At 71.2% G+C, this 172338-nt stretch carries 148 protein-coding genes, 13 tRNA genes, 1 other RNA gene and 6 pseudogenes; 80 read left to right on the top strand and 88 right to left on the bottom strand.

Features of this window, described 5'->3' with window-relative positions:
• Positions 1-264: 264 nt before the first annotated feature.
• Positions 265-1770, top strand: coding sequence for a glycosyltransferase family 87 protein (locus ACZ4TO_RS23630; RefSeq protein ID WP_468025142.1), 1506 nt, complete (start codon positions 265-267; stop codon positions 1768-1770).
• A gap of 89 nt (positions 1771-1859) precedes the next feature.
• Here the strand turns inward: ACZ4TO_RS23630 and ACZ4TO_RS23625 are convergent, their stop codons facing one another.
• From ACZ4TO_RS23625 to ACZ4TO_RS23615, 3 genes are all read right to left on the bottom strand, one after another.
• Positions 1860-2891 (bottom strand): alanine racemase, encoded by a 1032-nt coding sequence (locus ACZ4TO_RS23625; protein WP_355760338.1) that lies wholly within the window; start codon positions 2889-2891, stop codon positions 1860-1862.
• A 158-nt stretch (positions 2892-3049) separates the two neighbouring features.
• Complete coding sequence (locus ACZ4TO_RS23620) at positions 3050-4171, bottom strand: lipid II:glycine glycyltransferase FemX (RefSeq protein ID WP_382783253.1); 1122 nt, start codon at positions 4169-4171, stop codon at positions 3050-3052.
• Positions 4172-4334: 163 nt separating this feature from the next.
• On the bottom strand, positions 4335-4646 hold the full coding sequence (locus tag ACZ4TO_RS23615) for a hypothetical protein (protein ID WP_382783250.1): 312 nt from the start codon (positions 4644-4646) through the stop codon (positions 4335-4337).
• Positions 4647-4933: 287 nt separating this feature from the next.
• Between ACZ4TO_RS23615 and rpsF the strand changes: the two genes are divergently transcribed.
• The 4 genes from rpsF (at position 4934) to rplI (ending at position 6648) form a co-directional block, all read left to right on the top strand.
• A complete protein-coding gene (gene rpsF / locus ACZ4TO_RS23610; RefSeq protein ID WP_037615007.1) occupies positions 4934-5224 on the top strand; it encodes a 30S ribosomal protein S6 in 291 nt (96 codons plus the stop codon).
• 74 nt (positions 5225-5298) lie between these two features.
• On the top strand, positions 5299-5889 hold the full coding sequence (locus tag ACZ4TO_RS23605; RefSeq protein ID WP_468025141.1) for a single-stranded DNA-binding protein: 591 nt from the start codon (positions 5299-5301) through the stop codon (positions 5887-5889).
• A 57-nt stretch (positions 5890-5946) separates the two neighbouring features.
• On the top strand, positions 5947-6183 hold the full coding sequence (gene rpsR / locus ACZ4TO_RS23600) for a 30S ribosomal protein S18 (protein WP_003949403.1): 237 nt from the start codon (positions 5947-5949) through the stop codon (positions 6181-6183).
• An 18-nt stretch (positions 6184-6201) separates the two neighbouring features.
• Positions 6202-6648, top strand: a complete 447-nt coding sequence (gene rplI, locus ACZ4TO_RS23595; protein ID WP_328450525.1) for a 50S ribosomal protein L9 — start codon at positions 6202-6204, stop codon at positions 6646-6648.
• Between the two features lie 211 nt (positions 6649-6859).
• Here rplI and ACZ4TO_RS23590 read toward each other — a convergent pair whose 3' ends face one another.
• The gene (locus tag ACZ4TO_RS23590) at positions 6860-8197 is read right to left on the bottom strand and encodes an MATE family efflux transporter (RefSeq protein WP_382783241.1); all 1338 of its coding nucleotides are present in this window, start codon (positions 8195-8197) and stop codon (positions 6860-6862) included.
• Positions 8198-8656: 459 nt separating this feature from the next.
• Here ACZ4TO_RS23590 and dnaB point away from each other — a divergent pair, with 459 nt between their 5' ends.
• On the top strand, positions 8657-10126 hold the full coding sequence (gene dnaB, locus ACZ4TO_RS23585; RefSeq protein ID WP_355760321.1) for a replicative DNA helicase: 1470 nt from the start codon (positions 8657-8659) through the stop codon (positions 10124-10126).
• A 133-nt stretch (positions 10127-10259) separates the two neighbouring features.
• Here dnaB and ACZ4TO_RS23580 read toward each other — a convergent pair whose 3' ends face one another.
• A complete protein-coding gene (locus ACZ4TO_RS23580) occupies positions 10260-10823 on the bottom strand; it encodes a dihydrofolate reductase family protein (protein ID WP_385042863.1) in 564 nt (187 codons plus the stop codon).
• Positions 10824-11070: 247 nt separating this feature from the next.
• Between ACZ4TO_RS23580 and ACZ4TO_RS23575 the strand changes: the two genes are divergently transcribed.
• Complete coding sequence (locus tag ACZ4TO_RS23575; protein ID WP_468025140.1) at positions 11071-12456, top strand: serine hydrolase domain-containing protein; 1386 nt, start codon at positions 11071-11073, stop codon at positions 12454-12456.
• 70 nt (positions 12457-12526) lie between these two features.
• Here the strand turns inward: ACZ4TO_RS23575 and ACZ4TO_RS23570 are convergent, their stop codons facing one another.
• Both ACZ4TO_RS23570 and ACZ4TO_RS23565 read right to left on the bottom strand, forming a co-directional pair.
• Positions 12527-12979: a GNAT family N-acetyltransferase gene (locus tag ACZ4TO_RS23570; RefSeq protein ID WP_382783232.1), complete on the bottom strand. Its 453-nt coding sequence runs from the start codon at positions 12977-12979 to the stop codon at positions 12527-12529.
• Positions 12980-12988: 9 nt separating this feature from the next.
• Positions 12989-13477, bottom strand: coding sequence for a MarR family winged helix-turn-helix transcriptional regulator (locus ACZ4TO_RS23565; RefSeq protein ID WP_382783229.1), 489 nt, complete (start codon positions 13475-13477; stop codon positions 12989-12991).
• A 140-nt stretch (positions 13478-13617) separates the two neighbouring features.
• Between ACZ4TO_RS23565 and ACZ4TO_RS23560 the strand changes: the two genes are divergently transcribed.
• Both ACZ4TO_RS23560 and ACZ4TO_RS23555 read left to right on the top strand, forming a co-directional pair.
• A complete protein-coding gene (locus ACZ4TO_RS23560; RefSeq protein WP_468025139.1) occupies positions 13618-14826 on the top strand; it encodes an MFS transporter in 1209 nt (402 codons plus the stop codon).
• A gap of 101 nt (positions 14827-14927) precedes the next feature.
• A complete protein-coding gene (locus ACZ4TO_RS23555) occupies positions 14928-15350 on the top strand; it encodes a GlcG/HbpS family heme-binding protein (protein ID WP_382783224.1) in 423 nt (140 codons plus the stop codon).
• Between the two features lie 145 nt (positions 15351-15495).
• On the opposite strand, the gene ACZ4TO_RS23550 is transcribed toward ACZ4TO_RS23555, so the two are convergent.
• On the bottom strand, positions 15496-16362 hold the full coding sequence (locus ACZ4TO_RS23550) for a GNAT family N-acetyltransferase (RefSeq protein WP_468025138.1): 867 nt from the start codon (positions 16360-16362) through the stop codon (positions 15496-15498).
• 157 nt (positions 16363-16519) lie between these two features.
• On the opposite strand from ACZ4TO_RS23550, the gene ACZ4TO_RS23545 reads away from it, so the two are divergent.
• A complete protein-coding gene (locus tag ACZ4TO_RS23545; RefSeq protein ID WP_468025137.1) occupies positions 16520-17152 on the top strand; it encodes an HAD family hydrolase in 633 nt (210 codons plus the stop codon).
• Between the two features lie 37 nt (positions 17153-17189).
• Here ACZ4TO_RS23545 and ACZ4TO_RS23540 read toward each other — a convergent pair whose 3' ends face one another.
• The 5 genes from ACZ4TO_RS23540 to ACZ4TO_RS23520 form a co-directional block, all read right to left on the bottom strand.
• Positions 17190-17672 (bottom strand): NUDIX domain-containing protein, encoded by a 483-nt coding sequence (locus tag ACZ4TO_RS23540; protein ID WP_382783217.1) that lies wholly within the window; start codon positions 17670-17672, stop codon positions 17190-17192.
• Between the two features lie 167 nt (positions 17673-17839).
• Positions 17840-18745 (bottom strand): LysR family transcriptional regulator, encoded by a 906-nt coding sequence (locus ACZ4TO_RS23535; RefSeq protein ID WP_468025136.1) that lies wholly within the window; start codon positions 18743-18745, stop codon positions 17840-17842.
• Positions 18746-18960: 215 nt separating this feature from the next.
• On the bottom strand, positions 18961-20160 hold the full coding sequence (locus ACZ4TO_RS23530; protein ID WP_468025135.1) for a cystathionine gamma-lyase: 1200 nt from the start codon (positions 20158-20160) through the stop codon (positions 18961-18963).
• Positions 20157-20648: a low molecular weight protein-tyrosine-phosphatase gene (locus ACZ4TO_RS23525; protein WP_468025134.1), complete on the bottom strand. Its 492-nt coding sequence runs from the start codon at positions 20646-20648 to the stop codon at positions 20157-20159. Before ACZ4TO_RS23525 ends, ACZ4TO_RS23530 begins: the two co-directional genes overlap by 4 nt.
• Positions 20649-20666: 18 nt before the next feature.
• Positions 20667-21044: a phage holin family protein gene (locus ACZ4TO_RS23520; protein ID WP_382783206.1), complete on the bottom strand. Its 378-nt coding sequence runs from the start codon at positions 21042-21044 to the stop codon at positions 20667-20669.
• An 81-nt stretch (positions 21045-21125) separates the two neighbouring features.
• Between ACZ4TO_RS23520 and ACZ4TO_RS23515 the strand changes: the two genes are divergently transcribed.
• From ACZ4TO_RS23515 to ACZ4TO_RS23500, 4 genes are all read left to right on the top strand, one after another.
• Positions 21126-21443 carry a cupin domain-containing protein gene (locus ACZ4TO_RS23515; protein WP_382783204.1) on the top strand — a complete coding sequence of 106 codons (318 nt, stop codon included), beginning with the start codon at positions 21126-21128 and terminating at the stop codon, positions 21441-21443.
• Positions 21444-21608: 165 nt separating this feature from the next.
• Positions 21609-21821 carry a DUF5326 family protein gene (locus ACZ4TO_RS23510; protein ID WP_382783201.1) on the top strand — a complete coding sequence of 71 codons (213 nt, stop codon included), beginning with the start codon at positions 21609-21611 and terminating at the stop codon, positions 21819-21821.
• A gap of 457 nt (positions 21822-22278) precedes the next feature.
• Positions 22279-23016: an IclR family transcriptional regulator gene (locus ACZ4TO_RS23505; RefSeq protein ID WP_468025308.1), complete on the top strand. Its 738-nt coding sequence runs from the start codon at positions 22279-22281 to the stop codon at positions 23014-23016.
• A gap of 101 nt (positions 23017-23117) precedes the next feature.
• Positions 23118-23555 (top strand): SsgA family sporulation/cell division regulator, encoded by a 438-nt coding sequence (locus tag ACZ4TO_RS23500; protein WP_361682900.1) that lies wholly within the window; start codon positions 23118-23120, stop codon positions 23553-23555.
• Positions 23556-23638: 83 nt separating this feature from the next.
• Here the strand turns inward: ACZ4TO_RS23500 and ACZ4TO_RS23495 are convergent, their stop codons facing one another.
• Entirely contained in the window at positions 23639-25150 is a 1512-nt protein-coding gene (locus ACZ4TO_RS23495) for a YibE/F family protein (protein ID WP_468025133.1), read from the bottom strand.
• Positions 25151-25370: 220 nt separating this feature from the next.
• Here ACZ4TO_RS23495 and thiC point away from each other — a divergent pair, with 220 nt between their 5' ends.
• Complete coding sequence (gene thiC / locus ACZ4TO_RS23490) at positions 25371-27191, top strand: phosphomethylpyrimidine synthase ThiC (protein WP_468025132.1); 1821 nt, start codon at positions 25371-25373, stop codon at positions 27189-27191.
• A 57-nt stretch (positions 27192-27248) separates the two neighbouring features.
• Here the strand turns inward: thiC and ACZ4TO_RS23485 are convergent, their stop codons facing one another.
• Complete coding sequence (locus ACZ4TO_RS23485) at positions 27249-27644, bottom strand: VOC family protein (protein ID WP_468025131.1); 396 nt, start codon at positions 27642-27644, stop codon at positions 27249-27251.
• Positions 27641-28003 carry a DUF1801 domain-containing protein gene (locus ACZ4TO_RS23480; RefSeq protein WP_382783185.1) on the bottom strand — a complete coding sequence of 121 codons (363 nt, stop codon included), beginning with the start codon at positions 28001-28003 and terminating at the stop codon, positions 27641-27643. Before ACZ4TO_RS23480 ends, ACZ4TO_RS23485 begins: the two co-directional genes overlap by 4 nt.
• Positions 28004-28211: 208 nt before the next feature.
• Between ACZ4TO_RS23480 and ACZ4TO_RS23475 the strand changes: the two genes are divergently transcribed.
• Together ACZ4TO_RS23475 and ACZ4TO_RS23470 are read left to right on the top strand one after the other, a co-directional pair.
• Complete coding sequence (locus tag ACZ4TO_RS23475; RefSeq protein WP_468025130.1) at positions 28212-29174, top strand: LysR family transcriptional regulator; 963 nt, start codon at positions 28212-28214, stop codon at positions 29172-29174.
• Complete coding sequence (locus ACZ4TO_RS23470) at positions 29171-30721, top strand: VWA domain-containing protein (protein WP_468025129.1); 1551 nt, start codon at positions 29171-29173, stop codon at positions 30719-30721. Before ACZ4TO_RS23475 ends, ACZ4TO_RS23470 begins: the two co-directional genes overlap by 4 nt.
• A 205-nt stretch (positions 30722-30926) precedes the next feature.
• Here the strand turns inward: ACZ4TO_RS23470 and ACZ4TO_RS23465 are convergent, their stop codons facing one another.
• From ACZ4TO_RS23465 to ACZ4TO_RS23455, 3 genes are all read right to left on the bottom strand, one after another.
• Complete coding sequence (locus tag ACZ4TO_RS23465) at positions 30927-31793, bottom strand: hypothetical protein (protein ID WP_468025128.1); 867 nt, start codon at positions 31791-31793, stop codon at positions 30927-30929.
• Between the two features lie 180 nt (positions 31794-31973).
• The gene (locus ACZ4TO_RS23460; RefSeq protein WP_382783171.1) at positions 31974-33110 is read right to left on the bottom strand and encodes a metallophosphoesterase; all 1137 of its coding nucleotides are present in this window, start codon (positions 33108-33110) and stop codon (positions 31974-31976) included.
• Between the two features lie 202 nt (positions 33111-33312).
• Complete coding sequence (locus ACZ4TO_RS23455) at positions 33313-34425, bottom strand: LacI family DNA-binding transcriptional regulator (RefSeq protein WP_382783169.1); 1113 nt, start codon at positions 34423-34425, stop codon at positions 33313-33315.
• Between the two features lie 476 nt (positions 34426-34901).
• Here ACZ4TO_RS23455 and hisC point away from each other — a divergent pair, with 476 nt between their 5' ends.
• The 6 genes from hisC (at position 34902) to ACZ4TO_RS23425 (ending at position 45290) form a co-directional block, all read left to right on the top strand.
• Complete coding sequence (gene hisC, locus ACZ4TO_RS23450) at positions 34902-35981, top strand: histidinol-phosphate transaminase (RefSeq protein WP_385042896.1); 1080 nt, start codon at positions 34902-34904, stop codon at positions 35979-35981.
• A gap of 294 nt (positions 35982-36275) precedes the next feature.
• Positions 36276-37784 carry a cytochrome ubiquinol oxidase subunit I gene (locus ACZ4TO_RS23445; RefSeq protein ID WP_468025127.1) on the top strand — a complete coding sequence of 503 codons (1509 nt, stop codon included), beginning with the start codon at positions 36276-36278 and terminating at the stop codon, positions 37782-37784.
• Between the two features lie 20 nt (positions 37785-37804).
• Complete coding sequence (cydB, locus tag ACZ4TO_RS23440) at positions 37805-38812, top strand: cytochrome d ubiquinol oxidase subunit II (protein ID WP_468025126.1); 1008 nt, start codon at positions 37805-37807, stop codon at positions 38810-38812.
• A gap of 61 nt (positions 38813-38873) precedes the next feature.
• Positions 38874-42392, top strand: coding sequence for a thiol reductant ABC exporter subunit CydD (gene cydD / locus ACZ4TO_RS23435; RefSeq protein ID WP_468025125.1), 3519 nt, complete (start codon positions 38874-38876; stop codon positions 42390-42392).
• 9 nt (positions 42393-42401) lie between these two features.
• Entirely contained in the window at positions 42402-44114 is a 1713-nt protein-coding gene (locus tag ACZ4TO_RS23430; protein WP_468025124.1) for a sensor histidine kinase, read from the top strand.
• A 126-nt stretch (positions 44115-44240) separates the two neighbouring features.
• Positions 44241-45290 carry a M23 family metallopeptidase gene (locus ACZ4TO_RS23425; RefSeq protein WP_468025123.1) on the top strand — a complete coding sequence of 350 codons (1050 nt, stop codon included), beginning with the start codon at positions 44241-44243 and terminating at the stop codon, positions 45288-45290.
• 62 nt (positions 45291-45352) lie between these two features.
• On the opposite strand, the gene ACZ4TO_RS23420 is transcribed toward ACZ4TO_RS23425, so the two are convergent.
• From ACZ4TO_RS23420 to ACZ4TO_RS23395, 6 genes are all read right to left on the bottom strand, one after another.
• Positions 45353-46240 (bottom strand): Cof-type HAD-IIB family hydrolase, encoded by an 888-nt coding sequence (locus tag ACZ4TO_RS23420; protein ID WP_382783150.1) that lies wholly within the window; start codon positions 46238-46240, stop codon positions 45353-45355.
• A gap of 214 nt (positions 46241-46454) precedes the next feature.
• Entirely contained in the window at positions 46455-47357 is a 903-nt protein-coding gene (locus ACZ4TO_RS23415; RefSeq protein ID WP_468025122.1) for an LLM class flavin-dependent oxidoreductase, read from the bottom strand.
• Positions 47358-47486: 129 nt separating this feature from the next.
• A complete protein-coding gene (locus ACZ4TO_RS23410; RefSeq protein WP_468025121.1) occupies positions 47487-48035 on the bottom strand; it encodes an RNA 2'-phosphotransferase in 549 nt (182 codons plus the stop codon).
• A gap of 176 nt (positions 48036-48211) precedes the next feature.
• Positions 48212-49156 carry a MerR family transcriptional regulator gene (locus ACZ4TO_RS23405; protein WP_468025120.1) on the bottom strand — a complete coding sequence of 315 codons (945 nt, stop codon included), beginning with the start codon at positions 49154-49156 and terminating at the stop codon, positions 48212-48214.
• Between the two features lie 100 nt (positions 49157-49256).
• Positions 49257-51026 (bottom strand): SDR family oxidoreductase, encoded by a 1770-nt coding sequence (locus ACZ4TO_RS23400; RefSeq protein ID WP_468025119.1) that lies wholly within the window; start codon positions 51024-51026, stop codon positions 49257-49259.
• Positions 51023-51865: a M24 family metallopeptidase gene (locus ACZ4TO_RS23395; protein WP_468025118.1), complete on the bottom strand. Its 843-nt coding sequence runs from the start codon at positions 51863-51865 to the stop codon at positions 51023-51025. Before ACZ4TO_RS23395 ends, ACZ4TO_RS23400 begins: the two co-directional genes overlap by 4 nt.
• A 255-nt stretch (positions 51866-52120) precedes the next feature.
• Here ACZ4TO_RS23395 and ACZ4TO_RS23390 point away from each other — a divergent pair, with 255 nt between their 5' ends.
• The 6 genes from ACZ4TO_RS23390 (at position 52121) to ACZ4TO_RS23365 (ending at position 56325) form a co-directional block, all read left to right on the top strand.
• Positions 52121-53083 (top strand): ABC transporter ATP-binding protein, encoded by a 963-nt coding sequence (locus ACZ4TO_RS23390; RefSeq protein WP_382784239.1) that lies wholly within the window; start codon positions 52121-52123, stop codon positions 53081-53083.
• Positions 53073-53978 carry an ABC transporter permease gene (locus tag ACZ4TO_RS23385; protein WP_382783135.1) on the top strand — a complete coding sequence of 302 codons (906 nt, stop codon included), beginning with the start codon at positions 53073-53075 and terminating at the stop codon, positions 53976-53978. Before ACZ4TO_RS23390 ends, ACZ4TO_RS23385 begins: the two co-directional genes overlap by 11 nt.
• Positions 53975-54886, top strand: a complete 912-nt coding sequence (locus ACZ4TO_RS23380) for an ABC transporter ATP-binding protein (RefSeq protein ID WP_382783133.1) — start codon at positions 53975-53977, stop codon at positions 54884-54886. The genes ACZ4TO_RS23385 and ACZ4TO_RS23380 overlap by 4 nt, the downstream gene beginning before the upstream one ends.
• 10 nt (positions 54887-54896) lie before the next feature.
• Positions 54897-55616 carry an ABC transporter permease gene (locus tag ACZ4TO_RS23375; RefSeq protein WP_382783130.1) on the top strand — a complete coding sequence of 240 codons (720 nt, stop codon included), beginning with the start codon at positions 54897-54899 and terminating at the stop codon, positions 55614-55616.
• 128 nt (positions 55617-55744) lie between these two features.
• Positions 55745-55975 (top strand): SGM_3592 family protein, encoded by a 231-nt coding sequence (locus ACZ4TO_RS23370; protein ID WP_385042913.1) that lies wholly within the window; start codon positions 55745-55747, stop codon positions 55973-55975.
• A 263-nt stretch (positions 55976-56238) separates the two neighbouring features.
• Positions 56239-56325, top strand: a tRNA-Ser gene (locus tag ACZ4TO_RS23365).
• Between the two features lie 112 nt (positions 56326-56437).
• Here the strand turns inward: ACZ4TO_RS23365 and ACZ4TO_RS23360 are convergent.
• From ACZ4TO_RS23360 to ACZ4TO_RS23320, 9 genes are all read right to left on the bottom strand, one after another.
• A complete protein-coding gene (locus ACZ4TO_RS23360; protein ID WP_382783126.1) occupies positions 56438-57292 on the bottom strand; it encodes an HAD family hydrolase in 855 nt (284 codons plus the stop codon).
• Positions 57289-58566, bottom strand: a complete 1278-nt coding sequence (gene serS, locus ACZ4TO_RS23355) for a serine--tRNA ligase (protein WP_382783123.1) — start codon at positions 58564-58566, stop codon at positions 57289-57291. The genes ACZ4TO_RS23360 and serS overlap by 4 nt, the downstream gene beginning before the upstream one ends.
• A gap of 571 nt (positions 58567-59137) precedes the next feature.
• Positions 59138-60073: a prephenate dehydratase gene (pheA, locus tag ACZ4TO_RS23350; RefSeq protein WP_467846471.1), complete on the bottom strand. Its 936-nt coding sequence runs from the start codon at positions 60071-60073 to the stop codon at positions 59138-59140.
• 120 nt (positions 60074-60193) lie between these two features.
• Positions 60194-61513 (bottom strand): iron uptake transporter deferrochelatase/peroxidase subunit, encoded by a 1320-nt coding sequence (gene efeB / locus ACZ4TO_RS23345; RefSeq protein ID WP_468025117.1) that lies wholly within the window; start codon positions 61511-61513, stop codon positions 60194-60196.
• Between the two features lie 8 nt (positions 61514-61521).
• Positions 61522-63528 carry a copper resistance CopC/CopD family protein gene (locus ACZ4TO_RS23340; RefSeq protein ID WP_468025116.1) on the bottom strand — a complete coding sequence of 669 codons (2007 nt, stop codon included), beginning with the start codon at positions 63526-63528 and terminating at the stop codon, positions 61522-61524.
• Between the two features lie 13 nt (positions 63529-63541).
• Complete coding sequence (locus tag ACZ4TO_RS23335) at positions 63542-64024, bottom strand: copper chaperone PCu(A)C (RefSeq protein ID WP_468025115.1); 483 nt, start codon at positions 64022-64024, stop codon at positions 63542-63544.
• Complete coding sequence (locus tag ACZ4TO_RS23330) at positions 64021-64674, bottom strand: SCO family protein (RefSeq protein ID WP_382783109.1); 654 nt, start codon at positions 64672-64674, stop codon at positions 64021-64023. The genes ACZ4TO_RS23335 and ACZ4TO_RS23330 overlap by 4 nt, the downstream gene beginning before the upstream one ends.
• A gap of 158 nt (positions 64675-64832) precedes the next feature.
• On the bottom strand, positions 64833-65567 hold the full coding sequence (locus tag ACZ4TO_RS23325; protein ID WP_468025114.1) for a YcnI family copper-binding membrane protein: 735 nt from the start codon (positions 65565-65567) through the stop codon (positions 64833-64835).
• Positions 65568-65794: 227 nt separating this feature from the next.
• The gene (locus tag ACZ4TO_RS23320; protein ID WP_385042923.1) at positions 65795-66643 is read right to left on the bottom strand and encodes a hypothetical protein; all 849 of its coding nucleotides are present in this window, start codon (positions 66641-66643) and stop codon (positions 65795-65797) included.
• Positions 66644-66894: 251 nt separating this feature from the next.
• Here ACZ4TO_RS23320 and ACZ4TO_RS23315 point away from each other — a divergent pair, with 251 nt between their 5' ends.
• Positions 66895-67350 (top strand): ATP-binding protein, encoded by a 456-nt coding sequence (locus tag ACZ4TO_RS23315; protein WP_382783102.1) that lies wholly within the window; start codon positions 66895-66897, stop codon positions 67348-67350.
• A gap of 204 nt (positions 67351-67554) precedes the next feature.
• Here the strand turns inward: ACZ4TO_RS23315 and ACZ4TO_RS23310 are convergent, their stop codons facing one another.
• Both ACZ4TO_RS23310 and ACZ4TO_RS23305 read right to left on the bottom strand, forming a co-directional pair.
• Entirely contained in the window at positions 67555-69042 is a 1488-nt protein-coding gene (locus tag ACZ4TO_RS23310) for an aminopeptidase P family protein (RefSeq protein WP_468025113.1), read from the bottom strand.
• Positions 69043-69140: 98 nt separating this feature from the next.
• Positions 69141-70652 (bottom strand): PP2C family protein-serine/threonine phosphatase, encoded by a 1512-nt coding sequence (locus tag ACZ4TO_RS23305; RefSeq protein WP_385042926.1) that lies wholly within the window; start codon positions 70650-70652, stop codon positions 69141-69143.
• A gap of 482 nt (positions 70653-71134) precedes the next feature.
• Between ACZ4TO_RS23305 and ACZ4TO_RS23300 the strand changes: the two genes are divergently transcribed.
• Together ACZ4TO_RS23300 and ACZ4TO_RS23295 are read left to right on the top strand one after the other, a co-directional pair.
• Positions 71135-71800, top strand: coding sequence for a bifunctional DNA primase/polymerase (locus tag ACZ4TO_RS23300; protein WP_382783094.1), 666 nt, complete (start codon positions 71135-71137; stop codon positions 71798-71800).
• Positions 71801-71855: 55 nt separating this feature from the next.
• Positions 71856-72449 (top strand): hypothetical protein, encoded by a 594-nt coding sequence (locus ACZ4TO_RS23295; RefSeq protein ID WP_468025112.1) that lies wholly within the window; start codon positions 71856-71858, stop codon positions 72447-72449.
• Between the two features lie 232 nt (positions 72450-72681).
• Here the strand turns inward: ACZ4TO_RS23295 and ACZ4TO_RS23290 are convergent, their stop codons facing one another.
• From ACZ4TO_RS23290 to ACZ4TO_RS23280, 3 genes are all read right to left on the bottom strand, one after another.
• Complete coding sequence (locus ACZ4TO_RS23290) at positions 72682-73650, bottom strand: DUF5926 family protein (protein ID WP_385042929.1); 969 nt, start codon at positions 73648-73650, stop codon at positions 72682-72684.
• A 193-nt stretch (positions 73651-73843) separates the two neighbouring features.
• Entirely contained in the window at positions 73844-74404 is a 561-nt protein-coding gene (locus ACZ4TO_RS23285; protein WP_382783086.1) for an ATP-binding protein, read from the bottom strand.
• A 196-nt stretch (positions 74405-74600) separates the two neighbouring features.
• Positions 74601-75410 (bottom strand): glycerophosphodiester phosphodiesterase, encoded by an 810-nt coding sequence (locus ACZ4TO_RS23280; protein ID WP_468025111.1) that lies wholly within the window; start codon positions 75408-75410, stop codon positions 74601-74603.
• A gap of 257 nt (positions 75411-75667) precedes the next feature.
• Here ACZ4TO_RS23280 and ACZ4TO_RS23275 point away from each other — a divergent pair, with 257 nt between their 5' ends.
• Complete coding sequence (locus ACZ4TO_RS23275; protein ID WP_385042932.1) at positions 75668-77161, top strand: S1C family serine protease; 1494 nt, start codon at positions 75668-75670, stop codon at positions 77159-77161.
• A gap of 121 nt (positions 77162-77282) precedes the next feature.
• Here the strand turns inward: ACZ4TO_RS23275 and ACZ4TO_RS23270 are convergent, their stop codons facing one another.
• Entirely contained in the window at positions 77283-78113 is an 831-nt protein-coding gene (locus ACZ4TO_RS23270; protein ID WP_468025110.1) for a DUF2637 domain-containing protein, read from the bottom strand.
• 496 nt (positions 78114-78609) lie between these two features.
• On the opposite strand from ACZ4TO_RS23270, the gene ACZ4TO_RS23265 reads away from it, so the two are divergent.
• Positions 78610-78694: transfer RNA gene (locus ACZ4TO_RS23265), tRNA-Ser, on the top strand.
• Positions 78695-78794: 100 nt separating this feature from the next.
• Here the strand turns inward: ACZ4TO_RS23265 and ACZ4TO_RS23260 are convergent.
• On the bottom strand, positions 78795-79700 hold the full coding sequence (locus ACZ4TO_RS23260) for a bifunctional DNA primase/polymerase (protein ID WP_468025109.1): 906 nt from the start codon (positions 79698-79700) through the stop codon (positions 78795-78797).
• 371 nt (positions 79701-80071) lie between these two features.
• Here ACZ4TO_RS23260 and ACZ4TO_RS23255 point away from each other — a divergent pair, with 371 nt between their 5' ends.
• From ACZ4TO_RS23255 to ACZ4TO_RS23220, 8 genes are all read left to right on the top strand, one after another.
• Entirely contained in the window at positions 80072-80377 is a 306-nt protein-coding gene (locus tag ACZ4TO_RS23255) for a hypothetical protein (protein ID WP_468025108.1), read from the top strand.
• Between the two features lie 444 nt (positions 80378-80821).
• Positions 80822-82006, top strand: coding sequence for an acyl-CoA dehydrogenase family protein (locus ACZ4TO_RS23250; protein WP_385042936.1), 1185 nt, complete (start codon positions 80822-80824; stop codon positions 82004-82006).
• A 131-nt stretch (positions 82007-82137) separates the two neighbouring features.
• Positions 82138-83148, top strand: a complete 1011-nt coding sequence (locus ACZ4TO_RS23245) for a bifunctional MaoC family dehydratase N-terminal/OB-fold nucleic acid binding domain-containing protein (protein WP_468025107.1) — start codon at positions 82138-82140, stop codon at positions 83146-83148.
• Position 83149: 1 nt separating this feature from the next.
• Positions 83150-84244: an acyl-CoA dehydrogenase family protein gene (locus ACZ4TO_RS23240; RefSeq protein WP_468025106.1), complete on the top strand. Its 1095-nt coding sequence runs from the start codon at positions 83150-83152 to the stop codon at positions 84242-84244.
• On the top strand, positions 84241-84636 hold the full coding sequence (locus tag ACZ4TO_RS23235; protein WP_468025105.1) for a MaoC family dehydratase: 396 nt from the start codon (positions 84241-84243) through the stop codon (positions 84634-84636). The genes ACZ4TO_RS23240 and ACZ4TO_RS23235 overlap by 4 nt, the downstream gene beginning before the upstream one ends.
• A complete protein-coding gene (locus ACZ4TO_RS23230) occupies positions 84633-85799 on the top strand; it encodes a lipid-transfer protein (RefSeq protein WP_382783010.1) in 1167 nt (388 codons plus the stop codon). Before ACZ4TO_RS23235 ends, ACZ4TO_RS23230 begins: the two co-directional genes overlap by 4 nt.
• A 484-nt stretch (positions 85800-86283) precedes the next feature.
• Entirely contained in the window at positions 86284-86892 is a 609-nt protein-coding gene (locus ACZ4TO_RS23225) for a SigE family RNA polymerase sigma factor (RefSeq protein WP_382783007.1), read from the top strand.
• Positions 86893-86992: 100 nt separating this feature from the next.
• A complete protein-coding gene (locus ACZ4TO_RS23220; RefSeq protein ID WP_468025104.1) occupies positions 86993-88648 on the top strand; it encodes a long-chain fatty acid--CoA ligase in 1656 nt (551 codons plus the stop codon).
• A 207-nt stretch (positions 88649-88855) separates the two neighbouring features.
• On the opposite strand, the gene ACZ4TO_RS23215 is transcribed toward ACZ4TO_RS23220, so the two are convergent.
• The gene (locus tag ACZ4TO_RS23215; protein WP_468025103.1) at positions 88856-93181 is read right to left on the bottom strand and encodes a hybrid sensor histidine kinase/response regulator; all 4326 of its coding nucleotides are present in this window, start codon (positions 93179-93181) and stop codon (positions 88856-88858) included.
• Positions 93182-93449: 268 nt separating this feature from the next.
• Positions 93450-94040: an SSI family serine proteinase inhibitor gene (locus ACZ4TO_RS23210; protein ID WP_468025102.1), complete on the bottom strand. Its 591-nt coding sequence runs from the start codon at positions 94038-94040 to the stop codon at positions 93450-93452.
• Between the two features lie 157 nt (positions 94041-94197).
• Between ACZ4TO_RS23210 and ACZ4TO_RS23205 the strand changes: the two genes are divergently transcribed.
• Together ACZ4TO_RS23205 and ACZ4TO_RS23200 are read left to right on the top strand one after the other, a co-directional pair.
• Positions 94198-94288 (top strand) — tRNA-Ser (locus ACZ4TO_RS23205).
• 239 nt (positions 94289-94527) lie between these two features.
• Positions 94528-94600 (top strand) — tRNA-Arg (locus ACZ4TO_RS23200).
• A gap of 116 nt (positions 94601-94716) precedes the next feature.
• Here the strand turns inward: ACZ4TO_RS23200 and ACZ4TO_RS23195 are convergent.
• The 4 genes and pseudogenes from ACZ4TO_RS23195 to ACZ4TO_RS23180 all read right to left on the bottom strand — a co-directional run.
• The gene (locus ACZ4TO_RS23195) at positions 94717-94962 is read right to left on the bottom strand and encodes a tyrosine-type recombinase/integrase (protein ID WP_468025101.1); all 246 of its coding nucleotides are present in this window, start codon (positions 94960-94962) and stop codon (positions 94717-94719) included.
• 95 nt (positions 94963-95057) lie between these two features.
• A pseudogene (locus ACZ4TO_RS23190) lies at positions 95058-95258 on the bottom strand (DUF3631 domain-containing protein); the annotation flags it as partial.
• Positions 95240-95470: pseudogene (locus ACZ4TO_RS23185) on the bottom strand (bifunctional DNA primase/polymerase); the annotation flags it as partial. The pseudogenes ACZ4TO_RS23185 and ACZ4TO_RS23190, both read right to left, overlap by 19 nt.
• Before the next feature lie 416 nt (positions 95471-95886).
• A pseudogene (locus ACZ4TO_RS23180) lies at positions 95887-96090 on the bottom strand (hypothetical protein); the annotation flags it as partial.
• A 144-nt stretch (positions 96091-96234) separates the two neighbouring features.
• On the opposite strand from ACZ4TO_RS23180, the gene ACZ4TO_RS23175 reads away from it, so the two are divergent.
• Positions 96235-96543, top strand: coding sequence for a hypothetical protein (locus tag ACZ4TO_RS23175; RefSeq protein WP_468025100.1), 309 nt, complete (start codon positions 96235-96237; stop codon positions 96541-96543).
• 447 nt (positions 96544-96990) lie between these two features.
• Here the strand turns inward: ACZ4TO_RS23175 and ACZ4TO_RS23170 are convergent, their stop codons facing one another.
• The 5 genes and pseudogenes from ACZ4TO_RS23170 to ACZ4TO_RS23150 all read right to left on the bottom strand — a co-directional run.
• Positions 96991-97632, bottom strand: coding sequence for a TRADD-N-associated membrane domain-containing protein (locus ACZ4TO_RS23170; RefSeq protein WP_468025307.1), 642 nt, complete (start codon positions 97630-97632; stop codon positions 96991-96993).
• Between the two features lie 6 nt (positions 97633-97638).
• A pseudogene (locus ACZ4TO_RS23165) lies at positions 97639-97830 on the bottom strand (helix-turn-helix domain-containing protein); the annotation flags it as partial.
• 472 nt (positions 97831-98302) lie between these two features.
• Positions 98303-99370: an FUSC family protein gene (locus ACZ4TO_RS23160; protein ID WP_468025099.1), complete on the bottom strand. Its 1068-nt coding sequence runs from the start codon at positions 99368-99370 to the stop codon at positions 98303-98305.
• A gap of 339 nt (positions 99371-99709) precedes the next feature.
• Complete coding sequence (locus tag ACZ4TO_RS23155) at positions 99710-100576, bottom strand: hypothetical protein (protein ID WP_468025321.1); 867 nt, start codon at positions 100574-100576, stop codon at positions 99710-99712.
• Positions 100577-101221: 645 nt separating this feature from the next.
• Positions 101222-101380 (bottom strand): annotated as a pseudogene (locus ACZ4TO_RS23150) (helix-turn-helix domain-containing protein); the annotation flags it as partial.
• Between the two features lie 316 nt (positions 101381-101696).
• On the opposite strand from ACZ4TO_RS23150, the gene ACZ4TO_RS23145 reads away from it, so the two are divergent.
• The 9 genes from ACZ4TO_RS23145 to ACZ4TO_RS23105 all read left to right on the top strand — a co-directional run bounded on the left by ACZ4TO_RS23145 (position 101697) and on the right by ACZ4TO_RS23105 (position 111653).
• A complete protein-coding gene (locus ACZ4TO_RS23145; RefSeq protein WP_382782992.1) occupies positions 101697-102203 on the top strand; it encodes a hypothetical protein in 507 nt (168 codons plus the stop codon).
• A gap of 84 nt (positions 102204-102287) precedes the next feature.
• Complete coding sequence (locus ACZ4TO_RS23140) at positions 102288-103202, top strand: DUF2797 domain-containing protein (protein WP_468025098.1); 915 nt, start codon at positions 102288-102290, stop codon at positions 103200-103202.
• Between the two features lie 148 nt (positions 103203-103350).
• Positions 103351-103701: an antibiotic biosynthesis monooxygenase family protein gene (locus ACZ4TO_RS23135; protein WP_468025097.1), complete on the top strand. Its 351-nt coding sequence runs from the start codon at positions 103351-103353 to the stop codon at positions 103699-103701.
• A gap of 43 nt (positions 103702-103744) precedes the next feature.
• Entirely contained in the window at positions 103745-104638 is an 894-nt protein-coding gene (locus ACZ4TO_RS23130) for an amidohydrolase family protein (RefSeq protein ID WP_468025306.1), read from the top strand.
• Between the two features lie 125 nt (positions 104639-104763).
• Complete coding sequence (locus tag ACZ4TO_RS23125; protein ID WP_382782984.1) at positions 104764-105504, top strand: response regulator transcription factor; 741 nt, start codon at positions 104764-104766, stop codon at positions 105502-105504.
• A complete protein-coding gene (locus ACZ4TO_RS23120) occupies positions 105501-107105 on the top strand; it encodes a sensor histidine kinase (protein ID WP_382782981.1) in 1605 nt (534 codons plus the stop codon). Before ACZ4TO_RS23125 ends, ACZ4TO_RS23120 begins: the two co-directional genes overlap by 4 nt.
• Before the next feature lie 13 nt (positions 107106-107118).
• The gene (locus ACZ4TO_RS23115) at positions 107119-108603 is read left to right on the top strand and encodes a bifunctional glycosyltransferase family 2/GtrA family protein (protein ID WP_468025096.1); all 1485 of its coding nucleotides are present in this window, start codon (positions 107119-107121) and stop codon (positions 108601-108603) included.
• Entirely contained in the window at positions 108600-110879 is a 2280-nt protein-coding gene (locus tag ACZ4TO_RS23110) for an ArnT family glycosyltransferase (protein ID WP_468025095.1), read from the top strand. The genes ACZ4TO_RS23115 and ACZ4TO_RS23110 overlap by 4 nt, the downstream gene beginning before the upstream one ends.
• Before the next feature lie 216 nt (positions 110880-111095).
• Positions 111096-111653, top strand: a complete 558-nt coding sequence (locus tag ACZ4TO_RS23105; RefSeq protein ID WP_468025094.1) for a TetR/AcrR family transcriptional regulator — start codon at positions 111096-111098, stop codon at positions 111651-111653.
• Between the two features lie 280 nt (positions 111654-111933).
• Here ACZ4TO_RS23105 and ACZ4TO_RS23100 read toward each other — a convergent pair whose 3' ends face one another.
• A complete protein-coding gene (locus ACZ4TO_RS23100) occupies positions 111934-112404 on the bottom strand; it encodes a PPOX class F420-dependent oxidoreductase (protein WP_382782969.1) in 471 nt (156 codons plus the stop codon).
• A 154-nt stretch (positions 112405-112558) separates the two neighbouring features.
• Here ACZ4TO_RS23100 and ACZ4TO_RS23095 point away from each other — a divergent pair, with 154 nt between their 5' ends.
• Positions 112559-113287 (top strand): ANTAR domain-containing protein, encoded by a 729-nt coding sequence (locus ACZ4TO_RS23095; protein WP_382784227.1) that lies wholly within the window; start codon positions 112559-112561, stop codon positions 113285-113287.
• Between the two features lie 7 nt (positions 113288-113294).
• Here ACZ4TO_RS23095 and ACZ4TO_RS23090 read toward each other — a convergent pair whose 3' ends face one another.
• The 3 genes from ACZ4TO_RS23090 to ACZ4TO_RS23080 form a co-directional block, all read right to left on the bottom strand.
• Complete coding sequence (locus ACZ4TO_RS23090) at positions 113295-114116, bottom strand: YceI family protein (RefSeq protein WP_468025093.1); 822 nt, start codon at positions 114114-114116, stop codon at positions 113295-113297.
• 94 nt (positions 114117-114210) lie between these two features.
• Positions 114211-116676, bottom strand: a complete 2466-nt coding sequence (locus ACZ4TO_RS23085) for an MFS transporter (protein ID WP_468025305.1) — start codon at positions 116674-116676, stop codon at positions 114211-114213.
• Between the two features lie 82 nt (positions 116677-116758).
• A complete protein-coding gene (locus ACZ4TO_RS23080; protein ID WP_382782960.1) occupies positions 116759-117265 on the bottom strand; it encodes a MarR family winged helix-turn-helix transcriptional regulator in 507 nt (168 codons plus the stop codon).
• A gap of 295 nt (positions 117266-117560) precedes the next feature.
• On the opposite strand from ACZ4TO_RS23080, the gene ACZ4TO_RS23075 reads away from it, so the two are divergent.
• Positions 117561-117758: a hypothetical protein gene (locus tag ACZ4TO_RS23075; protein WP_037615166.1), complete on the top strand. Its 198-nt coding sequence runs from the start codon at positions 117561-117563 to the stop codon at positions 117756-117758.
• Between the two features lie 78 nt (positions 117759-117836).
• Here ACZ4TO_RS23075 and ACZ4TO_RS23070 read toward each other — a convergent pair whose 3' ends face one another.
• The 9 genes from ACZ4TO_RS23070 to ACZ4TO_RS23030 form a co-directional block, all read right to left on the bottom strand.
• The gene (locus ACZ4TO_RS23070) at positions 117837-118667 is read right to left on the bottom strand and encodes a hypothetical protein (RefSeq protein ID WP_468025092.1); all 831 of its coding nucleotides are present in this window, start codon (positions 118665-118667) and stop codon (positions 117837-117839) included.
• A gap of 104 nt (positions 118668-118771) precedes the next feature.
• Positions 118772-119668 (bottom strand): RNA polymerase sigma factor SigF, encoded by an 897-nt coding sequence (locus tag ACZ4TO_RS23065; RefSeq protein ID WP_382782954.1) that lies wholly within the window; start codon positions 119666-119668, stop codon positions 118772-118774.
• Between the two features lie 244 nt (positions 119669-119912).
• Entirely contained in the window at positions 119913-120869 is a 957-nt protein-coding gene (locus tag ACZ4TO_RS23060) for an RNA polymerase sigma factor SigF (protein ID WP_382784224.1), read from the bottom strand.
• 210 nt (positions 120870-121079) lie between these two features.
• Positions 121080-121373, bottom strand: a complete 294-nt coding sequence (locus ACZ4TO_RS23055; RefSeq protein WP_382782952.1) for a Dabb family protein — start codon at positions 121371-121373, stop codon at positions 121080-121082.
• A gap of 124 nt (positions 121374-121497) precedes the next feature.
• The gene (locus tag ACZ4TO_RS23050; RefSeq protein WP_382782948.1) at positions 121498-121677 is read right to left on the bottom strand and encodes a hypothetical protein; all 180 of its coding nucleotides are present in this window, start codon (positions 121675-121677) and stop codon (positions 121498-121500) included.
• 436 nt (positions 121678-122113) lie between these two features.
• Positions 122114-122198 (bottom strand) — tRNA-Ser (locus tag ACZ4TO_RS23045).
• A 56-nt stretch (positions 122199-122254) separates the two neighbouring features.
• Positions 122255-122749, bottom strand: a complete 495-nt coding sequence (gene tadA / locus ACZ4TO_RS23040) for a tRNA adenosine(34) deaminase TadA (RefSeq protein WP_468025091.1) — start codon at positions 122747-122749, stop codon at positions 122255-122257.
• 175 nt (positions 122750-122924) lie between these two features.
• The gene (locus ACZ4TO_RS23035; protein ID WP_382784222.1) at positions 122925-123464 is read right to left on the bottom strand and encodes a tRNA adenosine deaminase-associated protein; all 540 of its coding nucleotides are present in this window, start codon (positions 123462-123464) and stop codon (positions 122925-122927) included.
• Positions 123465-123952: 488 nt separating this feature from the next.
• A complete protein-coding gene (locus tag ACZ4TO_RS23030) occupies positions 123953-124135 on the bottom strand; it encodes a hypothetical protein (RefSeq protein WP_361682768.1) in 183 nt (60 codons plus the stop codon).
• Between the two features lie 138 nt (positions 124136-124273).
• On the opposite strand from ACZ4TO_RS23030, the gene upp reads away from it, so the two are divergent.
• On the top strand, positions 124274-124909 hold the full coding sequence (upp, locus tag ACZ4TO_RS23025) for a uracil phosphoribosyltransferase (protein ID WP_382782941.1): 636 nt from the start codon (positions 124274-124276) through the stop codon (positions 124907-124909).
• A 148-nt stretch (positions 124910-125057) separates the two neighbouring features.
• On the opposite strand, the gene ACZ4TO_RS23020 is transcribed toward upp, so the two are convergent.
• Both ACZ4TO_RS23020 and ACZ4TO_RS23015 read right to left on the bottom strand, forming a co-directional pair.
• Positions 125058-125720: a LytR C-terminal domain-containing protein gene (locus ACZ4TO_RS23020; protein WP_468025090.1), complete on the bottom strand. Its 663-nt coding sequence runs from the start codon at positions 125718-125720 to the stop codon at positions 125058-125060.
• Positions 125721-125810: 90 nt separating this feature from the next.
• Positions 125811-126107, bottom strand: a complete 297-nt coding sequence (locus ACZ4TO_RS23015; RefSeq protein ID WP_003999914.1) for a type II toxin-antitoxin system VapB family antitoxin — start codon at positions 126105-126107, stop codon at positions 125811-125813.
• 105 nt (positions 126108-126212) lie between these two features.
• On the opposite strand from ACZ4TO_RS23015, the gene ACZ4TO_RS23010 reads away from it, so the two are divergent.
• Entirely contained in the window at positions 126213-127886 is a 1674-nt protein-coding gene (locus tag ACZ4TO_RS23010) for a helicase HerA-like domain-containing protein (RefSeq protein WP_468025089.1), read from the top strand.
• A gap of 83 nt (positions 127887-127969) precedes the next feature.
• On the opposite strand, the gene ACZ4TO_RS23005 is transcribed toward ACZ4TO_RS23010, so the two are convergent.
• Entirely contained in the window at positions 127970-128554 is a 585-nt protein-coding gene (locus tag ACZ4TO_RS23005; protein WP_382782934.1) for an HhH-GPD-type base excision DNA repair protein, read from the bottom strand.
• Between the two features lie 141 nt (positions 128555-128695).
• Here ACZ4TO_RS23005 and ACZ4TO_RS23000 point away from each other — a divergent pair, with 141 nt between their 5' ends.
• The 3 genes from ACZ4TO_RS23000 (at position 128696) to ACZ4TO_RS22990 (ending at position 133409) form a co-directional block, all read left to right on the top strand.
• Positions 128696-130756: a penicillin acylase family protein gene (locus ACZ4TO_RS23000; protein WP_468025088.1), complete on the top strand. Its 2061-nt coding sequence runs from the start codon at positions 128696-128698 to the stop codon at positions 130754-130756.
• The gene (locus ACZ4TO_RS22995) at positions 130746-131378 is read left to right on the top strand and encodes a GNAT family N-acetyltransferase (protein ID WP_468025087.1); all 633 of its coding nucleotides are present in this window, start codon (positions 130746-130748) and stop codon (positions 131376-131378) included. Before ACZ4TO_RS23000 ends, ACZ4TO_RS22995 begins: the two co-directional genes overlap by 11 nt.
• A gap of 63 nt (positions 131379-131441) precedes the next feature.
• Complete coding sequence (locus ACZ4TO_RS22990) at positions 131442-133409, top strand: copper resistance CopC/CopD family protein (RefSeq protein WP_468025086.1); 1968 nt, start codon at positions 131442-131444, stop codon at positions 133407-133409.
• Positions 133410-133535: 126 nt separating this feature from the next.
• Here ACZ4TO_RS22990 and ACZ4TO_RS22985 read toward each other — a convergent pair.
• Positions 133536-133623: transfer RNA gene (locus ACZ4TO_RS22985), tRNA-Ser, on the bottom strand.
• 72 nt (positions 133624-133695) lie between these two features.
• Between ACZ4TO_RS22985 and ffs the strand changes: the two genes are divergently transcribed.
• The 6 genes from ffs to ACZ4TO_RS22955 all read left to right on the top strand — a co-directional run bounded on the left by ffs (position 133696) and on the right by ACZ4TO_RS22955 (position 142691).
• Positions 133696-133794: signal recognition particle sRNA small type (gene ffs, locus ACZ4TO_RS22980), an RNA gene on the top strand.
• Between the two features lie 130 nt (positions 133795-133924).
• Entirely contained in the window at positions 133925-136288 is a 2364-nt protein-coding gene (locus ACZ4TO_RS22975; protein ID WP_468025085.1) for a DNA polymerase III subunit gamma and tau, read from the top strand.
• A 140-nt stretch (positions 136289-136428) separates the two neighbouring features.
• Positions 136429-137682 carry a phosphoribosylamine--glycine ligase gene (gene purD / locus ACZ4TO_RS22970; RefSeq protein ID WP_385042988.1) on the top strand — a complete coding sequence of 418 codons (1254 nt, stop codon included), beginning with the start codon at positions 136429-136431 and terminating at the stop codon, positions 137680-137682.
• A 366-nt stretch (positions 137683-138048) separates the two neighbouring features.
• Entirely contained in the window at positions 138049-139890 is a 1842-nt protein-coding gene (locus tag ACZ4TO_RS22965; protein ID WP_468025304.1) for a hypothetical protein, read from the top strand.
• Between the two features lie 212 nt (positions 139891-140102).
• The gene (locus tag ACZ4TO_RS22960) at positions 140103-141635 is read left to right on the top strand and encodes a N,N-dimethylformamidase beta subunit family domain-containing protein (protein ID WP_382782910.1); all 1533 of its coding nucleotides are present in this window, start codon (positions 140103-140105) and stop codon (positions 141633-141635) included.
• A gap of 156 nt (positions 141636-141791) precedes the next feature.
• Positions 141792-142691: a phosphoribosylaminoimidazolesuccinocarboxamide synthase gene (locus ACZ4TO_RS22955; RefSeq protein ID WP_382782908.1), complete on the top strand. Its 900-nt coding sequence runs from the start codon at positions 141792-141794 to the stop codon at positions 142689-142691.
• 107 nt (positions 142692-142798) lie between these two features.
• On the opposite strand, the gene ACZ4TO_RS22950 is transcribed toward ACZ4TO_RS22955, so the two are convergent.
• The 8 genes and pseudogenes from ACZ4TO_RS22950 to ACZ4TO_RS22915 form a co-directional block, all read right to left on the bottom strand.
• Positions 142799-142871 (bottom strand) — tRNA-Gly (locus ACZ4TO_RS22950).
• A 22-nt stretch (positions 142872-142893) separates the two neighbouring features.
• Positions 142894-143538, bottom strand: coding sequence for a response regulator transcription factor (locus ACZ4TO_RS22945; protein ID WP_382782906.1), 645 nt, complete (start codon positions 143536-143538; stop codon positions 142894-142896).
• Between the two features lie 413 nt (positions 143539-143951).
• Positions 143952-145160, bottom strand: a pseudogene (locus ACZ4TO_RS22940) (sensor histidine kinase); the annotation flags it as partial.
• Between the two features lie 20 nt (positions 145161-145180).
• On the bottom strand, positions 145181-145996 hold the full coding sequence (locus ACZ4TO_RS22935; RefSeq protein ID WP_385042991.1) for an ABC transporter permease: 816 nt from the start codon (positions 145994-145996) through the stop codon (positions 145181-145183).
• Entirely contained in the window at positions 145993-147045 is a 1053-nt protein-coding gene (locus ACZ4TO_RS22930) for an ABC transporter ATP-binding protein (RefSeq protein ID WP_382782899.1), read from the bottom strand. Before ACZ4TO_RS22930 ends, ACZ4TO_RS22935 begins: the two co-directional genes overlap by 4 nt.
• A gap of 168 nt (positions 147046-147213) precedes the next feature.
• Positions 147214-147286, bottom strand: a tRNA-Gly gene (locus ACZ4TO_RS22925).
• 79 nt (positions 147287-147365) lie between these two features.
• Positions 147366-147437: transfer RNA gene (locus ACZ4TO_RS22920), tRNA-Gly, on the bottom strand.
• A gap of 160 nt (positions 147438-147597) precedes the next feature.
• Complete coding sequence (locus tag ACZ4TO_RS22915) at positions 147598-147915, bottom strand: histone-like nucleoid-structuring protein Lsr2 (protein ID WP_382782897.1); 318 nt, start codon at positions 147913-147915, stop codon at positions 147598-147600.
• 361 nt (positions 147916-148276) lie between these two features.
• Here ACZ4TO_RS22915 and purS point away from each other — a divergent pair, with 361 nt between their 5' ends.
• The 8 genes from purS (at position 148277) to purM (ending at position 156161) form a co-directional block, all read left to right on the top strand.
• Positions 148277-148540: a phosphoribosylformylglycinamidine synthase subunit PurS gene (gene purS / locus ACZ4TO_RS22910; protein ID WP_005482678.1), complete on the top strand. Its 264-nt coding sequence runs from the start codon at positions 148277-148279 to the stop codon at positions 148538-148540.
• Positions 148537-149217, top strand: a complete 681-nt coding sequence (purQ, locus tag ACZ4TO_RS22905; RefSeq protein WP_382782894.1) for a phosphoribosylformylglycinamidine synthase subunit PurQ — start codon at positions 148537-148539, stop codon at positions 149215-149217. Before purS ends, purQ begins: the two co-directional genes overlap by 4 nt.
• The gene (gene purL, locus ACZ4TO_RS22900) at positions 149214-151472 is read left to right on the top strand and encodes a phosphoribosylformylglycinamidine synthase subunit PurL (protein ID WP_468025084.1); all 2259 of its coding nucleotides are present in this window, start codon (positions 149214-149216) and stop codon (positions 151470-151472) included. The genes purQ and purL overlap by 4 nt, the downstream gene beginning before the upstream one ends.
• 183 nt (positions 151473-151655) lie before the next feature.
• Entirely contained in the window at positions 151656-151802 is a 147-nt protein-coding gene (locus ACZ4TO_RS22895) for a hypothetical protein (protein ID WP_385042997.1), read from the top strand.
• Positions 151799-152593 (top strand): maleylpyruvate isomerase family mycothiol-dependent enzyme, encoded by a 795-nt coding sequence (locus ACZ4TO_RS22890; RefSeq protein WP_468025083.1) that lies wholly within the window; start codon positions 151799-151801, stop codon positions 152591-152593. The genes ACZ4TO_RS22895 and ACZ4TO_RS22890 overlap by 4 nt, the downstream gene beginning before the upstream one ends.
• Positions 152594-152638: 45 nt before the next feature.
• Positions 152639-153430, top strand: a complete 792-nt coding sequence (locus tag ACZ4TO_RS22885) for an META domain-containing protein (RefSeq protein ID WP_468025082.1) — start codon at positions 152639-152641, stop codon at positions 153428-153430.
• 61 nt (positions 153431-153491) lie between these two features.
• Positions 153492-155018, top strand: a complete 1527-nt coding sequence (gene purF / locus ACZ4TO_RS22880) for an amidophosphoribosyltransferase (protein WP_382782884.1) — start codon at positions 153492-153494, stop codon at positions 155016-155018.
• A 42-nt stretch (positions 155019-155060) separates the two neighbouring features.
• On the top strand, positions 155061-156161 hold the full coding sequence (gene purM / locus ACZ4TO_RS22875) for a phosphoribosylformylglycinamidine cyclo-ligase (protein WP_382782881.1): 1101 nt from the start codon (positions 155061-155063) through the stop codon (positions 156159-156161).
• Positions 156162-156361: 200 nt separating this feature from the next.
• Here purM and ACZ4TO_RS22870 read toward each other — a convergent pair whose 3' ends face one another.
• Positions 156362-156616: a DUF3073 domain-containing protein gene (locus ACZ4TO_RS22870; RefSeq protein ID WP_037615441.1), complete on the bottom strand. Its 255-nt coding sequence runs from the start codon at positions 156614-156616 to the stop codon at positions 156362-156364.
• Positions 156617-156917: 301 nt separating this feature from the next.
• Positions 156918-158012, bottom strand: coding sequence for a Leu/Phe/Val dehydrogenase (locus tag ACZ4TO_RS22865; RefSeq protein WP_382782878.1), 1095 nt, complete (start codon positions 158010-158012; stop codon positions 156918-156920).
• 223 nt (positions 158013-158235) lie between these two features.
• On the opposite strand from ACZ4TO_RS22865, the gene ACZ4TO_RS22860 reads away from it, so the two are divergent.
• Together ACZ4TO_RS22860 and bldC are read left to right on the top strand one after the other, a co-directional pair.
• Positions 158236-159084 carry a DUF8083 family protein gene (locus ACZ4TO_RS22860; protein WP_382782875.1) on the top strand — a complete coding sequence of 283 codons (849 nt, stop codon included), beginning with the start codon at positions 158236-158238 and terminating at the stop codon, positions 159082-159084.
• 544 nt (positions 159085-159628) lie between these two features.
• Complete coding sequence (gene bldC / locus ACZ4TO_RS22855; RefSeq protein ID WP_003949541.1) at positions 159629-159835, top strand: developmental transcriptional regulator BldC; 207 nt, start codon at positions 159629-159631, stop codon at positions 159833-159835.
• 479 nt (positions 159836-160314) lie between these two features.
• On the opposite strand, the gene ACZ4TO_RS22850 is transcribed toward bldC, so the two are convergent.
• The 9 genes from ACZ4TO_RS22850 to ACZ4TO_RS22810 all read right to left on the bottom strand — a co-directional run bounded on the left by ACZ4TO_RS22850 (position 160315) and on the right by ACZ4TO_RS22810 (position 167979).
• A complete protein-coding gene (locus ACZ4TO_RS22850; RefSeq protein WP_382782872.1) occupies positions 160315-160506 on the bottom strand; it encodes a DUF6274 family protein in 192 nt (63 codons plus the stop codon).
• A gap of 293 nt (positions 160507-160799) precedes the next feature.
• A tRNA-Asp gene (locus ACZ4TO_RS22845) sits at positions 160800-160874 on the bottom strand.
• A 95-nt stretch (positions 160875-160969) separates the two neighbouring features.
• Positions 160970-164974 carry an ATP-dependent RNA helicase HrpA gene (hrpA, locus tag ACZ4TO_RS22840; RefSeq protein ID WP_468025081.1) on the bottom strand — a complete coding sequence of 1335 codons (4005 nt, stop codon included), beginning with the start codon at positions 164972-164974 and terminating at the stop codon, positions 160970-160972.
• 68 nt (positions 164975-165042) lie between these two features.
• Positions 165043-165426, bottom strand: a complete 384-nt coding sequence (locus tag ACZ4TO_RS22835) for a hypothetical protein (protein ID WP_385043006.1) — start codon at positions 165424-165426, stop codon at positions 165043-165045.
• A gap of 149 nt (positions 165427-165575) precedes the next feature.
• Positions 165576-165652, bottom strand: a tRNA-Phe gene (locus ACZ4TO_RS22830).
• A 24-nt stretch (positions 165653-165676) separates the two neighbouring features.
• Positions 165677-165751 (bottom strand) — tRNA-Asp (locus ACZ4TO_RS22825).
• A gap of 50 nt (positions 165752-165801) precedes the next feature.
• Positions 165802-165874 (bottom strand) — tRNA-Glu (locus tag ACZ4TO_RS22820).
• Positions 165875-165954: 80 nt separating this feature from the next.
• Entirely contained in the window at positions 165955-167550 is a 1596-nt protein-coding gene (locus ACZ4TO_RS22815) for a metallophosphoesterase family protein (protein WP_382782864.1), read from the bottom strand.
• Between the two features lie 78 nt (positions 167551-167628).
• Positions 167629-167979 carry a metallopeptidase family protein gene (locus tag ACZ4TO_RS22810; protein ID WP_382782861.1) on the bottom strand — a complete coding sequence of 117 codons (351 nt, stop codon included), beginning with the start codon at positions 167977-167979 and terminating at the stop codon, positions 167629-167631.
• A 163-nt stretch (positions 167980-168142) separates the two neighbouring features.
• On the opposite strand from ACZ4TO_RS22810, the gene ACZ4TO_RS22805 reads away from it, so the two are divergent.
• The 3 genes from ACZ4TO_RS22805 to ACZ4TO_RS22795 form a co-directional block, all read left to right on the top strand.
• Positions 168143-169393, top strand: coding sequence for a serine hydrolase domain-containing protein (locus ACZ4TO_RS22805; RefSeq protein ID WP_468025080.1), 1251 nt, complete (start codon positions 168143-168145; stop codon positions 169391-169393).
• 196 nt (positions 169394-169589) lie between these two features.
• Entirely contained in the window at positions 169590-170111 is a 522-nt protein-coding gene (locus ACZ4TO_RS22800; RefSeq protein ID WP_468025079.1) for a hypothetical protein, read from the top strand.
• A gap of 424 nt (positions 170112-170535) precedes the next feature.
• On the top strand, positions 170536-172338 hold a 1803-nt coding region (locus ACZ4TO_RS22795; RefSeq protein WP_451075314.1), incomplete at its 3' end, for a DEAD/DEAH box helicase.

The raw sequence follows: 172338 nt of genomic DNA, 5'->3' as shown, positions 1-172338 counted from the left end.
ATGGACGGGTACAGGGTACGCGGCGGGCACGCCGGGAAGCCGGCCCCCCCCCCCCCCCCCCCCATCCCCCCTCCCCCCCCCCCCCCCCCCCCCCCCCCCCCCCCCCCCCCCCCCCCCGAAGCCGTTTCCGGGGGCCCAGGCCTCAGGCCCCGGGTCCCGTTACCGGGCCCGGAGCGCCCGCCCCGGTCACCGGACGACCACGAGGGACGTGAACCTGGGTCGTCCCTGCTTCCCTTCTCAGACACGTACGGCAGGATGTGCGGCATGCCAGGTGCAGAGACGACGCGAGTGAGCGTTCACGAGCCGGAGCCGGTGCGGCCGACCAGGGATGACGAGGTCGCCGCCGCCGGCAGTGAGCTGATCGGCGGCCCCATCGGGCGGCGGGCCCTGCTCGGGACGTCCTGGTGGACGCCCGTACGGGTGGTCGCGCTGGTGATGATCGGCATGTTCGCCCTCGGCATGGTGCAGAAGATGCCGTGCTACGACGGCGGCTGGTTCTTCGGCGCCAGCTCGCAGTACACGCACGCGTGCTACTCGGACATCCCCCACCTCTACCAGGGGCGCGGATTCGCCGACGGCCTCGTGCCGTACTTCGACAAGCTCCCCGGCGACATGGACTACCTCGAATACCCGGTGCTGACCGGCGTGTTCATGGAGGTCGCGGCCTGGCTCACGCCGGGCGGCGGGAGCATCCAGCACCAGGAACAGATCTACTGGATGGTCAACGCGGGGATGCTGATGGTGTGCGCGGCCGTCATCGCCGTGTGCACCGCGCGTACCCACCGCCGTCGCCCCTGGGACGGCCTCATGGTCGCCCTGGCGCCCGCGTTCGCGCTCACGGCCACGATCAACTGGGATCTCCTCGCCGTGGCCCTGCTGGCCGCCGCGATGCTCATGTGGTCCCGCGGACGCGTCCTGGCGTTCGGTGTCCTGATCGGGCTCGCCACGGCCGCCAAGTTCTACCCGTTCCTGCTCCTCGGGCCGCTCTTCCTGCTGTGCTGGCGCGCCGGCAGATGGCGTGAGTTCGGTACGGCGCTGCTCGGCGCCGTGGGCGCCTGGCTGGCGGTGAACCTGCCCGTCATGTGGCTCGCGCCCGAGGGATGGGCGAAGTTCTACAGCTTCAGCCACGACCGCGGCGTCGACTTCGGTTCGGTGTTCCTGTTCATCTCGCAGTGGATGAAGATCGCGATCACGCCCGACACGGCCAACGCCTGGGCGCTGGTCATGATGGTGATCATCTGTGCGGGGCTGAGCGCCCTCACGCTGGCCGCTCCCCGCCGCCCCCGCTTCGCGCAGCTCGCGTTCCTGATCGTCGCGGCCTTCATCCTCACGAACAAGGTCTACTCGCCGCAGTACGTGCTCTGGCTGGTCCCGCTCGCGGTGCTGGCCCGGCCGCGCTGGCGTGACTTCCTGATCTGGCAGGCGTGCGAGGTCGGGTACTTCCTCGGCATCTGGATGTACCTCGCGTACACGACCAGCGGCGACGCCCACAAGGGGCTGCCCACCGACGGCTACCAGGTCGCCATCGCCGTCCATCTGCTGGGGACGCTCTACCTGTGCGCGGTGGTCGTACGGGACATCTTCATGCCGGAGCACGACGTGGTGCGCCGTGCCGGCGACGACGACCCCTCAGGCGGGATCCTCGACGGCGCGGAGGACGTCTTCGTCCTCGGCCCGGCCGCGCATCCCCCGCGGCACGCGGCACACTTCGACGCGGTCCCGCAGGGTGACTGGCCCGAGGACCCGGCATCCGGAGGCCGTTCGCTCTGAGCGAACGAGCCAGGCAGGAAGCACGCGAAAGGCCGTACACGGTGTCCGTGTACGGCCTTTCGTCGGTCCGGAGCGCGCCGGATCCGGGGTCAGCGTTCGACGACGCGGTCGAACTGCGTGGTGGTGTGCCGCAGATGGGCCACCAGTTCGTCGCCGACCTTCGGCTCCGTGGCGTCGTGCGGCACGAAGAGGATCGAGACCTGCATGTGCGGGGGCTCGGCGAACCAGCGCTGCTTGCCCGCCCAGACGAACGGAGAAAGGTTCCGGTTGACCGTCGCGAGGCCGGCCCGTGCGACGCCCTTGGCGCGCGGCATGACGCCGTGCAGGGCCTTGGGGGCCTCCAGGCCCACGCCGTGCGACGTACCGCCCGCCACGACCACGAGCCAGCCGTCCGAGGCGGCCTTCTGCTGCCGGTAGCCGAAGCGGTCGCCCTTGGAGACGCGCGTGACGTCCAGGACGGCTCCGCGGTACTCCGTGGCCTCGTGGTCGCCCAGCCACAGCCGCGTCCCGATGCGGGCGCGGAAGTGGGTCTGCGGGAACTGCCGCTGGAGCCGTGCGAGTTCCTCGGCCTTGAGGTGGCTGACGAACATCGTGTGCAGGGGCAGCCGGGCCGCGCGGAGGCGGTCCATCCAGCCGATGACCTCCTCGACGGCGTCCGAGCCGTCGGTGCGGTCCAGCGGCAGGTGGATCGCGAAGCCCTCCAGCCGGACGTTCTCGATGGCGGAGTGCAGGTGCGGCAGGTCGTCCTCGCTCACCCCGTGCCGCTTCATCGAGGACATCACCTCGATGACGACGCGGGCGCCCACGAGGCCGTACACGCCGTCGATGGACGACACGGAGCGGATGACGCGGTCGGGCAGCGGTACGGGCTCCTCGCCGCGCCTGAACGGCGTCAGGACCAGCAGATCGCCGCCGAACCAGTCCTTGATCCGGGCGGCCTCGTACGTGGTGCCGACGGCGAGGATGTCCGAGCCCAGGCGGGTGGCCTCGTCCGCGAGCCGTTCGTGGCCGAAGCCGTAGCCGTTGCCCTTGCAGACGGGGACGAGCCCCGGGAACTGCTCGGACACCTGCTTGTGGTGTGCCCGCCAGCGCGCGGTGTCGACGTAGAGCGTGAGCGCCATGGCCGGTCCCGGAACCTTTCTCGTGGCTGCGGTGTATCAGAGGTATGAAAAGGAATTGTCGCTGATTCGCCGGGCGGATGGGGCGGTCCCGGGCCGGTTGGGCGGCCCGGGATGCGATTCGGGGCGGATCGGCGGTCCGGGAAGCGGTTCCGGACGGCTCAGCGGCGCGACATGTACATGTCGAGAGCCTTGTGGAGCAGCTTGTTGAGCGGGAAGTCCCACTCGCCCAGGTACTCGGCCGCCTCGCCGCCCGTGCCCACCTTGAACTGGATCAGACCGAAGAGGTGGTCCGTCTCGTCCAGCGAGTCGGAGATGCCGCGCAGGTCGTAGACCGTGGCGCCCAGCGCGTACGCGTCGCGCAGCATGCGCCACTGCATCGCGTTCGAGGGGCGGACCTCACGGCCGATGTTGTCCGAGGCGCCGTAGGAGTACCAGACGTGGCCGCCCACGACGAGCATCGTCGCGGCGGACAGGTTCACACCGTCGTGACGCGCGAAGTACAGCCGCATGCGGTTCGGGTCCTCGGTGTTGAGGGCCGTCCACATGCGCTGGAAGTACGAGAGCGGGCGCGGCCGGAAGTGGTCGCGGATAGCGGTGATCTCGTAGAGCCGCTGCCACTCCTCCAGGTCCTGGTAGCCGCCCTGGACCACCTCGACGCCGGCCTTCTCGGCCTTCTTGATGTTGCGGCGCCAGAGCTGGTTGAAGTTCCTGTGGACCTCTTCGAGGGAACGATTGGCCAGCGGCACCTGGAAGACGTAGCGGGGCTGGACGTCGCCGAAGCCGGCGCCGCCGTCCTCACCCTGCTGCCAGCCCATGCGGCGCAGCTTGTCGGCGACCTCGAAGGCGCGCGGCTCGATGAAGTCGGCCTCGATGTCGCGCAGGCGCTTCACGTCCGGGTTCTGGATGCCGCCCTTGATGGACGTGGCCTCCCAGCGCCGGATGATCACGGGCGGGCCCATCTTCACGGAGAAGGCGCCCTGGTGCTTGAGGTGCGCGAGCATCGGCTGGAGCCAGTCGTCCAGGTTCGGGGCGAACCAGTTGATGACCGGACCCTCGGGCAGGTAGGCGAGGTAGCGCTTGATCTTGGGAAGCTGGCGGTAGAGCACCAGGCCCGCGCCGACCATCTGGCCGGTCTTGTCGTCGAACCATCCGAGGCTCTCCGAGCGCCACTCGGCCTTCACGTCCGCCCATGCGGGGACCTGCATGTGGCTGGCCGCGGGCAGGCTCTGGATGTATGCCAGATGCTGCTCTCGGCTGATGGTCCTCAGGGTCAGGCTCATTCGGGGCGCTCCTCGGGCTGGTGTGTCCCCATGGGTACAAGGGCTCCGGCTCTCGCGCCGAAGCCTACTGCGCCCTGCGAGCGCCCCGAATGGCCGTATGGAACCTGGGCCCCGGGGGTGCCGTGCGAAGCCTCCCGAGGTCAGGGGAAAACGGACGTTCGACTCAGATCACACCGCCGAAGAGGCCGCCGTGGGCCAGGCCGAGGTAGAAACCGACGCCCGAGAGGCCGAGTCCGACGATCAGCCCGAAGCGTTCCCGGGTCGTCTCGGAGATGAACTGGCCGTAGGCGCCGGTGAGGATCCCGACCAGGCCGGCCCACGAGCTGAGCAGATGGAGGCTGTGGAACATCGACGTGACGAACGCCAGGACTCCGCACACCAGGGTCACCACGAGCAGGGTGTCCTGGAGCGGATGCGGCTTGCCGTCCGTGGCGAAGAGTGAGCCGGTCGTGGTGGGACGCATTGCCTGTGCCATAGGGCACCTCCTGCGGAAGGCGGCGCATCGTAGCGCCGTACACACCCGATGTGTACAGATTGACCGCCAACCCGGCCGGATTTCAACCGGAAGCGGGTGTGCAGGTAGTCTGTACCCTCTGCACCGGTGTCTGCCCAGGCTCAAGGCCAGGTCACGACAGGGATCACCGCTCGGTTCACCGATCGGCGGCCCGATTGTCAGTGGCGGCCGATACCGTTGCGTACGCATCACAACCCTCCTGCCACGGAACGACCGTGGCCGCTGAGTCCAAAGGAGGTGGGTTCCACATGCGTCACTACGAAGTGATGGTCATCCTCGACCCCGATCTGGAGGAGCGCGCTGTCGCCCCCCTGATCGAGAACTTCCTCTCCGTCGTCCGTGAGGGCGCCGGAAAGGTCGAAAAGGTCGACACCTGGGGCCGTCGTCGTCTCTCGTACGAGATCAAGAAGAAGCCCGAGGGCATCTACTCGGTCATCGACCTGCAGGCCGAGCCTGCGGTCGTCAAGGAGCTCGACCGCCAGATGAACCTGAACGAGTCGGTCCTCCGGACCAAGGTCCTCCGTCCCGAGACCCACTGAGCTCTCCAGCTCAGCTGATCTCGGGCATCGAGTAGCACCAGCAGCCAGCAGCAAACCCGCCGAGAGGTTCCCCCATGGCAGGCGAGACCGTCATCACGGTCGTCGGCAATCTTGTCGACGACCCCGAGCTGCGCTTCACCCCTTCCGGTGCGGCGGTCGCGAAGTTCCGTGTCGCGTCCACTCCCCGCACCTTCGACCGTCAGACCAACGAGTGGAAGGACGGCGAGAGCCTGTTCCTGACCTGCTCGGTCTGGCGTCAGGCGGCGGAGAACGTCGCCGAGTCGCTTCAGCGAGGCATGCGCGTCATCGTGCAGGGCCGGTTGAAGCAGCGGTCCTACGAGGACCGTGAGGGCGTCAAGCGCACGGTCTACGAACTGGACGTAGAGGAAGTCGGCGCCAGCCTGAAGAGCGCCACGGCCAAGGTCACCAAGACCACGGGCCGCGGCGGTCAGGGCGGTTACGGCGGCGGTGGCGGCGGCCAGCAGGGCGGTGGCTGGGGCGGAAGCTCCGGCGGCGCTCCGCAGGGCGGCGGCGCTCCGGCCGAAGACCCCTGGGCGACCGGCACTCCCGCCGGTGGCAACCAGGGCGGCGGCGGTGGCGGTGGCGGCTGGGGCGGAAGCTCCGGCGGCTCCGGCGGCGGCTACTCGGACGAGCCCCCCTTCTAGGCCTCAGGGCCGAGGGTGGGCCGTACTCCCACTTCTTGATCACACAGGAGATACACCATGGCGAAGCCGCCTGTGCGCAAGCCGAAGAAGAAGGTCTGCGCGTTCTGCAAGGACAAGGTCACGTACGTGGACTACAAGGACACGAACATGCTGCGGAAGTTCATTTCCGACCGCGGCAAGATCCGTGCCCGCCGCGTGACCGGCAACTGCACGCAGCACCAGCGTGACGTCGCCACGGCTGTGAAGAACAGCCGTGAGATGGCGCTGCTGCCCTACACGTCCACCGCGCGATAAAGGAAGGGTGACCGACACATGAAGATCATCCTTACCCACGAGGTCTCCGGCCTCGGTGCCGCCGGCGAAGTCGTCGACGTCAAGGACGGCTACGCTCGCAACTACCTGATCCCGCGGAACTTCGCGATCCGCTGGACCAAGGGTGGCGAGAAGGACGTCGAGCAGATCCGTCGTGCTCGCAAGATCCACGAGATCGCGACCATCGAGCAGGCCAACGAGATCAAGGCCCGCCTCGAGGGTGTCAAGGTCCGTCTGGCCGTCCGCTCCGGCGACGCCGGTCGTCTCTTCGGCTCCGTCACCCCGGCCGACGTCGCTTCGGCGATCAAGGCTTCCGGTGGCCCCGAGGTCGACAAGCGCCGCATCGAGCTGGGCTCGCCCATCAAGACCCTGGGCGCCCACGAGACGTCCGTGCGTCTGCACCCCGAGGTTGCCGCGAAGGTCAGCATCGAGGTTGTCGCTGCCTGAGTGCAGCACTCGGCATAGCTGAGAGGAAGGGCCGCACCTCCGGGTGCGGCCCTTCCGCTTGTCCTGGACCGCCGTTTCACGTGAAACCGGCGCCTTGTTTCCCGTGAAACGTCGGGCGCTCGCCGCCGTGTTTCCCGTGAAACGGTCCGTGTACGTCAGCGGGGTGCGCGGTCCTGAAAGGTTCGGCCTACGTCAGCGGGGGCGCGGTACGTCAGCGGGTCGCGCCCGTGACGATCCAGCGGCCCGAGCGGGAGCGCAGCCACAGGGTCAGCATCCGCACCGCCATCATCAGCGTCATCGCGCCCCAGAGCGCGGTCAGTCCGCCGCCGAGGACGGGCACGAGCAGGGCGGCGGGGGCGAACGCCGCCAGGGTGAGCAGCATGGCCCAGGCCAGGTACGGTCCGTCCCCCGCGCCCATCAGCACGCCGTCCAGCACGAAGACGATCCCGCAGATCGGCTGGGAGACGGCCACCATCACCAGGGCCGGCAGCGCGGCGTTCTGCACACCCGGGTCGCCGCTGAACAGCGGGAGGAAGAGGGGGCGGGCGGCGATGACCAGCAGACCGAGTACGAGTCCGGTGACGAGCCCCCACTGCACCATGCGCCGGCAAGCCTCACGGGCGCCAAGGGCGTCGTCCGCGCCGAGGTAGCGCCCGATGATGGCCTGCCCCGCGATGGCGATGGCGTCGAGTGCGAAGGCGAGCAGACTCCACAGCGACAGGATGATCTGGTGGGCCGCCATGTCGGCGTCCCCGAGCCGGGCGGCGACCGCCGTGGCGATCAGGAGGATCGCCCTGAGCGACAGCGTTCGGACGAGCAGGGGGGTGCCGGCCTGGGCGCAGGCTCGGATGCCGGCCGCGTCCGGCCGCAGGGAGGCGCCGTGCTTCCGTGCTCCGCGGAGGACGACGTGGAGATAGACGGCGGCCATGCCGCACTGGGCGATGACCGTCCCCCAGGCGGAACCGGCGATGCCCAGGCCGACGCCGTAGACGAGGACGGTGTTGAGGGCGGCGTTGGCCACGAACCCGCCGACGGCGACGTACAGCGGGGTCTTCGTGTCCTGGAGTCCCCGCAGGATTCCGGTGGCGGCCAGCACGACCAGCATGGCCGGGATGCCGAGCACCGAGATCCGCAGATAGGTCGTCGCGTACGGGGCGGCGGAGCCGGAGGCGCCGAACAACTCCATGAGGGACGGTGCCGTCGGCAGGGCGACGGCGATCACGGCCACGCCGATGAGCAGGGCGAGCCAGATGCCGTCCATGCCCTGGCGGATCGCGGCCCGCAGATCACCGGCACCGACGCGGCGGGCGACCGCGGCGGTCGTGGCATAGGCGAGGAAGACGAAGACTCCGACGGCCGTCATGAGCAGAGCCGAGGCGACGCCGAGACCGGCCAGTTGCGCGGTGCCGAGATGGCCGACGATGGCACTGTCGGCCAGCACGAAGAGAGGCTCTGCCACGAGTGCGCCGAACGCCGGAACGGCCAGTGCGACGATCTCACGGTCGTGCCGGTGCCGGGCCGTCTTCGGCGCCGCTGAAGCCTGTGTCATGGGCATCAATCTAATCTTCCACAGGTAAGAGATGCAAAAGCCGAAAGACCCTTACTTGGTGGCGCGCGGGGTGTGGTGTGGCGCACTGTTCGAAGGGATCTTGATCCTGCTGGGGAAGTTTTTCTTCTGCACAGCCGGTGGACGGGAAAAGGCCAGGTCAACGGGCGTTCCTTCAAAGTGCTGAGGGCTTGTTCACAGGGCTGTCCACCGGGTCGTGCACAGGTTTCGCGGAGTTCTCCACAGCATCGGGGCCGTCGTCCACATGGCCTGTGGATAACCAGATTGGCTGACGGTGCCCGCGGGCCTAACGTGGTGCGGCGCCCGTTCTCATCTCCGTCCTCGGAAAGCGTGCAAAACCGACGCGCGAGATCCGGAGTCGGGCCGCTCACTTGTCAGTGCCGTGCCGTAGAAATTGAAGGCACTGCTAGGTCCGCTCTGCGGACGGGAGGAGGTGGCTCGGTGACTATTTCCGAGCCCTTGGACGACCCCTGGGCGGACAGCGGACCCAGTGATCGTCTGCCCTCGTCCCGTCGCCGCGGCAACGGCGGACGAGGCCGCGACGAACAGCACGACCGGGACAACGGGTCCTGGGAGAGCGGCGGTTCCTCCTTCGAGCGGGTGCCGCCGCAGGACCTCGACGCCGAGCAGTCCGTTCTCGGTGGCATGCTCCTGTCGAAGGACGCCATCGCCGACGTCGTCGAGGTGCTCAAGGGCCACGACTTCTACCGTCCGGCGCACGAGACCATCTACGGCGCGATCCTCGACCTGTACGCGAAGGGCGAGCCGGCCGACCCCATCACGGTCGCGGCCGAGCTCACCAAGCGCGGCGAGATCACCAAAGTCGGCGGAGCGCCGTATCTGCACACGCTGGTGCAGACGGTCCCGACCGCCGCGAACGCCGAGTACTACGCGGAGATCGTGCACGAGCGCGCGGTCCTGCGCCGCCTGGTCGAGGCCGGCACACGCATCACACAGATGGGGTACGCGGCCGACGGCGACGTCGACGAGATCGTCAACAGCGCCCAGGCCGAGATCTACGCGGTCACCGAGCAGCGCACCACCGAGGACTATCTGCCGCTCGGCGACATCATGGAGGGCGCGCTCGACGAGATCGAGGCGATCGGATCGCGTTCGGGGGAGATGACCGGCGTACCGACCGGCTTCACCGACCTCGACTCGCTCACCAACGGTCTGCACCCCGGTCAGATGATCATCATCGCGGCCCGTCCCGCCATGGGTAAGTCGACGCTGGCCCTGGACTTCGCCCGCGCCTGCTCGATCAAGCACAACATGCCCAGCGTGATCTTCTCGCTCGAAATGGGCCGCAACGAGATCGCGATGCGTCTGCTGTCCGCCGAGGCGCGCGTGGCACTGCACCACATGCGGTCCGGCACCATGACGGACGAGGACTGGACCCGGCTCGCCCGGCGGATGCCGGACGTCTCGGCCGCCCCTCTCTACATCGACGACTCCCCGAACCTGTCGATGATGGAGATTCGCGCCAAGTGCCGCCGCCTCAAGCAGCGTGCCGATCTCAAGCTCGTGGTCATCGACTACCTCCAGCTCATGCAGTCCGGCGGCAAGCGTTCCGAGAGCCGCCAGCAGGAGGTCTCCGACATGTCGCGAAACCTGAAGCTGCTGGCCAAGGAGCTGGAACTGCCGGTGATCGCGCTGTCCCAGCTCAACCGTGGTCCCGAGCAGCGCACGGACAAGAAGCCCATGGTCTCCGACCTGCGTGAGTCCGGCTCGATCGAGCAGGACGCGGACATGGTCATCCTGCTCCACCGCGAGGACGCCTACGAGAAGGAGTCCCCGCGCGCCGGCGAGGCGGACATCATCGTCGGCAAGCACCGTAACGGCCCGACGGCGACGATCACGGTGGCCTTCCAGGGCCACTACTCGCGCTTCGTGGACATGGCCCAGACCTGATCCACGCCGCCCGCAGGGGCGCGGATCTCGTTTCGGGCTCTCAGGGCTGACCACATGTCAGCAGCGCTGTGCGGCATCCCTATGTCAGCAGCACTGCACGGCATCCCTGAGACCGGCGCGCGGGTGCTGCTGCTCAGCGCCTCGTCTCGTACCTGGTCAGGATCACACCGCCGGGAAACGTCCGCGTCTCCACCAGGTTCAGGTTCACCCAGTTGTCCAGCGCGGAGAAGAACGGTGTGCCGCCGCCCGCCAGGACCGGCGCGGTGGCCAGCACGTACTCGTCGATCAGCCCGGCCCGCAGGGCCGCTCCGGCGAGCGTCGCACCGGCGATGTCCATCGGACCGCCGTCCTCGGTCTTCAGCCGGGTGATCTCGGCGACCGCGTCGCCGGTGACCAGGCGGCTGTTCCAGTCGACCTTGTCGATCGTCGAGGAGAACACCACCTTCGCCATGTCCCGCCAGCGGCGCGCGAACTCGATCTCCGCCGGGGTGGCGTCGGGCTGCTGGTCGGCGGTCGGCCAGTGGGAACTCATCGTCTGCCACAGCTTGCGCCCGTACAGCGACAGGTCCGTCGCCCGCAACTGGTCGGACCAGAACTGGAACAGCTCGTCGCTCGGCACGCTCCAGCCGATGTCGTCGCCGGGCGCGGCGATGTAGCCGTCCAGGGTCACGTTCATGCCGTAGATCAGTTTCCGCATGGCCCAGCCTTCCGTCCGTGGGTGTCCGACGTACAGACCAGCGCGGCGCGGGAAACTCACCGGTGCGTGATCCGGGCTCGCCGGCAGTCCTCGTGCTCGAGGCTCAGCGTGCTGGACTCGGCCGACACGGGCAAGCCGCCCGATCTCGGCCTCGCCCTCGCGAGTGGCGAAACCCCGCCACCGCGCACGGGGGCGGCTTCGGATCAATCCGCTCGACGTCCGGGGCCCGGGCGAGTGGACTGGTGTCATGACGACATCCCACGACGATCTCCTTCCCGGTACGCGCCGGGCCCTGCTGCACCGCATCGCCGTCGCCCAGCGCGAGGGGCGGACGCCGTCCCTCGTCGCCTCGGTGGTGCGGGGTGGGAAGGCGGTGTGGACCGGAGCACGCACGTCGGTGGCCGGTCACGGCCCGGACGAGAACGTGCAGTACCGCATCGGCTCCATCACCAAGACGTTCACCGCCGTTCTGGTGCTCCGGCTGCGCGACGAGGGTCTCCTGGACCTCGGTGACCCCCTGGAGAAGCATCTGCCGGGCACCGGCTCGGGAGAGGTCACCATCTCCCAACTGCTCGCCCACACCGGAGGACTGGCCGCCGAGTCGCCGTCTCCGTGGTGGGAGCGGACTCCGGGCTCACTGCGTCCCGAACTGGCCGACGTGCTGGGCGAACAGCCCTTCCGTCATCCGGTCGGGCGCCGGCACCACTACTCGAATCCCGGTTACACGCTGCTCGGGGCACTGGTCGAGGAGGTGCGCGGCGCACCTTGGGTAGAGGTGCTACGCCGCGAGATTCTCGAACCGCTCGGCCTGCACCGTACGAGCGCTCACCCGCAGGCGCCGCACGCGGGGGGATGGGCGGTCCACCCCTGGGCGGACGCGATGATGCCCGAACCCGCGGAGGACCTGGGGCGGATGGCGCCGGCCGGACAGTTGTGGTCCACCACCGGGGACTTGGCACGCTTCGCCGTCTTTCTCGCGCAGGGTGACGACCGGGTGCTGAGCGCGGAGTCCGTCAGGGAGATGCACGTGCCCGCCGCTCCGCCCGAGACGGCGGAACTGGCGGCGGGGACCTCGTACGGGCTTGGCCTGCAGATCGTGCACCGTGACGGCCGTACCCTCGTCGGGCATTCCGGATCCCTGCCGGGATTCCTCGCCGGTCTGGTGATCGGCGTCGAGGACGACGTGGCGGCGGTGGTGCTTTCCAACTGCACCTCGGGGCCGCCCGTGTTCACCGTCGCCGCCGACCTGGTGCGGATCGTCGCCGAGGCGGAGCCGCGGATCCCCGAGCCCTGGAAGCCGCTGAGCGAAGTGGACGAGAGCGCCTTGGAGTTGGCGGGCCCGTGGTACTGGGGGACTCAGGCCTTCGGACTGCGGCTGCCGGCCGATGGAGGGCTGGTGCTGGGCCCGCTCTCGGGTGTCGGCCGCGGAGCCCGCTTCCGGGCGAACGGCGACGGGACGTGGACGGGGCTCGACGGCTACTACGCGGGCGAGCTTCTGCGGCCCGTACGACGGCCTGACGGCACGGTGAGCCACCTGGACCTCGGGTCCTTCGTGTTCACGCGGCAGCCGTACGACGAGGGCGCTCCGGTGCCCGGTGGAGTGGACCCCGAAGGCTGGAGCGGAGTCCGGTAGGCGCCGGCAGACGCGGGGAGGCCTGTTTCACGTGAAACAGGCTGCCCCGCCTGCGTTCGGACGCCGGCTCTCAGAGCGGGAGCTTGAAACCGACGTGTGAGGCCTCGAAGCCGAGCCGCTCGTAGAAGCGGTGGGCGCCGGTGCGGGAGGCGTCGGAGGTGAGCTGGACCAATTGGCAGTCCTGGCGCCGGGATTCCTCGACCGCCCATTCGATGAGTTCCGTCCCGAGACCGTTGCCGCGCTCGTCGGCCTGGATGCGTACGGCCTCGATGATGGAGCGCGTGGCTCCTCTGCGGGACAGTCCGGGGATCACGGTGAGCTGCAGGGTGCCGACAACGCGGCCGCCGCGGACGGCGACGACCAGGTGTTGGTTGGGGTCGCGGCTCAGGCGGTCCAGGGCGGCCAGGTAGGGGCCCATGTCGTCGGGCGATTCACGTCGGGCACCCAGCGGGTCGTCGGCCAGCATCGCGACGATGGCGGGCACGTCGTCGGCGACCGCGGCTCGTATCTCAAGATCTGCCATGAACGCACCCTATGAGGGCACGCCCACGGAAGGCACGAGAGGGGCGGGTGCGCTCGCCGACTCCACGACCCGGACCAGGGGAGCCAGGTCGGGGTTCCGGGCCGCGTCGTCGAGTGCCTCGCGCAGGGCGGCGTCATTGGTGGGCCGCGCCTCGGCGAGAAGCTCCAGCCCCGCGTCGCTGACGTTCGTGTAGATGCCGCGCCGGTCGGTCGGGCAGAGATAGCGGGCGAGCAGCCCACGGTCCTCGAGGCGGGTGACCAGACGTGTGGTGGCGCTCTGGCTGAGCACGACCGCGTCCGCGACCTGCTTCATCTGGAGATGACCGCCGTCGCCGTCGTGCTGACGGCTGAGGACGTCGAGCAGGGAGTACTCGCGCGCGCTGAGCCCGTGCTTGGCCTGCAGGGCCCGCTCGATGTGGGCCTCGATCCTCCCGTGCAGCAGGGAGAGTGCGCACCATCCCTGGGCGAGGGCGGTGAGCGCGGGGTCCGTGGCTGTCATGGCGTTTCCTCCGTCCCGGAGCGGCTGAAACCCAGGATAGAGCACAGGCGCAATAGCCCGCGGTTGCATATAGCCCGCGTCTGCAACTATTGTGAACGCAGGCAAAGAGCCCATGCAATCTTCTGGAAGGCGTACTCACCATGCCTCTCGCGCTTCTGGCCCTCGCGATCGGGGCCTTCGGAATCGGGACGACCGAGTTCGTGATCATGGGCGTTCTGCCCGAGGTCGCCGGAGACTTCGGGGTCTCCATCCCCACGGCCGGACTGCTGGTCACCGGCTATGCCCTGGGGGTCGTCATCGGTGCGCCGATCATGACCGCGCTCGGCACGAAGGTGTCCCGCAAGCGGATGCTCATGGTGCTGATGGGGCTGTTCGTCCTCGGCAATCTGATCTCCGCGGCGGCTCCGGCCTTCTGGCTGATGTTCGCGGGCCGGGTGGTCGCCTCCCTCGCACACGGTGCCTTCTTCGGCATCGGGTCCGTGGCCGCCGCCGAACTGGTCGCGCCCGAGAAGAAGGCCGGCGCCATCGCGATGATGTTCAGCGGGCTCACGATCGCCAATGTCGTCGGCGTCCCCCTGGGAACGCTGATCGGGCAGTCCGCCGGCTGGCGCGTCACCTTCGCCGGAGTCGCAGCGCTCGGTGTCGTCGGACTCCTGGGCATCGCCCGGCTGGTCCCCGAGATGCCGAAGCCCGAGGGTGTGCGTCTGCGCCACGAGCTGGCGGCCTTCAAGAACGTCCAGGTCCTGCTCGCGATGGCGATGACCGTGCTCGGTTTCGGCGGAGTCTTCGCGGCCGTCACCTACATCGCGCCGATGATGACCCACGTCGCCGGCTTCGCCGACGGATCGGTCACCTGGCTGCTGGTCCTCTTCGGCCTCGGCATGGTCGCCGGGAACCTGATCGGCGGCAGGTTCGCCGACCGCGCGCTGATGCCGATGCTGTACACGTCGCTGGGCGGCCTCGCCGTCGTGCTCGCCCTCTTCACCCTCACCGCGCACAACAAGATCCTGGCGGCCGTCACGATCACCCTCATCGGAGCCCTGGGCTTCGCGACCGTGCCGCCCCTGCAGAAGCGCGTTCTCGACCAGGCGCACGGCGCCCCCACCCTGGCCTCGGCCGTGAACATCGGCGCCTTCAACCTCGGCAACGCCCTCTCGGCCTGGCTCGGTGGTGTCGTCATCGCCGCGGGCCTCGGTTACACCGCCCCCAACTGGGTCGGCGCGGTTCTCGCCGCCGGCGCCCTCGTCCTGGCCGTCGTCTCGGCCGCTCTGGAGCGCCGTACGTCCCGGCCCGGCGTCGTGATCGCCGGAGGCGTTCCCGCCGAACCGCGGACCGCCGTCCACCACTGACCGGAAACGGGCCCGCCGCGGGACCAGGGCCGTTCCCGCGGCGCATCGATCCGGCACGTCCCCGACCGAAACAGAACACCCCCACAAGGAGAACAACCCTGATGAGCACCACCACCGCCGTCACCCCCCTGACCATCGAGGACGCGGAGGTCCTCGTGACCGCCGCCCGACGCGCCGCCGAAGCCGCGGGTGTCCGGGTCAGTGTCACCGTCCTCGACGCGGGCGGCCATCTGCTCGCCTTCCGGCGCGACGACCGGGCTGTGCTGATCTCCGGAGAGACCAGCACGCGCAAGGCCTACACGGCGCTCCAGCTCGACTCGGCCACCGCCGACCTCGTCGACGCGGTGCAGCCCGGTGGCCTCTTCCACACCCTGCCCACCGCGCTCGACCGGCCCCTGCTCTTCATCGCGGGCGGCGTACCGGTCCACCGCGACGGCCGGCTGATCGGCGCGATCGGCGTCGGTGGCGGTATGCCCGAGCAGGACCACGGCTTCGCCGTCGCCGCGCTCGACTCGCTCGTCTGACGCACATCGGACCAAGGCGTCCGTCCGACGGACGACGGACGACGGATGACAGACGACGGCCGACGGATCGGTTGTGCCGGTTTCCCCGTGCCAGGGGGACCGGCACAGCCGTGTGTCCGGAGGGCCGTCGTCGGCCGTCGGATCCCTAGCCGGCGGCCACGGTCAGCGGCGCGAAGCGGCGGGTCCAGTCGCCGGGCAGTCCCGGGATCCGGTGCATCATCACCGCGTTGAAGCCGACGGAGGCCAGCCCGCGTTCCTTCAGCCAGCTCAGCAGGTCCTCGTGGCGTGTGTCGATATCAGTGCGCAGCGGACGGTCGGTGTGCGCGGCGAGCGAGGAGACGAGGGCCTTGGCCGTCTCCGTGTCCCGGGCGATCAGAGGGCCTACGACCTGCGTGGCCATGTTGGGCCAGGCGGCCGCGTAGCCGATGATCCGGCCGTTCTCCTCCGCCACGCGCAGTTGGTCCGCGAAGGCGGGCAGCCGCGTGATCATGTGGGTGCGATCGGTGCCGAAAACCTCTTCGTCGAGACGTAGGACGGAGGCGAGATCCTCCGCCGTGGCCGGGCGGGTGAAGACATCGGAAGGGGAGTCGTCGGAGGTGAAGACACCACGGACCATCTCCGCCCGGCCGGTGACCTTGAAACCCAGCTCCTCGTAGAGCGGGCGCCCGTTCTCGGTGGCGTGCAGGGTCAGCGGGGTCGTGCCCGTCTCCTCGATCACGTGTCGCATCAGACGGCGTCCGACACCTTGGCGTGCGTGCCGTCCGGCGACGAGGACCATGCCGATCGCGGCCAGTTCCGGACGCTCACGTGGTCCGTATTCCGTCACCACACATGCGGTGACGAGACCGCCGGCGGGGTCGTCGATGCCGTATCCGGTTCCCGCGGCGAGCAGCAGACCCCACTTGTGTTCCTCACGGGGCCAGCCCCGGTCCTCGGACAAGTCGGCACAGGCGACGAGGTCGCGGGGTGTCAGACGGCGAATGGGCAGAGCGGTGAGGGAAGGAATCGACACGTAGATCAGGCTGTCCGAGATCGGCCCCTGCCGTCCACCGCTTTCCCTGCACTCCCACCGGCTTTTGGCCATACGGCGCCGACGGCGGTGAGCGGCGGCGGGTTTCACGTGAAACCCCGGTCCCTGAAGTCCGGTCGGCCCATTAGCCTCCACGGACATGGCGAGACTTCACCTCTTCGACCTCGACGGAACGCTGCTCCACGGAAGCACCGCGCCCTTGGAGATCTCCCGGCAACTCGGTCTGGAAGCCGAGACCATCGCGCTCGAGAAGGCCATCTCCGAGGGGCGCATAGGCCCGCCGGAGTATGCGGCCCACGTGCATGCTCTGTGGACGGATCTCACCGAGGCGCATGTGACGGCGGCCTTCGACGGTGCCCCCTGGATGTCGGGGATCGAAGACGTCTGGAGGGAGATCCGGCGAAACGGCGACTACTGCGCCGTCGTCTCGCTGTCGCCCTCCTTCTTCGTGGAGCGCCTGCTGATGTGGGGAGCCCATGCGGCTCACGGCTCGCGTTTTCCCGCGGTGCCGTTCGCCGAGCCGTTGGACCCGGCGGGTGTGCTCAACGCCGCGGCAAAGGTACGGATCGCGGATCTGCTGTGTGCGGAGTTCGGGGTGAGCCGGGCCGACTGCGTCGCCTATGGCGACTCGGGCTCGGACAAGGAGCTCTTCGGCGTGGTGCCGGTGTCCGTCGCGGTCAACGCGGACCGGCATCTGAGCGGCATCGCCACGCATTCCTACGTGGGGCGGGACCTGGGCGCCGCCTATCGGCTGGTACACCGCGCCGGGTGACCGGGGGCGGCCGGAACGGCGTCGGATTCTCTCCGGTTCAGCCCAGGTCGGGCGCGTGCATGGCGCGTACGCCTTCGATGTTCCCGTCGAGATAGTGCCTCAGAGACAGGGGCACAAGGTGGACGGAGGCGATGCCTACCCGGGTGAACGGGACACGGACGATCTCGTATTCGCCGCAGGGCTCGTCCACCTCGGGACCGTGCCGCAGGGACGGATCCATGGACTCGAGCCGGCAGACGAAGAAGTGCTGGACCTTCACACCGGTCGCGCCGCCGTCGTCGCCGATGTGCTCGACCGTGTCGACGAAGCAGGGAACCACATCGACGATCTTGGCGCCGAGTTCTTCGTGCACCTCGCGGTGCAGGGCCTCGACGACAGTCGTGTCCTCCGGCTCGACCCCGCCGCCCGGTGTGAGCCAGTAGGGATCGATGCCGGGCTTGGTGCGCTTGATCAAGATCAGGTCGTCGCCGTCGAGCAGGACGGCACGTGCGGTGCGCTTGACCACGGGTCGGACGGTCATGGGAGAAATGTGGCCCGGTTGGTTCCACGTGAAACATCGTGGGGCCGCGATTCCGCGTGAAAGCCCCGAAGAATCTCTGGAGTCCCGGAGTCCCGGAGTCCCGGAGTCCCGGAGTCCCGGAGCTCGGGTGTCGGGGGCAGGGGCGCGACCTCCCGCCCAGACCCGCGTCAGCTCCAGTCGACGGCCGCCCGCAGCAGCCATTGGTGCGCTCGCGCGATGTGCGGCATGGCCAGCGTTCCGGTCCGCACGACCAGGAAGTACGTACGCAGCGGGGGCACCGCGGGGTCGAGGAGCGCCACGACGTCTCCGCGCTCGATGGCCTCGGAGCACAGGTACTTGGGCAGGACGGCCAGGCCCGCGCCCGCGGAGGCGCAGGCGAGGACCGCCCGGAGGTCCGGGACGATCACCGTGCCGGAGGCCGCGGGGCGGCAATCGAAGACCGAGGCCCAGTAGCGGGCGACGAGCGGCAGCGTCTCGTGGACCTCGACGATCGGGAAGTCCTCCAGAGCGTGGGCGCCCTTGCGGCGGAGCTTGCCCAGGCCGATCTCGGCGGCCCAGCGCGGAGCGGCGACCAGGACGTGCTCCTCGTCGCAGAGCGGAGTCGCGGTGAGAAGCGCACCCCGTGGCTGGGCCGTCGTCATGGCCAGATCATGATGTCCGGCGGCGAGCCCCTCCATCGTCTCCTCCGCGTTGCCGAAGGAGGCGCGCAGCGCGAAGCCCTGGCCGTCGTCGCCGGTCAGTTCCATGAGAGCGGGCAAGGCCCGTTCCGCGGTGAACTCGGGTGGTCCGGCGAGATGCAGCGTGCGAAGGGACGAGTCCTCGTCGAGACCGGTCTCGGTGATCTCCACGAGGGCGTCGAGATGGGGCGCCGCCTTGTGGGCGAGTTCGTCGCCGATGGTCGTGGGGGTCACCCCCCGCGCCTGGCGCAGGAAGAGCGGCCGCCCCAACTGGCGCTCCAGCGTGCGTATCTGTGAGGTGACGGCCGGCTGGGACAGGCCGAGCAGCGCGGCGGCACGAGTGAAGGAACCGGCCCGGTGCACGGTCACGAACGTGCGCAGCAAGGCCAAGTCCATGGTGCCTCTCCCCTTTCAGCACCCCGCGCGGGCCCCAACTATAAATAAGTCGATAGGTCTCTGTCGCTACTGTGATTGGACACTGACACAGAGTCAACTAGCCTTGTTCGCGCGGTTCTTCGCGCGCGGAACCGGGACGGTCCGAGCCACGAGGGGGGAGGCTCGGACCGTCCGTTGTGCGTAGTGGCGGTACTGATCCCGTGGTGACGGGCGCCCTACTCCGCGGAGGCGTCGAGGGCCCTCAGGATGTCCGTCACCAGGTCCTCGGGATCCTCGGCTCCGGCGGAGAAGCGGATGAAGCCTTCCGGGACGGCGTCGCCGCCCCACCGCCCGCGCCGCTCGGCCGTGGACCGCACCCCGCCGAAGCTGGTGGCGTCGTCCACCAGGCGCAGCGAGCCGAGGAAGCGCTCCGCGTGCTCGCGCGAGGGCAGCGTGAAGGACACCACGCATCCGAAGCGGCGCATCTGCTGCGAGGCGATCTTGTACGAGGGGTCGTCGGGCAGTCCCGGGTACCGCAGCCCCGTGACCTCGGGACGCTCCCGCAGGACTTCGGCGATCGTCTTCGCGGTGGCGGTCTGCCGGTCGGCCCTGAGCTGGAGCGTCGCGAGCGACCGGTGGGCGAGCCAGGCCTCCATGGGCCCGGGGATGGCTCCGACGACCTTGCGCCAGCGCCGTACGGGAGCCATCAGCTCGGCGTTCCCGCCGGTGACGTACCCGAGGAGGATGTCGCCGTGCCCGGTGAGCATCTTGGTCCCGCTGGCGACGGAGAAGTCGGCGCCCAGTTCCAGCGGGCGCTGTCCGAGCGGGGTGGCCAGAGTGTTGTCCACGGCGACGAGCGTGCCCTGCGCGTGCGCGGCGGCCACGAGGCGGCGCAGATCGCAGACGTCGAGTCCCGGGTTGGACGGTGTCTCGATCCACAGCAGCTTCGCGCCGTCCAGCACCTCGAGCTGGGCGTCGCCGGCGGTGGGGGCGGTGCGCACCTCGACGCCGAACGCGGTCAGCTGCTCGCGCACCAGCGGCAGCACCTGATAGCCGTCGTCGGGCAGGACGACGACGTCACCCGAGCGCAGATGGGAGAAGAGCACCGCGGAGATGGCGGCCATGCCGGAGGGGAAGGAGAGCGTCTCGGCGGACTCCCGCCCGGGAGCCTCCAGCTCGCCGATGGCCCGCTCCAGAAGTGTCCAGGTCGGGTTCTCGTCGCGGCCGTAGGTGTAGGGGCCGGTGGGCTCACCGGGCAGATGGAAGTGCGCGGCGAAGACCGGGCCGGGAAGCGTCGGCTCGTACTTGACGGGTTCGGGCAGCCCGGCACGCACCGCCCGTGTGCCGTCGCCCGGGACCGCCGACCGCGTCTGCGCGCGCTCTCCCGCGGGGCCGGTGCCCTCGTCGTCCGCCGTGCCGAAATCCCCTGACGTCATGCCGCTCGTCCCTCCGCTTGCTCTCGTACCGCGGCGAGCAGCCCAGGGCTCGCCGCCTCCACCATCTCAAGACATTCCTCGAAGCCGTCCATCTGTCCGTAGTACGGATCGGGGACGTCCAGGTCGTCGCCGGCGGCGGGGTCGTACGAGCGCAGCAGCCGGACCTTGGCGGCGTCCTCGGCGCTGTTCGCGAGGCGGCGCAGGGCCCTGAGGTGGCCGGTGTCGAGGGCGATGACGAGGTCGAGACGGGAGAACCACGAGGCCTGGAACCGCCGGGCCGCGTGGTCGCTCTCGTAGCCGCTCGCCTCCAGCACGGCGACGGTGCGCTCGTCGGCTCCGTCGCCCTCGTGCCAGCCGTCCGTGCCCGCGCTGTCGACCTCGACGAGTTCGTCGAGTCCGGCTCGCGCCACGTGGGCACGGAAGACGGATTCGGCCATCGGCGAGCGGCAGATGTTGCCGGTGCAGACGAAGCAGACGCGGTAGGTCATCGGACTCTCTCAGTCGTGTCAGTCGCCGTCGGGCAGCACGACATTGAGCGCCCAGGAGACGACGGAGATGATCAGGCCGCCGAGGACGGCGGTCCAGAAGCCCTCCACGTGGAAACTCAGATCGAGTTTGTCGGCGAGCCACGAGGTGAGCAGCAGCATCAAGGCGTTCACCACGAGGGTGATCAGGCCGAGGGTGAGGATGAACAGCGGGAAGGTCAGGACCTTCACGACCGGCTTGACCAGGAAGTTCACCAGTCCGAAGACCAGTGCGACGAGGATGAGCGTGCCTATCTTCTTGCCCGTGCTGTCACCCGTCAGGGTGATCTTGTCGAGCAGCCAGACGGCGACGGCCAGGGCCCCCGCGTTGGCGAGCGTCTTGACTACGAAATTCTTCATGTGTCTGATCGTGGCAGAGAGATCGACTGGCCAGAAGAGGCTGTGGAAACAGCCTGCGACGCACAAGAGCGGACGAGGGCGATGAAGGCATTCCGGCTGGATGAACTGGAGGCGGAACGCGCCGCCAACGACGGTGCCTACCTGCAGTTCCTGCGGGAGCGGAACATGTCGGTCGGGCTGTACGCGCTCGACGCGGGAGCCTTCGATCCGCAGAAGCCGCACGCCCAGGACGAGGTGTACTTCGTCGTCAGCGGGCGGGCCTCGGTCTCGGTCGGCCTGGAGACCACTCAGGTGGCCCGGGGCAGCGTCGTCTACGTGCCCGCCGGCGTCGCCCACAAGTTCCACCACATCACCGAGGACCTGCGGGTCCTCGTGGTGTTCTCTCCGCCCGAGAGCTGAGCCGGCCTCTCAGGGTTCCCTAGGGGAACGGTCAGGGGAGGACAAGGGATGCGGGGCCACCGTACGGCCCTCCCGCGGCCTAGCATCGGATGCGAGACGACCGGAGAACCCGGAATCAGTGTCCCGGAGTCGGGGCCACGGGCGAGGAGAGGTAAGGACAGGGCGATGCAGGAGATCTTCAGCGGTATGCCGTGGTGGGTGAAGTGGGTCGCGGTGCCGGTCATCGCCCTCGTGGTGTTCGGCGGTCTGATAGCGAGCGTCGTCGGGTTCGTCATCGGCCTGCTCTTCAAGCTGCTCGTCTTCGTCGCGCTCGTCGGCGGGCTCATCTTCGTGGTGCGGAAGTTCATGTCGGGCTCCTCCTCGCGCAGCGACTGGTGAGGCGCGCGGGGGCGAGCGACAGGTAACGGAGAAAGGGGAAAGGGAACCCAAGGTTCCCTCGGCAGGGGGAAGTTTTCCGCTGAGGCCCTGTTTGAGCGGTGACGGGCCGTTAGAGTCCGGAACTCGACGCGGGGCCGACCCCGCGGGCAGCGCACAGCCCCCTCCCGTGACTCCCCGCACGGGCGGTCCTCCTCGCTCTTCGGAGTGCCCCTTGGCCACGGTTGACACCGCACCCGCACCATCCGTCGCTCCACCCTTCCGGCGACCGGGTACGCCCGCGGCGGCACGCGTTCCGCCCGTCCAGCCGCGTGCCTCGCCGGGGGAGCCGCCCCCCTCGCACACCCCGCCCGCCCGGCAGGCGGCGTCCCGGCCCCCGGAGGCCGGGGAACCCGCCCGGCGCGCCCGCACCCCGTCGGCGGAGCCGGAAGCAGCGCCCCTGGACTCCCACACCACCACGTTGATCGGCTCGGTCCAGCGCGCGATGCGTCTGCTGGAGGCCGTCGCCTCCCGTGAGCAGGGCGCCCCCGCCAAACAGCTCGCCCGAGAGGCCGGACTGGCGCTGCCGACCGCCTACCACCTGCTGCGCACCCTGGTCCACGAGGGCTATCTGCGGCGCGACAGGGGCCTCTTCTTCCTCGGCGAGGCCGCCGAGCGGCTCGGCAGCAGCGGAGCCCGGCAGAAACGTCGCAGCACGGTCGGGGACACCGTCGCGCACTGGCGCGACGTGATCGGCGCACCCGTGTACTACGCGGTCTACCGCGAGGGTGAGATCGAGGTCCTGTGCGTCGCCGACACTCCGGCGAACCCCGCCGTCGAGCAGTGGGCCGACTTCCGCGAGACCGGGTACGCCCACGCGGTCGGCCAGTGCCTGCTGGCCCAGTTGGACGACAAGTCCCGGCGTGACCACCTCGACCGCTACCCGGTGCGGGCGCTCACCCCGTACACGGTGCGTGACGAGGACCGTCTGCTGCGCCGGCTGGAGCGCACGGGCCGGATGGAACCGGTGATCGAGCGGCAGGAGTACGCGCTGGGCACGGTCTGCGCCGCGATCCCCGTCACCGCGGGCAGTTCGGCCGCCGCCGTGGCCTTCTCCCTCCCGTCCCACCAGGGCGACCGGCTGATCCCCACGGCACGGAAGCTCCAGAGCGAGGTGGGCCGCCTGCTAGGAACACTCGCCATCTCTATCAGTATCTGAAAACTCACTCCTTGTAATTAGGCATGCACGTTGAGCAAGATTTCCAGCAGGGTCAGGTGGGTCGACTGCTGGCCAGTCGACAGCAAACGACGGGGTAGGCGATGCGCGAGTCGGTGCAGGCAGAGGTCATGATGAGCTTCCTCGTGTCCGAGGAGCTGTCCTTCCGCATTCCTGTCGAACTGCGATACGAGACCTGTGATCCGTACGCCGTGCGGTTGACCTTCCACTTGCCCGGCGACGCGCCGGTGACCTGGGCGTTCGGACGGGAACTGCTCATCGACGGCGTGGGCAGGCCCTGTGGTGACGGCGACGTGCACATCGCTCCGGCCGACCCGGAGGCCCTCGGAGAGGTGCTGATCCGGCTTCAGGTCGGCGGTGATCACGCGCTGTTCCGGTCCGGGACGGCGCCGCTCGTCGCGTTCCTCGACCGGACGGACCGCCTTGTCCCGCTCGGGCAGGAACGCTCTCTCGAGGGTTTCGACACCTCCCTCGACGCGGTGCTCGACCGCATCCTCACGGAGGAGCAGAGCGCGGGCTGAGACCCCCGTCGGCCCGGAGCGGAGGAACGCTTCCTCACAAGGGCCGCCGGTGCAGGATGGTTTCAGCGCTTCCGTGTGACGGGTCAGTGCTTGCGGCGGCGCCCCTTGCCGCTCCGTGCCGGGGTCCTGTCGGCCGCGGGCTGCGCGGGGACGGACGCGCCGCCCTCGCGGTCCGCAGCGACCACCAGGGCGGCCAGTGCGGTCGTCACCGGCACCGCGGCGACCAGACCGATCGATCCGACGAGCGTCCGCACGATCTCCTCGGCGACCAGCTCGCTGTTGGCGACGGTGTCCACGCTGCTCTGCGCGATCGAGAAGAGCAGCAGCAGTGGCAGCGCGGCGCCCGCGTAGGCCAGGACGAGCGTGTTGACGACCGACGCGATGTGGTCGCGGCCGATACGGATACCCGCCCGGTACAGAGCGCGCCGGCCCATCGTGGGGTTCGCCTCGTGCAGTTCCCAGACCGCGGACGTCTGCGTCACCGTCACGTCGTCCAGGACGCCGAGCGAACCGATGATGACGCCGGCCAGCAGCAGGCCGCTCATGTCGATGGACGGGTACAGGCCGTGGATCAGACCGGTGCTGTCGTCGGTGTTGCCCGTCAGCACGGCCCAGTCGATGAAGAACGAGCCGAGGAAACCGATCAGCACCAGGGAGAGCAGGGTGCCGACCACCGCCACGGACGTCCGGGCCGACAGACCGTGGCACATGTAGAGCGCGATCAGCATGATCGCGCTGGATCCGACGACGGCCACGAGCAGCGGGTTCGAGCCCTGCAGGATCGCGGGCAGGATGAAGAAGTTCAGGATCACGAAGCTGATGGCCAGCGCGACCAGCGCCATGACGCCGCGCATCCTGCCGATCACCACGACGACCACCGCGAAGATGATGGCGAGCAGCGTCAGCGGCAGCTTCCGGTTGGCGTCCGTGACGGAGTACTGGAGGTCCTTGGGCGCGGACGGCTCGTACGCGACGACGACCTTCTCGCCTTGGTGCAACTGCCGTGACTGGTCCGGCTGGACGATCTCGGTGAACGTGCGGCCCTTGTCCTTCCCGGTGTCGATCCGGACGGTCGCCTTCTTGCATTCCCCCGCGGCCCGGCCCTGAGCCGGGGAGCCCCCGGTGGCGGAGGCGTCGCCCGTCGAGGCCCCCGAGGAGGCGTTCACGGACTTGCAGTCCACCTGGTCGATCTTCGTGACCGTCGCCTGCTGGGTCTGCCGGTCGAAGCCGACCCCGGTGCGCTCGTGGGCCGGGGCGCCGCCGGGCCACAGGAGCACGAGACCCGCCACGACCGCCGCCGCGAAGGGGATCAGCACCGCGGCGATGACCTTGCGCAGATGCTTGGAGACCGGGGCCGCGGGACCGTGGCTGTGGGAATGCCCGTGCCCGGCGCCCACCGGCCGGCCGTGCCCGCGGCCGGAACCCGGCTCGTGGCCGTCGCCCGAACCGTGATGATCGCCGTCCGGCCCATGCCCGTGCCCCTGCTCGTGCTGGTGCTCGGGGCCGGTGCCGGAGCCATGTCCGTGGCCGCCGTCGGAGCCGGGACGGCGCGGTGGCTCGGACGGGGAGAACGGGTGCTGGCGGGTCGTCGTCACCGCCCGATCATCGCAAGAACGTCAAGGGCCCTCTGTTCACCGCGCCAAATATGACGCTAGCGTGGAGGCACCTTTGCACACGCGGGAGCTCGGAGCACCGGGCTGAGAGGACGCTGACCTCCGTCTTCGCGATGTTTCACATGAAACATCGGCGATCGGAAGCCGCTGCGTCGACCGCTGAACCTGTTACCGGGTAATGCCGGCGTAGGGAGTAGGTCAGATGACCGACAAGGATGTACGCACGCCTGCCTCCGGACAGACGGACGGGGTTTCCCCGTCGTCTCCGGACGGCCAGGACAGGCAGTCCATCGGCTGGCACAAGGCGTACGTCGGGGGCACGCGCCCCGATCTGCGGGTGCCGGTCCGCCAAGTGCACCTCACCAACGGGCAGTCCGTGACGCTGTACGACACGTCCGGCCCGTATACCGATCCGACCGTCGACACCGATGTGCGCAGGGGACTGGCGCCGCTGCGTGAGAGCTGGATCATCGCCCGCGGAGACACCGAGGAGTACGCGGGCCGTCCCGTCCGTCCCGAGGACGACGGGATCAAGCACACGTCCCCGCGCGGAGGGCTGCGCAACCTCGACGCGGTCTTCCCCGGCCGACCACGTCAGCCACGCCGGGGGCGCCCTGGCCGGCCGGTCACCCAGCTCGCCTACGCGCGACGTGGGGAGATCACGCCCGAGATGGAGTTCGTGGCGCTTCGCGAGAACGTCGACCCCGAGGTCGTACGGGAGGAGATCGCCGCGGGCCGCGCGGTGCTGCCCGTGAACGTGAACCATCCGGAGATCGAGCCGATGATCATCGGCAAGCGGTTCCTGGTGAAGGTCAACGCCAACATCGGCAACTCCGCGGTGACGTCCTCCATCGAGGAGGAGGTGGAGAAGATGACCTGGGCGACCCGCTGGGGCGCCGACACGGTCATGGACCTGTCCACCGGTCGCAACATCCACACCACCCGTGAATGGGTGCTGCGCAACTCCCCCGTCCCCATCGGCACCGTGCCGCTCTATCAGGCGCTGGAGAAGGTCGACGGCCGGGCCGAGGAGCTGACCTGGGAGATCTACAAGGACACCGTCGTCGAACAGGCCGAGCAGGGCGTGGACTACATGACGGTCCACGCGGGCGTGCGCCTGGCGTACGTACCGCTCACCGCGAACCGCAAGACCGGCATCGTCTCGCGCGGCGGCTCGATCATGGCCGCCTGGTGCCTCGCGCACCACAAGGAGTCGTTCCTGTACGAGAACTTCGAGGAGCTCTGCGAGATCCTCGCCGCGTACGACGTCACCTACTCGCTCGGTGACGGGCTGCGGCCGGGTTCCATCGCGGACGCCAACGACGCGGCGCAGTTCGCCGAGTTGAGGACGCTCGGGGAACTCAACGCGGTCGCGAAGCGTTTTCAGGTTCAGACGATGATCGAGGGCCCGGGACATGTCCCGATGCACAAGATCAAGGAGAACATCGACCTTCAGCAGGAGATCTGTGATGAAGCTCCGTTCTATACCCTCGGCCCGCTGACGACGGACGTCGCGCCGGCGTACGACCACATCACTTCCGGCATCGGTGCCGCGATGATCGCCTGGTGGGGCACGGCCATGCTCTGCTACGTCACGCCCAAGGAGCACTTGGGCCTGCCCGATCGTGACGACGTCAAGACCGGCGTCATCACCTACAAGATCGCCGCCCACGCAGCCGACCTCGCCAAGGGGCACCCAGGTGCGCAGGAATGGGATGACGCGCTCTCCGACGCCCGCTTCGAGTTCCGGTGGGAGGACCAGTTCAACCTGGCTCTCGACCCGGACACGGCGCGGGAGTTCCACGACCAGACCCTGCCGGCCGAGCCCGCCAAGACGGCCCACTTCTGCTCCATGTGCGGGCCGAAGTTCTGCTCGATGAAGATCAGCCAGGACATCAACGAGCGGTTCGGCGCCGACGCGGCCGGCGGTGCCTCCGCCGCGGAGATCTCCGAGGGCATGCTCCAGAAGTCCCGGGAGTTCGCGGAGGCCGGCAACCGCGTGTACCTGCCGCTGGCCGACTGAGTCACCCCACGGGGGCGCGGTCCGGGGAGCACACCCGGACCGCGGTCCCCTGCCCGGTCACGGCGTGACGTCCTGCGGGTACCAGCGCAGTTCGACGGTGTTGCCGTCCGGGTCGCGGACGTAGACCGAGGTCGCGGTGCCGCGTGCGCCGAAGCGTTCCACGGGCCCTTCGAGCACGGTGAAGGATCCCGACGCGAGGACCTGGTCCCAGTCCAGCGGTTCCACGGTGAGACAGATGTGGTCGACGTTGGACCCCTCGGGGGCATGGGCGATCAGGTCGATGATGGTCTCCGCGGTGATCCTCACCGACGGGAACGGGGCCTGTCCGAGACGCCATTCGGCGACGCGTACGGGTTCCAGGCTGAGAAGTCCGGTGTAGAAGTCCAGGGACCGTTCGATGTCCTCGACCTTGAGGACGAGGTGGTCGAAGGCCTTCACGCGCAGGGTGGTCATGTCGTCTCCAGGGCGACGGCGTGGCGAAGCCACGCGCTGAACAGGTCGGGGTCGATCTCGTCGGCACGGCCGAGCTTCACCGAGGCCATCCGGCGGGCTCCGGCGACCAGCCGGCCCGAGGGGTCGGTCAGGTCCTGGCCGCGCCACAGGCCGAAGGTGACGTAGGACGTGTGGGCCTTGAGCAGGCAGACCGGTGTCCGGCCCGGCTTGTCCCCGAGGCTCCAGGTGGGATGGCCGTGCCACAGTGCCCCGGAGCCGTCGGGGAGGACCGAGTCGATGAGGCGCCCGGCCCTCTCGCCGATGTCGCGCAGTGGGCCGTCGAGCCCGTTCAGATAGGCGGTGATGTCCGCGGACGTCATGGGGTCCCCGTTCGGAAAGGGTGTGATGGGTGTGGTGGACGCGGTGGGCGGAGCCGGGTGCGGAGGCGCCGTGCGTGCCGCCTGCCGGGGGATTGATCGGCTCCCTCCCGCCGCCGGGTGGACGCCTTCTACGATCCGCCGTGGGACGGACGCCATCAAGGCATGATCGCTGTACGACCGTTGAGCCAGATTTAACGCTGGGGGGTTCATGCTGGAACGGCTGGAGATCGAGACCTTTCTGACGCTGGCCGAGGAACTGCACTTCGGCCGGACGGCCGAGCGGCTGCTGATCACGACCGGGCGGGTCAGCCAGGTGATCAAGACGCTGGAGCGCAGGGTCGGCGGCCTGCTGTTCGAACGCACCAGCCGTTCCGTCCGGCTCACCCCGATCGGCCGGCAGCTCGCGGACGACCTGGCGCCCCTGGTCGCCGGGATCGACGCCGCTGTGCGAAGGGCGGCCGACGCGAGCCGGGGGATCACCGGGGAACTGCGGGTCGCCTTCCTCGGCGAGTGGACGGCACCCGCGCTTCTCAGAGCGGTCGCCCTGTTCGGTGAGCGTCACCCGGACTGCCGGGTCGACGTGCGGGAGGTCCAGCTCTCCAACTCCCGTGCGAGTCTCGTGGACGGTTCGATCGACGTGCTGCTCGCCTCGTTCCCCTTCGACGGGATGGCCTGCGGACCCGCCCTGCTGCGGGAGGACCGGGTCCTGGCGGTCGCGGCCGGTCATCCGCTGGCCGGTGAGGAGCGGCTGTCCCTGGAGGTGCTCGCGGACCACCCCGTGGTGCAGTACCCCGCGGTGACCTCGGCGGGGTTCAAGCGGGACCGCACACCGGACCACACCCCTTCGGGCAGACCCGTTCCGAAGGGCCCGGTCGGCGGATCGTTCTCCGAGATGCTGACCCTGGTCGCGATGGGCCGGGGCGTCCTCCCGGTCGGGGAGCACTCGCGGCAGTACTACCCCCGGCCCGACATCGCCTACGTACCCCTTCACGACGCCCGGCCGATCGAGCGGGGACTCGTGTGGAGGGAGAGCAACACCACCGAACGCCTGCGTGAGTTCGTCCGGGCCGCCTCGGACGCGGCCGGTTCCTCCCCCGCGGCCGGCTCCTCCCACGCGCGGGCGTATCGGTCGGATCCACCGACGGCTTCTCCAGGGAGACTGGGCGCATGACACCGACATCGATGAGCAAGGGTGCCAACCTTCCCGTTGCCGCGCAGGCGGTGCGGGTCGTACTCGGCTGGTCCGGAGGTCCCGGCGCGCCGGACGCCGATGCCTCGGCCCTGCTGCTGCGCGCGGACGGGAAGGTGCGCGACGACGGTGACTTCGTCTTCTACAACCAGCCCCGGCATGCCTCCGGCGCCGTGCGCCACTCGGGCAAGCGGCGGGAGGGCGACGGGACGGCGGACACCGTCGAGGTGGATCTGCGTGCCCTGGAGCCGGAGATCGAGCGGGTGGTCCTGGGGGCCTCGGCCGACGGGGGCACCTTCGGCGAACTGTCGGGTCTGAGGCTGAAGCTGTTCGACGCCGGGTCCGGGGAGGAGCTGGCGTTCTTCGACATGGAGGCGACGACGGAGACGGCCTTCATCGGAGGCGAGCTGTATCTGCGGGGCGGCCGGTGGAAGTTCCGCGCGGTGGGCCAGGGGTACGCCTCCGGACTCGCGGGCCTGGCCACGGACTTCGGGATCAGCGTGGACGAGGAGCCGGGTGCTCCCGGGAGCGCGGACCCGAGGAGCGCGGCCCCCGGAACGGCCTCACCGGCATCGAGCATCCCGTCGGCGACGACCCTGCCGCCGGTCCCGGCGCCCCCGAGCACTCCCGTCCCCCCGCCGCCTCCGTCGGCCCCCGCGTTCCCGCCGGCCCCCGCGCCCCCGACCGCTCCGGTCCCGTCGGCACCCCCCGTGCCCCAGGCACCCCCGGCTCCCGGCTCGGCCGCTGCTCCCGGCTCGGCTCCTCGTCTCGTCAAGGGAGAGGAGCGGCTGCCCGTGGACATGCGCAAGCGGCTCTCCCTGCGCAAGGAGCAGGTGGCGGTCAGTCTGCGCAAGCACGGGGCCGTGGGGATCAGGGCCCGCGTCATCCTGGTCCTGGACGCTTCCGGTTCCATGTCGTTCCTGTACTCCAAGGGCGTCGTGGCCGATGTCGTGGAGCGGATGGCCGCGGTGGCGGCCCAGTTGGACGACGACGGGGAGATGCAGGCCTGGACCTTCGCGTCGAACCCCGCCCGGCTGCCCGACCTCGCCCTGGGCGATCTGCCGGAGTGGCTCGAGCACCATGTCCGGGTCGGTGAACTGACCCTGTTCCGGCGGAAGAAGCCGAAGAGGGGCCTGCTGCCGGGCCAGGTGGACATGCGGGCGGTGGGCATCCAGAACGAGGAGCAGAAGGTGATCGCCGAGGTCCGGGCGTTCGTCCGCGCGAACCCGGCCGCCGATCCCACGCTGGTGCTCTTCTTCTCCGACGGCGGTGTCTACCGCAACAAGGAGATCGAGACGGAACTGCGGGAGGCGGTGGACGAGCCCGTCTTCTGGCAGTTCGTCGGGCTGGGGCGCTCCAACTACGGCGTTCTGGAGCGCTTCGACACCCTGCCGGGGCGGCGCGTCGACAACGTGGGCTTCTTCGCGGTCGACGACATCAGCCACGTACCGGATCCGGAGCTCTACGACCGGTTGCTGTCCGAGTTCCCGTCGTGGATGAAGGAGGCGCGTCGGCTGGGCATCGTCTGAGACGGCCCGAGGACGGCGCGGGAGGACCGCGGGACGCCGTCGGCACGCCCCGGGCCAGCCGTGTGAGGGCCCCGCCCGCACCCGGCGGCCGGAAACGGCCGTACCGGCAAGGGCCGAACCGGCAACGGCCGTACCGGCATGGGTGTACGGGCCCGCGCACATGCGCGGGCCCTCCCGCCTCGGACCCGGCCGTCGGCCGGCCGGGTCACTCGGGCTGGTGTTCAGGCCCTCCGAAGTCCGGGCTGGTGAAGTCCGGGCTGGAGAAGCTCGGGCGCGGGCCCGCCGCGGGTCCGCCGTCGGGGCTGCTGAACCCCGGCCGGCCGTACCCGAGGTGCGGTATGCGGCTCGGGGCCGCCGGTGCGGGGCGGCCCAGTGCCGCCGAGCCCGGGTCCGCGAGGGCTTCCCGGAGGAACGGCATGATGCCGCGCTCCAGCAGCGCGTCGTGCCAGGCCTCCTTGGCCCGGGCGACCTGTCCGGTCAGCTCGTCACCCGCTCCCGCCTGGAGGGAGGACGAGCTGTTGCGCAGGGCGGTCAGCAGCAGTCCGGCGGCGGCGACCAGAATGGCGGCCGCCGTGACCGCGCCGAAGACCCATCCGGTGGTCAGAAGGGTCCTGGCGATGGTCGGCTCGGGATCGAGCATCCTCAGGACATAGCCCACGAGCAGGAATATGGCCGCGGCCGTCCCGGCGAGGACGGGGGCGAGCACCGCGACGACGGCGACCGCTCCCGCGCCGGCGGTCTCGGTGACCTCCCCCACGGTGGCGGCGAGGCCCATCGCGGTCGTGCCCGGCTCCGTGGAGCCGGCTTCCTCGCTCACGACCGGGGCGGACCGCACCGGCCGGCGCAGTTCGCTGCGGACCTTCACATAGTGGGCGTACTCGTCCGACGCGGCCGTGGTGATGAGGGCCGTGGCGTTGAGGGCCATGGTGCGCAGTTGTTCGAGGTTGAGCCGCTGGCCGACAGCGGCGAGTTCCGGGCGGTGTGGGGCGGAGCGCAGCGCCTCATCGAGGATCCGCTCGTATTCCTGGCGGTCCTCGCTCAGCAGGTGCTGCGGAACGCTGTTCATCTGCATCCCCCGATGCTCCGTAGGGCTGGTGGCTCGCACGCTGACGAGCCGTCGGGCAGAAACGGAGGGGAGCCTGCTACGGATAAGCCGATGGTAGAGCGGCGACGGCACGCCGTGACAGGGGGTTTCCAGAAATTGGCCCCTGTCCGGAGTGGTCCGTCGGCCGGACGCCTGTCCGGTGAACGCTCAGATGTCCAGCGGAAGTTGTTGGACCAGCAGCTTTCCGGCCATGGTCACTCCGCCGTCCATCGCGATGGCCAGACCGTCGGCGTAGACGTGCGGTCCTTCGATGACGGGACCCGCTCCGGCCTCGCCGTCCTCCGGGCCCACCTCGCCCAGGAGGTAGGGGATGGGGCTGTGGCCGTGGACGACGCGGTTGCCGCCGTACGCCCCGAGCAGTTCGCGGACCGCCTCGGCGCCCTCGTCGCGGAAGGCGAAGCGCCGGGTGAACTTGCGGAACAGGTCCCAGCAGTCCTCGGCGTCGTTGCGGGTGAGGGTTTCGCGGACGGTGTCGTTGACCGCTTCGATGGAGTCGCCGTAGTCGAGGTAGGCGGTGGTGTCGGAGTGCACCAGGAGGTGTCCGTCGACCAGTTCCATGGCGTCGAGGCGGGCCATCCACTGCAGGTGGTGGTCCTGGAGTCGGTCCATGTCGGTCTTCTGGCCGCCGTTGAGGAGCCAGGCGGCCTGGAAGGTGGCGGTGCCGGCGCCGGAGCTGACCGGGGTGTCGCCGAACCGCTTGGCACCGAGGAGCAGCAGCTCGTGGTTGCCCATGAGCGCCTTGCAGTAGCCGCCGGCGGCGGCGGCCTCGGCGGACAGCCGCATCACGAGGTCGATCACGCCGATGCCGTCCGGGCCGCGGTCGGTGAAGTCGCCGAGGAACCACAGGCGCGAGGTGCCGGCCGACCAGTTTCCGGCTGCGTCGACGAGGCCCTTGGCCTGGAGCGCGGCGAGGAGCTGGTCGAGGTAGCCGTGCACGTCCCCGACCACGTACAGCGGGCCGGGTCCGGCGCCGGGTGCCGGGGCGGGTGCGCCGGAGGGATCGACGGCGACCTGCTGGGTGTCGCCGCGGTTGATGACCGGCAGATCGCGCTGCGTGGGCGTGTACCCCTCGGAGAACTCTCCCGGGAACTCCGCCGGAGCCTCCCCCGACGCGTACGGGGCGGACTCTCCCGCCGCGTACCGCGCAGTCATGGGTCCGGCGCTCTCGCCGTGAGGCGTGTTCTGCGCATACGGACCGGTCTCGTGGACGTACCCGGGCACCCGGAAGTCGCGCAACGTCGCCGTCCGCACCACCTCGGGTCCCTGACCGGCCCCCTGAGTCATCGACCCCTCCACCACCATCGCGCCGCATCTGCACCGGTTCGGACTGCCTGGTCGCAGCGGCCCGCGGTGTCGTCCGCCCATCATAGGAATGCGGATCGCGCCATGTGATGACCCAGGGGTGGTGAATCGGAACAGGAGCCCAGTTCACCGCGGTTTTCGCCCGAATTGGGCGGGGCTCGCCCCGCCCGATTCGGATCGTTCCTCAGCCCTGCTCGGGTGATCGGGGCGGACTGACGGTCGTCCGGGGCGACCGCCGCTGCGACGAGGTCCGCACGATCAGCTCCGTGGGTATCACCTGCTCGACCGGTTGGTCCGATTCGACCCCTTCGATGGCGTCGATCAGCAACTGGACGACCGCCGTGCCGATTCTGCGCGGTTTGAGGGACAGCGTCGTGACGGGCGGCTCGGTGCTGGCGTAGACGTTCGACTCGCTGCAGCACACCAGAAGCAGGTCGTCGGGTACGCGCAGACCGTAGCGGCGGGCGGCCGCCAGCAGGTCGGTGCCGTTCGGGTCGAAGAGGCCGTAGACGGCGTCCGGCCGGTCGGGCCGGGCGAGGAGCCGGTCGGCGGCCACCGCTCCGGCGCACGGATCGTGCGCCGGATACGCCTCGTACACCGGATCCTGGCCCACGCGCTCGCACCAGCGCAGGTACGCGGTGGTGGAGAGGCGGGTGTACGTGTCCGTGGTGGTGCCGGTGAGGAGGCCGATGCGGCGGGCGCCGGCGTCGGCCAGGTGGTCGAGGATGCCGAGGACGGCGGCCTCGTGGTCGTTGTCCACCCAGGCGGTGACCGGGAGCGATCCCACGGGCCGCCCGTCGGAGACGACGGGCAGCCCCTGGCGGACCAGCTCGCTGACGACCGGATCCTGGTCGGACGGGTCGATGACCACGGTTCCGTCCAGGGCGACGTTCGACCACACGTCGTGGCGGGACGTCGCCGGGAGGATGACCAGGGCGTATCCCCGGGCGAGCGCGGCCGAGGTGGCGGCTCTGGCCATCTCGGCGAAGTACGCGAACTCGGTGAAGGTGAAAGGTTCATCCCCGTACGTGGTGACGGTCAGGCCGATCAGGCCCGACTTGCCGGTACGGAGGGTTCGGGCCGCGGCCGAGGGGCGATACCCCAGCCGGTCGGCGACTTCGCGGACATGGCGTCGGGTGGCGTCCGGGAGCCGTCCCTTGCCGTTGAGGGCGTCGGACACGGTTGTGATGGAGACCCCTGCTGCCGCGGCCACGTCTCTGATACCCGCCCGGCCCGGCCGACCGCCTCGGCGGGAGGTCTCCGCCCGGCTCACCTGGTGCTTCCCTGCTGCTGTCATGGCGAGCCGATAGTAGGGCTCATGCGGTGGGGTAGTGCGGACGCATATGCACGCGTTGACAGGCACGTTTCTGCATGATCGAAATGCGCTAACTCCCTGCGAAGCGAAGGTAGTTGAACAATCCCATCCCGATACGTGACTTGTCGGCGCGTGCGAGCCTGCCAAGCGGGCCATGTTTCGAAGAGGTCTCAACTCACCTGTACGAGGGATGCGCGCCACGGCGCGAGCCACCGGCGCATGTGGTAGCAGTCGACGCGCCCCCTTTTCGTACGACTTCGTACGAGGAAGACCTCCCGGCGGGCGTCCGCGACGGCCCGGGCCGGTGTCGCCGGCGTCCGCGGACGATCACCCGGCGGGCACGTGGCGGTGTCGGGTTGTCCACAGGCCATTCGCAGCGGAGCGGAATCCTCATAAGGTGAGAAGCATTGGTAGCCGGTGGTGGTCATGAGCCGCTGGTGGTCACGAGGAGGACTGCGGTGAGCGACACGAACCCCAAGCTGCGTGCCGAGCTGGCGGGTATCCCCACCTACAAGCCCGGGAAGCCGGCCGCCGCCGGTGGCGCCGTGGCGTACAAGCTGTCCTCCAACGAGAACCCGTATCCGCCGCTTCCGGGTGTGGTGGAGAGCCTGACCGCGGCGGCCGGTTCGTTCAACCGCTACCCGGACATGGCATGCACGGGTCTGATGAACGAGCTGGCGGACCGTTTCGGCGTGCCCGTCTCGCACCTGGCGACGGGCACTGGCTCGGTCGGTGTGGCGCAGCAGCTCCTGCAGTCCACGAGCGGCCCCGGTGACGAGGTCATCTACGCCTGGCGCTCCTTCGAGGCGTACCCGATCATCACGCAGATCAGCGGGGCGACCTCGGTGCGGGTGCCGCTGACCCCGGGCGAGGTGCACGACCTGGACGCGATGGCCGACGCCATCACCGACCGGACGCGGCTGATTTTCGTCTGCAACCCGAACAACCCGACCGGCACGGTGGTCCGCCGGGCCGAGCTGGAGCGGTTCCTGGACCGGGTGCCGAGCGATGTGCTGGTCGTCCTGGACGAGGCGTACCGCGAGTTCATCCGTGACGTCGAGGTGCCGGACGGTGTGGAGATCTACCGTGACCGGCCCAACGTCTGTGTGCTGCGCACGTTCTCCAAGGCGTACGGACTGGCCGGACTCCGGGTCGGTTTCGCGATCGCTCACGAGCCGGTGGCGGCCGCGCTGCGCAAGACGGCGGTGCCGTTCGGTGTGAGCCAGCTCGCCCAGGACGCCGCGGTGGCGAGCCTGCGGGCCGAGGACGAGCTGATCGGCCGGGTCGGCTCGCTGGTCTCCGAGCGCACCCGGGTGGTCGACGCTCTGCGCGGTCAGGGCTGGACGGTGCCCGAGACGCAGGCCAACTTCGTGTGGCTGCGGCTGGGGGAGCGCACCCTCGACTTCGCCGCCCACTGCGAGCAGGCCGGGGTCGTCGTGCGTCCCTTCGCGGGCGAGGGCGTCCGCATCACGATCGGTGAGACCGAGGCGAACGACATCTTCCTGAAGGCGACCGAGAGCTTCCACAAGGAGCTGTAGTCGCCCGATCGACAACCGCCCTCCTTCCCGGACGGGCTCGTCCGTCGCCCGGGAAGGCGGCCGTCGCCGAGTGCGCAGGGGCCCGTACGCGTTGATCGCGTACGGGCCCCTCGGCGTTGGGGCCGTTCGGCCCCGGCTTAAGGACCCCCCACCCCTCCTCCGTCGAACGGGCATGCGTCATAATTGCTTGTGAATGTGAACGCGTTCACAAGCGTGTCCTGTTGCTCCCATGTTGTCCGGGATAAAGCGGGCACACTGCCGCTGTGACAACGGCGACGTAAGGAGACTGACGACGTGGAATTGGCTTTGGCGCCAGAGACCATGGCGCGATGGCAGTTCGGAATCATCACCGTCTACCACTTCTTCTTCGTGCCCCTGACGATCTCGCTCGCGGCACTCGTCGCAGGCCTGCAGACCGCCTGGGTACGCACGGAGAAGCCGAAGTACCTGAGCGCCACCAAGTTCTGGGGCAAGCTGTTCCTGATCAACATCGCGATGGGTGTCGTCACCGGCATCGTCCAGGAGTTCCAGTTCGGCATGAACTGGTCCGCCTACTCGCGCTTCGTCGGTGACATCTTCGGCGCTCCGCTCGCCTTCGAGGCCCTGCTCGCCTTCTTCTTCGAGTCCACCTTCATCGGGCTGTGGATCTTCGGCTGGGACAAGCTGCCGAAGAAGCTCCACCTCGCCTGCATGTGGATGGTCTCCATCGGCACCATGCTGTCCGCGTACTTCATCCTCGCGGCCAACTCGTGGATGCAGCACCCGGTCGGCTACCGCATCAACAAGGCGAAGGGGCGCGCGGAACTCACCGACTTCTGGCACGTGCTGACGCAGAACACCGCGCTCGCCCAGGTGTTCCACACCCTGACCGCCGCCTTCCTGACCGGTGGCGCCTTCATGGTGGGCATCGCCGCCATCCACCTGGCCCGCAAGCGGCACGTCGCCGTCATGAAGACCTCGCTGCGCCTCGGCCTGGTCACCGTCGTCATCGCCGGTCTCCTCACGGCGATCAGCGGCGACACCCTCGGCAAGATCATGTTCAAGCAGCAGCCGATGAAGATGGCCGCCGCCGAGGCGCTCTGGGACGGCCAGGACTCCGCGCCCTTCTCGATCTTCGCCTACGGAGATGTCAGCAAGGGCCACAACACCGTCGAGCTGTCGATCCCCGGGATACTGTCGTTCCTCGCCGACGACGACTTCAACTCCTACGTCCCCGGCATCAACGACACGAACAAGGCCGAGCAGGAGAAGTACGGTCCCGGCGACTACCGCCCCATCATCCCGGTCACCTTCTGGGCGTTCCGCTGGATGATCGGCTTCGGCATGGCCTCCTTCGTGATCGGCATCATCGGACTCTGGCTGACCCGCAAGAAGTTCATGCTGCCGCAGCACCTGAGGGTCGGCGAGGACGAGGCACCGCATCTGGTCCTGTTCAAGGACAAGGCGCTGGGCCCGAAGCTCACCAAGTGGGGCTGGCGCATCGCCATCTGGACCCTGGCCTTCCCGCTGATCGCCAACTCCTGGGGCTGGATCTTCACCGAGATGGGCCGTCAGCCGTGGGTCGTGTACGGCGTTCTGCAGACGCGGTACGGGGTCTCCCCCACCGTCTCGCAGGGCGAGGTCATCACCTCCCTGGTCGTCTACTCGCTGATCTACGCGATCCTCGCCGTCATCGAGGTCAAGCTGCTCGCGAAGTACGTCAAGGCAGGACCGCCCGAGCTCACCGAGTCCGACCTCAACCCGCCCACCAGGATCGGCGGCGACTCCAGGGACGCCGACAAGCCGATGGCCTTCTCCTACTAGGCTCGGGGAGCTGCTGAGTCATGGAACTTCACGACGTCTGGTTCGTCCTCATCGCGATCCTCTGGATCGGATACTTCTTCCTGGAGGGCTTCGACTTCGGGGTCGGCATCCTCACCAAGCTGCTGGCCCGCGACCGCGTCGAGAAGCGGGTGCTGATCAACACGATCGGCCCCGTGTGGGACGGCAACGAGGTCTGGCTGCTCACGGCCGGCGGCGCGACCTTCGCGGCCTTTCCCGAGTGGTACGCCACGCTCTTCTCGGGCTTCTATCTGCCCCTGCTGATCATCCTGGTCTGCCTGATCGTGCGGGGCGTCGCCTTCGAGTACCGGGCGAAGCGGCCCGAGGAGCACTGGCAGCGCAACTGGGAGACGGCGATCTTCTGGACCTCGCTGATCCCCGCGTTCCTGTGGGGTGTGGCCTTCGGCAACATCGTGCGCGGGGTGAAGATCGACCGGAACTTCGAGTACGTGGGCAACTTCTGGGATCTGCTCAACGTGTACTCGATCCTCGGCGGTCTGGTGACGCTCACTCTGTTCACCTTCCACGGAACGGTGTTCGTCGGGCTCAAGACGGTCGGAGACATCCGGGAGCGGGCCCGCAAGCTCGCGCTGCGGGTCGGACTGGCGACCGCCCTGCTGGCGCTGGCCTTCCTCATCTGGACGCAGATCGACAATGGCGACGGCGCATCACTGGTGGCGCTGGTCGTGGCCGTGGTCGCGCTGGTCGCGGCGCTGGCGATGGTCAACGCCGGCCGGGAGGGATGGGCGTTCATCCTCTCGGGGCTCACCATCGTGGCCGCCGTGGCGATGCTCTTCCTGTCGCTCTTCCCGGACGTCATGCCGTCCTCGCTCAACGAGGACTGGAGCCTCACGGTCTCCAACGCCGCGTCGAGCCACTACACCCTGACGATCATGACCTGGTGTGCCGTGATCGCCACCCCGATCGTCCTGCTCTACCAGAGCTGGACCTACTGGGTGTTTCGCAAGCGCATCGGCACGCACCACATCGCCGTGGACGCGTCGCACTGAATCCGATGGATCGGCATGTTTCACGTGAAACGTGCCCTGATGGGCCAAAGGTGTGTTTCACGTGAAACCTATCGATCCGCGCCTCCTCCGGTACGCCCGGGCCACCCGCCGCTTCCTTGTCGCGGTCGTGGGGCTGGGCGTCGCCGGAGCGGCTCTGGTCATCGCTCAGGCGATGCTCATCGCCGACGTGGTGGTCGGCGCCTTCCAGCACGGACACTCCGCCGCCGAACTGCGCACTCCGCTGATCCTGTTGACGGTGGTGGCGCTCGGGCGGGCGCTGGTGGCCTGGCTCACCGAGCTCGCCGCGCACCGCGCGAGTGCCGCGGTCAAGTCGGAGCTCAGGGGACGGCTGCTGGAGCGGGCCGCGTCGCTCGGGCCCGGCTGGCTCAGCGGCCAGCGAACGGGCTCCCTCGTCGCCCTCGCGACCCGCGGTGTCGATGCGCTCGACGACTACTTCTCCCGCTATCTGCCGCAGTTGGGTCTCGCGGTGGTGGTCCCGGTCGCCGTGCTCGCGCGGATCGTCACCGAGGACTGGATGTCCGCGGCCATCATCGTCGCCACCCTGCCGCTCATCCCCCTGTTCATGGTGCTGATCGGCTGGGCCACACGCAGCCACATGGACCGCCAGTGGCGGATGCTGTCCCGGCTCTCCGGACACTTCCTCGACGTGGTCGCAGGACTGCCCACGCTCAAGGTGTTCGGCCGGGCCAAGGCGCAGGCCGAGTCGATCCGGAAGATCACCGGTGAGTACCGGCAGGCGACCATGAGGACGCTCCGCATCGCCTTCCTGTCGTCCTTCGCCCTGGAACTGCTCGCCACCATCTCGGTCGCCCTGGTCGCGGTGACCATCGGCATGCGGCTCGTCCACGGCGAGATGGATCTGTACGTGGGGCTCGTCATCCTCGTGCTGGCGCCCGAGGCCTATCTGCCGCTCAGGCAGGTGGGAGCCCAGTACCACGCCGCCGCCGAGGGGCTCGCGGCCGCCGAGGCGATCTTCGAGGTGCTGGAGACCCCCGCGCCGAGGTCCGGTTCGCGGATCGTGCCCGCGGGGGAGATCGTCTTCGACGGCGTGACCGTGCGCTACCCGGGACGCACCACCGACGCGGTCTCGGACGTCTCCTTCACCGTCGAGCCCGGTGAGACGGTCGCCCTCGTCGGCCCCAGCGGCGTGGGCAAGTCGACCCTGCTGAACGTTCTGCTCGGGTTCGTGGAGCCCACCGCCGGCCGCGTGAGCGCCGGGGGAGCCGATCTCACGGACGCCGACCTCGTCGCATGGCGCTCGCGGATCGCCTGGGTGCCGCAGCGTCCCCACCTGTACGCCGGAACCATCGCCGAGAACGTACGGCTGGCACGGCCCGACGCCGACGACGCGGCGCTGCGCCGGGCGCTCGCCGACGCCGGCGCGGCGGAGTTCGTGGACGCCCTGCCCGCCGGGGTGGACACGGTCCTTGGCGAGGACGGCGCCGGCCTGTCGGCCGGGCAGCGCCAACGCCTGGCCCTCGCGCGGGCGTTCCTCGCGGACCGGCCCGTGCTGCTGCTCGACGAGCCGACGGCCTCGCTCGACGGGGCGACCGAGGCCGAGGTCGTCGCGGCGGTCCGGCGGCTGGCCGTGGGGCGGACCGTCCTGCTGGTCGTGCACCGGCCGGCCCTCCTGGACGTCGCGGACCGGGTGGTCCGCCTGGAGGCCGCCGTCGTCGGCGCGCCGAGGCCCGCGCCCGAGGCCGGCTCCTCCGGCTCCCCGAAGCCGACGGACAGCACCCAGCCGCCCGCGCCGGAGAGCCTGTCCCCGGCCGAGGCACCCGTCGTGATGCCCCGGGGCCGCGACGGCGTGCTCGCCCGGGTCCGGGCGATGGCGGCACCCCGGCGGGGGCCGCTCGCGCTCGCCCTGCTCCTCGGCAGCCTCGCGCTCGGGAGCGCCGTCGGCCTGATGGCGACCTCCGGCTGGCTCATCTCACGAGCCTCCCAGCAGCCGCCCGTCTTCTACCTGATGGTGGCCGTCACGGCCACCCGGACGTTCGGCATCGGCCGGGCGGTGTTCCGGTACGCGGAACGGCTCGTCTCGCACGACGCCGTGCTGCGGATGCTGGCCGACACCCGGGTCGCCGTCTACCGGCGCCTGGAACGGCTCGCGCCCGCCGGACTGCGGACCACCCGGCGCGGCGACCTGCTGTCGCGACTCGTCGCCGATGTCGACGCCCTCCAGGACTACTGGCTGCGCTGGCTGCTGCCGGCCGGAGCCGCGGTCCTGGTCTCCGCCGCCTCCGCCGGGTTCACCGCCTGGCTGCTCCCCGAAGCCGGCGCCGTGCTCGCCGTCGGTCTGCTGGCCGCCGGAGCCGGAGTCCCCCTGGTGACCGGTGCCGTCGCGCGCCGCGCCGAACGCCGGCTGGCCCCCGCCCGCGGGGCGCTGGCCACCCAGGTGGCCGATCTGCTCACGGGGACCGCCGAACTGACCGTCGCGGGCGCGCTGCCCGCCCGTACCGCCCAGGCGCGGCAGGCCGACGGCGTCCTCACGAGGATCGCCTCCCGCGCCGCCACCGCGACCGCACTCGGCGACGGACTCACGGCACTGGTCTCCGGGCTCACCGTCGCGGCCACCGCCCTGGTCGGCGCCCAGGCGGTCGCCGCGGGCCGCCTGAACGGCGTGCTCATGGCCGTTGTCGTCCTCACCCCGCTCGCCGCCTTCGAGGCCGTCATGGGACTGCCGCTCGCCGTCCAGTACCGGCAGCGGGTGCGCAAGAGCGCCGAGCGCGTGTACGAGGTGCTGGACGCCCCCGATCCCGTACGCGAGCCCGCACAGCCGCGGCCGGCGCCCGCGTCGCCGTTCCCGCTCCGCGTGTCCGGGCTGCGGGCCCGGTACGCGGGCCAGGACCGGGACGCGCTGGCCGGACTCGACCTGACCCTCGAAGAGGGCCGCAGGATCGCCGTGGTCGGCACCTCCGGAGCCGGCAAGACGACGCTCGCGCAGGTGCTGCTGCGGTTCCTGGACCCCGAAGCCGGGACGTTCACGCTCGCGGGGGCGGACGCGTACGGCATGGACGGGGACGCCGTGCGCCGGCTGATCGGGCTGTGTGCCCAGGACGCGCACCTCTTCGACAGCACCGTGCGCGAGAACCTGCTGCTCGCCCGCAAGGACGCGAACGGGGCCGCGCTGCGCGAAGCGCTCGGGCGGGCCCGCCTCCTCGACTGGGTGGACGCCCTGCCCGCCGGGCTCGACACCCCGATCGGAGAACACGGGGCACGGCTGTCCGGCGGTCAGCGCCAGCGGCTCGCCCTGGCCCGTGCGCTGCTCGCCGACTTCCCCGTGCTCGTCCTCGACGAACCGGCGGAACACCTCGACCTGCCGACGGCCGACGCGCTCACCGCGGACCTGCTGGCCGCGACCGAGGGCCGTACGACCCTGCTGATCACGCACCGGCTGGCCGGACTCGACGCCGTGGACGAGGTGATCGTGCTCGCGCGCGGGCGCGTGGTCCAGCGCGGTCCGTTCGCCGAGCTGGCGGCCGTCGAGGGGCCGCTGCGGGAGATGGCGGAACGCGAGACCGCCGCGGACCGGCTGGTGGGCGTTGTGGCCCCCCACTAGGCTCGAGGCATGTCAGCGGCGAGGGGCTCCCCCGTGCCGGGCGGCGACGACACGGGCGCGGCGGCTCGTGCCTCCGGAGGGCCGGCCGGTGAGCCGGACGCCCGGGTCCCACGGCTGCTGGAGGCCGTGCGGTCGGTCGGATCGGGACTGGAACTGCACTCCAAGCTCGGCCGGATCTGCGAGACGGCCGCCGAACTCACCGACGCGCGGTACGCGGCCATCGGAGTCGTGGACGAGAGCGGCGAGGGCCTCTCGGACTTCGTCCAGCGCGGCGTCGACGAGGAGACCGCCCGCCGGATCGGCCGGAGGCCCGACGGCCACAAGGGGCTGCTGGGCGCGCTCATCCGCGACCCCGATCCGGTGCGCCTGGCGAACCTGACCGACGACCCGCGCTCCTGCGGCTTCCCGGCCGGCCATCCGGCGATGCGCAGCTTCCTCGGCGTACCGATCCGGGTCCAGGGGGAGATCTTCGGAAACCTGTACCTCACCGAGAAGCGCGACGGCGGCGCCTTCGACGACGACGATCTCCACATGGTCCGGGTGCTCGCCACGGAGGCGGGTATCGCCATCGGCAACACCCGCCTGTACGAAGCGGCCAAGCAGCGGGAGCGCTGGATCGACGGCTCGGTGGCCGTCACCACCGCGCTGCTGGCGGGCGGCGACGCCGAGGACGCGCTGCAGATCGTCGCCGAACAGGCCCGCCGGCTCTCCGGTTCCGCGGCCGGGATCGTGCTGCTCCCCGCCGAGGAGGGCGGCCTGGAGGTCGTCGCGGTGGCCGCGGACCACCCGTCCGACGCGCTGGGCGTGATCGTTCCGCCGGAGAGCGAACTGGTCGCCGAACTCCGCGACGGGAACCCGGTGTTCCTGGCGGACGCGTCCGCCGACCCGCGGCTGCGGACGGATCTCACCCACGGATACGGGCCCGTCATGATGCTCCCCCTGGAGAGCGACGGCAGGGTCCTCGGCGCCCTCCTGACCCCGAGGCCGCGCGACGGACGCCAGTTCACCGAGACCGAGCGGACCGTCGCCACGCAGTTCGCCTCCCAGGCGGCCCTGGCGCTGATGATGGCCGAGACCCAGCGCGACCGGGAACGGCTCGCGGTGTACGAGGACCGCGACCGGATCGCCCGCGATCTGCACGACCTGGTCATCCAGCGGCTGTTCGCCACCGGGATGATGCTGGAGAGCGCGCAGCGCCGGTCGAACGTGCCCGAGGTGCGGCGCGGTGTCGGCAAGGCGGTCGACGAACTCGACGTCACCATCCAGGAGATCCGCACCGCGATCTTCGCGCTCCGGCAGGGCCCCGCCGAGACGCCGTCCGGGCTGCGCACCCGCGTCCTGCGCGAGATCAACATGGCCGCCGTCCCCCTCGGGTTCCACCCCGGACACCACTTCACCGGGCCGGTCGACACGCAGGTCGGCGAACTCACCGCCAAGAACCTCATCGCCGCGCTGCGCGAAGCCCTCTCGAACGCCTTCCGGCACGCGGGGGCCTCCCGGATCGAGGTGTCCGTCGACGCGGACGTCCCGCTCCCGGACGGGCGGCCCGGTGTGCGTCTCGCGGTCGCGGACGACGGGGTCGGCATTCCCAAGGGCGGCCGGCGCAGCGGTCTGAAGAACCTCAAGCGGCGGGCCGAGTCGCTGGGCGGGGAGAGTTGGTACGGGACCGGGCTCGGCGGGGACGGCGGCGGTACGACGGTGGTGTGGCAGGTGCCGCGCTGAATCGCCTTGCGCGGATGCCTCGTGAGGAGCCGTCAGGCCCGGCCGCTGGGCCATTCGTGACGTCCTGTCCCCCAGGTGTACCCCTTGAACGGGCCGGGCCCGAAGGCGCGGGCCACGATCGCTGTCATGCGCTCCTCTCGCCGCCATCCCCTTCTCGTACCCGCTCTGCTGTCCGCTCTCGTGACCCTCGCGGCCTGGCCGGCGGTGGCCGACGGTGACGGCGACGGCGCGGACCTCGACATCAGCGCCCAGGTGGCGCGGCTGTACGAGGACGCCTCGGTCGCGACGGGACAGTACGAGGCGGGGCGGCAGGACGCCGAGGCGCAGCGCGGCCGGGCGGAACAGGCCGAGCGCCGTCTCGTCCGGGAGCGGCAGGAGATCGCGGTGCTGCACGAGGACCTGGGCCGTATCGTGCGCGCCCAGTACCGGCAGGGCGGCGGGCTGCCGTACACGGCACAGATCCTGTTCGCGAAGGACCCCGACGGTCTGATGCGCGGTCAGCACGCCGTGCGGCGGGCCGATCTGGCCGTCGCCGGCGCCGTCGCGAAGAGCCGGAGTGCCGAGGTGCGGCTCGCGGCGGACGAGGCGAAGGCCCGCTCCGAGTGGCAGGTGCTGGAGAAACGGAGGGGGGAACTCGCCGCGGTCAAGCGGACGATCGAGGCCAAGCTGGACGAGGCGAGGTCGGCGCTGCAGAGCCGGGCGGACGCCTCCGTGGCCGCCGGTTCCTGTCGCGGGGCGGTCCGTCTCGACCAGCCGCCGACGGCGTTCACGAACGCGTGGGTCGCGCCGGTGGAGACGTACGAACTCTCCGCGGGATTCGGCAGCGGAGGCGAGCACTGGGCGCACCGGCACACCGGGCAGGACTTCGCCGTGCCCATCGGCACCCCGGTGCGGGCGGCCGGGGCCGGCCGGGTGGTGAGGGTGTCCTGCGGCGGCGCGTTCGGCATCGAGGTCGTGGTCGAGCACCCCGACGGCTACTACACGCAGTACGCGCATCTCGCGTCGGTCGCCGTCGACCAGGGGCAGCGGGTCGCGACCGGCGAGTGGATCGGCCAGTCGGGCACGAGCGGCAACTCGACCGGTCCGCATCTGCACTTCGAGGTGCGGGTGACGCCGGACATGGGATCGGCGGTCGACCCGGTCCCGTGGCTGGCGGAACACGGGGTCGTCGTCTAGGTCCGGGCCCGTCGAGTCCTCCGGCACGGATGCCGGAGGACCTCCGTCGGATCGGGCCAGGGCTACGCGCGGTCCGCCAGGATCCTCTCGATCACGACCGCCACACCGTCCTCGTTGTTCGCGACCGTGCGGCCGGAGGCGGCGGCGATCACGGCGGGGTGGGCGTTGCCCATGGCGTACGACCGGCCCGCCCAGGTGAGCATCTCGACGTCGTTCGGCATGTCACCGAAGGCGACGACCTCCTCGGGCGTGATGCCCCGCTCGGCGCAGCACAGCGCGAGGGTGCTGGCCTTGGAGATGCCGGGACCGCTGATCTCCAGCAGGGCGCTGGGGCTCGACCGGGTCACGTTCGCCCGGTCCGCGATGGCGGGGCGGGCGACGGCGAGGAATTCGTCCGGGTCCATCTCCGGGTGGAACGCGAGCACCTTGAGCACCGGCTGATCGGCGTCCAGCGCGTCCTCGGCGAGGAGCTTCTCGGCGGGCAGGACGATCTCCGGGGGTTCCATGTGCATGAGGGGGTAGCCCGGTTCGAGGTGGAGGCCGTACGTCCGCTCGACGGCGCACACCGTGCCGGGCGCGGCGGTCCGCAGGATCCGGATGACGTCCAGCGCGGTGTCGGGCGTCAGTTCACGGATCTTGACGAAGCGGTGGCTGCCGGGGCCGCCGTGCAGGTCGACCACGGCGGCGCCGTTGCCGACGATGGCCAGGCCGTGCCCGTGGACGTGGTCGCTGACGACGTCCATCCAGCGGGCCGGGCGGCCGGTGACGAAGAAGACCTCGATGCCGGCCTGCTCGGCGGCGGCGAGGGCGGCGATCGTGCGGTCGGACACCGATTTGTCGTCGCGCAACAGAGTGCCGTCGAGGTCCGTGGCGATCAGCCGGGGCGGGACGGTGGAGGCCGGAGTCTCGGGCCGGCGAGTCGCTGAGGTCACGTGGTCATTCTCCCGCATATATGCGCACGGCCGTGCGGCGGTCCGCACACTTGAGTGGTTACCGTCCTCACCCCGGTTCACGCCGTCTCATCCCGGCTCACCTCGCGTCACCCTCGCCCCGCCCGGGCCGCCACCGCCCGGACCGTCACCGCCCGGGTGTCGTCCCGCTCGTCCCCTCGCCCCGCCCCGCCGTGCCGTCGCATCGGCGGGACCACGGGCACGGCGGCCGGGTTCAGCGGAGCTGGGCCACCGCTTCCATGGCGATCCGCTCGAAGACCTTGGGGTCGGCGGCGAAGTCCGAGTCGGGGATCGGCCAGTGGACGACGATGTCCGTGACGCCCAGTTCGGCGTGCCGGCCGGCGAAGTCGACGAACGCGTCGACGGACTCCAGGGGCTGGCCACGGTCGGGGGTGAAGCCGGTGAGCAGGATCTTGTCGAGCTCCGCCACGTCCCTGCCGATCTCGGCGCAGGCGTCGGCGAGCTTGCCGATCTGTCCGCGAATGGCCTGAACCGACTGTTCGGGGGTGCCCGTCTCGTACAGCTTCGGGTCGCCGGTCGTCACCCACGCCTGCCCGTGCCGGGCGGCGAGCTTCAGTCCGCGCGGGCCGGTGGCGGCCACGGCGAACGGCAGCCGGGGGCGCTGGACGCAGCCCGGGATGTTGCGGGCCTCGTGCGCCGAGTAGAAGTTGCCGCCGTAGGAGACGGAGTCCTCGGTGAGGAGGCGGTCGAGCAGGGGCACGAACTCGGCGAAGCGGTCGGCGCGCTCCCGCGGGGTCCACGGCTCCTGGCCGAGCGCGGTGGCGTCGAAACCGGTGCCGCCGGCTCCGATGCCCAGCGTGATCCGGCCGTCGGAGATGTCGTCGAGGGAGACCAGATCCTTGGCGAGGGTCACCGGGTGCCGGAAGTTCGGCGAGGTCACGAGTGTGCCGAGGCGCAGCCGGTCGGTGACGGCGGCCGCGGCGGTCAGTGTCGGCACGGCCCCGAACCAGGGGCCGTCGCGGAAGGTCCGCCAGGAGAGGTGGTCGTAGGTGAACGCGGTGTGGAAGCCGAGCTGCTCCGCGCGCTGCCATGCGGAACGCCCGCCCTCGTTCCAGCGGACGTACGGCAGGATCACGGTGCTCAGACGCAGACTCATGCGTCGAGCGTAGACGGATCCGCGGCGCGCTCGCCTCAGGGCGGTCCGAGGGCCTGCCCGAGGGCTTGCCTAGGGGCCCGCGCGGCGTCCGGTCGTGCGTCCGGCGGCGGTATCGTCCGGCGCTCAGGATCAGTGAGGAGCGGGAAACCGCAGATAGCGCGCGGGTACGGCAGCGGTCAGCCAGACTCCGTTGGCGCTGACGTGGAAGACATGGCCGTCACGGTGCATGGCGGCGGCGTCCACGGAGAGGATGACCGGCCGGCCGCGGCGGGCGCCGACGCGGGTGGCCGTCTCCCGGTCCGCCGAGAGGTGCACGTCGTGCCGGTTCATGGGGCGCAGGCCCTCGGCGCGGATCGCGTCCAGGCTGCGGGCCACGGTCCCGTGGAAGAGGTACGCCGGCGGGGTCGCCGGGGGCAGTCCGAGGTCGACCTCGACGGAGTGGCCCTGGCTGGCCCGGATCCGGGTCCCCTCGACGGCGAAGCGCCGCTTGTCGTTCGTGGCCACCACGTGGTCGAGCTCGGCGCGGGTGATCCGGAAGCCGTGCGCGGTGGCCGCTGAGAGCAGCGTGTCGATCTCGACCCAGCCGCCCTCGCCGAGCGTGAGCCCGATCCGCTCGGGCTGGTGCCGCAGATGCTTCGAGAGGTACTTCGACACCTTCACGGTGCGTCGTTCGTCCATCGGTTCATCGGCCCGTCTTTCCGTCCGATCATCCGCCTGCTCATGTTCTTTCATCCTCCCAGCGTGCCTGGAGAGAGGCGGATCACGCATTTGATTTTGAGTCGGAGGTTTGATCCACAACCAAGTGACGTTATCCACAGGCGAATTGACGAATCTGTGGACAACGAGCCCGCGATTTACGGTGGTTCGTCAACAACTGGGGACAGAGGCCCGTTTGCCGCCAGTCGGTCCAACGTCCGCGTCTGCAGCTCCCGTTCGGTCGCGGCGGTCACGAACTCCGCCGCCTGCTCGACGCCAACCAGGCGCTCCACGGCTCGCATTGTCCCGGCGGCCACCTCCACCGCACGCGTGCCTTCGGGCTCCACCGGCGACTGCCCCGCCACGAGGTGGTTTCTCAGATGCCGGGTGGCGAACATCCTCATGGCTCTGGCCAGTTCGGCGTCCACCGTCTGCTGTGCGAGCGGTCGCAGCCGTCGTACGAGCGAGGCCGCCTCGGCCGCGTCCGCGTCGCTCGGCGGACGTTCCTCCAGATAGCGCGCGAAGACGTGCTCCGTCGTGAACTCCAGGAAACGGGAGGCGATGTGCTCGACCTGGCCCCTCAACTCCCGCAGATGGCAGGTGATCGCGGACAGCGGAACACCCGCACGGTGCAACTCGACCGCGGCGGACAGCTCTTGAGGGCTCGGGACGAGGAAGGTGTCCTCGTCGCCCGGAACGGGCTCCAGCACACCCAGCTCCACCGCTTCCGCCACCGCAGCGTCGTCGGGACGGCCCCCGAACCGCTCCACCAGCTCGGTCCGCGAGATCCGGGCCGCCTCCTCGTCGGTCCACGGCCCGTGGACCTCCGCGACCAGGCCGAGTATCCCGCCCAGCCCCCGGCCCGCGTCCCAGGCCTCCAGCAGCTCCTTGATCGAGGCCAGTGTGTAGCCGCGGTCCAGGAGGTCGGCGATCTGCCGCAACCGCGCCAGGTGGGCGTCCGCGTACACGTTGGCGCGCCCGCGCCGCTCGGGTCGGGGCAGCAGCCCGCGGTCCTGATAGGCACGGATCGTCCGGACCGTGGCGCCGCTGCGGTGCGCCAGGTCCTCGATGCGGTACGCGACACCGCCGGGCTCGTCGCTCATCTCTCCCGCCCTCCCGGCTCCGCGCAGCGGCCGCCCGCCCGATCGCCCCTGTCGCCGACGGCGGGCCGCCCGCTCACGGGGGCGGCTCCACGTGTGCGGTTCACAAGGGTGGCTCCATGCGGGCGATCGCGCGCAGTGCCCGGGGCGCGAAGCGGTGCAGCAGATGGGCGCCGCGCGCCTCCGGGGTGACCGGAACCACCGCCTCGTCGCGGACGACCGCGCGCAGGATCGCGTCGGCGACCTTCTCCGGCGGGTAGTTGCGCAGTCCGTAGAGCCGCGACGACTTCTTCTGGCGCCGCTTCTCCTCGGCCGCGTCGACCCCGGCGAATCGCGTGGTCGCGGTGATGTTCGTGTTGACGAAGCCGGGACAGACCGCCGAGACGCCGATGTCCTTCCCCGCCAGCTCCGCGCGCAGACACTCGCTGAGCATCAGCACGGCCGCCTTGGAGGTGCTGTAGGCGGGCAGCGCCTTGGAGGGCTGGTACGCCGCCGCCGAGGCGATGTTGACGATGTGTCCGCCCTGCCCGCGCTCGGCCATCTGCTTTCCGAAGAGCCGGCAGCCGTGGATCACCCCCCACAGATTGACGTCGAGGACCTTCCTCCAGTCCTCCGCCGTGGTGTCGAAGAACGAACCGGAGAGTCCGATGCCGGCGTTGTTCACCAGCACGTCCACCACGCCGTACTCGCCGGCGACCTTGTCGGCGAGCTTCTCCATGGCCTGCTCGTCGCCGACGTCGGCCGTCTCCGGCCAGGCCGCGGGCGAGCCGATCAGCCGGGCCATCTCCGCCGTGCGGGCCGCGGCCTCCGCGTCCCGGTCGACGGCCACCACGCGCGCGCCCGCCTCGGCGAACGCGAACGCCGTGGCCCGGCCGATGCCGCTGCCGGCGCCGGTGACCAGCACGAGCTGTCCGCCGAACCGGTCCGCGTACCTGCCGGTGGCCGTCGGCTCGGGTGCGGGCACCCCGGCCTCGCGGCCCTCGTGGACGGTCACGAACTCGGATATCCAGGAGGCCAGTTGGTCGGGCCGGGTCCGCGGGATCCAGTGCTTGGCCGGGAGCGTGCGCCGCACCGCGTCGGGGGCCCACTTCTCCAGTTCGTCGTAGAGCCGCTCGGAGAGGAAGGCGTCCCCCAGCGGCGTGACGAGCTGCACGGGCGCGTGCGCGTACGCGTCGTCGCGGGGGCGGCCGAGCCGGGACCGGACGTTGTCGCGGTAGAGCCACGCTCCGTGCGCCGCGTCGGACGGCAGCGACGCGGTCGGGTAGTCGCCCGCGGGCACCTTCTCGATCCGCTGGAGGATCTTCGGCCACCGCCTGCCCAGGGGGCCGCGCCAGGCCAGCTCGGGCAGCACCGGCGTGTGCAGCATGTACACGTACCAGGACTTGGCGCCCTGCCCGAGGAGCTGGCCGATCCTTCGCGGAGTGGGCCGCCGCACCCGCCGCTTGATCCAGTGGCCGAAGTGGTCCAGGGACGGACCGGACATCGACGTGAAGGACGCGATCCGGCCCTGGGTGCGGGCGACCGTGACGAACTCCCACGACTGCACCGAGCCCCAGTCGTGGCCCACGAGATGCACCGGCTCGCCGGGGCTGACCGCGTCGATCACCGCCAGGAAGTCGTCGGTCAGCTTCTCCAGGGTGAACCCGCCGCGCAGGGGCCGCGGCGCCGTCGACCGGCCGTGCCCCCGTACGTCGTACAGCACGACATGGAAGCGGTCGGCGAGCCGCTCGGCGACCTCGGACCACACCTCCTTGGAGTCCGGATAGCCGTGCACGAGCACCACCGTCGGCTGCCTGTCGTCACCCAGCTCGGCGACACACAGGTCGACCCCGCCCGTCCGTACCCGGCGCTCGCGCGCGCCCACGAGACTCACTTGTCCTCCGCCCAGCGCCGCACGTGCGGCAGATCGTCGTCGAGCCAGAACGCGCTCTGTTCGGGGTCCCGGGAGTCCGTGACGACCAGGATCTCCTCGAACTTCGCGCCCGTACCCCGGAATCCGAGATGCGGTTCGACCGCCCACAGCCCCGGCCGGGGCGGGTGGTCGGAAAACGTGTACGGCGACCACAGCGGGGACCAGCCCTCCCGGTGCCCGCGCAGAGCGTCGCCCGCCAGCCCCTTGAGGGACTGGACCCCGAACCCGAACAGACGCGGCGACCAGGGCCGCTCCCGCACCCGGTCCACCTTGTGCGCGATCACGCCGAACGGATACGCCCGGTGCCGGTTGGCGTGGCCCTGCCGCACCATCAGCCGGTCCACGTCCTCGTAGATCTCCCGCAGCGACCGCCGCTCGCGCACCTCGCGCAGGATCAGCTCGCGGTGCGCCTCCAGGTCGGCCATGAGTCTGTCCTGGACGGGGTTCGGACCCAGCGAGCCCGAGTAGCCGATGTCCGCGGTGAAACCACCGTGCACCGGCGCCATGTCGAGGATGAACGGCATCCCCGGCTCCAGCCGGCGATCGGTCGGGAAGAACTGCAGCGGGATCCGGAAGCCGGCGAAGGCCGTGCGGTCACCGAACCAGGCGAACGGCAGATGGAACCAGTCCCGCACCCCGTGCTCCCGCAGCCACACCCGCTGCATGCGCGCCGCCTCCCGCTCGGTGACGCCGGGCTTCAACTGCGCCGCGACCGCCTCCGCGCAGGCGTACGCCAGACGCTGGACCTCCCGGAACCCCCGCAGCTCCGCCGAGAGTTCACCCGTCATCGCCGTCGTCATGCCACCGCCCCACCTACTCCGCACCGACTGCGGTACGTGCCCGTAACGTGACACTGGCGAATGTGACAGTTGTTAGAGGCTGCGTCAATAGGCCCGGACCGCCTGTGGACGACCCGCCCGGACGGGACCGCGCGGCACGCGGAAGCCGTACCTGAGGCTGACCCCTACGGGCCCGTACGACTGGAGGCTGACGCGGATCCACCTCCGTGGGCTGACGACCCCTGTGGTGTGCGCCACTACCGTCGAACCGTGACTGTGATCGCGACCGAAAGCCTGAGCAAGCGGTACCCCCGGGTGACCGCGCTTGACCGGCTCTCCGTGGACGTCGGGCCCGGTGTGACCGGACTCGTCGGAGCCAATGGAGCCGGCAAGTCCACACTGATCAAGATCCTGCTGGGTCTGTCCCCCGCCACCGAGGGCCGCGCACACGTGCTCGGTCTCGACGTCGCCACCGAGGGCGCCGCCATCCGCGAGCGGGTCGGGTACATGCCCGAGCACGACTGCCTGCCGCCCGACGTCTCGGCCACCGAGTTCGTCGTCCACATGGCGCGGATGTCCGGACTGCCGCCGGCCGCGGCCCGCGAACGCACTGCGGACACCCTGCGCCACGTCGGTCTGTACGAGGAGCGCTACCGCCCCATCGGCGGCTACTCCACGGGCATGAAGCAGCGCGTCAAACTCGCGCAGGCCCTCGTCCACGACCCCCAGCTCGTCTTCCTGGACGAGCCGACCAACGGCCTGGACCCGGTCGGCCGCGACGACATGCTCGGACTGATCCGCCGCATCCACACGGACTTCGGCATCTCGGTCCTGGTCACCTCGCACCTCCTGGGCGAACTGGAACGCACCTGCGACCACGTCGTGGTCGTCGACGGCGGCAAACTCCTGCGCTCCAGCTCCACCACGGACTTCACCAAGACCACGACGACCCTCGCCATCGAGGTCACCGACAGCGACGAGCACCCGAACGGCACGAGCGCCGTGCGCGAGGTGCTCCACGCGCGCGGGATCGAGACCCACGACGGCGGCGGACTGCCGGGCGCCGGACACATCCTGCTGCTCACCACCGAGAGCGAGGACACCTACGACCTCGTCCGCGACGTGGTCGCCGACCTCGGCCTCGGGCTGGTCCGCATGGAACAGCGCAGGCACCACATCGCCGAGGTCTTCACCGACAGCGACGCCCAGCGGAAGGAGGCGGTCGGCCATGGCAGTTGAGCACCCCCTCACCCAGCCGGGTGAGCAGACCCGTATCCACAACATCGGCTACCGCAACTACGACGGCCCGCGCCTGGGCCGCGCCTACGCCCGCCGCTCCCTGTACTCGCAGTCCCTGCGCGGCGCCTACGGACTCGGCCGCTCGGTCAAGTCCAAGGTCCTGCCGATGCTGCTCTTCGTGGTCATGTGCGTCCCCGCACTGATCATGGTGGCCGTGGCCGTCGCCACCAAGGCGAAGGACCTGCCCGTCGACTACACGCGCTACGCGGTGATCATGCAGGCGGTCATCGGCCTGTACGTCGCCTCGCAGGGCCCCCAGGCGGTCTCCCGGGACCTGCGCTTCAAGACCATCCCGCTCTACTTCTCGCGCCCCATAGAGACCGCCGACTACGTACGCGCCAAGTACGCGGCCCTGGCCTCGGCGCTGTTCGTCCTCACGGCCGCGCCGCTGATCGTCCTCTACGTGGGCGCGCTGCTGGCCAAGCTCGACTTCGCCGACCAGAGCAAGGGCTTCGGGCAGGGACTGCTCTCCGTGGCACTGCTGTCCGTGCTCTTCGCCGGCATCGCCCTGGTCATCTCGGCGATCACCCCGCGCCGCGGCTTCGGCATCGCGGCCGTCATCGCCGCCCTGACCATCTCCTACGGAGCCGTCTCCACCGTCCAGGCCATCGCCTTCGAGCGCTCCAGCAGCGGAGCCGTCCCCTGGATCGGGCTCTTCTCGCCCATCACGCTCATCGACGGGGTCCAGACGGCCTTCCTCGGCGCGTCCTCCGCCTTCCCCGGCGAGGTCGGCCCCTCGTCCGCACAGGGCGTCGTCTACCTCGTCGTCGTCCTGGGCCTCATCGCCGGCTGCTACGGCCTCCTGATGCGCCGCTACCGAAAGGCCGGACTGTGACCACGCTCACCATCGACCACGTATCGCGCTGGTTCGGCAACGTGGTGGCGGTCAACGACATCACGATGACCATCGGCCCCGGCGTCACCGGCCTGCTCGGCCCGAACGGCGCCGGAAAGTCCACCCTCATCAACATGATGGGCGGCTTCCTCGCCCCCTCCACCGGCACCGTCACCCTCGACGGCAAGCCGACCTGGCGCAACGAGGACATCTACCGCCACATCGGCATCGTCCCCGAGCGCGAGGCGATGTACGACTTCCTCACCGGCCGCGAGTTCGTCGTCGCCAACGCCGAACTGCACGGACTGGGCACGAAGGCCGCCGACCGCGCGCTGGCCACCGTCGAGATGGAGTACGCGCAGGACCGCAAGATCTCCACGTACTCCAAGGGCATGCGCCAGCGCGTGAAGATGGCGTCCGCGCTGGTCCACGACCCCTCGCTGCTGCTCCTGGACGAACCGTTCAACGGCATGGACCCGCGCCAGCGCATGCAGCTCATGGACCTGCTGCGCCGCATGGGCGACGAGGGCCGCACCGTGCTGTTCTCGTCCCACATCCTCGAAGAGGTGGAGCAGCTCGCCGCCCACATCGAGGTGATCGTCGCCGGACGGCACGCGGCGAGCGGCGACTTCCGGCGCATCCGCCGGCTCATGACCGACCGCCCGCACCGCTATCTGATCCGCTCCAGCGACGACCGGGCACTGGCCGCCGCGCTCATCGCCGACCCGTCGACCTCGGGCATCGAGGTCGACCTCGCCGAGGGCGCGTTGCGCATCCAGGCCGTCGACTTCGGCCGGTTCACCGCCCTTTTGCCGAAGGTCGCGCGCGAGCACGGCATCCGGCTGCTGACGGTGTCACCGTCCGACGAGTCGCTGGAATCCGTCTTCTCGTATCTTGTCGCGGCGTAGGAGGCCGAAGATGTACGACCCCACAGTCGCCCGGCTCACCTACCGGGGCCTGCTCGGCCGCCGGCGGGCCCTCATCCTCGGCGTCCTGCCCGTCCTGCTCATCGTTATCTCCGTGGCCGTCCGGAGCTTCTCCGGAGCCGACGACCAGGTGGCCTCGGACCTGCTCGGCGGGTTCGCCCTCGCCACCATGGTGCCGATCATCGGCGTCATCGCCGGCACGGGCGCCATCGGACCCGAGATCGACGACGGCTCGGTGGTGTATCTGCTGGCCAAGCCCCTGAAGCGGCCCACGATCATCTTCACCAAGCTGATCGTCGCGATCGCCGTCACCATGGCGTTCTCCGCGGTGCCGACCTTCATCGCGGGCATGATCCTCAACGGCAACGGCCAGCAGATCGCCGTCGCCTACACCGTGGCCGCCCTGGTCGCCTCGATCGCCTACGCCGCGATGTTCCTGCTTCTCGGGACCGTGACCCGGCACGCGGTGGTCTTCGGACTCGTCTACGCGCTCGTCTGGGAGGCCCTGTTCGGGTCCCTGGTGTCCGGCGCGCGCACCCTCAGCGTCCAGCAGTGGGCGCTCGCCGTGGGCCACAAGGTGACCGGCGGCGACATCGTCACCTCGGACGTGAGCCTGCCCACCGCGACGGTCCTGCTGATCGTGGTCACCGTCCTCGCCACCTGGTACGCCGGGCAGCGGCTGCGGTCGCTGACCCTGGCCGGCGAGGAGTGAGAGAGGGCTCCCGCGCGCGGTGTCCGTCACGGGCACGCGCGCGCGGGAGCCCTCTTTTCCTTGACAGGGGCTTCACCCCCGCCCGGGCACACTGGCCGAACGGGGACGTACGGCCGGGAGGAACGGGGATGACGACCGAGGAACCGGGAAGGGAACCGGCGGAGGAGCCGTGGGACGACCTCGTGCTCGACGAGGACTTCGTACGGTCCGCCGAGACGACCGAACCGTCGGCCCGCGCGCGCATGCTCGCCGCCCGCTGGCGCGAGTCGGGCCCCGATCCGCAGCCCTGGCGCTCCGACGAGCCGCCCGCCGGCTGGTTCTTCGCCAAGGGGCGCCGGCGCAGATGGCGCCGCAGGTGAGCCACCGGGAACGCGCCCTTTAATCGGTGGCGCCCAAGTCGGCGTACGGGCAGAGTGGTTGCTGTCCACGCCGCCGCGTCGAGCCGGCGCCGCACACTGGGAGAGGAGCGCGACGATGTTCATCAGGAGCAGTTCGTCGAGCTCCCGACAGGGCAGCCCGCGGCGGGTTCCGGAGTAGTCACTACCTCCGTCGAACCCGCTCGCAGGGGGAGTTGCCCGGGGCGGCCGCTTCGAGCGCGCGTTCACGCGCGGGCCGCCCACCCGGAGGATTGGCCGAGTGGAAAGGCACCGGCTTGCTAAGCCGTGGTCGGGGGTGAAACCCCGCGCGCGTTCGATCCGCGCATCCTCCGCACAACCGAGAAGCACCGGGAAGCACCGGGAAGTGCTGGGAAGCACCGGGAAGCGCCACAGAACAAGGGGGCACAACCGCGTCGACGGTGGTGCCCCGGTGTCCCGCCGACGCTACGGACGCGCCAGCAACCGCTCCAGTACGACCGCGATGCCGTCCTCCTCGTTCGAGGACGTCACCTCGTCCGCGATCGCCTTGAGGTCGTCGTGGGCGTTGGCCATGGCCACCGAGTGGGCCGCCCAGGCGAACATCGGGAGGTCGTTGGGCATGTCCCCGAAGGCGATGGTCTCCGCGGCCTTGACGCCCAGGCGGCGTGCCGCCAGGGACAGCCCCGTCGCCTTGGAGAGGCCGAGCGGAAGCAGCTCCACCACGCCCGGGCCCGCCATCGTGACACCGACGAGTCCGCCCGCGACCTTCACGGCCACGGCCGCGAGCTCGTCGTCGGACAGCGTCGGATGCTGCACGTACACCTTGTTCAGCGGCGCCGACCACAGGTCCGCCGCGTCCTTGATCGGGACGACCGGCAGCGCGCCCTCCAGCCTGCGGTAGCCGGGGCCGACCAGCACCTCGCCGTCCAGGCCGTCACGGCTCGCGGCCAGCAGCAGGGGGCCGACCTCCGCCTCGATCTTGGCGAGCGCGAGACCGGCGAGCTGCCGGTCCAGCGTCACCGACGTGAGCAGACGGTGCTCTCCCGCGTGGTAGACCTGCGCGCCCTGACCGCAGACCGCGAGGCCCTGATAGCCGAGCGCGTCGAGGATGTGCCGCGTCCAGGGCACCGCTCGCCCGGTGACCACGATGTGGGCTGCGCCCAGCTCGGTCACCGCGGCGAGCGCGTCACGCGTGCGCGGCGAGACCGACTCGTCGGAGCGCAGCAGCGTCCCGTCGAGGTCGGTCGCGACGAGCTTGTAGGGGAACGCCCCGGGCCCGGTGGCCCCGGACGCTCCCGTCGAACCGGTGGTGCTGGTCACTTGGAGATCGGCTCCAGAACCTCACGGCCGCCCAGGTACGGGCGCAGCAGCTCGGGAACCCGGACCGAACCGTCGGCGAGCTGGTGGTTCTCCAGGATCGCCACGATGGTGCGCGGGACGGCGCACAGCGTGCCGTTCAGGGTGGCGAGCGGCTGGACCTTCTTGCCGTCGCGCATGCGGACCGACAGACGCCGGGCCTGGAAACCGTCGCAGTTCGAGGCCGAGGTCAGCTCGCGGTACTTGCCCTGGGTCGGGATCCACGCCTCGCAGTCGAACTTGCGGGAGGCCGAGGACCCCAGGTCGCCGCTGGCCACGTCGATCACCTGGAAGGGCAGTTCGAGGCCGGTCAGCCACTGCTTCTCCCACTCCAGGAGCCGCCGGTGCTCGTTCTCGGCGTCCTCGGGAGCGACGTACGAGAACATCTCGACCTTGTCGAACTGGTGCACGCGGAAGATGCCGCGGGTGTCCTTGCCGTACGTGCCGGCCTCGCGGCGGAAGCACGGCGAGAAACCGGCGTAGCGCATCGGCAGCTTGTCGGCTTCGAGGATCTCGTCCATGTGGTACGCGGCGAGCGGGACCTCGGAGGTGCCGACCAGGTAGTAGTCGTCCTTCTCCAGGTGGTACACGTTCTCCGCGGCCTGGCCGAGGAAGCCGGTGCCCTCCATGGCGCGCGGGCGGACCAGGGCCGGGGTCAGCATCGGCGTGAAGCCGGCCTCGGTGGCCTGGGCGATCGCCGCGTTGACGAGGGCGAGCTCCAGGAGCGCGCCGACACCGGTCAGGTAGTAGAAGCGCGAGCCGGACACCTTGGCGCCGCGCTCGACGTCGATGGCGCCGAGCGCCTCGCCGAGCTCCAGGTGGTCCTTGGGCTCGAAGCCCTCGGCGGCGAAGTCGCGGATGGTCCCGTGCGTCTCCAGGACGACGAAGTCCTCCTCGCCGCCGACCGGGACGTCCGGGTGCACCAGGTTGCCGAGCTGGAGGAGGAGCCGCTTGGTCTCCTCGTCCGCCTCGTTCTGTTCGGCCTCGGCGGCCTTGACGTCGGTCTTGAGCTGCTCGGCCTTCTTCAGCAGCTCGGCCCGCTCGTCCGGGGTGGCCCTGGGGATCAGCTTGCCGAGCGACTTCTGCTCGGAACGCAGCTCGTCGAAGCGGACGCCGGACGACCTGCGCCGCTCGTCGGCGGACAGGAGGGAGTCGACGAGCGCGACATCCTCTCCACGGGCGCGCTGGGAGGCGCGAACACGGTCGGGGTCCTCACGGAGCAGGCGAAGGTCAATCACCCCTCAAGGCTACCGGTGCGGATCTCCGGCCAACGACCCGATATTCCAGAGCGTGACGGCTGTCACGGTATGAGTGAATTGCCGGACCGTGTCCCTTGATCGCCGAGCCGTGTCAAGGAAATGGGGCCTACTCCCTGAAACGGGGCAGACGGCGCTTCGCCGGTTGACCGGATTTCCTTGCGGGAAGCGGGACTTGCTGTGTGGGTTGTCCACAGGGGTAGGGCCGTGATGAGAGTTATCCACAGGGTGTGTGGATGATCTGTGGATGTCGGAATTGATCATTCCGATACCTCTTCGGCAGCCGTGGAATTCCCGGTTCAAACCCTCTGTACAGCCACTTTCGGGTGTAAATGATTCGCCCCATCGGGTTGATCAATGGAAAAGGGTAGACGAAGAGGGACGTGCGAGGGTGTGGACGGACTTGGGTCGAGTAGCCGATTTGTCGACCATGTAGTGCTTCGTTGTCGACTTGTCCCCAGGTCGAGAAGCATGCCTGTGGATAACTCTGTGGATGACGAGAATCGGCAGGCGGGACCTGGGGGAAACGCTCGGACAGGCGGCGAGGCGCCGCTCAGAACCGGCCGTCGGCGCAGCGGGCCAGCCAGTCCGAGGCGGAGGAGAACGCGTCGTCCGACGTCCCCGGCCGCAGCGGGCGTACGTCCTCCAGGGCGACACCGGCGCGCGGATAGGAACCGAGGAATCGCACCTGGGGACAAATCCGCTTGAGGCCCATCAACGCCTCGCCCACCCGGCGGTCGGTGATGTGGCCCTCGGCGTCGACCGAGAAGCAGTAATTGCCGATGCCCTGGCCGGTCGGGCGGGATTCGATCCGCATCAGGTTGACGCCGCGCACCGCGAATTCCTGGAGCAGTTCGAGCAGGGCTCCGGGGTGGTCGTCGCCGAGCCAGATGACCACGGACGTCTTGTCGGCGCCGGTCGGCGCGGCGGGCCTGGCCGGGCGGCCGACCAGCACGAAGCGGGTCTCGGCGTTCGCCGCGTCGTGGATCTCGGTCACCAGGGGTTCGAGGCCGTACGTGGCCGCGGCGAACTCGCCCGCGAAGGCCGCGTCGAACCGGCCCTCCTGGACCAGCCGGGCGCCGTCCGCGTTCGAGGCCGCCGACTCCCACACGGCGTCCGGCAGATGCGCGGCCAGCCAGTTGCGCACCTGGGGCTGGGCGACCGGGTGTCCGGTGACCGTCTTGACGTCCTTGAGCGCCGTACCGGGCCTGACCAGCAGGGCGAACGCGATCGGCAGCACGACCTCGCGGTAGATCATGAGCTGGTCGCCCTTGGCGAGCTCGTCCAGGGTGGCGGTCACGCCGCCCTCGACGGAGTTCTCGATCGGGACGAGCGCGCCCGCGGCCTGGCCGCCGCGCACCGCGTCGAGCGCGGCCGGGACGGACACCATGGGGACCAGCTCCCGCGTCGCGGCCTCGGGAAGCGTGCGAAGGGCGGCCTCGGTGAACGTACCCTCGGGGCCGAGATAGGTGTAGCGCGTCGCCGACATACCGTCACCCTAATGGGCCTCGCCCGACGCGTCAGACGCCCGCGGCGCCCCGGGATCGAGCCCGGTACGCAGACCGGTACCGCGGTACGGAACGCGGTACGGAGACCGGTGCGGAGACCGTCATCCCTCCAGCAGGCGCTGCCCCACGTACTCGCCCTCCGCCGCGCCGCCCGGCACCGCGAAGAGGCCGCTCGACTCGTGGCGGATGTACGTCGAGAGCGCGTCGCCCCGGTCGAGCTTGCGCTGCACGGGGACGAACCCGCGCACCGGATCGGCCTGCCAGCACACGAAGAGCAGACCGGCGTCCGGCGCCCCGTCGGCGTCGATGCCGTCGTGGAAGGAGAACGGGCGGCGCAGCATCGCGGCGCCGCCGTTCTGGTCGGGCCGGGTGATGCGGGCGTGCGCGTTGACCGGCACGACCAGGTTGCCCTCGGCGTCGGTCTTGTCCAGGTCCATCGCGGTGGTCTCGGCGCCGCCGCTGAGCGGGGCGCCCGTTGACTTCTTCCGCCCGATGACGTCCTCCTGGGCCTTGCCCGAGAGCTTCTCCCAGTCGTCGAGCAGCATGCGGATCCGGCGGACGACGGCGTAGGAGCCGTTCGCCATCCACCCCGGGGTGCCGGAGGCGGGGACGAAGACCCGTCCGTCGAAGTCGGGCTCGGAGGGCTTGGGGTTGCGGGTGCCGTCGATCTGGCCCATCAGATTGCGGGCGGTCATCGGTTCGGCGGTGGCACCCGGGGAACGGTTGAAGCCGTTCATCTGCCAGCGCACGCGTGCCGCCGCGCCCGCGTCCTTCTGGATCGCGCGCAGGGCGTGGAAGGCGACGAGGGCGTCGTCCGCTCCGATCTGCACCCACAGGTCGCCGTCGCTGCGTGCCTTGTCGAGGTGGTCCGAGGAGAAGCTGGGCAGGGGGTCCAGGGCGACCGGGCGCTGCTTCTCCAGGCCCGTACGGGCGAAGAAGCTGTGGCCGAAGCCGAAGGTCACGGTGAGCGAGGACGGGCCGGCGTCCCGTGCGACACCCGTGTCCTCGTGCGCCGCGGCCTCGCCCGCCATGAGCCGCTGAGCCGTCACCGACCAGCGGCGCAGCAGGGCGGCGGCCTCCCCACGGCCCGCGCCGGCCGTCAGGTCGAAGGCGACGAGGTGCCCGCGCGCCTGGAGTCCGGTGGTGATGCCCGGCTGATGTTTCCCGTGAAACATTGCCATGTCCGCGCCGACGGAGGTCAACGGGACGGATTTCGCGGGGGAGGGCGCCGCCGCGTAGCCCACGGCCGCGCCCGCCGCTCCGAGGGCGAGCCCGGTGGCGCCGGCGGTGCCGAGCAGCCGGCGCCGTGACATGACTCCCTGCGGGGCGTCGCCCGGCGACGCCGTGCCAGGGGACGCCCCGGAGGACGGGTCCGTCCGGTCGGAGCGGGCGGAGGTCCCGGGGGTGGACTGGTCAGCCATGGTCAGGTTCAGCCGATCTGCGCGTTCTTGTTCACGGTGGCCTGGTCGATGTCGGAGGTGCGCACGGTCACCGCGATCTTCCAGTCGCCTGCGATGGGGATCTGCACGGCGCTCGCCGCCCAGTGTCCCGTGGCGACCCGGTCGGGGGTCACGGGCAGCGGGCCGATGTCCTTCGCCGTGAGGGTGAAGGCGACCTTCACCTCGGGGACGTCGAAGGCCTTGCCGTTCGGCCGGACCACGAAGACGTGCATCTGGTTGCCGCCGACGCGGGCCGGGTCGAGGGTGACCTCCACCGTGCCCTTGCCGTCCTCGCCGCCCGTGTCGAAGGGCATCTTCAGGGACAGCGGTCCGGAGCGCTGCGAGGCGGACGCGGTGGCCTGGCGGGCGGCCTCCGCCGTGCGTCCGGGCTCGGTGGTGGTCAGCGCGGTCGTGACCGCGAGCAGGACGACCGCGACCCCGGCCTCGGCGAGCACCGAGCGCCGCAGGCCCGAGCGCTGCGGGTCGGCGTCGCGGACCCGCTTGTCGCGCGTGGAGTCCACGGCGGCCTGCTGCCGGGCGAGCTGTGCGGCGCGCCGGGAGTCCGTCTCGGCGGGGACGGTGGCGGGCGTGCGCAGCTCGCTGCGCTGCTCCACGACCACGGCGGCGGCCTCGGGGGCGGCGGTCTCGGTGAGCTGGGCCGTCCAGCGCCGCGAGATCCACGCGATGCCCACGAGGACGGCCACCAGACCGACCTTGACGAGCAGCAGTTGTCCGTACGACGTGTCGGTGAGCGCCGACCAGGAGCCGAGCTGACGCCAGGACTGGTAGATCCCGGTGGCGACCAGGACGAGGACGGAGCCGAACGCCAGGCGGGAGAACCGCCGGACGGCCGCGGCCTCGACGGGTGTCCGCGCGGGAGCCCGGAACAGGGCCACCACGAGCGTCGCCAGACCGCCGAGCCAGGCGGCGACGGCCAGCAGGTGCAGGACGACGACGGGCATCGCGATGCCCGGCTGGACGCCGGTCGAGGCGTGCTCGGCCATGGCCCAGGTCGCGGCGAGGCCCGCGGCGACGACCGTGCCGCCGACGGCGAGCCCGAAGGTGAGGTCCTTCTTCTCCGCGGCCAGGTGCTCGGCCTCGGAGTCGGGGTCCTCGGCGTCGGCGGCGCCGGCCGCCTCGGTGGCACCGGCGTCCGTCGCCCCGGCGGGTGCCGCCTCGCCGCCGGTCTCGCCGGCCGCGCGCTCGTCCTCGTCGCGTCGGGCGTAGGCGCCGAACAGCACCGCGATGAACAGCGCCGCGGCCGCGAGCAGGAGCAGCCTCGACACCAGCGCCGCGCCCGACTTGGTCTGCAGCACCTCACCGAGCAGGTTCAGGTCGAAGATGTCGCCGACCTTGCCGGACCCGACGTAGGAGCCGCGCAGGAGCAGCAGGGCGAGCGTGGAGGCGGTGAGCGTGAGCCATCCGCCGACCACGAGCCGCTGCACCGGCCGGATGCCCGATCCGCGCTGCCAGCAGGCCAGGACGAAGGCGGCGCCGCCGACGAGCACGATGAAACCGGCGTACGACAGGTAGCGCGCGGTTCCGTAGAGGAAGCCCACGGGGCCGCCGCCCACCGCCTGGCCGGACAGCGCGACGGAGGTCTGCGAGGGGGCGCCGACGGAGAAGGTGAAGGCGCCCGAGACGGGGTGGCTGTCCGCCGACACCACTTGATAGGTGACGGTGTACGTGCCGTCGGGCAGCCCCGGACGGACCTTCAGGCCGTAGGTGTCACCGCCCAGGTCGCTCGCGCCGCCGGTGTCGACCCGCTCGCCCTTGGGGTCGAGCACCTGGAGTGAGCCGTCGTTCAGCGAGACCTGTTCGGAGAAGGTGAGCGAGACCTGGGTGGGTGCCTTGTCGACCACCGATCCCTGCGTCGGGTTGCTTCCGGTCAGCGCGGCGTGCGCGGAGGCGGGCGCGGCGCCCGCCAGGAGCGCTCCGGTGACGGCGAGGAACAGCAGCAGGAGGGTCCTGAAGCGGGGGGCGATGGTCGGTGTCACGGTGATGCCTACCTCAGCGTCCGGTCTTCGGGTTGTAGGTCGCGGGCTTCACCGGCATGGAGATCCTGACCGTGCCGGACTTGGCGAAGTGCAGTTCCACGGACACCTTCTCGCCCTGTCCGGGCTTGTGGGTGAGCTTTGCGAACATGAGGTGGTTGCCGCCGCTGGCGAAGTCCAGGGTGCCTTCGGCGGGTATGGCGAACGACTTCCTCTCCTCCATCGCACCGTCCACGGTCGCGTGCATCGTCACGTCGTCCGAGAGGTCGCTGGTGACCGAGGTGAGGGTGTCGGCGCCGCCGGAGTTGGTGACGGTGAAGAAGCCCGCCGCCATGGTGTCCATGCTCGGGGCGGGCATGTAGGCGCCGGTGACCTTGATTTCGGGAGCGGCGGAGGACGACGAGGAGCCGTCCGCGCCGCAGCCCGCCAGTGTCCCGGCGGCCAGGACGAGGGAGCAGAAGGCGAGGAGTCCCGCGCGGCGGCCCGTACGGCGGCTCACGGGGTCTTCCCCTCGGCGATCTTGGGCAGGTCCTTGGTGTAGTCGTCGACGGTGGCGCTCTCGCCGTAGAGCACATAGCCCGCGTCGGTCTTCGGCGAGAAGGCGATGACCTGGGTGCCGTGCACGGAGACGGTCTTGCCGTTCTTGTCCTTGGTCGTCGGCTCGATGGTGATGCCGAGGCGGCGGGCGCCGGCCTGGATCGTGGCGAAGTCGCCGGTGAGACCGATGAACTCGGGGTCGATGCCCTTGAGCCAGGTGCCGAGCGCGGCGGGTGTGTCGCGGGCCGGGTCGGTGGTGACGAACACGACCCGCAGCTTGTCCTGTTCGGCCTTGGGGAGCTGCTTCTTGGCGACGGCGAGGTTGTTCATCGTCAGGGGGCAGACGTCGGGGCAGTGGGTGTAGCCGAAGTAGACCAGCGTGGGCCGGCCCTTGGTCTCGGCGCGCAGGTCGTACTTCTTGCCGGCCGTGTCGGTGAGCACGAGGTCCGGCTTCTCGAACGGGTTGTCGAGGACCGTGGCGGCCTTGGTGGCGCCGGCCTGGGCGGACACGGCGGCGACCGGTTCGCCGTCGTCGCCGCCACTGCCGCAGGCGGAGAGGGTCAGAGCGGCGGCGGCGAACAGGGCGGCCGTCGCGTACGTCTTCTTGCGCATAGAAAAATGTCCCAGATGTGAGCGCTCCGGTGGGCACCGGGGGTCGGTCGGGCGGGTCCGGGGTGCCGGGCCGGCCGCGGCCGGGGAGCCGTGTCCGCGACTCCCCGGTGCCCACCAGGAGCGTGTGTGTCTCAGTGCCTCAGATGCGTGCGGGCACCTCAGGCCTCGGCACGCCGCCGGCCGGCCAGAACGCCGTACGCCACGCCCGCCAGGCCGACGAGGATGCCCACGACGCCGAGGACGCGCGCGGTGGTGTCGCTGCTGTCGGCGGCGGAGGCGGCCTCGTCGGTGTGCCCGGCGCTCTCCTCCTTGTGGGAGGCGTCCTCGGCGGCGGCGCCCCCGTGGTGGCCGCCCTCGGTCGCGGCGCTGAGCGCGAGGGCCGGGGCCGGGTGCTCGGGCTCCTCCGCGCCCTCCTTCTGCGGCTCGATCCAGCGCACGACCTCCTTGTCGGAGTACGTCTGGACGGCCTTGAAGACGAGTTCGTCGGTGTCCTCGGGCAGCGCGCCGATGGAGAGCGGGAACTTCTGGAAGAAGCCCGGCTCGATGCCCTTGCCGTCGGCGGTCCAGGTGACCTTGGTGACGGCCTCATTGAGCTTCTCGCCGTGCGCGGTGACCGGCTTGTCCAGCTTGGACTTGGTGACCTTCACGGTCCAGCCGTCGAGGCGCTGGGGCATGACGGAGGCCAGCGGGTGGTCGGCCGGGAGGTTGACCTCGACCTGGGTGGTCGAGGCGTTGTCGCGCTCGTTGGGCACCTTGAAGTTGACGACGGTGTAGCCGCCCTTGGCGGCGGCGCCCTCGGGCTGCACGGTGACGTGCGCGAACGCGGGGGCGGACAGGGCGACGACGGCCGTGGCGGCGACGGTGCCGACGACGGCGAGACGAGAAGCCTTCATATGAGGGAACTCCACTTTCGGTCCGGTGTTCGAAGGGGGCGCGCGGACGCCTCGGTGTCCCGTGGAAGGGGCGGAAGGAGGCCCGGGGGAGACCCGGCGGGCACGCGCGCGTGCGGCACGACCGCGTCCCCTTCGGGAAGGTCCGTGAAGTCCCGCTCGGGCCGGTGAAGTCGAGGACTCCGGGGACCGGGGGATTTCCGTGGATTTCCGTGAAGCGGCGCGTCGTGTCAGGCGACGAGGGCGAACGTGGAGGCGGGCGGCCCGCGCCGGACGACGGTGTGCTGCAGCGCGGTCGTCCGGGGGGTGAGGGGCGCGAGCAGCGCGGTGCGCGGCGTGCGCGCGATCTCGGGCGCCCCGGGAAGTCCCGTACGCAGGGCGCGTACGAGGGTGAGGGCGGCGCGCAGGGAACGTACCAGCGCCGCTTCCGTGACTCCGTGGGCCGACAGGCGCATGAGCCGCAGGAGGGCCAGGTCGCCGTGGCGCAGCACCCATCCGGCGGCGACGGCCGCGAGCACGTGGCCGAGCAGCATCGGCAGCGAGGGCAGCACCGGCATCGAGGCGCCCGCGGCGGCGGGCACGGCGTCGGCGGCATGGTTCATGGACGACGTCATGCCCGTCATCCCGGTCGTGCCCGTGCCGATCCGCGCGTCGGTGAGGATCTTCATGGCCTGCGCGGGGCTGATCGCCGCCGCGGCCGTCCCGCACACCAGGCGGGCGGCCCGCTCGACGAGCGTGGCGTCGGACATCGGCATGCCCGGCGCCATCGCGCCCATGGACGACCCGCCGGCCGCCGTGCCGCCCGCCAGGCCCAGTCCGAAGAGGGTGTGCAGCACCGTCTGGCCGAGCGCGAGGAGCGCCACGATGCCCGGCAGTGTGCGTTCCCGGCCCGCCAGCGTCCCGGCGACCGCGAAGACCGCGAGGAAGCCGGCGCCCAGCGTCCACAGGGGGACGGTGGCGCAGGAGGCGATTCCGTGACCGGCCGCGGCCAGCACGACGCAGACCGCGGCGAACACCGCGGCCCTCAGGGTCCGGAGGCCTGCTCCGGAACGCGCCGAACGCTGGTGGGGGGCAGTCATGGCGGGCTCATCATCGCACTGGGCCCCGACGCCTCGTACGGCAGGTCCGATTGACGGCTTGTGACCGGTCCGTCCTCCGCTCGGGGGACGCCCGAAGGGCCGCCGTCCGGCGACGGATCGCTCGCGCATACACCGTCGACTCAAGTGAGCGCGTCGGCCGTATGGGCGGCATCACGTCGCGTATGCGATTGCGCACGCGTGGTTGCGGCAATACGTATCGGTATGTCGAGCCGCGGCCGGGAGGCTGGAGCATGAGCATCTGGTGGTCACTCCATTTGCGGCGCGAGGCTGCGAGTGTCCCGCTCGCCAGACGCCTGTTGCTCGGCACGATGGAGAGCGCGGGCGTGGACCCGGACATCTCGTACGACCTCTCCGTCGCTCTCACCGAGGCCTGCGCCAACGCCGTCGAGCACGGCGGGGACGACGTCCGGGGCTCCTCCTGCGAGGCGTACCGCGTGACGGCCTATCTCGACGGTGACCAGTGCCGTATCGAGGTCGCCGACTTCGGCCCCGGTTTTCCGGCCGGCAGCGTCCGCGCCGTACCGCGCACGGCCGGCGAGGACGCGGAGCACGGCCGGGGGCTGTGTCTGATCCGCGAGCTCGCCGACCACGTCCACATCGGCAACAGGCCGGGACGCGGCGGCGCGGTGGTGAGCTTCGACAAGATCCTCAAGTGGAGGACGGCCCCCGCACTGCTGCCGGCCTGACCCGCCGGACGGCAGCCGGCCTTCGGCGGCCGCCTCCGCGTACGCCGCGTCGGCACCACCCCGGGGTACGCCGGCAGACACGCCGGATCGGCACCACCCCCGGGTCACATCGGCCCCGGAAGCCGCCTCCGGACAGGCCGACGGCCGGGAGCCCCGGAAGGCGCCCGGCCGTCGGTGTCGCTCCGCGCCCTCGCGGGCACGGCGTCAGCCCTTGAGGGACGCCATCCAGGCCTCGACCTCGTCCGAGCGGCGCGGCAGGCCGGCCGACAGGTTCCGGTTGCCGTCCTCGGTGACCAGGAGGTCGTCCTCGATCCGGACGCCGATGCCGCGGTACTCCTCCGGCACGGTCAGGTCGTCCGCCTGGAAGTACAGGCCCGGCTCGACGGTCAGGCACATGCCCGGCTCCAGCGTGCCCTCGACGTACGTCTCGGTGCGCGCGGCGGCGCAGTCGTGGACGTCCATGCCGAGCATGTGACCGGTGCCGTGCAGGGTCCAGCGGCGCTGGAGGCCCAGCTCCAGGACCCGCTCGACGGGGCCTTCGAGGAGCCCCCACTCGACGAGCCGCTCGGCCAGCACGTGCTGCGCGGCGTCGTGGAAGTCGCGGTACTTGGCACCCGGGCGGACGGCCGCGATACCGGCCTCCTGGGCGTCGTACACGGCGTCGTAGATCTTCTTCTGGATCTCCGAGTAGGTGCCGTTGACCGGGAGCGTGCGGGTGACGTCGGCGGTGTAGAGGGTGTGGGTCTCCACGCCCGCGTCCAGCAGCAGCAGGTCGCCGGAGCGGACCGGGCCGTCGTTGCGCACCCAGTGCAGCGTGCAGGCGTGCGGACCGGAGGCGCAGATGGAGCCGTAGCCGATGTCGTTGCCCTCGACCCGCGCGCGCAGGAAGAAGGTGCCCTCGATGAAGCGCTCGCTGGTGGCCTCGGCCTTGTCCAGGACCTTCACCACGTCCTCGAAGCCGCGCACGGTGGAGTCGACGGCCTTCTGCAGCTCGCCGGCCTCGAACTCGTCCTTGACGAGCCGTGCCTCGGACAGGAAGACGCGCAGTTCGTCGTCGTGCTCGCGGGTGACCTTGTCGGTCAGCGCGGCCTCGATCGCGGCGTCGTAGCCCCGCACGACCCGGACGGGACCGGTGGCTTCCGTCAGCGCGGCGGGCAGCTCGCGGACGTCGGAGGCGGGGATGCCGTAGAGCTGCTCGGCCTCGGCCAGGGAGTGGCGGCGGCCGACCCACAGCTCGCCCTGCCCGGACAGCCAGAACTCGCCGTTCTCGCGGTTCGAGCGCGGCAGCAGGTAGATGGTCGCCTTGTGGCCCTCGGCGGCCGGCTCCAGCACGAGGACGCCGTCCTCGGTGAGGTTGCCGGTCAGGTACGCGTACTCGACCGAGGCACGGAAGGGGTACTCCGTGTCGTTCGAGCGGGTCTTCAGGTTGCCCGCGGGGATCACCAGGCGCTCGCCCGGGAAGCGCGCGGACAGCGCGGCGCGGCGGGCCGCGGTGTACTCGGCCTGGGCGATGGGCGTGAGGCCCCGCAGCTCGGTGTCGGCCCAGCCGGACTTCATGCTGGCGGCGAGCTCGTCGGACACGCCCGGGTACAGGCCGTTCTTGCGCTGCTTGATGGGCTCTTCCTCGCCCGCTTCGTCAGCGGCTTCGTCGAGCACGGCTTCCGGGGTCTCCGGGGTGAGCGCCTCCGACACGGTCTGCCTCCTTCATACGACTTTGGACCACCCCATCGTACGGTCGTACTGAAGGGGGCCCAGGGCCGGAAGGCCTGTTACACCGGGTGAGCGCCCTCTCAGTCGAAGCGGGCCGCCAGCAGGACGACGTCCTCGTCGCTGTCCGCCTCGTCGAGGCCGTCCGGCAGCACACCGCGCAGCACGTGGTCGGCGATCGCGCCCGGGTCGTCGCGCAGCGCCCTCGGGACGCTCGCCGCCGCCGCGTGCAGCTTGGCGAAGGCGCGGTCCATCGGGTCGCCGGTGCGGTGCAGCAGACCGTCGGTGTAGATGAGCACGGTCTCGCCCGGCTCGGCCGTCAGTTCGACGCTCGGCGCCTCCCAGCAGGCGAGCATGCCCAGCGGCGCGGACAGCGAGGTCTCCACGAACTCGGTGCGCCGCGGGCCGATCACCAGGGGCGGGCTGTGTCCGGCGCCGGCGAGCGTGACCTTGCGCAGGGCGGGCTCGCAGTAGGCGAACAGGGCGGTGGCCGAGCGCGCGGGCTCGGTGAGCCGCAGCAGCAGTTCGAGGTCGGAGAGGACGGCGACCGGGTCCTCGCCCTCCATGACGGCGTAGGCGCGCAGGGAGGCCCGCAGCCGGCCCATGGCGGCGACCGCGCTGGGGCCCGAGCCGGTGACGGAGCCGACGGCGAGGCCGAGCGCGGCGTCGGGCAGCGGCAGCGCGTCGTACCAGTCGCCGCCGCCGCGCGGGCCGGTGCGGTGCCGGGCGGCGAGCTGGACGCCGGAGACCCGGGGCAGCCGGGCGGGAAGCAGTTCCTCGGACATCGTCGTCACGCACGTACGGGCGCGTTCGAGTTCCAGCAGCCGGGCCAGGTGCTCGGTGGCGTAGCGGGTGTAGAGGCCGATGAGATGGCGCTGGCGTTCCACCGGCTCGGCGGGCTCGTCGTAGAGCCAGACGGCGGCGCCGAGACGGCCCGCCGCCTCGGTGGACAGCGGGAGCGCGTAACTGGCGGCGTAGCCGAGACGAGCGGCGACCTCGCGGTGGCGCGGATCGAGCCCGTCCTCCGAGAGGAGGTCCGGCTGGGTGATCTCGCCCTCGCCGCCCGGCAGTCCGTCCAGGATCTTCCCGTACGACATGGAGCTGCGCGGCACCGTCTCGATGTGGCCGAGATCCGCTCGGGCGAGGCCGAGGCCGATCGTCGTGTCCGGGCCCAGACCGTCGCCGGGTTCCAGCACGACGAGACCGCGCCGGGCGCCCACGAGGGCGGATCCGGCGCGCAGCAGTTCCTGCAGCGCGTCGTCCAGTGTCGCGGTGCCGGCGAGGCGCTCGGTGAGTTCGTGGAGCGTGGTGAGATCCGAGACCCAGCCCGCGAGGCGGTCCTGGAGCGCGGCTCCGGGGCCGGCCTGCGGGACGGCCGGGGACGCGCCCGCGGGGGCGGGCGCCGGCGCGACAGTGTGCGCGGGCGAAGGAACCGTTGAATCGATTCCGGCCACTTTAGGAAGGTGAGGGGCGGTCATGACGTCCGGCTTTCCGACCGGTGCGTTTTGCTCAATAGCATCGCAAACCCCCATGTCGTTCTGCGCCGCTAGCGGTGTCTCCACATGTACACGTACTCGTGAGGGGATGTCCAGCATTGTCCTGCCAGGATTCCTGGTGTCCGTGCGACCGGTGGTAACCCTTGCGGGAAATTAAATTTGGCCTAAAACTGACTCGGGCAACGGCTTATTGAGGTCGACTGGCCTCGTTCGACGGAGCGTCACAGCGGTCGTGATGGGTACGTACTCGGTGAAGGCCAGGGGTGGTTGAGATCCGCCCGGAACCTGGCGACGGACCCGGGCGTCTTAACCACCGACGACCGTGCCCCATCCTCCCGTGGCGGAGGCGGCTAGGAATACGCGGGACGTAAAACGCCAGGCGCCGCCACCCCACGCCATGCCCATGCTTTGGATGTACGCGGTATGGGCGCGGACACAGCCACATGCTCGGCCCAGAGGGGTTCCCCTTGTCTCCAGCAGGGGTGTGATGCGCCAGCAGGTACGCACAGTGAAGTGATCGACACATGGTGTGATGTGATCCTCGGTGTTGCCAGGCGTGCAACGGAAAGGAACGAGCGCTCATGCGCGAGATCCTCGGAAGGCGACGCAGGCTCCTGTCCAAGCGAAACAACGGGAGGCCTGAGATGCTCAGCGCGGCCCTGACGTTCGCGGCCGCATGGCGGTGGCCCGTACTCCCGGGTGTGGCGGCCGACCCGCAGGGGCGTGCCCGCTGCGGCTGCCCCGACCCGGAGTGCACGGTGCCGGGCGCCCATCCCTTCGACCCCGGCCTCCTCGCGGCCACCACGGACGAGCGCATGGTGCGCTGGTGGTGGACGAACCGGCCCTCGGCCCCCATCGTGCTGGCCACCGGCGGCGGCGCCCCGTGCGCGGTGAGCCTGCCCGCCGTCGCGGCGGCCCGCGCCCTCGACGCCCTCGACCGCACGGGCATGCGCCTCGGCCCGGTCGTCGCGTCCCCCTCCCGCTGGGCGATCCTCGTCGCCCCGTACTCCATGGAGCAGCTCGGCGAGCTGCTCTACGCCAAGGACTTCGTCCCCGGCTCCCTGCGCTTCCACGGCGACGGCGGCTACATCGCGCTGCCGCCGTCCGAGACGGGCCAGGGCCAGATCCGCTGGGAGCGCGCTCCGCTGCCCGGTTCGGCCGCCCCCTGGGTGCCCGACGTGGAGGCCGTGGTGGATGCCGTCGTCGAGGCACTCACTCGTACGGGTGTGAGCGCGCCCGAGTTGTAGGGGCGTCCGGCGCGCGGCGCGCCGCGCGCCCTCCCCCGCTCGTTATCGTCCGCCCATGCAGCGTCATTCCGGGGCTCACGGGGCCGAGGTGCCCTCGGGCGGTGGGCCGGACCCCCGAAGAGCCCGCCTGGTGGCCCTGGCCGGAGCCGTGGTGGTCGTCCTCGCCCTGCCGCTGGCCGTGGCCTCGGCCGGCCCGGCGGGCGACGCCGGCCCATCGGCGACCGTCCGCGCGGCGGCTCCGGCGGACGACCGGCCGCCCTCGCCCGGACCCCGGCGCTCTCCCCTGCGGCTCGGCCTCGGTCTCGCCACCGCCGCCCGGTGCGGCCCCGAACTCTCCTCGCCCGACGGCGTCGAGGCACAGACCTGTGTCCTGACGCAGGGCGAGGAGACCTGGGCGCGCACCTACTACCGCAACACGACCGGCGAGGCGCTGAGTTCCGCCCTGACGCTGATGGGCCCCGGCGGCCGCACCGTGCAGATGAACTGCGCCGTGGACGAGGAGGACGACCCGGGAGCGTGCGAGACGCCCAGGGAACACGCGGCGGGGGATCCGGGGGTCTACTCGGCGGTAGCGGAATTCGCGAGGAGCGGCGACGGGCCGCTGCTGCTGCGCTCGGGAAGCAACTCGGTCCGCGGGCAAGCCGATTGATATTGTTCGGGATTCCGAACATGGAAAGACCCGGTTGCTGGCGACGGGGGATGCACCAGCAACCGGGCTACTCGAACGGTAACAAGAGATCGGCGGTTCGCAAATTCGATCTCGGCTATTCGGACACGGATTTACCTGTCACAACGGGGAGTTGTGACAGGAGTCACCCGTTTTCGAGGCCCTGACGAGCTGACCGGTCGGTCAGTTTCCCGTCCTGTGGGTTCGCTGTGGACTAGCTGAGGGTCACCTGGCGGTTGGTGAGCCCCCCGCGCGCGCGGCGCTCGTCCGCCGTCAGCGGCGCGTCCATGGCCAGAGCGGTGGCGAGGCGCTCGGCGAACTCGGCCGCCGGCTTCTCCACGTCGTCCGCCGTGACACCGCTCGGCAGGTCCCAGACCGGCACCGTCAGCCCGTGCGCGCGGAAGGAACCCACCAGCCGGGTGCCCTCCCCGAGGCTCGAACGACCCTCGGCGTGCAGCCGCGCGAGAGCGTCCAGAAGCCGCTCCTCGGCGTGGGGCATGACCCAGCGCAGGTGGTTCTTGTCCGGCGTCTCGCACCAGTAGGCGGCGTCCACCCCGGACAGCTTCACCGTCGGGATGGCGGCGGCGTTCGCCCGCTCCAGGGAGGCGGTCACCTCCGGCGTCGCGTTCTCCGCGTCCGGGACCCAGAACTCGAAGCCGCTGTGCACGACCGGCTCGAAGGGGCCTTCGGGGTCGAGCAGGTCCTGGAGCCGGGGACCGTCCGCCGGGGCGCGCCGTCCCTCGACCGGGGTGCCGGGCGGCGCGACGAGCGCCCGCTGGAGGGTGTCGGCCAGGTCGCGGCTGATGTCGCCCGACGACGTGTCGTTCTGCAGGCCGAGCAGCACCGAGCCGTCCTCGCGGCGCAGCGCGGGCCACGCCATCGGCAGGACCGTGGCGAGGGTGACCGAGGGGACGCCCTCGGGCAGGCTCTCCTTGAGCGTCAGCGCGACCGTCGCGGCGGGCACCAGTTCGCGCAGCGCGACCCAGTCGCCCTCGCCCGCCAGGCCCTCGAACGGGCGGTGCACCAGCTCGGTCGCCGCGTGCGCGGCGGTGCGGCCGTGGCAGGCCTTGTACCGGCGGCCGCTGCCACAGGGGCAGGGCTCGCGGGCTCCGACGACCGGGATCTCGCCGCCGTCCGTCAACTGCGGCTGCTTGGCCTTCGTCTGGGGTCGCTTCTTGGCCATCGTGGGTGTCTCCCGATCACGGCTCGTCTCGTACTGGCGCGAGCCTAGCCGTTCGTACGGAGACGGACGGGATCCTGTGGACAACGCACCGCGTCGTCCCATCCCCGGCGCCCCGTCCGCGCGTCCCGGCCACGTCCCCGGGCGGGGGCCGTCCCGTCGCCGGGTCCGGCCCGGCCGAGGTCGCCGGAGGCCCTCAGTCGAGGTCGTCGAAGGCGTCCACGAATTCCAGATCGGGGATCCCGGACACCCTCGGTGACGCGACGCGCGTAGCGAAGTCGTCGTGCCGGTGCGCCCTTTGCACGTCGTCCTGGACGACCACCCACACGGTGACCTCGCCGTGGACGTCGTCCCGGACGCCCCAGTCCTTGGCGAGCGCCGTGATGATGTTCAGCCCCCGGCCGCCGCGCGCCGTGACCGACGGGGTGGCGGGCACGGGGCGGGTCGGGCCGCCGCCGTCCGTAACCTCGACCGTCAGCCGGCCGGCCGGATCGACACGCCAGGCCGCGCGCACGTTCCCGTCGCCCGCGAAGGCGTCGCCCAGGGGCCTGCCATGACGGCACGCGTTGCTGAGCAGCTCGGAAAGGATCAGTACGGCATCGTCGATGACCGTTTCCGCCACGCCCCCCGAACGCAGTTGATCGCGCATCCGGTGTCTTGCTTCCCCCACGCCCGCAGGGCCATGGGGTACGGCCATGCTCGACGACGTGGGCACCTCCTGTGCCACCACCAACGCCACCCCCGAGACCTCCTTCACCCCACGCCACGGTGTGAATGCCCCTCTGGACTGGACCGGAAACCGGCCAGTCGACGTCTGCTGACGCACTCGTAACGATCGATTGCGGAAAGAACGCGCCGGAGCACTCCCTGTGACCGGGTGGCCGGTTCTTGATGGTTTCCGATGAACGATCACGGTGTTTTCCGGGGGGTTGCCGGCCCCGGGCCGGGCCAGGTCAGCGGCCCAGTTGGCGCAGCACCGCGCGCGGGCGGTTGGTGATGATGGCGTCGATGCCCAGCTCAACGCAGAGATCGACGTCCTCGGGCTCGTTCACGGTCCAGACGTGCACCTGGTGACCGGCGCGTTTCAGCCGTTCGATGTACCCGGGGTGGTTGCGGACGATGCGCATCGAGGGGCCCGCGATCCGGACACCGGCGGGCAGCCGTCCGTCCCGCAGCCGGGGGGAGACGAACTGGAGCAGATAGACCGTCGGCAGCGTCGGGGACGCGGCCCGGACGCGGTGCAGCGAGCGCGCCGAGAAGCTCATGACCCGTACCGCGGACTCGGCGGGGGAGACGGGGGCGTCCAGGCCGAAACGCTTCAGCAACGGGAGCAGCCGCTCCTCGACCTGGCCCGCCCAGCGGGTCGGGTGCTTGGTCTCGATGGCCAGCTCCACGCGGCGGCCGGCGTCGGCGACGAGTTCGAGCAGGCGCTCCAGGGTGAGGACGGAGGTGTCCGTCAGGCTTCCCGGCGCGTGTTCCCAGTCGGGCGACTCGTCGCGGTTCTTCCACGAGCCGAAGTCCAGTGCGGTGAGTTCGGCGAGTTCCAGGGCGGAGACGGCTCCGCGGCCGTTGGACGTCCGGTTCACGCGGCGGTCGTGGACACAGACGAGATGGCCGTCGGCGGTCAGCCGTACATCGCACTCGAGGGCGTCCGCACCGTCCTCGATCGCCTTCTTGTAAGCGGCCAGCGTGTGCTCGGGAGCCTCTTCGGAGGCTCCGCGGTGGGCGACGACCTGGATCGGGTGCTGTCGTGCGAGGGTCACCGCGTCATGGTGCCATCGTCGCCGGACTCGTGTGAGGTGAGATATGTCGCAAGACATTCCTTTTGGTAATAAAAGTCCGTTATAAAGGATGGCCTCGGACGCACAGCCACCGCTTATGGTGCCCTGACGCCCTGTGGGAAAAGCTGACGGCGTACAAAAGCACATGCACAGCTGAATCGCGCCGGGCCATCGACAAGTGTGAGTGGGCGTGACCGAGTGCGACCGAGAACAACAGCCGTGGATCGAGGAGAAGAGCTGTGAGCACCGAGAACGAGGGCAACGCAGTACCCCCGGCCCCGTCCGCACCCCCCGTGCCGGTGGAAACTCCCGCTGCTTCCGCGCAGGGCGCCTCGCACCCGGGGAGCGCGCCGACCGCTCCGATCCCCGCGGTGCCCGGCACTCCCGGTGCACCGCAGCACGAGTCGGCGCCCGCGGGCATGCCGGCGTACGCGTCGAACGGCGCCGGACAGGGGGCCGACCCCTACGGACAGGCGCCGACCCAGGGCTCCGCCCCCGAAGCGGGCTGGCCGCCTCCGCCGCCCGCCACCCCGTCGTACGCCGACGGCGGCGGCTCGGGTGACGGCGGGGGGTGGGGTTCCTCCTACCAGCAGCCCGCGCCGAAGCCGAGGAACAAGCGCGGCGGTCTGATCGCCGCCGTCCTGGTGGCCGCGCTGGTCGCCGGCGGTGTCGGCGGCGGCATCGGCTACTCGCTGGCCAAGAACGACGACAGCTCCACCGACTCGACGACGGTCTCCGCCCCGAGCAGCAGCGGCGAGGTCAAGCGCGCCTCGGGCACGGTCGCGAACGTCGCGGCCAACGCGCTGCCGAGCACCGTCACCATCGAGGCCCAGAGCACCAACGGCGAGGGCGGCACCGGCACCGGCTTCGTCTTCGACAAGCAGGGCCACATCCTCACCAACAACCACGTGGTGGCGGACGCGGTCGACGGCGGCAAGCTCACCGCCACCTTCCCGAGCGGCAAGAAGTACGACGCCGAGGTGGTCGGCCACGCGCAGGGGTACGACGTCGCGGTCATCAAGCTGAAGAACGCGCCCTCGGACCTGAAGCCGCTCGTCCTCGGCGACTCCGACAAGGTGGCCGTCGGCGACTCCACGATCGCGATCGGCGCTCCCTTCGGCCTGTCCAACACCGTGACCACGGGCATCATCAGCGCCAAGAACCGCCCCGTCGCCTCCAGTGACGGCAGCGCCAGCAGCAAGTCCTCGTACATGAGCGCCCTGCAGACGGACGCCTCGATCAACCCGGGCAACTCCGGCGGTCCCCTGCTCGACGCCTCGGGCGCGGTGATCGGCATCAACTCGGCGATCCAGTCGTCGAGCAGCGGCGGTCTCGGCGGCTCCGGCCAGTCCGGTTCCATCGGCCTCGGCTTCGCGATCCCGATCAACCAGGCCAAGCACGTGGCCCAGCAGCTCATCCAGACCGGCAAGCCGGTGTACGCGAAGATCGGCGCCTCGGTCTCCCTGGAGGAGGGCACCGGCGGGGCGAAGATCACCGAGCAGGGCGCGAGCGGCGCCTCGGCGGTCGAGTCCGGCGGTCCGGCCGCCAAGGCGGGCCTCAAGCCCGGCGACGTCATCACCAAGCTCGACGACATGGTGATCGACAGCGGCCCGACCCTGATCGGCGCGATCTGGACCCACAAGCCGGGCGACACCGTCAAGCTCACCTACACGCGCGACGGCAAGACCCACACGGTCGACGTCACCCTCGGTTCCCGCGAGGGCGACAGCTGACCGTCCGGTCCTGAACGCGAAGGGGTGCCTCCTCGGGGAGGCACCCCTTCCGCGTATGGTCCGGGCGCCGGGAGCGAGCCGCGCCCCGATACGGGTTGCACGGGCCGCGCCCCGGTACGGATCAGACGCGGGGCTTCTTCGTGGACGACGCCCCTTTCTTGCCGCTCGCGCGCTCGGGGGGTACGGGCGGCACGGGGCGCTGCCGGTGGCGGGACGTGCTCTGGCGGGGCGGCCGGGTCAGCGTGATCTGACGGATTAACTGCTGGAAGCAGGTCAACGACGCGAGGGCGGGGACGACGGCGGTGGCCACACCGGTGATCGTCTGGTGGGCGTCGGCCACGCAGAACATCATGGCGACGGACGAGAACAGCAGAACCACGTACCACGAGTGCACGGCCCGGCGTTGGTGCAGGGCCGCTCGCAGGATGGAGAGCGAGGCCACCATCCAGGGGCCGTAGATCAGAAGCGGCCACCAGGGCCCGGTGCCGCTCTGCGCGTTGGAGGCGATGCGCTGCAGCGGCGAGTAGGCCACCATGCCGCTGAAGACGCTCACCATCGACACGGTGGCGGCGGCGACCGCGGCGAGCACGAAGCTGACGGTCTGCAGCCAGTTGCGGGGATTGCGGACCCGAACCTTGCGGTGCCCGGCCGAGGAGCGCCGGATGGGCGGCAGCTCGGCGGTGATCTGCACGAGGTTGTCCATCGGGTCGCCGGTGAGGTCGCCGGTGAACTCGTCCGTGTAGTCCGGCTCGCTGCGCGGGGGCGGCACGGTGGCCTCCTGGTCCGCCGCCGCGGCGTCCTGCAGGAGGTAGGTGAGTTCCTCGACGGGGTCCCAGCCCTGTTCGTTCAGGCCGGTCACGGGATCGCCGTACGGGCCGGTCTCCGTCCCGGCGGGATACCCGGGATGCTGGCCGTAGCGGGCGAACGAGAGGTTCGGGTAGTCGTCATTCACCGGAGCTCGCCCCGGTCGTGTGAGCGCTGTGGCGACGGCGTGGGCGGGCCGCGGGCGAAGGTCTGCTGCCCGCGGCCGGGGCGCACGCGGTGATGCGCGCGCCCGCCCTCCGCCCGGCCGGTACGGCGGGGGACGGGTCCGGGGCCGAGGCCGTGCGGGCCGATGCCGCGAGGGTCGGGACCGGCCGCTCTGTCGTCGCTCCAGAGACGGTCGGAGCGAGAGATCTTGCTTTCGCCATGCTCCGCTAACGCGGCTCCCCCGCCTCCAGGTGTGCGGCAATCGAGTGAGCGCGCGGCGGCGGAAGTATTCACCAAAGCGGCTTTTCGGGTACGTCGGCCGAGGTCGTCCGGCGTGGCGCCGGGCGGCCCCCGCGGGTGCCCGGCCGGTGACTCCCGCGGGCCGGATCGGCACTGGTGGATCCGCTGTGGACCATGCCCCCGCGACCCGCTCGCAGCCGGGTACTCTGTACCCGCTCCACCCGCCTGGGCGGGAGCGGGGTGGGTTGCCCGAGCGGCCTAAGGGAACGGTCTTGAAAACCGTCGTGGCGCGAGTCACCGTGGGTTCAAATCCCACACCCACCGCAGGTGAGAGGCCCCCGACCGGTAGATGGTCGGGGGCCTCCGTCGTGTCCGTCCGCCGCGGGCCGTGCCGCGTCCACCCGGTGCGGGATCCCTCACCGCCTCACCCCTGGCGGGGCGATGAGGCGGTCATCCGGGCCGCCGAGGCGATCGTGGAGCGGGCCTCCCGTTCGGTCAGGCCCGTGCTGATGGCCGCCCGGACGAGCGGGGCGGTGAGCTGGGGGCCGAACCCGTTCTCGTAGGCGCGGCAGGCGGCCCAGAAGAGACGGGTGTTGCGCTGGCCCTCGTGCGCGGCGAGGACGAACTGGACCAGCCCCTGGCCCTGTCGTTCGTTCGCGGACTGCGTGGAGTGCCCGGAGTCCGTGGAGCGGCGGTCGCGGGCCGGAGGCGTGGGCGGGGGCAGGAGCAGGCGCAGGAGTTCGGGCGGGCAGGGCGCGGGCGCGAGCCCGGAGGTGCCGGGAGCCGTCCCGTACACGCCCTGTTCGGTGCGTGAGCCGGGGCCGACGAGGTAGCCGCCGGCGCCGCGGATGTCGATGCCGGGGGCGAGCCGGCTGGCCGAGTTGGGGACGACGACGTCCGGCGGTCCGCTCAGCCACAGATGGCGGCCGCCGCTGGGGGTCACGACGACGACCGTGTCCGGGATCGTGAACAGGTGACGCAGGGCCAGTTCGCGCAGTGCGGTCGAGGAGTCGGTGTCGGACTTGGTGTCGAGGTCGACGCCGATGAGGTGGTGCGGGTGCAGCCCGCAGGCGATGCCGTAGCCGGTGGCCCAGGGGGCGGCGGCGAAGAGCTCGCGGATGCGCCGGGGTTCGGTCGAGGCGTCGTACACGCCGTGCCCGAAGCGGCCGCATTCGCCGTGGCACGGGCGGGGGTCGGGGTCGTCGCGGTGGGGGGAGCGCAGGGCCGGGAGCTTCGTGCGGGACAACGGGATCACCGCGAGTCCGCGCTCGGCCGCGGACAGAGCGTGAGCCAGGGCCAGAGTGGTGGCCCGCCGGTCGATGGTGGCCATGGATCCATAATCGTACGAGTGTTCGAGAAAAGGAAGGGCTCCTCGGGCTCGTGCGGGAGCCGGTCGGGTGAGAGGCGGGAATGGCTGGAAAGGTGCCGAAACGCTTCGGCCGTTGCGGGGCCCGGATCCCCGCGCCACACAGGGGCTGAGCAGGGGTTCCACGTGCGTGAAGGTGGTTTATCGACATGTCATCACGCTTGAGGGGGATTAGCCGCTTCCGGTGTGGTTCGCCCGGGACGACCTGGGCAACTCTGGACTCGCGACGTCGTGGACAGCGCCGAGGCGGCAGGCCGACCGCCTCGGAACAAGCCGTATTTCGCGTACGTCCCGGCTCACCGCCGGTGCGTGCAACCGCTTCTGGAGGAACTCGCATGGCAAGCATCCGTACCGCTCGCGTTCTCGCCACCGCCGCGGCCCTGCCGCTGGCCGCCGCCCTGTTCACCGGGGTCGCCGCGGCGGACAACGGCGCCGTCGCGGACACCGGTTCGAACGCGGGAGCGGCGACCGCCGGGGGCGGGGTCGGGCGCGACAACAGCGGCAACTCCTCCGTCACCCAACAACAGGCGGTCGGCACCGGATCCTCGAACCAGAGCAACACGGCCCAGGTGAACGGCTCCGCGCCCACGGCCCTCAACCAGGGCAACTCGAACGTCCTCGTCAGCTTCGGCGGGCTCTGACGGGCGGGGCCGAGGGACGTCCGTCGGCTGGGGGCTGGGGGCTGAGGGTCGGGGGTCTCTTCGTGGGGCGGGGGTTGGGGGCCTCTTGGCGGGGCGGGGGTCCTGGTCGGGTGGGGTTCCGGGGCGGGGGTGATGCGCGGGGTGGGGTGAGGCAAGGGGCTGTCGGGGCGGGGGATTCGGGGTGAGGTGAGGCGGGGGACGCGGGTGGGGTAGGGCGGGGGACGCAAGGTCCGCGCGACGGTGCTCAGGCGCTGTCGCGCGGACGTGTTCCCGGGCTTGGCCCGCGTGTTCCCGGGCTCACCCCACGCGTTCCCGGGCTCGGCCCCCTTGTTCCCAGGGTCCCGCCCACGGGTTCCCGGGACCGGCCGACGACCTTGACACTCAAAGGTATCTGACGGACAGTCAGAAAACCTTGTTCGTACGAGGTCCGGGAGGGCCGCCGCCGTGCACCTCGCCCCCACCGAGCGCCAGCAGCGGCTGCGCGCCGAACTCCGCACGTACTTCAGGGATCTGATGCCGGACGGACCGCCGCCCGCCGACGAGCCCGCCCGGCAGCGGGAACTGCTGCGCCGCATCGGAGCCGACGGTCTGCTCGGGCTCGGCTGGCCGGTCGAGTACGGCGGGCAGGGGCGCGGAGCGGACGAGCAGTTCGTCTTCTTCGACGAGGCCCACCGGGCCGGCGCACCCGTCTCGATGGTCACGCTGAACACCGTCGGACCGACCCTCATGAAGTACGGCAGCCAGGAGCAGAAGGAGTTCTTCCTGCCGCGCATCCTGAAGGGCGAACTCGTCTTCGCCATCGGGTACTCGGAACCGTCGGCCGGCACCGACCTCGCCTCGCTGCGCACCCGCGCCGTCCGCGAGACCGGCGAGAACGGTGCCGGGGGAGGATCCTGGCGGATCGACGGGCAGAAGATCTTCACGTCCAACGCCCAGAACGCCGACTGGATCTGGCTCGCCTGCCGGACCGACCCGGACGCGCCCCGGCACCGCGGCATCTCGATCCTGCTCGTCCCCACCGACGCCCCCGGCTTCTCGTGGACACCGATCGAGACCGTGGGCGGCCAGACCACCACGGCGACCTACTACGACGGGATCCGCGTCCCGGCCGGGAACCTCGTCGGCGAGGAGAACGGCGGCTGGGGACTCATCACGAACCAGCTCAACCACGAGCGGGTCGCGCTCGCCGCGATCGGCATGCAGGCCGAGGACTTCTACGCGGCCGCGCTGGAGGCGGCCCGCACCCCTGACCCGGTGACCGGGCGGCGCGCGGCGGACGAGCCGTGGGTGCGCTTCCAGCTCGCCGAGGTGCATGCCCGGCTGGCGGCGTCCCGCCTGCTCAACTGGCGTCTGGTGGGGGACGTGGGCGCGGGCGGGCCGGCTCCCGGGGACGCGAGCGGCGTGAAGGTCATGGGGACCGAGTCCGCGGTCGCGGTGTACCGGATGTGCCAGCACGTCGTGGGACCGGAGGCCATGCTCCGCTCCGGTTCCGCCGGGGCGTTCGGGGGCGGCGGACTGGAGCGGATGAACAGGGCGGCCCAGATCAACACGTTCGGGGGCGGGGTGAGCGAGGTGCAACGGGAGATCGTCGCGACGATGCGGCTCGGCATGAGGCGGGGCCGGCGGTGAGCGGCCGGGGCACGCCGGGCGAGGGCCCGGCGACGGGGCACGGCAAGGCGCCCGGCGGCGTGGCGGGGGAAGAGGGGCGGCGGGACGAGACCGTGCGGGCCGAAACCGGGGCCGGGGCCGGGGACAGGGGCGTGGCGCCCGACGGGGCCGGGGACAGGGGTATAGCCCCCGACGGGGACGAGTTGTCGGCGCGTCTGAAGGAGTACGAGGGGCGTTCGGCCACGGCCGGGGGCGTCGGCAGGGACCCGGTCAACGCGCCGATGATCCGCCACTGGTGCGAGGCCATGGGCGACACCAACCCGGCGTACACGGGGCCGGACGCGGTGGCCCCGCCCACCATGCTCCAGGTGTGGACGATGAGCGGCCTCTCCGGCCACGCCGACCGGCCCGGCCGCTCCGAGACCTACGACGAGCTGTTCGCCCTGCTCGACGGCGCCGGATACACCTCGATCGTCGCCACCGACTGCGAACAGGAGTATCTGCGGCCGCTGCGCCCCGGGGACGAGATCACCTTCGACTCGATGATCGAGTCGGTGTCCGGACGCAAGACGACCAAGCTGGGCACCGGGTACTTCGTCACCACGCGCATGGACATCCGGGCGGGCGGCGAGCTCGCCGGGACGCACAGGTTCCGCATCCTCAAGTACGCGCCCGCCCGCCGGAGTCCGCGAGGAGCGGACGCGGCTCCGGTCTCGTCGGACACCGGGCGGCCCGGGAGCGGGCGTCCGCGTCCGGTGGTCAACCGGGACAACGCCGGATTCTGGGAGGGCGTCGGCCGGCACCGGCTGCTCATCCAGCGCTGCACGGCGTGCGGGACGCTGCGTTTCCCGTGGCTGCCCGGGTGCGGGGCGTGCGGCGGCCCGGACTGGGACACGGTCGAGTCGGGCGGTGAGGGGACCGTGTACTCGTACGTCGTCATGCATCATCCGCCGTTCCCGGCCTTCGGCCCTCCCTACGCGGTGGCCCTGGTCGAGCTCGCCGAGGGTGTGCGGATCGTGAGCAACGTGGTGGGGTTGCCGTACGACGCGGTGCGGATCGGGATGCCGGTGCGACTCGAATTCCGGCGGTACGACGAGGACGTGGAACTGCCCGTCTTCCGGGCCGTCACGGCTGCGGTCGGCGGCCCGGGCAGGGAGGGCTGACATGGACTTCACGCCCACCGAGGAGCAGGCCGCCGCCGTGGAGCTGGCCGCGCGGATCCTCGGCGACCACTCCACCCACGAACGCCTCACCGCGGCCGGTACGGGCAGCGACGCCGGGCTGTGGAAGGAGCTGTGCGCCGCCGGACTCGTGGCGGCGGTCGCGGACACCGGGCTCCTCGGGCTCGTCCTGATGCTGGAGGAACAGGGACGCGTCACGGCGCAGGTGCCGTTCGCCGCGAGCTGTGTGTACGGGCTGCTCGCGGTGGCGAGGCACGGATCGCCGGAGCAGCGCGAACGGCTGCTGCCGGGGATCGCCGACGGGACGGTGGTGGTGACCGGCGCCATAACGGGCCCGGGAGCCGTTCTGTCGACCCCGGCGCCCTCCCCCGCCTCCACTTACGGATCCGCGCCGCCCTCCCCCTCCCTCTTCTCCTCCTCCGGGACGCTGACCGGGGTTCTTCCCGCCGTGCCGTGGCTGCGCGACGCCACCCATGTGCTCGTGGCCGACGACCACCGCCGGCTCTGGCTGGTGCGCACCGCGGAGGCGGCGGCGAGCGAACCGGTCGAGCTGACCGCGCCCTGGTCGGCGGGGCGGCTGACGCTGGACGGGACGCCGGGGGAGACGCTGGGCGCGGCCGACGCGTGCGAGGACCTCCTGGCGACGGCCCGTACCGCGTTCGCCGGGCTCCAGGCCGGTGTGTGCGCGGGTTCGCTGGCGCGGGCGGTCGAGCACACGAACGCGCGCGAGCAGTTCGGGCAGCCGCTCGCGGCCCGGCAGGGAGTCCAACTGCGTGCCGCCGACGCGTACATGGACACCGAGGCGATACGGGTGACGGCGTACGAGGCCGCGTGGCGGCGCGACGAGGGGCTGCCGTACGCGACGCACGCCCTCACGGCCGCCTGGTGGGCGTCCGAGGCGGGCCGGCGCGTGGTGCACGCGGGCCAGCATCTGCACGGCGGGGCGGGCGCCGACCTCGGGCACCCCGTGCACCGGCACTTCCTGTGGGGCAGGCAACTGGACGCGTATCTGGGCTGTGGAGGCGAACTGCTCCAGGAGCTGGGGGAGCTGATCGCGAACGGGAAGGTGGAGACATGAGGGTGGGCGACGTACTGCCGCCGCTGGAGATCGAGATCACCCGCACGTTGATCGTGGCCGGGGCGATCGCCTCACGGGACTACCAGGACGTCCATCACGACGCGGAACTGGCGCGGGCGAAGGGATCGCCGGACATCTTCATGAACATCCTGACGACCAACGGCCTGGTCGGACGGTATGTGACCGACCATTTCGGCCCGGACGCCGTGCTGCGCAGGGTGGCGATCCGGCTGGGCGCCCCCAACCACCCGAGAGACACCATGGTGTTGACCGGATCCGTCGAGGAGGTCGAGGGCGACACGGCGACGGTCAGGATCCTCGGCGCCAACCGCGTCGGCCGGCACGTCATGGGCACGGTGACGGTGACGGTCCCGGCGGGCGGTGCCGCATGAGCGCGCGCAGGCGGGACGGCCTCGGCGGCCGGGCGGCGATCGCGGGCATCGGGGCCACCGCGTTCTCCAAGGATTCGGGACGCAGCGAGCTGCGGCTGGCGGTCGAGGCGGTGCGGGCCGCGCTCGACGACGCGGGCCTGACGCCGGGCGACGTGGACGGTCTGGTGACGTTCACGATGGACACCAGCCCGGAGATCACGGTCGCGCAGGCCGCCGGGATCGGAGAGCTGTCCTTCTTCTCGCGCGTCCACTACGGCGGCGGCGCGGCGTGCGCGACCGTCCAGCAGGCGGCGCTCGCGGTCGCCACCGGCGTGGCCGAGGTCGTGGTCTGCTACCGGGCGTTCAACGAGCGGTCGGGGCGCAGATTCGGCTCGGGGGTGCAGCGGCGGGAGCCGTCGGCCGAGGGCGCGGCCCTGGGCTGGGCCCTGCCGTTCGGGCTGCTCACCCCGGCCTCCTGGGTGGCGATGGCGGCCCAGCGGTATCTGCACACGTACGGACTGACTCCCGAGGCGTTCGGCCATGTCGCGGTGGTGGACCGCAAGTACGCGGCGACGAATCCGGCCGCGTACTTCCACGGCAGACCGATCACCCTGGCGGATCACGCGGCCTCGCGGTGGATCGTGGAGCCGCTGCGGCTGCTGGACTGCTGCCAGGAGACCGATGGCGGCCAGGCGCTGGTGGTCACCTCCGTGGAGCGGGCCCGCGACCTGCCGCACCCCCCGGCCGTGGTCACCGCCGCCGCCCAGGGCGCGGGCCGGGCGCAGGAGCAGATGACCAGCTTCTACCGTGACGACCTCACCGGGCTTCCGGAGACCGGCGTCGTGGCCCGGCAGCTGTGGCGCACCGCGGGGATGGGCCCGGCGGACATCGACGTGGGCATCCTCTACGACCACTTCACCCCGTTCGTGCTGATGCAGCTCGAGGAGTTCGGCTTCTGCAAGCCGGGGGAGGCCGCGGACTTCGTCGCCGAGGAGAGGCTGCCCCTGAACACGCACGGGGGGCAGCTCGGGGAGGCGTATCTGCACGGGATGAACGGGATCGCGGAGGGTGTACGGCAGCTACGGGGCAGCTCCGTGAACCAGGTGCCCGGCGCCGGCCGTGTGCTGGTGACCGCGGGCACCGGGGTCCCGACCTCGGGCCTGATCCTCGGCGCCGACGCCTGAGAACCCCGCCAGGGGAATCACCCGTACTTCCCGGCCCCGAAGGACCGACCCGCCCGGCCGGGCGCCCCCCCTGTTCTCTCGCCCCCTCCGCCCCTACCCGTCCCGTACCTGGGGCTCCGCCCCAGACCCCGCTCCTCAAACGCCGGAGGGGCTGAACTTTCGCCGGCCGGGGCTGGAACTGTCTGGACCCTGGACCCGCAGGCGGGATCCGGCGTCAGGGGACGTGGCGGTACATCGATGGCCGTCGCCACCGACGGTCACTCCTCACCCGACGGCGACGGGCTGATGTACCGGCGCGGCCCCGACCCACCCACCGGACAGAACCGCGCCCGGCGACCGTCTCAGGGGTGAACCCTCAGACGGGGTGACCCGCTTGTCCACCTTCAGGAGGTGAGGCAGGCCCCGTCTCTACAACCTGAGGCGGACACCGCTTCGGGACCTGCGGCCGATCCGCCGGACGAGGGGGCGAACCTAGCGTGGAGCCATGACCCCACTCGTCTGCACGAGCGCCTCGAACGCCGCCACCGGGGCGGCCCGGACCCTTTCGTACCCCTCGTTCTCGTCGTACGTGAAGGCGCGGCAGCCGGTGCTGCTGCGTACCGCCCGGTCGCTCACCGCCAACCCGAGCGACGCCGAGGACCTGCTGCAGACGGCACTGACGAAGACGTACGTGGCCTGGGACCGGATCGAGGACCACCGCGCGCTGGACGGCTATGTGCGGCGCGCCCTGCTGAACACGCGGACGTCGCAGTGGCGCAAGCGCAAGGTCGACGAGTTCGTCTGCGAGGAGCTGCCCGAGCCGGAGGGGCTCCCGGCCGCCGACCCCGCCGAACAGCAGGCCCTGCACGACGCGATGTGGCGGGCGATCATGAAGCTGCCGGCGCGGCAGCGCGCGATGGTGGTGCTGCGCTACTACGAGGACCTGAGCGAGGCCCAGACCGCGGAGGTCCTCGGGGTCTCCGTCGGCACGGTCAAGTCGGCGGTCTCCCGTGCACTGGGGAAACTGCGCGAGGACCCCGAGCTGCTCCCCGTCCGCCAGGAAGCCACCCGTCCACAGGCCCGGCGCCCGGCCCCCGAGCACGCCTCGCGGTGATCGATCATTCCGGGGCCTAGTGACATACCACGCGGTATGTGCGCAGAATCAGCGCAACCCATTACTACCGCGTAGGCAATGTCGCCCCCGGGAGGACGCCGTGCTGAGCACGATGCAGGACGTACCGCTGACTGTGACCCGCATTCTGGAGCACGGGGCGCTGATCCACGGAGAGTCGCAGATCACGACCTGGACCGGCGAGGGCGAACCGCACCGCCGCAGCTTCCGCGAGGCCGGCCGCCGCGCGCACCAGCTCGCCCACGCCCTGCGCGACGACCTCGGGGTGACGGGCGACGAGCGCGTCGCGACCCTGATGTGGAACAACGCCGAGCACGTCGAGGCGTACTACGCGATCCCCTCCATGGGCGCCGTGCTGCACACCCTGAACCTCCGCCTCCCGGCCGAGCAGCTCGTCTTCATCGTCAACCACGCGGCCGACCGCGTCGTCATCGCCAACGGCTCGCTGCTCCCGCTCCTCGCGCCGCTCCTCCCCCACCTCCCGACACTGGAGCACGTGGTGGTCTCGGGCCCCGGCGACCGTTCGGTGCTCGACGGGACGGGCGTGCGGGTGCACGACTACGAGGAACTGCTCGCCGGGAAGCCGGAGGTCTTCGACTGGCCGGAGATCGACGAGCGGCAGGCCGCGGCCATGTGCTACACCTCCGGGACCACCGGAGACCCCAAGGGCGTGGTGTACTCCCACCGTTCGATCTACCTGCACTCCATGCAGGTCAACATGGCCCAGTCGATGGGGCTCACCGACCACGACACGACCCTCGTCGTCGTCCCGCAGTTCCACGTCAACGCCTGGGGCCTGCCGCACGCGACCTTCATGTCCGGCATCAACATGCTGATGCCGGACCGTTTCCTCCAGCCCGCGCCCCTCGCCGAGATGATCGAGAGCGAGCGGCCCACGCACGCCGCCGCCGTCCCGACGATCTGGCAGGGCCTGCTCGCCGAGCTGACCGCCAAGCCCCGTGACGTCTCCTCCCTCACCCAGGTGACCATCGGCGGCTCGGCCTGTCCGCCCTCGCTGATGGCCGCCTTCGACGATCTGGGCATGCGGGTCAGCCACGCCTGGGGCATGACCGAGACCTCCCCGCTCGGCACCGTCGCCCGTCCGCCGGCCCACGCGGTGGGCACGGAGGAGGAGTTCGCCTACCGTCTCACGCAGGGCCGCTTCCCGGCGGGCGTCGAGGCCCGTCTGACCGGCCCCGGCGGCGAACGTCTCCCGTGGGACGGCGAGTCCGCGGGCGAGCTGGAGGTCCGTGGCCCGTGGATCGCCGGCGCCTACTACGGCGGCAACGACGGGGAACCGCTGCGCCCCGCCGACAAGTTCAGCGAGGACGGCTGGCTCAAGACCGGTGACGTCGGCACGATCAGCCCGGACGGCTTCCTGACCCTCACCGACCGCGCCAAGGACGTCATCAAGTCGGGCGGCGAGTGGATCTCCTCGGTCGACCTGGAGAACGCCCTCATGTCCCACCCGGACGTGACCGAGGCCGCGGTCGTGGCCGTTCCCGACGAGAAGTGGGGCGAGCGCCCGCTGGCCACCGTCGTCCTGAAGGAGGGCTCCACCGCGGACTTCGAGACCCTGCGCGCCTTCCTCGCGGCCGAGGGCAAGATCGCCAAGTGGCAGCTCCCCGAGCGCTGGTCGATCGTCGAGGCCGTCCCGAAGACGAGCGTCGGCAAGTTCGACAAGAAGGTGATCCGCAAGCGGTACGCCGAGGGCAGCCTGGACGTGACCAAGCTCTGACCCTGACGACGTGAACACACAGGCCGGGCGGGGAGCTCCGAGGCTCCCCACCCGGCCTGCGCGTGTGTCACGGTCGTACGGGGCAGAACCCCACGGCGCTCCCGTACCGGGGCCCTACGGCGCTCCCGTACCGGGCCCTACGACGCTCGGGTACCGAGGCCGTACCGGCGGCTCCGGTACCGGGCCCCACGGCGCTCTCGTACGGCCCTAGTTGGTGCCGATGCGGGCCAGGAGGTCGACGATCCGGTCCTGGACCTCGTCGCTCGTCGAGCGTTCGGCGAGGAACAGCACCGACTCCCCCGCCGCCAGCCGCGGCAGTTCGGAGGCGTCGACGGCGGCGGTGTAGACGACGAGCGGTGTGCGGTTCAACTGCCCGTTCGCACGCAGCCAGTCGACGATCCCGGCCCGTCGGCGCCGTACCTGCAACAGGTCCATCACCACGAGGTTCGGCCGCATCTGCGCGGCCAGCGTGACCGCGTCCTCGTCCGTCGAGGCGCGCGCGACCTGCATCCCGCGCCGCTCCAGCGTCGCCGTCAGCGCGAGCGCGATCTCCGCGTGCTCCTCGATGAGCAGCACGCGCGGCGGGTGCTGCTCGGAGTCGCGCGGCGCGAGCGCCTTCAGGAGTACGGCGGGGTCGGCGCCGTACGCCGCCTCGCGCGTCGCCTGTCCGAGTCCGGCCGTCACCAGGACGGGAACCTCCGCGGCCACGGCGGCCTGGCGCAGGGACTGCAGCGCCGTGCGGGTGATCGGTCCGGTCAGCGGGTCGACGAACAGCGCGGCGGGGAACGCGGCGATCTGCGCGTCGACCTCCTCGCGGGAGTTCACGATGACCGGCCGGTAGCCGCGGTCGCTCAGCGCCTGCTGGGTGCCGGCGTCGGGCGCCGGCCACACGAGCAGCCGCCGCGGGTTGTCCAGCGGCTCCGGGGGCAGTTCGTCGTCCACGGGCCGCGGCTGCGGCGGGTCGGCGACCTCGACGGCACCGCCGGGACCGTCGAGCGGCTCGGGGCCCTCGGCGGCGTTCTCGTCCGGTGCTCCTATGGCGTAGGACCGTCCGGCGCCCTCGGTGGTACCGGGCCGCCGCGGTCCCCCGCCGGGCTGGGCGCCCTGCGGAAGGGCGCGGGCGGCGGTGTCCGGGCGCTCGGCGGCGGGCTCGGGCGGCGTGCCGAGCTTGCGGCGGCGGCCCGCGCCGTTGGTCGCGTGCGGGGGAGGGGTCGGGGCCTGCACGCCGCTGCCGGGATGGGCCGCCGGGGCCTGGCGGGCGAACGGAACACCCTGGCCGAGCGTGCGCACGCTTATGGCACGGCCCTGCGTCGAGTTGGGGTCGGCCGCGGCGGACGCGGGCGCCGCCTCGGCGGGCAGCGGCTGGGCGACCCGCGCGGCCGGGCGCTCCGGGGGGAGCGGGGCGGGAGTCGCCTGGGCGGCCGGGGCCGCCGTGGTCGCCGCGGCTGCGGCGGTCGCCGCGTTCGCCGCCGGGAGCGCGGGCTGGGCACCGGCGCCGGTGGTGTTCGCGTCGGGCCAGGGCTGGGCCGCCGGACCGGACGCGGCACCCGGCTGCGCGGCGACCGGGACGGCCTGCCCCGGAACGCCCTGAGCGGGAACCGGCTGTCCGGGAAGTCCCTGAGCGGGAACCGGCTGTCCGGGAAGTCCCTGAGCGGGAACCGGCTGCCCGGGAACACCCTGCGCGGGAACGGCCTGTCCGGGAACGCCCTGAGCCGGAACCGGCTGAGCGGAGAGTCCCTGTGCCGGTACGGGCTGTCCGGGGAGTCCCTGTGCCGGGACAGGCTGCTGCCCGGGAACTCCCTGTGCCGGGACGGGCTGCTGCCCGGGAAGTCCCTGTGCCGGGACCGGCTGTCCCGGACCGCCCGATGCCGGACGGGCCTGCGCGGGGGCCGCGCCCGCCGCTTCGGGCGCGCCTTCGGCGAGCTGACGGGCACGTCGGCGCCCCGTCGGGGCGGCGGTCGGGTGCGGCTGCGGCGGGGTGTGATCGTCGTCGGGGTCGTGCCGCATCGCGTCGTGGCGGCCGTCGGGCTGCTGGGCCAGCGCGACCTGGGCCTGCACCTGGGCCTGAACCTGGTCCTGCGCCGCCTGGGCCACCTGCGCCCGCGCGGCCTGGACCTCGGCGGCGTGGGCCTCGGCGGCCTGTTCCTGCGCGGCCTGCGCCTGCGCGGCGGCCTGGACGTACTCCGGCGAACGGTCCGCCTCGGCCGGCGGCAACGCGAACACCGCACGGGCGCCCGTGTCCTGCGCGGCGGCACGCTCGGCCGCCTCGGCCAGCGCACGGCGGCGCCGCCCGGTCGGCCGCCCCGCCTCGTCGGCGGAGCCGTCGTCCTCGCCGGGACCGTCGGCCGGGGCCGCGGGCGCGGCCGGCAGCGCGTTCTGCTCGCCGTCGCGGCGCGCACGCCGTCCGGAAGGCACCGGCACCCCCTGCGGAGGCACCGTCCCGCCCAGCCCGGACCCCACGGCCGCGGTTCCCGCGCCGTGCTCGCCCGCCATCACGACCGCACCTTCGGAGACCCCGTCGGGCGCGTCCGGGGCCGCACCCGTGCCGTCGGCGGGGCTGGGCCGGCCACGACGCCGTCCGGTACCGCCGGAGCCGTCCTCGGAGGCGTCGCCCTGCTGCTCCTGCGCCGGAACCGCGGGCTCGACCGCCGCCTGCTCCTCCGCGGCACGCCGGCGACGGCGCCCGGTGGGAGCGGTCGCGCCGGCCGCCTCGACGGCGTTCGGACCGGACTCCCCCGACTCCTCGCTCTCCAGGAAGGCGTCCGTCGAGGCACGCCGGGCCCGCCGTCGGCCACCGCTCTGCTGCGGGGTCGGCTCGGCCAGGGCGATCTCGGTGCCGACGGGCACCACGGAGTCGAACGGGACCGCGCCCGCCCCACCGCCGATGGGCACCTCGAGGACGTACGCGCTGCCGCTCATCCCCGGCACCTCGTGCGTCTGGAGCACACCGCCGTGCGCGCGCACGATCCCGCGCACGATCGGCTCGTGCACCGGATCTCCCCCGGCGTACGGCCCGCGAACCTCGATACGGACGACCTCGCCGCGCTGCGCCGCCGCCACGACGACCGTGTTGTCCATGTAACCGCCCGCGGACACCGGCGCGTTGCCGGTCGCGTCGACGCCCGCGACGTCCGCGACGAGGTGGGCGAGGGCGCGCGCGAGACGCTGCGGGTCGACCTCGGCCTCGATGGGCGGCGCGTGCACGGCGAACTGCACGCGGCCGGGACCGATCAGGTCGACGGCGCCTTCGACACCGGCCGCGACCACGGCGTCGAGCATCACGTTCGTACGGAAGATCGTGTCGATGCCCGCGTCCAGCCGCTGGTAGCCGAGGACGTTGTCGACGAGCGTGGTGATGCGCGAGTAGCCGGCGGCGAGGTGGTGGAGCACCTGGTTGGCCTCGGGCCAGAGCTGCCCGGCGTCGTCGGCGGCGAGCTTGGCGAGTTCGCCGCGGAGCTGGTCCAGGGGGCCGCGCAGGGAGTGGCCGAGGACGGCGAGCAACTGCTCGTGCCGGGCGGCCAGCGCCTCGTAGCGGTCCTTCTCGCGTTCGCCGAGCGCCGCGTACCGCTCCTCGCCGGCGGCGATTTCCTCCTCGTGCCCCTCGGTGAGTTCGGTGAGTTCGGTGCTGTGCCGCTCACGCAGCTTCTCGAGCTCGGCGGTGTGCTCCTCGCCGAGCCGCTCCAGCTCCTCGGCGTGCCGGGTGTCGGCCGCCTCCTTCTCCTCGACGAGGGTGTCGTACGGGCGCCGGTCGGTGAAGGTCATGACGGCGCCGACGAGCTGGTCCCCGTCGCGCACCGGAGAGGTCGTCAGGTCGACCGGCACCTTGTCCCCGGACTTCGACCACAGCACCTGGCCGCGCACCCGGTGCTTGCGTCCGGAGCGCAGGGTGTCGGCGAGCGGCGACTCCGCGTAGGGGAAGGGCTCGCCGTCCGCCCGCGAGTGCAGGATCAGGGTGTGCAGTTCCCGGCCGCCGAGGTCGCTGGCGCGGTATCCGAGGATCTGGGCGGCGGCGGGGTTGACGAGGACGACGCGGCCGTCGGTGTCCGTCCCGACCACGCCCTCGGCCGCGGCGCGCAGGATCATCTCGGTCTGGCGCTGCGAGCGCGCGAGCTCGGCCTCGGTGTCGACGGTGCCCGACAGATCGCGTACGACGAGCATGAGCAGCTCGTCGGGGAGAGGGCCGTAGTTGTCGTAGGCCTGCTGGCCGCTCTCCAGGTTCGCGCTGGTGACCTCGACCGGGAACTCCGAGCCGTCGGTCCGCCGCGCGGTCATCCGGGTCGGCTTGGTCCGCCCGCGCTCGTCGGTGCTGTCGGGACGCCGCATGGAGCCGGGGATCAGCTTCGAGTCGAACTCGGGCAGCAGATCGAGGAGCCCGCGGCCCACCAGGGCGGTGCCCGGGGTCTCGAAGGCCTCCAGGGCGATCGTGTTGGCGTTGACGACGGTCCCGTTGGCGTTGACCAGGACCAGCGCATCCGGCAGCGCGTCCAGTATGGCTGCGAGGCGAGCAGCGCCTCGGGATGGCCTGCTGCTCACGAGACGCTTCCTCCCTGTTACCGCACCTTGCCGCCCGCGGAGGCCATCTTGCCAACCGGTCCGCGGCGTGTCACGCGAGGGAGTCTACGGGCAGAGGTTGCGCTCGCGATGCCGGATGAGAGGGAGGTCGCACACATATGAGACGCAGAAGCGGCGTAGAACCTGTGACCACGCATTTCACCGTACGGAACCGTGAGAGCACCGTGAGATCACCGTGACTTCGCCGTGTCCTCGGTCCCGAGTCCGCCGTCTCCCCGGTCCGCGGCACCTAGGCGTGGGTGCCGGGCAGGACGGGCACGAGGGCGTTCCAGCGCGAGATCTCGCACCCGTTCGAGCGGTCGTAGCGCGCGTCGACGGGGCGCCCCGCCCATGTCCCGGTGACATGCGCGGTGGCCGGACCCCCGTAGACCATCGTGCACAGGGCGTCCGGCGGCACCGGGGCGAAGGTGTCCTTGCCCCAGGTGGTCATCCGGTCCAGTCGGTCGCAGGCCTCCGCCGCGTGCGGGTGGGTGCCGCCGGCGGGGTGGCACTCCAGCTCGAACGTCCCGTCCGCGCCGCCGCCCACGCCGTCGACGGTGACGGTGAGCCGGTCGGAGGAGTCCTCAGGACGGGCCGGCGGGGGCATGAGCGCCGGCGCGACGAGGCCGTACGCGGCGGCGACGGCCCGCGCGGACGGCGTCCCTGCGGGGAACAGCGACGCCGGTCCGCCGGTGAACGCGGCGGAGGACCCGGCGGGGGACGCCGCCGGTACGGGGAACACTCCGGGGGCGTCGGAGAGGGTCCCCGCGACGGCGCCGGGCACCGAGGAGAGCGCGGCGGAGGCGGACACGGCGGCGGTGAGGAGCAGTCGGCGCAACATGACCTGCCTAACGCGGAGCGACCCACCCGGTTGCGTGTTCGCGGGGGCTTTGCAGTGCGGCGTATCCGCCTAGTACCGTGGGGGGCGATTGGTGACACCGCGCTCGTCTGTGTCATCATCTGCACGCACCACTCGCGCTCGCGTGAGGGGTTGTGCGGGAGGCGTCGCCTAGTCCGGTCTATGGCGCCGCACTGCTAATGCGGTTTGGGACTTCAATCCCATCGAGGGTTCAAATCCCTCCGCCTCCGCGCGAAGATCCGAAACCCCGGTCCACTGGACCGGGGTTTCGGCGTTCCAGGGGTCCGCGCGACCTGCCGAGCGCGCCCGCGCCCAGGGCGTCCGCGAGCGCCCGGAAGCACGTTTGCCCAGCTCACAAGGGGTGAGGCAAATGGATTTCACATGGCGGCGGCAGTCATGTAATGTTCTTCCTGTCGCCGCGAGCGGGGCAAAAGCCCGGGGAGCGAAGGCAAGAACAAAAACAGAACAAGCACTCGTAGCTTAACGGATAGAGCATCTGACTACGGATCAGAAGGTTGCAGGTTCGAATCCTGCCGAGTGCACACAGATCAAAGGCCCCGCCGGTTGAACCGGCGGGGCCTTTGACATCAGCGGGTGACATCAACGCGGCCTACATCACCTACATCGGCCGCGCGGACGACTTCATCAAGGCACCCGACTACAAGATCTTCTCTTTGGGGTCGTCGCCCAACGCGTCGTCCATCCGATCCGCAGCCGCGCGCAGCGTCGTGCTCATCACGTGCGCGTAGGCGTCCAGCGTCATGGTGATCGTGCTGAGCCCCAGCGTCTCCATGATGGGTCGGGCGTCGACGCCTTGAGCGAGCAGCAGGGACGCGCAGGTGTGCCGGAGGTCGTGCACCCGGACCCGCCGCACCCGGGCATTACGGCACAGGATCGTGAGCATCCGGTCCAGGCCCCTCGGGTCCGTGACTCCACCGGTCGTCGTGGTGAAGACGAGGCCGGCCGGCTGGCCCGGTGTCGGCTTCCACTTCGCCCCGCGACCTTGCGCTTTCGGGACTTCCCCGACCCCGGCTCCAGGGACAGGAAGGCGAGTCGGGGGGAAGGGGGGAAGTCGAAGCAGTCGAGCAGGTGGGCGTGTGCGTCCCACGGCGCTGCGACGTAGGCGGCATCGTGCGGGAAGACGTTGAAGCGTTGGTGGACGGCTTCCACCTCATTGAGCAGAACGGTGCCCGCGACCAGGCGGCCCGGATACGGTCGGGATCGGTCGTGGCGCGTTGCTCCCACTTCCGGTGGCCGTTCGCGCATGGGTCCGTTCGGGTGCATGTCCGCTCGCCGTGCAGTGCCGGGAGCTTGGTGCCCGGGCGGAGGGGGAAGGCGTGCCAGCCGCGTTCTGCGGCCGTCAGGGCTGCGGCGAGTAAGGACTCTCGCCGACTGTCGGTCAGTTGCGTCATGCTGGAGGTCTCCAGTTCCGTGGATGGATGCTGGGTGGCGGGGCGGTCCGAGGCTTTGGCGAGACGCGGGCCACCCTGTTTGTCGCTGAGTCGGGGAGGGGCGGATGGGGTGTCGGCGGATCTGATCAGTGCTCGGTTGCACGACCGGATCCGGCGTGACTTCCCGGATGCCGAGGATGCGCGGGGAGTGCTTGGGGCCCTGCGGGTACTGGGGGCCGAACTCGAAGACTCACGCCAGGACTTGGAGCGGCTATTGGCCGCGGCCGTGGTGTTGGCGGCGGGAGATGTCGACCGCTTTCGGTCGGCAGTCCGCCTCGCTCGTGCGGACTGGCGCGATCTACTCATGGCGGGTGGTCTGGGACACGAGGACTGGCCGCGTGTGCTCGATGAGGAACTGGGGCGTGGGTAGCCGCGGATTATCCGTGAAAGAGATTGCGCTTGATCACGGGTTTGCGGATGTCGACCGTGGTCCCGCCCTTGGGGCCGGATGCGGAGAAGATCTGGACGGCGATCCAGCCGCCGAAGATGACGGCGGCGAGGGTGATCAGTTGGGTGATGAGCGCGGTGAGTGCGTTGATGAACGTCGTCAGGACCAGCAGTCCGCCGCACAAGGCAGCAAATAGGAACACGTCCCCGCGTCCGAGTAGTTGGTCCTGTTCGATTGACGGGGTGGCGGCGGACTGCGGGCAGGTGTGGACGTAGCGTGCGGAGACTGTAAAGATCACGCGGGCGTCTGCCCTGGATGCGGCACTCGGAGAGGACCCATGGCCATCTGCCTCGCAGCACTCTTTGCCCTGTGGGCCCTGGTGGCCGCCGTTGGCGGCATCGCAGCGATCGCTTTTGGCTGGGTGCTTCCCAACATCCGGTCGGGTGTGAAGTACAAGCGCGCCTACGGCGTGGGAGCGCTGGTGTCCGCCGTCGGCATGTCCTTGATGACAGCGGGCGAGATGGCGTCCAGCGATCTGATGCATTCGGCGGTACGAAGAGTCGGCGTCCTATGCCTGGCTCTCAGCATCGGGCTGATCCGGGCGAGCAAGCGTCCTGCGGGCGCAGACCTGGGAGCCTTGGGTTAGCGGCGTGGGCAGGATCGTGCTGGAAAGCGTGGTGGGCGGCTGTATCTTGTCCGTGCTGGGTGCACTGGGGTGGATGCTGCTCGCTCAGGCGCCGACCTGGAGCGCGGCAGGGAAAGCCTTCACCATGGAGTTCGTCCTCCTCGCAGTCATAGGGACGGCCCGAGGCTTGTTGCTCTCCCGAATCGGGCAGCGGGGCCTCAACGACCGTTGTTAGGGAGCGTTGCTCTCGTCCCGGTCAGCCGTGGAAGTGGCTGCGCTTGATCACGGCCTTCGCTCTTCCAGTATTCCGCCGGGCAGGTGCTTGGCGTCAACACCTGATGGGGGCGACATCTGATGACTCGTGTTCGAGCCTTCACTTCAGGTATTGGGGTTGCGCCTAGGACACGTTCTTATGGGAACATGTCTCGGGTCCCCCTTGGGCTTCACGTGGGTCTCCTACTTGAGAGGCTACTCGCCGCTACCTTCTTCGTTGGATTCGCGCCGGGCAGTAATCTCAGGGCTTTCGTCTATTGGAAGTAGCCGCTTAGCCATATCGTCAGCATCGGGTCTCAGGCCAAGCTGTGTCATTGCGGCAGTAGTCTTCAGCTGATCCTTGAGTTTTGGATTCTCGATGCGTTCAATCAGTGCGGTTGCTTTGTCGAATCGATCGTCTTCATCAATTTTCGTGGCGATTTCTCCGGCCTCCTGGGTAACCTGAGCCTCCTTCAGTCGGGCTTGACGGTGCAGCACGCCGCCTGCCGTCGTGATTAGGGCTCCCGATAGGCCCGTAACCCACTTGACCCCTAGGCCGCCATCGCGGAAAGCAACCAATGCTCCGCTGGAGAGAATAATGATTCCGCCAAGGATCATGAAAACGACGCTTACCCAGAACATGACCGTGGAATGCGTAAGCAGGCGATTTAGATAGTTGAAGTGGAAAGCTTGCCGTTGTGCCGGAAGGGTCAATTTCTGCTCATTGGGAGCGGCTTCACTTGGCTTGGTGTCGCCGACAGCAATGCTATTGGTGTGAATTACGGCGTTGTCGCCCAGGACTGTAATTCCGGAATTTGAGCTTCTGGCTTCTTCCCAGAGATTGCGGAGGTAGTCCACTCTGTAGAATTTTTCAAGAATCCTGACGGATGTTAGTGACGGAGTTGTGTGCCCATTTTCGGCCCTTTGGAGCATGTTAGGGCTGATGGTAGTAATTGCTGATAGGTCAGCTATGGAGAGCCCGCGTTCGCGGCGCAGTCGCCTCAGCTCCGTATTGAGCGACGGAGGCAAGTCGCTCGAATCTGAAGTGGTCACCATCGGTCTCCCCTGTGCTAGTCAGACGTGCCTGATGCCTGCATCCTCGTCGTCTGCTGCTTCTGCTGGAGCCGTAGATCGCTGTAGCCCTAGCCGGTCGGATGGCGCGACCCCCTGGGTCGAACCTGGCAGTTGGGGGCTCCTCCCTGACATCAACAGCTGACATCAACGAGAGCGCACACCGGAGCACGACCGCACACACACTTGTTATGAGGAAGCCAGGAAACCTCAGCAGGCTAGCGGTTCGTGATGGTGGTTCACACGCCTACGGATCAGAAGGTTGCAGGTTCGAATCCTGCCGAGTGCACACAGGCAAGAGGCCCCCGGAAATGATCCGGGGGCCTCTTGCGTTGACGCGCCGGGCGCGCAGGTCTGTGTCCGGGTGTCTCTTGACCTCAATGCCGACCGAAGCCGCACTGCGCCGGTCCGCTTCGGCCCCAGGGCGCTGGGCGCACGGCGAACAGCCGTCTGGCCGTCAGGTCGGTTGTGGTCGCGCTTTGCCCGTTCGTTTGGCGAGCAGCCCCGCCAGCAACAGGACGATCAGGCTGCATCCCACGCCGCACAACGTCCAGAGCAACCGGTAGCCCTCGGCGGCATAGTCGGAGGGCTGCGGAAGGTCCACCAGGATGAGCGCGCCCGCGGCGATGGCCGCACTGTAGAAGCTGTAGTTCCAGAAGCGGATCCCCGCCCCGTGCATCAGCAGGACGAGCGCAACCACTTCAAGGCCGCGCTCGACCGCAAAGAGTCTGAGTCCGTGTTCGCCGGCGGGCACCAGGAGCAGCAATCCGGCTACGACCGCGCCGATCAACGTTCCGACGAGACGTTGCGCGCTGACGAGCGCGGCTTGTTCCAGGCTCGGCTTCATCGCGACCATGGCCGCGATCGGGATCCAGGAGCCGTGCGTCAGATCCAGTCCGAACGCCAGCGCCACGGTGCCGGCGATGACCACGGCGCGGATCACCGCGAACAGGATCAGCGGCGGGGTCAGCTTCCTCCGTGAGTTGTCGCCCGGGAGCTCCGAGAAGGGCTGGTTCTGATCCGTACGTCCCCGGATCAGCCACCACAGGAACGTCACCGCGATCCACAGCGCCGCGCCTCCGCTCCAGGCGAGCACCTGGGCCCAGATGTGGCTGGTGACGTGGACCGCTTTGTGGACGCCGAACTCGTATCCGATGGCGACGACGAACCAGACGTTGAGCAGCATGGCGTTGATGAATCGGTGGACCCCGAGGGCGACGGCCAGCCCGGCTGCCAGTGTGACCACGAAAGCCGCGAGCACCATCCAGCCCCAGGCGTCCGCCCCGATCTCGAACGCCAGCGCGGTCACCCCGGCACCCACCAGTGCGAAGACGGCGACGGAGAGAGCTCGGTGCCCGTAGCTCCCTCCCGGGTCACTCAGCGCCGCGAACAGCAGACCGAACACCGCGCTGAGCAGGTACACCTCGTGGCCGATCGCCCAGAAGACGAACAGCGGCACCAGCCCGGCATCCAGGAAGGCCACCGCTCGCGGCCAGTTCAGCCCTGCGGGATGGAACTCGAACACCTTCGACAGCCACCTCTTGGCCTTCCCCCTGCCAACGGGCTGTACTGCTCGTCCGCTCTCGCTCGCCACGGCCGCCCTCTCTCGTCTTGGCCATCAGGCACGCCGCTGAGGTGTCGAATTATCCGATTGGCTGAGGTTCATCACGAAAAGACTCACCGCGAAACCGTGGACACTTGCCCCTTTTTCACCCTTTCCGGCAAGGGCGTCAAAGGGTGAGCGGCAACCGGCCCCACCACTTGGCGTCTCTCAGGGTGAGGCGCGACCTGTCCGGCCGTCTGCGATCGACCTCTGTGGAGCCATGGAGCAGCCTTCGAGGCCGGAAGGAAAAGGACTCGGTACTCAGTGCCGCGGGGACTCCGTGATCCAGCGGCCGGGTGAATCGGCGTACCGGTAGAGCGGGAGGCCCGTGATGCCGGAGGTGCGGAACGGGCGGCCGTGGTCGTCGATCCGGATCGTTCCGGTGCTGCCCTGCGAGGACCAGTCGAGTTCGAGGTACCAGTCGCACGCGCAGTGCTCGGTCCCCGCTTTGACGAGCAGGACCTCGGGGTCGTCCACGGAGACGCGGTACGGGAGGTTCCGCGCCGGCAGGGTCTCGTTACCCTCGCTGCCGGCCACGGCCCGGGGGACGGGGGTGTGCGCGTCGAGATTCACCGCGAAGGACCTGGGCTCGGTGTTCCCGCCGCAGCCCAGGGACGTGTCGTACACGAAGGCTCCGGCGCCGGGGGGCGCGGTACGGCGCACGACCCGGACGTGCAGGGACTCCAGGACGACGGCGGCCGGGCTGCGCCCCTGCACCGACACCCGCACGATCGTCTCCCCGCCGTGCACCGCGTCCTGGGCGTTGGCCCAGACCTCGGCGTCCTCGGCGGGCGGGGGCGGCGGGACCTGGCCCGGCGGTTTGGAGATGACGTAGTCGTGGCCGCAGTCCCCTTCCCACACGTGGGAGTTCACGGTCCAGGTGAAGGGGAGGGCTCGGGCGGACGGCCCGGCCGAGGCCCCGCCGGTCGACGCCGCCGGACCGCTGCGGGGGGTGGCTCCGCCGCCGGGAGAACCGTGCGTCGGGAACCCCGGGAACACGGAGAACGCCGCGAACCCGGCGGCGGTCAGCAGGAACACGCCGCCCAGGACGGCCGACACGACGGCCGGCCGCCGCCGGTACCAGGGCGGCGAGGACGGCTCGCCCGGGTTCGGGGTTCCGGGTGCCATGTCCGGTGCGGTTGGCGCCTTCGGCCGGCCCGGCCCTGACCCGTCCGGGCTTGACCCGTCCGGGCTTGACCCGTCCGGGCTTGACCCGTCCGGGCCTGACCCGTCCGGGCCTGACCCGTCCGGCCGAGACCCGCCCGACCCTGGTCCGTCCTGATCTTCCGGCGTGTGTTGCGGAGCTGCCGTGTCCGGCGCGGGCGCGGTGACGGGGCCAGAGCTTGGCGTTCGAGGTGCGGAGGGTCCCGGTGGCGCTTGGGGCGCCGACGGTGCCTGGGGCGCCGACGGTGCCTGGGCTTCGGGCGCGGGCCGCCGCTCCGGAGCCCCGCCGGGCCCCGCCGAGCCGTTCCCGCCGGGCCCCGCCGAGCCGTTCCCGCCGGGCCCTGACGGACCGTTTCCGCCGAGCCCCGACGAGCCGGCTTCCGCGTCTCCGGGCACGCCGCCCTTCGGGCCTCCGTTCACGCTTCCGTTCGCGCCGCCCTCCGAACCGCCTTCAGGGACGCTCGGTTCGCCCGCGGACGTCGGACGGGGGCGGGCCGCGGCCGGGCGGGAGCGCCTTCGTTCCGCGACCGCCAGGATCCACAGGCGGTGCAACTCCACGCGCTCCTGCGGCGAGGCTCCGCACAGCGCGGCGAACCGCTCCACCACGCCGAAGTCCAGCGGCACCGCCTCGCCCGCGCAATAGCGGTGCAGCGTGGAGGCGTTCATGTCCAGGCGCCGGGCCAGGGCCGCGTAGCTGCGATCCGTACGGGTCTTGAGGCGCGCCAGCAGCTCCGCGAACCTCGTCACGTCGTCGTCGGCCGCGGCCATGGCCCGTGCCCACCTCCGCTCGTATCGGTCCGTCCCGTCCCGGAACGGCATCCCAGGGGACCCATCTCTCTGCACGTCAACCGCCCTGGGATGGTTCCACCGTTGCGGATCCGGCGGGGGTCGTTGCCGCGGCTTCCCAGGGCCGCCGATGCTCTTGGCGTCGCCACCAGCGGTACGGCCCGACCGGCCGGCCTGTTCAGGGGAGCGGCATCCAGACCACGCACTCGTCCACGGGAACCCATGGCCGGACGCACCCTCGACGGGGCGCCGGCGGTCCCCGCGACGACGTGCACCGAACCGGAACGAGGGACACACCATGCACGGCAACACCACCGGACGCCGGAGCCTGCGCCGTATCGCCGCCATCACCGCCGGCCTCGCGCTGGGCCTGGGGCTCGGCGTCTCGGCTCACGCCTCCCAGGCCGACGCGCCGCACCGCACCGCGCAGGCGGCCGCCGCCACCCCGCGGACGGTGAGCGGCAAGACCGGTGACGCCCTGACCGGCATCGCCGACTTCTACGGCGCCTACATCGACGCCCAGAACGGTTCCGACCCCGCCACCAAGCTGATGGGCGACCTGCGCGCCCACTACCTGGACCCCGCGTTCAGCAAGCGACTGGCGGCCTGGGAGCGCACGAACCACGCGGACGGCGTCCTGCGCGCCCAGAGCATCCCGGCCCGCTGGACGGTGACCGAGAAGAGCAAGGGCGACTCCACCGAGGCCCTCGTCACCCTGAACTGGAGCCAGGGAGGCGGCACGGTCAAGCTCTCGGTCGTCATGACCCCCAACCACCGCATCGTCGCCATCAGCCCCGTCAAGTAGCCGGCGGCCGCCTCCGGCCTGTGCGTCGCGTGAGCGTTCCCGCAGGCCGGGGCCGATGTCAGTGGGGACCTCTACTGTCGTGGTGTGCGGCAGGAGTGGGTGTGTTCGGGGGTGCGGTGGTCGGGGGACGGGGCCGTGCTGGTCTGGGGCGGGGGACGGACCAGTCCGCTGGTCCGGGGGCGCCGGATCGCGTTCGGTGTCGTGGACGGGGGTGTGCGGACATGTGTGGGGGCTCGGGGGAACGCGTGTCCCGTGCGGGCCGTCGTCTCGCCGCGCGGCACGGGCGCCCGGTGCGAGGAGTGCGCGCGCCTGGACCGCGCGCACTCCGTCGCCGCCGACACGCTGGCCGACGACCCCCGGCCGTACCGCGTGTATCTCGCGTGGTTCGGGCCCGGCCTGGTCAAGGTGGGGATCACCCGGGTCGAGCGGGGTTCCGTCCGGCTCCTGGAACAGGGTGCCGTCACCTTCACCTGGCTGGGGCAGGGGCCGTTGATGGCGGCGCGCCGGACCGAGGAACTGCTGCGGGCCGCGCTCGGGGTGCCGGACCGGATCCCGTACGCGGGCAAGCGGGCGGTGCGTGCGGTGCTGCCCGGGGCCGAGGAGCGTGTCGCCGAGATCCGGGAACTGCATGCGCGGGCCGGGGAGCTCGACGGCTGGCCCGAGTCGGTCGCGCGCGCCCCCTTCGAGCCCGTGGACCACACGGACCTGTTCGGGCTCGCCGGGCTGGCTCCCGCGCAGGCGGTCGTGCGTGAACTGGCCGCGGGCGGCTCCGTCGCCGGCGAGCTGCGCGCCGCCGTCGGTCCCGATCTGCACCTCCTCACCGGGCGGGGTGTCGTCGTGCTCGACACCCGGCTGATGACGGGGTGGGTCCTGACCGGCACCGGCACCGGCACCGGCACCGGGGCCGGGGCCGCGGACGTCGACCAGGGCTTCGGAGTCACCTTTCCCGTACGGGAGTCGCCCGCGCCGGACACCGGCGTTCAGGACGGGCTGTTCTGAAGGGCGGGAAGAGAGGGAGAGGGGGGAGAGGGGCGGTCGAGGACGTGCGGACGGCCGGCGGGCGGGAAGGTCAAGACTTCGATCCCTTTCGGATCCCGTTCGGAAAGGCGCTGGACGACGGGGCGCGCCCGGAACGAGAGTGGCGGACATGAGCGATCACTCTCCCGCGCCTGTCGCGGCCTTCGAGCCTCCCTATTACGCCGCCGTGTTCACCTCCGTGAGGACGGAGGGCGACGGCGGGTACGGGGAGACCGCCGAGCGCATGGACGAGCTGGTCAAGGAGATCCCGGGCTTCCTCGGGATGGACTACGCGCGGACACCGGGCGGACTGGCCATCACCGTCGGGTACTTCCGGGATGAGGACGCCATCAAGGAGTGGAGTGCGCACGCCGAGCACCGGGCGGCGCAGCGGCGCGGCCGTGCCGAGTGGTACGAGCGCTACACCCTGCACATCGCCAAGGTCGAGCGGAGCCACGGGTTCGAGCGTGCCGACGGCTGACCGGGAGGGCGCGGCGGGCGAGAAGACCGAGGAGACCGAGGACGTGGACGTGCGGGACGAGGCGCGGGACGTGCGCGGCTTCTGGCAGGGGCTCGGGCTGCCCGGACTCGTCGACGTCCACACGCACTTCATGCCCGAGCGGGTGTTGCGCAAGGTGTGGGACTACTTCGACGGGCTCGGTGAACTGACCGGCGGCATCGAGTGGCCGATCGCCTACCGCGCGGACGAGGACGAACGGCTGGCGCTGATCCGGGAGTTCGGCGCACGCGCTTTCACCGCGATGCTCTACCCGCACAAGACCGGCATGGCCGAGTGGCTCAACTCCTGGGCCGTCGACTTCGCCCGCCGGACACCGGACTGTCTGCACACCTCGACCCTCTTCCCCGAGCCGGGCGTCGAGCGGTACGTACGCGAGGCGGTGGAGGCGGGCGCGCGCGTCTTCAAGGCGCACGTCCAGGTGGGGGCGTACGACCCGGCGGACGAGCTTCTCGACCCGGCCTGGGGGCTGCTCGCCGAAGCGGGGATCCCCGTGGTGATCCACTGTGGTTCGGGGCCCTCGCCGGGCAAGTACACCGGCCCGGCACCGGCCGCGGCCGTCCTTCGCCGGCATCCCCGGCTGCGGTTCGTCTTCGCGCACATGGGGATGCCCGAGTACGAGGACTTCCTCGGCCTCGCCGAGCGGTACGACGAGGTGCGGCTCGACACGACCATGGCGTTCACCGACTTCAGCGAGCGGCTCGCGCCCTACCCGCCCGGACTCCTGCCCCGCCTCGCGGACCTCGGGGACCGGGTACTCCTCGGGACGGACTTCCCGAACATCCCGTACCCCTACGTCCACCAGTTGCACGCGCTGCGACGGCTCGGTCTGGGGGACGACTGGCTGCGGGCGGTCTGCTACGAGAACGGCGCCCGCCTCTTCGGTCTGCGCGACGCCTGAGGGCCTCGGCCCGCGCCGGCGGAAAGCGGTACCCAGCAGTTCCCTGAGAGGCACCTGTGTGTTTCTCAGGGAAATCACAGGTTGGCGAAAGGATGCTCTCAGCGGGGCCCAGCAAGGTGTTCGGCATGACCACGACCTCGCCCCAGGGGCGCACCGAACTGCTGAGGCCGGACGGGAGCCCCGTCCGAGTCCTGGTGGTGGACGACGAGCTGTCGATCACCGAGCTGCTGTCCATGGCCCTTCGCTACGAAGGCTGGCAGATCCGCAGCGCGGGAGACGGGACGGGCGCGGTGCAGACCGCGCGCGAGTTCCGGCCCGACGCCGTGGTGCTCGACATGATGCTGCCCGACATGGACGGCCTGACGGTGCTCGGCCGGCTCCGCCGTGAGCAGCCCGACGTGCCGGTGCTGTTCCTGACCGCGAAGGACGCGGTCGAGGACCGTATCGCCGGCCTCACCGCCGGCGGCGACGACTACGTCACCAAACCGTTCAGCCTGGAGGAGGTCGTGGCCCGGCTGCGCGGTCTGATCCGGCGTTCCGGCGCCGCCGACCGGCGGTCCGAGTCCGTGCTCGTCGTCGGGGACCTCACCCTGGACGAGGACAGCCACGAGGTGTCGCGCGGCGGGGCGAACATCCACCTCACCGCGACCGAGTTCGAGCTGCTGCGCTTCCTGATGCGCAACCCGCGCCGGGTGCTGAGCAAGGCCCAGATACTCGACCGCGTGTGGTCGTACGACTTCGGCGGCCAGGCCAACGTGGTCGAGCTCTACATCTCGTATCTGCGCCGGAAGATCGACGCCGGGCGGGAGCCGATGATCCACACCCGGCGTGGGGCCGGATATCTGATCAAGCCCGCGACGTCATGAGCGGACGACGGCGGCCGCGGGCACAGAAGAGGCGGGGACGACAACCGCGCACCCTTCGGACGCGGCTCGTCGTCGGGTCCGTCGCGCTGATCGCCGTCGTGTGCGCGGTGATCGGCACCGTGACCACGATCGCACTGCGCACCCACCTGTACGAGCAGCTCGACAACAACGTCGCCGAGGCGGCGATGCGCGCCGCGGGCCCGGTGGGCGGCCCCACGGGCGGCCCCTCCGGCGGCGGGACCGTGCACCCTCCGGACGACGACGTGATCGCCAAGGATCCCCTCGGGTTCGTGCTCCGGGGCCAGGCCATGGGCGCCATCGGCGCCACCGTGACGAACGGCAAGGTCACCGAGGGCATAGTCAGCGTGGGGAAGAAGGACTCCAACGGGGTCAAGCAGCCCACGCCGCTCAAGCTCGGGACGAGCCAGCTCACCGCCCTCTCCTCCGTCGCGAAGGACGGACACGCCCACACGGTGGAGATCCCCGGCCGGGGCGAGTACCGCGTGCTGTACCAGGAGGGCCGCAACGGCGCCTTCTACGTGGCGCTCCCGACCGACGACGTCACCAACACCCTCACCACGCTCATCTACGTCGAGATCAGCGTCACCGGCGCCGGTCTCGCCGCGGCCTCCCTCGCGGGCGCGGCCATCGTGACCCTCGCCCTGCGCCCCCTGCGCAAGGTCGCCGCCACCGCCACCCGGGTCTCCGAACTGCCCCTGCACACCGGCGAGGTCACCCTCTACGAGCGGGTGCCGGAGTCCGAGGCCGATCCGCACACCGAGGTCGGACAGGTCGGGGCGGCGCTCAACCGCATGCTCGACCACATCCACGGCGCGCTGCACGCACGCCAGCAGAGCGAGATGCGCGTACGCCAGTTCGTCGCCGACGCCAGTCACGAGCTGCGCACCCCGCTGGCCTCCATCCGCGGGTACGCCGAGCTGACCAGACGCGGCCGCGAGGAGACCGGGCCCGACACCCGGCACGCGCTCGGACGGATCGAGTCCGAGGCCGGCCGGATGACCCTGCTCGTGGAGGACCTGCTGCTGCTCGCCCGCCTCGACGCCGGGCGGCCGCTGCAGTACGAGCAGACCGACCTCGTCCCCCTGGTGATCGATGCCGTGAGCGATGCCCGGGCGGCCGGGCGCAGCCACAACTGGCGGCTCGAACTGCCCGAGGAGCCCGCGCTGGTGGCGGCGGACGCCGCACGCCTCCAGCAGGTCATGGTCAACCTCTTCGCCAACGCCCGCACCCACACCCCACCGGGGACGACCGTCACCGCGCGGGTGCACCGGCACGGGCCGTGGCTGTGCGTGGACGTCCAGGACGACGGCCCCGGCATTCCGCCCGATCTCCTGCCACGCGTCTTCGAGCGGTTCGCGCGAGGCGACTCCTCGCGCTCGCGCGCCTCCGGATCGACCGGTCTCGGGCTCGCCATCGTGCAGGCCGTCGCCGCCGCGCACGGGGGCGCGGTGACCGTGGACAGCGCCCCCGGACGGACCGTGTTCACCCTGCATCTGCCCGCAGTCGCCCTCGAAACCTCCTGGCAACAGCACTCACAGGCGCAGCACAGCACCGGCACATGGGTGCGACAGGGGGCTTGACGAAGGTCGTTCCATGCGAACCGAACCTTCTCCCGGCAACCTGCCGGCGCGGGAGCACCTCCCGGCCGCAGACGCGGGAACGCCAGTCCTGGACGTCGTGATCCCCGTCTACAACGAGGAGAAGGACCTCCAGCCATGCGTCCTCAGACTGCACGACCACCTCAGGCGCACGTTCCCGTACACGTTCCGCATCACGGTGGCGGACAACGCGTCCACGGACAGCACCCCGGTCGTGGCGGCCCACCTGGCGGCCCGGATCCCCGAGGTCAGGTCCTTCCGGCTGGAGCAGAAGGGCCGCGGCCGGGCGCTGCGGACCGTGTGGTCGGCGTCCGACGCGCCGGTCCTCGCGTACATGGACGTGGACCTGTCCACCGACCTGAACGCCCTGCTCCCGCTGGTCGCCCCGCTGATCTCCGGGCACTCGGACCTCGCGATCGGCTCGCGGCTGTCCCGCTCCTCGCGTGTGGTGCGCGGAGCCAAGAGGGAGTTCATCAGCCGCGCCTACAACCTGATCCTGCGCGGCTCGCTCCAGGCCCGCTTCTCCGACGCGCAGTGCGGCTTCAAGGCGATCCGCCGTGACGTCGCCCAGGTGCTGCTGCCGCTCATCGAGGACACCGGCTGGTTCTTCGACACCGAGATGCTGGTCCTGGCCGAGCGGGCCGGGCTGCGCATCCACGAGGTGCCGGTCGACTGGGTCGACGACCCGGACTCGACCGTCCACATAGTGAAGACCGCGACGGACGACCTGAAGGGCGTGTGGCGGGTGGGCCGCGCCCTCGCCACCGGCTCGCTCTCGCTCGACCGGCTCACCCGGCCCTTCGGGGACGACCCGCGCGACCGCGAACTGACCGACGTCCCCAAGGGACTGGCCCGCCAGCTCGTCGGCTTCTGCGTCGTGGGCGGCCTGTCCACCCTCTTCTACCTGCTGCTCTACAGCGTCTTCCGCTCCTTCTCCGGGGCGCAGATCGCCAACGCCCTCGCGCTGCTCGTGTCGGCGGTCGCCAACACGGCGGCCAACCGGCGGCTCACGTTCGGCGTGCGCGGCCGGGGCGGTGCCGTCCGGCACCAGGCGCAGGGACTGGTCGTCTTCGGCATCGGGCTCGCCCTGACCAGCGGATCTCTCGCCGCGCTCAATTCCGCGACCAGCGATCCCGGGCACTCCACCGAACTGGCGGTGCTCATCGCCGCCAACCTCGCGGCGACCGTGCTGCGCTTCCTGCTCTTCCGCGCCTGGGTCTTCCCCGACCGGCAGGGCGGGACGCCGTCCCCGTCCCCCGTGGTGGCCTCGCGCCGGCCGGCCCCGCAGTACAGCGCGCCGGGTCTTCGGCAGGACGTGTTCGCCCATCCCCCGCTGCCGCAGCGCCCGACGGCACCCTCCTCCCCCCACGACACCGACACGTTCCGCGCCGACGACGCCGCGGAGCACTCCTGGCGGGATTCGACCATGCAGTTGCAGGCGGTGCGCCCGCACGACCACGATCCGAGGAAGGCGCGATGACGACACAGCCCGACACGAGCGCTGGGACCAGCGCCGGTACCGGCGTCGGTACGAGCATCGAGACGAACGCCGGTGTCAGCGCCGGTACGGGCGGCTCCGGGCACGCCTGGGGGCCGGCGACGCCGACGGCCGCTCCCGAGTCCGGTGAGCCCCGGCAGCCCTTCTTCCGGCGGGTCTGGAGAGGCCGGCCCGAGGATCCCCGCTGGGCGCGCCCCGCCTTCCTCGGACTGCTGCTCGCCACCACGGTGCTCTACCTCTACGGCCTGAGTGCCTCCGGGTACGCCAACTCCTTCTACTCCGCGGCCGTGCAGGCCGGCAGCCAGAGCTGGAAGGCCTTCTTCTTCGGCTCGCTCGACTCGGCCAACGCCATCACCGTCGACAAGCCCCCGGCCTCCCTGTGGCCGATGGCCCTGTCGGTACGGATCTTCGGCCTCAGCTCCTGGGCGATCCTCGTCCCCGAGGTGCTGATGGGCGTCGCCACGGTCGGCGTCCTGTACGCGGCCGTGCGCCGTCGGTTCAGTGCCGCGGCGGGCCTGATCGCGGGCGCCGTGCTCGCGCTCACCCCGGTCGCCGCGCTGATGTTCCGGTTCAACAACCCGGACGCGATGCTCGCGCTGCTCATGACCGTCACGGTCTACTGCGTGATCCGCGCCCTGGAGGACGGCCGTACGAAGTGGCTCCTGTGGGCGGGTGCCGCGGTCGGCCTCGCCTTCCTCACCAAGACGCTCCAGGCGTTCCTGATCCTGCCGCCGCTGGCCGTGCTCTACGCGGTCTGCGCGCCGGTGCCGGTCCGCAAACGGTTCGCTCAACTGGGCCTCTCGGCCGCCGCGATGGTCGTCGCCGGCGGCTGGTGGGTCGCGATCGTCGAACTGTGGCCCGCGTCCTCCCGCCCGTACATCGGCGGCTCGCAGAACAACTCCTTCCTGGAGCTGACCTTCGGCTACAACGGGCTCGGCCGCATCAACGGCGACGAGACCGGCAGCGTCGGCGGCGGTGGCGGGGGCGGCGGCACCGGGATGTGGGGGGAGACCGGCTGGAACCGGATGTTCAACTCCGAGATCGGCAGCCAGATCTCCTGGCTGCTCCCGGCGGCCCTGATCCTGCTGGTGGGCGGCCTCGTCCTGACCCGCGGGGCGAAGCGGACCGACGCGACCCGGGCCTCGTTCCTCGCCTGGGGCGGCGCGCTGCTCATGACCGCGCTGGTCTTCAGCTACATGGCCGGCATCTTCCACCAGTACTACACGGTGGCCCTGGCCCCCTACATCGCCGCCGTGGTCGGCATGGGCGCGACCGCGCTGTGGGCGGAACGGGGCAAGGTGTGGGCGGCGCTCACCCTCGCCGGCTCGGTCACCGCGACCGCGGCCTGGGGCTACGTCCTTCTCAACCGCACCCCCGACTACCTGCCGTGGCTCAAGTGGCTGGTCCTCGTCGGCGGTCTGACCGCCGCGCTCGGACTGATCTTCGTTGCCCGGCTGGGCAGGCGGCTCGCCCTCGCGGCGGCCGGACTGGGCTTCGTCGCGGCGGTCGCCGGCCCGACGGCGTACACGCTCTCCACGGTGGACACCGGGCACACCGGATCCATCGTGACGGCCGGGCCGTCCGGTGCGAGCATGATGGGCGGGCGGGGTGGCTTCCCCGGTGGCGGTGGTGGCACCCGCGGTGGCTTCCCCGGCGGCCAGAACCAGAACGGCAACGGCGGTGTGCCGAACGGGCAGCAGGGCATGCCCGGCGGCGGCACGGGTCAGCCTCCGACCGGCGGTACCGGCGGCCTCCCCGGCCAGAACCAGCAGGGGCCCGGCGGGACCCAGGGCGGGAACCAGCAGGGCGGCATGCCCGGCGGCGCGGGCGCGGGCGAGGGCGGTATGGCCGGTGGTGGCGGTGCCGGAGGACTGCTGAACGGCGCGAGTGTCGGCTCCGAGGCCAAGGCGCTGCTGTCGAAGAACGCCGGGGACTACACCTGGGCGGCGGCCGCGATCGGTTCCCAGAACTCCGCGAGCTACCAACTGGCCACCGGCAAGCCGGTGATGGCGATCGGCGGCTTCAACGGCACCGATCCGTCGCCGACCCTGGCCCAGTTCAAGAAGTACGTGACCGACGGCAGGATCCACTACTTCATCTCGGGCGGTGGCATGGGCGGCGGTATGGGCGGGGGCGGCAACTCCGGTACCGCCTCCACCTCTTCGCAGATCAGCTCGTGGGTCACGGCCAACTTCAAGAAGGTGACGGTGGGTTCGGCCACCTTCTACGACCTGACGCAGCCGACGAGTTCCGGCTGACCGGTTCCGCGAGGTCGGTTCTTCGGTGAACGGGCGGTGTTCCGGGGCGGGTTCGCTCCGGGGCACCGCCCGTTCGGGGTCGTCCTGCGATGGCTGTTCCCGTGGCTGTTTCCGGAGGTGGGCCGGACGTGTCCGGGCGGGGCGCGCTTAGCATCGTCGAGGAGGGTGACCGGGGAGTCCGGCCCGGTCCGTGGTCGGTTCCGAGGAAGGGGCGCCATGGTGGGGTCAGCGGACAGGGCGAAGCGGCCGGCCGGGCTCGACCGGGAGCGGGTCACCTCGGCCGCGGTGCGGTTGCTGGACGCGGAGGGGCCGGCCGGGTTCTCCATGCGGCGGCTGGCGGCCGAGCTGGACGTCACCGCGATGTCCGTGTACTGGTACGTCGACACCAAGGACGAGCTGCTGGTGCTCGCGCTCGACGCCGTGTTCGGTGAAGTGGAGCTGCCGCGAACCGGGTCGGAGGCGGGCTGGCGGGATCGGCTTCGGGGACTGGCGACCGGGTACCGGGCGATGCTGGTGCGCCACCCCTGGGTGCCGGCGCTGTTGGGGAACCAGGTGGAGGCCGGGCCGTGTTCGGGGGCGTTCGCGGCGTGTGTGCGACGGGTGGTCGCGGACGCCGGGATCCCGGCGTCCGGGCAGGTGGGGGCGGTGTCGGCGGTGTTCCGGTTCGTGTACGGGGCGCACTTCGCCGGTGCGGAGCCGGGGGAGCGGGATTCCGAGTTCGCGCTGGAGCTGCTGATCGCGGGCATCGAGGCGGTGGCGGCGCGGCCCGGCTGAGACCGCGGCCCGGCTGAGACCGGTGGGTGGGTCGGGGCCGCGCCGGTACATCAGCCCGTCGCCGTCGGGTGAGGAGTGACCGTCGGTGGCGACGGCCATCGATGTACCGCCACGTCCCCTCACGCCGGATCCCGGCTGCGGGTCCGCGTTCGCTGGGGTTCGGGCGTGAGTTTCAGCCCCTCCGGCGTTTGAGGAGCGGGGTCTGGGGCGGAGCCCCAGGTATGGGACGGGTAGGGGCGGAGGGGGCGAGGAAACGGGGTCCCGCCGGCCGGCCGGCCGGTCAGTCCTGGGGGGCCAGGTGGGGCGGGAAGCCACCGGTGGCGACCGGGCCCCAGTGGGTGGGGGTGATGCGGATGATCGACTTGGCCTGCTTGCGCATCGCCGCGCGATACTCGTCCCAGTCGGGATGCTCCCCGGCGATGTTCCGGTAGTACTCGACCAGCGGCTCGACGGAGTCGGGAGAGTCGATCACCTCGGCGGTGCCGTCGACCTGGACCCAGGGCCCGTTCCACTCGTCGCTCAGGACGATCAGCGCGACCCGCTCGTCCCGCTTGGCGTTACGCGTCTTGGCACGCTCGGGATACGTCGAGACGACGATGCGTCCGGCGTCGTCGACGCCACAGGTCAGCGGAGAGCCCTGCGGGCCGCCGCCGGCACGGCGGGTGAGCAGGATCGCCCGGTGGCGGGGGCGTACGAAGTCCAGCAACTCGTCGAGGGAGACAGAGGTGTTCGTCGCGATGTTGGGTGCCATGCGATCAGCGTAGGGCGCGGGCCCGGCGATCGCCCGCGGGCCGGGCCGGTGGGCGGCACCCGACCTCGGCGAAGCGGCTAAAGTGCTCTTCGTCCTGTGCTCGCAGTCGGGAATGTGCTGCGGAGCTCTCCTGCGCATGGCCGTTTGGCCCTGCATGCCGAAGAGGTTCGTGGTGGCTGCGTCTGAGTTTTCTGAATTGTCCCGTTCTGATACGGATTTCGAGCTGGCCGAGGGCCTCACGGCCGCGGCCCAGCAGTTGCACGAGACATCGAGCGCCCACGCCACCCTGCGCACCGCCGTCCGGCTGGCCGTGCGCATCCTGCCCGGCGTCGAGTACGCCGGCATCTCCGTCATCGAGCCCAAGGCCCACCGGCAGACGCTGGCCTGGACGGACGAGGTCGTCCGCTCCGCCGACGCCATGAACGCGGGCCGTGAGCATCCCCCGTACTGGAACCGGCTGTGGACGGCTCCGGTGGCCCGCATCGAGGACAGCGCCGCCCCGGACGGAGACGGGGACCGCGCGCTCTCGGATCTCGGCCTGCGGTCGGTGCTGTCGCTGCGGCTGCGTGCCGACCGGCGCCGGCTGACCGTCCTGACCGCCTACGCGCGGGCGCCGCGCGCCTTCGACGAGTCGGCCACCCGGATAGGGCGGCTGTTCACCGCGCACGTCGGCATCGCGCTGGACTCGGCGACCCTGCGCGAGCAGCTCACCGAGGCGATGCGCACCCGGGATCTCATCGGGCAGGCCACGGGCATCCTCATGGAGCGGCTCGACATCGACGCGTCCGAGGCCTTCGACAGCCTCGTGCGCACCTCCCAGCGGGAGAACGTCAAGCTCCGTGACCTGGCCCGACGGATCGTCGACGCCAGCGAGGGCGAGTGAGGCGGGGTCAGACCGCCGGCAGCGACTCGCCCTGCACGGCCTGGATGTCGAGCTCCACCTTCAGGGTCGTTCCGATGGCGGAGATGCCCGCCTGGACGATCTGGTTGTAGTGCAGGGCGAAGTCCTCGCGGTGGAGCTCGGCGGTCGCCCGGAACGCGGCGCGGGTGCCGCCCCAGGGGTCGGCGCCGGTGCCGAGGTAGGCGAGGTCGAGGTCGACGGGACGTACGACACCGTGCAGGGTGAGCTCGCCGTGCACGGTCCAGCGGTCGGAGCCGGCCGGTGTGAGGCCCGTCGAACGGTAGGTGATCAGCGGGTACTTCTCGGCGTCGAGGAAGTCCGCCGACCTCAGGTGCCCGTCGCGCATGCCGTTGCCGGTGTCGATGGAGGCGGCCGTGATCGTCGCCTCGACCCGGGAGGCGGTCACGTCGCCGGGGGCGATCTCGACGCGGCCCGCGAAGTCCGTGAAGCGGCCGTGCACGCTGGAGATGCCCAGGTGCTGGGCCACCGCGCCCACGGAGGAGTGCGCCGGGTCGATGGTCCACGGTCCCGGCGGGGGCAGCTCGGTGCCGCCCCGGCGGGCCAGTGTCACCTGGCCGACCTCGGCCCGGCCGGCCGCCGTGACGATGGCCCCGGACGCGGCGGGCGCGTACCCGAGCGCGGTCACGATCACGGTGTAGGCGCCCGGCGCGAGGCTCGTGGTGTCGCGTACGGACCCGTCGGTGTCCGCCTCGGCCCGCAGCACCTGCGCCCCGGTCGAGTCGGTCACCGTGACGACCGCGTGCGACACGGCCCATCCGTCCCGTGTGCGGATCTTCGCGGTCAAGCCCATGGCAGTAACTCCTTGCGGTGTACCAATGAAAACCGGCCCGTGGGGGGCGCACCTCCGCTCAGAGTGCGCGCATCCCCACGGGCCGGGGCTCGGACTACTCGCCGGGGTGGGCGAGCTCGATGTCGTGGTCGTCCGCTCCACGGCCGCCGACGGTCAGCGCGGTCGCCACCGGCGGGTAGCCCGCCGCGATGACGGTGTACTCGCCGCCGTCCAGATCGGTGAAGGCGTACGCCCCGTCGCCGCCGGTCCTGGCCGTGCCGACGACGTTCCCGGCCGCGTCCACCAGCGTCACGCGGGCGTCCGACAGGGGGCCGTGCGGGGCCCGTACGACACCCTGGACCTGGGCGCCCGCGTCGAGGTCGACCTCGACCCGGGTGACCCCGGTGCCGCCGACCTCGACGGGCAGCGCCCGCGGCCGGTGGCCCGCGGCGTTCACCGCGACCGTCACGACGCCGGGCACCAGCTCGGCGAAGGCGAACTCGCCCTGCTCACCGGTGGTTCCGGTGGCCAGCACGTCCCCGCGCACGTCGGTCACGACGACCATCGCGTCCTTGACCGGGGAGGCGCCGTCGGAGGCCCGGACGACACCGCTCAGCCCGCTCGTGCCGCTCAGCAGGATGTCGTACGCGAGCGGCTCGTCGTGCACGACGATCGTCGAGGCCTGCGGCTGGAAGCCGTCGGCGGAGGCGATCAGGACGTACGAGCCCACACCGGGCGCGTCGAGGGCGTAGGAGCCGTCGGCCTGCGCGACCGAGCGGCCGAGCTGGCGTCCCGCCGGCGAGATCAGCGTGACCGCGGCCTGCGGGACGGGCGCGCTCTCGGCGCCGCGGACCTGGCCGTGCACCCGGATGCCGCCGGACGCGGGCCGGGGGTCGCCCTCCCGCGTGGCGGTGGCGACGGCGGCGAGCCGCTGGGCCCCCTCGGGCGCCGTCTCGGAGACGGTCTCGGTGGTGCCGACGGCCGGGGCGAGGGCGGCGGTGGCCGCGGCCTCGACCGCCTCGGCGACGGGTGCCTCGGTGACCGGCTCGCCGGACTTCTCCGCGGCGGCCTGGGCCATCGCGCCGGACGTCCGCAGCGGGACCTCCTTGATGAACAGCACGATGAGGAAGGCGATCAGCGCCATGCCGGAGGCGATCAGGAAGACGTCCGCGATGCCGTGGCCGTAGGCGCTCTCCATCACGTTGCGCAGCGGAGCGGGCAGCTTGTCCATGTCCGGGATGGTGGAGCTGGAGTCCGAACCGGACCCGAGGGCCGCGTACTTGGGGCCGAGATCGGTCAGCCCGTCCTTCACGTAGTCGGTGATCCGGGTGGCCATGACCGCGCCGAGCGCGGAGACGCCGATCGCACCGCCGAGGGACCGGAAGAACGTCACCGTGGAGCTCGCCGCGCCCAGGTCCGAGGGCGCCACCTGGTTCTGCGTGGAGAGCACCAGGTTCTGCATCATCATGCCGATGCCGAGGCCGAGCAGCGCCATGAAGATCGCGATGTGCCAGTAGGCCGTGTCGTAGCGGATGGTGCCGAGCAGGCCGAGGCCCGCCGTCACCAGGAAGCCGCCGGAGACGAGCCAGTACTTCCACCGGCCGGTCTTGGTGATGACCTGGCCGGAGACCGTGGACGAGATGAACAGGCCGCCGATCATCGGGATCGTCATGACACCCGACATCGTCGGGGACTTGTCCCGGGCGAGCTGGAAGTACTGGCTGAAGAAGACGGTGCCGGTGAACATCGCGACACCGACGAACAGCGACGCGAGGGAGGAGAGGGTGATCGTGCGGTTGCGGAACAGCCGCAGCGGGATGATCGGCTCGCTCGCCCGGGACTCGACCAGCACGAACAGCAGTCCGAGGACGATCGCGCCGCCGACCATGGCGTACGTCTGCCACGAGATCCAGTCGTACTTGTCACCCGCGAAGGTGACCCAGAGCAGCAGCAGCGAGACGGCGGCGGAGATGAAGAACGCGCCGCCCCAGTCGACCTTCACGTCCCGCTTCACGACGGGCAGGTGCAGGGTCTTCTGCAGCACGATCAGCGCGATGACCGCGAACGGCACACCGACGTAGAAGCACCAGCGCCAGCCGAGCCAGCTCGTGTCGGTGATGACACCGCCGAGCAGCGGACCGCCCACGGTTGCGACGGCGAACGTCGCGCCCAGGTAGCCGGAGTAGCGCCCGCGCTCACGCGGGGAGATCATCGCGGCCATCACGATCTGCGCCAGGGCGGACAGACCGCCGACGCCGATGCCCTGCACGACACGGCAGGCGATCAGCATGCCGGCGTTCTGCGAGAGTCCGGCCGCGGCCGAGCCCAGCACGTAGATGATGAGCGCTATCTGGACGAGCGCCTTCTTGCTGTACAGGTCGGACAGCTTGCCCCACAGGGGCGTGGCCGCGGTCATGGAGAGCAGCGCGGCGGTGACGACCCAGGTGTACGCGGACTGGCCGCCGCCCAGGTCGCCGATGATCTCGGGGAGCGCGTTGGAGACGATCGTCGACGACAGGATCGCGACGAACATGCCGAGCAGCAGCCCGGAGAGCGCCTCCATGATCTGCCGGTGCGTCATCGGAGCGCCGTCGGCGCCTCCGTGCTTGGCGTGAGAGCCCCGCACACCGGCTGGTGTGGTCGTTGCCATGGGCTTCCTTTTCTTACGCGGGTGTACGGGTGGTCGGTTCTGATACGTCTGTCGCGTACGGGGGAGGGTGCGCGGGCGTCCGCTGCGGAGAGCGGCAGTCGCCGAAGCTCTCGCGCAGCCGGCCCATCAGCTCGATGAGCAGCCCGACCTCGGCGTCGGACCAGTGGCTGAGCCGGTCGGAGAGCAGGCGTGACGTGCGCAGGGACAGCTCGTCGAGCTGGGCGTGCCCGGCCGCGGTGAGGCGCAGGATGCGCGAGCGTTTGTCCGCCGGGTCGGGGGACCGTTCGATCCAGCCCCGGTCGGCGACGTGCGCCACATGGCGGCTGGTGACCGACATGTCCACGGACAGCAGCTCCGCGAGCTTGCTCATCCGCATCTCGCCGTACCGGCCGAGCAGGGTGAGCACGGCGGCGGATCCCGCGGGGCACTCGGGCGGCAGGATCCGGCCCATTCCCCTCTTCACGGCACCGATGGCGCTGAGCTGACGAGCCAGTTCCTCGTACTGCGCCTGCTCGGCCATCGCACCTCCCTTTATTCGTTGCTTAGGGCAACCATAAAGAAGTTGGTTGCCGCAGGCAAACGAGTTCGGGGCTGCAGGGATAAAAAGTTGGCAAAGGCAAGTGTTGGCGAACGGAAACGTGCAGGCGGGAGGGGTGGACGGGGCGGGAGATACGGAGGGGACGGCCGTCGAGGTGAGGAGGCGACGCGGAGGCGGTGTGCGTGCTGGTCGCGGGTGCTGTGCGGTCGGGTCACGATCGGCGTGATGAGCAACCCGGCACTTGGGCAGCCCGCGCGCATTCGCTAGGGTCCGGCCTATGGCAAACACCCAGGGCCCCGAGGGCAACTACGACCCCGCGGGCAGCACTCAGATGTTCCGTGCGTTCGTCGACGAGGCCCCCCAGGGCCGGCAGCAGCAGGCGGCCGCTCCCGCGGGTCCCCGCGTGGGTCTGATCGTCGGCGTCGTCCTCGCCGTCGCGGTCGTCGCCGCGGTGGCCTGGCTCGCCTTCATGTGATCGAGCGGGACCGCGAGATCGGGCGCAACCGCCTGATCGGGCGGGAGCGCGGGGGCGTGACCCGGTAGGGGCGCGCCCCTACTTCCACGCGACGGACACGTCCTGTGTCTCGACGTGCATGCCCAGCGGCACCCGCCAGGAGTCGACGCACACCGTCCAGGTCCCGCTCTTCCTCCCGCCGGCGGCGATCGGCGCCGGAAGGGGTTCGGTCGACCGGACGGTCGCCCAGTCGATCCCGAGCGCCCCGATGATGTGCGTCCCGAAGGTCACCGTGCCCGAACGGACCGCCGTACCACCGGTGTTGCTGAAGGAGAGGGTCACCTTCTCGCACCAGCGCTGACCGGTGGCCGTGCGCGAGGGCTCGCTCACGGCGAGCGCGGCGGGCCGGCCACTCGCCGTCGGCCCGGGCGAGGACGGGGTCGACGAACCTCCCGAACTTCCCGAAGAACCTCCCGAACTCCCGCTCGTGCCACCGGAGTCGCCGCCGGAGTCACCGCCCGAGGGTGAGCCGGACGACGCCGAGGACCCGGCGCCCGTCCCGGTTCCCGTGCCTCCCGCGCTGCCGGACGCGGTCCCCGAGTCGCCCCCGCCGGCGGCGGAACCGGTCGAGCCGCCCGAACCGGGCGACGAACCGTGCGAGCCGTCCGCGTCACCCGTGCCGCCCGTCGGCGTACCGCCGCCCGGACCGGCGGCCGAGGACCTCTCGCCGGCTCCGGAACTCCCTTTGCCTCCGGTGGGGTTGGCGCCGTCCAGAGGTGCCAGGGACACCTCTCCCGACGGTGCCACCACCGCCCCCGACGCCCGGGGGGAGCCGTCCGCGGCCCCGACGGCGGCATATCCGCCGTCCCCGCCGCTCCCGCACGCGGCCAGCAGTCCGCCCAGACACAGCGCGGCCGCCGACGTGCCCACCAGGGCACCTCGGCGACCGCTCGGCGATCCATGACGCATCGGCTCGTGACGCATCGCGCCAGTGTGGCTGACGACCCGTCAAATATGAACCCCGCGTGGGACGGTCAGTCGGAGATGAGTCCTTCGCGGAGCTGCGCCAGCGTGCGGGTGAGCAGCCGGGAGACGTGCATCTGGGAGATGCCGACCTCCTCGCCGATCTGCGACTGGGTCATGTTCGCGAAGAAGCGGAGCATGATGATGCGGCGCTCGCGCGGCGGCAGCTTGGCGAGCAGCGGCTTGAGCGACTCGCGGTACTCCACGCCCTCCAGCGCGGTGTCCTCGTAGCCGAGGCGGTCCGCGAGGGAGCCCTCGCCGCCGTCGTCCTCGGGAGCGGGCGAGTCCAGCGACGAGGCCGTGTACGCGTTGCCGACGGCGAGACCGTCGACCACGTCCTCCTCGGACACCCCGAGAGCCGTGGCGAGTTCGGCGACCGTCGGCGAGCGGTCGAGCCGCTGCGACAGCTCGTCGCTGGCCTTGGTGAGGGCCAGGCGCAGCTCCTGGAGGCGGCGCGGGACGCGGACCGACCAGGACGTGTCGCGGAAGAACCGCTTGATCTCGCCGACGACCGTCGGCATCGCGAAGGTCGGGAACTCGACGCCGCGTTCGCAGTCGAAGCGGTCGATCGCCTTGATCAGGCCGATGGTGCCGACCTGGACGATGTCCTCCATCGGCTCGTTGCGGGAGCGGAAGCGGGCCGCCGCGTACCGCACGAGCGGGAGGTTGAGCTCGATGAGGGTGTCCCGGACGTAGCCGCGCTCAGGGCTGTTCTCGGCGAGTGCCGCGAGGCGCAGGAACAGGGAGCGGGACAGGGTCCGGGTGTCGATGGCGCCCGAGGACTCGGGGACCAGAGCGGCTTCCGGGGCCTCGGCGGCAGGGACGTCGTGAAGCGCGGCGTGCGCCTCGGGCACTGCGTCGCTCTTCGTGAGCGTGAGCACCTTCGAGCTGCCCTGATCTGCGGACATGCCACCCCCTTTGGGTCGCGGACGGTCGCGGCAGTCGCTCCCGTCGGAGGAACGCAGCCTCCACCTGAATACCGGAGGCGAGGCCGCGGCAAACGCGCTCCCGGAAGAATGTCACATGTCGGCAACACGCTGTAGAGACTTGTCGACATGTAGAGGGTGGATCGGCCCTGGAAAAAGGGGGTCTGACAGGTAATCAGCGCTGAACCGACATAAAAAGTGACCTTGAGCGATTAGCTCTTCTCGGTTACGCCTCGATCCTGTTTGCGGATCGAAGACGCGCGAAGCTGCGGGCGAGGAGCCTTGACACATGCATCTGGGAAACACCCAGTTCCGCGCTGATCTGTGACTGGGTCAGATTGCTGTAGTAGCGCAGGAGCAGGATCCGCTGCTCGCGTTCGGGCAGCTGTACGAGCAGATGCCGTACGAGGTCGCGGTGTTCGACCCCGTCGAGTGCGGGGTCCTCGTATCCGAGCCGGTCGAGCAGTCCCGGCAGTCCGTCGCCCTCCTGGGCCGCTTCGAGGGAGGTCGCGTGGTACGACCGTCCGGCCTCGATGCAGGAGAGGACCTCCTCCTCGGTGATGCGCAGCCGTTCGGCGATCTCCGCGGTGGTGGGCGAGCGTCCGAAGGCGGTCGTCAGGTCCTCGGTGGCGCTGTTCACCTGCACCCACAGCTCGTGCAGCCGGCGCGGTACGTGGACGGTGCGAACGTTGTCGCGGAAGTACCGCTTGATCTCGCCCACGACCGTCGGCATCGCGAAGGTCGGGAACTGCACGCCCCGGTCCGGGTCGAAGCGGTCGATGGCGTTGATCAGGCCGATCGTGCCGACCTGGACCACGTCCTCCATCGGCTCGTTGCGGGAGCGGAAGCGGGCCGCCGCGTACCGCACGAGCGGCAGGTTCGCCTCGATCAGCGCGCTGCGGACCCGCAGGTGCTCCGGGGTGCCGGGCTCCAGCACCTTGAGTTCGCCGAAGAGCACCTGGGTGAGGGCCCGGGTGTCGGCGCCCCGGCGCCGCTCCTGAGGGACCTCCTGGGCCGTTTCGGGGGCGGTCGCGGGGCCCTGGGTGCCCGGAGCGGCGTTCGGTGCCGTGGTCTGCGTCAGGGGCCGCGCCGGGGGTGGCGGCGGGGCGGAGGCCAGAGCCGTCGCCCGGTCCTGGGCCGGGGCTTCCTCCTGGGGCGGCGCAGTACTGGCCGACACGGTCAACGCCACCTCTTCGTTCGTCAACGATCCGTCGACGTATCCGTCAACTCATCCGTCAAAAGCGGTCATAGCATCACAAGACATGTGCACTGTGTGCAAGCACCGCATAACGCCGTGTTGAGGGTGAACAGGAGGTGAGTTGGGGTTCAAGACGCCGAAAACCCCTGACCGGTTGCGGTCAAGGGCTCGGTAAGAGTGTGCGATCAAAAACGGTCAGAACGGGTAATCGGCGATCACCCAGGTGGCGAACTCACGCCAGAGCGCGACACCGGCGGTGTGGGCCGGGTGCTCCAGGTAACGCTTGAGGGCGTCGGCGTCCTCGACGGCGGCGTTGATGGCGAAGTCGTACGCGATGGGCCGGTCGCTGATGTTCCACTCGCACTCCCAGACCCGCAGCTCGGGGATCTGCCCGCCGAGCGCGCGGAAGGCGGCGACGCCCTCGGCGACGCGGGGCTCGTCGCGCCGCACGCCGTCGTTGAGCTTGAAGAGGACCAGATGGCGGATCACGGGTACTCCCTGGTGATGAGGTGGTTCTTCGCTCGGTCACGCCCTCGCGGGGGCGCGCCTCGCTCCGTCGGGCCCGCTCGGCGCCGGATGCGCGGCCCTGCCGCGCCGGCGTCGGTGCCCTGCGTCAGTTCTTCGCTCCGTCGGCGACCCAGGTCATGAAGTCGCCTATCGCCCCGGCGGCGCTCGATATGCCCTCGAACGCTATCTGGACGTAGTCGGCGGCCTTGGCCGGATCCGTGATGATCACGTAGAGCACGAAGACCACGAGCACGTAGATGGCGATCTTCTTCGAATTCACCGCCATGGCGGCCTCCCCTGTGACTCCTGCGCCCGTCGGCCCCCTGCTGCCGGCGGTGAGTGTAACCTTCACGCCCCCTTTAAGGACCAACGGCCCGCTGGTAGAGGTCCTTTGCGGGGCCTGAGCGGCGCGCTCACGGTCCAGCATGGAAGGGAGCCCCGGCGGGAACCGTCAGGAGTCCCCGGGGCCCGGAGGGACCCCACTGCGGGGTTCTCGCCGCCCGACTTTCCCCCGAGACGGCGGCGTGGACTTGCGGGTCCCTGCGTGGGGGAAGCGGGCGCCCCCGAATTGCGCCCCTTCCCCCTCCTCTGTGGGAGCGGAGAGCCCTTTCGGGTACGGAAGCCCCGGCGACCGAGCGGCGCCGGGGCTCCTTCGCGTCGCGGCCCCCGCGGAGCCCGGGAACGCACGAAGGGCCCCGTCTTTCGACGGGGCCCTTCAGAAGCGGTAGCGGAGGGATTTGAACCCTCGGTGACTTGCGCCACACTCGCTTTCGAGGCGAGCTCCTTCGGCCGCTCGGACACGCTACCGAGGGAGACCCTACCCCAAGGTGGCCCGTGGTCTGAAATCCGTTCCGGCGGCCCGGTCAGCGGTCGCGGAAGAAGTCGGTCAGCAGTGCGGCGCAGGCGTCGGCGAGCACGCCCTCGATCACCTCGGGCCGGTGGTTGAGCCGCCGGTCGCGGACGACGTCCCAGACGGATCCTGTCGCGCCCGCCTTCTCGTCGCGGGCGCCGTAGACCAACCGGTCGACACGGGACTGGACGAGCGCGCCGGCGCACATCGTGCAGGGCTCCAGGGTGACGACGAGCGTGCACCCGGTCAGCCGCCACTCACCGAGCGCGGCGGCGGCCCGGCGCAGCGCGAGGATCTCGGCGTGCGCCGTCGGGTCGCCGGTGGCCTCGCGTTCGTTGTGCCCGGCCGCCAGCACGGTGGTCCCGTCCGGGGACAGCACGACGGCACCGACGGGAACGTCCCCGCCCCGGACGGCCAGCCGTGCCTCGTCCAGCGCGAGCCGCATCGGGTCCCGCCACCGGTCGCGTACGGGATCGGGTGGCGGGGGTACCTGGCGCGGGGTGCTCATCCGGGGAACCTAGCGGAATCCCGCCGGGCACGGCGGAAGGCCGGAGCCGGTGGGCGGCGGACGGCAGGCGAAGATCCGGCCCGCTGGATCGGGCCGGTTCGCCGGTATGGGGGCAGGGGTGCGGGAGAGGGGCCGGGCCCGCCGTTTCCGGAGGCCCTGACCTGTTCCGGACGTCCTAGCGGACGGTCTCCAGAACCTCTGCCGCGCCCAGGGCCTCGGCGATCGTGCCGAGCGCGTCGCCTTCGTCCAGGGCCAGCAGTTCCTTCTCGCTCACTCCGAGGTCCGCGAGGATGTAGCGGTCCCCGACGGGGCTGTGCGAGACGGCGTCGCCGGACACGCTCCCCTGGTCCTCGTCGTCGTCCTCGGAGTCCCCTGGTTCACCGTCCTCGGTGCCGTCCAGATCGAGGGAGTCCAGGTCGGCGTCGTCGTCGCCCGGATCCCGTCCTAGTAGTTCGTCCGTGAGCAGGATCTCGCCGTACGAACTGCGGGCGGCAGCGGCGGCGTCCGAGACGTAGATACGAGGATCCTCCTCGCCGTCCACGCGGACGACGCCGAACCACGCGTCCTCCTGCTCGATGAGCACGAGCACCGTGTCCTCGTCCGAGACCTCACGGGCCAGATCGGTCAGATCCGACAGGGTTTCCACATCGTCGAGCTCTGTATCGCTCGCTTCCCACCCGTCTTCGGTGCGCGCGAGCAGTGCGGCGAAGTACACCGTGACTCTCCCACTGGTCATAGGTGTGCCGGTTGGGGTTCCCCCCGGCGGAGGCTGTGGGCGGGGAGTGCTGCTGCTCCGAGCCCCGCCCACTCGGAATCGTGGCAGAAAGACAGCGTTCAGGGGACGTCTTCGGCCTGCTGTGTCCGCCTCTTTTGATCGCTAACAGCGGATCGTACGCGGCTGCCCGCGCCGCGTGGAGACCTCCTCGCCCGACACGTCCTCCACACGGCCCCTCGTGAGGCGGGCGCGGCGCGGTTCCCGGGCGGCCGGGCGGCCGGGCGCGTCCGCCCGCGCGCCGACCGCCGGGCGGGCGCGTTCCCTTGTCAGGGCGGGTGTGCCCCGGGTGCCGGCGCGGCCGGGTCGCGGGAGCGGGTCCGGTTCTTGCGCGCCGACCCCCTCCGTGGGCGTGTCGGCCGCGGAGGCGGCGTGCCGGACCGGAGCCCGGCGCCGTGCGCGGGCGCGCGCGGTGGTGCGTACGGCTGTGGCTACCAGCGGAACGTGCGCATGCGCATCGCGTGGCGCAGGCGGGCCGTCTTGGCCCGGCGGGGCTGGACGCGGTCGCGCAGCTCGCGCGCCTCGGCCAGGTCGCGCAGGAACTGGGCCCGCCGCCTCCTGCGTTCGGCGTCGCTCTCCAGCCGTTCGGACGACTCCTCTTGCTGGTCCCGCATTGGCACACCACCCCAGGTCCGTCCCTCCCACCTTCCCTCCGATGGATGGTTTGATGCCAGCGGACGGGTGATGCCGGGCGGCGGCCCTTGCCGGGCGGGTCGGTGGCGGGTGCCGTGGGCCCCGCTACTGTTGTGGACATGCGTCTTCACGTCGTCGACCACCCCCTGGTCGCCCATAAGCTCACCACCCTGCGCGACCAGCGCACCGACTCCGCGACCTTCCGGCGGCTGGCCGACGAACTGGTCACCCTCCTCGCCTACGAGGCCACGCGCGACGTGCGCACGGAGCAGGTCGACATCGTGACGCCGGTCTCCCCGACCACGGGCGTCAAGCTCTCCTACCCGCGCCCGCTCGTCGTGCCGATCCTGCGCGCGGGCCTCGGCATGCTGGACGGCATGGTCCGGCTGCTGCCGACCGCCGAGGTGGGCTTCCTGGGCATGGTGCGCGACGAGGAGACGCTCGAGGCCTCCACGTACGCCACCCGGATGCCGGACGACCTCTCCGGCCGTCAGGTGTACGTCCTGGACCCGATGCTGGCCACCGGCGGCACGCTCGTCGCCGCGATCCAGGAGCTGATCAAGCGCGGCGCCGACGACGTCACCGCCGTGGTCCTGCTCGCCGCCCCCGAGGGTGTCGAGCTGATGGAGCGCGAGCTCGCCGGCACCCCGGTCACCGTGGTCACGGCCTCGGTCGACGAGCGCCTGAACGAGCACGGCTACATCGTGCCGGGCCTCGGCGACGCGGGTGACCGCATGTACGGGGCCGCCGAGTAACGCCCCGGCTCCGCGGCACCCGCGGAGCGCACCGGTACTCCGCGGCACCCCGCGGAGCGCACGGGTACGGACACGACTCCGGAGCCGGCGGCTCGCACGCGAGCGCGGCTGCGGAGTCGTCGGTGCTTCCTCGGGAACGGTCCCGGGGTCAGCAGTGCTTCTTCGCGTCGGCGGGCGCCGGCTGGGGCCGCGTGAGGACGGTCAGCGCCTTGTCGGCGTCCGCCTTCTTCGTCAGCTCCTTGAACGCGGTGCCGATGATCAGGTCGACCGTGGTGGCCTGGGCGCGGCCGTCGGTCTTCAGCTCGGCGCCGGAGAGCTGGGTGTTGAGGACGGGCAGCGCGGCCTGGCCGGCGGCCTTGGCGCCGAGCAGTATCCCGGCGCCCGCGACCTTCTTGTCGTACGCGGCCGTCGCGTTGCCCACGTCGCCGATCTTGAAGCCGCGTTTCTTCAGCTCGTCCGCCGTCTGCTTCGCGAGCCCGCTGCGGGGCGTCGCGTTGAAGACGTTCACGGTGATCTGGCCGGGCTTCGGCAGCGTGGACGCCACGGCCGCAGCGGCGGCGGCGGACGCCTTCGCCTCCGGCGTGACCTTCGAGGCGCAGTCCGCCTTGGTGCCGGCCGCCGTGGCCTTGCTGCCGCCCGTGTAGATGTCGATGAGCTGCAGGGACCCCCACCCGATCAGACCGAGAACGGTGACGGAGCTGAGGCTCAGGAACACGAACTTGCGACGCCCGCGGGGGCGGCGCATCCGCGGGTACTTGTCCCCCGTGATCCGATACTGGCCACCCATGCCAGGGGGAGTAAGCATGCTCATGGGCGCAGCGTAGTGCGCCGGGGCGCCAATGCCTACTAGATGATCATTGCCCGGCGTTCAGTTCAACCCATTGGGGTCAAGCCGTGGCCATTAGTCCAGTTCAAGAACGCGCGCGTGCAGCACCTGGCGCTGCTGCAGCGCGGCGCGGACGGCGCGGTGCAGGCCGTCCTCCAGGTACAGATCGCCCTGCCACTTGACGACGTGGGCGAAGAGGTCGCCGTAGAAGGTGGAGTCCTCGGCGAGGAGGGTCTCCAGGTCGAGCTGGCCCTTCGTCGTCACGAGCTGATCGAGGCGGACCGGGCGCGGCGCGACGTCCGCCCACTGCCGGGTGCTTTCCCGGCCGTGGTCGGGGTACGGCCGGCCGTTTCCGATGCGCTTGAAGATCACACGGAAAGCCTACCGGTCAAGACCTTCCGGGCGCAGCCATGGCGGCGGAGTGCGACGCTGGAAAAGATGTCGTAAATCCTTTCAAAACGGGAACAGGGGTCTGATATGAGTGACGGCGAGACCGTCCGGTCGGCTGCCGCCGGGACCGCTCCCGAGCGGGTCGCCGGCGCCCCCGCGCTCCCGCGGGAGGCCCTGGAGATCGCGGCCGGCTACGCCTTCGCGGGCCCCGCTCTCGACCTCGGCGCCCTGCTCTGGGACGGGGCGTGCCTGTCCGACGCGCAGATCCGCGTCCCGCTGCCGATGCTCAACCGGCACGGCCTGGTGGCGGGCGCCACCGGCACCGGCAAGACCAAGACGCTCCAGCTCATCGCCGAGCAGCTCTCCGCGCAGGGCGTCCCCGTCTTCCTCGCCGACATCAAGGGGGACGTCTCCGGGATCTCGGTTCCGGGCGAACCGGGGGCGAGGGTGCAGGAGCGGGCCGGGGAGGTCGGCCAGGAGTGGACACCGGCCGGCTGTCCGGCGGAGTTCTACGCGCTCGGCGGCCTGGGCCACGGCATTCCCGTACGCGCCACGGTCACCAGCTTCGGGCCGGTGCTGCTGTCCAAGGTGCTCCAGCTCAACCGGACCCAGGAGCAGTCGCTCGGCCTGATCTTCCACTACGCCGACCAGAAGGGCCTGGAGCTGGTCGACCTCAAGGACCTGCGCGCGGTCGTCGCCTTTCTGACCTCGGACGAGGGCAAGCGGGAGCTGAAGGGGATCGGCGGGCTGTCCACCGCCACGGCGGGTGTCATCCTGCGCTCGCTGACGGCCTTCGAGGCGCAGGGCATGAGCCCCTTCTTCGGGGAGCCGGAGTTCGACACGAGCGAGCTGACGCGCCTGGCGCCGGACGGCCGGGGCGTGGTGTCGGTCCTCGAACTGCCCGCCGTGCAGGACAGACCGCAGCTCTTCTCGACGTTCCTGATGTGGATGCTCGCCGATCTCTTCCACGACCTGCCGGAGGTCGGCGACGCGGACCGGCCGAAGCTCGTCTTCTTCTTCGACGAGGCCCATCTGCTCTTCAGCGACGCGTCGAAGGCGTTCCTGGACTCGATCACGCAGACGGTCCGGCTCATTCGCTCGAAAGGGGTCGGCGTGTTCTTCGTGACGCAGACGCCGAAGGACGTGCCCGCGGACGTTCTCGCCCAGCTCGGCAACCGCGTCCAGCACGCGCTGCGGGCCTTCACGCCGGACGACCAGAAGGCGCTGAAGGCCACCGTGAAGACGTTCCCCGACTCCCCGTACGACCTCGAAGAGGTCCTGACGGGCCTCGGCACCGGCGAGGCCGTGGTCACGGTGCTGAGCGAGAAGGGTGCCCCGACGCCGGTCGCGGCGACCCGGCTGCGCGCGCCGAGGTCGCTGATGGGTCCGGTGGAGGCGGACGCGCTCGACCGGGCGGTGCGGGAGTCGCCGTCGTACGGGCGGTACGGGCAGGCGGTGGACCGGGAGTCGGCGTACGAGAAGCTGTCGGCGGCGGAGGCCGCCGAAGCGGAACCCGCGTCCTCCTCGCGGCAGCGCGGCGGGACCGGCACGCGGTCCGGCACCCCGTCCGCATCCGGGGCCGGCACCGATGACGGGCGTTCCGGTGGCCGGAGCCGGCCCGAGGAGCCGAAGGAGGAGCCCTCCATGGTCGAGCAGGTCGTGGGCAGCGGTCTGTTCAAGTCCCTGGCGCGGTCGGTGGGCACCCAGATCGGGCGGGAGATCACCCGTTCGGTCTTCGGGACGGCGCGCAGGCGGCGCTGACACCGCTGCGGCGTCGACACCGCTTCCCGTGGCGCGGGCGGCGGGAAGGGCGCCGGTCCCGGGGGGCGGGACCGGGGCCGGGGTCAGCCGCGGGCGGCCTTCGCCGCCGCCTTCATCTCCTGCTTGTGCGCCCGGACCTTGGCGAGGGACTCCGGGCCGGTGATGTCGGCGACGGAGCGGAAGGATCCGGACTCGCCGTAGGGTCCCGCCGCCTCGCGCCAGCCCTCGGGGGCGACCCCGAGCTGCTTGCCGAGGAGGGCCACGAAGATCTGGGCCTTCTGCGGTCCGAAACCGGGGAGTTCCTTGAGCCTGCGCAACAGCTCGGCGCCGCTTCCGGCGTCCTTCCAGACGGCCGCGGCGTCTCCGTCGTAGTGCTCGACGAGGTACTGGCAGAGCTGGTGGATGCGCTTGCCCATCGAGCCGGGATAGCGGTGCACGGCGGGCTTGGCCGACAGCAGCTCGGCGAACTTCTCCGGGTCGTACGAGGCGATCTCGTGCGCGTCGAGATCGTCCGCCCCCATGCGCCGGGCGATCGTGTACGGGCCCGCGAAGGCCCACTCCATCGGCACCTGCTGGTCCAGCAGCATGCCGACCAGCGCCGCGAGGGGGCTGCGGCCGAGCAGTTCGTCGGCCTCGGGCTGCTGGGCGAGGTGAAGCGTGACGTCCATGAACCGATGATCCCGCGTACGGGGGCGGGCCGCGCGGTCGCGGCGGGGCGGGCCGCCCGGCTTCACCGGGTCCTCACCTCCGGCGTACGATCCTCCCGATTAAATTAGGTTAGCCTAACCTGACATGACTGGGGATGGACCGTGACCGCCGAGATCTACCGTGACCCCTGGGGCATCCCGCACCTGCGCGCCGCCGGCGCCCTGGAACTCGCCCACGCCCAGGGCCGGGTCACCGCCCGGGACCGCGCCTGGCAGCTCGAGGTCGAGCGGCACCGCTCCCAGGGCACCTCGGCCGCCTTCCTCGGCGCGGAGTCCGTCGGCTGGGACCGGTTCGCCCGGCAGGCCCGGCTCGACGACACCGCGCGACGCTGCTTCGCCTCCCTGGAGCGGAGCGACCCCGAGACCGCCGCGTGGGTCGTCGCGTACGTCGACGGCGTCAACGCCGGGCTGGCCGAAGGAGCCGCGCGGGCACCCGAGTTCGCCGCGAGCGGGCTCGAACCGGGCCGCTGGGAGCCCTGGAGCCCGCTGGGGGTCTGGCTCGGTACCCACATCCTCTTCGCCGGGTTTCCCGCCAAGCTGTGGCGCGAGGAGGTCGCCCGCCGGCTAGGCACGGACGCGGTCGGCCTGTTCGCCATGGACGGGCCGGGCACGGCCGGGAGCAACGGATGGCTGGTGAGCGGCGAACGCACCGCCACCGGGCAGGCGTTGATCGCCGGCGACCCGCACCGCTTCATCGAGGACCCCGGCGTCTACCAGCAGATCCGCCTGTCCTGCCCGGAGTTCGACGTCGTCGGCATCGCCGTCCCCGGCGTGCCGGGCATCGCCCACTTCGCCCACACCGGAACCGTCGCCTGGGCGATCACCAACGCGATGGCCGACTACCAGGACCTCTACCGTGAGCGGCTGCGCGAGACCGGCACCGGGGCCGTCGAGGCCCTCGACCCGGACGGGGTGTGGCGGGCCGCGGCACGGCACACCGAGCGGGTGGAGGTGGCCGGCGGCGAGAGCGTCGAGGTCGAGGTGATCGAGACGGCACGCGGACCCGTGGTGATCGGGGGCACCGGCGCCGAGGAGTCCATCAGCCTGCGCTACCCGCCCCGCGTCACCGCGCACCTCGGCTTCGGCGCGCTCCTGCCGCTGCTGCGGGCCCGCCGCGTCGCCGACGTGGACCGGGCCTTCGACGCCTGGGCGGAGCCGGTGAACGTCGTGCAGGCCGCCGACACCGAGGGCGGGCTGCTGCACCGCGTCGCGGGCCGCGTCCCGGTGCGCGCCACGGCCAACCGCCTCCGGGTGGTGCCCGCGTGGGAGGCCGGCCACGACTGGACCGGCTGGCACGAGATGCCCCGCGGCCCGGTCGAGGACGGCCTCGCCGTGATGGCGAACCAGCGCGGCCCCGCGACCCCGCTCGGAGTCGAGTTCGCGCCCCCGCACCGCGCCGAACGCATCCGTCGACTGCTCGACACGGGGCGCACGTTGTCGGCCGCCGACATGCCGGCCATCCACATGGACACCCGGCTCGGCTCCGCGGCGGCCCTGCTGGACCCGCTGGCCGCCCTCGAACTCTCCGGCGCCGCGGCCGGCCTCCGGGACCGGCTCCTGCGCTGGAACCGGCACATGGACGCCGACAGCGGCACGGCCGCGCTGTTCGCCCAGGTGCGCGACGCGGTCGTACGCCGGCTCGTGGCGCACCCGGCGCTCGCCGTCCTGGCCGAACCGCCCGCCCGTCCGGCCGTCTTCCTGCCCTGGCTCGCGCTCACCCCGCGCGTCGCCTTCGCCCTGGAGAACCTGCTGACGCGAGGGGAGGCGTACGGCATCGACCGCGACGCCGTGCTCCGGGCGGCCGTCGAGGAGGCGGCCGCCGCGCCCGTCTCCCGCACCTGGGGCGACACGCACCGCCTCGCCCCCTGGCGGGCCCTGCCCGGCACCCCGTACGACGAACCGGCGCTGTCCGGCGACAACGACTGCGTCCTGTCCACCTCGTCGCTCCCCGGACTGACCGACCTGAGCGCCCGCGGACCCGCGGCCCGTTACGTGTGGGACCTCGCCGACCGCGACGCCAGCCTCTGGGTGGTCCCCTTCGGGGCCGACGGCGTTCCCGGCGCGGCCCACCACCGCGACCAACTCCCCTTGTGGCTCGGGGGAGATCTCGTCCCGGTGACCACCGACTGGAACACGCTGACCAAGGAGAGCGATGACGACTGACACGTACGCCGCCACCCGCGAGGCCGTTCACGAGCAGCGGATCGACGGGTTCGGCACGGTCCGCGTGCTGCCCGTCGACCCGCACGCCGACCTGGACGTGCTGCACGGCTGGGTCGCCGAGGAGCGCGCCGCCTACTGGGGGATGACCGGGTTCACGAAGGAGCAGGTGCTGGAGACCTATCTGCACCTCGACTCGCTCGACACCCACCACGCCTTCCTCACGCTCAAGGACGGCGTCCCGGCCGCGCTCTTCCAGACCTACGAGCCCGAGGCCGACCGCGTCTCCGAGTGCTACGAGGTCCGGGCAGGCGACATCGGCGTCCACCTGCTCATCGGGCCCCCGGCTCCCGGGGCCGGCGCACTGCCGGGCTGGTCGTCCACGCTGCTGTCCGCGTTCCTGGCGTACGCGCTGACCGGACTCGGCCGGCGGCGCGCGGTCGTCGAACCCGACGCCCGCAACGCCAAGGCCATCGCCCGGCTGACCCGGCAGGGGTTCGTCCCCGCCGGGGACATCGTGCTGCCCGCGATCGACCTGCCCGAGGTCCGTCTGCCCGAGAAGCGCGCCCGGCTCGCCTTCCTCACCCGCGAGGCCTTCGAGAAGGGCCCGACGGCCCCGAGGTGAGCCGGACGCGGCCCGTTTCCGTACATGACCGAGACTCTGGACATGCGGATACGGAGACGGCGTGTGAACGGAAACGGGCAGCGACGGCGACGACTCGGCGCCAGGGCCCTGGCCCTGCTGGGCGGTGTCCTGGTCCTGGTGCTCTTCGGCGGCGTGGGCGGCGCGTCCGCCCACGCCGCGCTGACGGGCACCGATCCGCAGGAAGGCAGCGTGCTGAAGTCGGCGCCCCGCCGGGTGACCCTGACGTTCAGTGAGTCGATCGGCCTGTTCGACGACTCCTTCCGCGTGCTCGACCCGGACAACCGGCGGGTGCGCACCGGCGAACCCGAGCACGCGGACGGCCGTTCCGACACCGCCGGCATCACCCTGCCGAGCGGCCTCGCCGACGGCACGTACACCGTCGCCTGGCGGGTCGTCTCGGCGGACAGCCACCCCGTCTCCGGCGCCTTCACGTTCTCGGTCGGCAAACCCTCCGCGACCCCCGCTCCGCCGCCGCCCACCGCCGGCGACCCCGTCTCCTCCGCCCTCTACGACATCGCCCGCTACGCCGCGTACACCGGACTCGCCCTGCTCATCGGCGCGGTCACGTTCGTGCTCGCCTGCGGCTTCCCCGGCTCGGTACGGCGGCTCCTCGTGACCGGCTGGTGGATCCTGCTCGGCTCCACGTTCGCGCTGCTCCTGCTGCGCGGCCCCTACGAGCGCGGCACCGGCGTGGCGGAGGCCTTCGACCCCGACGGCCTCAGCGACACCCTGGCGAGCCGGCCCGGCATCGTCCTGGTGGCGCGGCTGGCGCTGCTCGCCGCCGTGGCCTTCGTGCCCCCGCGGGTGCCGGTACGGGACCGGGGAGCCGGCCGTGGCGTCCTCGTGCTCGGGGTGGTGTTCTCCCTGGCCCTGGCGGTCACCTGGGCCGCCGCCGAGCACGCGTCCGCCGGGATCCAGGTGCCCGCCGCGATGGTCTCCTCCGTGCTGCACCTGCTCGCCATGGCGGTGTGGCTCGGCGGTCTGGCCGCCCTCCTGACCGCCCTGCACCGCCCCGCCGAGCCGGTCCCCGCGGCCGTCGTCACCCGCTTCTCACGGCTCTCCCTCACCTCGGTCGCCGTCCTCGCGGTCACCGGCGTCTACCAGTCCTGGCGCGGCCTCGGCTCCTGGGACGCCCTGACCTCGACGACGTACGGCAGGCTCCTGGTCGTGAAGGTCGTCCTGGTGGCGCTGCTCCTGGCCGGAGCCGCCCTCTCGCGGCGCTGGACGGCCCGGCTGGCGACCACGCGGACGCCCGCCACCGTCCCGGCCGGCCGCGTCGCGGTCCCGGTCGCGGTGTCCGCCGGGGTGTCCGAGGGCACCGTCTCCGGGGACGTACGCGAGGAGCCTGCGGACGGCCGGAAGGGCACGACGGGGGACGAGCCGTCGGCGGAGGTGCCGGAGGCCGGGGAAGCGGCCTCGGACGGGCCTGCGGGAGACGGCACGACCGGAGACGGCATGACGGGAGACGGTCCCGCAGGTGACGGTTCGGCGGGCGACGGGGCGAAGGGCGGGCCGGGGGAGACCGAGTACCACCGGGGACTGCGCCGCTCGGTGCTCGCCGAGGTCACCGTCGGGATCCTGGTGCTGGTGATCACGACGATGCTGACCGGGACCCAGCCGGGCCGCGCCGCCGCCGAGAGCGCCGACGCGGTCGCGGCCGTGCGCCGGGTGACCTCGAAGACGACCCTGGTGCCCTTCGACGTCGGCACCCCGGGTGGTCACGGCAAGGCCCAGGTCGAGCTGACGCCCGGCCAGGTCGGGGAGAACTCCGTGCAGGTCGTGGTCTTCGGCCCCGACGGCGGCCTCGTGACCGTCCCCGAGGTGCGCCTGACCTTCACCCTGGAATCCCAGAAGGTCGGCCCGATCGACGCGGAGATCACCGACAAGGGCGGCTACTGGACCTCCGACGGCCTCACGCTCCCCCTGCCCGGCACCTGGACGATGAAGGTCACGGTCCGCACCAGCGATCTGGACGAGGTCACGGTCTCGAAGAAGGTGACGATCGACTGAGTCCGACGGACGCGCGCCCCGGCCACGAGCGTGGCCGGGGCCCGCGCGGGCCCGACGGGGCCGGACAACGTCGAAGGGCCCCGCTGCAAGCAGCGGGGCCCTTCGACATCGTGCCCGGTGAGGCACTGGCGGAGGATACGAGATTCGAACTCGTGAGGGGTTGCCCCCAACACGCTTTCCAAGCGTGCGCCCTAGGCCTCTAGGCGAATCCTCCGCGGCAAACAATACAAGACGTTGAGGAGTGCTCGCGAACTCGTTCCCCGCCCCGCGGATCCTGTACTCTTTGCGGAGCCCCTCACGTGGCGCTATCTGACTGAACTCCCCCAGGGCCGGAAGGCAGCAAGGGTAGGTCGGCTCTGGCGGGTGCGTGGGGGGCGCTTGCGTTTCCGGGACGGTCGCCCGGACGGCCCTTGGGGCCGGGGGCCCGGCCGCCGGGGACCGGATGCCGTCGGGGCCGCGACCGGGATGCGCTCGGGCGGTCCTTGATGTCAGTGGGCGCCTATAACCTCGTAGACGTGTCGTCTCTCGCGCTGTACCGCCGCTATCGCCCGGAGTCGTTCGCCGAGGTCATCGGGCAGGAGCATGTCACCGACCCGTTGTCGCAGGCGCTGCGGAACAACCGGGTCAATCACGCGTACCTGTTCAGCGGTCCGCGCGGGTGCGGCAAGACGACCAGCGCGCGCATCCTGGCCCGTTGCCTGAACTGCGAGCAGGGCCCCACCCCGACCCCGTGCGGCCAGTGCCAGTCCTGCCAGGACCTGGCCCGCAGCGGCCGGGGATCCATCGACGTCATCGAGATCGACGCCGCTTCGCACGGTGGTGTGGACGACGCCCGTGACCTGCGCGAGAAGGCCTTCTTCGGGCCCGCGAGCAGTCGTTACAAGATCTACATCATCGACGAGGCCCACATGGTCACGTCGGCCGGCTTCAACGCCCTGCTGAAGGTCGTCGAGGAGCCCCCGGAGCACCTCAAGTTCATCTTCGCCACGACCGAGCCCGAGAAGGTCATCGGGACGATCCGGTCGCGGACCCACCACTACCCGTTCCGGCTGGTGCCGCCGGGCACGCTGCGCGAATACCTGGGCGAGGTCTGCACGCAGGAGGGGATTCCCGTCGCGGACGGTGTCCTGCCCCTCGTCGTCCGGGCGGGCGCCGGGTCCGTGCGTGACTCCATGTCCGTGATGGACCAGCTCCTCGCGGGCGCCGCCGACGACGGTGTGACGTACGCCATGGCGACCTCGCTCCTCGGGTACACGGACGGCTCCCTGCTGGACGCCGTCGTCGAGGCGTTCGCGGCCGGGGACGGCGCCGCCGCCTTCGAGGTGGTGGACACCGTCATCGAGGGCGGCAACGACCCGCGGCGCTTCGTCGCGGACCTGCTGGAGCGGCTGCGGGACCTGGTGATCCTGGCGGCGGTCCCGGACGCGGTGGAGAAGGGGCTCATCGACGCCCCGGTCGACGTCGTGGAGCGCATGCAGGCGCAGGCCGCGGTCTTCGGCGCCGCCGAGCTGAGCCGCGCCGCCGACCTCGTCAACGAAGGACTGACGGAGATGCGCGGGGCCACCTCGCCGCGCCTCCAGCTCGAACTCATCTGCGCCCGCGTCCTGCTCCCCGCGGCCTACCGGGACGAGCGGTCCGTGATGGCCCGCCTCGACCGGATCGAGCGCGGGGTGAACTTCTCCGGCGGCGCTACCGCCCCCGCCATGGGGTACGTGCCCGGACCCGAGGCGCACGGTCCGGCGCCGGTCCCGCAGGCCGGGCCCGCGGCTCCCCCGGTTCCTCCGGGGGGTGGCCTCGCGGCGGCCCGCGCGGCGGCCCGGGGAACGGGACAGGGCGCTCCGCAGGGAGCGGGGCACGGAGGCGTCGGGGACGGCACCGGCGCCCCGGGCGTGGCGCCCGCGGCGACGGCTCCCGCGACCCCTGCCGCTCCTCCCGCGCCCGCCGCGTCCTCCACCGCCCCGGCTCCCACCGGCGCGCCGGTGGCGGCTCCCTCCGCCCCCGAGCAGCCCGCGGCCCCGGCCGGCACACCCACGGGGGCCGCGCCCGGTGCCTGGCCCACCGCCACGGCGGCCGGCAGCGGCCGGCGGCCCGGCGGCTGGCCCACGACGGCTCCCGCGGGCGGCGGCCGCCCCGCGGCGCAGTCCGCTCCGGCGCCCGGCGCCGCACCCGTGGCCCCGGCCGCCGCCGCTCCGGGAGCACCCCAGGCCGCGGCTCCGGTCGCGGGTGGTCCCGACCCGCGCGTGCTGTGGCCGAACATCCTGGAGGCGGTGAAGAACCGCCGCCGGTTCACCTGGATCCTGCTCAGCCAGAACGCGCAGGTCACGGCCTTCGACGGCACGACTCTGCAGATCGGCTTCGTCAACGCCGGGGCGCGGGACAACTTCGCGAGCAGCGGCAGCGAGGACGTGCTGCGGCAGGCGCTCGCGGAACAGTTCAACGTGCAGTGGAAGGTCGAGGCCATCGTGGACGCCTCGGGCGGCTCGGCACCGCCGGCGGCCCCTGCGGGAGGCGGTTACGGCGGCGGAGGGGGCTACGGCAGCGGCGGCGCGGGAGGCTCCGGCGCCGGCGGGTACGGCGGTGGCGGTGGAACGGGCGGGTACGGCGGGGCTCCGGCCGGTCAGCGGCTCGCACCCCAGCAGTCGGCCGCCCCGGCCCCCGGGTCCACGGCCCCGCAGTCCGGTCCCTCCGGCGGCCGTCCCCAGGCCACGGCCATGTCCGCGCCCGCGCCGGCCCCGGCGTACGAGCCGCCGCCGGTCGCCCCCGAGGACGACATCCCGGAGGACGACGACCCCGACCTGGACGAGTCCGCCCTCTCGGGCCACGAACTGATCGTCCGCGAACTCGGCGCGACGGTGGTCGAGGAATTCACGAACGAATGACCCCCGGACCCCGGGTCGCTCCCGGGACCTCCCCGGCCAGGGGGCCGGAGCCTCTTCCTGGAGGATCGCACCAGCCCCGTACCCCCGTCGTCTCGGAAGCCCCTACAAGGGCGGGGGCCGGGGGCGGCTAGGCTGGGGCTGTGAAGGTCCTTGTCATCGGTGGTGGCGCCCGCGAACACGCCCTGTGCCGCTCCCTGTCCCTCGACCCCGACGTCACCGCCCTGCACTGTGCTCCCGGCAACGCCGGGATCGCGGAGGTGGCGGAGTCGCACGCGGTCGACGCCCTCGACGGCGCCGCCGTGGCCGCGCTGGCCACGGAGCTCGGCGCCGAGCTGGTGATCGTGGGCCCGGAGGCCCCGCTCGTCGCCGGTGTCGCCGACGCCGTGCGCGCCGCGGGCATCCCCTGCTTCGGCCCGTCGAAGGAGGCCGCGCAGCTCGAGGGCTCCAAGGCGTTCGCGAAGGACGTGATGGCGGGTGCCGGCGTCCCCACGGCACGCTCGTACGTCTGCGTGACGCCGGAGGAGGTCGAGGAGGCGCTCGACGCGTTCGGAGCCCCGTACGTCGTGAAGGACGACGGACTGGCGGCCGGCAAGGGCGTCGTCGTCACCGACGACCTCGAGACGGCTCGGGCGCACGCCAACGCCTGCGACCGCGTCGTCATCGAGGAGTTCCTCGACGGCCCCGAGGTCTCCCTCTTCGCGATCACCGACGGTACGACCGTCGTCCCGCTCCAGCCCGCCCAGGACTTCAAGCGCGCGCTGGACGGCGACGAGGGCCCGAACACCGGCGGCATGGGCGCGTACTCGCCGCTGCCGTGGGCGGACCCGAAGCTCGTCGAGGAGGTCATGCAGACCGTCCTCCAGCCGACCGTCGACGAACTGCGCCGCCGCGGCACCCCGTTCTCCGGGCTGCTGTACGCCGGTCTGGCGATCACCAGCCGTGGCGTGCGGGTGATCGAGTTCAACGCCCGCTTCGGCGACCCCGAGACCCAGGTGGTCCTCGCCCGGCTGGCGACCCCGCTCGCCGGTGTCCTGCTGGCGGCCGCGAACGGCACGCTGGCCGATCTGGAGCCCCTGCGCTGGAGCGAGGACGCGGCGGTCACCGTCGTCGTGGCCTCGCACAACTACCCGGACACCCCGCGCACCGGTGACCCGATCACCGGGCTCGACGAGGTGGCCGCGCAGGACGCCCCGCACGCGTACGTCCTGCACGCTGGCACCCGTCACGAGGGCGGCGCGGTCGTGAGCGCGGGCGGCCGTGTGCTGTCCGTCACAGCGATCGGATCCGGCCTCACCGAGGCCCGGGAGCGCGCCTACGCGGCCGTCGCCCGCATCGGCCTGGAGGGTTCGCAGCACCGCACGGACATCGCCGCCAAGGCGGCCGCCGAGGCGTAGCCCACGGTCCCCATAGCAGCACCGAGCCCCGGACTCCGTACGGAATCCGGGGCTTTGTCTTGGTGCGTCCGGGCCCCTCCACCTGCGGATTTCTGTACGGAACCGGAAGCCCGTCCGGGTTCCGCCGTCATCCACCTTTCCCCAGAGCCATTCCATCGGGTGACCGATGCCGTATCCGGCTGACGAGGGCCGGGGCCCCAACTATGGTGCGGCGAAAGCATTCCGGCACTTGGCCCACCGGCATTGCGATGTCGGTGGCGGGTGCCACAGTGGGGGAGTGACCAACGCCAGGGCATCCGTCCGCACCGGCAGCGACACGGCCGGTGCCAGGCGGACAAGAGGGGGTGACGTCCGGTCGTGACCGGTATGGGTGTGGAGGTGGGCGCGCAGGCAGCGCGCTCCCGGGCTCTCGCTGTGCTGCGCGTCCGCAGCCGGGCGCTGGCCGTCGCCCTGCTGCCCGCGGCCGTGGCCGTCGTGCTGCTCGTCGCCGGCGCCACCGGCCGCGTCACCGGCAGGCCCTGGGGGATCGCGGGCTGGACCGTGACGGTGTTCGCCGTCCTCGTCCTCCTCGCGGCCGCGGGCGTCGCGCTCGTCGTGTCCCGCGCCCGGCCCGCCATGAGCCCCACGGTCCCGATCTCCGAGGAGTCGGCCCCCGATCTCTACCGCATGGTCCGCGACCTGGCCGACCGGCTCGACGTCCCGGCACCCTCGGCGATAGCGCTCACCCCGGACTGCGACAGTTGGCTGGAGGACCGCACCCACCGCGCGCACGGCCGTTCCTCGACCGGCGCGAAGGACGAACCGGACGGCCGGCGCGGAGGTCCGGCCGGAAGCGGCACGGTCGTCACCGCGCTGACGGACCGCGCCGCCCGGCTGACCGCCGCCCCCGTCCTCGTCATCGGCTCCCCGTTCCTGTGGTGGATGCGGGTCGGCGAACTGCGCGCGGTCCTCGCCCCCGTCGTCGCCGGTACGGGCCCCTCGGCGCACCCGGACATAGCCGCGGCCCGCCGCTTCGTCCGAGGCCTGGACGCGGCCGTGGCGGTGGCCTCCGCGCCCGGCCGGGGCCCGCTGTCCCGGACGGTCCTGGCCGGCGTCGGCTGGGTCACCCGGCTGCTGCTGCGCGGCTGCCGGGGGCCCGCGGCCGAGATGGAGCGGGCCGTGGCGTCCGCGTCGGCCGAGCGGGCGCAGGCCGTGGACTACGGCGTGCGGATCGTCGCGCAGGAACAGGTGGGCCTGGCCTACGCGGGCTGGGACCGCCTGCTGACCCGCGTCGCGCTGCCCGCCTGGCGGATGGGCCGCTGGCCCTCCCGCCTGGACGTGGGGGTCGTCGCCGCCCTGACCGAGCTGTCCCGCCGCGACCGCCTCGCCGAGGGTTTCACCTCCCGGCTCGGCGAGCGCCCCGCCTGCGACCTGCTCGAAGAGCCCGGCACGGTGGACGAGGCCGCCTCGCTGCTCGCCGCCCGCCTCTTCCACGGCGGTCCCGCCGAGGCCGGACCCGACTGGGCGCCGGTCGACTGGCAGGACTATCCGGACGAGGTCGTCGACCGCAAATGGCGCACGGACGCCGCCCGGCTGCACCGTGTCCTGGACGCGCTCGGCGTCCGCCACCCCGCCGACCCCGCGCTGCCCGAGGCGGACGGGCCCACCCTGGCCCGCGTCCTCGACCACCTGACCGCGCCCTCGGCGGCCGCGCCCGCCGAGGATCCGCACCGCGCGGCCGTCCTCGCCGAGCACCGGACCGAGGCGTACGGGGAGATGGGGATCGCCGAGAGCGACGACCACGACCTCGCCGTGGGGAACGAGCGGTCCGCCGCCCTCGCCGCCCGGCTCACCGCGGAACTGGCCCGCGAGGAGGCGTCGGCCCCGGCGGAGCCCCGGCCCGCCGGGAGCGCCGGGCAGCGGGACAGCGACCACGACCTGTGGGACGACCGGATGCTGCCGCTGTTCCCCCTCCAGCCGCCCAGGACCGGCCGCGAGCTGCTGGCCGACCACGTCACGGCGATGGTCTGCTGCGCCGCGATGGACACCGCCGGGGCGGTTCCCGGCCTCGACTGGCTGGACGGCCCGTCCCTCCTCGTCGGCGGTGAACGGGCCGCCGACATCGGACCCCGCGTGCTCACCCTGATAGAGACGGGGGACCCCGTGCCCCTGCGGGACTGGCTCCGCCATCTCGGCGTCCGCCCGGAGAAGCCGGTCCGCCTGGTCTGACGGCGGTCCGTCCGGCGGCCGCCCCGCCGCAGTGGCCCGGCCCCTGCCCCACCGTTCGCAGGCGCCCCGGCCCAGGCGGAGCGACCCGTTCCACTCACGCCAATTCGCGACGAACGGTGACGGACTGCGCGCGTAATGTGATGTGCTGGGACCGATCGAGCACGGTGCAAGGGCTTGCCAGTACGACGGGGGCACGAGGGAGGGGTGCGGGCATGGGATCGGAGCAGATCCGCCGCTGGGAGTCGGGAGCACTCGCGCACGCCGTCACGGATCCCTTCGGCCTGGGACCCGTTCCCTGGCTCCGCGGCAGCGAGACCTATTTCGACGACACCGGCCACGTCGTCCCCTGGTACCTGGACACCGACGCGCCCCAGCCGCCCCAGCCCGCGGCCGGCGGCGGCTCCCGGATCCCGGCCCCGCGTTCCACCTCGCGCGCCCGCCCGCGCACGGGACCCGGAGGCCCCCGCTCCGCCGACGACGTCCACCGCCAGATCAAGGGCTTCACCAGCACGGGTGCCGCCGCCCCCGGCGAGTCCATCGACTTCCACGTGACGGTCGACCCGCCGCAGGAGTTCAGCGTCGACATCTACCGCATCGGCCACTACGGCGGTGACGGCGCCAGCAAGATCACCACGAGTCCCCGGCTCTCCGGGATCGTCCAGCCGCCGCCGCTGACGGCCGACCGCACGGTCTCCTGCCACCACTGGTGGCTGTCCTGGCGTCTGCAGATCCCGTCCTACTGGAGCGTCGGCGCCTACGTGGCCGTCCTGACCACCCATGACGGCTACCGCTCGCACGTCCCCTTCACCGTCCGCAACCACCAGACGGCCGACCTGCTCCTGCTGCTCCCGGACATCACCTGGCAGGCGTACAACCTGTATCCGGAGGACGGCCACACCGGTGCCAGCCTCTACCACGCGTGGGACGAGCACGGCCGCCTCCTCGGCGAGGCCGACGCCGCGACGACCGTCTCCTTCGACCGTCCGTACGCGGGCGCGGGCCTGCCCCTGCACGTCGGCCACGCCTACGACTTCATCCGCTGGGCCGAGCGCTACGGCTACGACCTCGCCTACGCCGACGCCCGCGATCTGCACGCCGGCCGCGTCGACCCCACCCGCTACCGAGGCCTGGTCTTCCCGGGCCACGACGAGTACTGGTCGCCGCAGATGCGCCGCACCACGGAACTCGCCCGCGAGCACGGCACCTCGCTCGTCTTCCTCTCCGCCAACACCATGTACTGGCAGGTGGAGCTGGGGCCGTCCCCGTCGGGCGTCGCCGACCGGCTGCTGACCTGCCGGAAGCGCCGGGGCCCCGGCAAGCCCGTCCTGTGGCGCGAGATCGACCGGCCCGAGCAGCAGCTCATCGGCATCCAGTACGCCGGGCGCGTCCCCGAGCCGCAGCCGCTGATCGTCCGCAACGCCGACCACTGGCTGTGGGAGGCGACCGGCGCCCACGACGGTGACGAGGTGGAGGGCATGGTCGCGGGTGAGGCGGACCGTTACTTCCCGCGCACCCCACTGCCCGAGCACCAGGACCGGATCCTGCTGGCGCACTCCCCGTACCCCGACAGCGAGGGCGTCCTGCGCCATCAGGAGACCTCGCTCTACCGCGCCCCGTCCGGCGCCCTGGTCTTCGCGTCCGGGACGTTCGCGTGGTCTCCGGCCCTCGACCGCCCCGGCCACGTGGACCCCCGTATCCAGCGGGCGACCGCCAATCTCCTCGACCGCATCTGCAAACACGACTGACGGAACCCGGCCGGCACCCGCGATCCACCCGCCTCCCGGGCGCCCGTGACGGCCCGCTCCGCGGGCGCCCGCCCCCGGCCGGAACGCCCCGTGTCCTCAGCCGCTCGCCCCATACGGGAGAATCGAGCGCATTGGACAGAACCACGGGGAGGAACCGTGTCCGGATTCGTCGAAAAGCCCGAGCCCCTTCAGGTGCCGGGTCTGGTACATCTGCACACCGGCAAGGTGCGCGACCTGTACCAGAACGAGGCGGGCGACCTCGTGATGGTCGCCAGCGACCGCATCTCCGCCTACGACTGGGTTCTCCCCACCGAGATCCCCGACAAGGGCCGCACGCTCACCCAGCTCTCCCTGTGGTGGTTCGACCAGCTCTCCGAACTGGCGCCCAACCACGTGCTGAGCACCGAACTCCCGCCGGGCGCCCCGGCCGACTGGGCCGGCCGCACCCTGATCTGCAAGTCCCTGCGGATGGCTCCGGTCGAATGCGTCGCCCGCGGCTATCTGACCGGCTCGGGCCTCGTCGAGTACAACGACACCCGCACGGTCTGCGGTCTCGCGCTGCCCGAGGGGCTCGTCGACGGCTCGGAGCTCCCCGCGCCGATCTTCACCCCGGCCACCAAGGCCGCGGTCGGCGAGCACGACGAGAACGTCTCGTACGAGGAGGTCGTCCGTCAGGTCGGCGCCGACACCGCCGCCGAGCTGCGCCAGGCGACCCTCGCCGTGTACGGCCGTGCCCGGGACATCGCCCGCGACCGGGGCATCATCCTCGCGGACACCAAGTTCGAGTTCGGCTACGACGGCGAGACGCTCGTCCTGGCCGACGAGGTGCTGACCCCGGACTCCTCGCGCTTCTGGCCCGCCGACGTCTGGGAGCCGGGCCACGCGCAGCCGTCGTTCGACAAGCAGTACGTCCGCGACTGGCTCACCTCCGCCGAGTCGGGCTGGGACCGCAAGAGCGAGCAGCCGCCGCCCGCCCTGCCCGAGCGGGTCGTGGAGGCCACCCGGGCCAAGTACATCGAGGCGTACGAGCGGCTGACGGGCGTCAGCTGGTCCTGATCGCGCGCGACGGGCCCGGCCGCGTGCCGGGCCCGTCGGCGCTCCGCGCGGGAGGACGTCACCGCACACGAAGAAGCCCCCGACCGGAGTCGGGGGCTTCTTTTCGGAGCGGACGACCAGGTTCGAACTGGCGACCTCAACCTTGGCAAGGTTGCGCTCTACCAACTGAGCTACGTCCGCATGCGCCGTGGCGCGAGAGCAACTATACCCAACCTCGCGCCCGTGCGAGACGCACTGCCGTGTGCCGGTTCTCCGCGCCCAGTTTGGACACGGCCGAGGAGAGATAGTTCCGCACCGTTCCCTGCGAGAGGGCGGCCCGCTCCGCGATCTCCGCCACGGGCGCGCCGTCGGCGGCGAATTCGAGCACCTCGGCCTCGCGCGCGGTCAGCGGCGAGTCCCCGGCGGAGATCGCGTCGGCCGCCAACTCCGGGTCCACATAACGGTTTCCCGCGTGCACGGTACGGATGATCTCCGCAAGCTGTCGCGCACTGACCGTCTTCGGCACGAACCCCCGCACACCGGCCGCGAGCGCCCGCTTCAGGTGTCCCGGCCGCCCGTGGCTCGTCACGATCAGCACCTGGCAGGAGGGCAGTTCGGCCCGCAGCGATGTGGCCACGCTCACACCGTCCGCCCCCGGCATCTGAAGATCCAGGACGGCGACGTCGGGTGCGTGCGCCCGCGCCATGGCCAGGGCCTCGGGTCCGGTCGCGGCCTCCGCCACCACGACCAGGTCGTCCTCCAGCCCGAGCAGCGCGGCCAGCGCTCCCCGGATCAGATGCTCGTCGTCGGCGAGCAGCAGCCGTACGGGAGTGTCGGACACCGGCGTGCCGGCCGACGGGAATGTCATGGGGTGCCCTCTCTCACCTGCTGCGGAACGTGCGGGCCCACCGAATCCCCGGGCATCCCGCCACGCGAGGGAGCCGAGTTGCCCGGAGTGTCTGTGCGTGTGCCCGGGACCGGGTCGCCGGAAGCCGCGGTGCGCGCGTCCGGGACCGGGGTGCCGGGAGCGCTCGTGCGCATTTCCGTGCCCGGAGTGCCGGGAGTGCCCGGAGTGCCCGGAGCGCTCGTGCGGGCGTCCGGACCCGTGCTGCCGGCATCGGCCTCGCGCGTGTCCGTGCCCGGGGCGCCGGGACCGGCCGGGTGCTCCGGGGCCGGGTCGCCGGGAGTCGCGTGCGTCTCCGGGGCGGGGGCGTCGAACGTCGTGTGCGTGTCCGGGACCTGGTCGCCCGGAGGGGTCGTGCGGGCCTCCGGGGACGGGTGCAGGGGGACCTCCGCCGTCAGGCGGAAGACCCCGGCGCTCGCGGCGGTCAGCAGGGCCCCGTCCACCTTCTCCAGCCGCTCCCGGAGTCCCACGAGCCCGCTGCCTCTGCCCGGACCGGGGACGGGTCCGGGATCCCCCGGCACCCCGTCGTTCTCGACGGTGAGCGTCACTCGCTCCCGCGTCACCCGCAGGGACAGCGCGCACGTCCTGGCGTTCCCGTGCCGCAGCACGTTGGTCGTCGCCTCCCGTACGACCCAGCCGAGCGCCGACTGGACCTGCGCCGGCAGCCCCGCGGCCGTGCCGGTGACCGAGCAGTCGATGCCCGCGGCGGTCAACACGCCCTGGGATCCGGCGAGTTCGGTGGCCAGGTCGGCCTCGCGATAGCCCCGTACGACCTCGCGCACCTCTCGTTGGGACTCCCGCGCGATCCGCTGCACCTCGGTCATCTGGTCCACGGCCTCGGACCGCCCGCGCCGGGCGAGCTGCACGGCGAGTTCGCTCTTGAGGGCGATCACCGCGAGGTTGCGGCCCATCACGTCGTGCAGATCGCGGCCGAAGCGCAGCCGTTCCTCGGCGACGGCGAGCCGGGCCCGGGTCTCGCGGGCCGCGTCGAGCTCGTAGACGGCGGTGAGGAGCCAGACGGAGAAGGCCGCGGTGAACGTCAGGAGGCCGGCGGTCACCAGCACCAGGACGGCGGTGATCAGCGCGGCGGGGGCCGCGAACCCGAGGGGCAGGGAGAGCACCCCGGCGCCCGCGGCCGCGCCGAGCACGACGTACGTCATCCGGCGCCGGTCACGGGTCCCGAGCGCGACCGTGCCGGTGCCGAACGCGGTGACGCCGACGAGCAGCGAGGAGGCGACCAGGAACGCGTCGTCGTTCGCCGGGCGCCAGGGGGTACCCGCGAGGACGCTCCCCGCGACGGCCGTCACGCAGGTGTACGCGGCCAGGGCCGGCAGCGCCCACCGGGGCCGTTCCCGGGTGCCGCGGGTCCAGTCCAGCGCCCGCGAGGCGGTCACCGCGCAGAACACCGAGTGCCCGCAGACCATCAGGAACACCGCCCAGGACCGGGCCGTCGGCATGGTCCCGAAGACGGGCAGCCCGATCGAGGCGGCTTCGAGGACCGAGAAGAAGTGGAACGACCACCGGGTGTACGTCTCGACCTTCGCCGGTGTGCTCTTGCCCCGCCACCAGCCGGACGGCCTGCCCATGCCCACCCCCGTGTCCGTGGTCACCGCCGCGGTTCCCAGCGGAACCACCGGCGTACAGCAAACACCGCGATCACCGTCCAGGCCACCGCCGTGACGAGGGCGCCGACGGTGTCGTGGGCGGAGAGGTCTCCGGTCCAGCCGCCGCGGAGCAGCGTGATCACCGGGGTGAGCGGCAGCAGTTCGCAGAACGGGGCCATGCCGTCCGGCAGCAGTTCGAGGGGGATGAAGGTCCCGGAGCCGAGCAGCGACACCACGGTCAGCGGGCTGGCCGCGATCTGGGCGCCCTCGACGCTCTTGCTGAGGCTCGCGGTGACGGCCGCTAGCGCCGGCCAGGTGACGAACGCCGACAGCAGCCCCAGCAGGACGAGTTCGGGTCGCTCGGGCATCCCGATCCCGAGGGTCGCACGGCAGGCGACGGTCAGGATCAGGCACTGGGTGAGACCGATCGCCACCGAGGGCAGCGCGGCGCCCGCGAGGATCTCCAGGTCCCGCAGTTCCCCGGTGCGCAGCCGCTTGAGCACGAGTTCCTCCCGGCGCGCCGCGTACACGCTCACCAGGGACCCGTAGACGGCGAAGAGGAGCACGAAGCCGATGGAGGAGGGGAGCAGGACCGAGCCGACGGTGAGTCCGGTGCCCTTCAGGTGCATCGACCCGAGGTTCGAGCGGAGCATGAGCGGCATGACCATCGGGACCAGCACCGCGGTGGCCAGGGTCGCCCTGCTGCGGCCCAGCAGCGTGAGTTCGGCGCGCGCCAGCGCTCTCGTCCGCCCGGCGGCCGTGGTCCTGGCCGGCCCGGCGCCGGGACCGGCGCCGGTGGTGACCGTTGTTCCGCTCATGCCGCGGCTCCCCTCGTGTGCGCGTCCCGCGGGTTCGTGTTCCGCGGGTTCGCGTCCGTCGTGCTCGCGTCCCGAGGGCCCGCGGTGTTTCCCGGTCCGTCCACGCCGTGTGCCGCCGCCTCCCGCGAGATCCGCAGGAACGCCTCCTCCAGTGAGGCCGAGCGCACGTCGAGCCCCCGCAGTTCGACCCGCGCCCGCTCGGCCCAGACCAGCAGGGCGGTGGCCGTCCGCTGGAGTTCGCCGGTGCGCAGCCGGATCGTCCGGCCCGTCGTCTCGTGGCCGCTCACCCCGAGTTCCGGCAAGGGCGGCAGGTCGCCCGGGTGGTAGCCGTCGGGCAGTTCGAAGGAGACGTGCGAGGGCTGGGAGGCGGTCACCTCGGCCGGGGTGCCGAGGGCCGCGACGCGTCCTTCGTGCAGGATCGCCAGCCGGTCGGCGAGCGTCTCCGCCTCTTCCAGGTAGTGGGTGGTCAGCAGCACGGTGGTCCCGCCGTCGCGCAGTTCCCGGACCAACTCCCAGGTGGCGCGGCGGCCTTCCACGTCGAGGCCGGTGGTGGGTTCGTCGAGGAAGAGGACCTCGGGGTCGCCGAGGAGGGCGAGCGCCAGGTCCAGGCGCCGCTTCTCGCCGCCGGACAACTGCTTCACGCGGACCGTGGAGCGGTGCCCGAGGCCGACCCGGTCCAGGACCTGTCCGGCCGCCCGCGCCCCGCTGGTGCAGGCCGCCCACATCCGGGTGGTCTCGGCGACCGTCAGCTCGGACGGGAAGCCGCCTTCCTGGAGCATCACGCCGATCCGGGGCCGCAGGGCGGCCCGTTCCGCGTGGGGATCGTGCCCGAGGACCCGGACGGTCCCGCCGGCCGGGGGAGCCAGGCCCTCGATCAGTTCGACGGTGGAGGTCTTGCCCGCGCCGTTGGTGCCGAGGAGCGCGAAGATCTCACCGCGGCGCACGGAGAAGGTGACTCCGCGCACCGCCTCGAAATCCGTTCCGCCGCCCCCGTACACGCGCCGCAGATCAGTGACCACGATCACGTCGTCGTGCTCGTTCGTGTTCATGGGATCAGCGTCGGCGCGGACGGGTCCCGGCGGCAGTGCGCGGTGTCATCACTCGGCATGACAAATGTCAGACGGCTTCCGCCACGCGCGAGCGGGACATCGGCGCGGGCGGGGACGGACGGGGATATGAGAAAGGCCCCGGTCTACTGACCGGGGCCTTTCTCGCTGAGCGGACGACGAGGCTCGAACTCGCGACCTCAACCTTGGCAAGGTTGCGCTCTACCAACTGAGCTACGTCCGCATTGCCTCCGACCGGCTTCCACCGATCGGCGCGAGCACCACCCTACCTGATCGACTACATCGACCGGTAAGAAGTGCGGAGCGGGTGACAGGAATTGCACACTGCGCCTTCCCCCTGGAAGGGGGATGTTCTACTACTGAACTACACCCGCACGACCTTCGGGGTTCCGGCTTTTCGGCGGTGCCCCTCGGCGTGTTCCAGACTCTAGCTGATCGGGCGGGGGTCAGCGCAAGTCGGTTCTCCCGGGGGCCGGCGGCGAGCTGCGGCGGGCCCCCGGAGGGCGCGCGGACCGGTCCGGACCGGGTGCCGGTTCAGTGGGCCTCGGCGAACGCCTCGTAGACCTTCTTGGGGATCCGGCCGCGCGGCGGGACGTCCATCTTGTTGGAGCGCGCCCAGGCGCGGACCGCCGCGGGGTCGGGCGTCAGCGCGGTGTGCGTGTACGCCTTCCCGGACTTCGACCGCTTGCGGCCGGCCTCGACGTACGGCTCGAGGGCCTTGCGCAGTTCCTCGGCGTTGACTTGATTGAGGTCGATCTCGTACGACTTGCCGTCGAGTCCGAAGGCGATCGTTTCCGCCGCTTCGGAGCCGTCGATGTCGTCAAAGAGAGTGACCACGACACGCTGCGCCACGAATATCGGTCCCTTCGTGCGACACCTTCGCGATCAACGGTCATGACGTGCGCGGACGTCACGGAGTTGTCGGGGAGATGTCGACTGTCCGGCTGTTATCGAGCAAAGTATCGGCTATTGCCAATTCATTTGTACAGTGCCCGGCATTGCATTGTGAAGCCCGACTAAAACCTTCCGCGTGTCCGGTGGCAATGGCCCCCTGCCGTTCTTCTGCGGTTTTTCCCAGGATTTTCCGTGCATGCCCCCGTGCCGATGCGTGATCGTGATCGGGGTCACGTAGGATTCTACGAATCTACGCGAGTAGAAATTTTGTACGGGTAGTCTGAAGGGACCTGCTCAGCACCACACACCGGGAGTGCCAGTGGCACGCGTCGTAGTCGACGTCATGCTCAAGCCGGAGATCCTCGACCCCCAGGGCCAGGCGGTGCAGCGTGCACTGCCGCGCCTCGGTTTCGAAGGTGTCTCCGACGTCCGTCAGGGAAAGCGATTCGAACTGGAAGTGGACGGACCGGTGGACGACGCCGCGCTCGCCCGCATCCACGAACTGGCGGAATCCTTCCTCGCCAACACCGTGATCGAGGACTTCACCGTCAAGGTCGAGGAAGTCGCGGAGGCCGGAAAGTGACCGCTCGTATTGGAGTCGTCACCTTTCCGGGCAGCCTGGACGACCGCGACACGCAGCGCGCGATCCGGCTCGCGGGCGCGGAACCCGTAGCCCTCTGGCACAAGGACAAGGACCTCAAGCAGGTCGACGCCGTTGTGCTGCCCGGCGGATTCTCGTACGGCGACTATCTGCGGGCGGGCGCCATCTCGCGCTTCTCGCCGGTGATGGAGACCGTCATCGAGCAGGCGAAGTCCGGAATGCCGGTTCTCGGCATCTGCAACGGCTTCCAGGTCCTCACCGAGGCGCACCTGCTGCCCGGCGCGATGCTCGGCAACAACCACCTCCACTTCATCTGCCGCGACCAGAAACTGCGGGTGGAGAACGCGGGGACCGCCTGGACCGCCGACTACACGGCCGGCCAGGAGATCCACATCCCGCTGAAGAACATGGACGGGCGGTACGTCGCCGACGAGCACACGCTCGACATGCTGGAGGCGGAGGGCCGGGTCGCTTTCCGCTACCTGGACGTCAACCCGAACGGCTCGCTGCGGGACATCGCCGGCATCACGAACGAGGCCGGGAACGTGGTCGGTCTCATGCCGCACCCCGAGCACGCCGTCGAGCCCCTGGTCGGGTCCGGCCGCACGGACGGACTCCCCTTCTTCACCTCGATCCTCAAGAAGCTGGTCAACGCATGAGCCGGACGCCTCTGGACACGGTCGAACACGCGGCCGCGACCCCCGACGTCGAGCTGCCCTGGGCCGAACTCGGCCTGAAGAAGGACGAGTACGAGCGGGTCGTCGAGATCCTCGGCCGCCGGCCCACCGGCGCCGAGCTCGCCATGTACTCCGTCATGTGGTCCGAGCACTGCTCGTACAAGTCCTCGAAGGTCCACCTCCGCCAGTTCGGCGAGAAGGCCCCGCAGTCGGACGCCCTCCTCGTCGGCATCGGCGAGAACGCCGGTGTCGTCGACGTCGGCCAGGGCTACGCGGTCACCTTCAAGGTCGAGTCGCACAACCACCCCTCGTACGTCGAGCCCTACCAGGGCGCGGCCACGGGCGTCGGCGGCATCGTCCGCGACATCATCGCCATGGGCGCCCGCCCGGTCGCGGTCGTCGACCCGCTGCGCTTCGGCGCGGCCGACCACCCCGACACCAAGCGCGTCCTCCCGGGCGTCGTCGCGGGCATCGGCGGCTACGGCAACTGCCTGGGCCTGCCGAACATCGGCGGCGAGGTCGTCTTCGACGCCTGCTACCAGGGCAACCCGCTGGTCAACGCCGGTGCCATCGGCGTCATGCGGCACGAGGACATCCACCTCGCGAAGGCGTCCGGCACCGGCAACAAGGTCATCCTGTACGGGGCCCGCACGGGCGGCGACGGCATCGGCGGCGCGTCGATCCTCGCCTCGGAGACCTTCGACGACGCCAAGCCGTCGAAGCGTCCGGCCGTCCAGGTCGGCGACCCCTTCCAGGAGAAGCTCCTCATCGAGTGCACCCTGGAGGCCTTCGCCGAGAAGCTGGTCGTCGGTATCCAGGACCTCGGCGCGGCCGGTCTGTCCTGCGCCACCAGCGAGCTCGCGTCCAACGGCTCCGGCGGTATGCGGGTCACCCTGGACGACGTACCGCTGCGCGACTCCACGCTCTCGCCCGAGGAGATCCTCATGAGCGAGTCGCAGGAACGCATGTGCGCGGTCGTGGAGCCGGAGAAGGTCGACCGCTTCCTGGAGATCTGCGACAAGTGGGACGTCATCGCCACCGTCATCGGTGAGGTCACCGACGGCGACCGGCTGGAGATCTTCTGGCACGGCGGCAAGATCGTCGACGTCGACCCGCGCACGGTCGCGCACGACGGCCCGGTCTACGAGCGCCCCTACGCCCGCCCGTCGTGGCAGGACGCGCTCCAGGCGGACGACGCGAACAAGCTGCCCCGCCCGGCGACCGGCGACGAGCTGAAGGACCAGGTCCTCAAGCTGGTCTCCTCGCCGAACCAGGCCTCCAAGTCCTGGATCACCTCCCAGTACGACCACTTCGTGCAGGGCAACACGGTGCTGGCTCAGCCCGAGGACTCGGGCATGATCCGCATCGACGAGGAGTCCGGACTCGGCGTCGCCATCGCCACCGACGGCAACGGCCGCTACGCCAAGCTCGACCCGTACACGGGCGCGCAGCTCGCCCTCGCCGAGGCCTACCGCAACGTCGCGACGACCGGTGCCAAGCCGCTCGCCGTGTCCGACTGCCTGAACTTCGGCTCGCCCGAGGACCCGGCCGTCATGTGGCAGTTCGCCGAGGCGATCCGTGGTCTGGCCGACGCCTGCCAGCAGCTCGGCACCCCGGTGACCGGCGGCAACGTCTCGCTGTACAACCAGACCGGCGACGTCGCCATCCACCCGACCCCGGTCGTGGCCGTGCTGGGCGTCATCGACGACGTCGCCCGCCGCACCCCGGTCGCCTTCCAGGAGGAGGGCCAGCTCCTCTACCTGCTCGGTGACACCCACGAGGAGTTCGGCGGTTCGGCCTGGTCGCAGGTCGTCCACGACCACCTCGGCGGTCTGCCCCCGAAGGTCGACCTGGAGCGCGAGCGGCTGCTGGCCGAGATCCTCATCTCGGCCTCCCGCGACGGCATGATCGACTCCGCGCACGACCTGTCCGACGGCGGTCTGGTCCAGGCGGTCGTCGAGTCGGCGCTGCAGGGCGGCAAGGGCGCGCGGCTGGTCGTGCCCGACGGTCTCGACGCGTTCACCTTCCTGTTCTCGGAGTCGGCGGGCCGCGCGGTCGTCGCCGTCCCGCGTTCGGAGGAGCTCCGCTTCAACGACATGTGCGGTGCCCGGGGTCTGCCCGTCACCCGCATCGGTGTCGTCGACGGTGACGCGGTGGACGTCCAGGGCGAGTTCGCGCTCTCGCTGGACGAGCTGCGCACCGCCCACGACGGCACCATCCCGGCGCTGCTGGCCTAACCCGCCCGCTCGTGTGAAGGCCCCGCCCGTTCCGACGGGCGGGGCCTTCGTCATGCCGGAACCGGCTCGCTCTCCCGGGGCGGGGCCGGGGAGCCCTTCGCCCCGCCGGCCCCGGGCAGCCGCAGCGCGAGCACAGCGGCCACGGCCATCAGCGCCGCTCCCTCCGCGACCCTCGCCCGCCCCGTGCGCGAGCGGCGGCCCGGCGACCTCGTCCGCGCGGTGCGCGAACGGCGGCCCGGCGACTCCGCGGTGGACGCCGTGCGCCGGCAGTTCCTGGAACGGGTGGACAGCCGCGCCCCCTCGGCCGGCGTGAGTAGGCTCCCCGTATGACCTCGTCCCGGAAGCGTGCGCGCACCTATGACCCGGCCAAGATCCGTGCGGCGCTGCTCGCGCAGTTCGGGCACGTGCGCGCGGGTGTACGCGCCCTGGACGAGGAGCGGTTGGCGCGGCCCGCCGGGCTCGGGGACTGGACCGTACGGGAGTTGGCCGCGCACATCACGATGTCCCTCGACGTCGTGAGCCGCCAGCTCGGCCTGCCCGAGCCCCCTACGAAGGAACTGGCCCTGCTGGACTGGCCGTTCGGGACGGCCGCCCGCGCCGGAGCCATCGCCGACGGCACCCGCGCGCTCGCCGCCGCCCACCCCGACCTCGACGCGCTCTACGCCGCCGTCGAGGCCCGTGCCAGCGAGGACCTGGCCACGGCCCCCGGCGACCGGCTGCTCGGCGTGCCCGCCGGGGCGATGACCCTCGCCGACTTCCTCGTCACCCGTACCGTCGAACTCGTCGTCCACACCGACGACCTGAACCGCGCCGCCGGTACGGACGTCCCGTTCGACCGCCAGGCCCTCGCCGCCTGCACCCGGCTGCTCGCCGACGCCCTCGCGGTGAAGGCGCCCGGCGCGTCGACCGAGGTCAGGATCCCGCCGTACGCCGTCGTGCAGTGCGTGGAAGGGCCCCGGCACACCCGCGGCACCCCGCCGAACGTCGTCGAGACCGACCCGCTGACCTGGATCCGGCTCGCCACGGGACGCGCGGAGTGGAAGGCGGCGCTGGACGAGGCGAAGGTCAGCGCGAGCGGCGAGCGCGCCGACCTCGGCGGCCTGCTCCCGCTGATGGGCTAGCCCGCCCGGAGGGAACCGGTCGCGTGACCCTCCCGTCCCATCGGCATGGACAAGCAGCGAATGACCCTCGGTGTCCTGGCCCTGCTGCCCCTCGCCGCCGCGTGCGGCGGCACCCAGGCGGGGAACGGCTCCGCCCGGACGGAGACCGCGCCGCTGACCGGCGTCCACTGGAGCGTCGAGAGCCTCACCGCGGACGGGAGGACCACGCGGGCGCCCTCGGGGGCGTACCTGCGGATCGGCGGCGACGGTCGCGCCGGCGGCAACCTCGGCTGCAACGGCTTCGGCTCGAAGGTCACCTTCACCGGAGACCGGGTCGACTTCGGCGAACTCCGCACGACCGACATGGCCTGCGCGAAGGGCCCGATGGACTTCGAACGGAGTCTGAGCCGTGCCATCGCGGACCGGGGCCCGCTCACGGCGAAGGCCCACGACGGCCGGCTGACGCTCACCGCCGACAACGGCGACCGGATCGGCCTCACCCGGGAGAAGGACGCCCCGCTGCGGGGGACGACGTGGACGATCACGGCACTGGGTGACGGCGACGTCTCCCGGCCGCTCCCGAAGGGGACGAAGGCGTACTTCGTCCTGCGTGAGGACGGCACCTTCGAGGGCCGTCTCGGCTGCAACCACGCGTCCGGCCGGGCCACCGTCGGCGACGGACATATCACCCTCGGCCGGGCCCGGACGACCCGCATGATGTGCCAAGACTCACTCATGCGGACCGAGAACACGCTCCTGGGGGTGTTCGACGGCACGGTCGCCTACACGTTGGATCATCGAAGCATCGCGCTGACCAGCAAAAACGGCACGGTCGTCAGTGCGGTGGCCGACGAGTGATCCACTCGGGGCCCGTATCCCCAATTCGGACCAGTGGTCGATCTCGCCTACACTCGGTGCCGTGCCACGTGGTGACGGTCGACTCAATCATGATCTGCTCCCCGGTGAGAAAGGCCCCCAGGACGCTTGCGGCGTCTTCGGTGTCTGGGCTCCGGGCGAAGAGGTCGCCAAGCTCACTTACTTCGGGCTCTACGCCCTCCAGCATCGGGGTCAGGAATCCGCGGGAATCGCGGTCAGCAACGGCTCCCAGATCCTCGTCTTCAAGGACATGGGCCTCGTGTCCCAGGTCTTCGACGAGACCTCTCTCGGTTCGCTCCAGGGCCATATCGCGGTCGGTCACGCCCGCTACTCGACCACCGGCGCCTCCGTGTGGGAGAACGCCCAGCCGACGTTCCGTGCCACCGCGCACGGCTCCATCGCGCTCGGCCACAACGGCAACCTCGTCAACACGGCGCAGCTCGCCGAGATGGTCGCCGACCTGCCCAAGCAGGAGGGCCGCACCACTCGCGTGGCGGCCACCAACGACACCGACCTGCTCACCGCGCTCCTCGCGGCCCAGGTCGACGACGACGGCAAGCCGCTGACCATAGAAGAGGCTTCCGCCAAGATCCTCCCGCAGGTCAAGGGCGCTTTCTCGCTCGTGTTCATGAACGAGCACACCCTGTACGCCGCCCGCGACCCGCAGGGCATCCGCCCGCTGGTCCTCGGCCGCCTGGAGCGCGGCTGGGTGGTCGCCTCCGAGTCCGCGGCCCTCGACATCTGCGGCGCCAGCTATGTGCGCGAGATCGAGCCGGGCGAGTTCGTCGCCATCGACGAGAACGGTCTGCGGACCTCGCGATTCGCGGAAGCGAAGCCCAAGGGCTGTGTCTTCGAGTACGTCTACCTGGCCCGTCCCGACACGGACATCGCCGGCCGGAACGTGTACCTCTCGCGCGTCGAGATGGGCCGCAAACTCGCCAAGGAAGCTCCTGTCGAGGCCGACCTGGTGATAGCGACCCCGGAGTCCGGGACGCCCGCCGCGATCGGTTACGCCGAGGCCTCCGGCATCCCCTTCGGAGCCGGCCTGGTCAAGAACGCCTATGTCGGCCGGACCTTCATCCAGCCCTCGCAGACGATCCGCCAGCTCGGAATCCGCCTGAAGCTGAATCCGCTCAAGGAAGTCATCAAGGGCAAGCGCCTGGTCGTCGTCGACGACTCCATCGTGCGCGGCAACACCCAGCGCGCGCTGGTCCGGATGCTCCGCGAGGCCGGTGCGGCCGAGGTCCACATCCGGATCTCCTCCCCGCCCGTGAAGTGGCCCTGCTTCTTCGGCATCGACTTCGCGACCCGCGCCGAGCTGATCGCGAACGGCATGACGATCGAGGAGATCGGCACCTCGCTCGGCGCCGACTCGCTCTCGTACATCTCCCTGGACGGGATGATCGAGGCGACGACGATCGACAAGCCGAACCTGTGCCGCGCCTGCTTCGACGGCGAGTACCCGATGGAGCTTCCGGACCCCGAACTGCTCGGCAAGCAGCTCCTGGAGACCGAGCTGGCCGCGGGTCCCGCAGCCACGGCCGCGGCTGACGCCATCCGTCGCCCGTAGCGCCGCAGAGCCCCGTTTCACCAACCCGAAAGATCCCAGGCAATGTCTGCTGTATCTGATCAGTCGACTTCGTCGACGGGCACCGCTTCCGGCGCGTCCTACGCGGCTGCCGGAGTCGACATCGAGGCGGGCGACCGCGCCGTCGAGCTGATGAAGGAGTGGGTGAAGAAGACGCAGCGCCCCGAGGTCCTCGGCGGCCTCGGCGGCTTCGCCGGTCTCTTCGACGCCTCCGCCCTCAAGCGCTTCGAGCGTCCGCTGCTCGCCTCCGCCACCGACGGCGTGGGCACCAAGGTCGACATCGCCCGGCAGCTCGGCGTGTACGACACCATCGGCCACGACCTCGTGGCGATGGTCATGGACGACATCGTGGTGTGCGGCGCGGAGCCGCTCTTCATGACCGACTACATCTGTGTGGGCAAGGTCCACCCGGAGCGCGTCGCGGCCATCGTGAAGGGCATCGCCGAGGGCTGTGTCCTGGCCGGCTGCGCCCTGGTGGGCGGCGAGACGGCCGAGCACCCCGGTCTGCTCGGTCCGGACGACTTCGACGTCGCGGGCGCCGGCACCGGCGTCGTGGAGGCCGCCGAGCTGCTCGGCCCGGATCGCATCCGTACGGGTGACGCGGTGATCGCCATGGCGGCCTCCGGTCTTCACTCGAACGGGTACTCGCTCGTCCGGCACGTGCTCTTCGACCGGGCGAACCTGCGCCTGGACCAGCACGTCGAGGAGTTCGGCCGCACGCTCGGCGAGGAGCTCCTGGAGCCCACCAAGATCTACTCGCTGGACTGCCTGACGCTGACGAAGAGCACCGAGGTGCACGCGTTCAGCCACATCACCGGCGGCGGTCTCGCGGCCAACCTGGCGCGGGTGATCCCCGACGGCCTGCACGCCGTCGTCGACCGCGGCACGTGGACGCCGGCGCCGGTCTTCGACCTGGTCGGCAGGACCGGCGGGGTCGAGCGCCTGGAGCTGGAGAAGACGCTGAACATGGGCGTCGGCATGATGGCGATCGTGCCCGAGGAGTCCGCAGAGGTCGCCCTCGCCGTCCTCGCGGACCGCGGGGTGGAAGCCTGGGTCGCCGGTGAGATCACCGAGCGCGGGGACCGCACGACGGGCGCGGAGCTCGTCGGCGACTACGCGAGCTGAGACGGGTGACGGGAGCCGAGGCCCGCGGTCACGCGGGCCGAAGCTCCCGGAGCAGCACGAAACCCGGTCCGGCGTTGAAGCCCCGGACCGGGTGAAGTGCAGTCGCTACGAGAAAACCGCCAGGCGGGATCTGCCAGAAACCCACGCCAGGAGATCCGCCACCCGAAGAGATCGCGGAAACTGCGAGGGACGCTGTTGCGTCAAGCGCCGCGACGTTGAGACTGAGGACCGGACTGGTCGTCCTCGTCCTCGTCGTCGTCGTTGTAGAGATCCGCGTACTGTGCGTACGGGTCGTCTTCCTCGTCGTCGTCCTCGAACGGCTCGCCATTCGGCGGCTGGCTCGAAGTCGAAGCGCCCAGCTCATTGGCCAGACGCGAGAGGTCAGTCCCGCCGCTGCTGTACTTCAGCTGGCGGGCGACCTTCGTCTGCTTGGCCTTTGCCCGGCCGCGCCCCATGGCTCGACCCCCTCGGATACGGGGCTCGACGGCCCCAGAGTCTTGACACGCGTTCATGATCTGGAACGGACTCTCCGTGGAGAGACCGGTCCGTAGGGCTTCCACGGTACCTGAGCCCGCGCCCATACGGTACGTCGCCCGCAGCACGCGCCTTCGCCCAGCACCCGCGAGGTGCCCTGTCCTCGCTGGTCAACCGCGATTTTAACCTCTTCTCGGCGCCCGACCCGCCGACAGACGTGAGAGTTCTCTCCCAACCGCCCGTCGGCGGGTCCCTGACAAGCGCCGAAGGCCTCGGCCGGGGTCAGTGACCCCGGGCCTCCGCCATCCGCTGCTCGGCGATCCGGTCGGCCGCCGCGGCCGGCGGGATCCCGTCCTGCTTCGCACGTGCGAATATGGCCAGCGTGGTGTCGAAGATCTTCGTGGCCTTCGCCTTGCACCGGTCGAAGTCGAAGCCGTGGAGCTCGTCGGCGACCTGGATGACACCGCCCGCGTTCACGACGTAGTCGGGCGCGTACAGGATCCCGCGGTCCGCGAGGTCCTTCTCCACGCCCGGGTGCGCGAGCTGGTTGTTGGCCGCGCCGCACACGATCCGGGCCGTGAGCACCGGCACGGTGTCGTCGTTCAGCGCCCCGCCCAGCGCGCAGGGCGCGTAGATGTCGAGGCCCTCGGTGCGGATGAGCGTCTCGGTGTCCGCGACGGCCGTGACGCCGGAGGGGTGCCGGTCCAGGATCCGCCGCACGGACTCGGCCCGCACGTCCGTGATCACGACCTCGGCGCCGTCCGCGCGCAGGTGGTCGACCAGGTGGTGGCCCACCTTGCCGACACCCGAGACGCCGACCTTGCGGCCGCGCAGCGTGGGGTCGCCCCACAGGTGCTGCGCGGAGGCCCGCATGCCCTGGAAGACGCCGAAGGCGGTCAGGACCGACGAGTCGCCCGCGCCGCCGTTCTCCGGGGAGCGTCCGGTCGTCCAGCGGCACTCGCGCGCCACGACGTCCATGTCGGCGACGTAGGTGCCGACGTCGCACGCGGTGACGTACCGGCCGCCGAGCGAGGCGACGAACCGGCCGTAGGCGAGGAGCAGCTCCTCGGACTTGATCTGCTCCGGATCGCCGATGATGACGGCCTTGCCGCCGCCGTGGTCGAGCCCGGCCAGGGCGTTCTTGTACGACATCCCGCGCGCGAGGTTGAGGGCGTCGGCGACGGCCTCCTGCTCGCTCGCGTACGGGTAGAAGCGCGTTCCGCCGAGGGCGGGGCCCAGGGCGGTGGAGTGGATGGCGATGACGGCCTTCAGGCCGCTGGCGCGGTCCTGGCAGAGCACGACTTGCTCATGACCCCCCTGATCCGAGTGGAACAGGGTGTGCAGTACATCAGCAGGCGCGCCGGTTACGTCGGTCACTGTGGTGACTCCCAGGTAAAAAGCGGCGGTTGGGTGCGGTGCCCGTGCGGATGGCGGGCTCCGGTGGGAATGAGACTAGAGCCTGTGCCGACCCGCCCTCGGCGCAGTGGTCAGGATCACCTACGGGCGGGGCACGGCCGTGGTTCGATTTGCATAGATTTCTCTTCAGTTTCCGATCGGTTCTCGCTGGTTTTCCCGGTGCTCGACGGGGGAGGGAGCAGGCGTGCCCAAGGTGTCCGCGGTGATCGTCCCGTACACGTCGTACCTGCGGGTGTACGAGCCTCTGGCCGCGTTCCCCGAGTCCGAGCGCGCCCACTGGACGCGCTACGCCGAGCGCACCGAGCGCCCCTCGTACCAGGACGAACTGCGCCGCTCGCTGGCCGATCTGCTGCCCACCCCGCCGGTCCCCGTCCCGGTGCACGAGAGCGGTGACGCGTTCGTCGCCGAGGTCGACGGGGTGGTGTGCGTCTGCCCCTGGCGCACCCGGCTGCGCGGCTGGCAGGCCCTGGACGACCTGGGCGAGGAACTGCCCGCGTCGGTCCTGGACGCGGTGCTGCCGCCGCTGGTGCGCCGTCAGGCCGCCCTCGACTACGAGCGCTGGCTGGCGCGCAACCCCGACGCCCGTCCGTGGATCCGCACCTCGACCTGGCAGGTGCCGCTGAACTGGTTCGTGCTCGTCACGGACGAGGAGCGGGAGTACGAGAAGGGGACGGGCCCGGCCGGAGCCGCGCCGCTGCTGCGCTACCGGACGCCGATGGTCCAGGCGCGGCGCCGAACGGCCCGGGCCCTGCGCACGCTCCGGGACGCGCTGGACGAAGGGCCGCTCATCGAGGGCCTGGTGGACGTCGGCCGCTGGCTGGAGGAGTTCCATCCGCGCTCGCTGGTCGAGCTGGACTACGGCGGGCTCGTGCACACGCTGCCGGCGGGCCAACTGGAGGGCGACCACTCGGCGAAGGACGTGGCCGAGGGCATCGAGGCGCTGCGCACCGGGGACGGGGCGACGGCGGGCGAGGCGTACGGCCGGCTGGTGGAGCGCTGGCGGTCGGTCAGGGACCGGCGTTCGTCCAACTGAAATCATCCCGTCCGGTTGTGATCTGGCTCTCACAGGTTCCGGGTCGAACTCGCGTATGGTCCTCACACGCTGAAGAACCCTCACGTCCAGGACGTAGGCCCCGATCCGGGCGTATACGTCAACGGGTGTCAAGCGTGACGGACGGCACTTACCCGGCTCTTGCATCGCTTCCCCCTCCTCGTGTCAAAATAGGACAAGGAGCCCGGGGGAGGGCTCCCTCCGCCCGCTTTTGGGGGGGAATCTCGGCATTGCACGCTTTTAGGACGTCTGGTGACTCCTGATCGCCCTGTGACTGATCGTCACAGTGGCGTGACTGTCCGCTATGGCATGGTCCATCGGCTTCCGTCGCTGATGAACACCTGGGAGGGCAATTCCATCGGTTTGGCCGACGCGGCTGGACGGATGGTGTAGTTGTAGTGCCGAGGACAAGCCGTTCGTCCTATAACCGACTCGACTCGCGTCCGCCATTTCGGGCAACGCGGGTCAAGGTGCAGAATTTAGAGGAAAGAACCGAGAAGGTTCGGTTCTCCCGAGGAGGCCGCTCATGACCGCTCGCACCCCTGATGCCGAGCCGCTGCTGACCCCCGCTGAGGTCGCCACGATGTTCCGCGTCGACCCCAAGACGGTCACGCGGTGGGCGAAGGCCGGCAAGCTCACGTCCATCCGCACGCTCGGAGGGCACCGCCGTTACCGCGAGGCTGAGGTCCGCGCACTGCTCGCGGGTATCCCGCAGCAGCGCAGCGAAGCCTGAGTCACCGCATAACCGGACAAGTCGACGGATCCCCCAACCCGTCGAGGCGTCCACACCACAGCTCCAAGCGACGCGGGTTCTGCCCCAACAGAGCTCACGCCCAAGCGTTTTTGCCACATGAACAGGGTGCGTCGTAGATCGCGCTGGACTCCGCCGGGTCCAGCGCGATTTTTTTTGTGCGTTCCACCGGCCCCGGCGGGCGGCCTGTGAGCGGCCTTGTCGGAGTCTGGGGGCGGGTGTCGGATCGGCTGCGGAAGCCCTCGATCCACGGTGCAATTGCACATATTAAATTGACTGGTTGTAGGAGGGGGGTAAGTTCCACACTTCTGAAAACATATGCGGTGACTCCCGTCACATGCCACAGTCCTTGTCCCCCGAGAGCCTTCTGCGCTAGGGGAGTTGGGCCGGTGAGGGGTCGCGTCACGCCTGGTCGCGCGGGGGGACGAGGGCCCGGCGAGGGCCGTCGGAGCGGTTCCGGGTCACGCTGTCGAGGGTCTTTCGTCCTCGGGGGTGTTCTCGGGCTCCTGCTCGTCGTTCGGGGCGGCTTCCATGGCCAGCCGGGCGAGCTGATGGCAGATCGGACAGTGCCGCGTCAGATGGCGGTACCCGGACGCGGCCGCCAGGTGGGCTCGGAGCAGAGCCCGGGTCTCGTGCCGGGCGGACACCGCCATACGCACCTCCAGGGGGCCGGCAGGGCGAGTGGCCCTGGATTCCGGGGTACCGGCGGAATGTGACGCCGTCAAGGGACGGGAGCGGGCCACGGAGACGGCTCCGGAGGCCCGAAGGCCCGTACGCGGACAGGCGCGCACACGCGAACGGCCTTGCGTGGCCCCGGGAGCAGGAGCGCGTGGCCCCCGGACCAGGAGCGCGGGGCCCCCGGACCAGGACCGCTTCGTCCCGGACCCGGGTCGGGTGCGGACACGCGAAAAGGCCCGGAGTCGAAGCTCCGGGCCTTTTCCTTGTGCGGTCCTGACGGGATTTGAACCCGCGGCCTCCACCTTGACAGGGTGGCGAGCACTCCAAACTGCTCCACAGGACCTTGATTCGCAGCGACTTGTTCTTGCGCCGTGCTGCGAAACAGACTGTACATGAGGTCAGACCCCGGGGTCGAACTCACCGCCCGTGCGGGCGCCGTCACGGGACGGCGGCGTCGATCGCCTTCACGATCCGCTTGTCGGAGACCGGGTACGCCGTGCCGAGCGCGTGGGCGAAATAGCTGACCCGGAGCTCCTCGATCATCCAGCGGATGTCCAGGACCGACGCGGGCACCGGGCGGCCCTGCGGGAGCTGTTCCAGGAGCCAGGCGTACTCGTCCTGCATCTCGTGGACCTTCTCCATGCGGCTGGTGTCCCGCTGGGCACCGGTCGGCATCTGCTGGAGGCGGCGGTCCGCGGCGACCAGATAGCGCATCAGGTCCGGCAGCCGCCGCAGTCCCGTCGCCGTGACGAAACCGGGCTTCACGAGGGCGTCGAGCTGCTTGCGCACGTCCGCGAGGTTCGCGAGCAGGGTCGGGCTCCTGACGCCCTTCAGACGGCGCTCACAGGCCTGCCAGGCGGCGAGCACCTGCTGCACCTGTCCGACCGTGCGCACGGTCGTGTCGACGATCTCCGCGCGCACCTTGTCGTACAGCTTGCGGTAGGACTCCTCGTCCCACGCCGGGCCGCCGAAGTCCGCGATCAGCTTGTCCGCCGCCGCCATCGCGCAGTCGTCGAAGAGCGCCTGCACCGAGCCGTGCGGGTTCGCCGACAGCGCGAGCTTCTGGGCGTTGGTGAGCTTGTCCGAGGCGAACTTGCCCGGGTTCACCGGGATGTTGCGCAGGATCAGGCGGCGGGTGCCCTTCCACATGGCCTCGGCCTGCTCGGCCTCCGTGTCGAAGAGCCGCACGGAGACGGTGTTCGCCGCGGGGCCGTCGTCGACCAGCGCCGGGTACGCCTTCACCGGCTGGCCGGCCCGGCGCGTCTCGAAGACCCGCCGGAGCGAGCCGATCGTCCAGTCCGTCAGCCCCGAGCGTTCCAGGGACTCCCCGCCCTCGCGTTCCGCCGTCGCCGCGGCGGCCTGCGAGATCGCCTGGCGCGCCTTCGGCTTCAGCCGGAGCTTGAGGGCCTCCAGGTCCTTGTCCTCGGCCAGCTTGCGGCGCCGCTCGTCGACGATCCGGAAGGTGACCTTCAGATGGTCGGGGAGCCGTGACCAGTCGAAGTCGTCGGCGCTCAGCGGCACACCGACCATGCGCTTGAGCTCGCGCGCCATGGTCAGCGTCAGCGGCTCCTGGAGCGGTACGGCCCGCTCCAGGAACTTCTGGGCGAAGTTCGGGGCGGGGACGTAGTTCCGCCGGATCGGCTTGGGGAGCGAACGGATCAGCTCCGTCACCACTTCCTCGCGCAGCCCCGGGATCTGCCAGTCGAACCCTTCGTCCGTGACCTGGTTCAGCACCTGGAGCGGGATGTGGACGGTCACGCCGTCCGCGTCCGCGCCCGGCTCGAACTGGTAGGTCACCCGGAACTTCAGCCGCCCCTGGAGCCAGGAGTCGGGATAGTCGTCCTTCGAGACCGCGCCGGCCCGGTCGTTGATGAGCATCGAGCGCTCGAAGTCGAGGAGTTCGGGCTCCTCGTTCCGCTTGCGCTTCCACCAGGAGTCGAAGTGCGCCCCGGACACGACGTGTTCGGGCACCCGCTGGTCGTAGAAGTCGTACAGGGTCTCGTCGTCGACCAGGATGTCGCGGCGACGGGCCCGGTGCTCCAGCTCCTCGACCTCGGTGAGCAGCTTGCGGTTGTCGGCGAAGAACTTGTGGTGCGTGCGCCAGTCGCCCTCGACGAGGGCGTTGCGGATGAACAGTTCGCGGCTGACCTCGGGGTCGATCCGGCCGTAGTTCACCTTCCGCTGCGCGACGAGCGGTACGCCGTACAGCGTGACCTTCTCGTACGCCATCACGGCGGCCTGGTCCTTCTCCCAGTGCGGCTCGCTGTACGTCCGCTTGAGGAGATGGCCGGCCAGCGGTTCCACCCACTCCGGCTCGATGCGGGCGTTCACGCGGGCCCAGAGCCGCGAGGTCTCGACGAGTTCGGCGGACATCACGAACCGCGGGGGCTTCTTGAACAGCGCCGAGCCCGGGAAGATCGCGAACTTGGCGTTGCGCGCGCCCAGGTACTCGTTCTTCCCGGTGCTCCGGCCGCTCTCCGGCTTCCCCGTGCTCCGGCCGCTCTCCGCGCCGGCGTCCTTCACGTCCTTCATGCCGATGTGCGAGAGCAGACCGGCGAGCAGGGACACGTGGACGCTCTGCTCGGGCGCGTCCTCCTCGTTCAGGTGGATGCCCATCTGCTTGGCGACGGTGCGGAGCTGGCTGTAGATGTCCTGCCATTCGCGGATGCGCAGGAAGTTCAGGTACTCCTGCTTGCACATCCGGCGGAACGCGGACGAGCCCCGCTCCTTCTGCTGCTCACGGATGTAGCGCCACAGGTTGAGGAAGGCCAGGAAGTCGGAGGTCTCGTCCTTGAAGCGGGCGTGCTGCTGGTCGGCCTGCGCCTGCTTCTCGGACGGCCGCTCGCGCGGGTCCTGGATGGAGAGCGCCGCAGCGATCACCATGACCTCGCGCGCGCAGCCGTTCTTGTCGGCCTCCAGGACCATCCGGGCGAGCCGGGGGTCGACGGGGAGCTGGGCGAGCTTGCGGCCGGTCTGGGTGAGCCGCTTGCGTGCGTCCTTCTCCGCCGGGTCCAGCGCGTTCAGCTCCTGGAGGAGCTGGACGCCGTCGCGGATGTTGCGGTGGTCCGGCGGGTCGATGAAGGGGAACTTCTCGATGTCGCCGAGGCCGGCCGCGGTCATCTGGAGGATGACGGAGGCGAGGTTCGTACGGAGGATCTCGGCGTCGGTGAACTCCGGCCGGGCGAGGAAGTCGTCCTCGGAGTACAGCCGGATGCAGATGCCGTCGGACGTACGGCCGCAGCGGCCCTTGCGCTGGTTGGCGCTGGCCTGCGAGACCGGCTCGATGGGCAGCCGCTGCACCTTCGTGCGGTGGCTGTAGCGCGAGATGCGCGCGGTGCCCGGGTCGATCACGTACTTGATGCCGGGGACGGTCAGGGAGGTCTCGGCGACGTTGGTCGCCAGAACGATCCTGCGCCCGGTGTGCGGCTGGAACACGCGGTGCTGCTCGGCGTGCGAGAGCCGGGCGTACAGCGGCAGGACCTCGGTGAAGCGGTAGTTCTTCTTGGTGATGGCGTCGGCGGTGTCGCGGATCTCGCGCTCGCCGGAGAGGAAGACGAGGATGTCGCCCTTGCCCTCGGCCTGGAGCTCCTCGACGGCGTCGCAGATCGCGGTGATCTGGTCGCGGTCCGCGTCCTCGGAGTCCTCTTCGAGGAGCGGGCGGTAGCGCACCTCGACGGGGTACGTCCGGCCGCTGACCTCGACGATCGGGGCGTCGCCGAAGTGCCGGGAGAACCGCTCCGGGTCGATGGTCGCGGAGGTGATCACGACCTTGAGGTCGGGCCGCTTGGGCAGGAGCTGGGCGAGATAGCCGAGCAGGAAGTCGATGTTGAGGGACCGCTCGTGCGCCTCGTCGATGATGATCGTGTCGTAGGCGCGCAGCTCGCGGTCCGTCTGGATCTCGGCGAGCAGGATGCCGTCCGTCATCAGCTTGACGAAGGTGGCGTCGGGGTTCACCTGGTCGGTGAAGCGGACCTTCCAGCCGACCGCCTCGCCCAGCGGGGTGTCCAGCTCGTCGGCGACGCGCTCGGCCACCGTACGGGCGGCGATACGACGGGGCTGGGTGTGCCCGATCATGCCGCGCACGCCACGGCCCAGCTCCATGCAGATCTTCGGGATCTGGGTGGTCTTGCCGGAGCCGGTCTCACCGGCGACGATCACGACCTGATGATCGCGGATGGCCTCCGCGATCACGTCCTTCTTCTGGCTGACCGGAAGCTGCTCGGGATAGGTGATCGCCGGGACACGGGCGCGGCGCTCGGCCATCCGGGCCTCGCCCCCGGCCACCTCCGCCTCGATCTCGGCGAACACGGCGGAGCGGGCCTCGGGCTTGCGGATCTTGCGCGCGCCTTCGAGCCTGCGCCCGAGCCGGTGCGCGTCGCGCAGGGACAGCTCGGCCAGGCGGGCGGCGAGATCGCCGAGGGCGGGGGCAGGGTGCGTAGACATACGCGATCCAGGATCTCATCCCGGGGAAATCCCTGGCGAACCCTTTTGCCGCGCCGCCGCGAGCGGGGTCAGGGGGCGCGCTGCGGGGGCGGCGCGGGGGCCTCGGCGGCGGGGCCGGCGGGCGCGGGGGTCCCGGCGTCGGGAGCGGGGGTTTTCGCGGGGGCGTGCCCGGACTCGCGCCGCGGCGCCGATCCCAGGGCGATGGACCGGGCGGTGTTGGAGATGGCCTTGATGCCCAGGTAGGCGGTGGTCATGCTGCTCACGGCGGTGAAGGCGGCCGTGAGCACGCCGACGATCACGGACTTGTCGCCGTCGAGCCGCCAGACCCCGAGGGCCGCGACGGCGACGATGGCGAGATTGCTCATGACGACCGCGATCAGCCCGTACCGCGCCCGGTCCTTCTCCAGCTCGGTGTCCCGCGCCGCCGCGCCCTCGTCCCGGCTCATGTCCATCCCCCCGAAGGAACCCGATCGATCACCCAGAAGTTAGCGCCGGGCCGGGCGTGGTGCCAGGGGAATCGCGATCCTGGCCGCCCCGGGTCCACCGCGAGGTTCCGCGAGCGACGAAACCCCCTCCGGGCGAACCGGAGGGGGTTTCGTTCTGGTGGCTGGGGCCGGGGTCGAACCGGCGACCTATCGCTTTTCAGGCGATCGCTCGTACCAACTGAGCTACCCAGCCACGAGGCTTCCGGAGAAACCTCAGCGGTCCTGACGGGATTTGAACCCGCGGCCTCCACCTTGACAGGGTGGCGAGCACTCCAAACTGCTCCACAGGACCAAGCTGTTGTGTGCGAAACAGGCTAAGCAAGTGTCGCACACGGTGTTGCGTGCCCCCAACGGGATTCGAACCCGTGCTACCGCCTTGAAAGGGCGGCGTCCTAGGCCGCTAGACGATGAGGGCTATCGGCCCGCCTGCGCGCTTCTCAGCGCGTCGGGGACGTGAGAAGCATATGGGATGGCGGGAGGTATCGCCAAAACGGTTTACGGGGAGGTCGTGGAGGGGGTTCCCGAGGGCGTCGGCGAGGGGGTCGCGCCGGGCCGGTTCTCCTGTGCCAGATGGCGGCTGACCTCGGCCGTCGTGAGGCCGAGACCGCCCAGCCTGATCTCGTCCCAGGCCTGGAGCCGGCGGGTGTCCCGGTCCAGGTAGAGGACCGAGGCCTCGATCGGGGCCGGGTACTGGCGCTCGACGGCGCGCAGCCCGCTCCCGCCCGTCGAGCCCTCGACGCGCAGCCGCGTCCCGTACTTCATGACCTCCATCTCCTCGTGGTGCAGATGCCCGGCGAGCACCAGGGGCACCTGCCCGTCCGTCCCGCGGGCCGCCTGCGGTTCGTGGGCGACGGCGATGTCGACCGGGGTGCCCGCGGCGCGCTGGTCGCGCAGGGCGGAGGCCAGCCGGGCCCCCGCGAGGTCCTCGGCCGCGTCGCCGCCCGGAGCGGTGGAGCGGTCGGGGGTGAACTGGGGGTCGCCGATGCCGGCGAAGCGCAGGCCCGCGACCGTGACCGCGCGGCCGTCGTCGAGGACGCGCACGTTCTTCAGGTGTTCGAGGTAGCGCTGGGTCTCGCGCGAGTCGTGGTTGCCGCGGACCCAGACGTACGGGGCGCCGAGGTCGGGTATCGGGTCGAGGAAGCCGTTCTCGGCCGCCGAGCCGTGGTCCATGGTGTCGCCGGAATCGACGATCACGTCGACCGCGTACTGCTTCACGAGCGAGGCGATGATCTTCCAGCTCGCCGGGTTCAGATGGATGTCGGAGACGTGGAGCACCCGGATCGTGGTCGGGTCGGGTTCGTAGACGGGGAGGGTGGACGTGACGTCGTACAGCTTCGTCACGTTCGTCACCAGGCGCGCCAACTCCTTCTGGTAGACGTCGAACTCGCTGACGATGCTGCGGGCGTCGCCGACCAGGGACGGTGCGGAGGCGAGCAGGCCGGAGTACTTCGGCTCCAGGACCGACTCGGGGTTCCAGGTGGCGGCGGCGGTCGCTCCGGAGGCTGCCAGGAGGCCGAGGGCGAGACCGCCGGCGGCCAGGGCGCGGCGCGGGCGGCGGTAGACCGCGAGGCCGAGGGCGGCCGCGCCGGCGCCGACGGCCGTGCAGGAGCGGACGGCCAGGTCGAGGGTGCCGTGCTCGACGTCCCGTACGACCTCGTCCTGGAGTCCGGCGAGGCGTTCGGGGTGTTCGACGAGGGCCTGGGAGCGTTCCGGGTCGAGCCGGTCCACGTCCACGTCCAGGCGCAGCGGGGCCTCGTGGCTGCGCAGCTCCAGCGCGCCGAGCGGAGAGATGTTGATCTTCGTGCCGCCGGTGAGGGACGGGCGCAGGGTCATGGTCGTGTTCATGGGGCCGACCGGGACACGGACGTCGCCCACGACCAGCAGTCCCAGCCAGGCGCCGAGCAGCACCACGCACAGCAGTCCGAGGGCGCGGGTGTACGGGTTCTGCCGGGGGGCGAGTTCGAGCACCGGGCCCCCGCGGTGGCCGGGGCGGCGGCGGACGAGCGCGCGGAGCGCCCGTCCGGCGCGGTCGGCCGTGCGGCGGGCGGTGGCGGTGGCGGTTGCGGCGACGGGGACGGGGGCGCGGGCCATTTGTCCCGTCTGCCCAAAGGGCGGTGCGGGTATGCGGGGTTCCGTCACCCTCGCCGGAGGCGCGTGCGGGCGGCCCGGTCAGCCCCAGCCGAGTTCGTGCAGGCGGTCGTCGTCGATGCCGAAGTGGTGGGCGATCTCGTGGATCACGGTCACGGCGACCTCGTGCACCACCTCGTCCGTGGTCTCGCACCGGCGCAGGGTGGGGCCCATGTAGATCGAGATGCGGTCGGGGAGCACTCCGGCGTACCACTCGCCGCGGTCGGTGAGCGGGGTGCCCTCGTAGAGGCCCAGCAGTTCGGGATCGTCGGCGGGAGGCTCGTCCTCGACGAACACGGCGACGTTGTCCATGACCCGGGTCAGCTCGGGCGGGATCCGGTCCAGCGCCTGGCTCACGAGCTCTTCGAAGGTTTCGCGCGTCATCTCCAGCACCTGGCCATTGTCGGGGATGGCGCCCCGGTGGCGGCGTACGACGGAGACCCGGAGAGGGCCGGATCCGGGGAGGGGGCGCGATACCTGGCCCACATGGGGTGTCTCATACCATTTTCGGAGTGTTCTGACGAATCAGGATGATCCGTCCGGTGATAGTGCGGGCATGACACGCACCCTTTCCCTCGCCCGTCCGGGCGCCCGCGTCCGGGCCCGCGCGGCCCTCCTGTGCGCCGCCCTGCTCGCCGTCACCATCCAGACGACCGCCGCCGCGCCGGCGTTCGCCCGGGCTCCCGCCCGCTACGGCGAGAACGACTGTGTGAGGACCGGGAGACCACTGGGCGGCGAGGCCCGCGAGGTCCTCGCCATCGCCCGGAAGGCCAAGGCCGACCTGCATCTGAAGTCGGTGGAGCTGAAGGTCACCAGCCACGGGCGCGAGGTCCTGACCGACGCGCTCGGCGAGTCCATGACCGGTGTCCCGGCCGAGCCGGACATGCACTTCCGCGCCGGTTCCGTGGCCTTCTCCTACGTCGGCACGGCCCTGCTGCAGCTCGTCCAGGAGGGCAAGGTCGGCCTGGACGACACCGTGGAGCGCTGGCTGCCCGGCTTGCCCAAGGCGAACCAGATCACCCTGCGGATGCTGGCCAGCAACACCACCGGGCTGCACGACTACGTCACCGACCCGGCCTTCCTGGCCGAGCTGGAGGCGCACCCCTTCCGGCACTGGACCCCGCAGCAGTTGCTCGCGTACCCCTACAGTCATTCGTTCTGGTACAAGCCGGGCACCAACTGGAGCTATTCGCACGCCAATTACCTGCTGCTGATCCAGGCGCTGGAGAAGATCACCGGCACGCGCATCGACAAGCTCCTGCGGGAGCGGGTCACCGGTCCGCTGGGTCTCGACAACACCCGGAACAACTTCACCCCCGACATCCCGCGGCCGGTCGTGCACGCCTTCACGTCCGAACGCGGCCTGTACGAGGAGTCCACCTTCTGGAACCCCTCGTGGACCACGGCGCCCGGTGCCGTGATCACCACGCACGTCTGTGACCTGGCCCGTTCGGCCGCCGGCATCGGCAGCGGCGCGCTCATCTCGCGCAGCTCCTACCGCACCCTGCTCGATCCGGGCACGGTCGGTCTCGGCCACCCGACCGCCAAGTGCCCCGCCACCGTCTGCCTGGAGCAGACCGAGGCCAAGCACTTCGGACTCGGCGTCATCGTGATCAACGGATGGATCCTGCAGAACCCGTCGTTCTCGGGATACGCGGCGATCCAGGCGTATCTCCCGTCCGAGCGTCTCGCCATCGCGGTCAACGCGACCAAGACCAAGGACACTCCCGACGGCAACCAGGCCGAGGTGGTCGCCGAGCGCATCGCGGCGGCGCTGGCCCCGCAGGCCCCGCTGGCGATCGGCTGACCCGCCGGGTCCGCCCGCCCGGCCGCGCCCTCCGCGCGGGGCGCGGGCCTCACGGAGGCGCCCTCCGGGCCCGGTTGGGCCCCGGGGGCGCGTGTCCTTGCGTGGGCGGCGGGAGTTGGACGGGGAGAACTCCCGTCTCTCCCCACGCTCCCGGCTCCTTCCGAGCGGGGGACACCCCGTTCGGAGGTGGCCGCCCGTGCGCGCCTTGTACGTACCCGTCCGTCTGGCCGCCGCGGTCCTGGCCGTGGCCGCCACCGCCGGCTGCATGAGCGTCGGCGACGACGCGGGGCGGCCGGGGCCCTCCCACTCGGCGGACAGACGCGCCGGCGGGGTGCCCGGCGACGGGTCCGCCGTGGGCGGCGGCGGGGTCGGGTCGTACAGCGGGAAGGGCGGGAAGGGCGGAAAGGGCGGCAGGCGCGGAAAGGCCTCCGCGAAGCCGGGGGAGTCCGCGTCCGGCGACGCGTCGGCGTCCCCGGGCGCGAAGCCGTCCGCGAAGGCGACGCAGAAGGACGGGACCCCCTCCAAGGCCTCCGCGCCGCCCGGGGGCGAGCCGACTCCCACCCGTACGTCGGCGGAACCCTCGCCCGAGCCCCCGCCGGCCTCCCCGCCGTCGCCGCCCGACCCCGGGACCCCGGAGCCCTCGTCGTCGGCGCACGAACAGCCGGTGACCCAGTTGATCCAACGGGAACCGGCGCCCGAGGCCGGCTCACCGGTGTAGCCGGCGGGTGCCCGCCGGCGCGGTCGGCGCGGGGACCGGGGCGGGCGCGGGTCCCGCCCCTCGGGCCCGCACCGGGGCCCGACGCGGGCCCGGTGCGGCGGGGATGTGGCGGGGTTCACGGGTACCGAAGGCGTGGATGTGGCCTGTTCAACAGCGCCGTCGGCGCGGGCGGGGTAGCGTGGAGGACGCGAGCAGGTGGCTTGGAATGCACCCTCACCTGGTCGTATGGGGCTCAGTTTGCCTTCATGGGGGAAGGGTGCGTATGGTAGTAGATCGTTTGATCCCATTTGCCCGGCGCCGCCGCAGAGAGCGCCGCGTGGCGCGTACTCTCCCTTGCCGTGGCCGGACCGCATAGAGGCGGTCGTTTGCGACTTCACGGAGTTTGGGCGCGTGCCGAAGAAACTCCGGAAGGTTCGCATTTCGCATGTCTGTTTCCAGTACTGATCACGTCGTCGTGCCCGAGAACAACGAGAACAACGACGTGGTCGAGGCCACGATCGAGGCGATCGAGGCCGTCGAGACCACCGAGTCCGCCCCCGAGCTGACCTTCGCCGACCTCGGCCTCCCCGAGGGCGTCGTCCGCAAGCTCGCGCAGAACGGCGTGACCTCCCCCTTCCCGATCCAGGCCGCGACCATCCCGGACGCCCTGGCCGGCAAGGACATCCTCGGCCGCGGCCGCACCGGCTCCGGCAAGACCCTCTCCTTCGGTCTGCCGACCCTGGCGCAGCTCGCCGGCGGCCACACCGAGAAGAAGAAGCCGCGCGCCGTCATCCTGACGCCGACCCGTGAGCTGGCCATGCAGGTCGCCGACGCGCTCCAGCCCTACGGCGACGTCCTCGGCCTGAAGATGAAGGTCGTCTGCGGCGGTACGTCCATGGGCAACCAGATCTACGCCCTGGAGCGCGGCGTCGACGTCCTCGTCGCCACCCCGGGCCGTCTGCGCGACATCATCAACCGCGGCGCCTGCTCGCTGGAGAACACCCAGATCGCCGTCCTCGACGAGGCCGACCAGATGTCGGACCTGGGCTTCCTGCCCGAGGTCACCGAGCTGCTCGACCAGATCCCGGCCGGCGGCCAGCGCATGCTGTTCTCCGCCACGATGGAGAACGAGATCTCCACGCTGGTCAAGCGCTACCTGACCAACCCGGTGACGCACGAGGTCGACAGCGCCCAGGGCAACGTCACGACGATGTCGCACCACATCCTCATCGTGAAGCCCAAGGACAAGGCGCCGGTCACCGCCGCGATCGCCTCCCGCAAGGGCCGCACGATCATCTTCGTCCGCACCCAGCTCGGCGCCGACCGCATCGCGGAGCAGCTCCGCGACGCCGGTGTGAAGGCCGACGCGCTGCACGGCGGCATGACGCAGGGCGCCCGTACGCGGACGCTGGCGGACTTCAAGGACGGTTACGTCAACGCGCTCGTCGCCACCGACGTCGCCGCCCGCGGTATCCACGTCGACGGCATCGACCTGGTCCTGAACGTGGACCCGGCCGGCGACCACAAGGACTACCTGCACCGCTCCGGCCGTACCGCTCGCGCGGGCCGCTCCGGCACCGTCGTGTCGCTGTCGCTCCCGCACCAGCGCCGCCAGATCTTCCGGCTGATGGAGGACGCGGGCGTCGACGCCGCGCGTCACATCATCAACTCCGGTACGGCCTTCGAGCCCGAGGTCGCCGAGATCACCGGCGCCCGGTCGATGACCGAGGTCCAGGCCCAGTCCGCGGGCGACGCCGCCCAGCAGGCCGAGCGTGAGGTCACGCAGCTCACCAAGGAGCTGGAGCGCGCGCAGCGTCGTGCCGCCGAGCTCCGCGGTGAGGCCGACCGTCTGGTCGCCCGTGCCGCCCGTGAGCGTGGCGAGGACCCGGAGGTGGCCGTCGCGGCCGCCGCCGAGGCCGCCGAGCAGGCCGTCGTCGCCGAGGCGCCGGCCGTGGAGGCCCCGGCCGAGCGTCCCGCGTACGAGGAGCCGCGTCAGCGCCGTGACGAGCGGGGCAACTACGAGCGTCGTGACAACGACCGTGGTGGCTTCCGTCGTGACGACAACCGTGGTGGCGGTTTCAACCGCGATGACCGTGGCGGCCGTTCTTTCGAGCGTCGTGACGACAACCGTGGCGGTGGCTTCCGTCGCGATGACAACCGTGGTGGCGGTTTCAACCGCGATGACCGTGGCGGCCGTTCTTTCGAGCGTCGTGACGACAACCGTGGCGGTGGCTTCCGTCGCGATGAC

It is taken from the genome of Streptomyces sp. NPDC028298, assembly GCF_055565895.1.
This window is presented reverse-complemented; position numbering and strand designations above follow the sequence as displayed.

Coding starts and splice junctions, on each gene's coding strand:
- ACZ4TO_RS23110 (WP_468025095.1), top strand. CDS start 108,600: ATGACGACACAGCCCGACACGAGCGCTGGGACCAGCGCCGGTACCGGC.
- ACZ4TO_RS23195 (WP_468025101.1), bottom strand. CDS start 94,962: ATGCTCACGATCCTGTGCCGTAATGCCCGGGTGCGGCGGGTCCGGGTG.
- ACZ4TO_RS23260 (WP_468025109.1), bottom strand. CDS start 79,700: ATGGCCACCATCGACCGGCGGGCCACCACTCTGGCCCTGGCTCACGCT.
- ACZ4TO_RS23590 (WP_382783241.1), bottom strand. CDS start 8,197: ATGACACAGGCTTCAGCGGCGCCGAAGACGGCCCGGCACCGGCACGAC.
- ACZ4TO_RS22885 (WP_468025082.1), top strand. CDS start 152,639: ATGGACAAGCAGCGAATGACCCTCGGTGTCCTGGCCCTGCTGCCCCTC.
- ACZ4TO_RS23315 (WP_382783102.1), top strand. CDS start 66,895: ATGAGCATCTGGTGGTCACTCCATTTGCGGCGCGAGGCTGCGAGTGTC.
- ACZ4TO_RS23405 (WP_468025120.1), bottom strand. CDS start 49,156: ATGAGCGACGAGCCCGGCGGTGTCGCGTACCGCATCGAGGACCTGGCG.
- ACZ4TO_RS23255 (WP_468025108.1), top strand. CDS start 80,072: ATGGCAAGCATCCGTACCGCTCGCGTTCTCGCCACCGCCGCGGCCCTG.
- ACZ4TO_RS23145 (WP_382782992.1), top strand. CDS start 101,697: ATGCACGGCAACACCACCGGACGCCGGAGCCTGCGCCGTATCGCCGCC.
- ACZ4TO_RS23115 (WP_468025096.1), top strand. CDS start 107,119: ATGCGAACCGAACCTTCTCCCGGCAACCTGCCGGCGCGGGAGCACCTC.
- ACZ4TO_RS23430 (WP_468025124.1), top strand. CDS start 42,402: ATGTCAGCGGCGAGGGGCTCCCCCGTGCCGGGCGGCGACGACACGGGC.
- ACZ4TO_RS23555 (WP_382783224.1), top strand. CDS start 14,928: ATGAGCACCACCACCGCCGTCACCCCCCTGACCATCGAGGACGCGGAG.
- ACZ4TO_RS23415 (WP_468025122.1), bottom strand. CDS start 47,357: ATGAGTCTGCGTCTGAGCACCGTGATCCTGCCGTACGTCCGCTGGAAC.
- ACZ4TO_RS23570 (WP_382783232.1), bottom strand. CDS start 12,979: ATGGCAGATCTTGAGATACGAGCCGCGGTCGCCGACGACGTGCCCGCC.
- ACZ4TO_RS22960 (WP_382782910.1), top strand. CDS start 140,103: ATGGGATCGGAGCAGATCCGCCGCTGGGAGTCGGGAGCACTCGCGCAC.
- ACZ4TO_RS23175 (WP_468025100.1), top strand. CDS start 96,235: ATGGCCATCTGCCTCGCAGCACTCTTTGCCCTGTGGGCCCTGGTGGCC.
- ACZ4TO_RS23535 (WP_468025136.1), bottom strand. CDS start 18,745: ATGGACTTGGCCTTGCTGCGCACGTTCGTGACCGTGCACCGGGCCGGT.
- ACZ4TO_RS23475 (WP_468025130.1), top strand. CDS start 28,212: ATGCTGGAACGGCTGGAGATCGAGACCTTTCTGACGCTGGCCGAGGAA.
- pheA (WP_467846471.1), bottom strand. CDS start 60,073: ATGTCGGCGACGCGCTACACCTATCTCGGCCCCGAGGGTACGTTCACC.
- ACZ4TO_RS23410 (WP_468025121.1), bottom strand. CDS start 48,035: ATGGACGAACGACGCACCGTGAAGGTGTCGAAGTACCTCTCGAAGCAT.
- rpsR (WP_003949403.1), top strand. CDS start 5,947: ATGGCGAAGCCGCCTGTGCGCAAGCCGAAGAAGAAGGTCTGCGCGTTC.
- ACZ4TO_RS23325 (WP_468025114.1), bottom strand. CDS start 65,567: ATGAAGGCTTCTCGTCTCGCCGTCGTCGGCACCGTCGCCGCCACGGCC.
- ACZ4TO_RS22835 (WP_385043006.1), bottom strand. CDS start 165,426: ATGGACATGAGCCGGGACGAGGGCGCGGCGGCGCGGGACACCGAGCTG.
- ACZ4TO_RS23065 (WP_382782954.1), bottom strand. CDS start 119,668: ATGTCCGCAGATCAGGGCAGCTCGAAGGTGCTCACGCTCACGAAGAGC.
- ACZ4TO_RS23230 (WP_382783010.1), top strand. CDS start 84,633: ATGAGCGCGCGCAGGCGGGACGGCCTCGGCGGCCGGGCGGCGATCGCG.
- ACZ4TO_RS23125 (WP_382782984.1), top strand. CDS start 104,764: ATGACCACGACCTCGCCCCAGGGGCGCACCGAACTGCTGAGGCCGGAC.
- rplI (WP_328450525.1), top strand. CDS start 6,202: ATGAAGATCATCCTTACCCACGAGGTCTCCGGCCTCGGTGCCGCCGGC.
- purL (WP_468025084.1), top strand. CDS start 149,214: ATGAGCCGGACGCCTCTGGACACGGTCGAACACGCGGCCGCGACCCCC.
- ACZ4TO_RS22945 (WP_382782906.1), bottom strand. CDS start 143,538: ATGACATTCCCGTCGGCCGGCACGCCGGTGTCCGACACTCCCGTACGG.
- ACZ4TO_RS23515 (WP_382783204.1), top strand. CDS start 21,126: ATGAAGGCATTCCGGCTGGATGAACTGGAGGCGGAACGCGCCGCCAAC.
- ACZ4TO_RS23630 (WP_468025142.1), top strand. CDS start 265: ATGCCAGGTGCAGAGACGACGCGAGTGAGCGTTCACGAGCCGGAGCCG.
- rpsF (WP_037615007.1), top strand. CDS start 4,934: ATGCGTCACTACGAAGTGATGGTCATCCTCGACCCCGATCTGGAGGAG.
- ACZ4TO_RS22870 (WP_037615441.1), bottom strand. CDS start 156,616: ATGGGGCGCGGCCGGGCAAAGGCCAAGCAGACGAAGGTCGCCCGCCAG.
- ACZ4TO_RS23005 (WP_382782934.1), bottom strand. CDS start 128,554: ATGGACGTCACGCTTCACCTCGCCCAGCAGCCCGAGGCCGACGAACTG.
- ACZ4TO_RS22935 (WP_385042991.1), bottom strand. CDS start 145,996: ATGAGCGGAACAACGGTCACCACCGGCGCCGGTCCCGGCGCCGGGCCG.
- ACZ4TO_RS23500 (WP_361682900.1), top strand. CDS start 23,118: ATGCGCGAGTCGGTGCAGGCAGAGGTCATGATGAGCTTCCTCGTGTCC.
- ACZ4TO_RS23565 (WP_382783229.1), bottom strand. CDS start 13,477: ATGACAGCCACGGACCCCGCGCTCACCGCCCTCGCCCAGGGATGGTGC.
- ACZ4TO_RS22850 (WP_382782872.1), bottom strand. CDS start 160,506: ATGGCGGTGTCCGCCCGGCACGAGACCCGGGCTCTGCTCCGAGCCCAC.
- ACZ4TO_RS23240 (WP_468025106.1), top strand. CDS start 83,150: ATGGACTTCACGCCCACCGAGGAGCAGGCCGCCGCCGTGGAGCTGGCC.
- ACZ4TO_RS22930 (WP_382782899.1), bottom strand. CDS start 147,045: ATGAACACGAACGAGCACGACGACGTGATCGTGGTCACTGATCTGCGG.
- ACZ4TO_RS23095 (WP_382784227.1), top strand. CDS start 112,559: ATGCCGAAGAGGTTCGTGGTGGCTGCGTCTGAGTTTTCTGAATTGTCC.
- ACZ4TO_RS23575 (WP_468025140.1), top strand. CDS start 11,071: ATGACGACATCCCACGACGATCTCCTTCCCGGTACGCGCCGGGCCCTG.
- ACZ4TO_RS23480 (WP_382783185.1), bottom strand. CDS start 28,003: ATGACGTCCGCGGACATCACCGCCTATCTGAACGGGCTCGACGGCCCA.
- ACZ4TO_RS23290 (WP_385042929.1), bottom strand. CDS start 73,650: ATGGCCAAGAAGCGACCCCAGACGAAGGCCAAGCAGCCGCAGTTGACG.
- ACZ4TO_RS23420 (WP_382783150.1), bottom strand. CDS start 46,240: ATGCGGGAGAATGACCACGTGACCTCAGCGACTCGCCGGCCCGAGACT.
- ACZ4TO_RS23030 (WP_361682768.1), bottom strand. CDS start 124,135: ATGCGGGACCAGCAAGAGGAGTCGTCCGAACGGCTGGAGAGCGACGCC.
- ACZ4TO_RS23560 (WP_468025139.1), top strand. CDS start 13,618: ATGCCTCTCGCGCTTCTGGCCCTCGCGATCGGGGCCTTCGGAATCGGG.
- ACZ4TO_RS23235 (WP_468025105.1), top strand. CDS start 84,241: ATGAGGGTGGGCGACGTACTGCCGCCGCTGGAGATCGAGATCACCCGC.
- ACZ4TO_RS23080 (WP_382782960.1), bottom strand. CDS start 117,265: ATGGCCGAGCAGGCGCAGTACGAGGAACTGGCTCGTCAGCTCAGCGCC.
- ACZ4TO_RS23615 (WP_382783250.1), bottom strand. CDS start 4,646: ATGGCACAGGCAATGCGTCCCACCACGACCGGCTCACTCTTCGCCACG.
- tadA (WP_468025091.1), bottom strand. CDS start 122,749: ATGAGCACCCCGCGCCAGGTACCCCCGCCACCCGATCCCGTACGCGAC.
- ACZ4TO_RS23385 (WP_382783135.1), top strand. CDS start 53,073: ATGGCAGTTGAGCACCCCCTCACCCAGCCGGGTGAGCAGACCCGTATC.
- thiC (WP_468025132.1), top strand. CDS start 25,371: ATGACCGACAAGGATGTACGCACGCCTGCCTCCGGACAGACGGACGGG.
- ACZ4TO_RS23460 (WP_382783171.1), bottom strand. CDS start 33,110: ATGACTCAGGGGGCCGGTCAGGGACCCGAGGTGGTGCGGACGGCGACG.
- upp (WP_382782941.1), top strand. CDS start 124,274: ATGCGTCTTCACGTCGTCGACCACCCCCTGGTCGCCCATAAGCTCACC.
- ACZ4TO_RS23295 (WP_468025112.1), top strand. CDS start 71,856: ATGCAGCGTCATTCCGGGGCTCACGGGGCCGAGGTGCCCTCGGGCGGT.
- ACZ4TO_RS22815 (WP_382782864.1), bottom strand. CDS start 167,550: ATGGCCCGCGCCCCCGTCCCCGTCGCCGCAACCGCCACCGCCACCGCC.
- ACZ4TO_RS23470 (WP_468025129.1), top strand. CDS start 29,171: ATGACACCGACATCGATGAGCAAGGGTGCCAACCTTCCCGTTGCCGCG.
- ACZ4TO_RS23545 (WP_468025137.1), top strand. CDS start 16,520: ATGGCGAGACTTCACCTCTTCGACCTCGACGGAACGCTGCTCCACGGA.
- ACZ4TO_RS23135 (WP_468025097.1), top strand. CDS start 103,351: ATGAGCGATCACTCTCCCGCGCCTGTCGCGGCCTTCGAGCCTCCCTAT.
- ACZ4TO_RS23455 (WP_382783169.1), bottom strand. CDS start 34,425: ATGACAGCAGCAGGGAAGCACCAGGTGAGCCGGGCGGAGACCTCCCGC.
- purM (WP_382782881.1), top strand. CDS start 155,061: ATGTCTGCTGTATCTGATCAGTCGACTTCGTCGACGGGCACCGCTTCC.
- bldC (WP_003949541.1), top strand. CDS start 159,629: ATGACCGCTCGCACCCCTGATGCCGAGCCGCTGCTGACCCCCGCTGAG.
- ACZ4TO_RS23510 (WP_382783201.1), top strand. CDS start 21,609: ATGCAGGAGATCTTCAGCGGTATGCCGTGGTGGGTGAAGTGGGTCGCG.
- ACZ4TO_RS23305 (WP_385042926.1), bottom strand. CDS start 70,652: ATGCTGGACATCCCCTCACGAGTACGTGTACATGTGGAGACACCGCTA.
- ACZ4TO_RS23100 (WP_382782969.1), bottom strand. CDS start 112,404: ATGGCACCCAACATCGCGACGAACACCTCTGTCTCCCTCGACGAGTTG.
- ACZ4TO_RS23320 (WP_385042923.1), bottom strand. CDS start 66,643: ATGACTGCCCCCCACCAGCGTTCGGCGCGTTCCGGAGCAGGCCTCCGG.
- ACZ4TO_RS23085 (WP_468025305.1), bottom strand. CDS start 116,676: ATGACGCACCGGCAGATCATGGAGGCGCTCTCCGGGCTGCTGCTCGGC.
- ACZ4TO_RS23330 (WP_382783109.1), bottom strand. CDS start 64,674: ATGCGCAAGAAGACGTACGCGACGGCCGCCCTGTTCGCCGCCGCCGCT.
- ACZ4TO_RS23465 (WP_468025128.1), bottom strand. CDS start 31,793: ATGCAGATGAACAGCGTTCCGCAGCACCTGCTGAGCGAGGACCGCCAG.
- ACZ4TO_RS23300 (WP_382783094.1), top strand. CDS start 71,135: ATGCGCGAGATCCTCGGAAGGCGACGCAGGCTCCTGTCCAAGCGAAAC.
- ACZ4TO_RS22805 (WP_468025080.1), top strand. CDS start 168,143: ATGACACGCACCCTTTCCCTCGCCCGTCCGGGCGCCCGCGTCCGGGCC.
- ACZ4TO_RS23120 (WP_382782981.1), top strand. CDS start 105,501: ATGAGCGGACGACGGCGGCCGCGGGCACAGAAGAGGCGGGGACGACAA.
- ACZ4TO_RS23375 (WP_382783130.1), top strand. CDS start 54,897: ATGTACGACCCCACAGTCGCCCGGCTCACCTACCGGGGCCTGCTCGGC.
- ACZ4TO_RS23010 (WP_468025089.1), top strand. CDS start 126,213: ATGAGTGACGGCGAGACCGTCCGGTCGGCTGCCGCCGGGACCGCTCCC.
- ACZ4TO_RS23370 (WP_385042913.1), top strand. CDS start 55,745: ATGACGACCGAGGAACCGGGAAGGGAACCGGCGGAGGAGCCGTGGGAC.
- hrpA (WP_468025081.1), bottom strand. CDS start 164,974: ATGTCTACGCACCCTGCCCCCGCCCTCGGCGATCTCGCCGCCCGCCTG.
- ACZ4TO_RS23625 (WP_355760338.1), bottom strand. CDS start 2,891: ATGGCGCTCACGCTCTACGTCGACACCGCGCGCTGGCGGGCACACCAC.
- ACZ4TO_RS23050 (WP_382782948.1), bottom strand. CDS start 121,677: ATGGCGGTGAATTCGAAGAAGATCGCCATCTACGTGCTCGTGGTCTTC.
- ACZ4TO_RS23155 (WP_468025321.1), bottom strand. CDS start 100,576: ATGGCACCCGGAACCCCGAACCCGGGCGAGCCGTCCTCGCCGCCCTGG.
- ACZ4TO_RS23540 (WP_382783217.1), bottom strand. CDS start 17,672: ATGACCGTCCGACCCGTGGTCAAGCGCACCGCACGTGCCGTCCTGCTC.
- ACZ4TO_RS23520 (WP_382783206.1), bottom strand. CDS start 21,044: ATGAAGAATTTCGTAGTCAAGACGCTCGCCAACGCGGGGGCCCTGGCC.
- ACZ4TO_RS23605 (WP_468025141.1), top strand. CDS start 5,299: ATGGCAGGCGAGACCGTCATCACGGTCGTCGGCAATCTTGTCGACGAC.
- ACZ4TO_RS23210 (WP_468025102.1), bottom strand. CDS start 94,040: ATGTTGCGCCGACTGCTCCTCACCGCCGCCGTGTCCGCCTCCGCCGCG.
- ACZ4TO_RS23395 (WP_468025118.1), bottom strand. CDS start 51,865: ATGACGACGGCGATGACGGGTGAACTCTCGGCGGAGCTGCGGGGGTTC.
- efeB (WP_468025117.1), bottom strand. CDS start 61,513: ATGGCTGACCAGTCCACCCCCGGGACCTCCGCCCGCTCCGACCGGACG.
- ACZ4TO_RS23530 (WP_468025135.1), bottom strand. CDS start 20,160: ATGACGTCAGGGGATTTCGGCACGGCGGACGACGAGGGCACCGGCCCC.
- cydB (WP_468025126.1), top strand. CDS start 37,805: ATGGAACTTCACGACGTCTGGTTCGTCCTCATCGCGATCCTCTGGATC.
- ACZ4TO_RS23525 (WP_468025134.1), bottom strand. CDS start 20,648: ATGACCTACCGCGTCTGCTTCGTCTGCACCGGCAACATCTGCCGCTCG.
- ACZ4TO_RS23090 (WP_468025093.1), bottom strand. CDS start 114,116: ATGGGCTTGACCGCGAAGATCCGCACACGGGACGGATGGGCCGTGTCG.
- ACZ4TO_RS23425 (WP_468025123.1), top strand. CDS start 44,241: ATGCGCTCCTCTCGCCGCCATCCCCTTCTCGTACCCGCTCTGCTGTCC.
- ACZ4TO_RS22965 (WP_468025304.1), top strand. CDS start 138,049: ATGGGTGTGGAGGTGGGCGCGCAGGCAGCGCGCTCCCGGGCTCTCGCT.
- ACZ4TO_RS22995 (WP_468025087.1), top strand. CDS start 130,746: ATGACGACTGACACGTACGCCGCCACCCGCGAGGCCGTTCACGAGCAG.
- ACZ4TO_RS23225 (WP_382783007.1), top strand. CDS start 86,284: ATGACCCCACTCGTCTGCACGAGCGCCTCGAACGCCGCCACCGGGGCG.
- ACZ4TO_RS23620 (WP_382783253.1), bottom strand. CDS start 4,171: ATGAGCCTGACCCTGAGGACCATCAGCCGAGAGCAGCATCTGGCATAC.
- ACZ4TO_RS22890 (WP_468025083.1), top strand. CDS start 151,799: ATGACCTCGTCCCGGAAGCGTGCGCGCACCTATGACCCGGCCAAGATC.
- ACZ4TO_RS23105 (WP_468025094.1), top strand. CDS start 111,096: ATGGTGGGGTCAGCGGACAGGGCGAAGCGGCCGGCCGGGCTCGACCGG.
- ACZ4TO_RS23485 (WP_468025131.1), bottom strand. CDS start 27,644: ATGACCACCCTGCGCGTGAAGGCCTTCGACCACCTCGTCCTCAAGGTC.
- ACZ4TO_RS23580 (WP_385042863.1), bottom strand. CDS start 10,823: ATGCGGAAACTGATCTACGGCATGAACGTGACCCTGGACGGCTACATC.
- ACZ4TO_RS23075 (WP_037615166.1), top strand. CDS start 117,561: ATGGCAAACACCCAGGGCCCCGAGGGCAACTACGACCCCGCGGGCAGC.
- ACZ4TO_RS23020 (WP_468025090.1), bottom strand. CDS start 125,720: ATGAGCATGCTTACTCCCCCTGGCATGGGTGGCCAGTATCGGATCACG.